Source organism: Gracilibacillus sp. Marseille-QA3620, assembly GCF_054950035.1.
Map to the genome: position 1 here is coordinate 3,552,813 of NZ_CM143102.1, position 230,686 is coordinate 3,783,498.

The following is a 230,686-nucleotide window of genomic DNA, read 5'->3' on the forward strand; positions in this document are numbered from 1 at the left end:
GCTTAATCCTAAATTCCTCGCAAAATCCTCTCCCATGCCGGCAACCGTAAATTTATTCGCAAAAATATAAGCAATTATTATCGCCGGTACTGCTACATATAGCAATTCATAGCGTCCCGACACAATCAATGTGAAGCTTCCTAAGAAAAACGTATCAACATTCTGGAGCACATCTGCTTCATAGCCCAAAAATGTTGAGATGGCACCAATGATGTTTCCATACATGATCCCAATAAGCGGAACGAAAATGACATCCTTGAATTTAATCCGTTCAAGTAATTGCATGAAAATAAACGTCCCGATTAGAGCAAACGCAAAACTAAAGAGAATTTGTCCCATATAAGACATACTTGGGATAAAAATCATGGAAACAATGACTCCCAGTTTTGCTGCGTCAAGCGTTCCCGCTGTTGTAGGGGAAACAAACTTATTTCGGCTTAAGCTTTGCATGATTAAGCCGGCAATCCCCATTCCTGCACCTGCTAAAAGTATGGCCATCAACCGTGGCAATCGGCTCATGAGGAAGATTTGTGTCTCATCAGACTCCCAATCAAGCAGATCAGTTGGTTTAATATCAATGGCCCCTATAAATAGCGAAATAAAGGTGAGGATAACAGTAGCTGTTATTAACATCCATAATCTCATTTGGCATCCCCACAAAAATAATTTCTCAATTACCGATTGAAAACGATTATCATTATTGAGTTCGCTTTCATTATAAACAACGAATTTAGCAAAATCAACCACTTGGTGATTATCATTATCAATGAAATTGGCAAGCAGCCAAAAAAGAAATCCTAGAATAGGAGAACGATAGGTACCATTATATGAGCTTAGGCTATGGTACACCTTAATTTCCATCCCCACTTTTCTTCTTTATCTATAAATAAGAAAATAGTATTTAGAAATTAATGGGGCTTTAGATTCATTTTGAGTTTAATTCATAGTAATCTTATAAGTTTTATAATACTATAACTACAAATTACTATTACATTTTGGAGGGACATCATGATACAAATAATTAGTTTTGGCCTTATTGTTGGTTTACTGCTTGGCTTTGTATTGCAAAGAGGCCGCTTTTGCGTCGTTGGTGCATACCGGGATTTACTTCTCGCTCGAGACGGTCATATGTTTCTCGCAACCATGATTGTCATCGCCATTCAAGCTGTTGGCGTGTATGCTCTTGCCGCGGCCGGTGTTATTACGATACAAGCGGATGCATTCCCATGGCTCGGTACAATTGTCGGCGGTTTTATCTTCGGCATTGGTATGGTCCTTGCCGGCGGATGCGCCACTGGAACATGGTACAGAGCAGGGGAAGGCTTGATTGGAAGCTGGGTTGCCCTATTCATGTATGCTCTTAGTGCAGCCATGACCAAATACGGTATTTTAGCTGCCGTCGGAGGTGATGTTTTATCCTACAGAACAAGCGACACCTATATACATGAAACATTCGGTCTTTCTCCATGGGTTCTCGTTATAGCCTTTGGCCTTCTGATCACAGCTCTTGTCATACGCAGCCTGAGAAAACCAAAGCTTCCGACCTTTAGCATGAAGCCGAAAAAGACTGGTCTGGCGCATATCTTATTTGAGAAACGCTGGCATCCATTCGTCACTGCAGGCCTTGTAGGCTTAATTGCCATTCTTGCATGGCCCTTAAGTGAAGCAACTGGCCGTATGGCGGGTCTTGGCATCACTACACCTACTGCACAGCTGCTCACTTTCTTCGTCAACGGAGACACTTCTCTCTTAAACTGGGGTGTATTCCTCGTTCTAGGTATCGGGATTGGCTCCTATATCGCTGCTCGCGGCAGCGGAGAATTCAAATGGAGATTGCCTGATAAGAAGACTCTTGGCTTTAACACTTCAGGCGGTCTGATGATGGGATTCGGTGCTTCACTTGCAGGTGGATGCACAATCGGAAATGGCTTAGTTAACACAGCCCTTTTCACATGGCAAGGCTGGGTTGCAGTTGTCTTTTTCCTTCTTGGAACATGGACAGCAACCTACTTCACGATTATTCGCAAACAAAAGAAACAACAGGCTAGCTCTGGAGCAATTTCAGCAGCCTAATTAAAAGGAGGAAACACAAATGGCAAAAGTACTTGAAACAAACGGAATGGTGTGCCCCTTTCCTTTAGAAGAAGCAAAAGCAGCGATGACCGAATTAACGGCTGGTGAAGAATTAATTATTAATTTTGACTGCACGCAGGCAACCGAAAGCATTCCCCGCTGGGCAGCGAAAGAAGGTCATACGGTTACGAACTTCGAACAAACCGGCAATGCCGAATGGCAAATCGTATTGAAAAAAGGAAATTAAGATCAAAAGGCTGCCTGAACATATTCAGGCAGCCTTTTTCAATCTCTCAATTTAATCCTAAAGAAATATATTTCACCTCAAGGAATTCATCAATTCCATGATGGCTTCCTTCCCGTCCAAGTCCGCTTTGCTTAAATCCGCCAAACGGAGCCTGTGCAACAGAAGGCAGGCCATCATTTACACCGACAATCCCATATTCTAAATTCTCAGCAATATAGATGGCTTCACTGATCTTATCTGAATATACATAGGCTGCAAGACCAAACGGGGTATTATTGGCTCTTTCTACGGCTTCCTCCACATTCTCAAATGGAGCAATTGGCGCAATGGGACCAAATGTCTCCTCCTGCATACATTGCATATCATCAGTCGCCCCTGAGATGACTGCCGGTGTAAGATAGTACCCGTTAGAATCGGAAAGAACCTGTCCCCCTGTCAAGACTTCGCCGCCTTTTTCCTGGGCATCCCGCAAATGTGCCATAGCTTTATCAATGGCCTCTTGATTAATGAGCGGTCCGATTTCCACGCCTGTCTCTAGTCCGTTTCCTATCTTAAGGCTGCTCACCTTCTCGGTATATCGCTTCACAAATTCCTCGTACACACCTTTTTGAACCAAAATTCGATTCGCACACACACAGGTTTGGCCTGCATTCCGAAACTTTGATGCAATTGCCCCCTCTACCGCTTTATCTATGTCGGCGTGATTAGTGATAATAAACGGTGCATGTCCGCCAAGCTCAAGCGAAATTTTCTTCACCGTATCAGCGGCTCCTCTCATTAAGAGCTTCCCAACCTCGGTTGAACCGGTGAATGTGAGCTTTCGTACACGCTCATCCTTTTGCCAAGCCTCTGTGATTCGTTTGGCGTCGCCTGTCACAATATTCAATACACCTGCAGGAACTCCTGCCCGGCAAGCGAGCTCTGCCAGCTTCAATGCCGTGAATGGCGTTTCCTCAGAAGGTTTCAGGACAACCGTACACCCGGCTGCTAGAGCAGGTCCCACCTTCCTCGTAATCATCGCTGCTGGGAAATTCCATGGGGTAATCGCAGCGACCACCCCAACCGGCTGCTTATGCACAAAGAGTCTTTTATTCGGGTGGGAGGCCGGAATGGTTTCGCCGTAAATCCGTTTTCCTTCCTCCGCAAACCAGGTAATAAAGCTGTTTGCATAGGCAATCTCCCCCTTTGCCTCTGCCAGCGGCTTGCCCTGTTCAATGGTCATCGTTTCAGCCAAATCATCTGTATGCTCCTCAACCAGGCGTGCCCATTCAAGCAAAATGCTCGAGCGCTCATGCGCTGTTCGTTTTGACCATTCCTTACCGGCTTCAAATGCCGCATTCACAGCCTTTTTTGCCTCATTTTCATTTCCATTGGGGACCTTACCAATTACCTCTCGTGTTGCTGGGTTAAATACGTCGATTTTCTCCTCTTTATCAACCCATTCACCTGCAATATACATCTTATCTGGAAATAGGTTTGCCATGTCATCCGCTCCATTCTTATATGATTTCTTCTATAAGAGCTATTTTACTTTCTAAATGTTCTTTTTGTGGTATTATCACTCATTATCCCTTAAACTGGAATTGATGACAATTTTTAAAATCTTTAGGGGGCGTTGACTTGAATAATCCTAGGAAGAGGAAGAAGAAAAAGAGAAAGCCTTCTCTCGCATTCAGAACAAATATTCTTCTCTTCACGGTATTTCTCTTATTTACTGCTTTAATTTTACGATTAGGCATTTTGCAAATTGTCCACGGCGATACGTATAAAAAAGAAGTCGAAAAGACAGAGGACATTACCGTTAATAAACCGGTGCCACGCGGACTTATTTATGACCGTAATTATCATCTGATTGTCGATAATAAAGGCATTAATGCCATCACCTATACACGAAGTAAGACAGTCAAGACAACTGAAATGATTGAGGTGGCTGAAAAGCTGTCCAAGTTCATTTCCATTAATGACGAAGATATGAAAGCCGTCAAGGAACGAGATATGAAGGATTTCTGGATCTTGCTTCATCCAGAGGAAGCAAAGAAAAAGATTACGAAAGCAGAATATCAAAAGGAAAGTGATGGAGAATTAGAAAGTAAGGACCTCTATAAATTACAGCTCGACCGCATCACTGAGAAAGAGCTTGCCTCCTTCTCTAAACAGGACTTAAAGACTTTAGCCATCTTCCGTAAGTTTAACAGCGGCACCTACTTGACCCCTGAGATTGTGAAGAATAAAGGGGTTACAGATAAAGAAATGGCACTTGTCAGCGAAAACCTGGATGAGCTGCCCGGAGTAGACACCTATGTTGACTGGAACCGGAAATATCCATTCGATTCAACCCTTAAATCCATCTTAGGTCGGACATCCTCCGCTAATACCGGACTGCCGAAGGAAAAGGTCGAATACTACACATCCAGAGGCTATAGCCTGAACGAACGAATCGGTTTATCTAATCTTGAGCTCTATTATGAAGACATCCTCCATGGTCAGAAGGGAAAATTTAAAACAACCCTAGACAAGGCTGGGAATATCATTGGAACGGAAAGCTTAACTGAAGGACAACGCGGGAAAGACCTTGCACTGACCATTGATATCAACTTCCAGAAAAAAGTTGAAACCATCATTGAAAATGAGCTGAAAGCCAATAAAGGCTCAGGCAACACCAAGTTCTTGGACCGAGCCTTTGTCGTTGCCATGGATCCAAATACCGGTGAAATACTCGCCTTAGCTGGCAAGCGCTATTCATATGATGAAGAGCAGCGGAAGTACGTGATGAACGATTTTGCCCAAGGGACTTACACAACTGCCTATGCGATGGGCTCATCTGTCAAGGGGGCAACCATCTTGACTGGCTATCAGGAAGGCGTTATCTCTCCTGGAACCGTTCAGTACGATGCACCCATTAAGCTGAAAGATACCAATGCCAAAAAATCGTATACCAATATGGGGCCTATCAATGATTTGACAGCCTTGAAACGCTCATCAAACGTCTATATGTTCAAAACAGCGATAGCCATCGGCGGTACTCAGTATACACGTCCCGAGCAAACGATGAATGTGACAGACGAATCCTTTGATATCATGCGTAATCGCTATGCCGAATTTGGCCTTGGGAAGCAAACTGGCATAGATCTTCCCGGAGAGCAAATTGGCTATAAAGGAAGCATCAGGCATGCAGGGTTACTCATGGACTTTTCCATCGGCCAATATGACACATACACACCCTTACAGCTCGCTCAATATGTCTCCACCATCGCCAATGGCGGTTATCGAATGGAGCCGCATATCGTGAAGAAAATGCATGAACCAGTCATGAAGAAAGGAGAAATTGGACCTGTCTTTAAAGAAATTGCACCAAAATCACTGAATAAGCTGTCCATGAAGGATGAATGGATTAAACGGGTTCAGGAGGGGTTCCGTCAGGTGACGCAAGACACTGGAGGGACAGCCGCTAGTTTCTTTGCAAACAGGCCATATAAACCTGCTGGAAAGACCGGTACTGCCCAAGCATTCTATGACGGCCCTAATTGGGTTCCGGGGACAGTACAGCCGGACACCTGGAACTTAACCTTTGTCTCTTACGCTCCATACGATAATCCTGAGATTGCCATCAGCGTAGTTGTTCCATGGGCTTATCAGTCCAGTGATAACCAAATGAACAAGAAGATTGCCCAAAAGGTATATGACGCATATTTCAATTTCAAGGGTGGACAATAATAATTGGCCGACTGCCGTACAATCGGAGTCGGCCTCTTTTTTATGATGAAGGCACAAGACTAGCATTTTATCTTCAATAGCGCCTATCTTCCTTAGGCTAAGCTCCTTCTTCCTGCAGTCTGCATATACTGCATTTGACTGAGATAGTTAAGGAGTGAAACACACGAATGCCAAATGGAATGCAAGCACAACCACAATTATATGGAAATCTCCCATCTGGATTTGGACAGCAGCATGGCTCTTACGGATATGGACACCATCCACACTATGGAGGATATGGGGGTTATGGAGGCTTCGGCGGAGGCTATCCTGGAATGTTCCCACCCCCTCCTCCACGTCCGCCGTTACAGCCTGGTACCCCATACGGCGGAGGATACGGTAATTTTTATGGGTTACCGCTGGGAGGCTGGAGCGGTCAATATGCTGGTCAATTCGGCGGTCCATTCGCCTCGCCTGGCTATGGGTTTGGTACACCGTTAACCCCAACTCCGCGCGATTCATATACAACGTATTGACGACAAAAGCTGCCGGACTACCGGCAGCTTTTTAGTTCTCTAAAGCAGCGAAATATTACATTTATTTGTAATGTTTGATTCTTTTGGTTAACCCTCTTTCTTTTTCGGGTAGTTAATAAGGATTATTCCTTTAAAGGGGTTCGATGTTCACATGGAAGAAATTGAATTAACGGAAAAGAACGTGAACCATGCCATTTTTCAGTTTTTGTTCCCATTCTCGATTTTGGAAGGAAAAGAGGATGATACGGCCAACAAACTAAAAGAGAATGGTTATGAATGGTTCAGACTTGATAAGCTGGAGAAAGAAGATGATTATTATGGTCAATATGAAATTGATCATGAGGATTTAGAGAATTATTATTTACCTTTTACAAATCGCATTTTATTTCCGAAAGAGGAAAACGGGAAAGGTTTTCAGCGTTACACAAAGGCTCTTGGATTAAAAAGCCATTTTAAAGCCCCCTCCTATACAGCAGATTTTGTCATCCACTCCGTTGACGTGTTTGTTTGTCCTTACCAAATTGGTATTTTGAACGTACGAGTAGACCTGCTAAATAAGAATGAACTTACTTATTCACAAATCCTTGATTTCGGAGCAAAGTTCAGGGTGATGGAAGAGAAAAATTCCTTCACCAGCGTTGTATGTGAGGGGCAGTCGTTTGATCATGTTCAAGATTATATATTTGAATGTGTTATCCCTGATATTAAAGAATATATGAGCTATAAATCCGAGAAGAGTGCCTATTTTGAATCATTTCCTTTCTTCGAGGATAATCGTCTATATGTACAGGCATTGATTAGTCTAGAAGGCGACATTACGGAAGAAGATGTATACCGACTTGGCAATTTAGATGGCTTCTTTCAGGAGAAGCCTTATATCAGTGCACATAACAAAGAATTTATTCATTCTTTTATCGAGGAAAAGGCCTATATGAGATGGGCGCCATATACGTTTATTCTGCCTGAGTCGAGCGGCTTCTTTACTTTGACAAAGCAAACGGGAAGGGAATTTTCAAGGATTGCCAACAGCTTTTACGGTCAGTTTTACTACGGATTGATCTTGACCCTCTTCCATAAGATTGTCTTGCTGAAGCTTGAAAATAATTACTCAGAAATCCGCATTGAGCAGGACACGAAGAAGGTGGAGAAGCTGATTCATGCCATCAATGCCTTCTCCTCCAATTATTTTTTCTTTGAATTGGCGACACACTCAGAGGGACGGGATATATTCGTCAAGCTGCGAGAGCGGTTTCGGGTAGAACTCCTGTACGAGGATACCCGCAATACATTGGAGAGCTTATACCAATACCAAGATAATTTCACTTCGAAGCAAAGCAGCTCCTTGCTGCAAATTCTCACCCTATATTCCGTCATTACCGGTATATTCGGAATGAATCTAATGGTTGATAGCCTTAACAAGGATGTTAATTGGACCAAGACCATTGGTACCCTGAGCTTCTATGAATACATCGCACTTTTTGTCATCGTATCAGGGGTTGGCATATCTGTATTTCTTTCTCTCCGTTATATTGCCATCTGGTATTTAGACAAACAGGAGCGGAAAAAGTGGCGGAAGCAAATTGAATATCCGAATACGAAATAATTGTCTAAACGGGGCAGCCGCATGATAAATGGCTGGCTCGTTTCTTCTTGTATATTTTTCTTTATGCGGCAAATACTAATCTCCATTAATGGCGATAAGTGGTGATTTAAATGAATTTCAGGAAAAAGACGGACTCTAAAGATTCCAACCAGAAACACGAAGAACAGATCTCAGGACAGATTTCTGGCCATATTGAAGACAATGAGAATTACTTGAAGGAATTCTTCTCTAATACGGGTGACCTTATATTCCGCAACTTTTCGGCATTTGACGTCTCCTATTGTGCTGTGTACTTAAAAACCATTAGCGATAAGTCGCTGCTTGAGGAATTTATCATCAAGCCCTTGCTTGCTGACAAGGGATTATCTCCTCTTGATTTACCTGTTCCTGCCTTGAACTCCTATTATACATGGGAAGACGTCAAGAACAATTTAATAAATGGAAATATGATTTTGTTTAAAGAAGGCAGCCAAACGGCTTATACAATAGACGCTGCAAAGTTTGCCACAAGAAGTGTGGCAGAACCATCTTCTGAACAATCCATTATCGGAACACATGAGGGATTTGTCGAAAGCTACGAGGTCAATATTGGTCTCATTCGAAAGTATTTGCGAACCGATCAATTTGTGATGAAGGACCTCGTAATCGGAGATAAGATAAAAAAAAGGGTCGGCATTGGCTACTTAGGAAATCAAGTAGACCCAGAAGTAGTGAAAAAGGCTGAAGAACGGATTAAGAATCTAAAGTTTGAGGGAGCTATAATAACCGGACAACTGAAGGAGCAACTCCAAGATCAGAAACGCTCACCGTTTCCTCAAGTTCTAAATACAGAGCGTCCTGTTACCGTTGCGGAGCATCTTTCAACAGGTGCAATCCTAGTCCTCATAGATGGAGTAAGCACAATCTACCTCATGCCGGCAAGCTTTTTTGCCTTTTATCACGCGCCTGATGATGCTCAAAGCAGCTTTTATATTGCGTCTTTTCATCAATGCTTACGTTTGTTTAGCTTGTTATTGACGATAACGCTGGCACCTTTTTATATTTGCGTCGTTGCATTTGATGCCGAAATCATTCCTGTAACACTTATTGCGAATGTAAAAGGGTCTCTGCAAATTATTCCCTTTAGTCCGCTAATTGAAGCGTTAATTATGCAAATAACACTTGAACTACTTAATGAAGCCACCATCAGACTTCCTAAATCTGTGTCACCTACAATCGGTGTAGTCGGCGCATTGGTGATTGGTACAGCCATTGTGCAGGCGAATCTTGTATCCAATACCATGCTAATTGTCTTGGCCTTGACCGGTATTTCCTCTTTTGTTACGCCTAATCAGGAGATGGCAGTTGTCATAAGGTTATTCATCTATCCTTTATTGTTTCTTTCAAACATGTTTGGTCTTGTCGGATTAGCATTCGGATTAACCTTTATCGTCTTCCATCTCTGTTCACTGAGTTCATTCGGTCAGCCTTATCTGGCTCCGCTGGTTCCATTTAAGTTTTCTAAGAAAATCAAAAAGATCGGCGCAAAAGTATTTAAAACAAAGGAGGGATAATAGATTCCTATGTCTACTACGACTAAGCCGCTTTCTTTGACTCAGCTATACTTCGTCATTATCCAAATCCTAATTGGCATCATCATATTCACGATTCCATTTTATGTCAGTTACGAGGCCGCACATAACGGATGGATATCTGGGGTCATTCTGCTGGTAGCCTTCCAGCTCCTAGCTCTTATCATCATTGCGCTTCACAGAAACTTCCCTGACAAAAACTTGTACCAAATTGCAGAAATTGTCTTAGGGAAAACGGCCGGAAAAATTCTATCCATCCTTTTATCCATTTATTCATTTATATCTGCGGGATATATTTGTATCTATTTTGGCTATTTGTCTAAAGAGTGGACATTAGCCATAACACCCTATCCCGTCACTTATCTACTATTATTGTTGCCTGCTTATTATATAGCAGCAGGTAAATTGGTTGCCTTCGCCAGATTTTGCTGTATTGCTTTTCTTTTAATATTTATATTGGTTTTTGTCATTTGCTTTGGCATCGAAAATATGGATTTTACTTATTTATTGCCGATTGGAGATGTACCTTTCCACAAAATAATGAAGGGGGCCCTTCATATCGGCCCTATATACAGTGCAATCAACTGTATTTTACTTTACCTTCCTAAGGTAGATGGTAGCCTTAAGGCTAAGGGAAGAGTTGTCTTTTATTCCATACTGACTGTATCCCTTATATACGTTTTTATCATTATAACGAGCCTTGCCTTGTTTGGAAGCCGTCCCTTAGATATTGTTGTAATGCCAGTCTTGCATCTTTTAAAGTCGATAACCTTGTTCGGCGTGCTTGAAAGATTAGATTTATTGATTATGTGCTTTTGGCTTATCCCAACGGCAACATCATTCGTCGTTCATATGCATATGTGTTTGACAGGGTTTATACAAGCATTTCATCCTAAAAAGGAGTCGAGGCTTCTCCTGATCTTTTTCATCTTGAATTTTATCGCATGCCTCTGCTTCCCTTTATCCCAATTCAATGTACATCGAGCAGGGTCATTGATGCTTCCTGTCACGTACCTGTTCATGTTCGGCACGACCCCCCTGCTCTTAATCGTTGCTAAAATACGGAAAATCAAACAATAGTAGGTGATGTCCTTGAAGCTAGTAAAAGTATTATGCATTTGCTCCCTTTTGAGTTTAACAGCAGGCTGCTGGGATCAAAACTTCCTAAAGAAGCAAAGCATAGCCTTCGGCGTTGGATACGATATAGCGGAAAAACCTCAGGAAGGTATTCATTCCATCTCAATCATCCGAACAATGAAGCCAGTTGGCGGCGGCGGTCAGACCGAGCCATACAATAATGCCTATCAAGTTACCGGTGAAACACCGCTTCAAATACGCGATGAGATGAATAGAATTACTCCTGGCACCTATTCAACTAATAAACTTCGGGTCTTGGCCATTGGTGAGGAATTGGCTAAGAAGGATCTTTATCCACTCCTTGATATATACTTTCGTGAAGCACGTAGTAATATAAATACGAAGATTATCGTAACGGAAGGTAAAGCAGTCGATTTTCTGGATGGAGAATATATTCAAGGGAATCTAATAACTGAAGTTTTGAATGATTTAATTATCAGCGGAGAGAAGGAATCCCATATTCCCAAGTTAACAATAGGCACCTTAATGCCAATTATGTTCTGCCCGGGTCAGGATATGATTCTTCCATATCTCAGTATAGATAAAGGAAAGGATAAGAATTTAAAATTAAAGGGTGTAGTTCTTTTCAACAAACGGAAGTATACGGGAAAATATTTAACGAATGCGCCTGCCTCCTTATTGCTTTTAATGAAGAATAAAGGAGGTAAAACAGCACAATTCACCATAAATGACAGCAAGTCTGCAAAAGCAATCAACAAAAAAATTACGATTGCGGTCAGAAGATCAAAAGCAAAAACCACATTAAAATGGGAGTCTGGAAAACCCATTTATCATGTTGACTTAAAACTAAAGGTGTCCGTTTCTGAATATACAAAAGGTCTGCTTACTGATAAAGAACGAAAAAAACTTACCAAGCTCATTTCAAAAAGCATGACCAAAAAGGCCGAAGAGATAACCAAAACGTTACAAGAGGCAAATTGCGATGCATTGGGCCTGGGTCATAAAATGATGATTCAAGATCCCGAAAAATTTAAAGGCTATAATTGGGATGAAGATTTCAAGGATATTACGATTATTCCTAAAGTGAAAATTGACATCATCAGTAAAGGCATTCTGTATTGAGGGGTAAAAGGAGCTAAATGAAATGAATTCTGTCCAAAATATTTTCGGCAAACTGCATTTAGTCATACGGTTGCTCATTACCGTCCTCGCCTTAACCATTGTATTTGGATGGGTCATGCACATCATTGAACCAGAAACCTTCCATACCATTAAAAGCGGTATATGGTGGGCGGTACAGACGATGTCAACAGTCGGCTACGGTGATATCGTCCCGGCCACCATCCCCGGCAAATTCATCGCTCTCTTTGTGATTCTTGCCGGTGGAGGATTTGTTGCTTACTTTTTCGCTTCGATGTCATCTCATATCATTAAACGGCAAACAGCCTTTCATCTTGGAACCGGTGTATATAAAGGCGACAGCCATATCATTTTTGTCGGGTGGAATGAACGGACAAAGAAAATGATACAAACACTTGAAGCCCAAACTCTCACACCTTTAGTTGTAGTTGATGAGTCAGCCGTCGAGCACCCTCTTCCTCATAGCAATGTATTCTTTATTCGCGGGGATAGCACGACCGAGCAGGTTTGGCTGAACACCAATAGCCGGAAGGCGATGATGGTCATCATCACTGCCGATCCATCAAAAAATGAACAGGATTCTGACTTGCGTGTCATTTCCTCCCTGTTAGCCTTAAAGGGACAAACCCCTGCGCCCCATTGCATTTGTGAGATTCTTACACCCTTTCAGATTCAAAATGCAAAACGTGCCGGGGCTGATGAGATAATTGCAACGAACGACCTGATTGGGGATGCCTTTCTCCAGCTTATCACGAAACAAACAGACGATGATTAAGATCCAAGCAATGCCTCTTCTGCCTGCTCAATCACCTCTAAACCCCAATTCACACAATGCGCCGGGATACCAGCTCTCCGGCCTTTTTCATCTTTATGTATCCCTATGCGGTCCTCCAGTGTTAACAAATAGGGATTTCCAATCCGAATGATGCCATTCTTATCCTCGATGGACCCTCTGCAAGTATAGAATGGAATCCGTAAATAGCTCGCTTTATAAGAACCCTCCAACAGATAATCAAAATACCCCTGCTCATAATCCCAATTCCCTCCAACTAAGAAGCCTTGTGAGGCAAGCTTTCTTCGTGCGTGCAAATAGGTAACAACCGTATTCTTTAAGCGTGACGGAAGAACAATCATCATTATTTCCCTCCATAGCAGAGTATGTTTGTATTCATATCCTCTTCTATATGGAGAAAGGTATGTATGGTAATAATATGGCCTTTTATTTAATTAAAAGCAAAAAAGCCTGCATCCTCCTTGTACGGGGAATGCAGGCTTTTTGTTCATTAAGATTGGAGTCGTTTTTCGAGTTCAGCTTTCTTCTCTTCAAAGCCTTTTTTGCCTAATAAAGCAAACATGTTCACTTTATAAGCTTCTACACCAGGCTGGTCGAATGGATTTACACCCATTAAGTAACAGCTCATGGCACATGCTTTCTCGAAGAAATACACTAAATAGCCGAATGTGTATTCATCCAAAGCTGGAATGCTGACAACAAGGTTCGGCACCCCGCCGTCCGTGTGAGCAAGCAATGTTCCTTCAAATGCTTTATTATTGACGAAATCAACTGTTTGACCTGCCAAATAATTTAGATTATCTAAGTCATTCTCCGCTTCTTCAAGAACTAATTCATGGCGAGGAGATTCAACTTTAATAACAGTCTCAAAGATATCACGGCGTCCTTCTTGCACGTATTGACCTAATGAGTGAAGGTCAGTAGAGAAATTCGCTGAAGATGGATAGACACCTTTTTGGTCTTTCCCTTCACTTTCGCCGAATAATTGCTTCCACCATTCAGAGAAATATTGTAAGGATGGCTCATAGTTAATAAGCATTTCAATCGTTTTCCCTTTGCGATAGAGAAGATTGCGGACCGCTGCATATTGGTAAGCCTCATTGTTTTCAAGCTCAGATTCAGAGTAATCCTTTTCTGCTTGCTGTGCGCCCTTCATGATTGTGTCAATATCTGCACCGCTTGCTGCGATTGGAAGCAATCCTACAGCTGTAAGAACAGAATATCTGCCGCCGACATCATCAGGAATAACGAATGTCTCGAAGCCTTCCTCGTCTGCTACCGTTTTTAATGCACCGCGTGCTTTGTCTGTTGTTGCATAAATACGTTTCTTCGCTTCTTCTTTCCCGTATTTTTCCTCCAATACTTTACGGAAGATGCGGAAAGCGATAGCTGGTTCAGTTGTTGTACCAGATTTAGAAATGACATTGATGGAGAAATCTTTGCCCTCGAGCAAATCCATAATATCTCTCATGTATGTAGAGCTAATGTTGTTTCCTGCAAAAATAATTTGAGGAGCGTTGCGTTTTTCTTTCGGAAGCAGGTTATAGAAGCTGTGTTGAAGCATTTCAATCGCTGCTCTTGCCCCGAGATAGGACCCGCCGATTCCGATGACTAAAAGAATGTCAGAATCATTTTTGATTTTCTCAGCCGCTTTTTTGATGCGTGAGAACTCTTCTTTATCATAATCAGAAGGAAGGGAAAGCCAACCAATATAATCGTTGCCGGCACCGGTCTTCTCATGGATGGTATGATGTAATTGTTTCACCGTATCTTTCAAGTAAGATACTTCATGTTCTTGAAAAAAAGATAATGCCTTGGAATAATCAAATTTGATATGAGTCATTGCTAGGCCTCCATTTAATTTACTCATAAAATACTTTACAGAATCCATTTCTGATAATCAAGTTAGGGAGATACCAAAAAAGGAAGATAACGTTTTCACAGGGATGTATAGAAGAAAACGGTTTGAGAGAACCGTTTTCTCCTTTCTCCATACTATCTGAATTGCTGCCTCCCTCTTATAGAGATGCACGCAGAATAGCTAAGACGTCTTCTTTCTTCAATTTCTTAAAGTTCCCAAATTCGCCATTCGCCATCGCTTTATCTGCCATTAAGTCCAGATTGCGATCATCTATTTCATAATCAGCCAGGCGTGTTGGTGCCCCAAGGCTTGTCCAGAAATATCGGATGTTACGGATGCAATCCTTGGCTATTTCTTCATCCGTCTTGCCAGCTGGGTCGACGTCAAATACCTCCACCCCTAAGCGTACGAACTTTTGCAGGTTTTCATGCATGCAATGCTCCATCCAATTAGGGAAGAGAATGGCCAGCCCGCCGGCATGCGGAATATCGTATACTGCCGAAACGGCATGTTCAATATTATGTGTAGCCCAATCCCCGCGGATTCCAACACTTAAGGTACCATTTAGCGCAACTGTTCCACAATAGAGAATTGTTTCCCGAAATTCATAGTTTTCCAAATCCTGTAGTAATTTGGGAGCGGTTTCTTTAACCGTTTTCAAAACGGATTCACACATCTTATCCTGCAGCGGGGTGTTCTCGCTATGATTGAAATACGTTTCAAGCACATGGGACATCATATCGACAATCCCGTAAATGGTCTGGTTCTTCGGTACTGTAAATGTGTTAACGGGATCTAATATGGAAAATTGAGGATATGTATGCACAGAGCCCCAGCCATATTTCTCTTTTGTTTCCCAATTGGTAATAACGCTTCCCGAGTTCATCTCTGAACCGGTCGCCGCAATTGTAAGGATGGTCCCAAATGGAAGGGCACTCTCCACAGGAGCCTTCTTCGTAATTAAATCCCATGCATCCCCTTCATATCGGGCTCCAGCCGCAATGGCCTTTGTACAGTCAATGACGCTTCCTCCGCCAATGGCAAGCAGGAAATCAATCCCCTCCTCTTTACAGATTTCAACTCCTTTATGAACTGTGCTTAACCTCGGGTTCGGTTCAACCCCCTGCAATTCATGATAAACGAGTCCCCTTTTCTCCACCTGTGAGATGACGCGGTCATATAAACCATTCCGCTTAATACTGCCTCCCCCATATACCAAAAGAACCCGCTCGACATCAGCTGGAATCCATTCATTTAACTGCTCTACAGTATCTTTCCCAAAAACAAGTTTTGTTGGATTAAAATAAGCAAAATTTTGCATAACGACACTCCTTTTTTTGCTGCCATGATGGATAGATCCGCAGCTATCTATTTTATTGTATCAATTCTTCATTCCCGTCAGAAAGAAGCATAAAACATGAATAAGATTCAGCTGAATAATCCATTCTATGAGTGTAAGATTCACCTTCAAGGAGGAAATGAAATGAGTTGGATTCAACGTACAGCACTATTATTAACCATTATCGGTGCCATTAACTGGGGACTGATTGGATTTTTCCAATTTGATTTAGTAGCCACTGTGTTTGGCGGCGGAAGCCAAGCCGGCGGTTTTGCCCGCGTTATATACGCTCTTGTCGGCATTGCCGGACTGATTAATCTAGGCCTCCTCTTTCGACCAAGTGAAGAAATCAGCACACAGCGGGTATAACAACAGCCCTTTAGCAGTAAATTAAAGCCCATTCACCTTATTGGTGAATGGGCTTCTCTCTTTTCTTAAACAGAAAAGACGTGTTTTATCTTGTCAATGGCCCAATCCAGATCTTCTTTCGAAATGATTAACGGCGGTGCAAAGCGAATGACGGTATCATGCGTTTCCTTGCATAATAGACCTTCCTCCTTCAATCTTTCACAATAAGGCCGTGCTTCACCGTGTAATTCCATCCCGATGAACAAACCTCTGCCGCGTATTTCCTTAATGATTGGATGATCAATTTTCTCCAGCTCTTCTCGGAAGTATTGACCAAGTTCAAGTGAACGCTCAGCAAGCTTTTCATCTAAAATAACATCGAGTGCTTCGGTTGATACAGCACAAGCAAGCGGGTTCCCGCCAAAGGTTGATCCGTGGGACCCTGGATTAAAAACATCCAGAATATCATGGTCAGCTACGATACAGGAGATTGGGAACACACCTCCTCCAAGAGCTTTCCCTAAGATGTAAATATCGGGAACGACATCTTCCCAGTCACAGGCAAACATCCTGCCAGTCCGGCCTAAACCAACTTGAATCTCATCGGCGATAAATAAGACATTTTCCTTTTTACATAGCTCATAAGCTTCCTTCAAAAAACCAACAGGCGGAATATTGATACCTGCCTCCCCTTGAATAGGCTCAAACAAGAAAGCAGCCGTATTAGGTGTTATCGCTTCTTTCAGCGCTTGTACATCCCCAAATGGGATAAGCTTGATTCCCGGGAGCATGGGTCCAAACCCGCGTTTATATTCTTCCTCAGAGGACAAGGATACAGCAAGCATCGTTCTTCCATGGAAGTTGCCGATACAAGCGATTACTTCTGCCTTTCCATCCTCCACACCCTTCACATCGTATGCCCATCTCCTAGCAGCCTTGAAGGCTGTTTCCACGGCCTCTGCTCCTGTGTTCATCGGCAGAGCCTTTTCTTTTCCGGTGATTTGACAGATCTTTTCATACCATGGTCCAAGCTGATCATTATGAAATGCACGTGATGTCAAGGTGACACGGTCCGCTTGGTCTTTAAGCGCTTGAATAATCCTTGGGTGTCTATGGCCTTGATTGACAGCCGAATAGGCACTCAGCATATCCATAAATCGGTTTCCCTCAGGATCTTTCACCCAAACGCCCTCCGCTTCTGAAATGACGATTGGCAATGGATTGTAATTACGGGCACCAAACTTTTCTGTTTGTTCAATCATCTTGCTTGATACAGATGTTTTCATTACAGAATACCTCCAATCATAACAGTCATCTACTTCATCATACACTTACATGTTCAATCTTTCACGTATAATAATACTGCCAATTCTTAATAAAAAGAATATTCACCCTACACTTATATTATCTACTAATAGGAAGGGTATTCCTATTGTTTTTTTCAAAAGCATCTACTTATTTCAGAGGGGCTGTAAAAAAAAAGCAGCCAGGGTACGTTCCCCTGAACTGCTTTAGTCATTACTTCTTGATAAGATCTTCACGCTTGGATTGTTCAATCCACTCTTCAAGTTTATCCTTCAATGTATTGAAGCCTTGTGGAGTTTCTGCTGGAGCAGTCTTAACTTGCTGTACTGCTTTCTTTCTTGGCTTGCGTGCTTCAGCTTTTTCTGCCGGTGCTTCTTCAGTTGCACGAATAGACAAGGCAATTTTGCCTGCTTCTTCGTCTACGGATAATACCTTCACGTTCACTTCATCGCCGACTTTAAGGATGTCATTGATATCCTTAACAAAGCCATGTGTAATTTCAGATATATGAACAAGGCCTTGTGTGGATTCATCCAACGCTACGAATGCGCCGTATGGTTGAATGCCCGTTACTTTACCTGTCAAAACTTGTCCTGCTTCATATTTTGCAGTCATAAAAACACTCCCAATAATGTATTTAAATCTCGTTATAATACGCAATATAAAATTATATCATAAAATTTACCCATTATCAAAAATCACCCTAGCAATAATGTCAATTCCCGAATTTTCTTTTTATAAACCTCGCAGGCCAATAACTATCTTTCGCAAACCTTGTCACTTCATGCTAGTATTAAACGATTAACGTCTAATCCTACTTACCTGAGGTGTATTTCTCTATGCAAAAACATGAACAATGGTCATCCAAGATAGGATTCATATTGGCAGCAGCCGGTTCGGCAATCGGGCTCGGTGCCATTTGGAAATTCCCCTATATGGCTGGCGAAAATGGCGGAGGCGCTTTTTTAATCCTTTTCATTGCTTTTACTCTCTTGATTGGCGCCCCTATCCTGATTTCTGAGTTTGTCATCGGCCGACACGCCAAAACGGATGCTATTCGTGCCTATAAGTCGATAGCATCGAATCGCACGTGGCAGCTTCTTGGCATAGGAGGTGTTGCTGCCTCTTTATTGCTTTTATCCTTTTATAGTGTTGTCGGAGGGTGGATTCTCTCCTATTTGGGAAGAGCTCTATTTGGCATGGTAACAGCAAATGGGCAGTATGAGCAGCTTTTTGCCCAAATTATTGAAAATCCAGTGGAATCCTTGACCGCACAAATCATCTTCATGATTATGACGATCCTTGTCGTCCAAGGCGGGATTCATAAAGGAATTGAACGTGCGAGCAAGATTATGATGCCCGCCTTGTTTCTTCTATTTCTCATCCTTGCCATCCGCTCCCTTACATTGGATGGAGCAATGGAGGGAGTTAAATTCCTCCTCCAGCCAGATTTCGGGAAGCTATCTGCTGAATCCTTGCTTGAGGCACTCGGACAGGCTTTCTTTGCTCTAAGCGTCGGCATTTCAGTCATGGTCACCTATGCTTCCTACTTAAATGACTCGGAGGACTTGAGCAAGTCTGCCTTATCTGTCGTAGGACTGAATATCATGATTTCAATCTTGGCCGGGCTCGTGATTTTTCCTGCTGTATTCGCGCTTGGCTTTGACCCGACTTCCGGTCCCGGGCTCGTTTTTGTTGTCCTGCCAGCCGTCTTTAATGAACTGGCTTATGGAGGTTTGTTCTTTTTCGTGTTCATGGTCCTGCTTTTATTCGCTACCTTAACCTCTGCATTCTCTATTTTAGAGATTACGGTAGCTGTTATTTCGCGCGAGAATCCATCTAAACGGAAGCGTTCAACCTGGATTGCTGGATTTGTGACCTTCCTTGTCGGAATTCCAAGTGCTCTCTCATTCGGGGTCTTAAATGATTTCACCCTTTTCGGAAAGACGATTTTTGACTTAGCTGACTATATCACTTCAAATCTTGCTCTTCCGCTCGGTTCATTATTCATCTCTCTCTTTGTCGGATATGCAATGAACCGGAAAACCCTGTATGAAGAACTCCAGAAAGGATCGGCGATAACAGCTGGTTTATTTAACGCCTGGTATTTCACTATCCGTTATCTTTGCCCCGTTGCCATTTTAGCCGTTCTCTTCTATTCCGTCGGGATATTGTAACATTTCAAACTTCCCTCCATGCTCAATAATGATAGAATAAAAGAAAAGAGCATTAGGAGGGATTTTGATGTCAATTGGTGAAAACATACGAAAACATCGACTGGAAAAGGGTCTCAGCCAAGAGGAGTTAGCTATGCGCTCTCGAATCGGCACCCAGAAACTAGAAAAGTTTGAAGCAAATGAATTAATTCCCAACCTGCAAGTAATCTTAAATCTATCATCCGCACTTGAATGCCCTGCTTCTGAATTGATTGAACAAATAACACCAACAGGGCCTTGTGACATCGATGATGAATTACAATCTCTTATTCAAGAGATGGGACAGAAAAAGGCAAAACTGATTTTACGAAAAACGAAGGATATAGAAGAGAAGGATTTCCTGCACGTCATGCAAATGCTCTTTGATGTTAAATACGAACAAACCAAGTAAATGAGAAAAGGCCGAGCAGTATATCTACCTGCCCGGCCTATATTTATGCTATGCCCTTTTCTGAATAAAGCGGTCGATGCGTGTCACAGCCTCACGCAGCTGATCCATAGACGTTGCATAGGAACAACGGATATGACCCTCGCCGCCAATTCCAAATACATCTCCTGGAACAACAGCCACCTTCTCCTCAAGCAGCAGCTTCTCGGCAAATTCTGCTGAGGTCATTCCTGTACTTTCAATGGATGGGAAGGCATAGAAGGCACCGCCTGGCTTATGGCAGGTCAGCCCCAACTCGTTAAATGATTCCACAAGATAATTCCTTCTGTGCAAATAACTTCTCCGCATTTCTTCCACATAGTCAAATCCATAGCGGAGCGCCTCAAGAGCTGCATGCTGAGCCGAAGTCGGAGCACACATAATGGCATATTGATGAATCTTCAGCATCGCTGCGGTAATTTCCTCATTCGCACAGACAAATCCAAGACGCCAGCCTGTCATCGCAAATCCTTTTGAAAATCCCGAGATAAGGATCGTACGGTCCATCATTCCCTCAATTGAAGCAAAGCTTGTATAAGCCTCATCATAAACAAGCTCAGCATAAATCTCATCAGAGAGGACAACCAAATCATGCTTGATGACAATCTTAGCCAAGGCCTCTAGATCATCCTTCGAAAGCTGGCTTCCAGTCGGATTATTAGGCGAACAAATCATGATTGCCTTCGTCTTTGGCGTGATGGCCTCCTCCAGTTGCTGAGGCAGCAGCCTAAAGTCAGATTCCTTCGTCGTCCCAACCGAAACGGCTTTTCCGCCTGCCATTGTCACAAGCGGTGCATAGGAGACAAAGCAAGGCTCAACCACAATAACTTCCTCGCCAGGGTTCAAAATGGCTCTAAGAGCAATATCGATTGCCTGGCTCGCGCCCACCGTCACAATTATCTGACTTTCTGGTGAATAATTGACATGGAAGCGTCTGCTCATATAAGCAGCGATTTCTTCCCGCAATTGTATCAGTCCTGCATTAGCCGTGTAGGATGTATAGCCCTCTTCAAGGGAATTGATGGCCGCTTCACGATAGCGCCAAGGAGTAACAAAGTCAGGCTCCCCTACACCGAGGGAAACTACTCCTTCAACACCTGCCGCCAAGTCAAAAAACTTTCTAATTCCTGAAGGCTTCATGTTGCGTGCAGTGTCTGATAAATAATTGGTTTTAATCATGGTGAGACCACTATCCTTTTATCTTCTTCTTGTGGTGAAAAGACCGTTCCATCATGCTTGTATTTCTTCAAAATGAAATGGGTAGTTGTTGAAATGACTGAGTCAAGCGTTGATAGCTTATCTGAAACAAAGCGAGCAACCTCATTCATTGATTTTCCTTCTATTACGACAGATAAATCATAAGCCCCTGACATTAAGTAGACAGAGGTTACTTCCTCATACCGGTAGATCCGTTTGGCTGTCTCGTCAAAGCCTACCCCTCTTTTCGGAGTAACCTTCACATCGATCATGGCTGTCACGCCCTCATGCTCCTCCACCTTTGACCAATCCACTAATGCTGCATAACGAACAATTATATTTGAATCCTCTAATTTCTTCAGTGTCGTTTCCACATCAGAAACAGGGAGACTCGTCATCTTCGAAATATCTTCTACAGAAATTCTGGCATTTTCCTCCACAATCTGCATGATTTCGATTTCTTTATCAGTAAGGTGCATAGACCTAACCTCCATTTATAAATTGACTGAAAATTTAGTCTAAACTTTTTATATTATATCATTCTTATCACTAATTAGGTATGTAATTCAAGAAATATACTTCATCTGTACCTTGCTAATTTCAGGTAACATTTCTTAAAGTCTTTATTTCAGTGTGCTAAAATAGACAGATATTAGATGGATGGAGGGAATAATATGGTCAATTCAAATATACAATTCATTGAACGAAAAGGAACCGGTTCATTGAAATGGGATCACGCAGATGCCTTGTTCAATGGGGAAGGACTCTTGCCAATGTGGGTAGCCGATATGGACCTCGGTGTACCTCGTCAAGTCCAGGAGGCCTTAATAGAACGTGTAAATCATCCCATATTTGGCTATGCACGTCCACAGGATTCTTTTTATGAATCTGTGATTAACTGGTTGAAAAATAAGCATCATTGGACCATTCAAAAAGAGCAAATCTTCTTCAGCTCTGGAGTTGTGCCTTCCATCGCGGCTTCTATCCTTGCATTCACGGAACCAGGCGATAAAGTCATGATACAGTCACCAGTCTATGCCCCATTCTACAGCTGCATTAACGAAAACAGCCGGACCCTTGTGGAAAATCCACTCCGCATTCAGGATAATCGCCTTGAGATTGACTTTGAAGACTTTGAGAATAAGCTGAAGGAGGGCGTCAAGCTCTTTATCCTATGCAGCCCTCATAATCCTGGGGGAATGGTTTGGAGCAAAAAGGAACTTGCCCGTATGGCTGAATTATGCGCAGACTATGATGTTCTCATCATCTCAGATGAAATCCATGCTGATTTAAGCTTATCCGGATATGAGCACACACCAATCGCCACCATCAATCCAAACACAATCACCCTTATGGCACCAAGCAAGACCTTCAATATCGCCGGCCTGCAAGCCTCTCTTGTCATTACTGAAAAGCCGGAGATTATGAAGAAGCTTACCGGGCAATTCTTAAAGCAAGGATTCTACGGTCTCAATGTCCTAGCTTATCCTGCCATGGAAGCCGCTTATACATATGGTGCCGACTGGCTGAAGGAAACAACCTCTGTGATTGAGGGCAACGTTGAGCTTGTCACAACCTTCATAAATGACAAACTCCCGAACGTAAACGTCATCAAACCAGAAGCATCCTTCCTGATTTGGATTGACCTGAACGGACTAGGACTCACAGATGCCGAGATCACCAAGCGCCTGATTCAAAAAGGAAGGCTTGCCCTCGAACCTGGAACCAAATTCGGCAAAGCCGGCAGCGGCTTCGTCCGCATGAATATCGGCAGCAGCCCGGAAACGGTTAAAGAGGGACTGAACAGGTTATACACAGCATTTAGTGATTTAGTATAATGATAGTATTTAATCGTATAGCAGGCAGGAAAAGGGCAATGCAGCTTTTCTCGCCTGCTTTTTTCATGATGATATCTCCGTTGAAAGAGGATTCTCTTGGAGCTGCCCCGCAAATTAAAATGGCGTAATCAATATTGTATTAAGCAAACTTAACGCAAATAATAAGATTTCTTTGAAAGAATCTCTTCAGCTTGTCATTTTTTCATGATGAGGCCATGGATAGGCCTTCCTTTTGAAGAGATTTATTTGAATTTCATGATTTAAGGGCGAAAAGTAAGCTATATGGGCGAACCTTTATGAGTATGAGCGCTTTACCGAATGTATGGGAGAAGAAATGGTCCTAAGGGCGAATTCACAGGCTCCTTCCTTTTTCCACATCAAAAAGGCTGACCCGAAACTAGGCCAGCCTCCTTCTATCAAAAAAACTGCACAACTCTGTGCAGCTCACATTCTTAATCTATAATCTTTTTCTTTCTCAATTGTTCTTCCAATTCCTTCGCCTTCTGCACTTCCTTACGGTTATACAAAATGATGAACCTCATTGCCAAAATAGCAAATATAAGAAAGATTGCCATCGTTAAGCCGGCCGGAATATATTCACGCTTATCTTCAGGAAAATACAAAAACAAGCCCATAATAAATAAAACGGATTGCGGCATATTAGTGAATACCTCCTTATCCAAGGAAACATTTGTATAGTACACCACATTATAACATTTATTCTTATTGTTTTAACCATTTTCCTAAAGAAAAGGAGCCTGAAGGGGCAGGCTCCTTGTTATGCTCAACTGATGACGGTTTAAACCTATATTACTAGTTTTCTTCATATTCTTTGACTTCGCCGTCTTCTATAATAGTCAGCCTCCGATCGATTTCAAAAGAGCCTTCTTTCGTAATGCTTGGGATATTGTATACCTTCTCTTCATCTGTAACACTTTCTAATCCCTCCTGCATGGAGCTCCTGATTTTTTCTACATCATCCACTGTTCCCGCCGACTCCATCGCTCCGACAAAGGCATGTAAGGCGATATAATCAAGACCAGATTCCGAGCTTGGATCTACACCATCATATTTGTCATGGTATTTTTCCACAAATCCATCAGTCCCCGGGAAGTCTGAATAGATTAATGGCGTAACTCCAATAGAGTTGTTAAACGTATCATAGCTTCCCGTAATAGCCTTCATTTGATCAAATTTCGCTTGGTCCATAACAATGAACCCGCCTTTGAATCCTAGTTCTCTTGCCTGTTTAGCCACTTTAGCGGTTGCTTCAGATGCTCCCCCTATAAATAGGACATCCGGCTTTTTCTTAAGAGCATTTGTGATAATAGTGAAGAAATCTGTATCCTTCGCAAAGTCAATAGCCGATTCATAAACAATCTTACCGCCTTGTTTTTCCCATTCAGGCTGAAGGCTTTTCGCCCAATCCTTCCCATATTCAGTCGCTGGCGGAAGCATAGCCAGCTTCTTGCCCGATGTCTTCATCGCATAGGTTGTGAACGGCTCAATATAACCACTGTATTGCGGAGCAACCTGGACAGTCAGCTCGTTTCCTGATTCAACGACCCCCGGCTCACTTGTATAGGCGCCAATAATGAATTTATCCCGTTCATTAAATACTTGCAGTGCCTGAACTCCGCCGCTGTGAGGAGTGAAGATAATCGGTGCTTTATCCTCCTGCACAAGCCTCTTTGCATTGGCTGCTGCCTCATTTGGTAAATACTTATCATCTAGTGCCTTAATTTCGAGTTTATAGGTTTTTCCATCCACCTCAAAGCCGCCGGCATCATTGATTTCCTCTGCTGCCATCTCAAGCCCCTGCAGAGTACGTTCCCCGTAATAGGCTGCCGCACCGCTCAATGGACCCGTGAATCCGATTGTCACCGTATCCCCTTTACTCCCTCCAGCCGTATTATTAGATGAACAGCCGATTAATCCGAATAGCATCGCTCCCATTAAAGCAACCAACCCGACTTTTCTCATACACTTACCCCTCTCAATTTAGGATTCACTCAAGCACCTATATAGGCTTTCTTAACCTTCTCATTGGTGAACAGCTCTTCTGAAGTGCCGGATAATACAATCGATCCGCTCTCAAATACATAGCCTTTATCGGCAATTTTCAAGGCGGCATTTGCATTTTGTTCAGCAAGGAGAATGGTTGTTCCTTCCTTGTTAATCGTTTGGATAATATCAAACATCTGCTCCACAATGAGGGGAGCCAAACCGACAGATGGCTCATCAAGCATCATTAGTTTCGGTTTCGCCATAAGTGCTCGGCCAATGGCGAGCATTTGCTGTTGACCGCCGCTCAGGCTGCCTGCAGAATGCCCCTCTTTTTCCTTAAGGATGGGGAATAATTCAAATACATGTGCTAAAGTTTCTTTGATTTGCTCTTTCTTTCGTTTATGGACAAAGGCGCCAAGAATGAGGTTCTCGTGTACAGTCATTTGCGGAAACAGCTTGCGCCCTTCTGCGCATTGGACAATTCCCTTTCTGACAATTCGGTCTGCACTTAATGAATGGATAGGCTCATCAACGAAGTTGATAGAGCCCGAGGCAACCTTTTGAAGACCGCTGATTGCTCTAAACAGGGTGCTTTTCCCGGCGCCATTTGCTCCAAGCAACACGATGATTTCACCGCTTCCAACCTCAATTGTTGCCTCCTTGACAGCTGTATAATGACCATACTTCACATGTACCTGATTTAGTTTAAGCAATAGCCTCGCCTCCTAGATACGCCCTGATCACTTCCTCATTATTTTGAATTTGCTCAGGTGTTCCTTCCGCAATTTTCTCTCCATGATTCAGTACCATAATCTTATCCGCAAGCTTCATAATCATTTGCATTTTATGTTCAATCAAGCATACCGTAATGCCAGTTGAAGAGATCCGTTTAATCAAATCGGTCAAGCCCTCTGTCTCATCTGGATTAATTCCCGCAGCCGGCTCATCAAGAAAGAGAATGTCTGGGTCAGTAGCCAAGGAAAGCGCGAAGGCTGTTCGTTTTTTCTCTTCTTGAGAGATATTAGCTGTAATTCGGTCCGCTAAATGGGAAAGCCCCGTGAATTCCAATACCTCTAATGCCTTCTCCTTGCACTTCTCCTCCTCCCGCTTCAACCGGCGTGTTCGAAATATGGCATCTACAAGTGTAGATTTCGTCCGAAGACGATGGCCGACCATGACATTGTCAAAAACCGTCGATTGTTCAAATAAATGTGTCGTTTGGAAGGTTCTAGCGAAGCCTAAATTCGCAATCCTATGAGACGGCATACCTGTAATGTCTTCCCCCTTATACAGAATCTGTCCTTCAGACGGCGGATGAAAACCGCTGATTAAGTTGAAAAACGTTGATTTTCCCGCGCCGTTTGGCCCGATAATGGCATTAATCTTATTCTCTTCGACAGAGAAGTCTACCTGATTCACAGCAGTCAAGCCGCCAAACCGCTTCGTTAATCCTTCGATTTCCAAGAACATCTCCTCATCCCTCCTATACTTTGTTTTCCGCTTCCTGTCCTTGAACCCGTGCATGTTCCTTCTGGAGGGCTTTCTCTTTCTGCTTCTGTCTCCACTGAATGAAGGAGCCCGCAATTCCTTTCGGATAAAAAATAATCAAGAAGGTCAGGAGAGGCCCAAAGATCAGCATCCGGTAATCCTGCAGAAACTGCAGATTCTGAGATACCCAAACAACAAGAATCGTCCCGATAACTGGACCTGATAGCGTACCAATGCCACCGACGAGCAGGTAGATCAACATATCAAAAATAATATTTGTATAGCCAATGTCTGGTCCGATAAACCGAATCAACGAAGCGTATAAAGCGCCAGCCACCCCGGCATAAGCTGTGGATAAAACGAAAGCAGCAAGCTTATTCCTCATCGTTGAAATACCAATAGAAGCAGCTAATTCTTCACTGTTCCTGATGGCCTTATAGGTCCGTCCTGACAAGGAATGGACAATTCTGTACATGGCAATCATCCCAAGAATCAGAAAAACCAGGACTAAATAATACATGGGAATTGCCTCATCGAAATAGATAGAACCGATTGGGGGCGGCGAAGGAATACCAATGAATCCGCGTACACCTCCTGTCAGTTCCTCCCATTTGTAAATCACCAGGTAAATAATGTAGCCGACACATAAGGTATAGATGGCGAAATAATGTTCCTTTGTACGCAAGGCAATCAAGCCGATAAAGAAACCAATGATTGAGGTGATTAAGACCGAAAGAAGAAAAGCAAGCCAATAGTTCATTTCTGCCTTAACGGTCAAGAGGCTGATCGCATATGCGCCTATGGCAAAAAATCCAGCATGCGCAAGCGATAAATATCCAGTATAGCCAGCGATTAGATTTAGACCGTACACAGCAATAATCCAAATAAAGGCAAGCGTCATAATATGCAGATAGTATTCATTTTGTATAACGAGAGGAAAGAGCAGGGAAAGCAACAGTATGGCCGGCAGGAGGAATTTCTTTAAATAGGCTCCCTTCACTAGCTATGTCCCTCCTTCACAAATAATCCTTGGGGCTTAATGGATAAAATCAACACAAGCAGGACGAAGGCAATCAAATCTTTATAATCGTTAGAAATATAGGCAGCCCCAAGACTTTCACTGAAACCGAGGATGTATCCTCCGAGAATGGCTCCTGGAATGCTGCCCATCCCGCCTAAAATAATAATGACAAATGCTTTTAGAATAACGAGATGTCCCATGCCTGGAGAGACGAGATTGATAGGTGCCGCTAAGGATGCCGCAATCGCTGCAAGGGCTCCGGAAATTAAGAAGGTGAGCATTGCCACCTTATTGGCATTAATTCCAACCAGAAATGCTCCGTCCCGATTTTGGGCCATTGCGATAATTGATGAGCCCGTCATTGTTTTGCGCAGGAAGAAATGCAGGCCAATCATGATGACGATGGCTGCCCCAACAATCAAAATTCGTTGGAGCGTGATGGTCAGACCACCTATTTCTACCACCTGTCCATAAGGAGTCGGCATCATCCGATATTCTGCTCCCCATATGAACTGAGCTAGAGCCTCCAAAAACAAGAGTATTCCAATGGCGGCAATCTTATCTTGCAATGGCGGGGCATCCTTAAGCGGGTGGAAAATCAGCCGCTCCATCAAAACAGCTATCAAACCTACCGCTAACATAGATAGAAGAATGGCTAGCCAATAGTGCAGGCCCAAGCTTGTCATCATCGTCAACGTTACATATCCCCCTAGCATATAAAGGGCTCCGTGTGCGAAATTAGGGATATGCAGGATTCCAAATACAAGGGTAAGTCCCAGTGCCACAAGACTGTAAACACTCCCGACTGTTAATCCATTAAAAAGCTGCTGCAAAAGAGTCTCCATTTAATCCCTCCTTATATACGGAGGAAAGAGGCTTCAGAGAATGAATCTCTCGCACTCTTCTCTCCTAATCTTGCAGTCTCTCCAGATGATTCCTTAGACCGCCTGGAATCAAGACCGTTATCTGTTCGTCAAAATTAAAGCAGACAATCACTGCATTCCCTCTTGCTATGACAATGCCTGATTGGCTATTTGATATAACATGGGACAGATGAAAGCTTTTCTTCCCAACATGAGTAACCATGGTGGATACGGACAGATATTCTTTGACGCGCTCGTACCCTTCGTACTGACATTGGGCTGACGCTACGATGAAATTCACCTTCTCATCCTCGATATATCTTTGAAGGCTGTCAAAAAACTTTGTGCGCGCCTCCTCCATATAAGAGAAATAACTGATACTGCTTATATAGCCTGATGCATCTGAATCATTGAAGCGCGCATAGACGATTGTCTCTAGTAATTCCATGGCCATGTGCTTCACCTATCTTTCTATAGAATCATGATGGCCGTTCAATAATGACAGCAATTCCTTGGCCTCCGCCAATACAGGCCGTGACTAACGCATACTTGGCCTTAATTCTCCTTAATTCATACACAGCCTTTGTCAGTAAGATGGCCCCGGTGGCGCCGAGCGGATGTCCATGAGCAATTGCTCCGCCATTCACGTTGACCTTATCCGGATTCAGCTCAAGCTCCCGCTCACATGCGATAACCTGAGCGGCAAAGGCTTCATTGATTTCAACCAAGTCCATGTCATCCAACGTCAAACCAGCCTTCTGTAAGACCTTTTTCACAGCCGGGACTGGTCCAATTCCCATTAAATTAGGATCCACACCGGCAATGGCTTGTTCTCTGATGATGGCCAATGGTTCAAGATTCAGCTCGGATGCCTTGCTGCCGGACATAATCACAAGTGCTGCGGCGGCATCATTTAACCCAGAGCTGTTTCCTGCTGTTACTGACCCGTCTTCCTTGAAGGCTGGGGAAAGATTGCCCAATGCTTCCATAGTCGTTTGGGGCCGGGGATGCTCATCTGCTTTAAAAATGACTGGATTCCCTTTTCTCACCGGAATGGAGATTGGGACAATCTGCTCATCAAACCGGCCCTCTTCCATCGCAAATCTCATCTTTCTTTGACTGTTTGCTGCGAATTCATCCTGTTCCTCTCGACTGATGCGATACTTCTCAGCCAAATTCTCAGCAGTGATTCCCATTGGCGGGTCCCCTATTTCTTCCGGTGACAGCCTGGATTTTCTGAACCTTGGAAGTGCTGGGCTATACGGTTTATCAGCACGGTCGAGTAAATATGGCGCACGGCTCATGCTCTCTACCCCACCGGCAATATAAACATCCCCCTCCCCTGCTTTAATGGCTTGTGCAGCTAATGTGACTGCATTAATCCCAGACCCGCACTGCCGGTCTACCGTTAAACCCGGTAGCTCCAAGGCTAGATGAGTCTGCAAAGCTGTTAATCTAGCAATATTTCCACCGCCGCTTAATACATTGCCCATTAGGCAATCCTCAAGCACATCCGGTGTAATACCAGCCCTCTTCACGGCTTCCTTTATCACTTCTGCACCAAATACATGAGGAGGAACAGATGCTAATGCTCCTCCCTGCCTGCCGATTGCTGTTCTGACAGCAGACACAATGACCGCTTCCTTCCCCATAGCTTCATGCTCCTTTCCCATAAGAGGGATATTCATTAATTCCTAGGTCCCCCAGCCACATACAGCACCTGTCCGCTCACAAAGGAGGATTTCTCATCCGCAAAGAAAGCAACGGCATTGGCAATATCCTCTGGCTTTCCCGAACGGCCAACAGGGATTTTGCTGACGCTCGCTTCAATCAGTTCATCAAAGGAAATGCCAATCCGTTCAGCTGTCGCCTTCGTCATATCTGTCTCAATAAAGCCTGGGGCAACAGAATTTGCCGTAATGCCATATTTCCCAAGCTCAATGGCAAGGGTTTTCGTAAATCCTTGCAGTCCTGCCTTGGCGGCTGAGTAATTCACCTGTCCTCGATTCCCTAAGGCAGATGTGGATGAAATGTTGATAATACGGCCATATTGGTTTTGCACCATATATTTCTGAGCTGCTCTTGTCACGAAGAATGTTCCCTTCAAATGGACATCCATGACCATTTGCCAATCCTCGTCCGTCATCTTAAAGAGCAGATTATCACGGATTACTCCGGCATTATTGACCAGAATATCAATGCTCCCGAATTGCTCAACCACCTCCGCCATCGCGCCCTCAACCTGCTCACGGTCAGTCACGCTTGCCACCTTTGCATAGACAGGGCATCCAGCCTCCTCAAAGGCTTGCTTTGTCTCCTCAATGGCTTCCTCATTTAAATCGATAATCGCGATATTAGCCCCTTCTTCTCCAAACCTCTCAGCTATCTTTCGGCCAATTCCGCGTGATCCGCCTGTAATGAAGGCTGTTCTGTTTTGAAAATGATTTGCCATCACCTATTCCTCCTTAAATGAAATCCCCAACTTTGACATGGCCTTTTAATAGATTACGAGAAATAATCATGCGCTGAATCTCATCTGTCCCATCATAAATCCTCCATAATCTCGCCTCACGGTACCAGCGTTCAATCGGCAGCTCACGTGTATAGCCCATTCCGCCATGAATCTGGAGGACACGGTCCACGACTTTGTTCCCCATATTGGCCCCGTAGAGTTTGGCCATGGCAGCCAGGTGACGGTTATCCTCTCCTTGATCGAGGGTAAAGGCTGCATTGAGTGTCAGCCAGCGTGCCGCCTCAATTTCAACCGCTGAATCAGCGATTTGCCATTGAATCGCCTGACGGTCAGCGATCGGTTTCCCGAATGTAAAACGCTCCTTAGAATAATCAATCGCCATTTGAAGGAGACGCTCTGCTGTTCCGACCGCTCTTGCCCCGACGACCCAGCGCGCAAAGCCAATCCACTCAAGCCCCAGCTTATAACCGCCATGAAGCTCGCCTAATATATTTTCCTCTGGAACACGCACATTATCGAAGACCAAACCGGCCGGTCCCCACTCACCCATCGTGTGGATATATTCTGATTTCCAGCCCATATCGCGGTCCACGATAAAGCAGGTGACACCCTCTCTGCCCGTTCTGGTATGGGTTTCTTTATCCGTTATGGCTATGACCATGACAAAGTCGGCTTCATTTCCACCGGTGATGAAGGTTTTCTCCCCATTAATGACCCAGTCATTTCCATCCTTTACGGCGGTTGTTTTAATATTGCGTGTATCCGACCCGGCATCCGGTTCTGTCATCGCGAAGCAGGATTTCTTCTCTCCATTGATGGTTGGAATTAAATATTTCTCTTTCTGCTCCTCATTGCCGTAGTAGAGGATATTATCGGCTGAACCGCCAAATTTAAAGGGGACGAATGTTTTGGATACTTCCATCAGGACAATTGCCATCATCATCTGACCTAAATCTGCCCCTCCGTATTCCTCCGGAGTGTTAATTCCCCAGAAACCGAACTCCTTCGCTTTCAGTTGGAGTTCCTCAAGCTTTTCATCTGAGAGGCTTGGCCTGCCCTCCCGTTCATTTTTGAGCACTTCATTCTCTAGGGGAATCAATTCATTCTCCACAAACTTCCTGATTGTATTGCGCACCATTTTTTGTTCATCTGTTAACCGTAAATACATCTTTCTCCCACCCATTCCTTCTATTTTTTTGAAATCGCTTACAATTATTTTTGTTCAAACTTATTTAATGCAAGTATCATGCCAACCTAAAAGACGGATAAATACGCAAAAATCACAATTGAATCGATTCATCTTTGACGACTCATTCAAGAATGAATCATCCCCTTATAAGGAGCTTCCTCCATCAACCGCAATGATTTGCCCAGTAATATGATCACTTGCCCGGCTCGCCAGAAGCATGACCGCTCCCTTCAAGGAATCCGGGTCTCCAAGCCGTTTCATCGGATTCTTATGAATGATTTTCTCTTGGTTTTCACTCAGGATATGTCTTGTCATTTTTGACTCAAAGAATCCTGGGGCAATAGCGTTAACGTTGATACCGTATTCGCCCCACTTCCTTGCCAGATCCTTCGTGAAATGGTGGATGCCTGCCTTGCTTGCGCTGTATCCAATGGCATTCAGCACATCAGGCGCTTCTGCTTTAATGCCGGCAACCGATCCAATATTAATGATCTTACCCTGTCGATTCTGAATCATCTGTCTCCCAACATATTTAGACATGAGGAACGTCCCGCCAAGATTGACATCCATGACCTTTTTCCAGGCTTCATAAGGCATTTCCTCCACTTTTTCTCCCCATGTCGTGCCGCTGTTGTTAATCAAGATATGAATGGGACCGAAATCCTCCGTAACACGCTGGACCACCTCAATGACCTCTTCTTCTACAGCCACATTGCATGAATAAGCCTTTGCCTTTCTGCCATATCGGGCAGTGATTAATTCGGCCGTTTCAAGTCCATGCGCGATATTTCGTGAGCAAACTGCCACCTCTGCCCCATACTCAGCCAACGTCTCTGCCATGATGCGCCCTAGTCCTGTTCCCCCTCCTGTTATTAATGCCGTACATCTGCTTAAATCAAATAGGGAAGACTTCATCCATCATTCCTCCTGCTCTTTTCAACTTGTTTATCCAATTCTTCCTTGATTAAGGTCCTCTTCAACAGCTTGCCGACAGTATTGCGCGGAAGCTCGCTTCGAATCTCAAATAAGGTTGGCACTTTATACGGTGTCAGCCTTGCATAGCAATAGCCTTTCACTTCCTCTAAATCAATGGTCGTCCCCTCCTTCGGAACAATGAAGGCTTTCACAATTTCCTCTGCCTCAGCCGTAGGAATACCCGCGACTGCAGCTTCCTTAATATCTGGATGTCCATAAAGTACATCCTCCACCTCCTGGGGGTAAATATTGAACCCCCCCACAATCACCATCTCTTTCTTCCGGCCGACAATATAGAAGTAGCCATCGCGGTCCTGCATAGCTAAGTCCCCTGTATAAAGCCACCCGCCTTTTAATGCGCGTGCGGTTTCTTGCTCATTATTCCAATATCCCTTCATAACCTGCGGTCCGCGGATAAGCAATTCGCCCACTTGGTTCTCTGACAGCGGCTGGTTATTCTCATCAATAATCAAGCAGTCGGTACCTGGAAGTGGAATACCGACACTGCCGACCTTCCGGATGCCATTCGGCGGATTCCGATGTGTGGTAGGGGAAGCTTCCGATAATCCGAACCCCTCTCCAATAGAAGCACCCGTCAAACGCTCAAACTGGTTAAGAATCTCGATTGGAATTGGTGCTGAACCGGATGTGCACATTTTCAAGGAAGTCAGATCATAGCGGTCAATCTCCGAATATTGCGTGAGGGCCATATACATCTTTGGCACTCCCGGAAAGAAAGTTGGCTTGTATCGTTCAATGCCCTCTAGGATAGCTTTGGTGTCAAAGCGTTTATACAGCAAGATTGCTGCTCCGAGATAAATGCTTAAATTCATGCCGCTTGTCATCGCATACACATGATACAAAGGAGTTGCCGTCAAGACGATTTCCCGTCCTTCTGTCATGATTTCCCCATACATCGCACGGCTTTGGACCACATTAGCCACTACATTGCAGTGTGTGAGCATCGCTCCCTTCATCTTGCCTGTCGTCCCGCCAGTATATTGAATAACAGCAATATCCTCCAGCGGATTGATCTTCTCACCTTTCTCCAGCAGATCGTTATTCATCAGCTCTTGAACTGTTTTTTCTCGATTTTGTTTTGGACCTGCATAAATGGTCTGCTCAAATGGATAGATTAGTTGTGCTTCTTTCACTGCTCGTTCAGCTGTTCCGTCATAAATGATTGCCCGACAGCCACTGTCTGAGGCAATCTGCAGCAACTCTCTCGTTGTGTAGCGAGGATTAATCTGGACAACAATTAGTCCTAAACGGTGTGCAGCATAATAGCTGATTACATAAATGGGATTATTCTCAAGCATAAGCCCAATACGGTCACCTTTCTTTAATCCAAGCGTCTTCAAACCACCCGCAAGTTGATCTGTCTGCCGCTTTACAGATTCATAGCTCCATACTTCCCCTTCAAAAATGATGCACGGTTGCTCAGAATATCGTTTTGCCGACCGCTCCAGCAAATCATATAAACCCAGATTCGGAATATCCTGAAATGCGTCCTTTACGTACCATTGCTGCCAGGCCCGCCCAGTTATGTTTTCCATCTTGCACCTCCGAAACGTTTATCTCCTTATGTAGAAAGGACTCACCTTTTGTGATGCAAGATTTATGCCAATATGCCAGCACCAAAAAAAATTCGGCAGTGGTAATCTGCTAGATTCCACTGCCGAATTCTCTACATCTATCCAGGTACGATGTGATCATGCTAACCTAATTCAATTTTATATTTCTTTAGCTTTCTGACGATTGTCGGCTGGCTTGTCTGCAAGGCTTCGGCCATTTCATAGGTGGAATGGTATTTCTCTGCCGCAAGGCTTAAAGCCTTCCTTTCAGCGAGCTCTGCTGCTTCCTTTAAGGAATGAACAGCTGTTTCCTTATGCAGCTCAATCGGTGCAGCAGGCTGATATTCAGCAGGCAGATGCTCTAGGCCAAGAACATCATCCATATGCAGAAGTGTTATCCGTTCAATTAGATTAGCCAGCTCACGAATATTGCCCGGCCATGAATATTGGTACAAAAAGGCCTTTAAATCTTTATTCAGCTGCTTATAGGTACCGTATTTCTCATTGCATTGCCGTAGACTCAGGTCTGCAAGCGGCAGAATCTCTTCTCTTCTTTCCCGAAGCGGAGGAATCGTAATTGGAACCACATTCAGCCTGTAGAATAAATCCTCCCGGAATTCCCCCTTGTCGACCATTTTCCGTAAATCCCGATTGGTCGCAGCGATTATACGAACATCTACCTTCTTCGCTACCGTCCCGCCTACCCGCTGAATTTCTTTATCTTGAAGGACACGGAGCAGTTTTACTTGAAGGGCCATTGACATTTCCCCTACCTCATCGAGGAACAGCACCCCTTTATCCGCCATCTCAAACAGGCCCTGCTTCCCGCTTTTGTTAGCTCCTGTGAAGGCACCGCTCGCATAGCCAAACAGCTCGGATTCAAGTAATTCTGAAGGAAGGGCACCACAATTGATTTTAATATATTTTCCTGATTTGCTTCGTTCACTCCGCTGGTATAAATATTTAGCGAGGACATCCTTTCCGACTCCTGTTTCCCCATAAAGAATGACAGTTGCATCTGCATTCGCAATTCTCGCAGCCATCTCATAGATCTTTATCATTCTATCTGCTTTGATAATTGTCCAATCTCCTAGCTGAGCCAAATGATCCCTTAAACGCTCAATCTCTTTACGATAATCCTGATTTAACTCATTGGCTTCCTGCAGTGCTTTATGCAATTGATTTAAATCAGATAAATCGCGGATATTTGTGACAACGCTTTCAATTTCACCTTCATCATTAAAGACGGGGTTCCCTGTCAGCAAGGTTTCACGGCCGAGGTAGTTCAGCTGCATCACCGAAACTGTCCGCTTTTTCTCCAGCACTTTTTTCGTGACTGAATCCTCCAAAATGCCCCTTTTCACTAAATCTTCCGTCCTCTTATTTATGTAATATTCCTTCGGGATATTGGTAATACGTTCAATCGCTGAATTTGTCCTCAAGGTAATTCCATTCTTATCTGTTATATAAATTCCGTCATACGAATTCTCAATAACAGCATCAAGATGGCGATTAAGCCGTTCCATCTCCCTCACCTTCATGGTGAGGCTATCCAGTTCCCCAGAGACAATTCCAGCGTAAGCATGGGTTCCATCTGTTTTCTTGGCCATCAAGAAAATCATTTCTATTCCATCGACAGCGGCAGAAATCATTGATTCTTCACAGACATTCCAGTGATCAAAGTAATCTTGAATCTTCAAGGACTTCTTCTTATCCCCCAACATTCTTCTCGCTTCCTCATTCATCGTGAGAATCTGCTGATTATCGAAAGTTTCTATATACATAAATGAACCTTCCTTCAATTCATCTCACCCCTTCGTCTATATGTTAAACTTTACCATAAAAATCAATTAGGGGATATTAGCCTGAAAGGATTTGGGTGAAATCACCCGCCCCCTTAGCACAAAGGCTCTAAGTTGTTTTCTACTAGATCATTTTGGAACGAACTCCCCGCTGCTCTAAATAAAAAATGGAGCTGAATGGGATTTACTCCACTCAGCTCCATCTCAATTATTAGTTTAAGATATTAATTTTCTCAATAACAACATCATATACCGGCTTGTCGTTCGGGCCAACCTTTGTTCCGGCAATGTCATCGACAACATTCATGCCTTCGACAACTTGACCGAATACAGTGTGTCTGTGGTCAAGCCAAGGTGTTCCGCCGACTTCCATATATTTTTCGACTGCTTCAGCAGGATAGCCTGCTTGTTCCATTTGACCGCGCAAGTTGGATTCCACTTCATTCTTTTGAACGATGAAGAATTGGCTTCCGTTTGTGCCAGGACCAGCATTAGCCATGGACAATGCACCGCGGAAGTTGAAGAGATCCATTGTGAACTCATCTTCGAACGGCTGTCCCCAGATACTTTCTCCACCAGTTCCTGTTCCATTCGGGTCTCCGCCTTGGATCATGAAATCATTGATAACACGGTGGAAAATGAGGCCATCATAATAGCCGTTCTCCGCATGTGTCAGGAAGTTTTCTACCGCTTTTGGCGCTTGTTCCGGGAATAATTTAATTTTGATATTCCCTTTATTCGTTACCATTTCCACGAGTCTTTCATTGCCTTGTACGTCTGTGAATTGAGGTAATACTGTCATTGTATCGTCGCCTTCTTTCTCTAAAATAGTCTGGTCAAGCTCCATCATGCTTTCCGCATGCTGTTGGTTTTCCACATTTTTGCTGAAATAATACCAAGCAGCTCCACCAAGGAGGATCATTGCAAGCATTATTAGTCGTATTTTCATCTTTACCTGCCTCCAAGTTCTCACTTTACACGATTTTCTATGAAAAAGCACCTCTCACGTTGAGACTTTTTCATGTATGTGAACCAGGTAAAAAGGTATGATGAGGAGAGTACATAATTTTGGAGGGATGGATATGAGTGAATTACAAATCGGGGATTATGTAACGGCCTTTTATAAGACAGGGAAATATGCCGGGGAGATTACCCAAATACGCCCTAATGGCTATATCGTCGTCAAGACACTCGCTGTTCTAAAGCACCCAATGCAGGGTGACCTTCATAATCCTAAGCAGGCGGATGTGGAATTCTTTCATGAAAGAAAGGCACTCGCTCATCTGGAGCAGACAAATGTGCCGGCAAATATGGTAAAGCCATTTGAAGGTGAGCTTCCGCCCTATAAGGACTCCTTAGCTGAAGCCCTTTCCATCTTAAGGAGGGATTTGCGTGAAGATCCTTCTGATTGGGCAGCACGCAGTCTCGAATGCCTTGAGAGGCTTGAATCAGAATACAATCTATAAAACAAAAAACCAAATCTTCATAAAAGGAGATTTGGTTTTTATTTCAGTTCATTAAGCAGTGTGGAAAAATCAATGATATCCCCAATTGTCGTTGATTCATGGTTATCCAGATAACGCTTATCTTGTTCAACAAGCCGGAAAATATGATAAGTATTAATGGCATCATCCAAGGCGCGGTGCTGCTTGCCATTTCCCGAATTTCCATATTGCTGCACAGCCTTCCATAAGCCTGTCTGATTTTTGTCGCCAAAGAAGCGTTTGTACTCATTGGATAGGTCAATCTGCTTACCCGTTAACGGCATCTTAAAACCGCGGTTTCGGCAATTTTGCGAGAGCACCTTCATATCATTATTTCCCCATGTGACAATGGCAGGCTTCTCGCTGTTCACTTTCTTCAATAAGACAACCAGCTCCTCAAATGAGATTCCCCGGCTTACATGTTCATCCGTAATATTAAGGAATTTCTTACATCTTGAAGTTAACCTCGGAAATGCTTCTGGCTTCACATAGGACGTGTATTGATCAATGATTTCATCCTCCTTAACGAGGATCCAGCCGACTTCGATAATTTCCGGATAGAAGCCAAAGGGATTATTCTTTCCTTCAGGCATCGTAAACTCAAAGTCTATGAATAAATGAGCACCTCTCTCATACATGTGCATCCCCCTCTCCCTTCACATTTCTGCCCCTCCCGCTCATGTTCCCTCTTTATCCAAAGGGAGCTGAGCTAATGAGGATCAAGAAATAACTGATTGGCTTTTTAACTATTTTACTATTCATCCCAATAATATACATCCCATTTTCCTTAACTTTCGAAGAATTCCTTCCTACAAATGAACCCGCCTATTTGTAATTCGGCACTGGGCTGGTAAGAAGAAAGCCATGAATCCTCAGGACCAGTGCTGTTATTAATCATACTACTCATGAGCTTGTCTTTTGATTGGGGTAAAATCATATACGGATTCATCATTTCCATCTATGAGACAAAAATAAGATAGCCTCACTCATATGCTGCCGGGAGAATGCTCTTTTCCACGAAGAGTTGAAAACATAAAAATAAGGAGAAAGACTAATAATAATCACACTAATCATTTTCTCCTGAATTGAAATGATGGATGACAAATTGTCGTGTAAAATCCGCTTAAATGTATGGGTGTTTTCGAACCTCAGGAAAATATTTTTTCATTTTCCCTACATATATTAACCACTTTACAAACGAGGTATGGCAGTCTTTTCAAGTACAGGATAATATAATTTTACGGTATAATTTGCTATGCTAAGATTAGCTAAAAGTACATTTTGATGTATATTTTCATTAACCGGCCATTCCGCTCTCCATCAAAATCTGAGAAGCGGTGCGGGAGATTGCCTACAGGCGCCCGATTGGTTTAACGTACAATCAGTGGATAAAGACACCCCACTGATTGAAGTTTCACCTTATGTTGGAACTTTGCAGTCCTTTGCATAATAGGTGCAGTAAGGATGTTTAACAGAGTTATATAAAAATACTTGATTGGGAGGTATCCTATGTCTATGCTTCATTGGAGTATATTACTGCCCTTTATAGCGGCATTTTGTATTCCGCTTACAGGCAAGATTACTCGAAAAATACATACAGGCTGGTTTGTGCTGATAATTCCGGTTATCATTTTCACCTATCTTTGCACATTGCTGCCGACAATCAAGGAGCACGCAACCATCATGGAGAGCGTATCCTGGATTCCATCGCTTGATATATCCTTTGATGCGTATGTCGATGGATTGGGCCTGCTCTTTGCTATGCTCATCACAGGGATTGGTGCCCTGGTCATTCTTTATTCCGTCTTCTATATGAATAAAGAGAAAGAGAATCTTGTTAATTTCTATGTGTTTTTGCTCCTGTTCATGGGTGCAATGCTTGGGGTTGTCCTATCTGACAACTTGATTGTTCTTTATACCTTCTGGGAGTTCACGAGCCTTTCCTCCTTCTTGCTGATTGGCTACTGGAATGACCGAAAAGCATCAAGGTATGGAGCACAGAAATCGTTATTGATCACCTTCTTAGGCGGTCTGTCCATGCTTGGAGGTTTCATCGCTTTATATGTAATGGGAGATACCTTCAGCATACGTGAGTTGATTTCAATGGCTCCGGAGTTAATCCAACATCCGCTGTTTTATTTCTCCATGGTTCTAGTCCTTCTTGGTGCATTTACAAAATCTGCCCAATTCCCATTCCATATTTGGTTACCAGATGCCATGGAAGCGCCGACACCTGTCAGTGCTTATCTACACTCGGCTACAATGGTCAAAGCCGGCATTTATTTGGTTGCTCGATTAAGCCCAATCTTTGCCCTGTCTGCTGAATGGGTTTGGATTGTTGGGCTCATTGGTATTATCACCTTATTTTGGGGCTCCTTCAATGCTATCCGACAGCATGACCTGAAAGGAATTCTCGCCTTCTCCACTGTCAGCCAGCTCGGGATGATTATGTCCATGCTGGGGATGGGTGCTGCGGCACTCCATTACACTGGGAATGGCTCCAATGTATACATGGCCGCAACAGCAGCTGCCATCTTCCATTTAATTAACCATGCGACCTTCAAGGGATCGCTCTTCATGGTTGTCGGAATCATTGACCATGAAACAGGGACAAGAGACATTCGTAAGCTTGGCGGTCTGATGACATTCATGCCAATTACGTTTACCATTGCCGCGATTGGGTCATTCTCTATGGCTGGCCTGCCGCCGTTCAATGGATTCTTGAGTAAGGAAATGTTCTTCAAAAGCACCCTGACGATTGCGAATGCTGATTTCCTTTCATTAGAAACATGGGGAATTCTCTTCCCGGTTATTGCCTGGGTTGCAAGTGTCTTTACATTCGTATACTGTATGATTTTGTTCTTTAAGACCTTTACTGGTAAAGCGAAGCTTGACCAGCTGCCGAAGAAGCCTCATGAGGCACCGATTGGTATGCTTATCTCGCCGATTGTTTTAGTATCATTGGTCATTATTTGGGGACTTTTCCCGAATATGCTTGCTGAAACCATCATTGAACCTGCTGTAGCGGCGATTCAGCCAGTCCTCTATGCAGCGGACCCGTACCATGTGCATATTTCCATGTGGCACGGCTTAAGCGGTGAGCTATGGATGACCATCGGTGTTATAGCCCTTGGTATCATTCTTTATAAAACCTATCCTGCCTGGACAGGCATTTACAAATGGATGCCAAAACGCTACACCTTAAACTCTGCCTATAATAAAGGCTTATCTTGGGCTGACTTCGGCTCCAACCGATTAACACGAGGGTACATGAATGGCAATATCCATGATTATTTAGTCTATATCTTTGGATTTACCTTTATCATCCTGCTTTACATGATGTGGAGACTTGATGCTTTCACTATTAATACGACCTCCGTTACACCAATCGGGGTCTATGAGGTAATTCTCGCTGTCATTCTTGTAACAGCATCCATCATGATTCTGTTTGCCAAGTCAAGACTTACATCAATCATCTTGCTTGGTACAGTTGGCTATACCGTTTCCTTGCTCTTTGTGTTATTCAGAGCACCAGACCTTGCGTTAACGCAATTTGTCATCGAAACAGTATCCACTTCATTATTCTTGCTCTGCTTCTATCATTTGCCGAAATATAAACCAAAAGAGAAAAGAATGAGATTCAAGGTAACCAATATGGTAATTGCTCTTGGTGTCGGTCTGACGATGACTCTTCTGGCACTTACTTCACATAGTACAAAATTATTTGAATCCATCTCTGAGTATTATAAGAAAGTTACGTATACAGAAGCAGGCGGGGAAAACATGGTCAACGTCATCCTCGTCGATTTCCGCGGCTTGGATACGATGTTTGAGATTACCGTATTGGCGATTGCAGCCATTGGTATCTATACGATGATCAAGCTTCGTCTTGAAAGAAGAGGAGGGACAGAATGAAGACGAATGATTTAATCCTGCAAACCGTCACAAAGGTAGCCACATTTGTGATTGTCCTATTCTCGATTCATATCTTCTTTGCCGGTCACTATACTCCTGGCGGAGGGTTTATCGGGGGATTGATGACATCATCGGCCATCATTTTGCTGCTCTTGGCCTTTGATTTAAAAACCGTTAAAGCCATTCTGCCTGTAAACTATTTATTGCTTGTGGCAGTGGGACTTGTATTTGCCGTCGGTACAGGAACAGGGGCATTATTCTTTGATGCTCCATTCCTGACACACGCCTATCACTATTTCGATTTGCCGCTGTTTGGCCACACATCCCTTCACACAGCTGTCCTGTTTGATACAGGGGTTTACTTAGTCGTAATCGGCGTAACAATGACCATTATCCAGACAATTGGGGAGAGTGAATAATGGAAATTTTAATGTCTATCGTTGTCGGAATTCTTTTCACCATTGCTACTTACTTGGTGTTATCGAAAAGCTTATTGCGCATCATTGTCGGAACTGGGCTTTTAAGTCATGCCGCACATTTGCTTATCTTAACCATGGGCGGATTAAAGCAAGGTGCTGTCCCAATCTTAAGTGAGAATGCCAAGTCATATGTCGACCCGCTTCCACAGGCATTGATCCTTACAGCTATTGTTATCAGCTTCGGGGTCACTTCCTTCTTCCTTGTATTGGCCTATCGTTCGTACCAGGAGCTTGGAACCGATAATATGGATCAGTTGAGAGGAAATAAGTCTTATGAATAATTTTGTCATATTACCAATATTGCTTCCCTTGCTGACGGGAATCTTCTTGATTTTCCTCGCACGCAAGGTCAATGCACAAAGGGTTGTCTCCCTGGTATCGGCCATCATTTCTATCGTGATTGCCATCTCCCTTGTCATTGAAGTAAAAACAAACGGAATACAAGTAATGCAAGCAAGCAGCTGGGATGCACCATTCGGCATCAGCATTGTCGCTGATATGCTGTCTTCCTTGCTCGTACTCGTTACATCGATCATTGTCTTTTCCGTTTTAATATATTCGTTTAAACACATCGATGAAGGGCGGGAGAGATTTTTCTACTACCCTCTCGTTCAATTCCTGATTGTCGGAGTTAATGGAGCCTTCTTAACAGGAGATATCTTCAACTTATTCGTCTTCTTCGAAGTTATGCTGATGTCTTCTTATGTGCTCCTTGTTATAGGCGGAACGAAGATTCAATTAAGGGAAACCATTAAATATTTGCTCGTAAATGTTATTGCATCTGCCTTGTTCGTTGTTGCGGTCGCCTTACTATATTCTGTTGTCGGCACATTGAATATTGCAGATATATCACAAAGAATTGCAGAGATTGACCAGCCAGCAATTATTACGGTCATCGCTATCCTATTCTTGGTCGTATTCGGCTTAAAAGGGGCCATCTTCCCGCTTTATGTATGGATGCCGGGCTCCTACTATGCACCGCCTATTCCAATACTGGCATTATTCGGTGCCTTATTGACGAAGGTCGGGATTTACTCCATTCTTCGTACATTCACAACTCTTTTCTACCATCATCCTGAATACACCCATTCCATCATGCTGTACTTGGCCATTTTGACCATTATCTTCGGCTGCATCGGTGTCTTGGCTTATATGGATGTTAAGAAAATCATTATCTACAATATTGTCGTTGCAATTGGGGTTATCCTTTTCGGTATCTCTATTATGAATACAGAGTCCCTCGCTGGTTCAGTGATGTACACCTTACATGACATGCTGATCAAATCAGCCCTCTTCCTGCTCATTGGCATGATGATTGCCAAAACGGGAACAAGCAATATGAAACGAATGGGCGGTCTTATGCATCAACATCCATTCCTTGGCTGGCTATTCTTCATTGCAGCCATCTCTCTAGCCGGTGTTCCGCCTTTCAGCGGCTTTGCCGGGAAACTGATGATCATACAAGGAGCCTTTAAAGCCGGTCATTATGCAGGAGGACTTATCGTTCTCTTCTCAAGCTTAATTGTCCTATACTCCGTCATGAGAATCTTCATCTATGCCTTTTGGGGAGAGAAAAAAGAATATGAGCTCGCCCCGGAACAGAAAAAGGACACTCGCTTCTTATTGCTGCCAATCAGTATTCTGATTGCTGTCTCCATTGCATATGGCATTGGTTCTGAGGCTGTCTACACATATGTTTCAGATGCTGTTCAAGTGTTAACGAACCCTTCAGACTATATTCAAGCCGTGCTTAAGGAGTGATGACGATATGTCCTATCAAATTATATTAAACATGATTCTAGCATTAACCTGGATGTTCCTTACCACGTCTGCGACGGGTTCATCCTTTATTATCGGATACTTATTAGGGGCCATCATTCTTTACTTGTTCAGGAGATTCTTTGATACCCCCTTTTACTTGCGGAAGGTTGTCGCTGTTATACAGCTCCTATTGATTTTTATTAAAGAGCTGTTCATTGCGAACTTTGATGTCTTTAAGACCATTCTTCGTCCTAAGCTCGAATTGACACCTGGAATCTTCACCTATGAAACAAGTTTAAAGAAGGATTGGCAAATCACCCTTCTGGCGAACATGATTACCTTAACACCAGGAACATTGGTCATGGATATTTCACCAGATAATAAGACCCTATACATTCATGCACTGAATGTCGGGGAAATCGATGAAATGACGGATGGAATTCGTAACTCCTTCGAACGAGTCATCAAGGAGGTGAGTGAATAATGCTAAATTTCATGCTGCAATTAGCATTATTATGCATTACCATCTCGATGGGCATGCTCGTCTACCGGGTGATTAAAGGGCCAAGCATTCCTGACCGTGTCATCGCACTTGATGCCATCGGAACCAATTTAATCTGTATGATTGCTGTCCTGTCCATTCTTCTGGACACATCCATGTTCCTTGAGGTTATCTTACTGATTGGTATTCTCTCCTTCACTGGAACGGTCGCTTTTTCTAAATTCCTGGAGAAGGGAGAAATCATCGAAAATGAACGAGATCTATAGTTATTTGTTTATCGGCATCGTCGTAATCGGTTCCTTGCTTGCGGTTATTTCCGCTTTAGGAATTTTGCGCTTGCCTGATGTGTACACAAGAAGCCATGCTGCTTCCAAGACTTCCACATTGGCTGTTTCCTTTGTCTTGATTGGAACTTTTCTGTACTTCTGGGTGGTTAAAGGACATTTTAACTCCCGAATTCTCTTAGCTGTTATCTTTATTTTCATGACAGCACCTGTTGCCGGACACTTAATTAGCCGGGCAGCGTATAACACTGGCGTCAAGCTTTCCAAGATGACCGTTCGTGATGATTATAAAAAAACTAGACAAGTATCTGAGAATAAGAAATAAGAAAAGAACCTGGGATTGCCCCGGTTCTTTTCTTTGTATGAAGAAATGCTATTTTTTCATTGATATTCTTCCAGGATAAAGAAATGCAATTTCACTCTCATTTCTTTACCTGTATCACAGCAAGCGTACAGCGGCTGATGCAGATTAATTCATCCTCTTCATCCGTGATGCGTATTTCCCAAATTTGCGTTTTTCTTCCTTTGTGCTGAATCGTGCCCGTGGCAGTGACGATTCCTTCACGCTTGCTCTTAATATGATTGGCGTTTATTTCGAGTCCGACTACTGCCTCATGATCAGGATCAACGAGTAAGAATCCTCCCATGCTTGCAACAGTTTCAGCTAAGGCCACTGATGCGCCGCCGTGGAGCAGGCCCATTGGCTGATGGGTCCGTTCATCCACCGGCATCGTCGCAACCACTTTCCCTTCTCCTGCCTCAATAATGTCAATTCCGAGAGTGCCCATTAATGTATTTTCATAATCCTTCATGCAACCATACCCTTCTATCCATAATCCTTGCTATTCTACTATTTCTTCATGTATTCACTTTGTTCCTGCCATCCATATGTATGAATTGAAAAAACCAGCAGGGACACTGCTGGCTTTTATTTATTCTACCAGAAGAAACCGCCTGCGAATGGACCGTAGAAGAGTGGAGCAGCCAGTGCTCCTCCTAGCAATCCACCTGCCAATCCCGCACCAAAGCCCCCAAATGGACCTCCGAAATAAGGGCCTCCCCATGGTCTCCCCCACGGTCTTCCCCATGGTCTTCCCCATTGTCTGCTCATCATCATCATGTCTGGATTCATCTTAAGAATACCTCCTGTATGTTTAATGCCTACACTATTATGTATGCATAAACGCATGAGCTTGTAAGGGCGTATAACCATTTCGGGCGGTAAGTTTTACGGTCCAAAGGAAAGAAGGCACCGCTCTTAGCGGAGCCCTCCTCCCAATCAACATACGATTAATCCGTTTCCTCAAGGCCGAAGCGCTCAACAAGTGTCGCAAGCGTTCTTGCCATCACGCCAGTCGCTCCTGCTGGTCCAAGCTCATAGGAACGATTTCTTGTAGAGGTGCCGGCAATATCTAGATGCACCCATGGGGTTTCTTCCGCAAACTCTCCAACGAACGCTCCACCCATAATGGCATGTCCCTCAGAGCCTGGAGAGTTATTAAGGTCGGCAATTTGGCTGCCGCGGACACGCGCCTTGTCCTTCTCTGTTATTGGAAGTCTCCACATTGGTTCACCCGCTTCTTCGGATGCTAAAAGGACTTCCTCAAACCAGTGTTCATCATTCGTCATGGCCCCAGTCATTTCCACGCCGAGCGCTGTAATGACACCGCCTGTCAAAGTAGCTACATCGACAAGATAATTCGCACCATGATGCTTCGCATAGGTCACTGCGTCAGCCAAGACGAGTCTTCCTTCCGCATCTGTATTCAATACCTCAATGGTTTTGCCGCTCATGGAGACAATCACATCATCCGGCTTAAAGGCATTGCCGGAGATCATATTATCAGTTGATGGAATGACAGCAACGACATTCTGCTCAGGCTTTAATTCACCGATGATTTCCATTGCGCCCAGCACGGCTGCTGCTCCGCCCATATCTGTCTTCATGCCGACAATACCGGCCTTCGTTTTGATGGAGTAGCCGCCCGTATCAAAGGTAATTCCCTTGCCGACAAGGCCTATTACATCTGTCCACTCATCTTTTCCTTGGTATTTAAGGACAATCATCTTCGGCGGTTCCTCAGACCCTTGGTTGACCGCCAGCAAGGCACCCATTCCGAGCTCTTCCATTTCGCTCTTCTCTAGGATTTCACATTCAAAATGATATTTTTCAGCAAGTCCCTGAGCGTAATTAGCCATATCAGTCGCTGTTAGCATATTGCCTGGCAAATTAACCAGATTGCGGGCAGAGTTTGTCCCCTTCCCATACGTATGGCCGACAAAGAGGGCAGATTCAATCACCGCATGATCACGCTCAGTGTATACGGTGATTTCCTCAATTTGACGAGGCTGTTCATTCTTCTTCTTCTTCTTATAGCCTTCAAATTGATAGGTTGATAAAGCAAATGCCTCACTTAAGGCAAATGCGGCTTCCTCCGGCGTAATGGTTTCAGTGACAAAAGACTCTAGGTCCACCGCAATACGGGTCCAGCCTCTCTTCTCCATGTCTTGGAAAAGGGCGCCGAATGCCTCCTTCAGGCTTTCAAATGAAAGCTCCTTCTGTTTGCCTAGGCCGACAAACACAAGACGCTCGGGCTTCATCAAGCCTAATGTATGTAAATAGGAAATCTGCTTCATCTTCGCGGAAACATCACCTGATTTGGCTAGTTCTTGCAGCTTGCCATTCAAGAGCTTATCTCCGTCAGAGAGGTTCGCAGACAATGTGACAGGATGGCCAAACACTCCTGTCACCAGTACAGGAATCGAGACTACAGATGGATCTTCATTTTTGACGATAAACATTTGCATTCCTCCTCTTCCTATATTATAGGCTAAGTTTCAAAAAATGTTGATATAGAACTCCTCCCCTAAACAACTCAAAAAAATAAGCAAGTGAACCTTTTGGTAAAGGTTCACTTGCATAGAGAACAAATTTATTTTTTCCTGTTGATTTGGTTTCTGAACACTTGCAAGCTTTCCGTATCATTTAAGGCGGTCAGCTCTGCTTCTGTTAGATTGCCCTTGCCCATACTGATAACATAAACCTCCAGCTTCTTTTTGCCCCATTCCTGATAGACATCCTGCACCGTATCATAATAAAGGTCAATCTTATTTCCTTTAATGGCTGAACCAGTATCTGCTACAACTCCATATCCATAATGCGGGATAAAAAGAATTGTTCCAATTGGAAAGACCGTCGTATCAGCAGCAATGGTTGAGTAAAGATCCCGTTTAACTTTTACACCGGAATACGTGATTCCATAACCCGGATGACCGGGTTTTTTCCCAGTTGATTCATAGCCTGCCGTATAGCCTGTTGCAATCACTTCATAGGAACGGTACTGGCTCCAGTCCTTTGATTCCTCCAAGGTCGCGGCAGAGACGCGATCAATATGAACCGGTTCCATGTATCCGAATAGATTTGTCAGGAAGGACTGGTTTATATAATCACGAATAGGCAGACCAGTGAAATGTGACCAGGTCACCCATACCGCGCTGATGAACAAAAGACATATCCCCGCTTTCTTGCATAGGGATAGAAATAGATTCATGTTCGATACACTCCTCTCACATAAACCAGTCTTCCCAAGTTAACTATTCCTATCCCTACTTCGAAATCAATCAATAATGAAAAAAAAGCCATTAATGCGAGGCAATCGCACGAATGACTTCCTTAAAACATCCTATACCCTCTAACTCTCAGTATTCGAATGACCCATCCTGACACAATTGAACCGGCAAAACCGCTAAGCAGAATGACAGCATCAGCTACAGCAAGACTTTGCACTCTCTCCCAGAGAAAACTCATGCTCGATGAGAAGTTTGTGACATATTCGCTTACTCTCAAGTCCCCGGTAATATATAAAGCAATGATTGGATAAACCACTGCCATAATCCACGTTTTTCTAAAGAGCATATTGAGGATAAACCCCAATCCAAAAAACAAAATAAAGAAAAGCACAATCGAAATCACCATTAACGGAATCGACATCCCCATTCATTCCCCTCTCTTATCTCATACATGAGTAAGTGTATAAGAAGGAAGAATTTTCGTCAATTAGGATATCATTCCAAATGAATATCTTTCATTATTTCCGTTCCGACATTTTACCGCTCCCGCTGCAGCAGGAGCATGTCTCTGATCCGCCCAGCAACAATTGAAAATAACCGGCACCTGCACAATACGGGCATGGATGATTGGCTTTTTTCATCGGTTAAAACCCCCTGTTAAAATATTTGAATTTTCTGATAATATAACAGGTAAAGAGGGAATTGAAAAGGTTTCCAATCCTCCATTCTGTCCCATGTAAACGCATACATCATACTCTTACATTTAAATGCTTCGGATTTCTCACTAAATGAACAATTTATAGGATGTATATTGAAAGATGTCCCCGGGATTCTTCCCTTGCAGCGGTTTCTTATGTAAAGATGTATGTTTCTCATTTAATTCCGTAAGAAGAACGGAACTGTCAGGATCTCTCTTGATCTCCATCTCATCCATAAAGACAGCCTCTGACAGCTCTGAAAGCTGGACATTTATAGAATGAGAGGTCGGCTTCAACAAAAACATCAGCATATTATCGCTAATTTGATCCTTGATTACCCCAGTGCGCAGTCCAAATAGGCCAATTACTTCCGTATCAATGCCCGTTTCCTCCTTCACTTCACGGACAACCGCTTCATCAGCAGTCTCTCCGGGCTGAACAAATCCAGCTGGCAATGACCATTTCCCCTTCAGCCCGCCATATGTCTTCTTCACGACAAGCCATTTCCCATCTTCCGCAATTACAACCCCGCATACACCAAGCCATACATGCTTGCTTCTCTCTCCCATAGTTCCTCCCTTATTTCTTGTTTTGTCTCCATTATATAAAAAAAACTGTCCTCCACATAGAAGGACAGTTTCTGTTCTTTTCATTACAAGAATTTAAATTTCCCTTTTTTCAGCATCAAGGATAGGCCGCCAGCCATGAAGAGCGCACGGTTATCAATGACTTTCTTCATAATGGATGCGCTTGTGCCTTTGAGCTTCTTACCGAATACAACACCAATTGCATCGTCATCTCCAAGGGAGCATACCGTACCTTTTGGTTTATATTCGAAGTTCTCCAATTGGCCGCCGCGAACAAGGGCAACGATATTCTTCGCACAAACCTCCGCTTGCTGCATAGAAATTTGGGCAGTTGGAGGGTATGGACGGTTGATTTCTTCATTGATGACCAATGAGCAATCTCCGATCACAAATACATCCTCATGTCCTGGAGCTAGCAATGTAGGCTCAACTTTGACACGGCCGCGCATGTTTTCGAATCCGGATTTATCAATGATACTGCTTCCTCTTACCCCTGCAGCCCATACGACAGTACCTGCCGGAATCATTTCTGTTTCTTCCTCGCCTTTGCCGACAATGATGCCTTCTTCTGTACAGCCCTTGATTGGTGTACCAATCATGAACTCGACACCTTTCTTCTCAAGTCTTGCGACCGCATAAGAAACAAGTTCCGGGTCAAATCCTGGAAGAGCAGACGGTGCCGCTTCTACACAGATAATACGAACTTTTTTCTGGTCAATATCATATTCCTTGCAAAGACCAGGAACACGGTTTGCCAATTCGCCAATGAATTCGATGCCTGTGAAGCCGGCTCCGCCTACGACGATTGTCAATCGTTCTTCTTTCTTATCTTGAGCATACAAAGCAAATTGATGTTCAATATGCTTGCGGATGTGACGTGCTTTATTCACACTTGAAATGCTGAAGGCATGCTCTTTCAATCCTTCAATGCCAAATGTTTCGGACTCAGCACCAAGGGCGATGACAAGATAGTCATATGGAATTTCCTTATTGTTCTCGCAAACAACGGTTTTAGCTTCCTTATTCACTTCAATAACGGTATCTTCAACAAGCTTCACTTTACTCTTATCTATTACACTAGGAATCTCATAGCGTACTCGATTATGATGAAGAGTTCCTGCGGATGCTTCATGCAGCCAAGTTGTTTCATAATGATAATTATGCTTGTTGATGAGTGTAATCTCCGCTTCATTCACATTTAATTTCTTTTGTAGACGAACCGCTGTTACTAGCCCGCCGTATCCAGCACCTAAAATGACGATTTGAGGCTTTTTCAATTCAATCACTTCCACCTTTTCGTTTTCATTTATGATATATCACTAATTAAGGCATTGTGATATTGTTCACTAACATTTACATGAATGTCACAAAACCTTAACATTTTTCTATAAACTTACTATATTCCCTTTTGGCTTATTTTTCAAGCAACATGTCTGATGACTTACTATTTCAGCCTATTGATTTATTGTCTGAATTTTATTAATATTAAATTTTATCATAGTCATATAGGTACTTGCTTCCTTTAAAGAAGCGTAGAATGTTCCATTTGTGTTACTATTAGTAAAGATTCATTCTTAATCAATGGGAGGTTTTCATGTGAAAGAAGATCAAAATATCTATGATGTGACCATAATAGGAGGGGGACCTGTTGGGTTATTCACGGCTTTCTACGGCGGAATGCGCCAAGCATCCGTGAAAATTATTGAGAGCCTGCCGCAGCTAGGCGGTCAGCTGTCAGCCCTTTATCCTGAAAAATATATTTATGATGTTGCAGGATTCCCTAAAGTTCTCGCACAGGACTTAGTGGATAATTTGAAAGAACAAACCGCTAAGTTTGATCCGACCATTTGCTTAGAGCAAGCAGTCGAAAAAGTGGAAAAACAAGCTGACGGGGTCTTTAAGCTGACAACCGATAAAGAAATCCATTATTCCAAAACAATTATCATCACAGCAGGAAATGGTGCTTTCCAACCTCGCCGTCTTGAGCTTGAACAGGCATCACAATATGAAGGCAAAAACCTCCATTATTTCGTTGATGATTTAAATAAATTCGCCGGCAAGAAAGTAATTGTCTGCGGCGGCGGAGATTCAGCCGTTGACTGGGCATTAATGCTTGAGCCAATCGCAAAAGAAGTAACCCTTGTACACAGACGTGATAAATTCCGCGCACACGAGCACAGCGTTGAAAATCTCAAGAAATCCAATGTGACCATTAAAACGCCGTACATACCTTGCGACATGGTTGGTGATGAGGAAGCAATTAGACAAATCATCCTGCAGGAAGCCAATGGCGAGAATAAAGAAATTATTGATGTCGACGATGTACTTGTCACTTATGGATTTGTCTCTTCCTTGGGACCAATTAAGGAATGGGGTCTTGAAATCGAGAAGAATTCCATCGTTGTAAATAGCCGAATGGAAACAAATATACCAGGCATCTATGCTGCGGGTGATATTTGTACCTATGATGGGAAAGTTAAACTGATTGCCAGCGGATTTGGCGAAGCTCCAACGGCTATCAATAATGCAAAAGCCTATATGGATCCAAAAGCACGCGTGCAGCCGCTGCACAGCACTAGCATGTTTAAGGATTGATTAGAATAAAACAGGTCATGAATTGATTTCATGGCCTGTTTCTTTTTGCGTTCATTCAATCGATCAAAATGATAGTCTGTTTTCGTTAGGAAAGCTGCTAGTGATCAATTAATGCTTCCCTCTACCTCTTAGAATCAAAGACATTCTCCGGTAAACAGCTGCCGGCACCTACAATAAGAAAAAAAACCTCTTCAGATTTGCTCTGCTTCTATTGCACAGCTGCCTGAAGAGGTCTTCTTTTGTCTTTTTCTTGATGAAGAAAATCTTTAGCATTCCTCCGGTGTACCGGCGTTTGTCTTCGTTCTGAAGGAGGAGCCGCAGCCACATGAGGCAATCGCATTAGGATTATCAATTGTGAATCCGCCGCCTAGCATCGATTGCTTATAGTCAATTCGCGTTCCATTCAGAATAGCCGCATCGTTCTTGGCAACGATAAAGCTAATGCCATGCTGAATCGTTTCGATATCGTCTTCCTTCTTCTCTTGTTCGAAATTCATGCCATAGGAGAGACCGCTGCATCCGCCGCCATGTACGGCGACACGCAAATGGGGCTGCTCTTCCCCGCTCTCCTTGATCATTTCATTTATTTGAATAGCTGCTGCTTCTGTTACGATAATCACTTCTGCTGACATTTATTCTTCCCCCTTTTGTCAAAGTATAGAAGGAAATCAAAAATCCTCTAGATTTAGTATATACATAAACCTCGGTACTCTCAACCGAAAGACACATCTGCCTAAACCCATAATATGGAGACACATAAAGCGCTCGGGAATGACGGACAATAAAGAGACAGAATACCTAAAAAGGAGTGTCCGCATTTGCTTTCATCTGAACAGCTTTCCGCCTTAAAGAACAAACTAACGGAACGGAAAAAGGAAGTCGAAGAGCATATATCCTTAAATGACCATTTTGGCTTGCATAAGGATGAGAACTTTTATAATTATGTCGGAGAGATCTCCGTGTATGATAACCATCCCGCCGATACTGGGACAGAATTATATGAACGCGAGAAGGATATTGCCCTGAATGAACTCTTTGAAGAGGAACATAAGAATATTACAGAAGCCCTTAAAGCCATCGAGAAAGGGGAATATGGAAAATGCATAGTCTGCGGCAAGGATATTCCCTTTGAACGGCTTGAGGCGGTTCCGTTCACCGAGTATTGTGTCGAGCATACCCCTGATCAGGTCGTCTCACATACCCGTCCTGTCGAAGAGGAGGTTTTGCATCCTCTCTATAGTAAAAAACATCCAACAGAAACAATCGGATTCGATGAAGAGGATTCCTGGCAGGCCGTATCAGAATGGGGAACCTCTGACTCCCCTTCAGATTATTACGACCCGAAGGAGCACTATGACCAAGTGTATTTAAATTCTGATGAGCATATCGGCTATGTGGAGGATATCGAGAATTTTGCTGGAAATGATATGGACGGAAAGAATGTCCAAATCTATCCGACAGCAGAGCTCGAACAGCTGAAGGATATCCTTGATGAGGAAGGAATTATGACGACATTCGGTGATTTGAAGCCGTATGAAGAGGATCCTTACACAGAGGAATATGCAAAAGCTCATAAGGATGAAGAAGATTTCGATGTTTATTAAGAAAGGGAGGCAGCGCTTAGCAAGCACTGCCTCCCTTTATTTTATGTCTTAAAACATTGGATTTTCTTCAATATACTGATAAATATTATCTACTAGCTCTTCCGGTGTATCCCCGGTCACCACATCACCGTTCACCAGGGCATACATGCTCGCTGAACAAATGCCGCAATAACTGAGACAGCCATATTCAATGACATCCAAGTTCGGATCACGGTCGAGAATTTCCATCGCAGGCTGTGCCCCGCTGGCAAGATTACTTATACAAAACTCGATGATTGGCTTCATGAACTCTCACCCCTTATTTCAACTCTACATCCTACTCTCTTTTGCATGAATAGTCAATTAGTTGAGACCTGATCAACTGACTGGATACTGAGATACTTTTCAATAATTGGACACTTTTGGTTGTTATTTTCGCGGTAATTCGATATACTTTTGGAGGGAATTTTAGAATATTATTAATTAATTTAAAAAACTAAATATTATTTTGACAGCGCTTAACCTTCTCGTTGATGTTTCGTCTGAATATTTTGGTAAGATAGAGAAGGAAGAACCTAAAACCACAAACAAGACAATAATCGCAGCATGAAAACGAACCTGTATAACCCAGCAAAGGAGTCATAGCCATGAAAAACTTAGTCATCCTCGGTGGTGGATATGGTGGGATGAGACTGCTCAACAAATTGACCGATAATCAATTTCCAGATGATATACATGTCACACTTGTTGACCGCGTCCCTTACCATTGCTTAAAAACGGAATTCTACGCCCTTGCCGCCGGCTCCATATCTGACCATGCCATCCGTGTTTCATTCCCGAAGCATGAACGCATTTCATACAAATACGGCGAAGTCGGCTCAATCGATTTAGAAAAAAAGAGAATCCTCTTCACACAGGATGAACCCCTTGCCTATGATGAATTAATCATCGGTCTCGGCTGCGAGGATAATCATCATAATATCCCTGGAGCAGCTGATTACACGTACAGCATCCAATCGATTGACAAATCAAGAAGCACCTATCAGGCATTGAATAATTTAGGGCATGGAAAAGTGGTTGCGATTATTGGAGGTGGACTGAGCGGTATCGAGCTGGCAAGCGAATTGATTGAAGGCCGGCCAGATTTGGATATCCGCCTTTATGACCGGAACGACAAGATTCTCTCCACCTTCCCGGCGAAGCTAAGTAACTATGTCGAAAGCTGGTTTGTTGAACATAATGTCACCTTGGTCCATAACAGCAACATCACAAGGATTGAACCGAATATTCTTTATAACCATGATGAGGTTGTCCACTGTGATGCCATCGTCTGGACTGCCGGAATCCAGCCTGTTGAACCAGTTCGGAATATGCCGGTCGAGAAGGACAAAGGAAACAAAATCATCCTGACGCCGCAGCACACCATTCCTGGATACCCGGACGTATTTGTGGTCGGTGACTGCGCATCCCTCGGACATGCGCCAAGCGCCCAGCTTGCTGAAGGCCAAGCCGAGCAAATCTATCAAGTTCTCTTGAAGAAATGGGCCAATGAGCCGCTTCCAGAATCGTTTCCGCCAATCAAGCTTAAGGGTATTCTTGGGTCCTTAGGAAAGAAGCACGGCTTCGGGCTCATGGCGGAGCGCCCAATTACTGGCAGAATGGCCAGAGTGCTAAAATCCGGTGTTCTGTGGATGTACAAATATCACAATGGATGAGAAGAAGGCAGGTTATTGCAACCTGCCTTTCCTGTTATCCTATTTCTTGACCGCATGAATGAAATGAATCGTTTCAAACGCGGATAAATAATCATCCCGCTCACCGAAGAACTGCTCGTCAATCATCTCCGGAGTCAAGTGCTCATAAACAAGCAGACCTGCCTCTTCTACTAGCCTCTCGATTGTTCTATACGTATAGCAGGATTTAATTGGCTCACCGCTCGCTTGTGCCAGCTGCACGAATTTCTCTACACGATTTGCAACGCCATGTCCATCCCATGTATTCGCATCAGCATAATCAAACACAATTGAGCTTCCCTCAGGTACGAGTGAAAACAGTTCAATGAGCAGCTCTTTTAAGGCATCTTCAGTTAAATAATAAGAGACACCTAACAGGCTGAAGAAGGTCTTCACCTTTTTAAAGCCCTCTTGAATAAGACCCTCAGGGGAGAATTCATTTTCAAAATCCATCGGGATAAAATGAAGATGAGACGGAATTGGCAAATTCGCCTTATTCAGCCTGTCCCTTTTCAGCTCCTGAACTGCCGGCCGATCAACCTCAAAGATATCAATGGACTGTGCTTCCCTTTCACGAATGCTGAATGTATCAAACCCTGCCCCAAGAATGACATATTGAGAGGCCCCGAGCATACACTCATGCTTTAATACCTTCTCACAATAAGCTGAACGAGACAGGGTCGTTGGAGCCAGCTGAACCTGTGTAATATACTTCAGCAATTCATCCGGCTGTCCATTATATTTAGCAGCAATCTCAGGGTTAAAATAGCGGATGCCCTGCACCATTTGCTCGCTTATTGCCTCATATTCCTCATCCGTTATAAGTTTCCCGGCCAAGCTATCATTAAAGATAACTGGCGTATCATACTTACTGTGGTAAGCACGGGCAAAGGCGGAAATCAACAAGGGTAAATTTGCTTTCGTTTGGCTCATGATTGATATCCCTCCACAAAAAAAAATGAGATTCCCCTCTATGGGGAATCTCATTATAACACAATTTTAATAATATTAAATTTTAGCACAATTAACCTTATTTGTCAAGTGTTTTAAATTCTCTAAAAGGAGTGAAGAGCATGAAAATAAGACCATTGCTTAATAAGGACGTCAACCAATTCCGCAAGCTTCGGCTAGAGGCTCTCCAGAACAGCCCTGAATCATTCAGTTCCAGCTATGAGGAAGAAAGCAGCTACCCATTGCAAAAATTCGAAACCCGCCTTCGTAGAAAGGCGGGTTTTTGACATTAATAATGACGTTGCTAATCCCGGCTAAAGTTCACCTGCACTTTCGGCTGTTTTGATGGAAAGAAAGATGCTTAGGGCACCTAGCAGGCACAGCACGAGAAGAATAAGGTCCTGGTTAAGATGTAAGAATGTCGAGAAATTAGGTAAATTCATACATACTATAGAGCATATTACGGTTGGGATTGTTCCTCTTGTCAAAATACCAAAGATAAAGAGAGGGATGAAACTAATCAGGGGAATCATGAGTGATCCAGCTATCATACTTTTAGAAAAAGCAAATATATCCGTATTTGTTGGCTGGCCGTTAATAATAGGAGTTATCAGATCAAGCAAATAAGTTGTTAATCCTGTAAAAACATACGATCCAACGGCAGCAAGAAAGACGAAGATGTAGATAAACAATACTTTTGCCGTAAACAACTTTTTCCGACTAATCGGATACCCGAAGGAGAGCGAGATTGTTTTATTTTTATATTCTTCAATAAAAACCTGGCTGATCAAGGAGCCCCCAAGCAATATGAGTCCCATTTGTATAAACGAATTCAGTTCAATGGCTGCCGCATAGCTTTCACCCATGAAGGGCATCACAATCTTAATGAAAAATACGGGCATAAACATAAGAATGAGCCAGTAGATCATCACTTCAGAAATGACAGAAAGGCGTTTTAGCTTTTTCCATTCTAATCGCATTAGATTAAACAACTTTATCTCCCCCATTAATTTGATCATAGAAATAATCTTCCAAGTTACTCGTATGTTTTTGGATTTCTTCAATGCCAATATCATGGTGAACCAATAATTTGGCAATATCACTTTGAGAATGCGTCAAATCATAAATCCGGATTTTATTCCCTTGAAGCAATTTCATATTTGAAATATGAAGTTCCTGTTCAAGCAGATAAAGTGCTTTTTGTACATTTGTCGGCATTAGCTCAATGTAATCCGTTCGTTGCTTTCTTATCTCTTCTAAAGATACCTCATTTAACAGTCTCCCATTATCGATGACGCAAATTCTGTCTACAACCTGCTCCATTTCGCCTAGAATATGACTCGACAGGATGAAGGTTATACCGTATTCCCTGTTAAGCATTAAAATCAAGTCCCTCGTATCCTTTATCCCAATGGGATCAAGACCATTTGTCGGCTCATCAAGAATAATCAGTTCAGGCTTAGTAATAATCGCTCTAGCAATTCCAAGCCTTTGCTTCATCCCTAAAGAGAATTCCTTTACCCGCTTATCCTCAATCCCCTTTAGTTGCACCATATTCAATGCTTGCTTGATTCCTTGCTCATCATAATAGCCTAGATATTCGCAATGGAGCTTCAAATTCTCAATCGCCGTTAAGTGCTCAAAAAAAACTGGATACTCAATAATACTTCCGACGCGCTTCAACATAAACTTGGAACGTTCATTAAGTCTCTGTCCGAATAATTCAATCTCTCCGCCTGTTGGGCTTGTTATTCCTGTAAGCATTTTCAGAATTGTTGTTTTACCAGCTCCATTTTGGCCAAGGAGCCCGTATATTTCCCCTTTATGAATATGAAGGTCAATATTGCTTACCAAGTCTTTTCCTTTTTTCTTTTTCGTTAATCCTGCCGTTCTCACCACACTGTTCATTTTGTTCTCTCCTTCCCTTTATCTACTTACATCATAAGCAGTAAACATATCTTTTTTCTTTCTCAATCCTTACAAGTTCCTTAAGTTTCTTATGGATAGAAAAAAGAGGCTGTTCTGCTTGAACACCTCTCCTTTAATACGTGATTCGATGGAACTTACATGTGAAGATTGTCTTCTCATATGGTTGGCTGCTTAAGTGAATGTCACCCTTCATGGCTTCTACTAGGTGTTTCGTTATGCTTAATCCAAGTCCGCTTCCTTGAAATTCCGGATTTCTCGCATCATCGAGCGTGAATAATCGTTCAAACACCTGCTCTTGATGAACTTTAGCAATTCCTTTTCCTTTATCCCATACATCAATCGCAATATACTCACCCTCTTCTCTAACAGCCAGCCCAAAAAAACCTCCATCACTTCCATACCGAATGGCATTGTGAATGAGATTGCTCAAGATCCGATTTAAGGCCTCCTCATTCCCAAGAATATAATAATGATGTTCCGGAATATCAACTTCCACCTGAAAATGATTCGATTGCATCAAATCATAAAAATCAAGTATATTCCTCCGGCAAACCTCATTAATTGAAATCCGATTAAGCGGAATGGAATAGTCCCCCGAATCAAGTTTAACAAGATCAAAAAATTGATTGAGCATGGCTGCCATATTTAGTGTTTTCTGATGAAGTCGGCCTAGTGTCTTGTTCCGTTCTTCTACACTTATATTCTTCTCGTCAGCTAACTTTTCCACATAGCCTAAAATGACCGTTAATGGGGTCTTTAAATCATGAGACATATTCGCTAATAACTTTCTTAAACTTTCTTTCGTTTTAACATAGTCCGCAATGACTTGCTGATTGTAATCCAGGAGCCGATTAATTTGGATGAGAAATTGTTTAACGGTTTTCTGATCGGTCTGGATTAATACCTTTTCAGCCGTCCTATGTTCAATCACATCAGAAAGCTGCCTTCGTATATTGGTCAGGTCCCTGGCCATTTTCCACGAAAGGTAAGACTGAAGGCTAATGATGACAAGCAAGACGACGATAAATATTCCTGTTACAATGGTTGTCATTCACTCACCTAATCTGTATCCAATCCCCCAAATCGTCCGGATATATTGAGGGTTTGACGGATTGGCTTCTATTTTTTCTCGAAGTCTTCTAATATGGACATTGATTACATTCTCATTTCCATAATAGTCATCCTCCCAAATGAGGCTATAAATTTGCTCCTTTGTAAAAACTCTGTTCTGATTCGTCATAAATAGCTTTAAAAGATGAAATTCCTTTGAGGTTAGCTGTATGCTCTTTCCCTTAACGATGACTGAAAAAGTTGTCAGGTCAAGGGATAGCTCTTTAAAATGAAGGATTGTTTGGGCAGGTAATTTTATTGGAGTATGGTACTGTGTTGACCGGCGAATGGCGGCATGTACCCGGGCAGTTAGCTCTACCATTGAAAAAGGCTTGCTGATATAGTCATCAGCACCGAAACCTAGTCCTAACGCTTTATCTAAATCACTCCCTTTAGCCGAGATAATCAAGACTGGAACAACATTTATTGTCCTAACTTCCTTCAGAAAGTCCATCCCGCCGAGCTTTGGTAGCATTAAATCAAGTAAGATTAAATCTACTTCATACTTCTGAAAAAGGGCTAAACCCTCCTCTCCATCAAAGGCAGTATATACCGTGAAATTTTCCTGTTCCAAGTGGCTTTTGACTAAACGATTAATATCTCGGTCATCCTCTACAAGCAAAATACTTCTTTGCATAGGCTCACTTCCATTCTTTCTGCGTCTTAGCCAAATTCTAAACACTCTGACCTAAATCTTTAACCCTTAAAAGACATGTTCGAGGCCATTTCAGAAATTCCTTCTATTAAGCAAAAAGCTGTCTGAAATCTGTAACGGCTATTGGCCAAATATATTCTTCATAGCTTTCGTCCTTGAAAATCCACTCTATAATTTATGATTCTCTCCCACAAAAAAATACGCCAAAGCATATGCCTTAGCGTCTTTCCTTATTTCCCCTTATAACCATAAGCCTCTAATGCTTCATAAATTGATTTTAAGCGGGGATTTCCTTCCCCAAGAACATTACCGTCCATGACAACCAACGGGTAAAAATACTCATCATTTTGAACCTTTTCAGCAATCTCGCGCACGGTCGGATCATCAGGCGGACTTTCGATATCAATATACGTAAACTTGATTGGCTGCTCAGGAAACTTCCTAGAAAGCGCTGCCTCCAGCCATTCATATGTCTCTTTCGATGACGGCATTCCTACACAGCTGGCACAAATCTGCTCTGCCCCATAAACAAAGATCTCAGCCATTTTCATGGGTACTCCCCCTCTTCATTCCTTCTCTCTCCTCATCTTACCTAATTTAGGATTCGGTAACAAATTTTAATGAATCTGCAAGGAATGTGGATAGCTTTTTCATGGCAAAATCATTATAATATGATTAGGAAAGGAGTCGATAGCCTTGGCAGAACAAGAGTTATTTGATCAAGTACAAGACGTTCTTGATAAGTTGCGTCCATTTCTTCTTCGCGATGGCGGCGACTGTGAACTGGTTGATGTGGATGAAGGTATCGTGAAGCTGCGTCTTTTAGGAGCATGCGGAAGCTGCCCTAGTTCCACTATCACGCTGAAAGCAGGCATCGAGCGTGCCCTACTTGAAGAAGTTCCTGGCGTTGTAGAAGTAGAACAAGTATTCTAATGACCAAAACGATAAACAGCGGTCCCTCAATGGGAACCGCTGTTTTTTTATGGTTCTATACTAAATGTTGGGGTGTCCACAAAAAACGGACATAAAAAAAGAGCACACATGCTCCACTTTTCTTATACTTGAATTGTCGAGAAACAAGTCGAAAAGGAGATGTGTGCTCTTGAATTTTAACATAACATTGCCAGGTTTAGAAGACGTTAAGGTGATAAAGTCCAAGGTAAATGATCATGGTGTTTTTGAAATGACCGTGGAGATGCCCCTGACCCCGCATATTTGTCCAAGATGCGGCGAGAAAACAGGGAAGGTTCATGATTATCGCATCCAGTCCGTTCGACATCTGAAAATGGCGGAACGACCAACGATTCTCCAGTATCGTAAACGCCGGTATGCCTGTCAATGCGGGAAAAGGTTTGCCGAACAGAATCCGTTTGTCGATCGGTATCAACGCTTCTCAAAAGAATGGAACCAACAAGTACAAATACGAGCCATCAAAGCGAAGACATTCAAGGAAATCGCCGCTCAATACCACACATCCGTCAGTACCATCATCCGGCGGTTTGATGCCATTGTCCCGTCCTCCATGAAGGGGAAGTCAGCCTTACCAGAAGTGATTGCCATTGATGAATTCAAGGGGAATACAGGCAAGGAAAAGTACCAGCTCATCATCGCAAATGCCGAGACTCGCGAGCCAATTGACATCCTACCAAACCGGCGAAAGGACACCATCAAGGACTATTTGCGCCAATACGGCGCGAAGGTGAAAGTGGTGGTCATGGACATGAGCCAGGCCTTTAAAGCGGCGGTTCAACAGGCGTTGGATCGTCCCATCATTGTGGCGGATAGCTTTCACTTTGTGCGATATATGAATTGGGCGCTGGATCGGGTTCGAGTGAGGGAACAGGCCAGGTGGCATGAATATGACCGAAAGAAATGCAAGAAAGCCCGCTATATCTTTCATAAAGCTGCTCATAAATTAACGGAGAAAGACCAATGGCTTCTTCAGCGATACTTCAGCTTTTCCCCTGAGCTCCAGAAAGCGTATGAGCTCAAGGAAGCCTTTTATACTTGGTTTTATAAGGCAAAAGAAAATGGAGAAAATGGGATTGTGGAGACGCAGAAAGAACTTCGCAAGTTCTATCAGAAGGTAGAAGAGAGTGGCATTCCTGAATTGAGCAAGACAGTCCAAACGTATCGAAACTGGGAAAGAGAAATCTTAAATCGCTTCGAGTTCAATTACTCGAATGGGTTTGTGGAAGGCTTAAACAATTTGACAAAGGTCATGAAACGGAATGGATTTGGCTATCGGAATTTCACCCGATTCCGCGCGAGAATCCTTCTCCATCATCAATATAAAAACATCGGCGATTCATTAGGATAAGGGATAGAGCAAAAAGACTCTACCCCAACACTTGAAAAAGAACCTTTTTTATTTAATGGTCCTTACGACAGGACCATGATTCACCAACTGCACCTGATGAACGGACATATCCGGGAAAGAGGCTTGAAGCGCATCATAGATAGCAGGAACCTTTTCTAAGTTGGCAATGGACAAAATGGTTGGTCCCGCTCCACTGACAGCGGTCCCATATGCCCCATATTTTTTGGCGATTCTCCGGACATCAGCGAAATATGGCATTAGTTTAGCGCGGTAAGGCTCATGAAACTGATCCATCTCCATCATCTGGCCAGCAAGCGCCCAGTTGCCTGCACAGACAGCAGCAACAAATGTATTCGACGCAGCACTCGCTGAAACAGCTTGTCCAAAGGCAAGCTCTGATGGGAGGACGGACCTCGACTGCTCTGTCTTTAACTCAAATGCTGGAATCACCACAACAGCCGCAACCCCGACAACTGGCAAGGAGACAACTTCAGCACCATTCTCTCCCTGAATACCAACTGCCAATCCGCCATAAATGGCCGCTCCGACATTATCCGGATGACCCTCCTCTATGGCGGCAAAACGCATCTTTTCCTCCTCATCCAATTTAAGAGAGCAAAAGGCGTTAGCGAGCTCAATCCCAGCCACAATGGCGGAAGCACTGCTGCCGAGTCCCCTTGCCAACGGGATGTCACTTTTAACCTTTAATCGGCACGGAGGCATCTCTGCTCCATAGAATGCTGCCGCTTTTTGCGCCATCCGAACGAGATAATTCGATTCATCTGCCGGCAGCCCTTGAAGCTCTTTGCAGTCTATGATAACCTCCCATCTGTCTGATTGAGAGGCCTCAATCGTCAAGTAAAGGCCAAGCGCCATTCCAAGCGAGTCAAACCCAGGTCCAAGATTAGCCGTACTGGCTGGAATTTGAATGCGCAGCATGGGAGGCTGGTTCATGATGAAACCACACTCCCGAAATGCCGTACCAGCTCCTCCTCATCATTTTCAATGACGACAGGAGTGATATGCCCGTATTCGACTGCTGTATTCGGATCCTTCAGCCCATTGCCTGTCAAAACAGCCACTACTGTCTGCCCTTTCTTCATCTGACCATTCTGTAATTGTTTAATTACACCGGCGATAGAAGCACAGGAGGCCGGTTCTGCGAACACACCTTCCTTGCGTGCCAACAGCTTATAGGCATGAATGATTTCCTCATCAGATACTTCATCTATCTGCCCGTTCGATTCCTCTGCAGCGGCAACAGCAAATTCCCAGCTTGCTGGGTTACCGATACGAATAGCCGTGGCCAGCGTCTCCGGTTCCTCGAATACACGATTATGAACAATGGCCGCTGCCCCTTCTGCTTCAAACCCTCTCATTTCAGGAAGTCCTGATTGATGGTATTCATCATATTCCTTGAAGCCTTTCCAATAAGCCGTAATATTACCGGCATTCCCTACTGGAATCGCAAGAATATCAGGAGCCTTTCCTATATCGCGGCAAACCTCGAAAGCTGCTGTTTTCTGCCCTTCAATACGATAAGGATTTACTGAATTCACCAGGGTGATAGGATATTTTGTGCTAATGGAACGGACCATCGCAAGCGCTTGGTCAAAGTTGCCCTTGATGGCATAAATCTCAGCCCCGTACATGACAGCCTGTGCGAGTTTTCCCATCGCGATTTTGCCGTCAGGAATAACGACGATACAGCGCAAGCCTGCTCGGGCAGCATAGGCTGCAGCCGCCGCAGATGTATTGCCAGTAGAGGCGCAAATGATTGTATCACTGCCCTCTTCCATTGCTTTGGCGACTGCCATAACCATACCCCTGTCCTTAAAGGAGCCCGTTGGATTCGCTCCCTCATATTTGACATACAGCTCGATTCCTAATTCCTCTGATAGATTCCGGCAATGAATTAACGGTGTATTCCCCTCATGCAAACTTAGAGCAGGAGTGCCTTCGCTCACTGGCAAGAACTCCGAGAATTCCTGGATTAACCCTTTCCATCCCATTAGACAATACCTCCTTCAACCTTATACGTACTTTTAATTTCTTCAACCTTCTCATACGTTTCAAGCTTCTCAAGAACTCGCTCAAAATTAGCAAGCGGAGCATCATGAGAGATCAAGACAATCTCTGATGCCTGCTCCTCCTTGATTGGCAGCTGCATGATTTTCTCAAAGCTTATTCCGTCTTCTGCGAAGATCGATGTGATTTGGGCAAAGACACCAATCTCATCCTTCACGCGCAAGCGGAGAAAATGCTTGCCCCGAATCTCTTCATCTGTTTTCAGCTTCTTCGGAAATTGCGGAAGTACAGCACTGCTTCCATTGACACCGAGACGCATATTCTTCATGACAGCGACTAAATCGCTGACAACAGCTGTTGCGGTCGGAAGGCTCCCAGCCCCAGGCCCATAAAACATCGTTTCTCCTACCGCTTCACCATACACATAGACAGCATTATATTCATCATTCACCATCGCCAGCGGATGATCGACCGGAAGCAGGGTCGGCTCAACGCTGACCTCCACTTTATCCTCCTCGCATCTCTGAGCAAGACCAATCAGCTTCATTGTATATCCAAGCTTTTGGCTGAAGGTCAGATCCTCATCTGATACACCCGTAATCCCCTGCACCTTTACGTCATCTAAATCGATGGTCATGGAGAACCCAAGAGTCGCTAGAATCGCCATCTTCCGTGCAGCATCCAGTCCGCCGACATCTGCAGTTGGATCAGTTTCCGCAAAGCCAAGCTCCTGTGCTTTCTTCAGCGCATCTTCATAGGAGAGCTTCTCCTTGCACATCTTTGTCAAGATGTAATTCGTTGTTCCATTCACTATACCCATCATCTTCGTAATCCGGTCAGAGGCGAGCCCGTCCACCAGCCCGCGCAGGATAGGAATGCCGCCGGCTACACTAGCCTCGTAAAAGAGGTCACAGCCATTATTGGATGCTACATTTAAAAGCTCTGGTCCATAAACAGCCATCAAGTCCTTATTTGCTGTAACAACATGTTTTTTGTTCTCCAAAGCTTGAAGAAGCAGATCCCGTGTCTCCTCCACACCGCCAATCACTTCAATGATGACATCTATTTCTGGATCATGGATAATCTCATCGCTCGAAGTCGTCAGCATTCCGCTTGGAAGCATGATCTCTCGCTCTTTTACAAGATCTTTTACAAGGATTTTTTTGATTTCCACAGGGCATCCAACCTGATGCATCAGTTTATCCTGATGATTGGTAATGATTTTCACAACCCCTGTTCCTACTGTACCAAGCCCTAATAATCCTATTGAAATCGGCTTCACCCATACTCCCCCTCACGATGTCCACATATTACGGACATTTGTTTACCTATAATGGACATTATAGATGATTTCTACCAATGTGCCAACCTAAATCTTTATTGGAATAAAATCAATCTTACCTCTTTATTCTAATTTGTTCAAATATTCAAATATTATTTTTGTTTACTCTGAATCCATTCTGGTACAGACATCCTGCTGTTTCCTTTAGGAATCCCCGCCATTTCATACCACTCATGAAGCATCCGTTCATATAGGCTTGATTGCTTTGTGTACTGACCCAGCCGCTCCTCAAGCTTTGCTTTCTCTCCTTCCGAACGGATGAAATAATATGTTTCAATCGTCTCGAAATAATGAATCGGGAGAAGCAATCTTGCATAGGTCATTTTAGCTGTAAAGGTTGAGAATGGAGCGATTGATTGGTATTGCCGCAAAAAACGAATGACTCCTTGATGATACGTATTTGGCTGATCGAGGAAACACATACGGACATACTCAGCTATATCTCTCGCCCCATGGTCAAAAACCCAATCCTTCGGCACCTTTCCAACCGTGTTCTTCCCCCATGTTTCCGGTGTGTAACGCGTGTGGCAAATCGTCCCGCCGTCCATCAATTCAGGGTCATCATCAAGCTCGGTGTCGACTAAATATTGAATAGCATTTTCTGTAAGACCTGCATAATATGGATAGGAATCTATAAATAATTTCTCGAAATCATTCTGGGGCTTGCTCAAGAGCTTATCTCTCCACACCTTTTCCAATTGGTCAATTCGGGTCTCCCACATTTGCTTCCATTTGCCCATGCGGCTGGACTGGTCCATGCGCGTCTGAATAGTACGGCCTCTATAATGGAAAATGGCGAGAGCTTTACCTGGTTCGTAAATATCAGGAAGGACAGAGCCCAGCATACAAACAATATACGGTTGCTGATCAGGGCCAGCTGTTAATATACTTTGCTCGCGATTCATGATTGGCAGCCAAACCCCTGGCTCACCCTGTTCATTTAAATGGTGTGCCATATAATATTGTTCATCCATTTCTCGTTCATCGCCTGTTGCCGCATAATACAAGAACGACTGCATTCCACTCTTAAATAAATGAACGGAACCGGCTTTGACCTCATTTTCTACCGACAAGCCGTAATGAGTATAAATCGAATCATGATCCATCTTCTTATCTCCTTTCCAATACTAACGGTGCATCTCTAATTCACTATATGATTCGACAAAGAGATATATGGTAAATGACGGTCTTTCGGGCAGAATAGATTGTATACGTACAGCTATTAGGTAAAGGATTGCATAAAAACAATTCATAATATGATGGAAGACGGTGGAAAGATGAAAGGAAAGCCTATCGAAATGACGGAAAAAACAGCTCGGCAGTGGCTAAGCGATCGCGGTGTCAGCGTGAAGGAAATCGGCGAATTAGTCATGTATCTGCAGCATAAATATCATTCTAACTTACAGCTGGATGAGTGCATTGCTAATGTGGAACGGGTATTGTCAAAACGAGAGGTCCAAAATGCCATTTTGACAGGAATTCAGCTGGATTTACTCTCTGAAAAGGGATTGCTTGAAGAACCGCTGCAATCCATCATTAAGACAGATGAAGGGCTATATGGGGTTGATGAAATCCTCGCCTTCTCAATCGTCAATGTATATGGGTCTATTGGATTTACTAATTACGGATTTATCGATAAACAAAAGCCCGGCATTCTACAGCGACTGAATGATAAGACAAGCGGGGAGTGCCACACCTTCCTTGATGATATTGTTGGAGCGATTGCCGCAGCAGCTTCAAGCAGACTCGCACACCGGGCGGAAAACCTGGACTAAGCGGATCTATAAAGAAAACGCACGAAAGCTTAGGCTCTCGTGCGTTTTTATTACCTTAAATCTTCCACTCATCAAGTGAATCAATCGCATAGGTCGGCTTCTTCTCATGAATCTCCATATGCTGTCTTGTCGTAACGCCTGTGTGGACAAGTAATGTATCAACACCGGCATTGATTCCAGCCATGATGTCCGTGTCATAATTATCCCCGACCATCAAGGTTTCTTCTTTAGAAACACCAAGCACCTTCATCGCCTGCTCCATAATAATGGATTCCGGCTTACCGATGAAGATTGGCTCCGTTTTCGTTGATACGGTTACAACAGATGTGATGGATCCATTTCCTGGCAGCAGTCCGCGTTCAGTTGGAATGGCGATATCTCCATTCGTGGAAATAAAGGTTGCTCCATTTCTGACTGCCAGGCAAGCTACAGAAAGCTTCTCATAGTTTACGCTGCGGTCAAGCCCGACAATAACAAAGTCAGCATCTTCCTTTTTGAACGCAAAGCCTTTATTCCTGCAAGCCTCAATGATGCCGTCTTCCCCAATGATATAGACTGATGCATCTGGCTTCTTCTCTTCAATATAATTGGCTGTCGCCATGCTCGTCGTGAACACTTGCTCAGCTGTTGCCGGGATTTCAAATTCACGCAGTTTTTCCGCTACCTGCTCCGGTGTGCGTGAAGAGTTATTCGTAACAAATAAATAAGGGATACCCTTCTTTTGAAGGTTTTGCACAAAATGAACCGCTTCTAGAATCCGTTCAGTCCCTTTATACATCGTTCCATCTAAATCAATTAAGTAGCCTTTGTATTCTTTCATACGCAGATTTCTCTCCAGACGTAATAGTTTCTCCATTACTTTATCACAATGCTCTCCAAAGTGTAAGCCTCCCTCTATTTGGAGACTATGATTCCAGACTAAAAAGAGCCACTTCCTAAGAAATGACTCTCCACCCAGTATTCATAAAAGCTTATGATTCCCGCGGGATAAAAGCGGTTACAACTCCGAGCTCTTTCTCTAAATAAGCACTAATCTTTTCCGGATAGGCCTTAAAGGCTGAAAGATTCTCTCTGACAGCAGCCAGCAATTCGCCATGTTCGGTATGTGTATAATCCTGTACAAGGATCTTTCTGAACGGCAGCATGGCCTTAAATGGCGTCTCCATATCTGTATCAATCACTTGCTCATCAACTAAAATATCAATAATGTCCTCATAGCTGCCCGGGTCTCTCATGATAAACCCATCAATCATGGCATTGCCTATATCTAAGACTGCATCAATCATTGTATGTGCGAGGCGCTCTAAAATCAATTGATCGTATGCTGATTGATCAAAGCTTCCCTTTTCCTCAAATAAGTCTATTTGTCTCACCAAGTAATGCAATTTATCCTCAATCGCTTCCCGATCGACGAAATACATGTTGATACTCCTCCTTTGGCTGCGCTGTCTTGTCTTAAGCTTAATGAATTCAATACAAAAGTTCAAGAAGTTGGGGCTGCCATGTCCAAACGATTACTGCTCCTAAAGCCTGCATCCTCCCGTTTCATTATACCTTGTTCCTAAAATTATTGGCAGAAAAATGATAAAAACTAGAATTATCTAAACAAATCACTCGATTATTTTGGTATGATTCAATCAATCACATCATTTGGGAGAGGAGGAACAAACATTCATGCAAGAACGTTTCTTTCTATATGATGATACTTATGATACGAAAACACGTTTTGTCAGCTTCATGGGGGAAAGCGCCCGCATTGACCTGGCGCTGCTTAGAACAGATCGTTTCTACGGAAAGACGCTTGTCCTTGATATGCAGGGAAATCGCTTCGCTATCATTGGAACTGATGATCTTGAAGAACCCGGCTATTTAGAGCATGCATTCAGACTTTCTGAAGAGGAAGCGGCAGAATGGAAGGATTTCTTATATGAAGTCATTTAGCGGGATAAGCATTAACTACCAACACATGAATACATAAAAAAAACTGCAGACAAAAACCATCCGGTTAAGCCTGCAGTCTGTAAGCTGCCTCTTTTCGGCAGCTTTTACTTTTTCGTTTTGCGAAGGATGAAGTAGGAGCATCCGAAGTTACAGTATTCATATAAATATTCCTTGATGGTGCTGATTTTGTTGTCATAAGAGGCTTTTTGATTTTGGTCATCAAAAAATCCTTTTAGGCGGAGCTGTCCATAGCCCCAATCCCCTAAGATATAATCATAACGGTTCAATATTTCACTGAAACGGCTTTTGAAGGCTTCCTCATTAAATCCCTCACCGCGCTCCTCTAGAATTTCATATTGAGAATTATTAATGCTGATCATTTGTTCACCTCTTACTCTTAGCATACCTGTTCCTTTATTATAACATTCTCCACATATAACCATGAAGTATTTTTAACATCTGGGTCAAACTACGATAAAAGGAGGTGCATTTATCCATGAATTGGCCGATTGTTAGCTGCTTATTTACTTTCTTCCTTCTTTCCGCCTGCGAAAGTTCAGATATCGGGCAACATCACCCAATAAATCATACCGAACAAATTAATACAGATTATGTGTCCTATGACCAAGACATGTTCAGTGATTCCGGGATTGATTCAAGTGCAAATGACAACAAATACGGCTATGAACGCCAGCAGCGTTCCGCTTATTATGCCAACCGGGAGGATAAACCTGTTCCTTCCATTAAACGGGATGATTTAGCTACCATCGTGACGACACTATGCGTGCAAATCCCCGGGGTCAAGGATGCCAGCACACTTGTCACGGATGAAGAAATATTGCTTGCTTACCATCCCGAAGGAACTCGTCCTGATTTGATAAGGCGAAATATCCGGGAAAACATCAGCCATATCGCACCTGATTATTATCAAATATATATCACAGATGACCCTAGCTTCATTGATGTACTTCAGAATATGTCCAGCTACTCTTCTGCCAACGGGTCTGATGCGGAAAATAAAGAAAAAATCATTAAGAAGATGGAGCATATTACGGCATTTGATTAAGAATAACATCCATCAAGAACAATCAGCGAAAGGAGTGACACAGGTGATCTATCGCTTACTGTCCCTTCTCCTCTTATCTATATGTGCAGCTGCAGCCTGCCCGGATTCCATGCTGGCTGCCCAAGCAAATAATGAGGAGCAGGAATTGATTAAGCAGCGGATGGACTTATATAAACGAGTTGAAGCATCCACCCAGCTGCCCTGGTACTACATAGCCGCCTTTGACCAATATGAGCGCAGTGTACGCCTTGCAAGGAACGATTTGCTCGACCCAACCGGAACACTCAGCATCATGATTCCCCCAAATAAATGGAGCGGTCTTGCCAATCCCAATCAAGAAGATACAGACCCCCTATCCATCACCTTCTTCGAGGGTATGGGCAAGGATGGAGACCAGGATGGGAAAGCGGACATTAAGAATGAATATGACCAACTGGCCGCGATTACCCACTATATCATGTCCTACGGCGCTGATAAGGATAACTTCAGAATCGGGGTATGGGAATATTATAAACGGGACCGGGCTGTCAGCATCATCATGAGCAATGCTGAACTATTCAAGAAACACCAAACCATTGATCTGCAGAGGAAGATATTCCCCCTCCCTATGGGAAGCCATTACACCTATAACAGCACTTGGGGTGTCGCAAGAGGCTGGGGCGGACGACGGACACATGAAGGAACAGATATCTTCGCTGGATATGGCGTGCCTGTTCGCTCGACCTGTTACGGCATCATCGAGTTAAAGGGCTGGAATAAATTCGGAGGCTGGCGAATCGGCATCCGAGACATTAATAATACGTACCATTATTTCGCACACCTGAACGGATTCGCAAAGGATGTGAAGGTTGGCCAGCTGGTCGAACCAGGAACCATGCTAGGCGGTGTTGGCAGTTCTGGATACGGTCCACCAGGAACAGCCGGCAAATTTCCTCCACACCTCCATTATGGTATGTACAAGGAAAATGGACGAACGGAATGGTCCTTTGACCCTTATCCATATCTCCGTGTATGGGAACGGAAAGAAAAAGCCGCATTACGCCATTAAATAAAAGGAGCCGATGATCGTATCGGCTCCTTATTTCTTACGCTTTTTTTCGCGATTTGATAACAGCATTCGTAATAGAGGCAACAAGACCTCCCCAAATGATCACAATTCCGATAACCATCATGGTAATGGCGCTCCCTGTCATTTCGCCACCCCCTTAGATGATTTCTCATACGTTGTATTTGTATCTATTCCCTTCCATTTGTACCTTGTGAAGAGAATACCAATCAAGATAGCAGCAACAGATACACCCCAGCCAGCTGTCATAATCAGACTTGTCGGATACCCTTCATAATTATTCTGAATATCCGCTGTAAATGTTTGAATCATCATAAATCCAAGGACAATAGGAGTAATCAAGCCAAGACATACCTTCCACCATACTCCAAGGCGAATGTCTGACATGCTGTTCGCATGATTCTGAAGATTAGACAATTCTCTCGCAATCCAGGCAATGAATACAATCTCAACGAGACCGGCAAGTGCCACACCATATTGGTTAATAAAGTGGTCAACTGTATCAAAGATATACAGTCCGCCCTGAGTCGCGTATAGAACCGAAATGACTGCTGCCCCTCCAGCACCGAAGGCAACCGCCTTATTACGCGTAATGCCAAACTTCTCCTGAACGGCTGAGATAAATACTTCTGCAATCGATATCAAGGATGTCATCCCTGCCAAGAATAGGCTCGCAAAGAATAAGAAGCCAAAAAGATTCGGCCATGTCGGGATCTCATTAATAATTTGCGGGAAGACAACAAAGGCCAGACCAATACCGCCGCTTACAACCTCATTAACCGGTACGCCAATCTGCCCGGCCATAAAGCCTAGAGTCGCAAATACCCCGATTCCAGCCAGGAGCTCAAAGCTGGAATTCGCAAAGCCGGTGATGAAGGCATTATTCGTAATATCTGTTTTCTTTGGCAAATAACTCGCATACGTGATCATGATTCCAAAGGCAATCGATAAGGAAAAGAAGATTTGTGAATAGGCAGCGACCCATACCTTCCCGTTTGTCAGCTGGGACCAATTGGGTTCAAAGAAAGCCTGTAAACCGGCAGTTGCATTATCAAGTGTGACAGCACGAACAACGATAATCCCGAACATGAGAACCAATAAAGGGATAAAGATACGATTTGCCCGTTCAATCCCCTTCTTAACGCCAGCAAACAAAATGATAAGGGCAAGTACCCAGATGATCAGAAGCGGGAAGAATACATTTGGAACAATTGAACCAAACGCTCCAGCATTCTCTCCAGGCAGAACCTTTAGGAATGAATTGAATAAATAGCCTTCCGTATCATCCCCCCATGTGCTCTTAAGGGAGAAATACGCATAAGATAGTGACCATGCGAGGATAACCGCATAATAGGTCGCAATAATAAAAGCAACAATAACTTGCCACCAACCCAGCCATTCTGCACCTTTACGAATCTTAAAGAAGCTGAGCGGTGCCGAACTTTTCAGTTTCTGCCCAATTGTAAACTCCATGATCAGCAGCGGTATACCCGCCGTCAATAATGCAAATAAGTATGGAAGAAAGAAGGCTCCTCCTCCATTTTCATAAGCAACAGACGGAAAACGCCAAATATTCCCAAGGCCGATAGCAGACCCTACAGCCGCAAAAATAAAACCTGCCCTAGTTCCCCATTGCGCTCTCTGTTTATCCATTAAGATAATCCCCCCACGATATGTGTAAATTTTCTGATAATTCTGCAATAGGTAAATAATATACTATATATGGGGGGAATGTCAATTTATCACACAATGTTCAAGACCTTTGGCCTATTTTGTCGGAAGCTGTATCGCCGGTCCTGCACCATTTCCGCTTCCATTATAATAGGATGGAACTTGACCTGACGTCGTTCTCATGGCAATCGGTACATCTGTCGTAATCTTAGTCGGCTTAGAAGCAAAAGGAACGACAACCTGCGCATTGACCTCCACGAAAAGAACGACCTTAATGAGTGCGTTATTAATACCATATGGCTCAAGTGTTGTCTTCACATCGCTTTGCACATCACTGACCGCATGAATCTCCACAGGAATATCCGGTCCCATATTACCAAGCAAGGCATTATTCGTCACTTTACCAAGAGGCACCTCATGGATTATCCCATCTCCGTTCTTTCCATCCTTACTCGTACTCAAATAATCGACAGAGGATAAATCACCAGCCTCAATCTCTCTTAACGCCTCTTGGATCCGCATCGTCGTATCCGCACGGAAACGATTGATAATTTCCGTATTAAAACGAATCCCTTCCACTGAAATTTCCTCACCTTCCTTTGGAATTTCAGTAATCACATCATTCAAATCTTTATTTTTCGCTATAGATTCCTCAATTGCCTTATTAATGACAATACTGGCCATCTTCTTCGTTTCCGATTCCGCATATTTCATCAATGTAGGCTCAATCGCCTTATTCACAATCCAAATCGCCAAAATGGTCGATACGATAAAAAAGCCGAGAGAAATAAGCAGGACATATTTCGTTGGTAAGGGGCCGCTCGGCAATAAGCTCTGTCGTTTAAATGCCCTTTTTTTGAACAAAAAAATCCCTCCTATACAAGTAATACCTATGCTTGTATAGAAGGGTTTAGTCGCTTAATTTTGGATCAAGCCTGAAATAAGATAAGGGCATCCTTCCCCGTCATACCGGGAATGATTCCTCTTTTTCTCGCTTCATCGGTAACAGACTCAAGGGGAGCATTCAACAGCTCCTCCAAGGTCTTTACTCCCACTGCTCTTCCAGCAATGATTTGCCGGTCAGAAAGACGTTCATTCAATAATCCAACATCCAGCGCCCCGCACATAATATAGCCTATATCATTGGAGATGACCAAAAGGGTTGTCTTCGGAAGCTGAACCGAAATACCGGTATACAGCTTTCCCCCAATCTCATAAGGGATGACTTCAATCATGGCATTTCCCTCCATCACTTTAAAACTACTGCTCTTAAAGTATATGGATGACAGCCTGGCAGATTGCTGCCTACCGATCAGATTGGGCTAATTTCCATGCCAATAAATCGCGCAGGAACTCCGGCATCAAATATCGTTTCTGTTCCACATCACGCACCTCAGGGAATAAATAGCCGAATGTAAACATATCTGGAACAGCCATTGTATATTCGGCCTTTTGATGGATTTGCTCCCCATTAATCAGCCACTCGCCATTTATCTTCTCCAATCCGGCATAAACAAACATTCCCATGACAGAACCGCGGAACCCAAGCCCCTTCACCTGGAAATGAGGCCATTTCGGATTCTCCGTCTTCCTTAATATACCGGTCAGCTCACTTCCAGAAAGGGTGAGCACACATGGATTAATCGGGTGTGGACAAATCTTATGAAGATCATATCTCGTCACTGGACCTTCTTTTAATCCATCAAGGAGCAATCCCGCATTGATAAAAGCACAATCTGTTTTGCACCAATCTCTTAATGCCTCGCATAAAACATCCGGCATTTCTGAAGGGACAAACCAATCCGTTGACATCGGCTTCTCAAGCTCAAGCAAAACCTCCCCAAGACTTGTCTTTCCTTTTTCAACTAAACGGTCAGCTACTTCCTTCTCCTGCTTCGTATACCCTTCATCAGTCATATTCTCTAATCTGGATACAGCCTTAATTCCTTTGTCATCCAGCGTAATCTCTACATGACCGACATACATTCCATACTTCCCTGCACCGCAGATAAGTGTATGGCCATATACCTTTCCATGGTGAAGTATATGATGCGTATGACCGCCAAGAATCACATGGATTTCAGGAAAGTTCGCCGCAACCAATTCATCTGCCGGAAGCCCTAAGTGAGATAGAAGTACAATTAAATCTGCTTTCCCCTCCAGCTCCTTAAGCACTGATGCAATTTCCTCATAAGGGTCGGTCAGCTTCCAGCCCAATAGATGATACAGCTCCGTAAATGGCGCAGTCACACCAAAGAAGGCAATTCTTCTGCCTAATGGTGTTGTGCGTATGAAGTAAGGAAGCGCCCACTTCGGCCGATTGCCATTCTCATCATATAGATTAGCGACTGTTACCGGGAAACGGGCTTCATCGTACAAATGATTAAGCCCCTCATGAGGCAAGGTAATTCCTTCATTATTCCCGATGGTCACCCCGTCCATCCCAGCAGCATTCAGCAGCTCTATATTTCCTTTCCCCATCGTCCCTTCGGTAAAGGGGTGGAAACGATCGACATGATCTCCGATGTCGAGCCTATACACAACATCGCCAGCACTTTCATATAATTCCTGCTGCTCATCCATATAGCGGACAATTCTTTCCCAATGCTCAAAATGGCTATGCAGATCATTAATATGTAATAAATGAATCGTTTCCTTCATGATACTCACCTCTATAATAAGGCTTGCGCCCCATCCCAAATCAATTTAACACCTACAACAATTAACATAATACGCAGCGCCATGACAAGCGTAGCGCTCTTCATCCGCGTATTCACATACGCTCCAAACTTAGCACCAAACCAACCGCCCGGAATAAGCGCCAGTGCATAAATCCAAACGACATGTCCTGCCGCAATATGGGTCACCGAACCAATGATGGCGGAAAGACAAATCAGCAGCATCGATGTACCAACGGCCAGATGCGGCGGAAAATGAAAGATAAGAAGCATAACCGGAACCATCAAGGAACCTCCGCCAATACCGAATAAGGAAGAAAGGAATCCGACAATAAAGGAAATAAAAATGGCAAACGCAACGCTATAACCGTATGTATGCTCTTTCCCCTCCTGATCGATATAAGTCCGTTCTATCCCTTTCGACTTCCTCTTCTTCGGCTTCAAGTTCCCTCTGATCATCAATAAAAAGGAGAGAAATACCATCAAAATCCCAAACAGGATATTAAATGCCTCCACATCCATGAACTTATTGGCCCAGCCTCCAACCAAGCTTCCTGGAGCAATCCCGATTAAAAATAAAAAAGCGCTCCGATAATCAACTGTCCGCTGCTTCAAATAAGCAAGAGCAGAAGAAAGCCCAGTAAACACTAATGTGAATAAAGACGTCCCGACAGCCATTTGCGGAGAAATTACCCCGAGCAGCCCTCCAGACAGAAACAGCAGCATTGGCACAATGATAATTCCCCCGCCTAAGCCAACCAAAGCTCCTAAAAATCCGGCTGCCAGCCCAACAAGTACAAGCAACAAAAATTCCATATAAATAAGTCCCGCCTTTCCAATCAATCACAATAAAGAACACTCAAAATAGACCCAGCTGTTTCGAACCCAAGCCTTCATAATCAATTCCAAGCAAGGCCTGGAAATCCTTCGCATTACCGGCCGCATCCCCTCCGGAATTATTATTGAATAAAACAATAATATCCTTCGTATGCTTTGCCAATTCCTGAATTCTCATTCTCCATTCCAACAGCTCTTCCTTATTGTACTTATATAAATAGCGGACTTCACGCCAATTCGCATCATTCGGTTTATTCCATCCATGCACATTTCTTCCATGCAATCGAACCAAGGTCAAATTCTCATCTGTCACAACCGGCACCGTCGGAATTGAACCCTCACCAGCCTGCGGCTCATCAACGATGGAATGAATCCATCCCTCCTTCTTCATAAACCCGAGCGTCCCTTCCCTGAAGGAATCACTGAACCAAGACTGATGCCGAAATTCAAGTGCTGACTGAATATCTCCCATCTGCTCCCGGCAATAGCGAAGATACTCCACATTCTCCTTCTTGCAATCAAACCATGGCGGAAACTGAAAAAGAGCCATCGAAAACTTGCCCGCCCCCATATAAGGCTTCAAAGACTCCCGAAAGGCCGCAAACATCTCACCCCTTGAAGCAAACGGAATATCCCCTCGCTGATGTCCCGTCATCCCCTGATAAGCCTTCACAACAAACTTGAAGCTCTCCGGCGTTTCACGCACCCACTTTTCAGCATTACGGGCTGGCTGAATCGCATAAAAGGACGCATCCACCTCGACCACCGGAAAATGCGCACTATACTCGGCAAGCTTATCCTTAGGTTTGATAGCTGGCGGATAAAGAGAATCATGATCTCCCCATCCGGTTACACCGATATAAATCATCCGAATAACCTCCTCTAAACCTATCATAGCACACCACCCGCTCCCTAATTATCCAGCAAGCTCCAGTAATCAGACGATAATCTGACATCAACGGCACTAATTGTCTTTTACACAAAAATCACCATTCAGTAAACTCAAAAGGAGGGGAACATAACACCACAAACAACTTCAGGAAGGAATGATATCATCATGAATACATTAGTCATCCTAGCACACCCAAACATGGCACAATCCAGCCTAAACAAACAAGTTATTGATGAATTAAACAAACAGCCGGAACAATTCACCATCCACAATCTCTATGAAACCTATCCCGACGAACAAATCAATATCGAAGCCGAACAAAGGTTAATCGAAGAACACGATTCAATCATTCTCCAATTCCCTATCTATTGGTACAGCTGCCCATCCCTCTTAAAGAAATGGATTGACGAAACCTTCGCCTTCAACTGGGCATACGGACCGGAAGGCCATGCCTTAGAAAATAAGCCCTTCGCCCTCCTCGTCACAACAGGAGCTGACGCAACTCAATACGAAGCACCAGGCGAAACAATAGAAGACATTCTACTGCCCTTTAAAATGACCTTCCACTATACGAACGCTGACTACAAAGGCTTCTACACCATTTATGGCCCAACCACCACAAAGGAAGCGGTCGAATCAGCCGCTCGGTTTGCGGGCAGGATTTGATTGTTATACTTTCTGGCTTGGTCACCTTTTGCCCACCCTTTATACTCTTTGGGTGGGCTTTGGGTGGGTCTTCTCTGACGATGACCACCCTTTGACCACCCTTCCTACCCTTTGCATGGGCTTTGGGTGGGCTTTCTCTGACGATGACCACCCTTTGACCATCCTTCCTACCCTTTGCACGGGCTTTGGGTGGGCTTTCTCTGACGATGATCACCCTTTGACCACCCTTCCTACCCTTTGCATGGGCTTTGGGTGGGCTTTCTCTGACGATGACCACCCTTTGACCACCCTTCCTACCCTTTGCACGGGCTTTGGGTGGGTCTTCTCTAATGATGCCCTTCACATAGGGTTTAACCATATAAATCCCACAAAAAATCGAGAAGATATTTCTCCAAATTATATAGAAGAATGAGATTAGGAGCCAGTGCTTTATATGCCATCAAAATAGGAATGAATCTACTATATTGAACGAAAAAATGCTGGTAATAGGTGAACAGACATTCTTTTCCCTTATATCAGCTTTTTTGATCGTAATTGATCAAATCTTCCTTGATAAACAGTCTGCATGCTTTCTCCTACCTTTCCACCCTCTGGCCTGAGAAAGCATGGGCATTTCCTGGCTTTCCCAATGCCTCTCCCATCTTTCCATCACCCCTTCCCCAATCGAGTAGGAGGGGGCGACTAACCCCCGACCTCTCAGACCACCGTACGTACGGTCCCGTATACGGCGGTTCAATCAAGTTGATGACGCAAGGTTTCATACCGACCTTGTAGACTTTTGAGCCCTTGGGAATACCAATAGGTATTGCCGAGGGCTTTGTGTAATATTGGACTTTTCGAGATACGCCAATAGCCTTTCCGACTGTTCCCCCATTCATAAGCTTTTCCTTTCGGAACACCTAGGTTCATGAGGTACCTTATCTTCGCCTTTGGGTTCTTCCAGTTCTTCCACAAGCACATTCGCAACCTTCTGCGTATCCATTTATCCAACAATCCAAAAATAGCCTTCGTATCGGCTAACGCGAAGTATCCACACCATCCGGTTAGATACTGGTTCAGTTTCTGAATCCGGTATTCCATTGGGTAAGGCATCTTCCTGGAAGTGATTTTCCGGACCTTCTCCTTCATTCGCTGGATGCTCGCTTTTGCGATGCGAATTTTTGGCTCTTTCGTCGATGCGAAAGTAAACCCCAGAAACTTACGTTTCCAAGGTCGGCCTACCGCTGACTTCTTCTCATTCACTTTCAATCGGAGCTTCCCCTCAATGAGTCGTTGAATGCTGGCCAAGGTTCGTTCACCTGCACGCTTGGATTTCACGTAGATATTGCAATCATCCGCATAGCGTACGAATCGATGTTCCCGGCTTTCTAATTCTTTATCCAATTCATCTAGGACAATATTTGAAAGTAAGGGGCTTAGGGGACCTCCCTGAGGAGTTCCTTTCTCCATACTGGTAACCACTCCATTGATCATCACTCCAGCTTGTAAATACCGGCGAATTAGTTTCAATAGAGGTTTCTCATCGATTCTCTTTGCCAACGTGCTCATTAGTCGGTCATGATTGACCTTGTCAAAGAACTTCTCCAAGTCCATGTCTACTACCCATCTGTATCCTTCTTGGATGTAGCCCTTCGCCTTCCGTACAGCGTCATGGGCACTCCGGTTTGGTCGGAAGCCATAACTATGTTCGGAGAACATGGGGTCGTATATCTTCGATACCACTTGGGCTATCGCCTGTTGAATCAAACGGTCTGTCACGGTAGGGATTCCCAGTAGCCGGAAGCCGCCATCAGGTTTCGGGATTTCGACTCTTCGGACTGGCATCGGTTCGTAGGTTCCCTCCAGAATAGCTTCTCTGATGGAAGACCAATTTTCGACTAAGTGCTGACGTAGGTTTTGTACGGGCATCTTATCTACTCCATGACTTCCTTTATTCTTTTCGACTCGCTTTAATGCGAGAAGCATATTCTCCCGTGACAGGATTTGATTCAAAAGCATCTCGTTTCTTCCTTCCGTGAATAGCTTATCTTCTTATGCCAGCCGTCACTCCATCCTCCGGGAAGTCCCCTGCGGGATTCACCGCATCCTTCTTCTCGTGAGGTCTCTTACGTTTTCTATGGTCATCATGACAGACTGAATGCCAAGGGCTATTCTCTCTTGATTGTTCGGTCCTTCCGAATCGTTCTAGACCGATTCGTACTATGACCTCAGCTGACTTCTGATGGTTCAGCTGCCTATCACTAGACAGGTTATGAAGGGTACTTCACATCTCCATCAGACCTCCCCGGGTAAGGGCGCACGCTTTCTCTCCATGTCCCCACTGCATTTACTCTCTATCACCTTCGGCAGTAAGAGCTTTGTTTTGTTTAGCAAACTCACTCAATGACAGCTAGCCTTGTATGCAGTTCGTGTTCCTTGGGGCGGAGATTTGCCTCCAACTTCCTTCAGATTCCGCGTCACCACGGACACCCTTGTCTTTGGCTAACCCCTACTACTGCCTTCGAGGCTCGGGACTTTCACCCTAAAGCTTACACCCATGCCGGGCACACTAAAAAAGAAGACAGCCATCCGGCTGTCTTCTTCCATATTTCAACTCTTTAATTAAACACCTTTATATGCTGCTTTCAAAATGTCTTCTAGCTCTGAGATAAGCGGCAATTTAGGGTTGGCTGTTGTACATTGGTCTTCAAATGCACGTTCTGCCAAGCGGTTTAGTTTGCTGTCTAGTTCATCTTTTTGTACGCCTTGGCCTTTCATGCTCATGTCAATGTCGAGTGATTTACCGAGTTCGATGACAGCATTCACTAGAGAATTGACGCCTTCTTCTGTTGTAGAAGCAGGGAGTCCGAGCATTCTGGCGATTTGTGCATAGCGTTCATCTGCGCAGTAGCTTTCGTATTTAGGGAAGAGGGCGTGCTTCCTTGGACGAATAGCGTTGTAGCGGATGACGTGCGGCATTAGGATGGCGTTGGCACGGCCGTGCGGAATGTGGAATTCTGCTCCGATTTTGTGCGCAAGGCTGTGGTTAATGCCGAGGAATGCGTTAGAGAATGCCATTCCGGCCATGCAGGATGCGTTATGCATTTTTTCACGTGCTTCTTCATCCTTGTTGTTATCATAGGATGCTTTCAAGTATTTGAACACGAGGTCGATTGCTTTTAGGGCAAGACCGTCTGTGTAGTCACTCGCCATTACGGATACATAGGCTTCAATCGCATGAGTTAGTACGTCCATACCTGTGTCAGCCGTGATGCTTTTTGGTACGGTCATGACGAATTGAGAGTCGATGATGGCCACATCAGGTGTTAAAGCGTAATCCGCTAATGGGTATTTGACGTTTGTTTCTTTGTCTGTGATAACCGCAAATGGTGTTACCTCTGATCCTGTACCGGATGTAGTTGGGATGGCAACGAATTGCGCTTTTCCACCTAGTTCTGGATATTTGAAGGTACGTTTACGGATATCCAAGAATTTTTGTTTGATGCCGAAGAAGGTTGTTTCAGGCTGTTCATAGAAGAGCCACATTCCTTTTGCAGCATCCATTGCGGAGCCTCCGCCGATGGCGATGATGACATCCGGCTGGAAGGCATGCATTAATTTAGCGCCTTTGAATACTGTTTCATCACTTGGGTCTGGTTCTACATCTGAGAACATTTCTACCGCTTCAATGCCTTTGTTTTTACGTAAATATTCTTTAACAATGTCTATATATCCGAGGCGGACCATCCCTTCATCGGTTACGATGAAGGCACGTTTGATACGTGGCATTTTGGCCAAGTATTGTGTAGAATATTTTTCGAAATAAACTTTAGGCGGCAATTTGATCCATTGCATGTTATTGCGGCGTTGAGTCATTTTCTTCACATTGATTAAGTGAGTTGCAGATACGTTCTCTGATACAGAGTTATTTCCGTAAGATCCGCAGCCTAGTGTCAGGGAAGGAATGAAGCCGTTGTAGATGTCACCGATACCGCCTTGTGCAGATGGAGCATTGACGATAATACGGCAAGCTTTCATTCGTTTTCCGTATTCCATTTGTACATCTTTATCTGTGCTGTGAATAACAGCAGAGTGTCCAAGACCGCCAAGGTTCAGCATGTTCATGCATGTTTGGTAGCCTTCCTCAGTAGAATTTACGCGGATGCAGGCAAGCACTGGGCTAAGCTTTTCTCTTGATAGCGGGTAATCAGCACCTGCTCCTTCAAGTTCAGCAATCAATATTTTTGTATCAGCTGGTACTTTAAAGCCTGCCATAGCTGCGATTTCAGCTGCAGGTTTACCAACGATGCCAGGGTTTACGGCACATGTATCTTTATTAATAACTAGTCGTTCTAGTTTTTTCAATTCAGTTGCATTGACGAAGTGGCAGTTATTGAGGATGAATTCATTTCTCACTTCATCATAGATTTCCGTGTCAACGATGATGGCTTGCTCTGAGGCACAAATCATTCCGTTATCAAATGTTTTAGAGAGGATGACATCATTAACGGCACGTTTGACCTTAGCTGATTTTTCAATATAACAAGGGACATTTCCTGGGCCAACGCCAAGTGCTGGTTTACCAGTAGAGTATGCAGATTTGACCATGCCAGCTCCGCCTGTTGCTAATACTAGTGCAACATCCTTATGGTTCATAAGCTGTTTTGTTGCTTCAATGGAAGGCTTCTCAATCCATTGAATACATCCTTCAGGAGCTCCTGCTTTGACTGCTGCATCGTGTAAGATTTCTGCTGCTCGCTTAGAAGACTCTTGCGCAGATGGATGGAAGGCGAAAATAATTGGGTTACGCGTTTTGATAGAGATTAATGCTTTGAACATCGTGGTAGAAGTAGGGTTTGTAACTGGTGTTACACCTGCAACGATTCCCACAGGCTCAGCGATTTCAACAACGCCTGTTTGCTCATCTTCATTGATGACTCCGGCTGTTTTGTTGTATTTAATGCTGTGCCAGATGTATTCAGTTGCAAATATGTTTTTGATGCATTTATCTTCGTAGATTCCGCGGCCTGTTTCTTCCACTGCCATTTTTGCTAGCGGCATATGCTGGTCAAGACCTGCGATGGACATTTGATGAACGATTTCGTCAATTTTCTCTTGATCAAAGGTTTCGAGCACATGTAGAGCTTCTTTCCCTTTCACAACCAATTCATCAATCATTTCCGTTACAGATAGGACTTCTTCAATTTCTCTTTCTTTAATAGCCATGGATAGTTCCTCCCTATGGAATACTCTTTCGGGGCAATTATTGTCCCTCATGGTCAATTACTGTCCCTTTCAGACTAAAAAATATAACCTCATCTGATACTTTTATTTTATCTGAAAAATCATCATTTGTCTTTGGCAATTTTGTGAAACATTTCACAAAGATAGGAGCTCAATCACTTTCTTTCCGTAATATCAGGAAGAAATGTTAAAATTAGTGTGGAATACCACAATCACAAGCAATATATGTACAGAAAGGAGATTTCTATGTATAAGAAAGCATTGCTCTCCATTCCGCTCCTCTTCTTATTAGGGGCATGCTCCTCTGATGAAGAAACGAACACTGCAAATGTGACCGAAGAAGAACGGATTTACCAAAATAACTGCGCCTCCTGCCACGGCAAGACGCTGGAAGGCTATGCAGGACCTGAACTTGTGAACATTGGCACCAAAATGGACAAGGATGAAATACTTGAGATGATCAATAAGGGCGGACGGGGCATGCCTGCAGGAATCATTAAGGGTGAAGAGGCTGAGAATGTCGCAGCATGGCTGGCCGAGAAAAAATAAATACTTTGCATGAAGTGCAAACTCTGCTGATTAAACGGGGCATATCAATGTCCCGTTTTGTTGTTCCTGTTTACATTTCTTTCGTTATTATCTTTACTTTCTTTAGTTACAAATGGTTTTCTCCAAGCTTTGCGCCTCCTATAATTAGCCTTGTTCCGGAAACAAGCTGTTCAGCCACAAACAAGAATGTGAAATTATTCACATTAACTGGAGGTATTCATCAATGAATCTATTTGATATTTTTAAAACCACCTTATCAGATTCAGCGTTCATCGGTGCGATTGCATCTACTGTTCTAATCATTCTGTTAGGTTTCTTCTTAAGAAAAAAAGAAATTTTCTCCTCTCAGGTTAGCAAGCTCCTCAGTAATGTTGTATTAACGGTAGCTTTACCTGCTCTTGCCTTCAATGCCTTTATGCAGGATATCAATCCTGAAACCTTAAAGCAGGGCATGAATGTACTCATTTGGGGAATTGCCATTTACATTATTTTAATCTTTATCTCTAAGCCTTTCTTCCTACGCTATCATGCAGACAAGCAAGACACATTGCGTGTATTGACGATTTTCGGCTCCACTACCTTTTTTGGTATTCCAATTGTCAGTGCCATTTATGGTCCTGTCGGAGTTATGTTCAGTTCCATTTTCAATATCGGGTATCGTATCTTCCTTTATTCCTATGGCTATATCAAAATGAGCGGCTTGAAAATGGAACTGAAAAATATTAAAACGATGTTCCTTAATCCGATTGTCATTGCGACATTCGCTGGTCTTTTCATCTGGATCTTCCAAGGCTATATGCCACAGGTGACTGTTACAACAGCTGAAGGAACTGCCGCTTCAGTGGCGTTCTTGCGAATTGACCAAACAGCTATCTGGCTACATAAGCCAATGACCTACTTAGCTAATATCGCTTCTCCGCTTGCATGGCTTTCCATCGGGGCAACTTTAGGGGAAATCAGCTTTAAATCAGCCGCATCTTGCAAAACTTCTTGGTACTACAGCTCCATTAAAGTATTGCTCGTACCGGCGATCAATATTGCTTTCCTTGCTGTTTTGACAGTAACGAACATTCTGCCTGTCAGCTTTGAAGCTCTTGCAACGATTGTTATCATGATGGCTACACCTACGGCAACAGTTGCAGCTGCTTATGCCATCAGCTTTGATAAAGAGGCCATTATGGCATCAAATGCCTCGCTTCTTTCTACCATCACAGCTGTTCTGCTTACGCCATTTTGGATTATTATTCTTGAAATCATCAATAAGGTCGGTCTTTTCTAATAAATTCCGACCATAAAAGGAGATAAAACCATGATTAAAATTGCCTGTTATGGAGTTCGTCCTAACGAAGTCCCATTCTTCCATAAGCTGAATAAACATAACTATGAGCTTACCTTAATTGAAGATCTATTAACTCATCAAAATGTGGATACAGCAAAGGGACATGCTGCTGTCCTTTTACGAGGAAATTGTATTGCTGATGAGATCAATCTAAAGAGATTGTCCCACTATGGAGTTAAATACGTATTTACCAGAACGGTTGGCTACAATCACATTGATTTGAAGGCAGCAAAAAAATACAACATGCCAGTGGCACACGTTCCATCCTATTCTCCAAATGCGATTGCTGAATTAACATTAACGCTCGCTATGATGCTTCTGCGTCGTACTGCTTATACAACAGTTAGAACTGCTCACAAAAACTTCCTTGTAGATAGCACGATGTTCAGCAAAGAGATTCGCAATTGCACAGTCGGTATCATTGGTACAGGCCGCATCGGCTTAACTGAAGCGAAATTATTTAAAGGCCTCGGGGCAAATGTAGTAGGCTACGATATTTTTGAAAATGAAGCTGCTAAAGAAGTGTTAACCTACATGGATTTAGACTCCTTATTGCAAGCCAGCGATATCGTAACAATCCACGTCCCTTACATCCCTGGCCAAAACGAGAACATGATCAACGAAGAATTCCTTTCAAAAATGAAGCGCGGCTCCATTCTAATCAATACGGCTCGCGGTGAATTACAAGATAACAAGGCAATCTTAAAAGCACTAGAAAGCAATCATCTAGACGGTTTCGGCACAGATGTCTTTGCTAACGAGACGGATATCTTCTTCAAACAGTTTGAGCCTTGGCACTCATTCCCGGACCCAACTGTTCAAAAACTGGTGGAAATGTATCCGCGTGTCCTTGTTACGCCTCATGTCGGTTCCAATACGGATGAAGCTCTTTCTAACATGATTGAAACAAGCTTCAATAATTTCTACGCCGTATTAACGGACGGCCAAGCAAAGCATGAAGTACCTATGACCGCATTTGCTTAATTGAACTTCGACCATACCAAAAAAAGGGCTGCCCCAACAGTCAGTGAAGATTGATTGTTGGAGCAGCCCTTTCTCATTAACAAAAATTCAATATAATTCCATTTATTCATTCTGCTAAAGAGTCATTTATGCTAAAATAATACCCAGTTTAACACCCACTTTCATAAATAGGAGTTGACCAATTAGATGAAAAAAGGGCTGCTGACAGCACTTAGCTTATTGCTCGTCCTGCTAGTCTCTGCTTGTGGAGAGCATGAAGCAATTGATCGGGAAACACAGAATATCAAGAAAATGGTCCATGATTACAGTGTTGGAAATTCGGATGATGAATCTGCTTCCATCACATCGAAGGAACTTCTTGTAAAGGGTGAGGATAAAGAAACAGTGTATGACCTTCCAGAGGATGAGTTTTTTGTATCAATCGCACCATTTATCACCAATACCCACCCTTGCACCAATCACAGCTTAACCGGCTGCCAAGGAGAATTAGCTGAAAAGGAATTCAATTTATACATACAAGATGAGGAAGGTCATGTAGTTATGAATGAAACCAAGAAGTCATACAAAAATGGTTTCATCGATTTATGGTTGCCCCGTGATCAAACCTATACAGTGAAGATTGAATTTGATGGGAAAACAGCCATATCTGAGCTCTCCACTTTTGAAGGCGACAATACTTGTATTACAACCATGCAGTTATCGTAAAATTTACTCTTCCTGTCATTTGCCAAAAACGATAGCCTCGCTCAAGAACTTGGCTCGTTTTTCACCGTCCCTCTTCTGACAGGCCTTTCTATTGTCTTCACAAAGATAGCTCCACTTGATAAAAGGACACGGCTTATCCATTTATCAAGTGGAGCTATTTCTATTAGGAAAACTTCTCTTCGTTCCTCTGATTGCTATGCTTCTTCGTCTCTCGTCATTTCCTTGAGGGTAGTCTTATAAATAGACTGACCTATAATGTGAAATAGAAAAAGCCTTGGTAAACAAGTGTCTACCAAGGCTTTTTATACGATATTAACCGATGGAACCTTCCATTTCAAAGCTGATTAGGCGGTTCATTTCAACAGCATATTCCATTGGCAATTCTTTAGTGAATGGCTCAATGAAGCCCATAACGATCATTTCTGTCGCTTCTTGCTCAGAGATTCCGCGGCTCATCAAATAGAATAATTGTTCTTCAGAAACCTTGGAAACCTTTGCTTCGTGCTCAAGGGAGATATTATCATTATGAATCTCATTGTATGGAATTGTATCTGAAGTAGATTCATTATCCATAATGAGTGTGTCACACTCGATGTTAGAGCGTGCGCCGTCCGCTTTCTTGCCGAAGTGGACAATACCGCGGTAGGTTACTTTTCCGCCTTGTTTAGAAATAGATTTCGAAACAATTGTGGAAGAAGTGTTTGGTGCTAAGTGCATCATTTTCGCACCTGCATCCTGATGCTGACCTTTACCAGCGATTGCGATGGACAAGGTCATGCCGCGCGCGCCTTCGCCTTTAAGGATACATGCAGGGTATTTCATTGTAAGCTTAGAACCGATGTTTCCGTCAACCCATTCCATTGTTCCGTTCGCTTCAACAACGGTACGTTTTGTAACCAAGTTGTATACGTTGTTTGCCCAGTTTTGGATGGTTGTATAACGGCAGTACGCATTTTCTTTCACGATGATTTCAACGACCGCACTGTGAAGGGAGTTTGTTGTGTAAACTGGTGCTGTACATCCTTCAACATAGTGCACAGATGCATCTTTATCAACAATGATCAATGTACGCTCGAATTGACCCATGTTTTCAGAGTTGATGCGGAAGTAAGCCTGTAATGGCGTATCCACTTTCACGCCAGGCGGTACATAGATGAATGATCCGCCTGACCATACTGCTGAGTTCAGTGCTGCGAACTTATTGTCAGATGGCGGGATAACCTTTGCCCAGTGTTCACGGAAGATATCTTCATTCTCACGGAGAGCCGAATCTGTATCCTTGAAGATAATACCCATTTCTTCGAGGTCTTCCTTCATGTTGTGGTAAACAACTTCTGATTCATATTGGGCAGAGACACCAGCCAAGTATTTTTGTTCCGCTTCAGGAATCCCTAATTTATCAAATGTACGTTTGATTTCTTCAGGTACTTCATCCCAAGATTTCTCTGATTTCTCAGATGGCTTAACATAGTACGTGATTTCGTCAAAGTTAAGCCCGTTAAGGTTACCGCCCCATTGCGGCATAGGCATTTTGTAGAAATGTTCAAGTGACTTCAAGCGGAAGTCAAGCATCCATTGCGGTTCGTTCTTCATGCGGGAGATCTCTTCAACGATCTCTTTTGTTAGGCCGCGTTTAGAACGGAAGATGGAAACGTCCTTATCATGAAAGCCGTATTTATAATCACCGATTTCAGGCATTTTTTTTGCCATTGATCGCTTCCTCCATTCTTTCTGGTTAAAGGAAATCCTCTAACCCGTGTTTTATTTATTCCTTCAGACCTTTTTCCATTGCCTTCCAAGCAAGTGTGGCACATTTGATTCGTGCCGGGAACTTATTTACGCCTTGGAGGGCTTCTATATCACCGAGGTCTAGATTATCTTCATCATAATCCTTGCCTTGCATCATATCAGAGAAAATGGAAGCAAGCTTCATTGCCTCATCCACACTCTTGCCTTTGATGGTTTGCGTCATCATAGAAGCAGAGGACATGGAGATGGAACATCCTTCACCATCAAACTTTGCATCCTTGACAATGCCATCCTCCACCTGAAGAGTTAAGTGGATTCGATCTCCGCAAGTTGGGTTATTCATGTCAATCACTAGGCTATCCCCTTCAAGAGACCCTTTATTGCGGGGATTCTTATAGTGATCCATGATTACTTGTCTGTAAAGGTTATCTAAATTATTAGAAGCCATTACTGAAATACTCCTTTGTTTTAACGAGTCCTTCGGCCAAGCGGTCGACGTCTTGTTCTGTGTTGTATAGATAGAAGCTTGCCCGTGCCGTTGACGAAACATGTAACCATTTCATTAATGGCTGTGCACAGTGATGTCCTGCTCTGATAGCAATACCCTCTGAATCCAGAACGGTAGCAACATCATGCGGATGGACATCATCAAGATTAAATGTAATAACGCCAGCTCTTGCTTCGGGGTTTTTCGGACCATAGATGGTGAGTCCTTCGATAGCCCCTAATTTCCGAAGAGCATAGGCAGCAAGCTTATGTTCATGCGCTTCGATATTTTCGAGTCCGATTTCATTCACAAAATCAATTGCAGCTCCAAGTCCGATTGCCCCAGCGATTATCGGCGTTCCCGCCTCAAACTTCCACGGAAGCTCTTTCCAAGTGGAGTCTTGCAATCCTACGAAGTCAATCATTTCTCCGCCGAATTCAACTGGCTCCATCTCTTCTAGATATTTTTTCTTTCCGTATAGGACACCGACACCAGTCGGCCCGCACATCTTATGAGCTGAAAAAGCGAAAAAGTCACAATCAAGATCTTGGACATCCACTTTAATATGCGGGGCACTTTGTGCTCCATCCACGACCATGACCGCCCCGTTTTCATGGGCAATCTCCGCTAGTTCCTTCACTGGGTTGATAACGCCTAGAACATTGCTCACATGCATAACAGAGACGATTTTCGTGTTAGGTGTAATTACCTTTCTTGCTTCCTCAAGTGAAATCGTGCCGTCTTCCTGCAGGGGAATGTACTTTAAGGTTGCCCCTGTGGCCTTAGCTGTTTGCTGCCATGGAATGATATTGCTATGATGCTCCATCATGCTGATGACAATTTCATCTCCAGGCTTCAGGTTAGCTCGTCCATAGCTGACGGCAACCGTATTGATGGAGGTTGTTGTCCCTCTTGTGAAAACAACCTCCTCAATAGAATGGGCATTAATGAACTTTCTTACCTTCTCGCGCGCATTTTCATAAGCATCCGTCGCGATGGTTCCTAATGTATGAACACCGCGATGGACATTGGAATTATAGCGTTTATAGTAGTCTTCGATGGTCTGAATGACAGATAGCGGCTTCTGTGATGTCGCTGCACTATCTAGATAAACAAGTTCATGACCATTGACTTCTTGCTTAAGGATGGGAAAAAGCTCTTTAATATCAGGTCTGATCATTACTTAACTTTCCTTTCAATTACCTCAGTCAATTGTTTCTTAACTGCTTCTACAGGTAATTGATTAACAACAGGAGCTAAGAAGCCGTGAATGATCAAGCGCTCTGCTTCTGTTTTTGCGATTCCTCTGCTCATCAAGTAGTAAAGCTGAGTTGGATCGACGCGTCCAACGGAAGCTGCGTGACCTGCTGTTACATCATCTTCATCAATAAGAAGAATCGGGTTTGCATCCCCGCGCGCCTCTGGGCTAAGCATCAATACGCGTGATTCTTGAACCGCATCTGCTTTCGTTGCACCATGTTCAATTTTGCCGATGCCGTTGAAGATAGATGAAGCAGCATCTTTCATAACCCCATGCTTCAAGATATAGCCGTTAGAATGTTTACCGAAATGAATAACCTTCGTTGTGAAGTTCTGGATTTGGTTCCCTGTTCCGACAACGACTGTTTTTGTATCACCATACGCTCCATTTCCATGAAGGTTTGTGATGTTTTCAGAAATTGTATTACCGTCATTCATCAAGCCAAGCGCCCACTCAACGCGGCCGTCATTCTCAACATATGCATTACGGTTGACATATGTTTGCATATCCTTAGATAGGGTATCCACTGCACCGTATTTTACTTGTGCATTGTTTCCGACAATGACCTCAGAAATTAAGTTTCCAAGAACCGGCTTGCCGTCTGCTAAGGATATATAGTTTTCCACATACGTAACAGAGCTGTTATCCTCTGCAACGATCAATACGTGGTTATATAGGTCTGCTTCTTTATTATCAATAACAAAGACTGCTTGAATAGGCTCTTCAATCACGACATTCTTAGGTACATACAAGAAGACGCCGCCATTGAATAACGCTGCATGAAGAGCAGTCAATTTATTTGTTGTAACTGGAACACTCTTCGTCATGAAGTATTTTTGAACAAGCTCAGGATGTTCCTTTGCTGCAGCTTGAAGATTCATGAAGATAACGCCTTTTTCCTGAAGTTCTTTCGAAAGTGTCAGGTGTGCAGCTGTATGGTTTCTTTGGATATAGAGGCTTCTGTCCTCCGCTGGATTAAGCAAGCTTTTCACTTCATCAGCGAGCCCATCAAGATCAGCATACGGCTCACTGTCAATCGCGCTCACTTTCATATCCTCTAAATTCCATTTATCGATTTTTGTTTTATCTGGTTTTGGCATAGGAGTCACACTGGCTTCAGAAAGGGCTTCAAGACGAAGGCTTTCTAGCCAAGCAGGCTCACTATGTGCTTTTGAAAAAGAAGTGATTGCATCTTTTTCAATTGGTAACGTAGTTTCTGTTGTCATAATGATCCTCCTATTGCTTAAGCTTCGATTTCTACTGTTTCGTCTTCAATGCCTAGCTCTTCCTTAATCCACTCATAGCCTTCAGCCTCTAGACGCTGTGCCAGCTCTGCACCACCGGATTTCACAATCTTACCTTGCATCATAACGTGAACATAATCAGGTGTGATGTAGTTCAATAAGCGTTGGTAGTGAGTGATCATTAAGCATCCGAAGTCTTCGCCTCTCATTTGGTTGATTCCTTTAGAAACAACTTTAAGGGCATCGATATCAAGACCGGAGTCAATTTCATCAAGAATGGCAATAGCCGGCTCAAGCATCATTAATTGAAGAATTTCATTACGCTTTTTCTCACCGCCGGAGAAACCTTCATTGAGGTAACGCTGTGCCATATCTTGGTCCATTTCTAGAAGGTCCATTTTCTTATCCATTTCTTTGATGAATTTCATCAAGGAAATTTCGTTCCCTTCACCGCGTTTGCTGTTGATGGCAGAACGCATGAAATCAGCGTTTGTTACGCCGGAGATTTCGCTTGGATATTGCATTGCTAGGAATAGACCTGCTTTAGCGCGCTCATCAACTTCCATTTCAAGCACATCTTCGCCGTCCATTGTGATTGATCCGCTTGTTACCTCGTATTTAGGGTGGCCCATGATTGCAGAGGACAATGTAGATTTCCCTGTACCGTTAGGACCCATGATTGCATGGATTTCTCCACCTTTAACTTCAAGGTTAACACCTTTCAGAATTTCTTTGCCATCAATTGCAACATGTAAATCTTTAATTGTAAGTACTGAACCAGCCATACTTATACCTCCAATAATATAGTTATCTAAAGTTAGATTGTTTCTATTCTCAATTTATTCTCATTCCAATATTATAACAAATAGAATCTGGATTCAACTTTTTGAGCCCTTAAAAATCCTTGAAAAAACTACATTCTCCTGCCATAACAATTACTGCGTAAGGCTATTATAAAGTTAAATTATGAGAAAGAAAAGAACCAGCAATTGTATGCTGGTTCTTTCCCATTTTTCTATAATATCTTCTAAAATTAGAAGACTCGTCGATTCAGATCATTTACAATCTCATTACTTTTCAAATAACTGTCTTCTCGTCGTTCCTCTACTCGCATGCGCACATCTAACTTCTGGTTGTACACCTCATATCCAACTCCGTGCGCCTGCCTCATAGCCTTTTCCATTTCGTTCGTCACTCTGAGATGCAGCTGATTGTCAAAAATAATGAATCATCCCTTTCGAATTATTAAGTTAAGGTTATCACTTTATTAGAGAGCTCTCAATGTCTATATACCACGCTGAGCGATTGTTAAAAGTGATTTCGTCGATTTCTCAATGGAATTGCTTCATCATTCTGAGAAATGCCGGACGATATGTCTTATCAAGCAGGTATATATAATAGAAGAAAAAAGGTGCATTCCGAAATGAATGAACTGAACCCTATAAAGTAGACAGTTTAATAAAAAGGGATGTGCCGTGTTTAGGCGGCGATGAGATGACTTCGGTAAGCTGCCGGAGTCATCTTCTTTAATGTCCATTGCTTTCTCGTGTTGTTATAGTGATCCATGTAATCATCAATCAAGTATTTAAGTTCTGCTATACTGTTTGCTTGCTTATAAGGAACTTCGTCTTTCATATGTCCAAAGAAGGATTCCATCGGAGCGTTGTCAAGGCAGTTTCCCCTTCGTGACATGGATTGTAAGAGCCCCATTTCTTTCACGCGAGATTGATATTCAGGATGAGTGTAATGGAAACCTTGATCGGAATGGATCATCGCTTCTGGATGTAATCGATTCTCATAAAAGCTTTCTAACTTCGTTAATGTTCGGTAGACAATCTCCATCTGCAGGCTTGTCGAGAGTTCGTAGGCGACGATTTCTCGTGTCGCCACATCCTTCACGCAAGACAAATAAGCCGTCTTCCCACCCCGGATTTGCAGGTAGGTGATGTCGGTCAAGAAGACCTTCCCTGGTTCCTGCTGGTCAAACTGGCGGTTCAAGTGGTTGGGTACCTGACGGTGAACCTCTGTTGCCTTAGCCATCGTGCGGTAAGGATTCGCTCTCCGTACCTTGGCAAAAAAGTGAAACTTGCGCATCAAACGCAGGATTTTCTTGTGGTTCATCGGCTGACCGGCTTTCTCAGCGGCTTCCATATATAAGCCTCGATAGCCGATTTTCCCTTGAGCCTCATCATAAATCTCTTTCAGAAAGACATAATCCTGATAATCGGATTCCTCTCGAACAGCTTGTTTTTCTGCATTCTGAAGCCACTTGTAATAGCCGCTTGGACTCACTTTGGCCACTTCACATAAGTAACGGACCATGTTCTTCAATTGATAGAGCCGAATCGTCTCATTGATGACTTGGTATTTCTCTCGGGCTTTTAACGACGATTCTTCTTCGCCTGCCTTTCCAACTCGTCTAGCTTTTTTAGTAAGGTCAATTCCGCCTCTAACAGGCGAATACGGGCTTCCGCCTGGGCTAGCTTTTTCTCGGCAGAGGCATTCTCTCTCTTGGGGCGACCTTTACTCGCTTTTCCTCGACGTTCCTCTAAAAAGCCATTTTCTCCGTATACTTGGTAGGTTCTGCGCCAACGAGCCAAGGCACTTTGGGCTTTTTTTATGCCAATCACCTCTAAATTAAAACCTGCTTCTCGAAATATTTCCGCGGGGCCTTTCCCAGAATGGTTTTGTTTAACCGCCTGCAGTTTAAAGTCAGGGGTATACTGAATGGTGCGGTCGGTCACGGCTTTAACGTTTGGGTTAGCTTCTAGTAGTCTCTGTTGGTGTTCATTAAAGATAATCTTACTCATGAAAAATACTCCGTTCTAAAAATCGTAATGTTAGTATAACGGGAGTTTTCCGGAAAGAGAATAGGAAAACCCCGAATAGGGTCCACTTTTTTTAAAGTGTCCACTATTCAGGGTTCAGTTCAGAATCGGACATGCACCTTTTGTATTTTTTTATTCTGCCGGAATGACAGAACCTTTATATTCTTCATTGATGAAGTCTTTAATCTCATCGGATTTAAGGACTTCAACCAATGTCTTGATTGCTTCATTATCCTTATCTTCCGTACGAACCGCAATAATGTTTACGTACGGGTTATCTTCAGGACTTTCAAGTGCGATTGCATCCTCAGCTGGGACAAGATCTGCGTCAATCGCATAGTTGGAGTTGATTAAGACTGCATCGCCTTCATCATTATTGTAGACTTGAGTAAGCATTGGTGCTTCAATGTCTGTTTTAAATTTCAATTTCTTAGGGTTTTTCTCAATATCATCTACAGTGGCTTTCACTTTATTCACATCTTCCTTCAATGTGATTAAACCTTCTGTCTCAAGCATAGATAGGATACGGCCGTGGTCAGCAACGGAGCTGCTCATAATAATTTCAGCCCCTTCTGGCAGGTCATCTAAGCTGTCATATTTCTTGGAGTAAACGCCGATTGGCTCAATATGAATTCCGCCAGCATTAGCGAAATCATACTCATTCTCCTCAACCTGCTGCTCGAAATACGGGATGTGCTGGAAGTAGTTTGCATCAATGGATCCATCCGCTAACGCTTTATTCGGCATTACATAATCAGTGAATACTTCAATCTCCAAGTCAATGCCCTTTTCTTCAAGTAATGGCTTTGCCTTTTCCAAAATTTCTGCATGAGGAACATTAGATGCGCCTACAGTCAATTTCTTTGTATCCCCATCACCTGAACCTGAATCCTCTGAACTGCCGCAAGCCGCCAATATTAAAGTGAAGCAAAGTACTAAAATGAATGATAATTTCTTTTTCAACTCCATCTTCCTCCCTTAACGTTTATCCAGTTTCCTGGTTATGATATCTCCAATAAATTGGAGGATAAACACGATGATCAATACTAAGATGGTAGCCACTATTGTTACATCGGATTGTCCTCGGCTGAACCCTTCCAGGTAAGCTAAATTACCAAGTCCGCCTGCTCCAATCAACCCTGCCATCGCTGTATAGCCAACTAATGCGATTGCCGTTACCGTTATCCCAGACACAAGTGCTGGTAATGACTCAGGAATCAACACCTTCCAAATGATGGTGAACGAGGTTGCCCCCATCGACTTGGCAGCTTCAATAACCCCTTTGTCAATTTCTCTAAGTCCAATCTCAACCATTCTCGCATAAAATGGCGCCGCACCGATGATTAAAGCCGGCAGTGCCGCATTTGCCCCAATAATGCTTCCCACGAGGGCTTTTGTGAAGGGAATGAGCAAAACGATTAAGATAATAAATGGAATAGAGCGGAAAATATTCACAAAGGCGCCCACAATTCCATAAATGATTTTGTTTTCCCACAGATTTCCTTTTGATGTCAAGAACAACAGAAGGCCTAGGATAATGCCTAGGAAAAATGTTGCTACTAAAGCGATTCCTGTCATGTATAGCGTCTCCATCGTTGCCTCTGAAATACGCTCCCACACGACATTTGGAAAATAGGTCTCCATCATTCTGAAATCACCTCCACACCGATGTCTTGATTATGGAGATACTCGATGGCTTTCGCTACTTCTGATTGTTCTCCATCCAGATGAATGAATAAGGTTCCATAGGAACCGTTTTGAGTTTGAGAGATTTTCCCTTGCAGAATATTTACGTTAATTTGGTAAGAACGAATGACCTCAGAGAGCACTGGGGTTTCCGCTGACTCACCAATAAAGGATAGCTGAACAACCTTCCCTGTCGGATATGCTTCAAGCATATGCTCAATCGTTTCCTTCGTTTCCTCTGGCTCTGTGACCTGCTGAACAAATCGCTTCGTAATAGGTGCTTCCGGTTTCTTGAACACATCTAGCACCTGCCCGCTTTCCACAACCTTGCCCAGCTCCATTACTGCTACACGATGACAAATCTTGCGAATGACATGCATTTCATGGGTGATAAGGACAATGGTTAAGCCTAAACGTTTATTGATATCAACCAATAAATCGAGAATATCATCTGTTGTTTGTGGATCGAGTGCTGATGTTGCCTCATCACATAAAAGGACCTTTGGATTATTGGCAAGTGCACGCGCAATGCCGACACGCTGCTTTTGTCCGCCGCTCAATTGGGAAGGATAGGCATCTCCGCGCCCTTCAAGGCCGACAAGCTTGATAAGCTCCTTCACTCTAGCTTTCCTCTTATGCTTTGGCACTCTCGCTATTTCCAGCGGAAATTCTATATTTTCACTAACCGTCCGTGACCATAGAAGATTGAAGTGCTGGAATATCATGCTCACTTCCTTACGAGCATTCCGTAATTCCTTACCTTTAATGGCGCCCATATCTCGTCCGGCAACCTTTACTGTTCCTTTTGTCGGTTTCTCCAACCCGTTTAGCATGCGGATAAGCGTACTTTTTCCAGCTCCGCTGTATCCAATAATCCCAAATATCTCACCTTGCTCAATTGATAGGGACACATGATCAACGGCTTTAATGGATGTACCTTTTTTAAATGTTTTTGTATATGTCTTGGATACATCATTTAACGTGATCACTTAAACCTTCACCTGCTCTTTCTCTTATGCTCCATAGATTCCAATTCAATAAAAAATGCCTTCCTGCTATGAGCAGAAAGGCATGAATAATTAACTTATGCATGTTCCTTTCTCTCATCTTCCAGGACTTAATAATCCTGTGTGAATTGGCACCTTTTCAATCATGGCTGTCATGATTGCCGGTTGCCGGGCTTCATAGGGCACATCCCTCCACCTCTCTGGATAAGAGTCGTTCGATTCATTCACTTGTTACTGAATGTTATCCTACCATGGAGAAGAACGAGGTGTCAATAAGGACTTTTTATTTTACCACAAAATTCTATCATTTCGTTGTAACGGATTGGGAGCTGATGCCTGTTGCCTTCTCGATAGCAAGCTCAAGCTCTTCGATTAAATCCTCCACATTCTCAATCCCGATGGAAAGACGAACGAGATCATCAGTCACCCCGGATGCCTTCAAATCTTCTCCCCTTAATTGCTGGTGAGTCGTGCTTGCGGGATGAATAATCAAGCTCTTCGCATCTCCGACATTCGCGACATGTGACCACAGGCCGATTGTATCAATCAATGTCTTTCCGGCAGCCCTTCCGCCCTTGATGCCGAAAACAGCTACAGCACCCGCTCCTTTTGGCAAATATTTATTGGCGAGCTCATAATCAGGATGGTCTGGATCACCTGGATACAGAACCCAGCTTACAGCTGGATGCTGCTTTAAGTATTCAATGATCTCCTCAGTATTGGCAATATGCTCCTTCATCCTGACATGCAGGGTTTCAAGACCAAGAATAAATTGAAATGCATTGTATGGACTTAAGGCTGGACCCAAATCCCTTAATAGCTGGACTCTCGCTTTAATAATATAGGCAGCTGCCCCAATGGCCTCGCTGTAAATGATGTCATGATAGCTTGAATCAGGCTCCGTAAACCCTGGGAATTTCGGAGAATTCCAGTCAAACTTTCCTGCATCCACAATAATGCCCCCTAAGGTTGTTCCATTCCCAAGCAGCCATTTCGTTGCAGAGTGAACAACAATATCTGCTCCATGCTCAATGGGCCGGCATAAATACGGGGTCGCAAATGTATTGTCAACAATAAGCGGAATACCAGCCTCATGGGCAATCTCTGCCACCTTTTCAATATCCAGTACACTCAAGCTTGGATTACCGATTGTTTCTCCAAAGACAGCCTTCGTCTTCGGCGTGATAGCCTGTCTGAAATTCTCCGGATCACTTGGGTCGACAAACTTCACCTCTATTCCATATTTAGGGAGTGTTGTCGCAAATAAATTATATGTACCCCCGTAGAGTGTAGAAGCTGCCACAATTTCATCGCCTGCACCCGCAATATTCAAAATGGACAATGTGACGGCTGCTTGACCGCTCGCAACAGCAAGCGCACCAATTCCACCCTCAAGCTCTGCAACCCTTTCCTCAAGGACACTCGATGTCGGATTGTGAATCCGGGTATAAATATAGCCAGGCTCTGATAACCCGAATAAATTGGCCGCATGGTCTGTATCCTTAAATAAATAAGCATTGGATTGATAGATAGGCACGGCCCTTGCTCCAGATAATGCATCCTCCTGCAGCCCTCCATGAATTCCTACTGTTTCAAAGCGATACTTCTTCTTTTCTCCCATCCTTCGACACTCCTTTTCATCTTTTGTGATTTCCCGGAAAATAAAAAACCTCTTCACTTAGGAGAAGAGGGTAGATTCGATTCATCTCGCCTTATCTCCCGGAATATGATTCCGCAGGATTTAGCACCGTGCATCACATTTAGTGATACCGGTTGCCGGGCTTCAACGGGCCAGTCCCTCCGCCACTCTCGATAAGTTATTCAGTTTAGTTGATTAAAACTATAGCATAGGAAAAAAAAGGAGTCAATTGATAATTCTGAATTTTTAATTATTAATATCTACAAAAAAAAAACAGACTGTTTACTCGAAATAACAGACTGTTTTCTTACACTCTATAAATCACGCAATCGTGCAATAAGATACGGAACCGACTGGAAGGCATATATTTTATCAACCACCAGCTCTCCTTCCAGGAGAATTAAGCATGGCACACTCTCAATTTGATATTGTTCCGCAAGCTCCTTAGCATAATTTAAGTTCACTCTTTCGATTTCGACATTGCACACTAGCTCTTTAGCCACATCAAGCATCTTTCCTGCGACTTGGCATGTACCGCATAAGGGGGTATACGCATAGATAGCTTTCTTCATGAATCTTCTTCGATCCTCTCTCTATCTTTTATTGATTGAACGATTTCACAAGAATATCGGCTTCTGTTAGAACCTCTGCAACATGATGGGCAGGGGCATCCTCGACCTCTCGATACACTCGATCTATATATAAATGCTCCGCATTCGGGAGCTCTCTTCTTAATTGACGTCTTAATTTCTCTCCAGATTCATCGGCATCCACCAGTATATATACATCCTTATCTTCAAGAGATTCCACTAATTCATCCAGCTTCTCAAGCCCTATTGTTCCATTCGTGCAAATGATTTCTATATCCTCAGCCAAAACGGCCAATACCTTCTTTCGGTCGCGATTGCCTTCTACAATGATGACCTTGTCCGTCATTTCATCACCTTTTCCGAGCTATTATAAGCCTTCCTTCTATTATAGGTATCATACCCCATGCAAGGTAAATGTAACAAACCAGCTCTTTGCATAAAGCTTTTCTCGGTTCTCTAACAATCAAAAGCATGTTATTAGTATGCAGATTATGTAGTTCTAAGAAGGCAGGCCGCATTCAACGGACAAATAGATAGGCATTAAAAAAAGGAAGGACATCTCCTTCCCTTTCTCATATCCTTTAAGAATTAGTCTTCATTAATGGCTTCTTCATATTGTTCAGCGCTGAGTAAATCCTCTAATTCACTGCTGTTAGATGGTTCAACAATAATCATCCATGCTTTTTCATATGGAGATTCGTTGACATATTCAGGGCTGTCACTCAGCTCCTCATTAATGGCAACAACCTTTCCGCTGATTGGCGCATAGAGCTCAGAGACCGTTTTAACAGATTCTACGCTTCCGAATGGTTCGTCTTTTGTGATTTCATCATCCACTTCAGGAAGTTCAACAAAGACGATGTCACCAAGCTCCGCTTGGGCGAAATCAGTGATTCCAATACGCACTGTTCCATCTTCCTGCTTAACCCACTCATGCTCTTTTGTGTATTTCAAATCCTTCAGTATGCTCATTTTGCTCTACCCCCATATTATGTAGTCTTTCATCATCTCTATCATGACATCAAACGATTTTTTTGACAATTAATTCATGCCCATACAGACTCAAAATTTTCTTCCTTAAAGCCGATGGTTGCCTTTTCCCCGTCATACGCAATCGGACGCTTGATTAACATTCCGTCAGAGGCCAATAAGGAGAGCATCTCATCCTCAGACATTCCCTTCAGTTTGTCCTTTAACCCTAATTCACGATATTTCATTCCACTTGTATTGAAGAGCTTCGTCAAAGGTAAACCGCTTTTTTCATATATCGCTTTAAGCTCTTCTTTTGTCGGCGGGGTTTCAGCGATATGGATGGCTTCATAGGCTGCGCCATGATCATCCAGCCATTTTTTCGCTTTCCTGCATGTCCCGCATTTTGGGTACCAATAAAACGTCATCATATTTATCTTCACCTCATTTGAAGCATATCATATCCGCAAGAAAAAAGCCCAGCACATGCCGGGCTTCATAACATCTACTTTTCATTAAAGAACAAAGCGCTCTGCTTCAACGATTTTTTCTGCTGCTTCGCGTTTAAGCGCAATCACGTTTACTGGAGTAAAACGAGTGAATTTGCGAAGGGCAGATGTCATCATGCGAAGAGTATCACCTGTTTCTGTGGCAACAAGGGTTTCCTTCGCATGCTTCTCAATTTCGCCAAATGCTTCCTGGCAGAAGATTTGTGTGTAAAGAAGCTTCTGTTTGTTCTTCTCTAGACCAGTTGCACGAATGGCCTTTTCGGTACGAAGGACAACAGATTCCATAGCATAGATGTAAGAAGCAATATCTGCAATATTCACAAGGATTTCTTGCTCCTTCTCAAGCTCTGTACCGAATTTTTGAGCAGCCAGGCCGGCAATCATGATTCCGATTTTCTTCGCGTTTTTCACTAGCAGCTTTTCTTGATCAAGCGGCTCTTCTCCTGCTTCTTCCGGCATCATCATCATAAGGCCTTCAGAAATCTCTTGGGCTTTTTGAAGCAATGGCAGTTCGCCTTTAAGCGCTTTTTTCAAGAAGGTACCTGGTACAAGCAAACGGTTGATTTCGTTTGTTCCTTCGAAAATACGGTTAATACGAGAGTCACGATAAATTCTTTCGATCTCATATTCAGCCATAAAGCCATATCCGCCGTGAATTTGTACGCCTTCATCGACAACATAATCTAATACTTCAGAGGCAAAGAATTTATTGAGAGAGCACTCGATGGCATACTCGGCAATGGATTGTGCAACTGCTTTGCCATCTTTTACTTCTTCATCGCTCAAGCGGCTCATTCTTTCTTCAAATAAACCAACTGTTCTATAAACAGAGCTTTCAGAAGCATAGATTTTGGATGCCATTGTCGCAAGCTTCTCTCTAGTCAGATTGAAGGAGGAAATTGGTGTTTTGAACTGCTGACGCTGATTTGCATAGCTTGATGCAAGCTCAAGAGCGCGTTTGGAGGCACCTACTGCACCTACACCCAACTTGTAACGTCCGATATTTAAGATATTAAAGGCGATGACATGTCCTCGTCCAACTTCGCCTAGAAGATTTTCAACTGGAACCTCAGCATCTTCCAAGATCAATGTACGTGTTGAAGAGCTCTTGATTCCCATTTTCTTTTCTTCTGCTCCTGTAGAAACGCCTGGATATTCTCTTTCGACGATGAAAGCAGAGAATTTGTCGCCGTCGATTTTCGCATAAACAACGAATACATCTGCGAATCCAGCATTCGTGATCCACTGTTTTTCTCCGTTAAGGATGTAATGAGTACCCGCTTCATTCAATTTAGCTGTTGTTTTCGCACCAAGTGCGTCAGATCCTGAGCTCGGCTCAGTTAGTGCATAGGCAGCCAATTTTTCACCTGTCGCAAGAAGCGGCAAGTATTTTTGTTTTTGTTCTTCATTACCGAACAAGACAATTGGAAGGGACCCAATTCCAACGTGAGCGCCATGAGTAATGGAGAACCCTCCTGCAGGAGCCATTTTCTCTGTAATTAGCGCAGAACTAATCTTATCTAGACCAAGTCCGCCGTACTCTTCTGGTACGTCAGCTCCTAGTAATCCAAGCTCTCCAGCTTGCTTCAATAGCTTGACAGAACGGTCAAATTCATGCTCCTCCAAGTATTCGACTTGTGGAATGACTTCATTGACCAAATAGTCTTGAGTTGTTTTCGCAATCATTTTATGCTCATCTGAGTAATCTTCCGGTGTGAACATTTTCTCTGCATCGATATCTTCAATTAAGAATGCTCCGCCTTTTAACACTTCTTCTGTTTGGTTAGCCATTTTCTTCGTTCCTCCTTAATGTTTGGCTCCGGCAAAAAGGTACTGACCTCTTCTGCCGGAGTGAATTCTATTCATCTATTAAGCCAGTAATTCGAATACGCCTGCAGCACCCATTCCGCCGCCGATACACATGGTCACGACACCGAATTGCTCATTGCGGCGCTTCATTTCATGCAGAAGGCTGAGTGTCAATTTCGTTCCAGAGCAGCCCAACGGATGCCCAAGCGCAATGGCTCCGCCGTTAACATTGACCTTTTCTTCATCCAAGCCTAGATGACGGATAACCTGAATGGATTGAGAAGCAAACGCCTCATTTAATTCAAACAAACCGATATCAGACAGGCTTAATCCAGCGAGTTTAAGTGCCTTTGGAATAGCCTCAACTGGACCAATTCCCATAATCTCTGGCGGTACACCTGCAACCGCGAAGGAATGGAATTTCAAAAGCGGTTTTAATCCTTCAGCAATAGCCTTTTCCTTATCCATTAACAAAACAGCAGCAGCACCGTCACTCGTTTGAGAAGCATTCCCTGCAGTGACCGTACCGGTGACGGAGAAAGCTGGGCGCAGTTTGCCAAGTACTTCTGCCGTTGTTCCTGGTCGAACACCTTCATCAGTATCGAATTGGATTTGCTTTTCAATCAATTTATTATCTGCCCCAACCTGACGAAGGGTTACGTCAACCGGAACGATTTCATCCTTGAATTTTCCTTCAGCGATTGCTTTAGCCGCTCTCTCATGGCTTCGTACAGCAAACGCATCCTGATCCTCACGGGAGATATTGAATTTCTTTGCTACTTCCTCAGCTGTGTGGCCCATACCCATATAATATTCAGGAGCCGTTTCAGCCAATGTGGCATTAGGGCGGACGACATGACCCATCATCGGGACCATGCTCATCGATTCCACCCCGCCGGCCAGCACCGTATCAGAATGGCCGAGCATAATGCGCTCTGCTCCGTAGGCAATCGATTGAAGGCCAGAGGAACAATAGCGGTTGATGGTGATAGCTGGCACATTGTATGGAAGCCCAGCCAATGCTCCAATGTTTCTTGCAACATTCAAGCCTTGTTCTGCTTCAGGCATCGCACAGCCAAACACCATATCATCAATTGGACCGTCATAATTATTTGCACGTTTTAATGTTTCTTTAACAACCAAAGCACCTAAATCATCCGGTCTTACACTTGCAAGAGTTCCTTTTTTCGCTCTTCCGACCGGCGTTCTTGCTCCAGCTACTATTACTGCTTCTCTCATGCCAATCCCCCTCATTAATCGATTTATTCTTAGTTACGTAATGGCTTGCCTTTAACGAGCATGTGCTGCATACGAGCTTGTGATTTAGCTTCTTGAACAAGACTGATGAAAGCCTCGCGCTCAAGGTCAAGCAAATACTGCTCATCGACCTCAGTGCCATATGGAACCTTGCCTCCTGCAAGTACATAGGCAATCTTCTGCGCAATCTTCAAATCATGCTCAGATATATAGCCGGAATAAAGCATCGTTTGTGCCCCTAGCAGCAGGGCTGCATATCCAGGCTCACCGGATACAGGTATTTTCTTGCGAACCGGCGGCTTATAGCCTGTATTGGCTAATCCTAAAACGACCTGCTTCGCATCATATAATTGATGATCAGGATTGGCACTTACGCCGTCTGCCGCATTCAAGAAGTTATTATCACGGGCTTCTTCACCGGATGTGGATACCTTCGCTGTGGCAATGGTTTCAAATACCTTGATGGCTATTTGGGTAAGGTCAAAGTCTACCCCATTTGGCAGGCTGCTCAAATGTTTGATATACAATTCCTTATTTCCGCCTCCGCCAGGAAGCAAGCCGACTCCTGTTTCAACAAGACCCATATAGGTCTCAGATGAGGCCTGAATGCGGGCTGCCGGCAAGCAAATTTCTGCTCCTCCGCCCAGTGTCATATTGTGCGGTGCAGCTACTACTGGTTTCTTGCTATATTTAATCTTCATCATCGCTTGCTGGAATTGACGAATAATCATATCAACATCAAATATATTGTCATCCTGAACTTCCATGAGAATCATGGCCAAGTTGGCACCGACACAGTAATTCTTACCCTGGTTGCCAATTACCAAGCCTTTGTAATTCTTCTCGACTTCATCAATCGCATAATTAATCATTTGGATAATGTCAAAACCAATCGCGTTATTTGGTGAATGGAATTCAAGCAAGGCAACACCATCGCCGAGATCAATCAGGCTGGCGCCGCTGTTTTTCTTAATAACTCCTTTTTGCTTTTTGAGCTGCTTCAAGTTAATCGCTTTCTCATTAACAGCGACTTCCTTGTAGTCTCCATTTATATAGAAGAGCGTGCCATTCTCCCCTTCTTTATAGAAGGAGGTGTGGCCAGCTTCAAGCATTTCTTTCACCCACGCAGGAACCGTCATACCCTCTTCTTCCATCTTAGCTACAGATTTCTCAACCCCAATGGCATCCCAGATTTCAAACGGCCCAAGCTGCCAGCCGAAGCCCCACTTCATCGCTTGGTCAATTGCGACGATATCATCTGCAATCTCACCTAATAATTGTGCTGAGTACACAAGTGTTGGGCTAGTGATATTCCACAATAATTCCCCCACGCGGTCTTTCGCATAGACAAGTGATTTCAATTTACGAGCTGCGCCTTTTGCCTGCTTCGCCATCTCTAGTGATGGCGCTTTCAGTTTCTTACGCTCTGTATATTCAAGTGTAGATGGGTCCAGCTCAAGAATCTCTTTCCCCTTCTTTAGGTAGAATCCTTGGCCTGATTTGCTTCCGAGCCATCCATTTTCAAGCATTTTTGTCATGAACTCTGGTATTTCAAATACTTTCTTTTCTTTTTCATTGCTGACATTGTCATAGACATTCCTCGCAACATGCGCAAATGTATCAAGACCGACTACATCAAGCGTTCTAAATGTCGCACTCTTCGGACGTCCAATCAGCGGGCCTGTTACAGAATCAACCTCGCCAACACTGTAACCCCTTTCAATCATTTCCTGGACAGTGACGAGCAAGCCATAGGTTCCAATTCGGTTCCCGATGAAGTTCGGTGTATCCTTCGCCTCTACGACTCCTTTGCCAAGTACATCCTCACCAAACAATTTCATCGCCTTTAAGACCTGCGGGTCGGTATCCTTTGTCGGGATAATCTCCAATAGCTTTAAGTACCGCGGCGGATTAAAGAAGTGAGTTCCAAGGAAATGCTTCCGGAAGTCCTCTGAGCGTCCTTCTGCCATCGCTTCGATTGAAATGCCGGATGTATTGGAACTGATAATCGACCCAGGCTTTCTATATTCATCTATTTGAGCAAATACACTTTGTTTAATATCCAATCTTTCAACAACTACCTCAATGATCCAATCACAGTCACCGATATTCGGTAGGTCGTCCTCGAAATTTCCTGCTTCGATTAATGATAGGTTTTTCTTTGAAGTCAGTGGTGCAGGCTTTTGTTTGACTAATTTTTGAATTGCTGTTTGGGCTAGTCGGTTACGAACTTGCTTATCTTCGAGTGTAAGCCCCTTCTTTTGTTCGTCTCCAGAAAGCTCTCTCGGAACGATATCTAGTAGCTTAACTGGAATCCCCAGATTGGCTAAATGTGCGGCAATCCCAGATCCCATTACTCCGGAGCCTAATACGGCTGCTTTTTTAATTTGAAGGTTCAACATTAATCCCCCTTTAATTTGAATGAATGCTCATTCATTTTTAACTCAAAAAAATTTGAAAATTAATATCCTATATTTATAAATATAAGAGATATTTGTAAATTCTGCAATGAAAAAGCCATAAAAATGGTATTTTTGTTTTGCAACATTTAGTAAAAGCTATATGTGGAGGTGATTCACTAATGGCTCGATTAAAGAAAAATCCATCTAAAGCAGGTGTCAGTGCGGCAAGCGTGAAAGGAGACGCTGGACCGCATGTAGAAAAGCGTTATGGAAAGTCCAACAGCCAGAACAGTCAATTCAAAAAATAATGGACCCCATACCATTATATGAATGGTACAGGGCCCATAAACCTTGTTTGCCTAATTAAACGGTGTACATTTTATTATATTCCATGGAGACCCTTGTTCCTGCTTTTCCTTCAAGGGCTTCCACAACTTGATCAAGGGAGGTAATGATTGTTGCTCTGCCTTCCCTTGATTCTGCGAATTGAATGGCGGCCTCAACCTTTGGAAGCATGCTTCCTGGTGCGAATTGCCCTTCCTCCGCGTATTCTTTTAACTGTTCCGTACCAACTTCTTCAAGCATCAGCTGATTCGGTTTATTGAAATTGATATAAATATTGTCTACAGCTGTAAGAATAAGGAAAACATCCGCATCAACAAGCTCAGCTAGCTTCTCTGAAGCAAAGTCCTTATCAATTACAGCCTCGACTCCGATTAATTCTCCATTCTTTTCTACGACCGGTATTCCGCCGCCGCCTGTTGAGATGACAATTTTGCCGTCTTCAACAAGTGTATTGATGCTTTTATGCTCTTGAATGCTGATCGGCTTTGGTGAAGGAACTACCTTTCTCCAGCCGCGTCCTGCGTCCTCTTTTACAGAAGCCCCTGTTTCGGACATCATTTTTTCTGCTTCTTCTTTTGTATAGAAAGGACCAATCGGCTTTGTCGGATGAATGAAGGCAGGATCATTCTCGTCAACAACTACTCGTGTAACAATGCCGACAACCTCTTTATCCAGCCCCTTTTTGGCTAATGCTTTATCCATTGCATTTTCTAGCCAATACCCGATCATCCCTTGGGACATTGCACCGCATGTATCGAGAGGCATTGCTGGATTCTTTTCACTGTCCGCTGCTTTTTGCTGCAAAAGAATATTGCCGACCTGCGGACCGTTCCCATGAGAGATTAAAATATCATTTCCTTTCTCGACAAGGCCGACAAGCTGTTCGGCTGTCTTCTCAAGCGCCTTTTGCTGTGCTTTAGCACTCGCATCTCCAGACTGTATAGCATTGCCTCCGAGAGCAATGACAATCTTTTGCCTTTTCATAAAAGAATTCCTCCTACCGTATCAAATGAATGGATTAAATCGTAATGCCTCCAGTGATTAATTCATAAATGGCCATGACCGCAAAGATAATAAGTGCGGCAGAAATCGCCAAGTCTGATTTGGTGAATACTTGTTTCACATTGGCTTCTTTTTGAACGAGATAATAAATAATGATACCTGGTGCATAGAGCAGCATAGTTAATAGTAGGTAACCGACACCTGCTGCATAGACCATCCAGATAGCATAGACGCTCGCAACAATCCCAACAACGAGATTCTTCGTACGATCGGCTGCTTTATCTTGAATGGAATATTTCAATTGATAGAATGCTGTGAAAGCATATGGAATCAAAATAGCTGATGATGCTAATGAGAATGCAAAGTTATACGCTTCCTCAGATACTAGGAATGTAAGTAAGAATACTTGGATTAATCCGTTTGTCAGCCATAGAGAATTGGATGGCGCACCATTCTTGTTCACTTTTGCAAACCAAGATGGGAATAATTTTTCTTTACCTGCCAAATATGGAATTTCAGCTGCAAGCATTGTCCAGCCTAACCAAGCTCCCAATACGGAAATGATCAAGCCAAGGTTGATGACAATAGCACCCCAAGGACCAACAATACTTTCAAGTACATAGGCCATGGAAGGGTTGCTTAACCCAGCTACATCTGCTCGAGCCATAACACCCATAGACAAGAAGGAAATTAAAATATAAATAATGAGCGTACTTACCAAACCGATAACAGTTGCTTTACCGATATCTTTTTTGTCTTTGGCACGAGTTGAAAGAACAACCGCTCCCTCAATACCAATGAATACCCATAATGTAACTAGCATTGTGCTTTTTGATTGAGCCATGACATCAGCGAATTGGAATCCGCCGCCTGTTCCCCAGAAATCATCGATGAAAATATCTGCATGAAAAGCAAAAATACCGATAATAATGAATAGGAAAATAGGAACAAGCTTAGCGATTGTTGTCACGACGTTAACAAGCGCTGCAGAGTGTACACCGCTTAATACAAGACCATGAACGAACCATAAAAGTATACTTGCCCCGATAATGGCAGCAATCGTTTGGCCGCCTTCAAAGATTGGGAAGAAATAACCGATGGATGAGAATACGAGTGTCGCATAGGCTACGTTTCCGAGCCAAGCAGAAATCCAGTACCCCCAAGCACTGTTAAACCCTAGGAATTTACCAAAACCTGCTGTAGCATAGCTAAATACCCCGCCATCCAGGTCAGGGCGTTTTTCATTCAAGTTTTCAAAAGAGAATGCTAGAGCAATCATCCCGATACCTGTGATGACCCAACCAATGATTGTGGCACCCGGTGATGCGGCTCCTGCCATGTCGGAGGCTAAGTTAAATGCTCCGCCGCCAATCATGGAACCGACAACAATCGCGATTAACGAAACCAAACCTAACTTCTTGTTACCATCCATTGTTTCTCACCTCTTTGATAAATTGTGAAGGCAGGGAAGCAAATCCCCGCCTCCTGATCTATGTGATTAATCAATATCACCCAATGTTAGGGCCATTACAGCCTTGATTGTGTGCATACGGTTTTCCGCTTGATCAAATACTTTAGAGTGTTTGCTGCGGAATACCTCATCTGTCACTTCCATTTCACTTAATCCGTGTTTTTCATGCACTGCACGGCCATAGGAAGTTTCTAGATCATGGAATGCTGGCAAGCAGTGAAGGAAAATAACATTATCATTGCCTGTTTTTCTAATCATCTCCATGTTCACTTGATATGGAGAAAGCAAGGCGATGCGTTCTGCGAATTTATCCTCTTCACCCATGGATACCCAAACATCTGTATAAATGACATCTGCTCCATTTACCGCTTCATCAACATCTGCTGTAATGGTTACACGTCCACCAGATTTCTCTGCCAATTCTCTTGCTGTCTCAACGATAGAGCTTTCAGGGAATAAAGATTCAGGAGAGCAAATTCTCACATCCATACCGACGATTGCTCCGCCAATCAGCAAGCTGTTTGCAACATTATTGCGGCCGTCTCCGACATAGACAAATTTCACACCTTTTAAGTGGCCGATATTTTCTTTAACAGTTAAGAAATCTGCTAATGTTTGAGTCGGATGCCACATATCTGTCAAGCCATTCCATACTGGAACACCAGAGTGTTCAGCCAATAACTCTACTTTAGAATGCTCGAATCCGCGGAACTCAATTCCGTCAAACATTCTGCCAAGAACCTTTGCTGTATCTTCAATAGATTCTTTCTTTCCAAGCTGAATATCATCTTTACCCAAGTATTCAGGGTGTGCTCCTAGATCGATACAAGCAACTGTGAAAGAGCAGCGAGTTCTTGTTGATGGTTTTTCAAAAAGAAGGGCAATGTTCTTGCCAGCCATATAATGATGCGGAATGCCTTGTTTCTTCATTTCTTTCAAATTAGCCGCAAAATCAATCATGTATAATAATTCTTCTTCAGAAAAATCCTTTTCACATAAGAAACTTCTTCCTTTGAAATCTGGTTTTGTTACTAGCATTTAGACGATTCCCCTTCCATAAATGGTGAATGATTTATCTTTTAGTCGTAATTAAATATCCTCGCGTACAATCGGCATGCTCATGCAGCGTGGGCCCCCACGACCGCGGGATAATTCCGAGCTTTTGACTTCAATAACCTTAATGCCGTGTTCACGTAAGCATTGGTTAGAAATATAGTTTCGATCATATGTAACAACCACACCTGGTGCAATCGCAAGCGTGTTGGATCCATCATTCCATTGTTCACGCGCAGCTGCGATTTCATCACCGTTACCGCAAAGAATCAGGTCAAGCTCAGAAAGATTCAAGACTTCTTTCAACGCCTCTTGAAGGTTTGTGCGGTGAGTGACATTTACATGGTTTTCATCTTCACCTTTTTCAAGGATATAGATATTCATTTTACCGCCTGGGCCTTGAATCATTGGATGCATGGTGAAGCTATTATGGTCGACCATCGTGAAGACAGTGTCCAAATGCATGAATGCACGGCTTTTTGGAATTTCAATGGCTACGACTTTCTTAACTTTGTCTTGTTTAGGATGTTTGAATAGGTTCAAAGCCAAGCGCTCAATGGCTTTAGCAGATGTACGTGCTGATACGCCAATCGCAATGACTTCTTCACTCAAGACAAGCTCATCGCCGCCCTCAATTGGATTATGATAATTGCGATCAAGCCAAACTGGAATATCATGACCCGCAAATCTTGGGTGATGCTTAATGATATATTCCATGAACATAGATTCACGGCGACGAGCAGGCTCTCTCATATTATTAATAGTTAAGCCATTGCCGATTGAAGCAGCAGGGTCGCGTGTGAAATAAAGGTTTGGCATTGGATCGGTGTAGAATGGATAATGATCCTCCATCATTTCATACAAATGTTTTCTCTTCTCAATCTCAAGCTCATTCTTGCGAATACCGGCCATAATTTTATTGACCATATCGAGATTAGAGAATGATAATAAATACTCTTGAAGATTCTCAAAAGTTTGAGGACTTGTCGCATTGCTTTCTTTTAGCATACGGCCGACAAATTCCTTTTTAATTTCCGGGTTGGTTAATGATTCGGCCACCAAGTTTTCAAGGTACAAAACTTCAATGCCCTGGTCTTGCAAGGTCTTAGCAAAATAATCATGTTCTTCTTGGATTTTAGGTAAATAAGGGATATCATCGAAAAGCAATCTCTCTAGATATTCCGGGGTTAAGTTTTCTACTTCTTGACCTGGACGTTTTAACATCACAGTTTTTAATTTCCCAATTTCTGAAGTTACATGAATAGGGGTGCTCAATCTCCTTACCTCCCGCGTTTGATTTAACTTACAAGTTAATTATAAGAAACACTCCATTTTAAAATTGTGATAATTTTCACATAAAAAGTGTGTAAAATCTCACAAAATTCTTTATAATTAGCGAAATAACCGTATGATTATTTAAACACCATCCAAGAAAGCGCTTACCGAAAACGAAAAACTGAATAAAAAGCTGTATAATACACATCTTCTATTCAAAAAAATTTTTTTAATGACTTAGCGTAACCATCCGATTTTCTACTACTTTTGCCTGTTCCTTCGTTTTGCAAATAATGAGGCATGTATCATTCCCGCAGATTGTGCCAGCTTTTTCTGTCCAATCCAGCTCATCCAATACTGCTCCTATTGTTTGAGCATGGCCAGGCAGCGTCTTTAAAATGATAAAATACTCAATTCGCTCCATTCCAATTAGCGCATCTTCTAGCTTTTTACGTAATTTCATCGTATCTAAATATTTATACTCAGCTATGAAACCATATCGGGTACCGCCCGATTTCGCAGGATATTTTGCTAGGTTCAGTTCGCGAATATCCCTTGAGATCGTTGCCTGTGTTACCTCAAGCCCATTCTTCGCCAATTCCTCCACAAGCTGTTCCTGTGTCTTAATTTCATTTTGAGTAATCACTTTCTTAATTAAGGCATGTCTTTCTTTCTTGTTCATCATCATCATCCTTTCTCATGTTGAACTGCATAAGAGGCCTATCCCCATTTGACTGGACATAGACCTCCCCCTTTAGCCTTCTATATAAAATGTCGGTATCTCACCCTTATCCGCTATATCTTCAGGAGAGAAGGTTACCTTTACAGCTTTCTTCTCACGCTGCTGCAAATAAGCCGTCTCAACCTTTTTTGTCTTCAAACCTGCTTCCTTTGGAAATACGAGACTGATTTGCTGGGAATGATGCTGGAAATTACGAAGGACAATCGAGCATTCCACCATTCCGTTATCCGTCAATTCTGTGCATGAGCTTTCATCCTGAATATAGACGACGGCCTCCGCACCTGATTGGCCGGAATGCGCATATACCTCTTCCCCTATTTCGAAAAGGTTGTTAAAGGCAATAGACGGTACGAGGACAGCCAATGTCAAGACAGCCGGCTCCATAAAACGATATTTCCTTCGATGGGCAGGATATTCCTCGGCAAACCATTTCACGAGCAGCAATACGCCAATAAATTGGATAAAGGCAGCCAGCAGCCATATATTAGAGAGACCCAGAAATCCCTCCGTTGGCAATGAGAACTCTTCAAACAACTGGCTTCCGACCATTGACTTCTGACCTGGAAACTGTAGTACAAGAGCCAGACCAGTTACATAGACAACGGCTCCCAATACATTATAGGACACTTTAATCATTGTAGCACTTCCATTCTAGCCAATGTTATTAGTCCTATAATACTGGTTATATATGTGTGTTTTCAAATAATATGTATCTTAAGACCTATATAACTAGTTTTTCAAAATATTGGGGCTCGTGTATGTAAATCATTTTCTCCTTGATGGTTAGTTTTTTTTCCCGTTTCAATTTATTAATGACAAGGCTGGCCGTTTCTCTTGATGTACCTGACAGCACCGATAACTTAGAAGTTGTAAAAGGAAAATCAATTCGTATATAATCTGGATACTCTACTCCAAGGTCCATCATTAAATAAGAAATTGAATTTAACACCCTCTCCTGTGCATTTGGAATAATGCCATGCTGTATTCGCTTCTCCTGCCCTTCGAGAATTTTTCCATATTCCTTAATTACTTTTTGCAGCAGCCGATTATGCTTGGACAAAAAGCTTTCAAACACATCTGTAGACAGGTAGACAACATGGATATCTGTTTCGGCAATAGCAGAATGACAATATTCCTTGCTTCCCGTAAATAAGCCATTATAAGGAAACAACGTATCCTTCTTTATGTATTGATTATATTGCATACTGCCCTGCTTGTTTGACTTTTCCAGCGTGACATAACCATCAAGCAAATAATAGATTCTTTGCCTCGGATCTCCCTGCCAAAAAAGATACTGTCCCTTCTTGAGTGTTCTTTCGTATAAAAATGGTTCTAATACACTTAAATCTTGCTTACTTAAGGACGAGAACAATTCCTTACCCTTAATAAGATCAATGATTTCACCGCTCATAATGTACACCCGCTTCACCCTATTTTTGTGCTTGCTTCATTGTCTTGATCTTTGTTTCAAACATTTCTGCAATACCCATCAATTGTTGACAGACGGAACTGTACTTCCTTGCTACCTTTATTGTATCACGAGTAATTAGTACTAAATGATCTCTGAATTTATTATATCAAAATAATAAAATGGTATGTAGAGAGTTTCCTACATACCATTCATGTTTTAGATGATTCATTTATACAAATCGAGCTTGATTAAGCTGGCTCAAAGCATCATTCAGCAAGCTCTCCCACCCTGCCTGACTAACAGCAACCATTGAGGATGTACCGATATTTACATTAAATTCACCTAGATCTCCAGTCAATTTGTAGTAGTCGCCTAATTTAAGAAGTTCCTTATGCAGGGTCCTTTCAAGATCAATAGCTTCATTGCCAAATAGTCCGGATAAGATCACACCAAATAGATTGCCGTCAAGCTTCACAGCTTTTCCTCCATATCGCTCAATCACTCTCAACACTTCTGCTGCATCCTTCAAGAGATTCTTTCCTACGGAAAAATCTATCATCCGTCTTGCCTCAAAGGAAAAATCCAAGGTAATAATCATCAATGTTATAGGTGTGCCTGATTTCCTTGAATATTCCCATAATTCCGTCAAATGAGAGCGAAAATACCTGGCATTGGGCATATTTAATGAACAGTCTGTCAGAGCTAATACCTGAAGCTCTTCATTTTTCTTCAAAAGACGAAAAACATTTTCTTTCTGTTCAGTTATTTCAAGAAAACCTACCAAAACCTTCTCCATCTCTCCTGTCCCATTCAGCACAGGAGTAGCAGAAGCTTCAATCCAGACACTCTTGTTCAATGATGGATGTGATAGTCTCATCGTTCTTTTTTTACTATGGTTTCTTGTATTAAACGTCACAGTGAGCGGCATATCCTCTATGAGAATACCTTTACCTTGATCATCTGTGATTTCCCACTCCGTGTTCAACAGTGGAAAAGGCGATGCTAGTTGCTCCTTAGAGAACATGTTCAAAATATCCAGAGCTACTTCATTCATTTCACACACATTTCCATTCCGGTCATAGATAATCACACCATAGTCAATCTCGTTCATACCAATAGCCCAATCCTCTTTTTCCACTGAGCTTTTCCATCCTCCTGAGAAAATGGCGGTACAGAGCAGAGCAATAAGAAGTAATACAAGTATAAGTGTCGGCAGCCAATGCACATAAAGGACAGACTCTGTCCAGTGGTAAAGCGCTGCCATTTGAAGAATGCTGAAAAAGAATAATAGCATAATTATGTACAGAAAAATCTTCCTCCATTGCTCTTCCATCATCTCTACTATCTTTCGCTTCATATTTGGCCACCAAAACTTTCCCTCGTATTTATCATTTTCTACATTAGGCCTGTATTCTTTTTATCTTTCTATTTATCATAGGTTAGTTCACAGTATATTTCTACCATTTTTTCATATTGTCCTACAAAGAAAAAAGAAGGGATGAATCCCTCCTTTTCTTCATGAAGTTGAAAACATATATTTCTTATGGTGATATCGGATGCTGAAAATCAGTCCTAGTGCCATCATATTACCAAGGAGTGAACTCCCCCCATAGCTTAAGAATGGCAATGGAATACCAGTGATTGGCAATAAGCCGATCGTCATTCCAATATTCTCGAATACGTGGAAGGTCAGCATGCAAATGACACCGACGCAAATATACGTATTATATTCATTCTTCGTTTCAAGTCCGATTTTAGTCATATTATAGACAAGCATAAAGTAAAGAATAATCACAATGCTTGCACCAAGGAAGCCATATTCCTCGCCAATGACAGCAAAGATAAAGTCTGTATGCCCCTCCGGCAGGTACACTTCACGGTTCCCAAATCCTTTGCCCGAGGTCGTTCCTGACCCAATGGCCAGTAAGGATTTAATTAATTGATACCCCTCTGAGGAGGTATAATTGTACGGATCCAGCCACGCATAAATCCGGCCAAATTGGTATTGTTTCACGTGGAAGTATTTCTCCATAATATCTGGATGCCAGACAACGAGATAAAAAATCACGCCAACCAGCAGGAAGCCTCCCCCGAACATCGGCACGAGCATCTTCCATGTTATCCCTGATACGAATATCATTCCAATCATGATGGCAATCATAACGAGTGAGGTTCCCAGGTCAGGCTGCTGCATGACGAGCAATAATGGTGCTCCTGTCGTTAATCCTATCTTCATCAGCAGTATAAAATCCGTCTGCAAAGTCCTGATACGGTGCTTTGCATGATGGTTTTGTATAAGGGCTGACAAGGCCATAATCAAAAATACCTTCATCATCTCCGAAGGCTGGATAGAGCCCACCCCTGGGAATTGATACCAGCTCTTTGCCCCATTTCGAATCGGTGCCAAGGTTTCTGGAGCTACAATAAGTCCGAGTAAGAGAAGGAGACCAAAGCCATATAAATACCATGACATCTTCTTCAGCTGATCCGCATCCAATGTCATAATTAAAAAGGCAATTGTCAATCCGACCACGTACCACATGATTTGTTTTACGACAAAGTTTTCCCCATACTGACCGGTTGTCTGGGCACTATATATGGCCAGACAGCTCGTGACAAATAGAAGGAAAATGATGAACAAAAGACCGTAATCGATCTTAGACGTGAAATTTCGATTATTATTGTTAGACATGTAAACCCACCATATTCATCCTAAAGTTAAGGTAAAGCCATACCCCTTATTATACTTGAACAGGCTAAAATCACAACTTAAAGGATATCAGCCAATTTTATAACCTAAAGTTAATATTATACACTTTTTGATACCAATGAGCATCCATTTCTTTTTTGTACACCATTTTGTACCAGTTTCAGATTTCCCGTTATTAAGAAAAATAAAGAGGGTAAAGAGAAAAAAGCGAAGAAAGAAGGAGGAGTATGTCATGGAACGAAAATCGAAACAAACATTCCAGCATACATATATTCCTTTAACCTCCATGACCAGCGGAATGGGGATTGAAGTCAAGGAAGATATTTATGTACTGAACACCCAGATTGTGAATGTTATATTAGTCGGCCAGCCGAACCAAGAGGACTTCGTGTTAGTGGACGCAGGAATGCCCAAGGCCGATGATGAGATTATCGAAGCTGTCGAAAAACGCTTCGGCGAAGGCAGCAAGCCGAAGGCCATTATTCTGACACACGGGCACTTCGATCATGTCGGGGCACTCGAGGCCTTGCTTGAGAAATGGGATATCCCCGTTTATGCACACAAACTGGAGCTTCCCTACTTAACCGGACAGCGCAATTACCCTGAACCGAATACAAAGGCTGCCGGCGGACTTGTACCAGACATCGCCCGTTTCTTCCCGAATCATGGTATTGACATAGGCAATAAGGTACAGCCATTGCCAGACGACGGAACCGTTCCTTATATGCCCGGCTGGCAATGGCTACACACACCCGGTCATACACCTGGCCACGTCTCTCTCTTCCGTGAAGAAGATTGCTTCCTGATTGCCGGGGATGCTTTCGTTGGAGTTAAACAAGAATCCTTATATAAGGTTCTTACACAGAAGCAGGAGATCAGCGGGCCGCCAGCCTACTTCACTACTGACTGGGAAGCTGCTCGTGAATCCGTCCGAAGACTGAATGACTTGAAACCTAAATATGCTGTCACTGGCCATGGGCTGCCGTTGTTAGAAGAATATTTATCACATAAGCTGGATGAACTTGCTGTACATTTTGATGAAATAGCCAAGCCCCAGAAGCGTATATATGAAGAAACATGAATAAAGAAAAGGAACCACTCCCGAATGCTTCACCAGGATGGTTCCTTTCTTGTTGAACCCTGCTTGCTGCAGGAATTATTAGCGTTCCCAAGGACGATTAGTATTAAAGAATTCTGCGAGTTCTTTACTTTGCTTACGGTGTTCCTTCCGTTTAGCTGCTCTAAAGGCTGCAGTTTCGTTCAATTTCTTTTCTTCTTCCGTTTCCGGAATGACTTTTGGCACCCGTGTCGGCTTTCCGCTCTCATCCATCGCAACAAATGTCAAGAAGGCTGTGGCAGCTATTTTGCGTTCACCTGTCATTAAATGCTCGGCAGTGACCTTAACGAACACTTCCATGGAACTATTCCCTGTCCAGCTCACATAGGACTCCAAGCAGACAGAATCCTCCGGAGAGATAGGAGCTAAGAAATCGACAGAGTCGGTAGAAGCCGTTACAACAGCGTTCCGACAATGCCGCGTCGCCGAGATAGAAGCTGTCATATCAATATCACTCATAAGTTTTCCGCCAAATAATGTGTTATGATCATTTACATCACTCGGAAAGATTCGGCTTGTTTTTACTACTCTGGATTCATTACACGTTTTTGTTTCCATTATCCTCTTACCTTCTTTCTAGAAAACCAAATGCCAGTCATTGGCAGGATTTGAATAACAATATTTAATTTTAACAAACTATAAAATACGAATCAAATAACGGTGATTACTGTGAAATATGGTTTCATGTTTATTTTATATTTCTGGAGGGGTCCCATATGAACAAAGCTGATTTAAACGAAGCGCTGCAGGCCGAAAAAGCCAGATTAGCAGATATCGTTTCCTTAATAGAGAAAAGAGCTGAGTCTGTGAGAAATTCACAGGGGGGAATCAGACAGGATGTAACAGAGATCCGCCAAACCTTCTGGGACGACGTAACCGTTAATATTGACGACCCGGAGGACGCTGTGGAAACACTGGCGAGTATCCGCCAGCAGGCAGAGCTCTTGTCCGAACGTGAACGGGCACACGGCCATATGAGCAGACAGCTGAAGACATTAAATCTCCTCAAGGATTCTCCTTATTTTGGACGTGTTGATTTTCACGAAGAAGGAGAAGCAATCACTGATATTGTCTATCTCGGCATTTCATCATTGATGGATGATGCGAAGGAGAATTTCCTTATTTATGACTGGCGGGCACCAATCTCAAGCATTTATTATGACTATTCGCCCGGACCTGCTCAGTATGAAACACCTGGCGGCATCATCAAAGGAGAAATGGAGCAGAAAAGGCAATACATTATTAAGGGTGGACAGCTGAAAAGCATGTTCGATACAGGCATTACAATTGGGGATGAAATTCTGAAGGAAGTGCTTGGCAAAAATGCAGATAGCCAGATGAAGAATATCGTTGCCACCATCCAAAAGGAACAAAATACGTTGATTCGAAATGACAAAAAGCGCTACCTTGTCGTTCAAGGGGCAGCCGGCAGCGGCAAGACGTCCGCCGCCCTGCAAAGGGTTGCCTTCCTTCTATACCGGCATGTTCATGAGATTAAGGCTGATAATATCCTGCTCTTTTCCCCCAACCCGCTATTTAGCAGCTACACAGCCACTGTTCTTCCATCACTCGGAGAAGACAATATGCAGCAGGTTACCTTCTTTGATTACATGGCGAAAATGATTGGGGACGACTATGAAGTCAGCGACCCGTTTGAGCAAATGGAATACGTCCTGCATGAGGAAGATGATGATTTCTACGAGGCTAGACTTGAAGCCATCCGCTACAAAAACACACTGGAATTTAAGGCACTGCTTGACCAATATATCCAATCTCTCAGCCATGCCGGGCTTCAGTTCAGAAATATCAATTTGCGTAAGAAGACACTGATAACGTCTTCTGCTATAGCTGACTATTTTTATTCCCTTGATTCATCGCTCTCCATCCAGAACCGCCTAGAGTTTGTAAAGGACTGGCTTCTAAAGGAACTGTACAAAATCGAAAAATTGGAGCGCCGTTCCGAATGGGTAGAGGAGGAGATTGAGCTTCTGGATACAGCAGACTACACCAAAACCTTCCAGCTTTTGCGCAAAAGGAAATCCTATACAGAGGAGACATTTGATGATTTTGACAGGGAACAGCAAGAGCTGGCCAAAAAGGTTACCCATAAATACTTCAAGCCGATTCGAATAGCCGTTAAGCAATTCCGTTTCTTGAATGTCAAGAAGATGTACAAAGACTTGTTTCAGGAAAATATTGCCGAACAGCTGAAAATGGAAGCTTCTATTCCAGCCAGCTGGGGAGAGATTGGCGGAATTACCCTTAAGGAAACAGGTCAAAATCGCCTTCCATATGAAGATGCTGCTCCGTATTTATACTTTAAAGAAGAGCTTGAAGGGGTTAGAACAAACAGACTGATTCGCTACCTTTTCATTGATGAAGCACAAGATTACTCTGCCTTCCAGCTCGAAGTCATTCACCGGCTCTTTCCAAATGGGCGCATGACGATATTAGGAGATATGAATCAAGCCATTTACGCCCATTCCTACGGAGCACCGACACTGCTGTCAGAGGAACTTTACCCAGCCGACGAAACGGAAAGAATTATCTTATTGAAGAGCTATCGTTCCACACGCCAAATCATTGACTTCACCAGTGCCATTCTAGGTGATATTCAGATTCAGCCCTTCAATCGAAATGGAATGCTCCCTGTCCTCTATCAACGAACAGACATTGATGCATCCTATAAGCTGATCACTCAGCTGCTAAAGAGCCTGCAGGAGGCTGGACACCAAACCATCGCTATTATATGCAAAACACAATACGAGGCGGATATGGCCTTTGAAAGGTTAAAAGGGATTGAATTCGTTCAACTGATGGACAAATCCATTTACAGCTTCACAAAGGGCATTCTCATTCTTCCAGCCTATTTGGCAAAAGGGATTGAATTCGATGCAGTTATTATCTTTAATGCATCGAAGGATCAATACTATCGTGAACAAGAACGAAACTTATTCTATACAGCCTGTACGCGTGCGATGCACGAGCTCCACCTTCTCTCATGCGGAGAGCCAAGTCCATTTATCAAAGATGTTCCTAATAACTTATATGAATTAAGATGACCAAATGACATACAAAATCCCCTCGCACATTGGCTGCGAGGGGATTTATTCTTACCTTCTTATGGATGACCAGGCAAGTAGATGGTGAATGTTGTGCCTTCCTTCGGCTTGCTCTTGACCCGTATCGAGCCATGCATGGACTTCACAATCCGATAGACAGCTACCATCCCTAAGCCCGTACCCTTGACACCTTTAGTAGAAAAATAAGGCTCACCAAGCCGGCTGATCTGTTCATCACTCATCCCGATTCCTGTATCAGATATGGTAATATTAATCCCTTTCTTGATTGGCTGTGCCTTCAAAATCAGGACACCGCCCTCCTGCATGGATTCAATTGCATTCTTTACGAGATTAACGAAGCATTGCTGGAATAAATGCTTTTCTCCATTCACGTAAAACACAGGTACATGACATTGAATAAAGACCGCATTCATATTCGCAAGCGGCTTCACAATTTCAATCACCTTGAGAATCTCAGATTGGATTTCAATGGTTTCCTGCAGTTCCATAGAAGGCTTTGCAAAGGCAAGGTAATCATTGATGATATTCTCTGCCCGATTCAATTCAGATATGGCTATATCAATAAATTGCTGCTTCTTCTCTGCCGGCAGGTTATCATCACTCTTTAATAATTGCAAAAACCCCTTTGTTGCTGTTAAAGGGTTGCGAACTTCATGAGAGATTGATGCGGCCAAATGACTGACAGCCTGAAGTTTCTCCGTGTTGATGATCTCCCGCTTCAGCATTCTGCTCCTCTTTAAATTCTCCATATAATACACTAAGCCGAGAAGTCCTCCTATATAGACAAGCATATAGAGAATGCTGTCGAGCCATGTCCACCTATTGGAGAAAAGGCCGTTCGCCAAGGACATACTGATAATGGAGGAAATCAGCGCAATTAAAAAGGCTTGCGTATATTTCTTTTTTATTGGAATCTTAATATAGATTTTTCGTAAATAGAGTGAGATTAACAAAGGCGGCAAACTCGTCATGATGGTATAAAGTCCTTGCAAAGGATGGATCAATGTCGACATGACAGTTAAAAGAATAAACAGCATGGTTCCTATCCAGGCACGACCATACAGTACTCCGATAATCACAACCAGATCCCCGATATGCAGGGAGAGGGATGAATTTATTTCAGAAACAAAAAATAGCCTATTGATGAGGAGGCTGCCAGCAAGCGCGATAAATAAGGCCAAATAGTTGTTATTTTCGTCCGTTTCCCTTTTTACCTGCCAAAAATAATTAATTTGTACGCAGATCAAGATGATAAACAAGTTGATGATGAAACTTTCAACAAGGTCATTGATCATATTTTTCTCCCTTTTGAATAGGTTGGCTTATAATGAAGTTTAGTGGAAAATAAATGCAATGTAAATGTAAAATGACATTTTTTTCTAAATATTCTTACAGTAATATATTTTGTAACTCCAAATATTCGAGTCTATCCGTCTTTTTTCCCCTTTTTATCATTTATTCCCCTATATTTCTTCACCATAAAACCGTTGTTACTTTTTTCTATTAATTATCATGATCATCAGTAAATATGAATGTCCTATCTCCTGTCGAACCCCATCTTAACTTCGGAGATATTCCTTATCATTTTGGATAATGCTAAGGGATCACGAAATGAACTGTCCATGCACCTATCCAACTTTAACTATATTTAAATAATCTATACTTTCTAGCTCATCTTAAGGAAATACAGGCATAAAGAAAGACAGATTCTGACGAATCTGTCTGAATAGCCTAAAGAAACTTGAGTCTATCAAGCTTCTTTAGCGAAATCTTCTCTATTCAAATAACGTTTACTATCCTAGGGGGAAAGATAGCAACAATTATTCACAAAGGGTTATGTTATTGCTCTGTTACCGTTACGGATACGGTTTTTTCCGCTCCATCACGGTATAGTTTGATTTTTACGGTATCCCCGCTCTTTGTATGGCTGTATAGGTATTTTCTGAACTCACTGAGAGTCGAAACCTCTGTATCATCGACTGAGACGATCACATCATATGTTGCGATGCCAGCTTTATCAGCAGGTGATCCAGCTTCAACTTGCGTAACCACCAGCCCTTCTGACACGTCAGCTGGAAGGTTAAGCTGACGCTCCAGTACGTATTGCGGAATCTCTGCAATAGACTGCAAGCCTACGCCCACATAAGCGCGTTGGACGGATCCGTCAGCAAGCAGATCATTCACAATTGTTTTGACCTCTTGAGTTGGGATGGCAAATCCAATCCCTTCTACATCTTCCGAGGAGATTTTCATACTGTTGATTCCAATGACCTGACCACTTGAGTTCACAAGTGCTCCTCCGCTGTTCCCTGGGTTGATGGCAGCATCCGTCTGGATAACATCCATATCCCATTCACCAGCTGATGTAGAAACAGTCACTGTACGCTGCAGGCCACTGATAATTCCTTGTGTCACTGAACCAGAGAAATCTAAGCCAAGCGGATTTCCGATAGCAAGCACTTCCTGTCCGACACTCAATTTATCGGAATCCCCGAATTCTGCTACCTTCGTGACATTCTTACTGCTGATTTGCAAGACGGCAAGGTCTGTCAGCGCATCTGTACCAACAAGCTTAGCTTCCACTTTTGTTTCATTAGCTAAATATACTTCAATGGTATCAGCATCTTCAATTACGTGATTATTCGTAACAATATAGGCATAATCGCCTTCCTTCTTAAAGATGACACCTGAACCAGTTCCGCTTTCTTCCTTGTCTGAGCTCTCCCCTTCAGTGGTCGGTAATCCATAGTTATAGTAGTTTTCTGTGCTCATTTTCTGGATATTGACGACCCCCACAACAGCAGGGGATACTTCTTCGATCATCTTAATTGTGTCACTTGTGGAAATGGCTGTCTCATCAATTTGCAGCCCATCCTTATCATCAACTTGGGCAACGGCAGTTTCAACTGATTCTACAGTTCCATCTCCGCTGCCAGGCAGGAATCCGGTTAAATCAACAAATCCAAAATAAGAACCAGAGCCAAGGACAATCGCTCCTCCAAGAATGGCTGTAATCACAGGTGTAAGCCATCTTTTTCTGCTTTTCGATGACTGGCTTTCATGAGGCTCTTGTTTGTCCGGTTGTTCGTTGCTAATAACAGGCTCAATTGATTCCTCAGCTGCATGATCGTATGGCCCTTTGCCAATTTGGCTGGAATCAAGCTCATGATATCCCTGATAGGATACATAGGTCGGATCAATAGAACGGCTCGTTGGCTCAGCTTCTGTTGTTTCATTTATCGTTTCTTCATCATTTCGCTTTGTTTCTTCCCATTCATCACGTTCATTTCGGTTAGTGAAATCCATCTAATTCCTCTCCTTACCTATTATGCTGAAAGTATATGAATTAATGATTACGTTAAAATAATAGTTTCCTGACTACATTACCTACTATACCCACACTTTGTGTCAGAGGTATGTCAGCGTGTAATATTTTTATAAAATGATACCTTTATTATAAATGGAAGTCTATTCTTGTGTTTCCTTTAATAAATGGAAAAGCTGGCGATGGTCTCCGCCAGCTTCCGCCTCTTTATTCATCCCTGTAAGGAAGATTGATGGTAAAGGTCGTCCCTTCCCCGTTGCTTTTTAAAAGCTTTAGGTCGCCTCCCATGGCTCTTGCCAGCATCTTGCTGAAAGGCAGGCCGAGCCCCAAGCCTCTTACCTTATATTTCTTTTCTTCACCGCGGTAGAAACGCTCAAAAATCAAATCCTGCTCAGCAGCAGGGATTCCTGTGCCATTATCCTGAACATCAATTGCGAGCCATTCACCATCCGTCGGGTGAATGGTGATCGTGATTTTTCCATCCCCCTGAATAGCCTGCTTTGCATTATTAAGCAGGTTAATGAGAATTTGCTGGAGACGAAGCGTATCAGTATACACTTCGAAGTCTTCCTCAGGCTTATCGATGGCAACCTCTATATCGGAATTATCTTGAATAATGCTCCATTGATAGACCATCTCTTTCACGCTTTCTCCAATGAAGCATGGTTTTTTATTCACTGGAATGGCGTTTGCCGCAAAAGAATTGAAATCAAGCAAATCCCCGACCATCTTCTGCAGACGATTCGTCTCCTGCAAGGAAATAGCAAGAAACTCCTTTGCTTCTTCTCCTGTAACAACCTTATCGTTCACTGCCTGCAGGAGGCCGCTGATAGAGGTGACAGGGGTTTTCAATTCATGCGTCACCCCGGCAAGCAGCTCAGCCCTAATGGATTCCAGCTGTTCAAGCTTAAGGGCCATTTCTTTAAATGAATGAACTAGATCATACACCTCTTGTTCTCGTACCCTTTCATTCAGCTCAACATCGTAATTACCTGCTTCGACTTCCTTTGCTGCCTTTGCTACATTCTCAATCGGCTTAAGCAGACGTTTAGACAGGAAGTATATCGCTGCCCAGCCAAGCATGGCTGCACTGAGAATCATCAGAAAGAGCAACTTGTATTCCTGGTCGACAGCAGTCAGCTCTGCCTCCGACTGGATGACTACGACCCAGCCAAGAACAGAATTATTCAAGGTAATCGGTCGTTTGATGAGATAATAATCTCTCCCGCCAATATTGTTTAATTTTCTTACCTCATCCTCGCTCGAAATTAACTTCTCCGAAAAGGATGAAATCCTTAAATGATTCTCTGAGCGGTTCTCCATAAGAATCGTACCGGACGGGTCGACGATATAAATGGATGGACTACCGCTTGTTTCAAGTAATTTTTTCCGATTATAAAATAATTCATCATTTCCATCGGTCGGTATATCGGTCCCAACTATTTGATCAAGCATTCGCGCAGCCACTTCCTCCGCCAAATATTGATCAATCTCAAGGTTTTTATTTAAAGTCGATTGCCGGATGATAATTCCCGTGACGAAGCCAATCACCGCCAAGCCAATCACAAGCGTAACGAGATAGCGTATTGTCCAATAGCGCAGGAGGCTGATCCTTTTTTGTTCCTCCTGCTCCTTAGCCCACTTATTTTTCCATGCATAGGTGAGATGGGTGATTTTAGTCTGAAGTTTATTTTTTATCGAAGACACTTAACTGATACCCCAATCCCCGCAAAGTTTTGATTTCTCCTTCTGTACTAGGCCAATTTTTCAAGGCTTTTCTCAATCTCTTAATGGATAAATCAACTGCCCGGTCACTGCCATCATAATCCAGACCCCATACATGTTCAATCAACTGGTCCCGTGTGAATAATTGATTGGGATGCTGACTCAAAAAAATGAGCAGTGCGAGATCACGTGGAGTCAAATCCAATTCAATACCATGCAAAGTGACCGAATGAGCCTTCATATTGATGGTTAATGAACCAAATTGCTTCCGTTCTTTATCATCAATGACCTGCACTGACCTTCTAAGTACTGCCTGTACCCTTGCGACAACCTCATCACCGACAAACGGCTTCGTAATATAATCATCTGCTCCATCATTCAAGCCTGTGAGCCGGTAGTTCACATCACCAAGGGCTGTCAGCATAATAACCGGGCATGTGCTTTCTATGCGGATCTCCTTCAAGATATCCCATCCGCTTTTACCAGGAAGCATCACATCGAGCAGCACCAAATCCGGCTTATACTCGTGGAATTCATCGATTGCCTCTTCACCTGTATAAACTTGTTTCGTCTCATAGCCCGCTTTTTTCAAATATGCCTTTAACACTTGGCTGATTGCGATTTCATCTTCAACAATCAAGATTTTATGCATGCTGCAACACTCTCCCGCTAAAAACGAATAGGACAAAAATCCCCGAAATGTCCGGAGATTTTTGTTTTACTCTTATTTTACACCATTACTGGTTCTTCCTTATTTGAAATCGTGATTTCACCTTTTGATAAGCGAATATTCACATCCGAAATCTTGGCCAGATTAGTATCATGCGTTACAACAATGACACATTTTCCTTCTTTATGAGCCAGATCAAGGAATAAGTCGATGATTTCCTTCGCTGTGTCCTCATCCAGGTTTCCTGTTGGCTCATCGGCCACAATCAATTCCGATTGGCAGCACAGAGCCCGCGCAATTGATACACGCTGCTGCTGGCCGCCGCTCAAGGTAAGCACACGCTGATGAGCCTGCTTCTCATCGATCCCGACCTTCTGAAGCATTTCCAGTGCATAGGCCTTGCGGTTATCCACCTTAGTTCCCGTTATTTCCATAGCGGTCGTGATATTTTGCAGGGCCGTCATATAAGGGAGCAGATTGTATGCCTGGAAGACAATAGAAACATATTTATTTCGAAATTTGGAATAACCGATTTTTTTGATATTCTTTCCTTCATACAGCACTTCCCCATCCTTCGGCATATCCAGCGCACTCGCTAATGCCAGGAAGGTTGTCTTCCCAGACCCGGAAGGACCGACAATGGTATAGAACAGACCTTTATTAAAGGATACATTAATTTTCTTTAGTATGTCTTGCCTCTTATTCTCAAACTTATACCAATAACTTACATCCTTAAATTCCAGTAAATTCGTCATTCATTTCTCCTCCTTAATCCTGTCTTGAAAGAATTGCTTTCGGCTGCAGTCTAAATACGGATAATGAAGGAATTAATGTCGCGATAACCGCAATCAGCAAACCAATTCCCGTCAGCTTTCCTAGATCAGATGGAGTTACTTGAACATCCAGGTCAACCGTTGCCACTTCTGCGTCAGCTGCACCAGCTTGTCCGCCAGGACCTCTGAAACCGCCTGGAGCACCCATACCCCCACCGCCCATTTGCATTCCTCTGCCGCCAAACTGAGTCGCATCTGCACTAGAACTTGCTGAAGCTTCCTCTTGTTGTGATAGAAGCTGGTCACCAATCTTATCAGCCACTAAATTACCTGTCAGGGAGGCTATCCCAATCGCAAAGACCGCAACAATAAGAATCTCGACGATAAATTGTCCAATTAACTTGCTCTTTTTCTCACCAATGGCAAGAAGGACACCCATTTCATATTTTCGTTCCCGAATGCCAAGCATCACAATTAATCCAAGAATAATTGCACCTGCAATGGTCACTAAATATACAATGTTTTTTGAAAATGAGGCGACATTATTGATTGGCTCTACCATTTGCTGATAAAGGTCATCATTTGCATCCAGCTTAAATGTATCTAAATCAATGACATCCATTGCCTTTGCATCCTCAATGAAGGAATCTGCATCAGCAGGATCTGCCATGTAATATGTAGCGCTATCAATTGTGCCCTCATAATCTTCGCCTTTCATTTCATTGGCTACTGTATAAGGAACATAGATTTTATTGTATGGGTTCATGGAAGTAAAACTCATCCCCATCGAATCAGTCGATGTGGAAGTCGTTTTGTAGATTCCGATAATCTCGACTTTTACTGTTGTATCTTCATCGCTTGTTGAGGCAACTTCAATGGTATCACCGACAGATAAATCATTTTCCTCTGCTAATGTTTCCTCAATGATGGCGACATTTTTACCAATATGCTCATCAGAAATATGCGTTCCCTCTGTCATTTCTGCATTCCCATCCATGAAATCACTCGTTGCATCTGTGAAAACCACCCCTTGCAGGGCCACATCTGCATCGCTCATGCCGTTATCAGGCATTTTCCCGCCCATTGGATTCGAATTGCTCGAAGTATCACTTGATGAAGCTTCAATAGGATCAAAGCTGCTGGCTGCTGCCTGTGTGCTTGAAGTGAAGTTATAGCCGCTTAATTGGGCTAAGGTCGTTAATTTCTCCGCATCCTCTACCTCAACAGGTGTTTGAGCAAAACGAAATGGCTCCCGGGCATCCTCTGAACCAGCACTTTCTCTTGCTTCACGCTGCTCCTGCATCATCTTCTCTTGGTCATAGCTCAGTGTGACGGTTCCTCCAAGCTGCTGTTTCGCAAGCTCTGCTGAAGTCGAAGCTGCACTCTGAATAGATAACCCGCTCAATACCAACACGCAAATAACCGTGAAGACAAATAACTGTAATATGCTTTTGCCCTTCTTGGCCTTTACGCTCAAGAATGCTCGTTTGATAAAGTTCATCCTTCTTCTCCATCCTCTCTCTATCTAACGTCAGTTATGTAACTAACTTGTCTATCACTTTAAAACGGAATTGTGTCAATTAAATGTCGGACGCGAAATTTTTTCTATTTAGTCGCCCTTGAAAGGATGCACAGACCTATCATTTGAACGAAAGGCTCTGTTAATCTTAAGTGTTGATTTTCGTTGCAGGCAGCAGCGAAACCGTGGTGAGGCGGTCGTGGAGCCTCCTCGAGTGCTTTGGCGCATTTGCGGGGTCTCTCCTGTCCGCTAATCTAAGCAAGGAGTCAACCACATGAAACGTTAACGGGCGGTATTCTAATATCAACTATCAAGCCAAACGAAAAAAAATAGCGGCAATGAATAGATTGCTCCATTCATTGCCGCTATTTAAAGCAAACACTTATTGAAGTTTGCTTTCCACTTCTGAGCACACTTGATCTGCCGTTAAACCATCCGCATTAATAACAGGGCCTTCAATCGTGACGTCCTGCATGCCCATCACATTCTTATCCATTCCTGTGATGACACAACAGTCACAGTTCGCAGCGCCACTCTCATGATTTAACTGCACCACTTCATGTCCCTTGTCACGAAGCGCTTGCTGCACATCTGATAAGGATTCTTCCACTCCTATTTTAGCCATTGCTTACACCTCCTCCAATGGTAGGATGTTCTGCCATAAAGGAAATTATTCATTTATCAAACAGTTTGATTTCAAAATGTTACATTATTGTTAATATCAAGCTTTTCTATTTACTATTTGTCAAATTAATACTATTATTCTATAAAAAGGGAAAGAATGTGATAGATATGAAATCTACCGGTATAGTCAGAAAGGTCGACGAACTAGGCCGCATTGTTCTTCCGATTGAATTAAGACGTACCTTGGATATTAACATAAAAGATTCAATTGAAATCTTTACGGACGAAAATCAAATCATCCTTCAGAAATACATGCCAGGCAAGGCTTGTATCATTACAGGTGAGGTGAGCAACAACAATATCACACTCGCCAACGGCAAAATCATCTTAAGTCCAGAAGGCATTCAGCGGCTCACTGCAGAACTGCATCATGTCATTAAACAATAAGGCATACTCTTCGTACAGGCGGAAAGATCCGCCTGTTTTTTTGTCATGTTCAATAGACTATGTATAATCAAGAAATCCAAACCATAAATGATTGGAAGAATATAAAAAAACTGGCTTCCAAAAAATCACAAGGATTTTTCGTGGAGGCCAGCTTTTCATTTAGGCATCAATCGAGATATGTTTGAACTCCGTGACATCGAAGAGTCCATCAATCGTAATCTTACATGCCGGAATAACCGGAAGTGCCAGGAAGGATAGGGTCAGGAATGGATTGAAATCCTGTGAAACCCCTAAATCAGCTAATACTTGATTCATTTCGCGCAATTGTCCATAGACAGCATCCGCGCTCTCCATCGACATCAAGCCCGCAATCGGCAACGCAAGCTTGGCCCGCACTCTTCCTTCGCTGACGATGACTAGTCCACCTTGGCTTTTTTCAAGCTCATGAACGGCGGCCAGCATGTCTTCATCATTCGTACCAGCGACAATTAAATTATGAGAATCATGTGCAACCGTCGTGGCCAAAGCCCCTGATCTCAGCCCTAGCCCTTTAACAATGCCGCGGCCAATCTTGCCTGTCTCGTTATGCCGTTCAATGAGCGCAATCTTTAGATGATCAAGATTGGTATCCGATTCGAAGAAGCCCTCCTTCGTCCGATTCGTCTTCTCGATGAGACGTTTGGTGATTAGGCTGTTCGGAATGATGCCAATAATATTTGCTTCTTCCCCCTTCAGCTTGATTGCCAAATCGTTCGAATCAATCTTACCGAGGGAAACGGTATTCGCCAGATTTTCCGCTATAGCATATGGATAGTTCTCTGGGAATCCCTGGACAGAACCTTCGCTTACGATACATTTCCCGTTCTTATAGACTGAATGGATGGCAACCTCTTCAAGACTATCAAGCATCAAAAAGTCGGCTTTATAGCCTGGAGCAATCGCTCCTTGATTTTTCAGACGGAAGCATTCAGCCGCATTCAAGGTTGCCATTTGATAAGCCGTCATGACAGGAATACCTTCTGCAATGGCTAATTTGATACAATTATTAATGCTGCCCTCCATCATGACGTCATCCAAATGACGGTCATCTGTTACAAACAGGCATCTTCTCGCGTTCCGCTCATTAACGGCCCCAATGATCTGCTTCAAATCCTTTGCGACTGTCCCTTCCCGAATCATGAGATACATCCCCTTCTCAAGACGGGCCTTTGCCTCTTCCGCAGTCGTACACTCATGATCCGTATGAATACCGGCAGCCATATATACATCAATGGCCTTCCCAGACAAACCAGCAGCATGACCATCAATCAATTTATGCTGTTTCCTTGCATCCAGCAGTTTCTCAACCATGGAAGGCTCGCTCTCAAGCACGGCTTGATAATTCATGACCTCTGCTAGTCCAAGTACACGGGGCTGTTCATAAAATGGTGCTAGATCCTCACTGTTCAAAATTGCTCCCGCTTCTTCAAATTCCGTAGCAGGGACACAGGATGGAAGCATGAAATACGCATCAAAAGGCAGGCCCTCCGTATGCTCAATCATGTATTGAATTCCTTGTGCCCCGCTGACATTGGCAATTTCATGAGGATCTGCAATGACGGCAGTCACACCGTTCTTTACCTGAACCTTTGCAAATTCCAGCGGGCTAACCATTGTGGATTCAATGTGCACATGGCCGTCGATAAAGGATGGACTGATGTATCGCCCTGCGGCATTTACTTCTCTTTTGCCTTCGTATTGGCCAATACCAGCAATAACCCCATCGACAATCGCGATATCTCCAAGCTGAATCTCACCGGTAAATACATTCAAAATTTTGCCGCCTTTAACAACAAGATCTGCCGGCTCCTTCCCTGAAGCCACATTGATACGTCTTTGCATTAAGCTGTAATCCATCCTAATCACCCTTTTTCTATGTTAGTAATCTCTTAAGATGTAATAATGAAATAAATTTAACCTACTATAACACATAATAAGGAGTAATGAGAATAGCCTATTTCTTATATTTTTTATCCATTAAGACACTCTAATAACCGGGCAATGGCTCTTTCAAGCTCAGCCTCTGGTATCCCCGCAAAACCAAGCACGATGGTTGGGGGATAATCCTCCTTCACGATAGAATAATCTGAAAGAGTGTGCAGGAGAATCCCTTTCTCCCTTGCCCGTTCCTTAATTTGCTCCTCATTCATCCCATTATGGACAACAAGGGCAATATGAAGGCCTGATTTCTCCCCGATTACGGAAAGAATTTCCCTATGAGGCTTCAAATGTTCTAGTACTATTTCTAATTTCCTGCGATACACCTTCCGCATTCTGTTCAGATGACGCTCAAATTCCCCATCACGCATAAAACGAGCTAGAAGATGCTGGTCCAACCTCGATACGGAGGAATGCCCGAATCCTGCTTCTTGATAGCGGGAAAGCAATTCCTCTGGCAGAACCATGAAGCTAATACGAATGGACGGCATTAAGGATTTGGAGAAGGAACCGAAATAAATCACCTTCCCAAAGCTGTCCATGCTTGCAAGCGAGGGAATAGATTTGCCGCTATAGCGGAATTCACTGTCATAATCGTCCTCGATAATGAACCTCTCATTCGATTCAGCTGCCCATGAAAGCAATTGAACACGCCGGTTATAGGACAGGACGGTCCCAAACGGGAAATGATGGGATGGTGTTGTATAGAGAATATCCATATTCCCTTGCAGGACCTCATCAATCTTTAACCCATCCTCATCCACTCCTACAGCCTGAACCTTATTCGGGAAATGGCGCATGATACGGTTCATGACCTGATAACCAGGGTTTTCAACGCCATATTTTGCCTGGCTGCCAAATAAGAGGACCAATTGCTGCAGCAGGATTTCAAGGCCTGCTCCAATGATAATTTGCCGCGGCTCACAAATGACACCTCTTGCATGGTACAAATAGGTCGCAATCTCTCTTCTTAGTTCCATTTCACCAAAGGGGTCGCCAAGCAATAATAAATCTTGGTTATTGAAATCAATCAAATCCTTTGCCAATCTCCTCCACGTCTTGAAGGGGAACACGCTGACATCAATATGACTCGGATGAAAAGATTGAATAATCTGCTCACCCGGCTCATCCCTCTTTTCTGAGCAGCTTTCCCCAGGCTGTATGTATTCCAAATCCTTTGAGGCCAAACAATAGTATCCTTTCCGAGGGAGCACCTCAATATATCCCTCTGCAACCAATTGCTGATAAGCTGCATCTACTGTATTTTGACTGATTTGCAGGTAATCAGAGAGATTCCGTTTTGAAGGCAGCTTCGTTTGATACGGCAATCTGCCGGACATGATTTCATTTTTGATAAAAACATATAGCTGCTCATAGATTGGAATACGGCTTTCACGGTTTAGTTCACACGCTAATCTATTCATCTTTTCTCCCTCACTGACACCATCAAAATGCTTGAAACTGAATCTTTTAATGGGGTCTGTTTCCTCTATACTTATACCATACAACAAATCACACTATTTTTAAAAATAAAAAAGGATGGTGCTAATTTTATGAGAAAAGCCTTAGGCACTGATGCTGTCAAACGAGGAATGGCCCAAATGCAAAAGGGCGGGGTTATCATGGATGTTGTCAATGCGGAGCAAGCCAAAATCGCCGAGGCAGCGGGAGCTGTTGCCGTCATGGCTCTTGAACGTGTTCCTTCTGACATTCGCAAGGCTGGCGGGGTTGCAAGAATGGCAGACCCGCGTATCGTAGAAGAGGTCATGAAGGCCGTGTCTATCCCTGTGATGGCGAAAGCACGGATTGGCCATATCGTGGAAGCACGCGTACTCGAGGCAATGGGTGTCGATTACATTGATGAAAGTGAAGTTTTAACGCCTGCAGATGAAGAGTATCACCTTCAAAAGAGGGCTTTTACTGTCCCATTCGTCTGCGGATGCCGCGACCTCGGAGAAGCAGCAAGAAGGATCGGGGAAGGTGCCTCCATGCTGCGCACGAAGGGAGAACCAGGTACAGGTAATATTGTTGAAGCTGTCCGCCATATGCGAAAGGTTCAGGCGCAGGTTCGAAAGGTCATCCATATGAATGAGGATGAGCTCATGACTGAGGCGAAAATCTTAGGAGCTCCGTACGATATTCTGCTTCAAATCAAGGAAGAGGGCAGCTTGCCTGTTGTCAACTTCGCGGCAGGCGGAATTGCGACACCGGCAGATGCTGCCCTGATGATGGAGCTTGGGGCTGATGGCGTCTTCGTCGGATCAGGAATCTTTAAATCCGAGTCTCCTGAGAAATTCGCCAAAGCAATCGTCCAGGCAACCACTCATTACAAGGATTATGAGCTGATTGGCAAACTTTCAACTGAACTAGGCAGCCCCATGAAGGGAATTGAGATTGCCACGATTCCAGCGGAAAGCCGTATGCAGGATCGGGGTTGGTAACAATGCCTCATATTGGCGTATTGGCCCTGCAAGGAGCTGTCTCAGAACATATCAAACAAGTAGAAGCAGCAGGCTGTACAGCCTCAAGGATTAAATTCCCCTCAGAGCTTGCATCACTTGACGGACTCATCATTCCTGGAGGAGAAAGCACCGCCATCAAGAAGCTGATGGATACGTATGGGTTCACAGAAACCATCCAATCATTCCAAAAACCTATCTTCGGCACATGTGCCGGAATGGTATTGCTCGCAAGTAAGATTGCCGATGATTCCGATCCCGAGCCACTCGGACTAATCGATCTCGTTGTTCAGCGCAATGCCTCAGGTCGTCAGCGGGCAAGCTTTGAAACATCACTTGCTATCAAGGGGTTGGATGAACCATTCAAGGCCATTTTTATCCGTGCCCCGTATTGCCTTCATGCCGGAGAAAGTGTCGTGACGCTTGCAGACTATGATGGACATATTGTGGCAGCCAAGCAAGGCCGCATTCTCGTCAGTTCCTTTCATCCCGAGCTGACTGATGATTCGCGTTTTCTTGAGTTATTCATCCAAATGGTGAAGGAGCACTGTAAGGACTCTGCTATCGCTTAAATCTAATACAAACAGGAGATAAACCAGATTTGGTCTTCTCCTGTTTTTTTTCGGTTCTCTGGGGATAAAAAAGCAGATTTTTTCATAAAAACAAAGAAAATTTTTGGCCTTTTTTGGGTCAGGTAAGATGAAGATATTTAAAGGAGTGAAGCTTGATTTCTTTGTTTATGGGCGAATCTCAGGCGTTTAAGGGCGGAAAATATGAATTTAAGGGCGAAAACACCCTCATTATGGGCGAACGGCATAATTTAAGGGCGATATCTGGTAGGTATGGGCGAAACCCAAAATAGCAGCCAAGAACTCCGCTTACCCGTCCGCCAGACAACAGCCTCTAAACAAATCAAACTAAAAGGCTGACCCAAAAGCCCGTAAGCTTTCAGGTCAGCCTTTCTTCAATGAATTGATCTATTCTACACGTAAATCTTCTATTGAATCAATCTCCACATAGGCCGGGACGACAAGACCGAGTTTTGTCCCCTTCAAGTTAGGTCCTAAGTCGACAAAGTCTTCCTTATATTTATCGTAATACGCCTTCGAGGTCGTCGGAAGCCATGCGGCAACCATGGCATCTGCCTTCCCGCTCGCAATAGCCGCATACATCGGACCAATCTCCACCTGTCTTAATACGGGCTCATAGCCTTGCATTCTCAGCACCTCAGCAATAACATTCGTTGAGGCAACCTCTGATTCCCAGGCTACATATACGAGAGTAATATTCTCGCCATTGCCTTTTTCAGCATCATTCACCCACTGGTCGACCTTGCTCTTATTAGCCTCAATCCACTTGATGGCAGCCTCCTTGGAGCCCATTCCTTCTTCAATATCCTTCATGACAGACTCCATATCAGAGGTTTCCCAATAGAATTGATTGAGCACCTTTTCCGCACCAGGCAAATCTTCCTTTAAGCCCTTACGAACCAATGTATGAATGTCCTCACTTTCGCCATAGACACCCTTTGGATCATCCAGATACTTCAAGTCAAACTTACCGAACATCCAATGCGGTGTCCATCCTGTGATAATGATTGGCTCCTTCCGATCATAAGCCTTCTTCAGCTCAGCCCCCATCGCCGCCGATGAGCCTTCCTGCAATGTCCAATCATCACTTAGTCCATACTGATCCATTGCTTCCTGTGTCCTCGACATAACCCCTGAGCCCGGATCAATGCCCACGATTTTATAATCAACCTGGGCGCCAATTGAAGCATTCTCTGAGCCTTTCAGCTCGGCATTCAATAAGGACGTTACCGTATAGCCGCCCAAAAAGAGAACAATAACTAAACTATAAATCCACTTGCCTTTAACGATTGATTCAAAAGCCGGCGTTCTAAGCTTCTGAGAAATCCGGTCAAGAATGATGGCAATGATAACAATAGCTAATCCCGCTTCAAACCCTTCTCCAACTTTTATCTGGGAAACAGCGCGATAGACCTCTGCCCCTAAGCCGGGCGCTCCTACCAAAGAAGCCATGACGACCATTGATAATGACAGCATAATACTTTGGTTGATTCCTGCCATGATTGTTGGCATTGCGAGCGGCAGCTGCACCTTCATAATCTTTTGGCCTCTTGTGGAACCAAAAGCATCTGAAGCCTCAATTAAATCCTTTGGAACCTCCTGAATCCCAAGGCTGGTCATGCGAATCGCCGGGGCAATTGCAAAGATAACAGAGGCTACAATCCCCGGTACGACACCAATCCCAAAGAACAAGATGGCCGGAATTAAGTAGACAAAGCCAGGCATCGTTTGCATGAAATCTAGAATCGGCATTAAGATATTTCTCAGCCACTTGCTTTGGGAAGCCAAAATTCCAAGTGGAATTCCAAGTATGACCGTAATCAGAACAGAGGCCAGAACAAGGGCCAATGTCTGAATCATGGCATCCCAATATCCTAGATTATCAATCAGCAGCAGTCCTATGAACGTGAATAAAGCCAGAGGCCATTTATTCGTGTAAAAAGCAAGCAGTGTCAATAATAGAATGAGCACGATCGGCGGTCCAAATCCGAGTACATCTACACTCGTGTCAATGATGCTCTGCACAAACGTGGAAATAAAATTAAAAAACGGGCCAAGAGCGTCTGTCAGCCAATCGACAACACGGTCGACACCTTGCGCCAACGGTATTTTTCCGATGTTCATTCTACTCCCTCCTTCTCAAGAAGGTTGTCCCGGTTTCCTGCGAGAGCACCGATGATGACTCCGCGGATAAGCACACCTCGAAGTTTTCTATCTTCATTGATTACCGCAAGCGGCATGGATGCATTGGCCATCTCATCAAGAAGATCAGCGATGACGGTGTCCTCATAAACCGCTGGAACATCCTTTGTCATCACATCCTCAATACTAAGCTGTTCTGCTGCAGCCCTGCTCGCTTGATCCGCTGACAGCGCACCTACCAGCTTAAAGCTGCGATCGACGACAAATATATGGGAATACCCGTTATCCTTCATCGTTTGCAGCGCAACCCTTGGTCCGCGATCCACAAAGATTCGTTCTGCCCGCTTCATCACCGATGCTGCCGTGAGTACACGGGATAAATTCACGTCTTCTACAAATCGTTCGACATAATCATTGGCCGGATTCATCATAATTTCCTCAGGAGTTCCAACCTGAATGATTCTGCCATCCCTCATTAAAGCAATCCTGTCTCCGATTCGCAGCGCTTCATCTAAATCATGGGTAATAAAGATAATCGTTTTCTTATAGTTTTCTTGAATTTCTAGCAGCTCATCCTGCATGTTTTTTCGAATCATGGGATCCAGCGCACTGAAGGCTTCATCCATGAGAAGAATATCTGTATCACTTGCAAGCGCCCTTGCAAGACCCACCCGCTGCTGCATGCCACCACTCAATTGATTAGGGAATTGTTCTTCATAGCCTTGGAGACCGACAGCCTTAAGCGCCTGCATCGCCTTTTCGGTCTGTTCCTCCTCAGCGATTCCTTTAATTTCAAGGCCGAACTTAGTATTTTCAAGAATCGTTTTGTGGGGGAATAAGGCGAAGTTTTGAAACACCATACTGATTTTATTCCTCCTAATTTCACGAAGCTCTTTCGGTGACATCGTCACGATATTTTGGCCATCAATCAAGATCTCTCCATCAGTCGGGGAAATCAGCCGATTAATCATTCGAATAAGCGTAGACTTGCCGCTCCCAGATAAACCCATAACGACAAAGACTTCACCCTCATAAATATCTAAATCTGCCTTATGTACGCCAATCGTACTTCCTGTTTCCTTTAAGATTTCTTTTTTCGTCCTTCCCTGCAGCGATAATTTTATTGCCTGCTGCGGGGACTTTCCAAACACTTTCCAAACACCTTTTATGCTAACCTTTGCGTCCAACATACCACTCCTAAATATCAATCTAACAAATAACTCGCCAAAGACATAGTTATCCTCCTATACTAATAAACTATTTAGAGTAAACTTAAACATTTTTCTAAAAAAATAGGTCAAATTACACAAAAAAAGACTATGCACATGAATAGTATTCATGTGCACAGTCTAACTAGTTATTACTCTTCACCAATAATCTTCACTTCTGTTTCTAAATCAACGCCAAAATTCTCTTTGACCGTCTTTTGAACATGCTTGATCAAGTTCAAATAATCAGTTGCGGTTGCATTACCCGTATTAATAATAAACCCAGCATGCTTCGTTGATACCTGTGCTCCGCCAATCGATACTCCCTGCAGATTGCTATCTTGAATGAGCTTCCCGGCGAAAAACCCAGGCGGACGCTTGAATACACTTCCACAGGATGGATATTCAAGAGGCTGCTTAGACTCCCGCAGGAAGGTCAATTCATCCATTCGTGCCTTAATGGCTGCAGGATCGCCTTTCTTAGCAGCAAATCTTGCTTCTAAAACGATGTACCCCCTCTTGGCAATCAAGCTGCTGCGATACGTTAATTCCATTTCTTCATTCGTTAATGTCAATAATTCTCCTTCATCAGTCAGAACAACAGCAGAGTCAATTACTTGAGAAATATCCCCGTCGTAGGCACCTGCATTCATATAAACTGCTCCTCCTACAGAGCCTGGGATGCCGCATGCGAACTCAAGCCCGGTCACACTTTGCTCTAACGCAAAGCGGGACACATTGATAATTGTCGCACCGCTTTGAGCCACAATAAGACCGTCCCTCATTTCAATCCGTTCCATATGACTCAAGATAAGGACGATTCCTCTAATACCGCCATCACGGATAATGAGATTCGAACCATTTCCAAGAATCGTCAATGGGATAGAATTCTCACGGGAGAACAAAATACAACTCTGTACTTCTTCATACGTAGAAGGAAGGACGAGGAAATCGGCTTTTCCTCCCGTTTTCGTGAACGTATATTGGTTTAATGGTTCATCTTGCTTAATATGCTCTTTTGGGATCAGGCGTTGCAATTTTTCGTATATTGTTTGCTTTTCCATACTCTCAACCTTCTAATTATATTTGTCTATTTATTATATACATGAACTAAGCCATAAAATCACTGCAAATGGCTGGAAACTCTTTGTTTATTTTAGCATTCAAGCCCAGCTCATGCAATTTGACTAAAGAAAACAAAAAAAACATCCCGGCTCCAAAGAGCGGGGATGTTATGATTTTCTGACCTCAAGCCTTCTCGCAACAAGGGATAACCCGTAATTGACGATAAAATACATAAGAGCAATCAAGATCAGAACCGGCCAAACATAATTGATGTTCTGCGCATAAATGACCTGACCATGATGTGTCAATTCCGGTAAAGCGATAATAACCGCCAAGGATGTATCCTTTAAAAGCGAGATAAACTGACTCACGATTGGCGGAACCATATTTCGCAGAGCTTGAGGCAGGATGATATGCCAAAGTGTTTGAATATAACTCATGCCAGATGAGCGCGCCGCTTCCACCTGGCCCTTTGGAATGGAGTTCAGCCCGCTGCGAATGACCTCTGAAAGCATCGCGGATTCAAAGATTGTCAGTGCCAGAATTGCAGCTGTTGAAATGCTCATCTCGAGCCCGACTTTCGGGTCTTGCAGTCCAAAGTATACAAAGAAGATGATCAAAATTAGCGGTAAATTCCGGATTGTTTCGACAAGTACAGCAAGTACAGGGGATACAACCGGTATCTTTGCAAACCGCAGAATACCAATTATGCCTCCAATAAGGAAGCTCAAAACAATGGATATCGCGGCAATCTTCAAGGTTACGAGAAAACCGTCTACTAAAAAGGCAAGGTTATCAGGCGAATAGGCACCTGCAAAATCCATTGATCATGCCCTCCTTAATAACTCTTTGCCAGGCGTTTTTCCAAATAACCAACACCAAGGCTGAGCGGGATTGTAAGTATCAAATAAAAAACTGCAACAAAGATATAAACATCAAAGACCACATAGGTCGCAAGCGAAATCAAATCCGCTTGATACATCAGTTCTCCACCGGCAATAACAGCCAGGATAGAGGTATTCTTCACAAGATTAATAAATTGGTTGCCTAAAGGCGGAATCACGATTTTGATGGCCTGAGGAAGAATGATGAGACGCATCGCCTGACCATAGGTCAATCCTGACGAACGCGCCGCCTCCATTTGTCCTTTATCAATCGATAAGATGCCCGCCCGGATAGCCTCAGCAATAAAGGCCGCCGTATAAACAGTCAAAGCTAGAGAACCCGCAAGGAAACCTGGCAGGCCAGCTCCAAAATAAAACATAAAAGCGATAATTAATAATGGAATATTACGGACAAACTCCACATACGCTGTCCCCAACCAATTCAATGGTTTTAGAGGCGCAATTCTCATTACAGCAATGAACGTTCCGAGAAGGAAGCTCCCTACGAGAGTAAGCAAGCTGATGCGAATCGTTCCTATAAACCCTTCAAGATACATATCCAGATGATCGACAAGAATAGAAAAATCAAGTGCTAGCATTCAATCACTCCTATGTACAATCAGGATGGGTCGAGCGCCCATCCCGATGAAAGAAACTCCTTATTTCTTGATCCATTTGTTATAGATTTCATCATATGTTCCGTTGTCCTTCAAAGCTTTAAGAGCTTCATTTAATTCTTTGACTAATTCAGGGCTGTCTTTCTTCACAGCGATACCATACGGCTCTTCTGTAAATTGGCCGCCTGTCAATTCATAATCAGGATCTTCATCAGCCATTCCGTAAAGGATAGAGTCATCTGTTGTCAATGCATCCCCTTGACCTGATTTCAAGGCAGTAAAGGCTTCTGAGTAGTTCTCATATTGAAGCACTTCTGCATCCGGAGCCTTCTCAGCGATATTGACAGCAGAGGTTGAACCTTTAACGGCAATTACTTTTGTCCCCTTCTTCAAATCATCAACGCTCTTGATTTTGCTTCCTTTTTTGACAAGCAAGGATTGGCCGGCTTCAAAGTAGACATCTGTGAAATCAACTTCTTTCTTCCGCTCCTCTGTAATTGTCATCGTTGCAACAACAGCATCAATTTTGCCGTTTTGAAGCAGCTGAACGCGGGTTTTGGATGTAACCTCGACAAACTCTGCCTTGCTTTCATCACCAAGAATTTCCTTCGTCAAAGCCTTCGCAATATCAATGTCAAATCCTTCAACCTTGCCTGAACTAGGGTTCTTAAGACCAAACAAGCGAGTATCATTTTTCACACCAAATACAATCTTGTCTTTATCCTTGATTGCTTCTAATGAGTTTTTCGCTGAACCTTCACCGTTTTTTTCGGCATCATCATTGCTTCCGCAAGCAGCCAGCATAAATACAGCAATCAAACACAAGACAGAAAATTTAAAAAACTTTTTCGACAACATACTATTTCCCCCTTTTATTTCTTAATGATTTAATATACGGCTTAAGAATGTACGCGCCCGTTCTTCACGCGGGTTCGTAAAAAATTCAGCCGGTGTCGACTGTTCCAAAACTCTCCCCTCATCCATAAAGACAATCCTGTTAGCTACTTCCTTAGCAAACCCCATCTCATGGGTCACAACCACCATGGTCATCCCTTCCTTGGCGAGCGTCTTCATGACATCCAGCACTTCGCCAATCATTTCCGGGTCAAGAGCAGATGTAGGCTCATCAAACAGCATAATCTGCGGATTCATGGCAAGTCCTCTAGCGATTGCTACACGCTGCTGCTGACCGCCGGACAGCTGTGACGGATAGGCATTTGCCTTATCTGGAATACCAACCTTCTCAAGATAAAAGCGTGCCGTCTTTTCCGCTTCCTCTTTCGATTTCCCAAGCACCTTCATTGGAGCAAGCGTAATATTCTGCAGCACGGTCTTATGCGGATATAAATAAAAATGTTGAAAAACCATTCCTATATCCCGTCTTAAATGATTGATATTCGTCTTCTTATCGTTGACCGGTGTCTGATTGACCTTCAGCACGCCTTTATCAATTGTCTCAAGATGATTAATGCAGCGAAGCATTGTGCTTTTTCCAGATCCAGAAGGACCGATGACGACCACAACCTCGCCTTTTTCAATCTCAAGATTAATATCCTTTAAAACATGGAAATCCCCATAATATTTATCAACATGATCAAAAACAATCAACCTTCTTCCCCCTTGACTAATCATTTTCTCTTTATCTTTCAATGAAAAGGCAGCCATATGTTTTTCATGAATGCCTAACCGTATGAAACGGTGATAAACAGCCTAGTAAGTAATATGTATGTCCTTTGAGACACCTGTATGTCTCTCCCGTGGCAGCCGTTCGTAGGCCAATATACGGAGGCTATGCCCTTCAGACTATTGACGAAATATTACAATTATTATCTTATCTTAACAGATAAGTATGTATTTTGTAAAATTGTGATTTTACTTAATTATTGGAAAATATTAATTGCATTATTTCCTTTCTCGCCATATACTTAGTACTATTAAAGAACAAGGGAGGAATGTCTTATGAAAATGATGTATGCAGAGAATGTCGTAAATTTCATAAAGCAGTCCTTCAAGCATAACGCTGATTAATGATTCCGATCCATTTGAATGAATATCTGCCATGCCAAGGACTGCCATTGGTCCTTGGCTTTTATATGCCTTTTTTCGAATGAAGGCAAAGAAAAGAGACCTATTCATGGTCTCTTTTCTCATGTGCAAACATTCATACAAATGGAGGAGAATACATTGAACATAAACCAATTAGGCTGGAATTCCTTTTTTGAAGAAGCCTTCAAGCTTCATGATAACTACTCAGCATTGATCCCTGGACGAATCATCAGCGAGCATAAAGGTATGTACCGCATCCTTTGTGAGGAAAGAGAGGTTCTTGCATCCATCAGCGGGAAACTGCGTTATCAGGCGCATAATAGCGCTGGGCTGCCAGCGACGGGCGACTGGGTTGCCTTAAAAATGAGACATGGAGAAAATAAAGCAATCATCCATGCTGTCCTGCCGAGAAAAAGTAAGTTCTCACGAAAGAAAGCTGGTTTGACAACTGAGGAGCAGATTATTGCCTGCAATATCGATACTGTCTTTCTCGTAAACGCCGTAAATGCGGATTTCAATATACGAAGGCTCGAACGATATCTTCTACTGGCATGGGATAGCGGTGCTAACCCTGTCATTCTCTTAAGCAAGTCTGATTTATGCAGCAATATTGATGACTATATTCATCAAGTAGAAAACATTGCAGCAGGCGTTCCCGTCCATGGCGTCAGCGCCGAACAAAGACTCGGACTCGAAGCATTAACACCGTATATCCAAGAAGGAAAGACAATTGCCCTCCTTGGTTCCTCTGGAGCAGGCAAATCCACACTGGCCAATGTCCTGTACGGAGAAGATAGGCAGCAGGTTCACACGACACGTGATGATGACAAAGGCCGGCATACAACGACCCACCGGGAGCTGATCCTTCTCAAAAAAGGCGGTATGATTATTGACACCCCGGGAATGAGAGAGCTCCAGCTATGGGAGGGTGAAGAAGGGATCCATACAAGCTTCAATGACATTGAAGAACTAGCCCTGAATTGCAAATTCAACGACTGCCGGCACGAAACTGAACCAGGGTGTCAAATCCAAGCCGCCATCCAGGATGGAACCTTAGATAAGAAACGCTTCAAAAGCTACCAAAAGCTCCAAAGAGAACTCGCATACCTAGCAAAAAAACAAAGGAAACATCAAAAGCGGAGGTGACCGTTTAGGCGCTGGAGGCTAAGACAGAGGCGCGCAGGAATGGGCGGCTAGCAGATCAAAGACTATAAGCGCCGCGTCCTGCGGCAACGTCTTTGTGACCGACATCGTGTCGGCCTCACGCAGCGGCTATGCTTAGACTCCGGGCGCCTGGGAACCGCAGCTGGACGATCAAAAGCGGAGGTGACCGATTAGGTGCCGGAGGCTAAGACAGAGGCGCGCAGGAATGGGCGGCTAGCAGATCAAAGACTATAAGCGCCGCGTCCTGCGGCAACATCTTTGTGACCGACATCGTGTCGGCCTCACGCAGCGGCTATGCTTAGACTCCAGGCGCCTGGGAACCGCAGCTGGACGATCAAAAGCGGAGGTGACCGATTAGGTGCCGGAGGCTTAAAAAAGTAGCTTAGAAGAGGCAAAAAAGCGGGGATTCCGGCATACAGCCAGTCCCCGCTTTTTCACTTTTTATTTCACGATATGAATCGGATGCCCGATGGCGACCTCCGCTGTTTCCATAATCATTTCTCCGAGAGTTGGATGTGCATGAATCGTTAAAGCTAGATCCTCTGCAGTGAGAGAAGATTCAATTGCAACGGTGAGCTCTCCAATCAAATCAGAGGCGCTTGGCCCGATGATTTGCGCGCCGATGATGACGCCGCTCTCTTTATCAGTTACTAATTGAACAAATCCATCTGTCTCATTTAAGGCAATGGCTCTGCCATTTGCCGCAAATGGGAACTTCGTTTCAGCTGCCTTTATTCCAGCTTCCTTCGCTGTTGCTCCCGTATGGCCGACAACGGCGATTTCTGGTTCTGAGAACACAACTGCCGGTATGCAAGCGTGATCAATGACAGATGGCTGGCCAGCAATTGCCTCTGCCGCTACCTTTGCTTCATAAGAGGCTTTGTGGGCAAGCTGCGGACCGGCAATAATATCGCCAATGGCATAAAGATTACTCTCATTTGTACGGCATTGGGAATCTACCTCGACAAATCCTCTTTCTGTTAAGCGGATACCGGTATTTTCTAAGCCAAGCTTGTCTGTATTCGGCTTGCGCCCAACTGACACAAGAACATAATCAGCCACCGCTGTTTTTTCTTCCCCTTTTTCCTCATAGATGACCTCGACATGACCATCCTTTTCCTCTGCCGATTTCACGAATACGCCTGTTGTGACGGTTGCTCCTTTTTTCTTAAGGCCTCGTTTAACGATTGAGGTCATCTTCGCATCCATTCCGCCAAGAATATCCTTTCCGCCTTCAAGGATGGTTACCTTCGTTCCAAAATTCGCATACACGCCGGCTAGTTCAATGCCAATGACACCCCCGCCAACGACAACCATGCTTTCTGGAATCTCTTTAAGATTCAATGCGCCTGTTGAATCCAGGATTCTTGGACCGAACTTCATGGTTGGCAGCTCAACCGGGCGGGAGCCTGTTGCGATAATGGCATCCTTGTACTGGATTACTTGCTCTCCTTCTGTTGACTCAACCTTAATCGTATGGGCATCCTGAAAAGCCGCTGTTCCTTTAACGACTTCTACCTTATTGCCCTTCAGCAATGTTCCGACACCTGATGTCAGCCGGTTGACGACCCCTTCCTTATATGCCTGTACCTTGGAGAAATCTACATCAATCTGCGGAACATTCAGGCCGAAAACATCAAAATGCTTTGCCTCATGATAATGATGAGCTGCCGTAATCAAGGCTTTTGATGGGATACAGCCAACATTCAGGCACACACCGCCTATATACTCTTTCTCGATTATAATGACTTTTTGTCCTAATTGAGATGCACGGATTGCCGCAACATATCCTCCGGGTCCAGCACCAATCACCACTGTATCTGTTTGCTTTGTTTCCATGTCCAACCCCTCCAGTATGAAAAGTTTCCTGCGGATGACAGCGTTTACAATAATGTCAGCAGAAAAGAAGAATAATTCTCCTATACTATTACTGTATAAATATAACTGAACAATATCAATTTTTCGAAACTAATGTAAGCAATTATTTCCACACTAGAGCTAGTTTACAAGATAGGGCTCTACATTCCGGTCACAGGCATCCTTGCACTGAAAAAGGGTCAAAGGTCTGCCAATTTGACCATAGCTGCAAGAGGAAGTAAGAACATCAATTTGTTCAAGAAAGGTTAAATATTTTCTAATTGAAATCCTTGAGATTCCGACCGCTTCAACGAGATCCTCTGTCGTGAACTCATCGCCATTTTTGCTGTTGATAAAATTCCAGATTTCCTTCAAGGTATTCTTGGCCAAGCCTTTTGGCAGGATGACATCTCCGGTCATCCCTCTTTTCTCGAGGAGCAAGTGATCCAGTTCCTCCTGGCTCAGCTCATTCTCCTCTTTCATCACCCTTGATTGCTCCTTATATTTGAGCATAGCCTGCTTAAAGCGGTCGAAGCGGAAAGGCTTGATGATATAGTCGAATGCTCCGTTCTGAATGGCCTTATGGATGCTCTCAATATCCGTTGCCGCTGTAATCAAGATGACGTCAATATCGAGTTGCTGCTGTCTAATAGCGGTAAGAAGAGCCAAGCCATTTTGCTCAGGCATGAAAATATCCAATAAAATCAAATCAGGCAGATCGGTCTTCAGAAATTGAAGGGCCTCCTGAACGGAAGATACAGCGCCCATTACATGGTAGCCTGGTATATCTCTTAGGTAGTTCTTGTTAATCTCCGAAACCATTGGATCATCTTCAACAATCAGAACTTCTATCATCTATAATCGTTCCCTTCAGCTTTCTTGAAGTGGCAGGAAAACCGTGAAAGTTGTACCCGCTCCAGCCTTTGTTTTCAGTTCAATCATCCCATTTAATTTCTCCACCGATTGCTTAGTCAAATACAGCCCATAGCCCCGGTCAGTTCCCTTCGTTGAATAGCCCTTTTCAAATATCGCCGTCACCAATTCTTCCGGTATGCCGCTGCCGCTGTCGCGGACTTCCATCACCAATTCTCCGTCAAGCACACCGATTGAAAAGATCACCACTTTTTCTTTAACACCCTCCAAAGCATCAAATGCATTCTCAATCAAGTTTCCGGCAATGCGGATGAGGTCATGGATGTATTCCTCCTTGATGTCTCCCGGCATATAACTGTCCTCATTGATGATGAGCTGGATGCCGAGCTCCCTTGCCTTGCTGAGCTTCCCTAGTAAAAAGCCTGCAAAGATGGCATTCTTAATTCGCTTGACGATAAATCCTTTCTCTGTTTCATAATCATCCACCAGGTTCTCAATATAGCGGCTCATCTCATCATATTTTTTCAAATGGACAAGGCCTAGGATGACATGGAATTTATTCATAAACTCATGAGACTGTGCCCGCAATGATTCCGTATACAGCTTAATTCCTGTTAACTGGTCTGCCATCTCCTGCAGCTCTGTCTTATCTTTAAAGACAGATAATCCGCCTATTACTCTGCCTTTATGCATGATGGGGACATTGTTCGCAAGGACGGTTCGATGATCAAAGGCTTGCTCCACGTTTTCTTCAGGCTGTCCGTTTCTCATTGCTCGAGCCAGACTTGGCATACAATCCTCCACCGATTGGCCTAAGATTTCCTCTTTCTGTTTAAATCCCATAAGCCTCAATGCCTCTCGGCTGATAACGGTTATCTTCCCATCATCATTGACACCGATGATTCCCTCCTTCGCAGCTTCAATCATCGCATTGCGTTCTTGCAAAATCTTCGCAATCTCCACGGGCTCAAGACCATAGAGCTTTCTTTTCATATAGCGGCTTAAATAATAGGCTCCTATTGCACCAAGACATAATTGAAGGATGGCTCCAATATACACATAGCGTCTGCTGTTATAGGCAAGGGACTCCACCGTGTCCAGCGAAACACCGACGACAACGACACCGATTTGTTCTCCTCCGTCATAAACAGGAGTAAATACTCGCATTCCCATTCCGAGCGGTCCTTCCTCAACGGAGAAGTATTCCTTTCCTTCCAAGGATTTCTCCGCATCTTTCCGATTAAAGAAGGTTTGCCCCACTTCTTCATCAAGTGGATGCGATTTGCGAATCAAGTCCATATCCATAATAACGACGAAACCGACATCAGATAATGTACGAATTTCATTCGCGTATTCCTGGATATCAACTTCCGTCTCCTCCTGTAAAGATTGAATCACCGTGTTGGAATGGGCGGTCACTCTGGCTATCGCTTGAATCTTTTCAGAAAGATGCTTCTCTTCATTCTTGGTCACATAATAGCTGATAAATAGAGCTGTTGCCAAAGCAGAAAGGAGAACAACCATAAAGACGAGAATCATAACAAGTGTTTGCAGCTTTACTGTTCTTGGTTCTCTTCGACATAATTTCATCTTTAAACAGCCCTTTTTTTAGCTTATTTCGACACTTTTTGACACTATTCTATACATTAAGTATAAATGCTCCAGGCATTTTCTCCTAGTAAATGAGCTTTTTGTCGATTTTTCTTAACATTTTCCAAAAAACGCATAAAAAAGCACTGCCAGCAAGAATAACATTCTTACTAGCAGCGCAGAATACTGTTCTATTCTATTATCCTTCTAAAAGAAGCTTCTCAGGGTCCTCGAGCAATTCCTTCACCTTAACGAGGAAGCCAACTGCCTCCCGCCCATCAACGATTCGATGGTCATAGGAAAGGGCAATATACATCATCGGCCTGATTTCTATACGCTCTTGATCGACTGCTACCGGGCGGTATTGAATGGAATGCATCCCAAGAATCCCAACCTGCGGTGCATTTAAGATTGGAGTGGATAGAAGCGATCCAAATGTCCCGCCATTTGTAATCGTAAACGTGCCTCCCTGAAGATCGGCAAGACCAAGCTTGGCATTGCGCGCCTTCACGGCAAGGTCCATAATCTCCTTCTCAATCTCGGCGAAGTTCATTCTGTCCGCATTCTTCACAACAGGCACGACCAGCCCCTCTTGTGCTGAGACCGCAATCCCAATATCATAATGCTTCTTGATCAGAAGCTCATCTCCTTGTACCTCTGCATTTAACAGCGGGTACTTCTTCAATCCGCCAATGACGGCCTTTGTGAAAAAGGACATAAACCCTAACTTAACATCATGCTCCTGCTGGAATGCATCCTTCCTTTTCTTCCTTACCTTCATGACAGCACTCATATCCACTTCATTAAAGGTCGTCAAGATGGCTGCTGTATGCTGGACATCTACAAGGCGTTTGGCAATAGTCTGGCGTCTGCGGGACATCTTTACAATTTCTACAGGCTTATCGCTGCTGACTTGGATTGACTGCTTAGGTACAGGATTTCCCTTCGGCTTCCCGGATGTTCTCTCAACATCCTGCTTATTGACTCGTCCAATCGGATCCACTGCTTCTACCTTGCTGAGGTCGATACCCTTTTCACGTGCGAGCTTTCGTGCTGCAGGGGTAGCCAAAACTGCCTCCTGTTTATGCACTGCTGGCGGTGCCGCCTCCTCCTTTACTGGTGAGGCTTGTTCTTTAAGGACTGGAGCGGCCTCTTTGCCTTCTGCAATCACTGCGACTGTTTCACCGACTTGTACGGTATCTCCAGCATCCTTCATGATGCTTTCTAATACACCGCTATGCTCAGAAATAATTTCCACATTCACTTTGTCCGTTTCCAACTCAAGCAGGTAATCACCTTTTTCTACTGCATCCCCTGGTTGTTTCAACCATTCACTGATCGTACCTTCTGTAATGGATTCTGCTAATTCTGGAACTTTTACCTCTGCCATCTTATGAATCAATCCTTCCTTATCAAGTCTTATCCGGTTTATTTAACCGCAAAGCCCTCTTTCGTTTTTGTGAATACTTCATGAATGATCCGCTCCTGCTCTTTCTTGTGGACAAGCGGATCTCCCTCTGCAGGACTTGCCATTTCCGGTCTTCCAATATAGGAAATGGATAGATGGGATGGGATGATTTCCGTCAGTTTAGGCTCCATATAACGGAATGCTCCCATATTCTTTGGCTCCTCCTGTACCCAAATGACCTCTTTTAGGTTCTTGTAGCGATTCACAATCCTCTTGATTTCTTCTTTAGGGAATGGATATAACTCTTCCACCCGGATGATATCCAGCCACTCGGGTTCCATCTGCCTGCTCACATTTTCGCCCAGCTCAACTGCGAGACGTCCTGAACAGAATACAATGCGCTCAACCTTTTCGGCTGCTGCCCCGAGACCAGGCTGTTCAATGATCGGCTGGAATTCTCCATTTGTGAACTCCTCTATATAGCAGGCTGCTGCCTGATTACGCAATAAGCTCTTAGGTGTCATAAGAATGAGCGGTCTCGCCTCATCCCTCTCGAGCAGTGCAGCCTGTCTTCTTAGAAGATGGAAGTATTGTGCGGCAGATGAGAGATTGGCTACAGTCATATTGTTTTCCGCACATAGCTGCAGGAATCTTTCTATTCTCGCACTGGAATGCTCTGGTCCCTGCCCTTCAAAACCATGCGGCAGCAGAACAACAAGACCAGACGTTTGCCCCCACTTCGCTTTCCCGGAGGAGATAAATTGGTCGAATAGCACTTGGGCACCATTAGCGAAATCACCAAACTGTGCTTCCCACAATACGAGTGTCTCTTTTGAGAACACGCTATATCCATACTCAAAACCGAGCACCGCTTCTTCCGATAACACACTATTATGGATGGCGAAGGAGGCATTGGCTGATTCCATCTCATGCAGCGGGTTATATTTCACACCCGTGCGCTCATCCGACAGAACGAGATTGCGGTGCGAGAATGTTCCGCGCTCTGTGTCCTCACCCGTAATCCTGATAGGAGTTCCATCCTTCAAGATAGAAGCAAAGGCCAGCGCTTCCGCATGTCCCCAATCAACCTTCCCTTGGTTCCCAAAGACCTCTCTTCTTCGTTCAAGAATCTTATGCACCTTCTTGAATGCCTCGAACTCTTCCGGCCAATCGAGCAGCTCAGTATTGAGCTTTGATAAGGTCGGATGATCCACTGTTGTATCCGTTTTCACATTAGCCGTTGGAACACCATTCATCATTTCCTCAATGGAAGGGATTGCTTCCTGTTCCTTCGAAATACGGCCATGGGCTTCCTTCAGCTTGGCAACTGCCAGCTCTTCTATCTTGGCAGTCTCTGAATCTGTAAGAGCATTTGCGGCGGCTGCCTGCTGTCGATACACTGCCGTAATAGTTGGATGATTTCTTACCTTCTTATACATCACTGGGTTCGTTGCCATCGGTTCATCCATCTCATTATGGCCGAGGCGGCGGTATCCAATAAGGTCGATTACAATATCACGGTTAAATGCCTGACGGTACTGAAAAGCCAAATCCATGACAGCCAGGCATGCCTCAGGATCATCCGCATTCACATGAATGATTGGAACATCAAAGCCTTTTGCCAAATCACTTGAATATTCAGTTGAGCGTGATTCATGTGTTTCAGCTGTAAAGCCAATATTGTTATTAGCAATGATGTGGATCGTACCACCCGTATGATAAGCAGCTGTTCTTGAGAAATTCAGCGTTTCGGCTACACATCCCTGACCAGGGAAGGCCGCATCACCATGCACTAATACACATAATGCTTTGTTAAAATCTTGGCCTGGATTTCCCTTGCTCGTCCGGACTTCCTGCGCCGCCCGTGCATATCCTTCAACAACAGAGTTAGCAATCTCAAGATGGCTCGGATTATTGCCCATCGTTACGGTTATCCTCTTCCCGTCATAGACTTTTTCCGCGGTTGCTCCCATATGATATTTCACATCGCCTGTTGTACTTAATGCTGGCTTATTGCCTGGATAAGCAGAATGCTGGAATTGAGAAAGAATCGCTTCATATGGCTTATCCATCACATGGGCCAGTACATTCAGCCGGCCGCGGTGAGCCATCGCAATCGCTACATCATCAAATCCTGCCTCTGCCGAAATCTTCACCAGCTCCTCAACAGCCGGCACCAATGTTTCGAGTCCTTCAACCGAGAAGCGCTTTTGTCCAACATAGGTTCTATGGATAAATTGTTCGAACCCTTCTGCTGCCATAAGCTGTTCCATCAAATTCTTCTTATCAATCTTTTGGATGGCGCGGTCCACATATCCTTGTTCAATTTGCTCAGCAAACCATTTTCGTTCTTCTTCAACTAGATGCTCAATCTCATAGCCAATCTTATTCATATACAGCTCTTTGAGCCGGTTGATGGCCGCTAATCCATCTATATAAGATCCTTGCAGCATAGGTGAAATAAATTCAGCTGGGATCTCTCTTATTTGCTCCTCTGTGAGATTGTATGATTGTGGATTCCCAATCCCGATTGGTTTTCTTCTTTCTATTGGATTGATATCCGCTTCAAGGTGCCCCCTCTTTCGAATATTCCCTGCCAGCTCCATTACAGCAATCAGCTTTCGCATCCTCTGCATCCATTTATTTGGAGAAAGCCCTGGTTGATTCATTTCTGCTTCTGCCTCATGCGGGGCTCCCCATTGATCAAACAAATGTTGAAAGCTTTCATCCACTGAGCTTTTATCTGCTAGATACTGTTCATATTGCTCCAATAAATACCCGAAGTTCGGACCGTGGAATGCATTCCACGGCTTGTTCGTACTTGATTGCATAGTTGTTTCTCCTCCCCAAATTGTTTCTCTATGAACAACCTCTTTGATGACGCTTACAACAGACCGACCCATTGCCAATACGTCATACTAAACAGGACAATCAGAAGATAACCGATCAATGTAATTGGAATCCCTGATTTCAATAAATCCTTAGAACTGAACGCTCCTGTTCCATAAGCAAGCATGTTCTGCGGTGCACTTACTGGCAAGAGGAATCCGAAGCTGATGACGAACTGCTGAATCAGCACAAGTCCAGGGCCATTGAAATCGGTTGTTCCCATACCAGCCACGAGCGCAATAACAATTGGAATAAACGCGGATGATAAGCTTGTGGCACTCGCAAACCCTAAGTGAATCAAGATGTTGAAAAGGGACAGAACCATCACGATTCCAATGATTGGCATATCGGTTAAGCCCATTGCTTCTAACGTATTCGTAGATAACCATTCAGCCCCTTTTGTGCTTAGAAGGACCGAACCCATAGAGACTCCGACTGCAAACACAATCAACGTGCCCCAAGGAATTTTTCTTTCAACCTCTTTCCACGTATAAACCCCAATTCCAGGAAGAAGCATGATGGCTACCGCGATAAAGGTAACACTTGTTGAATCAAACGGATGGAGCATTCCCTCTGTCGCCCAGGCGAACAATAATAATAAAGAAATGACAATCAATTTGAGTTCTTTTTTCGACATTTTACCTAGGTCCTTAAGCTGGGATTTAATTAAAGCTTTACTGTCCTTTAAGTCATCCATTTCAGGCTTGATCAGCCGTGTCATGACAAAGTAGAGAACAACAGACATGAGGATTGACCATGGAGCTGCGTAGATAAACCATTTCCCCCATGTAATATCAAAGCCAAAGGCCTCTCCCATGAATCCTAAGGCCACCATGTTTTGTGCGGCTGCTGTCTTGATTCCAACATTCCAGATGGAAATGGACTGTACGGCCGTAATCATCAGCAAGGCTGATAGCTTACTATTTTTCGCCATCGACAAGGCTGCCACAATTCCTAACAGAATCGGCACCAATGTTCCAGCACGAGCTGTGGAACTTGGGACGAAGAAGGCAAGCACGATACTGACGGCAATTGTCCCAATGACAAGACTGCTCGCCTTCGTCCCAACCTTTGACATGATGAATAAGGCAATTCGTTTATGAAGTCCTGTAATCTCCATCGCGACTGCGAGGAAGGAGGCACCGGCAACTAGACCAACAGCTGTGTTGCTGAAGCCTCCTAATGCGAGCTGCAGGGCTCCTTTGGTCGTATAGGTAGCAGATGGGTCCTCCACTGTCGGAGCTAGACCGATGAAGATGGTAATAAGTCCAATAATGGCGGCTGCACTGACTGGATAGGTAACGGCTTCTGTAATCCAAAGAATAACTGCGAAAGCTAGAATGGCTAATGCTCTTTGTCCTGCCACCGGAAGACCTTCCGGAGTAGGTAAAAGAATAATGATAAGAAAGACCACAATTGCTGCAATAATCGAGATTATTTTTTTCTTTTGCATGTTCTAATCCCTCCCTTTCATATCTTTATCTTAGTATAAAAACCAGTAATGTAAGCGCTTTACTAAATTACTTATCACTTACATTACTTACAAAATTGAGATAGCCTCCCACTATCCGCCAGGACATATCTCTTGATTTTCAAAGAGGAGATAGATTATAAATTGTGAAGGACATTAGGCCTATAATAAGAAAAAATCAGTGATTCAAAGAATAGAAAGGAAGAATCATTCAAAAAGGCCGACAAGTTTTGCAGGAAAGTGTTAGTTGATATCATAGAATATTAAATTAGCCTATATTACTTTTCACTCTGCATGGCTGTGAGGCAACTTCAGCCGTTAGAGTAAAGGTAGATAAATGCATTGAAATTACCTCTTATGTTAAAATCAGGATATTAGCAGCATATCCTTTTGAAATATGACGATGGGAGAGTTTTATACACAAAGGGGGGACAAAAGATGAACAGTCCAGTAGGCAGGAAAATACGAACGGAGAAAGTCGTAAGGGCATTGGGTATACCCGTCAATAAGAATTTACCGCCATTACATAGAGATGAAGAACACGAGATTAGGACGATTGAAGCCATTATCGACCGGGCTATTGCCAACACGGTCGTTTCCGCCAAAGGCAGCGGGGCGCCTGATGAAGTTGTGGATGAATTAATTGACCGTTTCTATAAAGAGGGGCTCTTCACTCCTTATGAGTTGGAATTTCTCGAAAATGAAGATCCTGACCAGGATGAACTAAATGCCTACTCATGGAGAATTGAATGCAATTCGGCTCTTTTATGGGCTGTCAGCTTAGTCCGCGATTTGCCATTTCCAAATGACTTATCAGATGTACAGACACTCTACGATCTCATGCTCCAATCTGAGCGAGAAGACCTGCTCAAGCAAGCACATTTACGGAATCATAATGAATTAATGGATGAATTGGACTTATATTATCGGCTTCATTGGGCACTAGTAGAAACACGTCTTCTTAACCAAGAGCTTGCCGTCAGCATCAATCCGGGAGTTGTGTATGAACGAAGATATGGCCTGACCTGGCTATTGAACCTCGATGGAGAGGAATGGGAAGAGATTTCCATGGATACGTAAAGAAAGAAGAGGCATCGCTGAGTGAGCGATGCCTCTTCTTTCTTTATGAATGTCCTTGTCCAGTAACTTGATTCTTCTCTTTTGGTTTCAGGCTGAGCACCTTCATCCGAAAACCGCTTTCTGGGTACGTTGGAATCCTTGCCATGCTGTAGGTAAGATCCTGCTCGCAAACCTCGTAATCGAGCTCTTTAGCGAATAATTCCATGAAGACCATCATCACCTTCACGGTTGCCCATTCTCCCGCACAGCGATGCCCTTTATCATAGTCCCCGCCGCCTTGGGGGATAAAATCAAATGGACTCTTCCTCCAATTCCCAAACCTTTCCGGATTGAACTCATCCGGTTTCTCCCAAAGATCCGGATGATGATTTGTGCCATATAAATCAAGGAGTACTAAGGTTCCTTTCTTGAAAGCATAGCCCTCCCAGAGAAAATCATTCCGCACCCTTGCACCGAGCATAGGAGCAAAAGGATAATAACGTCTTACTTCCTGAACGACCATCTTGCTGTACATCCCGTCATCCTCCTTCATCCTCTTTCTCACAAGGGGGTGTTCATGCAAGGCTAATGCACCAAATACGACGAAATAAGCAATAGCGACCATCGGGCGGATAATATTAATGACCTCAACCGCCGCTGTCTTTGGCTTCATTTGCTCCCCGTTCAATTCCGTATGGTGAGCCATGATGTACAGAGCCGTATTTTCTGATGGATGAAGAGTCCCATCCCGGACTTGGCCAATCAATTCAGCAATCCAACCCTCTGCCTGCTTTCGCGCTTTTCTTCCTCTTTGATAGCGTGAACCGACTCCACCGATGGAATCAACTAAATCAAACAGCTGCTGAGCCCGGTTCTTAACTTCATCCTCATAGAGGGGAACACCGGCCCATTCGCAGGCAATCCGGCAAAGTGTGCGCTTCGCCTCTTCCATCAAGACAATCTCCTGCTCCTTTGTCCAGCCTCTTGCAGCAGCTCGCCATTCTCTTCTTGAAATCTCCTCAAGCCGCCCAAGATTCTCATGGGTCATGACAGACATGAACATCGCCTTTCGATGCTTATGTTCCTCATCATCAAGCACCTGCACGCCATGCTCACCAAACAGCGCCTTTTGAATCCGCTTTGGAACGGCCGGCTTTCGAATGAAACGTTCTTCATCATAAAACGCCCGTGCCGCTTCTTCTCCGCTGATACAAATTACCTTCTGACCAAGCAATCTAGTCTGAAAAACATTCACGTTCTCCCGTATCGTCCGGTTAGGAAGATAATCATACCCTTCTGCAAGCAGGGTTAATGTTTGATCAATCGTTCTTTCCTTTGGCATTTTCCTAGCTTTGATCATCCATACCATCTCCATTCTATCCGTACCAATTATTTACGATTAGCATACCCATCCAAAGGCGTACTAAACATACGGTTAGAATGGTCCTATCACAAAAAAAGCAGCTCATTAAGAGCCGCTCACACTCCTTCCGTCATTACGATGGAGTTTCTTCATTTCGTCTGCGACAAATTGGACATTCGGGCCAACAATGACTTGAATGCTTTCTCCGCCAGTGACGTGAACACCAGGAACACCTGTCGACTTAATTTTCTGCTGGTCGACTACATCCATATTCTTCACCTCAAGCCGGAGCCTTGTCGCACAGTTATCAATCGATGTCACATTTGCAGAGCCTCCAAGCGCTGCGTAAATCTTCTCTGCCTGAGCGGTGTATTTCGAGTCTATAGAGGAACGATCCCGAGAGACAGTCGCCGTTTCCTCTAATTCCTCTCCCCGTCCAGGCGTTTTCAAGTCAAATTTCACAATGATGAAGCGGAAAAGGAAATAATAGATGACCGCGAACACAAGCCCCTGGACTAGTAGCATGTATGGCTGGTTGGCAAGCGTAAGATTATAGCTTAGGATGAAATCTATCAACCCGGCACTGAAGCCGAATCCAGCTGTCCATTGAAAGGCTGCTGCAATCGCCAGGGATAAGCCCGTCAACACAGCATGAACTAAATAGAGCATAGGTGCGAGAAACATAAAGGCAAACTCAATCGGCTCTGTCACCCCTGTCAGGATGGCTGCGAAACCGGCCGCAAGCATGAGTGAGCCAACCTGCTTCCTATGTTTCGTTTTCGCTGTATGATACATGGCCAGGCCAGCTGCTGGGAGACCAAACATCATAATGGGAAAGAAGCCTGCCTGGTACATACCCGTAACCCCTTTTTCCCCATTTCCAGTCCAAAAATTCGAGATATCGTTTATCCCTGCCACATCAAACCAGAACACCGCGTTTAAGGCATGATGCAGCCCAGTTGGAATCAATAAACGGTTAAAGAAGCCATAAAGTCCTGCTCCAATCGCGCCAAGCCCGCTGATCCATTCTCCAAATTGTACTAACAAGGAATAGACAGGCGGCCAGACAAGCAAGAGGGCAAGCGAGAGAACCAGCATCGCCAGGGAGGTCATGATAGGGACAAGACGCTTCCCGCTAAAGAATGCAAGCGCATCCGGCAGCCTAACATGACTGAATCTGTTATACATTGAGGCAGCTACAAGTCCGCATATAATCCCGACAAAGGCATTCCCAATCTTGATAAAGGATGGATCAACATTCTCTGGATCTATCCCTTGCAGCATGGCAACAGAATCACTGCCAAGTAAAGTCGTCACAACTAGATAGGCCACTAAACCGCTGAGTGCGGCTGACCCATCCCGATCCTTTGACATCCCAAGGGCAACTCCAAGAGCAAACAGCATGGCAATATTATCAATAATGGACTTCCCAGCCATAATCAGAAAAGCTGCGACAGCGTTGCCTGTTCCCCAGCCATCATGATCAATCCAATACCCTATGCCAAGCAGAACTGCCGCGGCAGGCAGCACTGCAACCGGAAGCATTAACGAGCTGCCGAGCCTTTGAAAAAACTTTCGCATCATTACTCCCCCTATTTCTTAATTTGAATGAACAAGCTTGCTCAATTCCCGTTGAACGAACATTATGATTAAATAAATAAGCTCAATAAATGCTGATAAAAGCAGGGTGACTTGGCTGCGACCGGTCCTTTCATGAAGCAAATGACCTATTATCGACAGCTGTTTGTCTTCACGGGATTGAGCAAATGACTCTCTATCCATCACCTCCTTTAAGAGTTTCTTTTCCCCTTCACTGTAATGCTATGCGATTATGGACACTTCATTCTTCCGACCTATGAATAAGCCTATGAACAAAAAAAGACAAGGCATGCCAAAATTCTGCCTTGTCTTTGGTGGAAATCCCTGTTAGCGTGATTCCTCGTGTATCGTTTCCTGTCTTATTGGATTCCTCTTAGCTGAGCGGCGGCAAAAACGTTCATAAAATGCCTTTGCTTCCTCCTTGGATACATCCATTAATATGGTTAACTGAAAGGGCTTCGCCCGATTATAAAACTGTATGGTTGCTGCACCGAACTTTCTCTGCAGCCAGGAATGAGAGACTTCAATCTGCTGCAGATTCCGCCATTTGGTGTGTATGGTCCTCGTGTATATTCCGCCTTCCCGTACTTGGATATACTCCTCTTCCTTCAAATAGCTCGTAAATTGATAGTCGAGCAAACGGAAGATTATCTCTGCCAGCAAAACAACAGCTGCTGCCAATAGCCATTCCCTCTTCACAAATGCCAGAATAATGATGGCACCTAAAGTAAAATAGTATGGCCTGATCAGCTTTAGCCATAGGGCCTTCTTTGGAAGCCGATGCATATCCTCCACGATATGGTAGTCAGGCAGCAGCTGATTTGTTAATTGATAAGCTTTTTTCTTCTCCATAAATGGGTACAGAGAATTGATTTCCATCTCTGTTCCGATGGTTTCCTGACCGGCACTGACAAGCGTTATTTCCGCCATGCCAAAAACCCGTTTCAGCAAGGATTGCTGGATTTTGATTGCCTGCACCCTTGACTTTTGAATCGAATACGTATTAGTCGTAAGTACGCCTCTTGAAATATAAATTCGGTCGTCATCTGCCGAGATGATAAAATTACCGTATCTAAACAAGGTTTGTAAATATCCGACCGTAAACGCCGCAAGCAGCATAACCAGCCCTAACGGAATCCATATCCACATATTCCGCTCGAAATAAAGCAATACCTGCTTGGATGTTTCCTCGATGTTCAGCCATTCATCCAGTTGGAAGTAGGCTGTCATCAAAAGGGGAAACAGGGCAAGAAAGCTAAATGAAGTAAAGGCAGCCTTAATCGTATCCTTTTGGGTCGATTCAAAGAATACGATTCGCTCCTTCTCCACCTTTACCTCGTCTGGTAACACTTCATCATTCTTAAGCAATACCCCAAGAATTCGCGTCTCTTCTGCTAACGAAATGGCCGGGAATGATATATTCGCATCCTTATCGCTTGTGCCGGTTTCGAGCTTCAGGGAGGTAATCCCGAGCAGCTGATGGATGAAATTCGCCTTTGAATGATGGTCCTGAATTCGCTTAAAGGGGATATTCCGCTGATTCTTTACGAACACTCCATCCCGAAATACAATCGCCTCATTCGTTATCTCATAGGTCTCAATCGACCATTTCAAGATACTGTAGAGGATGTATCCGAAGAACAATCCAATCATTGCGTATCTTCCCCAAATGATCAGCTTCGACGCTGAGCCAATATTGATAACGAACAGAATAATAATCAAAAAGAACATATCTTTAATAAAGGAGGTCATATTAAAAAGAATGACGGCTGGATGATACCTTCTCTTCTCGTTCCTCAAGCCTCCTCAACCCCATTCTCCCCATCAAGCTTCACCTTTGCATAGATCGCAATCTGCTCCCTTAAAGCATAAGCCTCATCATGATGGATAGCCGGAATCGTATGATCTGAAGTCGTTGTGCCAATTTCGACATTGTAAAGTCCATATTTCCGCAAAAAAGGGCCTTGATTGGTTGACACATACTCAACCTTTTCCATTGGAATGACAATATGCTTCACCGTGAAACGCCCATATTTCAGCTGGGCAAACTGTTCATCTATTTCATACCGCCATGTTTTCTGGAGGTATATAGGCTCAATCCCGACAGACCAAACCGCCAATGCCAAAAGCAAAACAGTAATGATTGTCAGAATCGTGAAAATCCATGTCTTCCAATCATAATAATTCGCTGCAAAAAGGAATACTCCTGCTATACACAAGGCAATCCCATAGCCTAATAAATTGCTTAATCGCCACACCCGCACACTATCTGCCGATATTTGCTTCGTTGGCTCTTTTATCTTTAAATACATACTCCTCCCCCTAACCATTCCTGCTTACATGAATATTCTCTCATAAGGAGCCATGACATAGAATAGATTTTGTCAATTTTTAAAATAGTTGGCTGACTTTTCTTATTTCCCGAGAAATAAGTCGAAAAGCCTTACAAATGCTTTTCCAAAACAGGAAAGATTCATCTATTTACAGCCTAAAATATGTCCCGAATAATTAAAGTGATGAGGAAAGTCGCCATTTATTTCAAGGAGGGATTAAAGATGAGTACAACTACCAAGAAATCAACAAATTGCACCGAGAAGGCATGTACCGAAAAATGCACATGTGATTGCAAGAATTTTCTGATTGGTGGATTAGTCGGCGGGATGATTGGCGCAGCTGCCGCACTCCTTTTGGCACCAAAGAGCGGGAAAGAACTACGCAGTGACCTTGCAGCTACAGACGGCGGTAAATACATATGTCATAAAGCCGATGAGCTGAAGCAAAGTGCTGTTCATAAAGGGGAAGAATTCACTGAACAGTGCAAGGCGAAAAAAGCGGATATAGCAGAAAAACTCTCTAAACAATCCTCTTCCATCCGTGAGACCATCAGCACTCTTAAGCTGAAGCTGACTGAGGCCAAACTGCACGCACAGGCAGAAGCCCTCGAGGAGCTTGAGGAAGAGCTTGAGGAAGAGCTTGAAGAAATCCAGGAAAAAGAAAAGGAAGACAAGGAATAATGAGTGAGGGCAGGAGAATTCTCCCGCCCTCTTCCTATGTCCAAAATAAAAACAGCAGGCTCCAGCCTGCTGTCTGCTTCTTATTGTTCTACTGTTCTTGTAGGAACAAATGATTCTTTATATGTTTCTTCCCATAAATCAATACGGCTTTGAACATGAATTTCATCGCGCATGCTTGTATGTGGTTTTTCAATTTTCTTCGTAATTCTTTCACGCCAGAAATCCTTAAATCCTGGTTGAATCATCATAGAATGTGCAATATTAAGACCATCTTTATCTTCACTGAAGACAACTAAAACCTGGCAATCTTTATAGGAATGTGTATCTTTTGTTAATGATTCATCCAGCATTTCAACTGTTACGACCTTGTTAAGGCGTTCTTGTTCAGCCGGATCTGGGTGATGAAGCGTATTCGGGCAAATGTGCGCTACCTTTCCGTCTTCTCCTATTACTACACGAACATAACCTAATGTTTCTTCCTTGTTTAACATTACAGATCCCTGCTTTCTTGATGGTTGTATACCTATTATATTTTTCGTGTATAAGCATTATCAATCCATAAAAAATGGCAATTAAACCATACTCCTTAACGAAAAAAGGAGAAAATTGATACTAGAGCGAAGAGTAATAGGGTAAAGAGGATTTAAGCAAGGAAACGAGCAATTTGGAGGGGATACTATTGTCAGGAAAACTGGAACTGCTAGTTGATGAAAACGCCATTTTAGGGGAGGGACCGACTTGGGATGAAAAATCCCAATCCCTATACTGGCTGGACATTATGGGAAAGCAGCTACATATATTCGAATATGCCAAAGGATCAAACCGAACGATTGAGCTGGAGCAAATGCCCGGCACCATCGTTCCGAGAAAATCAGGCGGCGCAGTCATCGCCCTGCAGAATGGCTTTTACTTCATGAACCTCGAGACCGGTCAATTAGAACCAATCACAGACCCTGAAAGCCATCTGCCGGACAATCGCTTCAATGACGGCAAATGCGACCCAAAAGGGCGCTTTTGGGCGGGCACTATCCATTTAGAGGGAAAAGAACACACTTGTGCACTATACTGCCTTGATACAAATCTCGAGGTGGATAGAAAAATCAGCGAGGTCACTAATTCCAACGGGCTCGCCTGGTCACCCGATGAATCAACCTTTTACTTTATTGACACCCCAACCTTAAAGGTTGTCGCCTACGACTATGATGCTAAAACAGGCAGCATCACAAACCCACGTAATATCATTGCCTTTCCGGAGGATGAAGGATTCCCGGATGGAATGACCATTGACGAGGAGGGCATGCTCTGGATAGCCCATTACAGCGGGTCTAAGGTATCTCGCTGGGACCCAAACAACGGGCAGCAGCTAACCACTATTTCCGTACCAGCCAAGCATGTCACCTCATGCACATTCGGCGGTCCGGACTTAGATGAACTTTATATCACAACAGCCAAACAGGATGATACCGACATGAACGAATTCCCCCATGCAGGCGGACTATTCCGTATTAAGCCAGGGGTAAAAGGAATGCCAGCTGTTCCGTTTAATGGGTAAGCCGGCGGTGACAAGGAACAGGAGCTGTCTGCTCCTGTTTTTTTATTTTCCAGCGGGACGAAGGGGAGGGATAGGCGCGGCTCCTCCCATATCTATCCCACTCTTTCACCACCCCTCCCGATAACCATAAAAGCCAGATTTTATGTAGCACAATAAAGAATGATATTAGTCCATCATGAAAAAAAGAGACCGTTATCCGGTCTCCCTGTGCTGTTTAATAAATAATTTTTTTGATGCCAAAATGGCTGATATTCTCGATTAACTCGGCTATCTCCCGCGGCGTTTCCTTGAAATCGTTTATCATCCATTCATTCAGGATACCAATCGTACCGGCTGTTATGAAGGTGCATAGGTAGTCAATCTTATTCTTGGGGATATCCTTGCCGGAGCGTTTCCACTCCTCCATGCATTTATTATGGGCAATCTCCAGTATATCCCGCAGGAAGTCCTTGCCGCTCCGTTCATTGAACAGCATGCGGCTCAGCTCTTTATTCCTTAGGATGACCTCCAGTATTTCCTCTGTAAACCCTGATATGGTGTAGTCATTCCGTGCGAGATGGAGGCCGTTCTTTAATTCTAGGACTAGCTGCTTTTCCAGCTGATCCAGCAGATCATAGACATCCTCATAATAGCGATAGAAGGTTGCTCGATTTATTTCACATTCCGCACAAAGCTCCGTCACGGTAATTTTGTTGATCGGCTTTTTCTCCAGCAGCCTGATAAGAGATTCTCTGATGAGTTTCTTTGTTGTTCGAATCCGATAATCTTCCATGTTTCCTCCTTTTATTAAACACTTCTATCTTAATTGTTGCACAACTAACATTTTCAGTTGGATTGATGATTGATAGATATCGTTATCCAACCTTATAATAGGCTCATATTTTATAAAACACAATGTTTAATATCTTACGGAGGGTATCATGAGAAATATATCAATCATAACGGATAGCAGTTCTGACTTACCCGTCGATTTTATAAATAGAGAAGAGATTAAGGTTATATCACAAAACTATTCTTTTGATGATGGGGTAGAATACGGGGAAGAGCACCCTATGCCTATGGCGGATTTCTATGAGCGTATGAGGAGAGGCGAAGCAGCCAAAACAAGCGCCTCTTCACCTGATGCAGCCATGCAAATCATACAGAAGGAATTGAGTAAAGGGAATGACGTGATTTGCATTACCTTATCAAGTAAATTGAGCTGCACCTATAATAATATACGTTTAGCCAGCCTCGAAGTCTGTGAGGCGTATCCAGACCAGAAAATCGCCGTCATTGATTCCTTATCTGCATCTGTCGGAGAAGGTCTGCTGATTTATCAAGCCTGCGCTATGAGAAAAAACGGCAAATCATTCTCAGACATTGTCATGTATTTGGAAAAATATCGGCAGACATACCAGATGGAATTCTATGTGAATGAATTAAAATACCTTGTTAGAGGCGGTCGCTTAAGTGCAGCCGCTGGGGCCATCGGAGGTATTATGGGAATCAAGCCGATTCTCCGCCTGACCGATGAGGGGACCATTGAAGTTGCTTGCAAGGCACGTAAAGCATCAGGGGCCTACACAGAGCTGAAGAAAAGATTCCTTGAATGCAAGGTAGATCCAAGAATGATTACAATTGTCCACTCTGATAATTTGGAGCAGGCGATTGCCTTAAAAAATGAGCTTCAGCTTGAGGAAAAGTTTGACCAAGTCCTTATTACCGAATTAGGGCCGACTATCGGAAGTCACACAGGTCCGAAATGCTTAGGAATCGCTTACCAAAAACAGCACTAATAAATAAAGCTAGAGCCGCTCCATTGCAGCTCTAGCTTTTTAGCTTCAGACCTTTTTCTTCGCCCTTTTCGGCAACTCAGGAGCTTCTCGGAAGGTATCGACGATATGCATAATCGCTAAGTACGGATGCTTCCAAATCATCTTCGGCCCGCTCTTACGCATCACACCCTTGACCTGTTTCTTCATATCGGGCTTATAGCAATGGATTTTGCAATTCTGACAGGCAGGTTTCTTCTCCTGGAAGGGACATTTGCTCAGACGGAATAAAGCATACTCCTTCAATTCCGCACAGCTTTCACATAGCTCCTCCTGTTTATGTTCAGACTTACAATACATCTCAATCATATGGACGATTGTTTCTCTTTCTCTCTGCATTCTTTCCACACGACATCAACCTCCATTACTATCATAAAATATCTAATAAATGTGAACATCCGCTAAATGTAACCAGCAAGGGAAATCACAATCCAGGCTCAAATGCAGAGACTGTACAGAACAACTGAGGTACCGAGCAAAGATTAAAAGGATAAGCCTTTTTTACATAGGCTGACATAGCTCTGTGATTAGACTTATCTAATCAAGAGGTCTGCAATTGTGGCCATGCAAGCGGCACAATGGCTTAACACGAAGCTAAAATCATAATTTGTCCAGAGATGCCCAGATAACTGGGCATTTTTTATGATGACTAAGAATCTCGTTCTTTTCTCCTAAAAAAGGTTCCCTTTTATGCCGAATAAGATTACTATATTAATATGGAAATTATTGGTTTGGTTATTTGTCAGGAAGATAGTAAGGAGATTAGAAATGAAACGAAATAATAGTCAGTACGATTATGGTTTATTAGGAATTATCATCTTATTCATGGTCATTAGCTGCATAAGCATCTATAGCGCGCAAACCTCTTTGCCTTACTCTTCAAACTTCGCCCTGCGGCAATTCATTTGGTATATTATCGCCTTCTCACTAACTGCTGTCATCTATTACTTCGATACGGAGCAGATCAAGAGATTATCCTTCCCTGCTTATGTGTTCGGTATTTTATTATTGGTGATTCTCTTTCTTTCCCCTTCAACCATTGCACCTGAGATAAAAGGAATTAAGGCCTGGTTTTCAACACCGCTCGGGTCTTTGCAGCCCTCTGAATTTATGAAGGTCTTCTTGATTATGTTTCTAGCAAAGCTTTCGGTCGACCATAACCGGAAGTTTATTCATAGAACCCTTTATACTGATTCCTTACTTATCGGCAAAATCGTGCTTGCGACAATGATTCCGCTTGTCCTTATACTCTTACAGCCAGATGCGGGTACTGGGATGGTTATTTTGACCATTATGATTGGCATCATCTTTTGCTCAGGGGTAAGCTGGAAAATCCTCAGTCTCCTATCTGGTTTGGCTGTACTGTCCCTTGGCATCTTAACGTATATCTATCTATATCAACCGGATTTATTATTGGTCTTTCTTGACCAATACCAAGTAAACCGAATTCATTCCTGGCTGAATCCCTTCATGTACAGCAGCAATATAGGCTATCAGCTCACTCAGTCCATTTTTGCAATCGGTTCTGGCATGACAGAAGGAAAGGGATTTCTAAACGGGGTTGTCGATGTCCCTGAAGCCCATTCAGACTTTATTTTCACTACAATTGGCGAGGAATATGGCTTTATTGGAGCAAGTATTGTCGTTGTGCTCTATTTTCTTCTTTTAATGCAAGTCAAGACCATCACCCTGAAGAATAAGAATGAGTACGAAGCCCTGATTGGCGTTGGGGTTATTGCGATGTTCACATTCCATATATTCGAGAATATCGGCATGGTGATTGGGCTTGTTCCCATTACGGGCATTCCGCTGCCTTTGCTAAGCTACGGCGGAAGCTCGCTGCTCTCAAGTCTATTTGCATTAACCATCATCCTGAATATCTCAGCAAAATCAAAGTCTTACATGTTTCATAAAGGGTAAAAGCTCATCATCGACTTCATGCACAATCGACATTATGCAAGATTAGGTTAATAGAGCCATGCCCGGCTTCTTACGAACGATACCTGGAGATTTGGCGAGCGGAATCATGTGAAATGAGCGAATCAAGAATGATTTTTTTCAGCCTTCCAAAAAGCATCCTATCAGAGCAAGAAGCTCAAATTTTCGAACAATTTTGTTAAACTAATAGTGACAATACATGTAAAAAAAAGAGGTATGAGGATGAGCAGACCAACTGAAATCACATATGATTATATTAAACAACGAATTATGGAGGGTGATTATAAGCCTTCACAGAAATTGAATGAGAGCGAATTATCTGAAGTGATTGGGGTCAGCAGAAACACGGTGAAGAAGGCATTGCTTAAGCTGGAACAGGAGAATCTCGTTTTGATCGAAACCAATAAGGGGGCAAGGATTAAATCCTTTTCCCTGGAGGAGATCATCAATTACCTGGAAATCCGCGAAACATTAGAAGGATTAATTGCTAAAACAGCCGCCCCTCATATGACAGAGGAGAGATTGCTGCTGCTCGAGGAAACCTTCGAGCAGATGAAAGGCCATTTGGAGAACAATCGATTCGATGAGTATTCCAAATGCAATCAAACCTTTCATGCCATCATTTACGAGGCATCCACTAATCAGCAGGCTGTCGAGATGGTTAATAAGATCAAAAATCAGCTTAAAAGGCTGCAAATCAAGACGATTCTTATTCCTGGCCGGACTCAGGACTCGCTTAAGGAGCACCAGAAAGTCCTTAATGCCATGAAGTCACATGACGGAAACTGGGCCGAGGATGCCATCAAGCATCACATCGCACAGGTGCGCAAAGCCCTGGCAGAAAACTATACTTTCTTAGTCTAAAGAATCTCAAGCAGGAGGAGAAACCAAAATGGTCATCCTCCTGTTTTTTGTTTTTCCAGGCAGGGTCAAAATGAAAGAAAAATTCCGGAATACCTGGTCTTTGACAGCTGGATTCTATTTTTTTGACTGTCATCACTTGATTAGGCATCATTTCAGGATGAAATAATCCTCACTTCTTGATTTATGGGCGAAATCCGCGCTTTCAAGGAACCTATTCCCCCATGAAAATCAGCATACCCAAAGGCTTTCTTCATCCGCACGAGCACTTCATTAGACATATTTTACCACCAGGTATAAACTAGAGCTAAATTGTTAAACAATATTGTCTAATTCAAGAAAAGAGATGAAGGTTCATGCACTTTTACACCGTCATCCTTTTGTCCTTGTTGTTTCAAACGAGTATTAGAGGAGATACGGTTCTTGTTACGCTTTATGCAATGGATTTAGAGGCTACTTCCTTGTCCTTAGGGCTTGTCGTCGCTTCAACCGCTCTTTTTCCAATGTTCTTTGCCTCCTATGCTGGCAGGTTGTCGGACAGAACGGGCTATCGAATGCCGATTGCGATTGGGATGCTGGGAACGGGTGCGGCTCTTTTGATTCCCTTTCTATTCCACGGAAGCTTAATCTCCTTAATTGCGGCACAATTATTATTTGGACTGTTCCAGATATTCACGATTGTTTCGATACAAAATTTAGTAGGAGCTTATAGTACAGAGGATTCCCGTTCTAAGAGCTTCGCTGCTTATACACTAGCCATTTCAGTTGCCAATTTAATCGGTCCGTTATTAACCGGATTTGCTATAGACCATCTTGATTATTCCATGACTTTCTTGATTCTGGCGGCCTTCTCCGTCATTCCTGCGGTGTTCTTCCTAAAGCTCACCATGCCGGTTCTAGCAGAGAAAAAGTCAGGTACGAGTACAGAACAGAAGGGCGGCTTTACCGAGCTGCTGATGAAACCAACCTTACGGAAAACATTCATTACAAGCGGCATCATTCTAACAGGAGTCGGCATATATGAGTTTTACTTCCCAATCTACGGGAAAACACTCGGCCTTTCTGCTTCCGTTATCGGAATCATTATTGGCTGTAATGCGACAGCCTTCATTGTGTCACGTCTCTTCATGCCATTTTTAACGGCCAAGATGAAGGAGGAGAGAGTGCTAGGCATTTGTCTAACCATATCAGCTGTTGCCTTCTTCCTCATCCCGCTCAATGGAGATCCATTCTATTTGATGGCCGTCTCCTTCCTTATGGGACTTGGCTTGGGATTATGTCAGCCGCTTTCCATGACAATGGCCTATAATCATTCTCCTATTGGAAGAACAGGCGAGGTGCTTGGTATCCGTCTAACGGTGAATAAGACTGTGCAATTCCTTGTACCGATTGTCTTCGGATCTGTCGGTTCCTTGCTCGGCTTTTTCCCAATCTTCTGGTCAAACGCCGTGCTTCTGGGCTGCAGCGGCGTGACTTTGTTCGAGCAAAAACTGAATAAGCATTCTGCCTAAAAAAAGAGGAGCCTCCCATCTAATTGAATGGGAGGCTTTCCTTGATTATTCAACTGATTTCAATGCTTCAAGCATATCCACCTTTTTCAGCTTCACATGCATAATGACCATAACAATCAGGGAGAAGCCAATTGTCATGAGCCCTGAGATAACAAAATTGCTGATCCATAAATCTGGACTGAACATCGCATTATCTGGAGGCAATGTTTCATTGATATACGCATGAAGCAAGTAACCGCCCAAATAGCCAGCAAGAATCCCCATGATGGTCAGGGCGAAGATTTCCTTGAACACATATAAGGTGATTTCCACCGGATAGAAGCCAAGTACCTTAATCGTGCTCAACTCGCGAATGCGTTCAGAGACATTGATATTCGTCAGATTGTATATGACGACAATTGCAAGCATGGAGGCACAGACGATGATGACAAGTACGACATTATTTAATCCGTCCAATATTTCGTTAATGGTTTTGCTCGATTGATTGGATTTGATAACGGCTGTTGTCGCCTCTTGCTTCATCACATCTGCTGCCACTTGGTCCACATTCTCTGCTGTAGCGTCCTTTACCTTGATTAAGCTGGCATTATTCACTGCTTTTTCACCAAGGACCTTCTCGTAGTACTCAACTGAGAGGAAGGCATAATGACCAACATACATCTCCATAATGCCGGAAACCTTAAAGGAATATTCCTGATCATCCTCATCACGGAGGGTGACCTTGTCCCCAACCTCTGCTTCCATCACCTTTGCGAGTTTTTCACTCAGAATGATGCCATCACCTTCAATGGACAGCTTTTTGCCTGATTCCCGGTTTTGGAGCGTCATATAGTCCTCCAGCATCTCATGATCATCAGAGACAAGCATCGTAATATCCTGCTCATTGTCATCGGCAGCCATGCCTGTCATCGCTTCATAATGAATCTCTCCATAGGAGCTGATTTGTTCCTCATCAGCCAAGGCTTTGTGATAATCATCAGCCCTCTTATTATCCTCGTCATACACAGAAAGGATATCATAGCGGATGAGGGTATTAAACTGCTTATCAGCAAGACCTGATAAGGAATTCTTGATGCCAAAGCCTGTGATAAGCAAGGCAGTGCATCCAGCCACACCAAAGATGGTCATAAGCATCCGCTTTTTGTAACGAAATAGATTCCTTGCCGTCACCTTATTATTAAAGCTCAACCGGCTCCATAGCGGCGTGATGCGCTCGAGCAGGATGCGCGTACCGATTTTTGGCGGTTTTGGTGTCATCAAATACATTGGCGTATGGCCCATTTCCTTTCGCGCCGCCAAAAAGACCGTTACAGTCGTGCAGGCAATGGAGACAAAAAGCGCGATAACGGAGTACACGGGAAAGAAGTTCAGATCGACCGTTTGGAAGGTGTATTCAGCCGCATACGCATTGAAAATGACGGTCGGCAGGATGTAATGGGCAAGCGTGATGCCGACTGCTGCTCCTAGTATGCTTGCCAATGATCCGTACACGACATATTTGCTCAAAATGGTATTGTTCTCATACCCTAATGCTTTGAGTGTACCGATTTGCTGGCGTTCCTCACTCACCATTCTTGTCATCGTTGTCAATGACACTAAGGCCGCGATGCCAAAGAGGATGACCGGGAATACCTTTGCCAATGAATCAACTCGCTGGGAGTTTTCCCAATACTGTTTATAGGAAGGATTGTCAGTACGGTCACGTACATCATAGACCGGCAGTTCAAGGGCATTCAGCTCATCCTTCGCATCCGCCATTTTCTCCTCCGCATCGGCAATCTCCTTTTCAGCCTCCAGCTTTGCCTCAAGGAATTTTGTCTCATTTTCCTCATACGTCTCAAACCCGGCTTCGATTTGCTCCTTGGCGTCTGCCAATTGTTTCGCACCATCGGCTTTCTCGGCATCCAATTGATGGATTGCTTGCTGCAATTGGTCTGCCTTTTGTTCATATTCGGATTGGCCGAATTGCAGCTGAGCCTTGCTTTCCTCGAGCTGCTGCTCTTTTTCCGCTAAAAGAGCACCGCTACCCGCCAATTTCGAAGCGGCCTGCTCATACGTCTCTTGACCGGATGTAAGCTGCTGTTTTGCTTTCTCAAGCTCAGCTAATCCCTCTTCATAAACAGCCATTTGGGTTGATAATGCCTCTTCCTTCTCTTTCAGCTTAGACTGCCCCGCGACAATCTTAGCTTGCGCGTTATCCAATTCAGCTATTTTACTGTTCACCGTCTCCTGCTTCGCATCAAGTTCTCCTTGAGCAGCTGCCAGCTCACTCTCGCCTTGTTCAGAAGCTTCCTGAAGCTTCATGAGACTGACATCAAGTTCAGCCGTACCTGTGGCCAATTCCTCCCTTTTGGCTGCCAAGGTTTGTTCCCCTTGCTCAGCCTCTACTAGCCCGGCTTTTAGCCCAGCCAATTGCACCTCAAGCGTGGTTGTATCCTCCCCTGCCGCTTGCAGCTTTTCAATCTGTGTGCTGAGGGCAGTAATTTGCTCATTTAGATACGCCATTGTTTCATCCAGCTTTTCTTGCTCTGCCTCCATGGAAGCCGAATCCTTTAAGAGCTCTTCTTTCTTTGCCTTTAAGAGGGTAAGCTGATCTGCCGCTTCCTCAAGCTCGACTGATTTCGCATCAAGCTGGGCCTGTGCATCAGTGATTTTAGCTTGAGCACCGGCAGCTTCTTCTTTACCTGCTGAAACGGTTTTCTGTTTACTTGCTATCTCTGCCTTTGCTTCCTGTAATGCAGTCTTCGCATCTTCCATTTCAGCACCCGCTGCCGCCAGCTTTGCTTCATTCGCCAGAATAACGGCTCTTGCCTGGTCAAGCCTGTTCTTGGAATCGGCCAATTGCTCTTTCTTCTCCGCATAGGTTTCCTCGGCATCCACAAGCTTGGCCGCTCCATTCTCTATCGCCCTTTCTGCGTCGATTAGTTGCTGTTTGGCTGCTGCGAGCTCCTGTTCCCCGCTCTCAATCTGTGACTGGGCAGAGCTGATCTTCTGCTGATAAAGAGCTTGATGCTCATTGTAATCTTCTTCAGCGTTTACAAGCTTCCGCCTCGCATCGCTCAATTCCTGCTCTTTATCGACCAATTCCTGCTTAGCGTCATTAACTTTCGCTTGGGCCTGATCAATATCCTCTTGTCCATCCTCTTTGATGGCGGTAAGACGAAGTTCAGGCTGGTCCTCTAAGCTCGAGGTAATTTGTGCAGTGCTTTTCTTGATTAAACGTGTATAGGCATCCTCATAATAGGCATACTTACTCGCACCCTTCACCTTAATGCGAGCCATCGTGTACACGTCTGAATCGAAATGATCTTCTGTCACCACACCATATGTATCCAGGCTTCCTGTCCCAACAGTTGAGCTCCCCAAATTTGTCTTGCTCACAAATTCACTTGATTCCACATACCCAACAACCGTGAAAGCAGACCGGTTCAGCATCGAATGAATGGCTTTTCCATCTTGATTGACCAATTCAATCTTAGAACCTAGATCATAGACAGATTTAAGACTCTTATCAAGGGCAATTTCCCCCGCTTTCTCTGGCAATTTTCCTGCCAATAAATTATATTTAGATAGTTTATCGGTCAATGAAAAGACCCGAATCGATTCATTCATGCGTTTTTCCATTGCATCATAAAAATAGCCATATTCAATCGTGTCAATGTTTTCATTCGCTTCAATAGCCTTTGCGTCCGTTTCGTCTAGTCCATAGGTTGAAACAATCGAAACGTCTGCTAATTGGTAGGTGTCGTATATCTTTTCCGCCGTTGAACGCATATCAGGCCCAGTCACCTTTAAGCCAACAAAGGCAAAGCAGCCTAGCGCAATCATAGCCGCAATGGATAGGAATCTTCCGAAGGTCTTCTTGATTGTTCGGAATGTCTCTCTGTGCAGCATATTATTCATCATCACCATTCACCTACCATTCAATCGAATCGATGGAAACAGGATTGGGATTGACCGTAATCTTCCGTACTTTCGCATCATTGATATGAATGACACGATCAGCGATTGGTGCAATTGCTGCATTATGGGTGACAATAACAACTGTTGTTCCAGATTCTCGGCTCATGTTTTGCAGAACTTTCAGAATTGATTTGCCAGTATTATAGTCTAAGGCACCAGTTGGTTCATCACATAGGAGAATCTTTGGATTTTTCGCAACGGCACGGGCAATCGCTACTCGCTGCTGCTCACCTCCAGAAAGCTGGGCAGGGAAGTTATCAAGTCTGTCTGCCAGCCCTACGTCCCGCAGCACCTTCCTCGCATCAAGCGCATCTCGGACAATACTTGCTGCAAGCTCCACATTTTCAGTGGCCGTCAGGTTGGGCAACAAATTATAGAACTGAAACACAAATCCAACATCATTTCTGCGGTAGGCCGTTAATTGCCGGGTATTATACTTAGCAATATTGTTGCCATCAACCATGACATCCCCCTCATCATTCGTATCCATACCGCCTAATATATTGAGGACTGTCGATTTACCGGCTCCAGAGGCTCCAAGAATGATGGCAAGCTCGCCCTTTTCTATGGTGAAGTTTATTCCGTTATTGGCGACGATTGTGGTCTCCCCTGACTGATAGCGTTTATAGCTGTCAATCATCTCAATGTACGCCACATACATCCTCTCCTTTCCGTCAGCAATTTTATTAGGTATAGTAAAACTATAATACCTTTTTGAAGCCCAGTTCAATGTGCAGATTTTAAAAAGTGTCTATTTTAGAATAATAAAATAGAGGGGCTGTTTTTATAATAGGAAAGAGTGATTCACATTCATGGAAAATAAAAAACGGCGAACGATTACGCATATCGAGGAAACCCTTCTACAATTAATGGAGACGAAAAGCATCGATGAAATCAAGGTCACCGATATTACTCGCCTGGCTAACATAAGCCGTGGAACCTTCTACCTTTACTTCATCGACCGATATGATCTGCTTGAGAAAATAGAAAACAACATAATGGACTCTCTCATGGAAATCCTTGATACTTCTCAATCCATTATCACCCCGCCCTCCGAAACGGAAAACCCAGCGATTGATCGTACCATCTCCTTTATTTATGAGCATGCTGACACGATTAAAATTCTGCTCAGTCCCAATGGCCATCCAAAGTTCTATATACGAATCAAATCCTTTATCCGAAAACTCATCGAGAAAGAACAAAAGAAACAAAAAGGAGAAGCTCGATACATAGAAGGTATTCCGCAAGACTATGCAGAGGAAATCCTTATCGGAAGCATTTTAAGCATCCTTGAACATTGGATTAAGAAGGAGGAAATGGAAACCCCTGAAGAGATTAGCCAGCTGATTATCCGTACGCGGTTCATCTCTCCATTCGATATGCTCGATCATTAAAGAAGGCTGTTATCGGAGTGATTATTGCTCTTGTTTAATAGTTCGTTGAGATTTGATCCACAGATTCTTGGTATTTAGGGCAGTAGTATACCAGACCATCGTACAGCAGTAGTGTCATAAGGGACGCAATTTATATATAAAATCTGGGCTCTTATTTAAGAAAACTCTATACCATTGTTCGCCTTCTTTAATATCTGATACTCGAACTTGATAAGTCATTTCAAAGATCATAGAAAAAACCTCCAAATAAACAATATATTCTAACTATTCAATTCGACAGAGGGCTTTCCCTCTTCTACAAGCTGCCGCGTTTCTCCATTTACGTATCTACATAAAAGGGCATTAACCCTTCTTGGATTAATGCCACCATTTGATTAAGTACATTTCAAATCAATAGATATTTTATTCAATCCCACTTAGAGTTCTTTTCTATAACCAATCAAAACATATGCACTTAGACATATCTGAATAACACTTAAAATCAAAAACGGCGTTGTTACGATATATGTTTCTTGCACTAGCATATACTGGAGAATCAAGCCGAAAAAGAAAAGGGCACCCATTATCATCGAAATATACCACGAACTATTCCCCCTGCTTACAAAGCTAAATAAAGAAGCTATGATATTACCTAGTCCGAATATGAAAATGGCAAGAATACCAGGCATAACCCAACTATCGAAAGGAAGATTATTTGCCCAGCTTTCGGGGTACTGCTCGGCAAAGATTCCGTCGTTTGAACGGACCATTTGAATGCCGCAATAAATGGCGCCTAATGCCAAAAGTAAATCATAAATGCTCAACATTCTTGCTCTTGTTGTTTGCATCATTTCCCCCCCATCGTTCATAATATTTGTTCAAATACCTTCATATTAGTTATTAATTCTTTCTACGAGTCTTTTATTCCTTCTTTTGATTAACTCCCCTTAGTTGAAGAAGCCATACTCCATTCAATGCACCGCTAAATAGATGCATAAGCAACAATCCGTGCGAAAACAATACAAAACTGAACCTGCTTTATTCCAGGTTCAGTTTTGTATACTCTATTCTGCTTCTATCGCTAAAGCTGTAACAGGCGCAAAGCCTTTTGTCTTCCGAAAATGCATGCGGTGAGGGAAATTTACCATGGCATCTGAACAATCAATTAAATCTAAATTCAACTTCTCAATCGTCTCGCAATCAATGATGACAGATAGGATGCATTCACGCTTCATATGGCCTATTTCCGTATACAGCATCTCGTCATAAGCATGAATAACCACCTTCTCAAGAGGCAAGAGCGCAAACAAATCACGTGCGATACGGATGACACTGCTGCACACATAATCCTGCTGAAGCTCATAATAGCGCGTCTTTGTCAAAGCCTTCTCAGACACCTTCCCTGTCTTCGTCAGCTTTTTCTCCTTCAGCGGTACCATCTCCTCAAAATGTACATCGAACTGGACTTCCATATAGGATGGGTCATCGGTCGAGAATTCAAATCCGCTCCCGAATTCAGTCAAGTCTCCGAGCGGGTCCATCTCCTGAATAGCACGGAAATAGGCATCAATGTCCCCGGCTAAAATATCGTTCGAAAGAGTCGTTAGCTCTGCCCAATTCTGATAGGCAGAATCATCCTCTTCCTTTCCCTTTGTTACAGCAAGCTCGAGCTTCTGGCGCTTCAATAATTGGCGCCCCTTAAAGATTCGCTCCAACCATGTCGGCTGATATGCCTCAAGCGCTTGCCTTGCCTCTTTCTCCTTCGGGCCTGCCTGTCCAGCTTGGAATGGCGGTTCCGCTTTCGCTAAATACGCCCAATCCACTGGTTCATCAGCCTCTTTATGGATGCTCTTCAATAGCTCCACTTGGTTTTCATACATGTCCACTTCTAATTGGGCAAGCTCAAGCTGTTCCATTCTCTCTTTCGCGTTCTGCCCGCTGCAGTGCTTGACGCTGCTGATAAGCACTTGACTTAGCCCGGCTGCCTCCGCTCTTTGTGCTTGTATAGTAAAGACCTGACCCTGGAATACCAGCACTTGCTGTCCTCCGCCCGCTCGTATTGACAGAATAGCGGACCCCCTTGCCGCCAATACTGAGCCCTGCGCTCTTCTTACCGACATTGATGCGTACTCCTGGAGCAATCTTGAAGCTTTTTCTGAAACGTAACCCCATGTCTGCTTCTCCCCCTTCCCTTCGTTCACCTTTTTTCTTTATCTTGGCGATCATATGTCGTATTTTGTCGACTATAAAAAGACCTGGTCTTTTCGATTAATGAATGAACCCATTCAAATATTGATACAGATCGGAAAGCTCTTCCTCTTTCGCCACAATACAGTTTGGATATTGCTTAATTTCTGCCACATTGGAGATTTTGAAATCATTCGGAGTCGGAAGTCCTGAGGCACAAATGATTAAATAATCCGCGTAATGGATCAGCCCTGTCACAGCAGACATTTTGATGGTCATCTGACCCATCGCTCTCCCTGCAAATAATCCCTTCATAGCACTCTTTCCGCTCGTTCTTTCAATAATAATCTTGCTTTCATCCACCATCACTCTTGTTCCCGATTTCAAATCAAATTGCTTCATGTCTTCTGTCTCCCTTCATGTTCATTCTCGATGGAATAATAGGGCGCTTTCTTTATTTAATAAATATGGACGACAATAGCCAACTGTATCGGAAAGGGGAAGCACCTCCGGATGTAGCCGGATATGAAGCTCCTTTTCGATATAGTCTCTTCTTTTCAAGATTCTCTCCCATAATTCCGGACTGTTCTCCTGAATTTCTTCACGCAGCTGCTCGTCTGCCAGAGCAATCCCGGTTTCAGCGCTCGCTCCTGCGTATCCTTGTACAGATGGTATAATGTCAATTTGCAGAAGCATTCCGCTCTTCAGCTCTGTGCTCGATTGTGGATAAACTGGGGATGACAGCCACTCTTCATCAGCCGTTAGATGGCCTGGATTCAAATGCCAATGGTAATCCTCCTTCGGCAGTACCTCTTCAATGATTTCATAAAGCTCGCCGCCATTCATACCAATCTTGATTTGTTCAAGCCAGGCAACAACAGCCGCATAGTATGGAATCGCCGCTCGCTCAAGATAATCTTGAACATCCGCCGGAAGCTCCTCCGTGTTATTCACAACATATCCCGACCTGCTGGCCAATCCACCCTTAAAGCCCGTTGTCGCAGAAAACTTATCCCCAAGCTGGACCGCCTTATTTCTCGGATAAATGACTGCGTTCGTGAACCGGTCTCCCGTTGCACAGATAGCCGTCACATTATGCGGCTGACCGAATGCCGACAAAGAGGAGGCGAGTTCCATTTCCGTCTTTCCAATCTCCACTTGATTCAATACATCTAGTACACAATCAGAAGCAAGACTTGAGCCATATTCATAATGCTCGATTTCGTTGGCATTATTGGTTGTTCTAATTCCGCCATTCTCCCCCATGAACAGGGCGCTTGCATTCATGGCCTCACCGCCATGCTCTTTCGCAAGTCTTTGGAGGATATCTACGATGAAATAGGGAACATCAAATAATTGGCGATTGTCCTCAAAATGGCTCGTAAATACCTTCCAGCCAATAATCCCGATTGTTTTCCCGCGAAAATCAATTGCATCACTTATGATGTCTCTCAAACTGCGGTCATTCTCCATCGGCTGATTTGGCAATGAAAAATACGGAACATGAACAAGCTGAGCCTTCATGCGAGAATGAGGAGCCATCTTTACGTTTTCATTCCCAAGGAATAGGATTTCCTCTCCAGTAGAGGCAATCGCAAGCATAGCCTCCTCAAAACGGGGAATAAATCCCGTCAAATACTCAAAGTTTGCCCCATGCTCCCGGTCTGCATAGACAAATACAAGATCAACCCCATTATCCTTCATTGCTTGTAGCAGCTTGTTCTTTCTTTCACGAAAAGTTTCATCCGAAAGAATCGCCGGACGGTTATTGAAAACAGGTTCTAGATATCGAACCTTCCTTAATGAAAAATTCTTATGATGATAGATTTCTTTTAGACTCTTCATGAACAGCTTCCTCTCTAGTAACACTATTCTATAAATCATTTTAATATAGTTATCACACATACAAAAGGAAGATTAATTCTAAAAGTGTGCGCTAGGTCACATGATTTCATCGTGAACTAGCTTATAGTAATCAAAGGAAAACTATCCTATTCTACATTCAATTTATTCTCATAGATAAACCTATACGAAAGGAGCGTAAGAGGATGGAGACCTTAACGAAGGAACAAATTCTTGAAGAACTAGAAGATGTCATGGACCCAGAGCTTGGAGTTGATATTGTCAATCTCGGCCTCGTCTATGACGTGGAACTCATCCAGCCGCACAGCGTCAAAATCACCATGACCATGACCTCCATGGGCTGCCCAATGGCCGGACGGATTGTCGCCGATGTCAAAGAAGTATTGCTGCTTAATCTGCCGATGATCAAAGACGTTCAAGTGGATATTGTGTGGAGCCCTCCTTGGTCTAAGGAACGCATGTCTCGATTGGCGAAGCTTGCCTTAGGGGTTCATGGGTGAGGTAAGTCTTTACGTGTGAAAAAGCCCTGAATAATAACGATTCAGGGCTTCTCTTTTTGGGTGGAAAATGAGGTTTATGTAATTTAGTAACCTTTTCTTTATTCCAGCTAATTTTTATAGCCTAAAAACGTCCGCAGTTTCTCACTTTGAGGATGGGTTAATACCTCCTTTGCCATACCTTGCTCCTCAATTCGCCCATTGGCCATAAAAATAGCCCTGTCTGCCGCTTCCTTTGCAAAGTTCATCTCATGTGTGACAACAACCATTGTCATCCCTTCCTCTGCAACCTTTCTAATTACCTGAAGCACCTCCCCGACTAATTCTGGATCTAAAGCAGATGTCGGCTCATCAAATAACATTACTTTAGGACGCATCGCCAATGCCCTTGCAATAGCGACTCTTTGTTGCTGTCCTCCAGATAATTTCTTTGGATAGTCATTTTTCTTTTCCTCTAAACCCACCTTTTTCAGCAGCCTAATGGCATCTTCTTCAACCTCTTTTCTTGGTCGTTTTAAAACATGGATAGGCGCTACGATAATATTCTCTAGTGCTGTCATATGCGGAAATAGATTGAATTGCTGAAACACCATTCCCACTTCTCTTTTGATATGAGCAATATTCGCTTTATTGTTATTCAAAAGAACGTTATCAACAATAATTTTCCCACTCGTCACTTTTTCTAGATGATTGAGGCATCTCAACAAGGTGCTTTTCCCTGAACCACTAGATCCTATTAGAGATACAACTTCCCCTGTTTGAATGGTCAAATCAATTCCTTTTAAAACCTCGAGAGTTCCAAAGTGCTTATGTACATCAATCATTTCAATCATTACATTAGAAAATTGATTATCCATCCCCACTATCCTCCAATGCACATCTTCTAGACTTCCCCGATTGACATCCGCTTCTCTACTCTAGTTAAGATAAACGTGAAAATCGTAGTCATAAATAGATAAAAAGCAGCAGCTACTATATAAAACTCAATAAACGCATAATTGGATGCTGCATATCGCTGCGATACCATCAATAGCTCTGATACGGTTACAAGTGAGGCTAATGAGGAATCCTTTAACATCATGATTGCCTGGTTTCCTAATGAAGGCAGAGATACACGCAATGCCTGTGGCAATACAATTTTTCTCATTCTCAAGAAATACCCCATTCCCAATGATTCTGCCGCTTCCATTTGCCCCTGGGAGATGGACATGATTCCTCCCCGATAAATCTCGGCAATATAAGCCGCGGCATTGATTCCTAAAGCCACAACAGCAGCTGTCATTGGTGTTAATTCAATGCCGACCTGAGGTAACCCATAATAAATTAAAAATAACTGCACAAGCATAGGGGTTCCTCTGATGATCCATAAATAAAGATTAGCGAAGTGAACGAGGACCTTGATCGTTGAGATCTTAAGTAAAGCGACAACTAGTCCTAAAACGAGCCCAAAGGCCGTTGATAGGATGGAAATCTTCAAAGTGACCCATGCAGCTTCTATCATGAAGGGTAGATAATCAACCACTAAGCCAAAGTCCAGCATATCTATCTCTCCCTCTATTCATAAATACTTGTTCCGAACCATTTCTCACTAATATCTTTATATGTTCCATCCTTCACCATATCTTTAATATGTTGATCAATCTCTTTAACTAGCTCCTTTTCTCCCTTGTTCACCGTAATTCCAGCAACTTCATCATAGAGAATATTGCCTACCGGTGAAAGATCGTAATCATTCTCGACAATGATATTTCCTCCAACAGCCTTATCAGTAATGGCACCATCAATCCTGCCATTAGACAAATCTAGAAATGACAATAAATCAGACTTATAGAGCACTGGCTCGCCACCAAGCCTTTCCACCTCTTTCGTGAAAGTAGTCCCCGTTACAACACCTATTTTCTTACCCTTTAAATCTGTATTGACATCTTTTATATCTGTATTCGATGGAGCAAATAACTGAGCGCCCGTTCGATAATATGGTTCAGTGAAATCTACCTTCTGCTTTCTCTCCTCTGTAATGGCCATACTTGAGATAATGATTTCATATTTATTAGATAACAAGCCTCCAATAATGGAATCCCAAGGAGTTGCCACAAAATTCACCTTCACTCCCATACGCTTGGCTATTTCATTCGTAATATCTACATCAAAACCCTCCAGTTCATTCGAGCTATTATAGAAATTAAATGGCGGATATGCCCCTTCAATACCCACATTAATTTCTTCCTTCTCCTTAATTTGCTCAAGCACATTCCTTTCATCATTATCCTTATTAAAATCACATGCCGCCATTACATTCATAAAGATGAGAATCATAATAAATAGAAAACCTTTTTTCATTTCTTCCCCTCCTTATCTTCCCAATGTTTTTCAATCCAGTTTAAAAGTACCTTTCTCATAAACTTGTCTTTTTCTAGTCTATAAACCTCAAGAATAAGAAATGACTAAAATATATCCTCATGAACTTCCTTTTTAGATCGAACAGTAAGAGTGACTAACCTACAACCGCTTGCAACACCGTATATACCTAAGTTTCATTAATATCTCTTCAACAATAAAAAAAGTATAGACCGTCTTATCCGACAATCTATACTTCAACAAAAACCTCTATTTACTTACTCCGGAACACTCACCCATTCCAAACCTATTTACATTTCATCATCAAGCGAAATATTATCCAATGAAACCCCAATGGTTTCTGTTTCCTCTGGTGCAAGGATTAATTTCACCTTTTGTTTTGTACCAGGATTAAAATTTTCTAAAAGAATATTGTCGTTTCCAACAACGATTCCATCTTTATCTTTATATTGAACATTATAAAAGATCGATTCAAATTCAATTTCTGAAGTATTTTCAACGATAGCTGTATATGTGATATCGCCATATTCATCCTCTGACTTTTCAAAGGTGATTTCTTGTGCTAGCTTTTCAGCATATTTATTGGCTTCATTCTCTTTATTAATGACAGTTGCTTGCTCTTTGAAATCCTTATAGGTTTGCTGGTGTTCTTCATCAATTTCTACACCATACTCATCCACCAATTTAATCAATGCAGGCTTTCTTAGCTTCTCTGATTCTTCACTATACTGGTATTGCAGCTCGTAATCTGTCGTTTTAAACATTTCAATTTGGATTTTGGCTCCTTCAACGTACTGGCTGGCAGTATCTTTTAAGTCTTTATCCTCTACATTTTCTAAGCTTTCTTCAATGGTCTTTAGTTCTGCCTCAAGAATCTCGACATTTTTCTTGTTATACTCTTCTTCATCAATGTCTTCATTGAGTTTATCTTGTGCCGTCCATCTTCGATTGATTGCTTTGCTGAAATCCTCGATGAATATCTCATCCGGGGACTTACTTTTCTTTGCTGATTGGTCTGAACATCCCCATAAACTGATAGATAATAGCAGCGCCATTATAAGATAGATTCCTTTTTTCATGTTTAACACTCCCCATTCTTCAAGTCTCTATATTATTATTTTAGTATAAAAATATATTTGTCATATATCTTTTTAAGGCTTTTTTCTTTATCATTTTTACGTGACATCTTTATCACTTTTTTCTTCTCCTCATTAAATGCAGTAGATGCCTTTTTATAGATTTAAGCAGCCTATTATTCCGTTACGAAATAAATGAAGTCAAAAAAATCCCGCATTTCCCAGCAGGATTTTTTTGACCTATCTATTATTTAAAAAGTAGAATTCTATACTTGATGTAAACATCTCGAGTTCATCATCGCAACTTACGTATAGAAATCTTCCAGTCACTGCCTGTGCCAATTCCATACGTATGAGCAAATGATTTCTGATTGAGAGCCAATCCGAGGTTATCAAGGGAATTGACATACAGAATCGCATCCTCTAGCTCACTGTCCGCGAAGGAGCGCCCATAAATGACCTCCTCCTCATACCGGACAGTTTTATCCTTTTCAATCTTGATTAATACTTTATCACCCAATGGGATATTCAATTGCTTAAATAGTTCTCTTGGGACATTGGTCCATAGGTTTCCAAATCTTATATCTAATATTTCAATAATACCTTTGATTTCATCTTCCTTTTTATATAATTCAGAGAGAGGGAATTCCACAAGTGACTTTACGTCAATCTTTGGTCCGACTTCCTTAAAGCTGATCACACCAGCGGCGATTCTTGCTCCTGTATAAGCATATACATCACGTCCATGGAAGGTATAAGATTCTCCCGAGCGGGGAAGGCGGTTCACCTTCTCATCAATCAGCCTTGCCTCTGTGATGCCAATCTTATTCTTAATATGGGATAATGTACCGTTATCGGGTGTGACTACATAATGCCCGGCAGATGTCTTCGCCACAATACTGCGGCGGTCGCAGCCAACTCCTGGGTCAACCACTGATACAAATACCGTGCCCTCTGGCCAATACGGAATGGCCTGCAAGAGACGATAGGAGCCTTCCCAAATATTGAACGTCGGAATGTCATGCGTATTATTGCTAATCTTCAGCGAGGGATCGACTGATAAGGCCACCCCGTACATGGCACTGACCGCCCCATCGCTTAATCCGAAATCAGATTGAAATACTAATAATCGTTTCATCACAATCCCACCTATCTGTATGCATATAAATAAAAAACACCACGTCCTCCTATTCGTTAAGGACGTGGTGTGATTGCACGCGGTACCACCTTAATTCACTATTTATTCACATAAACAGCCTCAGTAAGTGCATAAACGAATCAATCGTTTTTTACACTCTGGTATGGATAACGAGTACCAAATCTCGCCGAATCCTACTCGCAATAGAATACTCGATCCTTTCAGCACGAGGCTCAGAGGCCATGTTCAATCAAGTTCCTTCCCGCTTCTTTTCAGCTGCCGAAGCTCTCTTTAGAGAAATCATCTTAATCTACTCTTCTCTTCAATGCCTTTTAAATATTTTGAATTATTTATATATTATCTAGGTTCATGATCATATGTCAATAACAATAATAGACAAAAGTGTCCTACTTGATGAAACTATCACCAGAGCTTCCATAGAAGTAACGGTCGAGCCCAATCGCCGCCAACGGACCCTTTAAAATAATATCAAGCAGCATATTCGCAATCATTTCCGGTGGCTCCTTCGAATCCGTCTGCAGCCAGTAAGTTAACACCCCTAAATGGGCAGAGGAAATATAGGCATAGTATAATTCCAATGGATAATGCATTTGATTCTCTTCCGATGCTTTAGAGAAAACATCCTCGATATTGTAAACGAAGACTTCCCGTATCTTCTCCTTAAAATGAGCATCCCCATTCGCACTCAGGATGACCTTCATGAAATCAGCCTCTTCACGAAAGCATTCAAGCAAACGAATAATGAAAACAAGGCGGTCCTTTGCGAACCCCTCCATATCGGGATGGTTCGTAAACGGCAGTTCATCAATAATCGCTTGAATCTTCGCAAATAGTTCCCCCTCAAGCTTGTCCAAAAGGTCGTATTTATCTAAGTAATGCAGATAAAAGGTGCCTCTATTGATTCCCGCACGTTCCGTTAAATCTCGCACGGAAATCTTCTCAAAGTTCTTTTCCTCCAATAAGGAAATAAAGGTTTCCTTAATCTCTTTTTTCGTCCTGATGACACGGCGGTCATAGTTATTGGTCATGGATTATCCTCTTTCCCAAAAAGTTAATGAACACATTTTTGAATCTGTCGTTTAATGAACATCTCCATCAAAATTGATGATGGTGTATTGGTTATATCTAGGATAAGATAAACACGTAATTTAATCAACACAGTGTTCATAAATAGATGAGGAGGAATACAAGTGAAAGACAATAAATTTTTCTTCGCTGCATTTGGTGCCGTTCTCGTATTATTATTCGTCTTTGTTTCCACTGCCATTCCAAGTGCACGCTCCAACCCGAAAGACCTGCCGATTGCCCTTGTATCAGAAGACCAAGGCGTGATGGGAGAAACAATGGTCAACATGATTCAGACGAATGTTAAAACTTCAAAAAACGAGACATTCAAATTCACGGTGGTTAAAAACACGGACGAAATGAATGAGCTGTTGGATAAGAAAGAAATCTACGGTGCTCTCGTGATTCCTAATGATTTCTCCGAGAAATACGCTTCGCTTCAAACAGCAGCGCCAGAATCACCAGCCTTACAGGTCTATGTGAACCAAGGAATGAATACAAACGTAGCAACTGTAGTGAATCAGGCGCTAACCGCCATGGTCACACAGCTGAACACCAATATGAGTCAGCAATTATTTGCGGCCATGAAAGAAAAAAATGTGACTTTATCAACTGAACAAGCACAAATTTTCGCTTCCCCAATCCAAAGCGAGGTCATCATGGTCAACCAAACAGGAGACTTAGCCATGGCTCCAACCTCTCTATTCCAGCCGATTTGGCTAGGAAGCATTATCAGTGCCGTATTAATGTGGTTTGCAGGACGTAAGCGTGTATTCAATTCCATTGGCGAACAGCTCAAATTTCGCTTATTGCAGATCGGTGTCGGAGCTGCGCTTGGGTTCTTCACTGGCTATCTCGCCACATGGCTGTCCACCTGGATGCTCGGCTTTGAATACGCAAGCTTCAATGATGTAGCCTTATTCGCCTCCATCGCAAGCTGCGGTTTCATCCTGCTGGTCTTGGCCGCATTAAGCTGGATTGGCTATGCCGCCCTGCCGATTTTCGTACTCTTGATGTTCTTCGGTCTCCCATTAGTCCAGCTTGCACCAGAGATGATGCCAGCGTTCTATGCTGACTGGATCTACCCATGGATGCCTATGCGTTTCCTCTTTGACGGGCTGAAGGAAATTCTTTTCTTTAACGGATCCGCATGGAATGACAGCGCCCAAATCCTCTGTTGGATTGCCGCTGTTTCTGCCATTGCCATTACAGCGAAAGCTTCCGCTAAGACAGCTAAAACAGAATAGGTGCAGATACAAAGAAATCTTGTCAGCTTTTTTAGAGCCGGCAAGATTTCTTTTTTATTGATTCAATTGATGTATTTTCCGTCCCATGGATTCGAGGATATAGACGACTGGCACTTGTGTCGTAATATTAGAACCCTCGCAAAATTCCTCAGTCACAAAATAAGAGATATTCATATCTGATATCTTTGCCACCGTTGAATTATTATGGTTTGTTATACTGATAATTTTGCTTCCCTTATGCTTAAACTGATTAAGATGAGTCACCGTAAAATGATTTTCTCCTGAGACCGACAAGACAATCGTCACACTATCCTGCATGAGACTGGAATTTACCGGGAAGAGGGGATCCTTAATATGCACGGAAAATTTCCCAATGCTTGAGAAATACCTGGCCCCATACTCAGCCAGAATCCCCGAGCTGCCAATTCCTAAGAAAATGACATTCTCCGCTTTACCGACCATAGCTGCAGCTTCCTTCACCTTTTGATCTAAATCACCCTTCAAGGTTCGCTCATAAAATTCCACAAAGGAATGCTCGGCATTTTTGATTGGCTGCTTCTTCTCCTGTGTTAAGTACATCTTTAATTTAATCTTAAATTCAGAAAAACCGTCACAGTTTATTTTTTTACAAAAGCGTTGAATGGTCGCTGTAGAAACATGCGTTTCATCCGCCAATTCGCGGATTCTCATATAAACAACCTTCTCGCCATTCTGGCATATGTATTGATAAATAGCTGTTTCCAGCTCATTGAACGAACGAATGACTTCACTTGAGAACATAGAATAAATACGCTCCTTCTCCTAAGAAGATTGACAACATTAGTTTAACATAGTTCAAGAAAAGTCACATGGTGTGACAGTTATGAAACAAATGATTTTTTGTGTCATCCCGGACATAATGCAGCCAATGGATGTTTCACAAAGCCTCCCCCCGTTATCATAAAGAGGTAGAGAAATGATTCAACAACGGAGGGGTTCAAATGATTAAATTAGTGCTAACTGATATGGACGGAACTTTCTTAAAAAACAACGGGGATTATAACAGGGAGCTGTACAAGGAAGTTAAGCAGCTGATGGAGGAGAAAAATGTCTACTTCGCCCCTGTCACCGGGAAACAATGTGAACGGGTTGAGGAGCTATTCGGAGAAGATGCTAAAGATTTATGGATATTAGGAGACAGCGCAACAAGAATCAAGCATAACGGGGAATTTGTCTATGAATCCCTGCTAAGCAATGAACTCGGCCAGAAAATCATCCAGCTTCTCGAGGAATTAAGTCCAGACCATACCATTATTGCGTGCACACAAAGCGGTGCGGTCATTAAGGACTCCACATCCCAAGAGGAAGCAGCGATTGTCCGCCGATCCTATGCACAAGTCAGACAAGCAGCTGATTTCAGCGAAATAAAGGAAGACTTCATCAAAATCACAATTCATGATTCGTTGAATAGATGCATAGAAACGCGGGAGAAACTATCCCCATTCTTTGATTCCGCCTATATCGTCGCATCGGAGGCGGCTTGGATTGATATCACAAATGCAAATGTGCATAAAGGCACCACTGTCCAGCATTTACAGGAGCTATTGAATGTCACACCAGCAGAAACAATGGTATTCGGTGATACATACAATGACATCGAGCTGATGGCATGTGCTGAATACAGCTTTGCCGTCCGCAACGCCGTGCAAGAAGTAAAAGATGCGGCTAATTATATCACTCGCTCCAACGAGGAAGACGGGGTATTAAGGACGATTAAGCATTTCTTGTCGCTGCAAGGATAAAAAGTTCGCAAGCGCTAATCTGATGTGGATTAGCGCTTTTTTTATTTATTTCAAAAGACTGCCCTGAAACGGCACAACCAGAAAGTCCTGCTGACCCAATGTTTCAGCAAATAAGTTCATCTATTTGACAGAATAATTTGCAGGCGTTAACATACCCTTAGGGGTATAAAAACCAAAGGAGGCATACAGAATGAACAACATTACTGTTTACTCAACAAATACTTGTCCTTACTGCACAATGATGAAGCAATTCCTTGATTCTCAAGGATTAAACTACAAAGAGGTGAACGTGCAAGCAGATCCGATTGCCGCACAACGATTAGTCCAAGAAACTGGACAGATGGGTGTACCGCAAACAAATGTAAATGGTCACTGGGTTCTTGGGTTTGACCCTGAGAGCTTAATGCAGTATGTTCAAAAATAATAGACGCAAGCGAGGCTTGAAGACTTCATAGACAAGTCTTCAAGCTTTTTTCATATTATCCGCATCCCTTTCTTAATCAATCCTTAACAAAAGGTCTTCATCATGGGAATAAAGGAGTCGTTGTTCATGAATGATGTTGGAATAGTATTTGCTCTCGCAGCTGGATTGCTGTCCTTCTTTTCCCCATGCGTATTTCCGCTTTTGCCCGCCTATATTACCCACCTGACCGGGGGAGGAATTGAAAACGCCAAACTGCAGGTAGACCGAAGAAAGCTATACTTCCGTTCTTTTGGATTTATTATTGGATTCAGCATGGTCTTTATTGCTCTTGGTGCCTCCGCCAGCTTTATCGGAATGGTCTTGATGAATTACCGCGTAATCATCATGCAGATAGCAGGACTGTTGATCATTATCTTTGGCTTGCAGATGGCTGGCTTGCTCAACTTTAAATTCCTGCTGATGGAGAAAAAATTCCATACAAAATCTGATTCAAAGGGCATGTTTGGCTCTGTTTTGCTCGGGATGGCATTTGCCAGCGGCTGGTCCCCTTGTGTGGGGCTTGCCCTTTCTTCCATTCTCTTATTAGCAAGTTCATCCGATACGTTGAGCCAGGGGATTCTCTTATTAACGGCCTATTCACTCGGAATGGCCATCCCGTTTTTCATCATCTCAGTCGTGATTTCATATTCATTAAAGACAATCCGCAAGATTAATAAGTACTTATCGAAACTTGCATTTGTCAATGGAATGATTATGGTTGCCCTAGGTTTTCTTGTCTTAAGCGGTCAGATGCAAAAAATCAGCGCCTGGCTTTCCGCTTACAGCCTGTTTCCATTCTAAGTAGGCTGGTTCATATTATTTTGTAAAGGATGATTACTTTGCTCAATAAGAATCTAATCGGAAAAACAGTTCTTGTGGTAGAGGATGACCCCAAGATTCGAAAACTCGTGAAAATTTACTTACAAAAAGATGGTTATGAGGTAATGGAAGCAGCAGATGGTCAAGAGGCCATGAAGAAAATTGAGCAGTTTGATCCATGTATCTTAATTCTTGACCTGATGCTCCCAAAAATCAGCGGTGAAGAGCTTTGCCGATGGGTGCGAGAAGATTTAAAAAGTATGATGCCCATTATTATGCTTACCGCTAAGATATCAGAAAAAAATCGCATACAGGGCTTCAAGCTCGGGGCAGATGATTATGTCGTCAAACCCTTTAGTCCTGTGGAGCTGATGGTGCGCATCGAAGCCGTCCTTCGAAGAACCTCAAGCCGATGCGGAAAACTAAGTTTTACCGGCTTTACGCTTAAGCCAGCCAAAGGGGAAGCACTCATTAATGGAGAGGCACTTGAACTGACACAATTTGAATTTAAACTGCTTCATTTATTCATGAAGCATCCTAATCAAGTTTTATCGCGAGAACAGATACTAAACGATATTTATGAAAATAATCAAAAGGCCGTTCTAGAGCGGACAATTGATGTGCATATCAAGCATTTGCGGGAAAAAATCAAGGAAAAGACACCGAAGGATTATATCCAGACGGTAAGAGGAATGGGGTATAAATTTGTCGGCGTTTAGGAAATTGCCTCATTTATTATCTCGTCTCGTTGTGCTGAATAGCCTTGTCGTGCTGCTCGTAATTCTCCTTGCCGCTTTTTCAATCAAAGAATACGCTTGTTTTCTCGTAAACTCCGAACAGATTACTGGCCAGGACCTAGTCGATACCTTAAACAGATATCTATGGAAGATTAGTATGGCCACATTTGTCATTGCCGGCTTGTTCCATTATTTCACTGTCCGAAAAATGATGGATCCTATTAGAAATTTATCCGTGGCCGCTAAAGAGGTTAGGAATGGACAGATTCCTAAGGAGGTAATCGTGCCTTCTTCAGGAGAATTGAAGGAACTAACGGAGAACTTTAATTCAATGACAGCTGCGCTTGGGTCTTTTCAGGAAAAACGAGAAGAAATGCTTCGTGACATTGCACACGAGCTGCGTACGCCATTAACCAACATCAACGGCTATCTTGAGGCTTTGCAATCTGGTGTCATTGACGGCGACCCGGAGTTATTCGGCTCGCTGCTTGAGGAATCACGCCGAATGACAAGCATTGTGGAACGGATTACAGAGCTTAACACATGGAGCAATGGCATGTATTTCTCGGAAAAACCATTCGAACCATTACCTGTCCACACCATTCTAAGAGAATCATTAAATGTCTTCCGTTTAAAGCTGGATGAAACATTTAATCAACAGGAAATCCATATAGAGCCTGCAATCATCATGGGCAATAAAAACGGACTTAAGCAAATATTCACCAATATCCTGCAAAATACGCTCGATTACAATACAGGAAGCGATTTAACGATAACAGCTTCTCACTCTGGAAATCTCTTCACCATATCGATCTCTCATACAGGACAGTTCATTGCTCCAGAAAAAAAGCACTTACTATTTGAACGGTTCTATCGTTTAGAGGAATCCAGAAGTACAAAATCGAACGGAGCTGGCTTAGGATTAGCTATTGCTAAGAGTATCGCAGCTGCCCATAGGGGAGAAATCGCTTTACAAACAGATGGCATTCACCATACGTTTAACATTATCCTCCCAATAGATAGGGATCGATAAATATGCGCATGTTTTCTTAATCAAACCTTAATAAAAGCCTTCCATACTAATGACAGAAGAGAGGGGAACACATGAAATTTACCATTAATAATGAAATCATGTCAGCCGATTTGGGCTATGGAGAGCTGCTAATATCTCCAAATAATCAGAAAGGATATCGTCCAATAGAACTCTTCGTGTCTTCCTTAGCTGGATGCAGCGGTACTGTGCTTAGGGACATACTTCAGAAGAAGCGGCTTGGAGTCAGACAAGTGGATATAGAGGTTTCCGTTTCAAGGATTCCTGAAGAAGCCAATCGAATTAACCAATTATGCTTCTTCGCGACCGTTCATGCAGATAAGACACTGTCGCCGGAATCCACCGAAAAGGTAACAAAGCTAATGATGAAAAATTGCGGCATGATCCAATCTGTGATCAGTTCTATTGATATTAACTATGAAGTAATATTTGCAGGTGATAAATAATGAGCTATTTCACTATTGGGAGCCTGACGATTCCCGCTATTTGGCTGGCCGTCCTTCTCACCCTTTTAATCACATCACTCTTATATAGATTCGCTTTTGGAAGGAAGCTCGATGACTGGTACTGGAACGGCTTCTTTCTTTATTTCCTCGTATGGAAGCTCAGCTATATCCTGTTTCATTTTGATATGTTCCTAGACATACCTCTGTCTATCGCTTACTTCAATGGCGGCATAAAAGGGCATTTCCTTGCTCTTGTCTCGCTCTCCATTTATCTGTTTTATATTTCGGAGAAAAAACGACAGCCGATTCATCGCCAGGCTACTATGCTAGTCCTATTATTTTTTATCGGCTTTGAAACAATCCATTATGCGCTGGAAACAAATGTACCGGCTGTCCTACTTAATCTGCTATTACTGATTGGTTATGTAGTGCTTCTTAAAGGGAATAAACAAAGCTTTTCTACGCAGCTATTTTTCTTTATTTTTCTTTTAGAGCTATTCATAATCAGCTTCTTCCAGTCCATTCTGTCCATTGAAATTCTGACCTTCAGCTGGCTGGCAGTCATAGCCTATACCCTTTCTATCCGGGGTCGCTCCAACTATAATTCTTTAGGCGGTGAAGAACGTGAATAAAAATTTCTTATCCATAGCCATACTCTTATTGGCTCTCGCAATCGTATTCGTCAATCTATGGAACCCAGCCGATAATCAAAAAAGTGAAAGTAATGGAGACTCTGAAGGCACCGTAGAAGGCATTAAAACGGCTGATTCAACTACTGCTCAAGTCAAGGAAGGACAGCCTGCTCCTGACTTTGAACTCACCACAATAGATGGGGAAACGATGAAGCTATCAGATTACAAAGGTAAAAAGGTCATCCTCAACTTCTGGGCGACATGGTGCCCGCCTTGCAAAGCTGAGATGCCTCATATGCAAAATTTCTATGAAAAGCACCAAGAAGAGGGTGTTGAAATTATTGCTGTCAATCTTACAAATATTGACCATGGCAAAGAAGGCATCAAGACATTCATTCAGGATTACGAGCTTACCTTTGCCATCCCGCTCGATGAAGAAGGTCTAATTGGCGAGCAATACCAAGCCTTCACCATTCCAACAAGCTATATCATTGATACAAAAGGTGTCATTGCTAAGAAAATTGTCGGCCCGATGGATGAGGGGATGATGAAAGGATTGATTGGGGATATTCAGTAGCTTCGAAAATTGTGCAATTCCTTGGATACATCGACATTAAACAGAAGGCAATGATGAGCCTTGACCTTTCACAGCACCTACAGTTCCTTATGCTCAATCAAGATAGACGCCCTCAGGAAACGCCACAGATGTTTTCGAGGGCTCTTTGTACTATTGGATTAGATGCAGGAATAGGTGAAATCGAACAGTCCCGTTTCATTCATGTACGTTCACCATCTTCCTGCCCCTCCCTTATGATCGAATAATGCTTTCTTTACTAAGGCAGGCTCATCGGCATACACGCCAATATACGTCACTTGTTTTGTCAGGCCTCCAACAAGGTGAATGGATTGAGGTCCTTTCAATTCGAGAATAAAACTCGGTTTTTCCTCTGTCGTCCCTAAAGCTTTAAAATGATAGACCTTCTTTTCCTCCAGATGATCATGAATTTGTTTTATGTCTTCTAAATCAATGCATATATTTCTCATCAAGCCATTTGATAGATAGAGGTGATTATGTTGTATGAAGAGAGGATTTTTACGCAATGCCTGAAAATCTGCCACAAGAAAAATCAATCCATAAACAGAAAAAATCGTGTGAATCCAAGCCAGGAGAGGAAGCTTCTCCGCAAAGAAGAAATGAAAACCGATGCCCTCAATTATAATCGCATGAATAAGCATAATGAACATCGGTACATAAAAAGTTTTTTGATAGACTGTCCAGCCTGCTTCTTTGGCAGGCTTTCGCCAGCTTAAGAAAGCATAATAAAATACAAGGATCTCTGAAATGAGGACTCTAACAATGGGGTTCCCTTTTCCCTTTGCTTTCGCTTCCTTTTGCAAAGTAAATAACATGGAGGTTTGACCGCGTTTCACCTGATGAAATATACCTGGTAAATAACGAGCGAACAGAAGCAATAAAATAATTTCAATACTAACAAAGGCTGCCTCAATGCCAATAGCTGTCCACGTTAACACCTCGAAAGGCTCCATTAAGGCACTTGGTATGATAAATCTGATGAACAGCATCCCAGCAGCCATGACAGTCAGCACGGTTTTTACATTCCATTTCTTTATATGAAGGAGGATAAACACCGGAACCAAAACAACACAATCTAGGATGGAGCCAATCACAACCCCTCTCTGCTGTGCATGTGTCAATTGCTCTAAAGCAATGATCTGATAGGCTGCCACATTTCCCAGCATTATGATACCAGCAGCAATTAACCACCTTTGTTTTTGAGCAAGCTGCCAAACCAATTCAATCGCCTCCCATGTATGAATCATTCTCTTATCAACTAGTTTATCAAAACGAACACCGTGAAAGTCCTGAAATCATGTTTATTTATGGTAGTTTTCATAACGTAAAACGAAGAAATTTGCCGATTGGTTGTGTTTCTTCTACAGAACTAACCTGCCTTTTAGCCTATGAAATCCCGTTTTATAGTTCTTTAGAAAGAACATAAAACTAGTAGTTTCTTAACTTGTCCTCTTTCAACTTTGTAAAATATGATAAAAATGTATAAATATGTATGAATAATAGGAGGGAAATCATGGTTTGGCGAAAAGTGGTTTTAAAGTAGCAGCTTCACTGTTAGCAATATCGATGGCATTCAGCACGGTTGGCTCAGCGAATGAGGGCAGCAACAATGGCAAATCTGGCTATTCACAGGATCAGAAAATCATAGCGAGAGTTGATGCTGAACGGGCAATTGAGCATGTCCGCTTTTTATCTGAGGAAATTGGCCCCCGACCAAGCGGGCTGCAAGCAGAAAAGGATTCAGCTGAATACATTGCTAATGTACTTAAGGGCTATGGCTACAAAGTAGAATTTCAGCATTTCCCTGTAGCTGATCAATACATCGCTGATGTGGCCTTTGCGGACGGAACCTCTTGGCAGATGGGGGCGGCTCCAAATGGAAAGGTCAGCAGGCAAACGGTTAACGGCGAACTTATTTTTGTAGATGGAGGGACCAATCTTGCCGACTTCCCAGCTGATACAGCCGGGAAAATCGTGGTCATGCCTAGAGCTTCTACAACCGCCTCCTACCGTACACAAGTAAATAATGCTGTTGAAGCCGGAGCTGTAGGTGTTATTCTGCAAAGTCTCACAGGAAGCCGCGGAAATTACGGCTCGACCTTTAATCCTAGCTTAGCTCAACCAGTTGATATTCCTGTTTATGGAGCAGCTTTCATCCAAGGTGAATGGCTGAAAGAACAATTGGCAGGAGGCCCTGTTGAATTAAGCCTGTCAGCAGAGCAATTCACGAATCTTGAATCCGTGAATGTCATCGCCACGAAAGCTCCAAAAGGAAAGAAAAAAGATACAAAAGAAGTCATTCTCGGTGCACACCATGACAGTGTAGTAGGGGCGCCTGGCGGAAATGACAACGCATCAGGTGTTGGCTTAATGCTCGAACTTGCGCGTGTTTACAAGGGCTACAATACGGATAAAACACTTAAATTCATTGCCTTTGGTTCAGAGGAACGCGGCCTTCTCGGTGCAAGACATTATGTGGACCAATTAACCCAGGAACAACGAGAAAATATCGATGCTGTCTTCGTTCCGGACATGGTAGCCACAAGCTACGGACCAGCGAAAAACCTTTACGCCATGACGCCAAACGGCTCCACAAATATGGTCACTGATTCAACGATGGAAGCAGGTGCACGCCTAGGAAACTCTGATATTCTGCCAGGTACATTCGGTTCAAGCGATCACGTTCCATTCCATAATGCTGGTATACCTGCTGCCCTCTTCATCTGGATGGGCATTGATAGCTGGGATCCGCTCATCTACCATATCGAGAAAGTCTACCATACACCACAGGATACAATTGAAGATAATATCTCGGTTGAAAGGATGCAATCTGCTCTTGATATAATTGGTTCCGGGTTATTTGATGTCGTCCGGAAACAAGTCCCTCCACTTGATAAATAATTGGTTCAAAATGAAGAGGCTGGGACAAAACCCTCCTCTTAAATGAAAAAGCCGGAGAATTTTACAACAAGTAAAATTTCTCCGGCTTTTGATTCTTCATAATTCTGCTGGTTTTAAGTCACCACAACTAAATCCATGGAAAACAACAGCCGGACACTAATGGTGAATGAGAAATGGGAAGAACTAAAAGAATATGTAAGAGAGAGGTAATCAGAAGAGAAAACTAGCTTGATCTAATGTCAAAGAAAAATAAATGCGGAACCCGTTTTTGAATTTTTGAAGGCTAATTTGCGTTTCACCCAATCTTTTGTACTGGGTGAAACAAAGATTGAAAATGAAATGGGTCTTGCGTTAAGGGCTGTGAATTTACGGAAATCCGCGGCAAGTAGATAAAGAAAAACATAGCTTAAAAATATATTAATATCTTTCCTCATTAATGAAGAACTATATCCATCGTAATAATAGGTTCTCATTTTTCTTTATAATCAGCGAGTTTTTGATTGGTTGACTTTGTCATCTCACAATAATACTCATTCGGATTATCGGTGTCCGAAACCTTCCATTTGCTATCGCTGATTTTTGTTAAAATGATTTTATCATCCAAAATAATTGTTTTCTCTGTACTATCCGTTATTTTAAATGTATCGTCATCTTCTTCATTATCCATATAAGAAGTGATATCAATATGATCATCATAATAATCATTATCGACAAACTCCATATAACCACTTAAAGAATCGGCTTTGATTTCCCAAACTCCTAAATATCTTCAGCAGATAATATCGAATTATAGACAAGTTGATTTCCATAATATATCGAACTATAGGAATTTGGATTTTTAAATTCGCCTTTTTTGTCGAGTTTATTTATAGATACCGAATGTAAAGCATTATCGTCAGTTCGATAAATAATTTTGTCTACATAAGCAACGAATAATTCAACGTCACTACTTATCTTTTCTGCATTAAAGTAAAGTTCATTATCCTTTGTTAAGAATACGATGTTTTCACCTAGAGTAGAAACCTGATAATTGTATTCACCCTGAGAAATATCTACTCCAATTTTTTCTTTCTTGCCATTCTTAATGGAAAATAAATTATCATCGCCATCTATATAATATACTTGTTCACCAACAACATAGAATTTATGTACTTCCTCAGCCAACTTCCTCTTTGATTTTTTTGAACCGATATCTTTCACACATAGATTCCCATCAACATCTAATACGTAGAAGGAATCATCTTGTTTATGGAAATAAGATACATCAGAGGCAATTCTGTGACTGATTCCATTTCTATATTTAAAATACAATTCCCCTTTTTTGTCATCATCATCATAGTCCGTCAAATAGGCTAAATCACCATTATTATCTATAATCATATTATAATAATAGATTTCCTCATCACTAATAATCTTCTTTTTATCCTCTTCTTCTATATCACGTATGTATAAATCATTCCCACCTGTATAAATGACAATTTTATTGCCATCATCAGAAATATCATAGTAAATTACTTCTGAAGCGATTTTATCCTTTTGTTTGTCGCTCGAGAAACAATACAAATCATCTTTCTCATTCGTATAATAGATATGTTCACCATCTGAGGAAATTTTATAATAGGAAATACCTGACGCTACTTTTATTTTATCTTTCCCATTAAAAATGGCATAGAGATCATCTTCATCAGAAAGATAAGCTATTGTATCAGAGTTATCAGACAACCCATATGTAATAGATTTATCAGATACATTATTAGCTATTTTTTGTTTTTCTCCATCTTCATACAAATACAAACTATAATCATCATCTACAAACATGAGTCCCTTTCCATCTATATAACTAGCAGATTCCTCTAAAACATTAGATGCTACTTTTTCAGAATCTTTTTCAGGATACTTAATATATAAATCATTGCCCTTCATCATGACATATACGTCATCATTTTGTTGAGAACTAGAAGATATATTACTACACCCAGCAACAAGGAGTGTGCATACTATCGCGGCTAGTGTCCATTTCATTTCCCTTAACATTCAATCACTCTTCCATATTAAAGTATAAAAACATTTTAAATTATACTATAATAATAATATCCTTTTATATATTCTAAATTTTCCATCTGTTGGTTTTGATAAAACTCCCATAATGCGCCCATTCCTAATGAAATAGTAGATAAACCCACTGGCAATTTAATCCAAAAAAAATGATACAACCTAATCGATATTGTCCTAAAAAACATAGCACCTAAAATCGTAAAACGATTATTACCAAGTGCCATAAACCTCCATAGGTAGATGAAGCTGTTCCTTTTCCACTTTCAGGTGCTCAGTCTAACCAAAGCATTCATTGGTGTGAGGATAAAGTTCAATGCAATTTGGCCATCTATTTATATTGAAATAATAAATCCAACAAAAAAGATACCTAAGAAGAGAGAATCATCTTTCTTTTTAGGTATCTGATCACTTTACTTTATTCATTTTTCAGCATTGACAGTCTGGTTAGCGTCAAAAAAATAAAAAACCACCAAAACTATGTATTGGTGGAGACGGTGGGAGTCGAACCCACGTCCAAAGATAACGGCACTTATGCTTCTACGAGTGTAGTCGATATATTGGCGATTCGCTGGTCCTTCGGCCTATCGACAGGCTTCCGGGCAGCTAGTCTGATTGTTCTCTTCCTTCTCCCTCAGACGGCGAGATCCGGCGTAGTCCACTTAGAGTGAGTCCCTTACCCTACCACATGGACGATGGAGGGAGGAACAGCTATCGACTGTTATTAGGCAGCGAAAGCTAGGTTGTTGTTTTGTTTGCCAGTTATAGGCTATGACGTTTTAACGAGGCCGATCCCCTCGACTCGCAACATAAGCTCGAACTACCCCTGTCGAATCCGTAACGTCCCCTCATTAAGAATGTGGAGCGTACGAAATGAAGAAGCTCAAAGCTTGTTTGCTTTGCTTCTATTCAATTACGGTACATGAATTATTATATCACAACGGATGTGAAATTCAATTGTAAGAACTTGGGCTTTAAACCAGATTAGCGCTGCCGTTCCTTGAAGGCACGCTCAATTTCGCGTTTGGCTTCCTTCTTCTTCAGATCTTCACGCTTGTCATAATTCTTCTTACCCTTACCAAGGCCGATTAACACTTTCGCGAAGCCGTTTTTCAAATAAAGCTTCAATGGGACGAGTGCATAGCCTTGTTCCTTCGTTTGGCCGATCAGCTTGGAGATTTCTTTATTGTGTAGAAGAAGCTTGCGCACGCGCAGCGGATCGTGGTTATAGCGGTTCCCCTGCTCATATGGGCTGATATGCATTCCCATCAGGAAGACCTCGCCATTAATGATCCTCGCATAGGAATCCTTCAGATTCACGCGGCCATTACGAATCGATTTGATTTCCGTTCCTTGGAGAACAATTCCTGCCTCATAGGTTTCTTCAATAAAGTAATCATGGTATGCCTTTTTGTTCTGTCCAATGACTTTTCCTGCTCCTTTTGGCATGTCCATACCCCCTCTCTCTTTATACGGGTCATTTTGAAAAAAAGAGCCGTTACTTGGCTCTTTCTATTATCATACTACAGCAATTGCCTCTATTTCTACAAGCCCGTTCTTTGGCAGGCGTGCGACCTCAATGGCACTTCTTGCCGGAAGGGAGCTGTTAAAGTAAATCGCATAGATTTCATTAACCGTTGCAAAGTCATTCATATCCTGCAGGAACACCGTTGTTTTAACCACATTATCTAGACTCAGCCCTGCCTCATTCAAGATAGCCTGGACATTCTTTAACGCCTGCTGTGTTTGTTCGCGAATACCGCTTCTTAATTCCCCTGTTTCCGGGTCAAGTCCCAGTTGGCCGGATGTATACACGAATCCATTGGCCTCGATAGCTTGAGAATAAGGGCCGATTGCGCTAGGAGCCTTTGATGTTTGGATGATTTTCTTTCCCATAGTAGTATTCCTCCATTTCACTCTATTCCATACCCTTATATTATTCGACTTGAACCGGCTTTTTCCTGCTGTCTAAAAGGAAGAAAGGATGTGCGGGTGCACATCCTTACAATTCAACAGATTCCATCTCTGTTTTTTCACTGTTATAAACTTTTTTATCAAGCTGTCCTGTCGCTCTTCCTGTCACTAGACCAGCTGTCACAGAGCCGCTCACATTAAGAGCAGTACGGCCCATATCAATAAGTGGTTCAACAGAAATCAAAAGAGCCGCGATGCCGATTGGCAGATTCATGCTTGATAGGACAATCAAGGCAGCAAATGTTGCACCGCCGCCAACACCAGCGACACCAAATGAACTGATGGCTACGATGATGACTAGTTGAATCAAGAAAGCCGGATCAAGCGGGTCTGGCGCAATCATGACGGCCAGCATAGCCGGATAAATTCCCGCACAGCCGTTCTGACCGATGGATGCACCTAAAGATGCCGCAAAATTCGCAATGCCTCTTGAGTTCCCGAATTGAGTGGTCTGGGTTTCCACATTGATTGGAATCGCAGCTGCACTAGATCGGGATGTAAAGGCAAATGTCATCAATGGTCCAATTTTCTTTACATATTGTACCGGGCTAAGTCCAGAGAAGCTTAAAATGACTAGATGAACAAGGAACATGACAATCAGCGCCACATAGGAGGCGATGACGAATCGGGAAAGCTCGATAACCCCATCCATATTCGTATTCGCAATCGTATTGGCCATAAGAGCCACAATGCCGTATGGAGTAAGTCGGAGAATCAATGTCACAATCCGCATCACAATCTTATACAGCGCATCAATAATTTTCTCAAATGTCGCGAACTCTTCCGGAGCCTTTCTGCGCACCCCAATTGCTGCTATCCCTATAAAGGCGGCAAAAATGACGGTTGCAATAGTGGAAGTAGGACGCTGTCCAGTTAAATCAAGAAATGGGTTCGTTGGGATGACCTGCAGAATCCGCTCAGGGAAGCTTAAGTCGTCTACTTGAACCATCGTTTCTTCTAATTGGGCAGAGCGAGCCTGCTCTGCTTCACCATTTTCAAGATTATCAGCGGAAAGGTCAAACCCTAGTGCACTCACAATCCCAATAACTGCCGCAATCGCTGTTGTGGCAACGAGCACACCGATAATGGAAAAGCTGATTTTCCCAACACCGCTATCCCCTTTAATTTTGATAATCGCAGAGATGATGGAAACAACAATCAATGGCATGACAATCATCTTCAAGAAGCTGACATAGCCGGTTCCAACGATACTGTACCAATTCTTCGTACCCTCAAGCACCTCTGATCCGCTATCATAGCCGAACTGCAGGTAGAAGCCAAGGATGAGCCCAAGGCCAAGAGCTGTAAATACCCGCTTAGAAAACGAGACATGTTTCTTCTGCATGAAATATAAAAGACCGATTAGAGCTAGTAACAAAATAATATTGACAAGCAATAACAAAGTATCCACTTTGGTATATCCCCCTCTTCGCTAATTCATAGTATTACTATAAGGATTATAAACATTCTTGAACGATTTGTAAATTATATGCTCTTATCATTTGGATTTTCCTCTAAAATCGTACACTGATGGATAAAAACCTTGTCTTTCTGCTACCCGAGGGGATGGCCATTGAATCAGAATATCGTAAATAGGGGTCATTGGTCATAGGAAACGATATTTCGATTTGGCTGTCCTAGTAAAAAGTAATATCTTTTATAGAAATTCAACTAAGAAATACAGTAATCTCTGCAAAAAGACCGTCAGCTTGTCCATTTTCATTTATCCAGCCTTGATCGGTCTTCTTTTTTTAATGGGCGATTCAGGATTTCATCTTTTAAGGGCGAGCTTTCACTGGTTAAGGGCGAAAACAACAATTTTATGGGCGAACACCAAGATTTAAGGGCGAAACATTCTTTGTATGGGCGAAAATACTAGGGTAAGGGCGATAAATCTGGCTTATGTGTGCTGACCGCTCGCCCGCTCCTGAGTAATTCCTCCATAGAAGCACAACCTCTATAAAAAAAGAGCACCCCATCCCAATGGGGTACTCTCCTCCGTTTATCGTTTCTTTTTGCGCCCGGATTTGCGCTTAGCATTAGGGGCGTTTTCATAGAACTTTCTTTTCTTTCTAGGTCCTTTTTTCTCGGAGCCTTGGCTGGAGCCTGAACCAGAGCCAGGGCCTTTGCTTCCACCTCCGCGCTCATTGCGCTTGCCTCCGCCTTTTTGCGGGCGTCCTGAATCCTTGCGCCGATTCTTGCCTGGCTCAGCTTTAAAGATACGTTTCTCGCCGCGCTCGCGCTGGCGGTTGTCCTTCATGCCGACGATTTCAAAGTCGATCGCACGCTCGTCTTTGTTGACATTAATGACACGGACCGTAATCTCATCACCGATGCGGAAGACTTTTGCTGTCCGCTCGCCAATCATCGCGTACTGACGGTCATCGAAATGATAATAGTCATCTGTCATATAGCTGACATGGACAAGACCTTCAATCGTGTTGGACAATTCAACGAACATCCCGAAATTCGTGACAGAGCTGATGATGCCGTCGAATTCCTCGCCAATCTTGTCTTCCATGAATTCCGCTTTCTTCAGGTCATCTGTTTCACGTTCAGCATCAACTGCCCGGCGTTCCATGGCAGAACTGTGCTGAGCAATCTCGCCAAGCTTTTCATTCCATTTCTCCTGCGTCTGGCTGCTTAAATCTCCATTAATTAAATAAGTTCTGATTAATCTGTGGACAATTAAGTCAGGGTAACGACGAATCGGCGATGTGAAATGTGTGTAAAAGTCTGTTGATAACCCAAAGTGACCAAGACTCTCTGGGTCATACTTTGCCTGTTGCATAGAACGAAGCATGACGGTTGAGACAACCATTTCCTCCGGCTTTCCTTCCACCGCTTCAATGATTTCCTGAAGGGCACGCGGATGTACCGAATTAGCTGTTCCTCTTACGATATAGCCAAAGTTAACGATAAACTCGAAGAACTTTTGCAGCTTCGCCTCATTCGGCTCTTCATGAATCCGGTATAGGAACGGAACATCCATCCAGTGGAAATGCTCTGCCACCGTTTCATTGGCTGCAAGCATGAATTCTTCAATCAATTTCTCAGCAACCGAACGCGTGCGAATGACAACATCCGTCGGTTCTCCGTTTTCATCCACAAGGATCTTCGCTTCCTTGAAATCGAAATCGATTGCTCCGCGTCTCATCCGTTTTTGACGCAGAATGGCTGCAAGCTTTTCCATTTCCTCAAACATCGGCACTAATGGTTCGTACTGCTTAATTAATTCCTCATTCTTATCCACAAGGATTTCATTCACATCTGAATAAGTCATCCGTTCTGTTGTCTTGATCACACTTTGGAAAATTTCATGGGAAACAACCGTTCCTTCTGAATCAATCTCCATTTCGCATGATAACGTCAAACGGTCAACCTTTGGATTCAAGGAACAAATTCCGTTGGATAAACGATGTGGAATCATCGGAATAACCCGGTCGACGAGGTACACACTTGTCGCTCTGTCCAAAGCTTCCTTATCAATCGGGGAGCCTTCTGTTACATAGTGAGAAACATCCGCAATATGGACACCAAGCTTATAATTGCCGTTATCAAGACGTGTAACTGTAACCGCATCGTCCAAGTCCTTCGCATCCGCGCCATCAATCGTAACGATTGTTTGGCCGCGCAAATCACGGCGGTCCTTCAAATCCTTCTCATCAATCACATCCGGCGTACGGTTTGCTTGTTCAAGCACATCCTCAGGGAATTCCTGCGGCAGCTCAAATTTGTGGATAATAGAAAGGATATCCACACCTGGGTCATTTTTATGTCCTAAGATTTCCACAACTTCTCCCTCAGCAGACATTCTGCCTTCTGGATAAGTAGTGATTTTCACAACAACCTTATGGCCTTCAATGGCGCCATGCTTCGCCTCATTCGGGATGAAGATATCATTTGCCATTTTCTTGTCATCCGGAATGACGAAACCAATTCCTCTTGTTTCGGTATACGTACCGACGACATTCTTGACACCGCGCTCTACGATTTTGACAATGGATCCTTCACGGCGGGCACCTGAGGATTCTCCCGACACCCGTACCATAACGGTATCGCCATGCATCGCATTATTAAGCTCATGCGGCGGGATGAAGATATCATCCATCATGTCTCTCTCTTCAGGAATAACGAAGGCAAAGCCTTTCGCATGGCCGGAAACCTTCCCCTTAACGAGATTCATGCGCTGCGGCAAACCGTAACGATTGGAACGCGTCCTTACGACCTTTCCTCGCTCTTCCATATAAACGAGCGCCTTGACGAAATCCTTAAAATCCTCGGAATCATCAATGCCCATCGCTTCCTCTAATTCTTGTACTGTCATGGGTTTGTAAGCTTCTTCTTTCATATAAGAATATAGCTTGTCTACGAGTTGACGTATATTGTCATCCATTCAAACCCCTCCTTCCTTCACTTCTCTAGATTGAAGGATTAATCAGTCCAATCTAATCCTTCTAAAAATTCGAGTATATCTTTATGAAGTTGATCACGCTCGATATCCGTTGTAATAACATGTCCAGATTCCTCATACCATTTCAAGCTCTTCTGCTCGCTCTTGGCTGAATCATGGATGATGTTCGCGGAATCAACATTAATCATGTGGTCATGACGCCCTTGTACGACAAAGAGAGGGACATCCACTTGGCTTACATGGTCCCTGACATCTCCAATTAATTCTTGGAGAGCCTTCAGCGTTTCCATCGGACTCTTCTGGAATTCCTTCATCTCAGCCTCTATCTCACTCTCGCTTTTGCCTTCTCGTTTCTTGTATTCACGGGCATACTCAAGTACCCCTTTATACATCGTTTCTTCACTTTTTATATACATGGGTGCACACATGGGTACGATACCCTTCACAGGTACAGTGTAACCTAATTTCAAGGAAAATACCCCACCTAATGAAAGACCAGCGACGGCAATTTCTTTATGCCCCATCGCACGCAGTTTATCATAGGCTCTCATGACATCCTTCCACCAGTCCATCGGTCCGTAATTCACCAATTCCTCAGGCGGAACTCCGTGACCTCTGTATTGCGGCGCATGACTTGTGTACCCATTCTTCTCAAGGAAACGGCCAAGCATACGAACATCAGCGCTGCTGCCTGTGAATCCGTGCAAGAGCAGGACAGCTCGGCTTCCTCCCTCAAAAGTAAATGGCTTTGGCTGTGTCAATTTCATGTAACTATCCCCTTTTTGCAATGTATGTATCCTAAGTTTACGATGTACATTCAGCAAAGGCTATTATTTCGCCCCCTCAAACATCAAAAAAGCCCGGCAATTCGCCAGGCTATGTTTGCTTGCTCATATGAAATTACTTGCCGAATAAGGATACAAGTACCGTAAGAACAAAGAATAAAATAGAAAGAACGATTGTGACACGGTGTAAAATCAAATCCAAGCCGCGAGCCTTTTGCTTACCGAAAAGCTGTTCAGCACCGCCGGAAATAGCACCTGATAATCCAGCACTTTTGCCGGATTGAAGCAAGACAACGGCAATTAAACTAATGCACGTAATAACCAATAAAATAATCAGTACAGTATGCAGCACGAACAAATACCTCCTAATTACGGTCTACTCAATATTATCACTTTACCATACCCGCCTTTTTTTCACAATAACAAACCCGACTGGTACAGGAGTTATTTTCCTCATTGTCGGGTATAAAATAAATAATGACTTCTACTACCCTTCAGAAAGGGGCAATCGGCATGTTTAATTACATCATGAAACGAATTGATTATGTGAACATGGCTGGGTTCTTAGTTGGCGGCTTTATTTTGCTCATCATGCGAGCTGATTATCTCCTAGGTATTCTCCTGCTCATAGCAGGCATTCTATTGCTCTTATCAAAAATGAATGGCTCTATGCCGTTGTACATCCTGACGTACTTTGTCCATTTTTTCTTAATAGGTCTGTTCATTTACAGCCTTTTCATGAACAATGCCTACACCTTAGGCGAGTACGCCCTTATAGGGGCGGCTGCATTAGCTGTGGCGGTCATGGCACTCATCGTTCGAACAAGTACGGGGACGCTGACCTTATTCTGGCTGGCTTTACATAGTTTGATTATCATTCAGGCGTTCATCAGCCCAGGCAGCTTCATGACCGAACTCTGGAGCACCCAATCTGTCCAGCAGGTCTTCCACACCTTCTATCCGCTGCTGATTGCCTTCTTCTTGATTGGCGTATTCTTTGACCGCTTCCAAACGGAACTTAAACGGGAATACCGCAATAAATAGATACAGAAGAGCTGCCTCAAGGCTGGGAGGCAGCTCTTCTTTTAAGAGAGATGAATTTTCATACCGAACGGGTCAATCACTTCATAAATATCGTTAATCTTGGTAACCTCTGCTCCTAGAGCTTTTATTCTCAAGACTGCTTCTTCCCTGTCCTTATCATCTGGATAAACAATCGTGTAATGCTCTAGCCCCGTGCTGTTCGGCGATGCCGCAGGAATATGCTGTCCGTTCCACACATTCAGTCCAATATGGTGATGATACCCGCCGGAGGAAATGAATAAAGCCTGACCGCCATAACGAGTGACCACCTCAAATCCAAGGCCGTCACAATAAAACTTCTCAGCCTCCGCTAAGTCACCGACATGAAGATGAATATGCCCCATAATGGTTCCTTCCGGCAGCCCTTTCCACCCCTCTTTCGTTCCAGCCTGGAGCAAATCACGCGCATTCAGCGGCTCGGTCGTCATATGAACCTCTTTCTCATTCCAAATCCAATTGGAATCATCACGGTCTACATAAACTTCAATGCCATTATCATCAGGATCCTGTAAATAAATCGCTTCACTGACATGATGATCGGATGCCCCAATTCGCACATTCAATTTCACCAAGGATTGAAGAAAATCAGCCAAGTCAGAACGATTAGGCAAAAGAAGCGCAAAATGATATAAGCCTGTTCGATGCGGCTCTTTTGCTGAAACACCTTCCGGCTCAATCAATGTCAGAAGCGGTGTCTTCCCATCTGCCGTCAAGACAGCTCTCTTCTTCTCTCGTTCTAACACACGGAAGCCAATGATTGTTTCATAATATCGAATCGACCTCTCAATATCCATTATCTTTAATTCAAGATTTTCTACATACTTACAAGGCTTTTGATGATAGTTTTTCCCCATTCTCCTCACCCATTTCTTCTTATTTTAGTGTAATTATACAAGCATTGTGCAAGGATTGCGAATGATAAGTTGCTAGCGTTATGATAAAAGACCTAGTTAATTAGGTGCATTTTTCAGAATTTTCTAACACAATTATAGCAATATATTCTCTCGCCGATTAATATAATCAGTAGAGATAAGAAAGAGGGGGTTGATTGGGTGGATTATGCCTTAATAAGTTCAGTTGTTCTGTACATGGTTTTAATGCTTGGGATTGGGTACTTTGCCTTTCGACGTACATCAAACTTAACCGATTATATGCTTGGAGGGAGAAATCTTGGCCCAGCCGTAACGGCTCTCAGTGCCGGTGCTTCTGATATGAGCGGCTGGCTCTTAATGGGACTTCCGGGAGCTATGTATGTTTCAGGGTTGAGCGCTTCATGGATTGCCATCGGTTTGACCATTGGCGCATGGGCAAACTGGCTGTACGTTGCACCTAGACTGCGTGTTTATACACAGCTAGCGAATGATTCTATCACGATTCCAGGTTATTTAGAGAACCGCTTCAGCGATACCTCTAAAATGCTCCGCCTTATTTCAGGATTGGTCATCATGATTTTCTTCACCTTTTATGTCTCCTCAGGAATGGTCTCAGGTGGTGTCCTTTTTCAAAGTACCTTTGGCCTGAGCTATCATACAGGCCTGATCATTGTCAGCCTCGTCGTTATTGCCTACACTTTATTTGGCGGATTTCTAGCCGTAAGCTGGACAGATTTTGTTCAGGGTCTCATTATGTTCATCGCTCTTATTCTCGTTCCTATCGTTACCCTTATTGAGGTTGGCGGCATGGGGGAAACCATCGAAACGGTTGAATCCATTAATCCGGCACTAATGGATATATTTAAAGGAACTACCATGCTTGGTTTACTATCCTCTGTCGCATGGGGTCTTGGCTATTTCGGCCAGCCGCATATTATTGTCCGCTTCATGGCTATTCAATCGGTGAAAGAAATCAAGAAGGCACGCCGGATTGGAATGGGCTGGATGATTTTCTCCATTGTCGGTGCCATGCTGACAGGGCTAATCGGAATCGCCTATTTCGCGAAGAATGGACCTAAACTCAGCAATCCTGAGACAGTCTTCATTATGTTAGGCGAAATTTTATTCCATCCGATTATCACCGGCTTTTTAATCTCTGCCATCTTGGCTGCCATCATGAGCACCATTTCTTCACAGCTTCTTGTCACTTCCAGCTCCTTAACAGAAGACATTTATAAAACATTCGTCAGACGCTCAGCGACAGATAAAGAACTCGTTTTCTTCGGCAGACTATCCGTATTGCTCGTTGCCGTTGTCGCTTTATTTCTATCCTGGGAGAAAAACGCCACCATCCTTAATCTCGTTGGGTATGCATGGGCTGGCTTCGGCTCTTCATTCGGCCCGCTCATTTTGCTAAGCCTATTCTGGAAACGGATGACCAAATGGGGAGCATTAGCAGGGATTCTCGGCGGAGCAATTACCGTAATCGCCTGGTCGAGCTTCGGGTTATCAGATACCCTCTATGAAATGATCCCTGGATTTGGTGTCAGTCTCTTGGCCATTGTCGTTGTCAGCCTGCTGACAGCTAAACCAAAGAAAGAGATTGAAGAACAATTTGATGAGTTCAAACAATTAATCAAGCCATAATCATCTAGCTGCCCGGAGTACTGGGCAGCTATTTTTCATCCTTTAGCAGGGGCTATTTTGCTCCAAGAACTGTTGCACGACCTGAATAAATCGTTCCGGCTCGTCCAGGTCAGGAAAATGCGCACTATGGTAAAAAGGGTGAAAACAGCTGTTTGGGAGGTGATGATGAATGAGCTTAGAAAGGGGTATTCCTGTATTATAATCATGAATCCCCGCAATAATCAGCGTTTCCTGCCCTATTCGGCCTAACCGATTCACTAATGGCTCATCCCTTGTTTCATTTTGTAGTATGCCCATCATGTGTCCCGTGTTGACAAGCCCGCTTTTCTCCCATAAGGAGCGATTCAAACGGGCCTTTTCTTGATTCTGAAATAAGAGAAGGTCCACCTCTTTTGAATCAGCCAGATTCCAGACTAGCTCATATAAATCCGCCACCGGTAGCTCCTGGCGAATCAGTTCATTTATTTCCTTCAATATAGGAACATCAACGACTGACAGGAACCCGGCAATTTGCAGAACCTTCCCGATATTCAGCTCCAACAGACTCGGCCCAGACAATACGAGCCTCCCAATCTCTTCAGGCATCATATAGGCAATCTCCAGCGCAAGCTCACCGCCAAAGGAATATCCTAAGAGGTCAACCTTTTCATGACCGATCCATTTCTTGATTAAATGAAAATCTGAAACAAGCTGCTCCATTCGATAATCGGTATCAAAGGCTGGCTTTGCACTCCTGCCGCAGCCTCGTTGTTCATAGTAAATGACCGTTCGATTCTTTGAAAGAAGAGGTCATGTCGTATGCTCAAAGGTGTAATGATTACCTCCCGGCCCGCCATGCAGAATAACAAGGGGTGTTGTCTCATGTTCCGCCCCTTCAATCTTGACCCAATGCTTGATGGAATGAACATCCACCTCATATATCCCATTCTCCATCATTCATCCCTCCCACATAAATCATTCGTTGATTCTAGCCATAACTCCTCTAAATTAGACGAAAACAGCCGAGAGCAATTGCTGCTCTCGGCTATTGATCTATTATTTATTTAACGGTGACCTTGGTCGCCTTGCTCTTATTCTTCGCTTTGTCGTAAGCATATACACTCAAGGCAGTTCCTTTTTTCTGTGCCTTAATGGCTAACGTATAGCTTCCCTTCGAATTGACCGTTGCTGTCTTCAATAGCGTACTGCCGCGATAGATCTTCACCGTTGCATTCTTTTCTGCTGTCCCGGTCACCTTTGTCGTCTTGCTTGTCACTTTATTGACCTTTGGCGCGGCAGGAGGTGTCTTATCGATGACGGTCATTGTCTTGCCTGAGCTGTAATTACCTGCTGCATCCCTGGCTTTCAAGACAATCTTTGTACCAGCTTTCTTCTTGGAGATGGCAATGGAATACTTGCCCGTACTACTGTTGGCCTTAGCATTTCCGATTGATTTTCCGCTCACATACGCATAAACCCTTGAGCCTTTTTCAGCCGTTCCCGTGATGACCGTGTCGTTGTCATCGATTGTGTTGGCTTTTGGGGTATTTGGCGGAGTTTTATCGATGACGGTCATTGTCTTGCCTGCGCTGTAATTACCTGCTGCATCCCTGGCTTTCAAGACAACCTTTGTACCAGCCTTCTTCTTGGAGATAGCAATGGAATACTTGCCCGTACTGCTGTTGGCCTTGGCATTTCCGATTGATTTTCCGCTCACATACGCATAAACCCTTGAGCCTTTTTCAGCCGTTCCCGTGATGACCGTGTCATTGTCATCAATCGTGTTAACCTTTGGAACAGCCGGCTTCGTTCCATCTGTTACCGTAATGGTCCTCTTTTCATGAATAAGACCCTGCCCATCCTTTAATAGGAAGGTCAGCTTCGTCCCTTGTTTAAGCTTGCTGCTGATTTTGAGAGAATAGTTCTCGTTGGCAGCGGAAATTCCTCTGCTCTTCACTTTATCCGAACCAGTCACTGTAATGGAATATCCTTTTGCTACATTCCCTGTCACAGCAGTTGACTGGTCAGTCACTTTATTAACCGTAAAGATGGATTTCGCTAAATAACCAGAAGAGACGTATCCTTTCTCACCGCTATTTGTCTTCACTGGATACCATACAAATTGATTCTTACTTGTTTTGGTCTCATCATAGACGAAATTTCCGGTGATGGTCAAAACGGTACCTTTCGAAAGGGTTTTAAGTTCCTTGACTGATGTTCCCGGCGTTTTCCTTAGCTTCACACTATCTGTTGTTACCGCCTTGCTGTTCACAGAAAACCCAGCATGTGATGTTGTAATGACAGTTGATAATGTATATAGTTTCTTTTTGAAGACAATATTCTTTGTAGTAGTTGAATCATATTCAAAGTCATTCACTGTAAACGGGTATCTTCCCAAAGTTCTCCCCGCAAGTAAGTGATCACGTAAGTCTTGAAAGACTTTTTCCTGATAGGCCTCGCTGTTTACTGCACCTGTAGCCTTATACAACGGACTATTCGCAGGCTTTGTCCCGTTATAGGCCATCACTGGAAAGTACCAGTTCTCGATAACTGAACTGGATGCTCCTTTAATCTTCGGGAGATCTCCTCTTTTATACATGCTGGCTAATGTCTTTGCCCCAGCTTGAATATTATACGCGATATCATTCTTCAAACTTGTCTGATTATATTCTGGCTTATTCGTGATTTGCATAATACCAATTCCGCCGTCACTTGAAACATAAGGCTTTCCGTTAACAAACTGTCTCCAACCTGATTCTTCCCACGCAACCGCCTTAAGTACCTCAGGCGGAATCCCATTCTCGATTGCCGCGGCAGTCAGCAGACGATTTATTTCCTGAAAGTTTGGATTCGTATTCTCCGCAGCTGACGCATTATTCCATCCTATTCCGATAACCAACATAACCAATAAGAACGTTCGCAATAGAAATGACTTCACTTTTTCCTAATCTCCTCGCTAAGTAAACTACGAATATTCTAACACAGGAGAATAGGATAAATATTACATTGATATTAAATTTTATATTTTCAGAGATTCTAGAAAATGGGCTAGTGCGGCACCAGGCTCTTCACCCGATACAATTGGGATAATGCCCCGCTCGCGCAGAATTCTTTCTTTAATGGGATTCTCACCTGCCATAAATATATAGCTTTTCGGTCGAATATGACCGAAGCTTGATTCATCCCATTGTTTCTGCAGCTTATACAGCATGTAGCGAATATTGATATCTGATAAGCTGTATCCGATGAACAGGAGCGATTTCTGCAAGGAATCCAAGCGGAGCTTAATGTCGATGGGGGTTTCGAAATCCAGCCGGTTAAAGTAATTGGATTCTGTTAGGACAAGAGAGGCGTCGTCATCAAAGTCACCATGGAATTTAATGATTTGCGTCACATCCGGTTTAATACTCGGGATATCGGCTACATTGGTGATTTTCACGTATTCCTCCCCATAATGGTCGAACGCATTCTCCAGCCATCGATCGAAATTGGTTGTATAAATAATCGGAAATCCAAGCTCGATGATAAGCTTATAAATAGTCGATTGGCTAATATCAATATGGGGGTTATGCCATTGTCGATCCATCCAGCTGCGCAATCCGCCTAGTGATCCCTTCTGCAAATAATAGTACTCCGCCAGCAGCAGGAAATCACTGTTTCCCAATGCCTTAAAGGCTTCACGGTCGAAATCGAGCAAATGGGCCATCTGGGCAATCATCTCTGAATAAGTAGGCAGGCCAAGATTTTTCGGCACACCAGAACCGATGAACAGAATGACTTCCTTATTCTTGATTGCTTTTGCCAGCTCCATGATCAACTTTCTCAATCCCTCCTTCATTCTCTACAACATATGTATGACCCTATAAAGAAAACTAGACTGCCTAAATAGGCAGTCTAATTAAGCCCTTCACCCGCTGCTATTGCAGGTATTTGGCTTTACACTTAGATTTTCTTGATAGAGACAGCTGAACCAGTGCCTGCATACGTGAACGTAATGTTCCCATTGCCATTAGCCCAAGTAAGCACACTATCTGATAGACTCACAAAGCTTCCAGTACCAATCGTGTCATCACCGGCGTACACCTTGATTTTGTCTCCCAATGTTAAATTATCCTCTGGTCTCATTTACATTTCCTCCTTAGTTCTTATTCTAGATATATATATTTACCGCAAGTCCTTTTTGACAAGGCACTCTCCCATTTTCAAAGGAAAACTTCAGATATTTATCAGAACTTTATTTTCGATTTACCTAGAGCACGCGGGGAGTTCTAGGGATGCGCCTATCTCCGCCGACAATCAAATAAAAAAGGCAGCTGCTCATGATACATAAGCTGCTGCCTAATCCATTACTTCTGCTCCTTAGATAGCGTTTCTTCTACTGCTGCTAATTTCTTTTTGACTTCTTCTATTAATTCCTCGCTGCTCTCCTCGCTTGATTCCAAAGTAAAATAAGCAACAGAGCTGCTTTCCTCAGATTCCGTTTCGATATCCTCTGCTGGTTTCTCCATCTCAATTAATTGAGGAATGGCTTCTTCCATATGGCTTATCTCTTGTGGCTCAGTGAATAGAGGAGAAAAATTGTCTATAGTGCCCGCTTCCTCCGGTTTGTTCAGCGGCGGCACACTCGCCTCGATGCCCATATCCTCCACTCTGGCAAGCTGCGGATTGTTCTCTTTTGACGGAGCTTCATTTTCTGCCTTTGTGACCTTTTCAGCTGATTGGTTTGTATTTTTCTTATCAGATGCGGTTTTCATTTTGTTTTCTGAGGTACTAGTGTCGCTGCCGATCTTTCTTATCCCAAGGTTTCCTCCAATATATTGAAAGGACACATGATTCTTCGCGTCTATCCAGATGAGTACATCATCAGTTGTTGCTAGAAAGGAGCCTGTTTCTTTATAAGGTTCAGCACCAGCATATAGCTGAAGTCGGTCACCAGGCTTAAACATCATGTTCAAAATGTCTGAGATTGAACCGAGCGGCAAGGATGATTTTGAAGAGGTTAGCCCTTCATTTGGCTGTGTATGTTCTTGATCCACTCTTAGCTCCTCCTTTCCCAAAGACTTTTTATATAGTATGCGCCCTGAGTAGAACCGTCTGAATCATATGCCTATACACATGAAATAGTTACGGGGATAAGATACATTTTCACTAGCATAGCTGCCTATTTTACTAGATGAACGTCACTATGCAAGAGATTTCCCCATACCTTATAACAACAGAAAGGAGGTCATGTAATGGCAACCTGTATCCTTTATATCAATTCTTCCATTAAACCTGTTGTTTTTTCCCCGTCAGCTATCTATATGAATGATCCCAGCTACCGGATAACTGATTGCTCCGGGCAGCCCTTATTTCAATCGAGAATATGGCAGCAGCTGATGAACCCCAATCGATTAAAGGCTAAGAAGAACTCATCACCTTCCATAGAGACAGTCCAGATAGCAGCCGCTCCAGTCAAGGGCAGCAGCCTGGCAAAAAAGCGTGTTAGACGGTTCCCCCGTTCACTAGCCCGCTTGTTTGAGCAGACGGCAAGGCAGGATTTCCTCTACCAGCAGCAGCTTTCCTTCAATCGTTTACGTGCATTGAAAATCCAACAGCAAAGCACCAGCCCATATCAGGTTAAAAAAGAACCCGATCATCCAGCTCTGCCGGAAGCTGCTTCCTTACAAACACCTTTACCAATAAAGAACCATGCCATTTCTCCGCCGCAGCAGTCATCATCTCCTGAGGTGACAGTCCCGCTTGAACAATCGGAGCTCTCATTAGAAGCAGATAGGCAGACAGCTCCAATAACAGAGGAGCAAGAAATAACTGCCGCTCGAGTCGTTGAGGAAAAAGTGACTGAGCATACGGTAGCCAGCGGTTTCAAAACAGGTGACAGGATTTCTCTTTCTTATGGTTCAGCCAAAATTGGGGAAGGGCATTTCATTCTGGCGGGTTCAAACTACCTAGTGTGGGAATATGACGGGGATATGCGTCTCCAATACATTGGAGATGGAATCCACATCGAGAAGCTGTAAGGAGAATTCCACTATTAACCTTTCACACATGCATAAAGGCTTGTATATACTGTTGACAAGTAACTGATTAGAAGCACGGCTCATCCGGCAAGAAAGCTTATGCGCATAACGGCGCTATTTTCTCGCCTTCCTTTTAACCAATTCTCGGACAACCATGCCTACTACATAACAAAGGAAGGAGGAATGAACCATGCCTGCCAGTGCTTTCGTTCTCGACTTAAGCCCATGCGGCATCGGCATCATCAGGAGCCTTGCTTCCATGGGGGTTCAAGTGCATGGCTATGATTGCCCCGAGAAATACAAAAAAGGACGTACACGGTTTGCAGACTGCAAGCCATGTCCTGACCCTCTAACACAGGATGAGTTCCTTCTGCAATTCCTTCTGAAGGAACGAGAACTCTTTCATGAAAACCCTATATTGCTCGCCGGTTCAGATGAATTCCTTCAATTCATATCGAAATATCGGGCAAGACTGTCCAAGCACTTCCTCTTTCTATTGCCTGACTCCTTATTAGTCGATTCCATCATTGATAAACGGCAGCTCATTCCCCTAATCAAGGAAAAACAAATAGATGCTCCAAAGACATTCATTGTTCATAATCCCTTGCGCTATCGAACCATCTTACGCGACATCAAGTTCCCCTGTGTCTTAAAGCCTGTATTCGGGTATGAATTTCGCAAGCATCTCAATCGAAAAGTGATTGTCATCGAGAATCTCCATCAACTCCGCAGAAATCTATTTCAATACAGCACGTTTGGCGAATTGCTGATTCAGGAAATTGTCGCTGGACCCGATGAAGCTATTTATCAGGTTGGCGCACTTTATGACGGGGAAAAACGGCTTAAGGCAGCCTTTATGGGGCGGAAACTGGATCAGTATCCTGCGCAATATGGATCAGGCACATTAGTTGAAAGCATCATAGAGGAGGAGGTGCTGGCAGAGGGGCTCCGCATCCTCGAGTTATTCAACGTGGTGGGGATTGCAGCAGTGGAACTCAAGAGGGACGTCACTGATGGCAAATTGAAATTCCTTGGCATCAACACAAGGCCTTGGCTCTGGCACAGCCTTGCGACAAGATGTGAGGTTAACCTTCCCTATCTTTATTATTTAACCTTGATAGACAAGCCATTTAAATCTGCCTTAGATCAGCAAGAGGGGATTCAATGGATTCATCTTGTCCCCTATTTTCTCTCAGCTAGAGAAAAACGGAAAACCAAAAAAATCACCTGGTTTAAATGGGTTCGAACCTTGTTCAAACCGAAGGAATTTGCCCTCTTCAGATGGACAGATCCAATGCCGGCCATTCGTTATGGTCTTTCTAATCTGCTGACGGAATGGAGGACCAAGAGAACACTGCGAAGAATGAATCCAAAATGAAAGCCCCTAACTCCAATGGATTTAGGGGCCTCTCTATGAATTTCATCAGAACAGGTGCAGGATTAAAAAGAAAATGGGCGGAACCGCCAATGCGGGCAGTAAATTTAGTGTCTTGAATTTCTTAATATCAAGAATGCTCAATCCGGATGCGAGAATCAGCAGCCCTCCTACAATAGACACTTCATTCAAAAGGTCTGTACTTAACGAGGCCTCCATGAAACCTGCCAATACATAAATAGACCCTTGCCAAAGAAACAAAACGACAGCCGCTATCGCGATGCCAATACCAAATGCAGAGGCTAGTACAATGGAGGTAATCCCATCAAGCATCCCATTTGCCATTAAATACGTGTAATTCTTATTCAAGGCTGCCTCGATTGGACCGAGAATTGATAATGTTCCAATACAAAATAACAAAATTGCTGTCGACAGCCCCTCTGCCAAACGACCGCTTGAATACCTGTTCACGAGTTTCGTAAATCTCGCATCCAAACCCAGTCTTTGTCCGAGCAGTCCTCCGGCAGCCAAGCTCACAATGAACAGGACAGGATATTGGCTGATAGGCATATACTGAACAACGGCATTGATTCCAAGCCCCATTGCAGCTAATCCCATTGCATTCATGAGAATGGCATGATACTCATCCTTAATCCCCTTCTTAAAGATACTCCCGATTATGCTCCCCGCTATAATCATGGCTACATTGAATAGTGTGCCGTACATATAATCTGCTTCTCCTTCTGTCTCTCCTGAAAAATCAAATCCGAACGAATGTCGTCATAGCAAAAGAGTCCCCTATTTTAAAAGTCTTCTTCCATAATCTTACCGTATCTTCCTAACAATTAGCATCCAGAAAAGACAGCGTGAATATCTTTTTTGATAAGAAGAGGTTTGGTACCACCTGAATATTCAAGCAGGATTGCTACCAAGTTAACGGATATGGTGATATTCAGCCTTCTGATGATACAGTGAATAATTGGTGTTCTATCGCTGTCTAGAGACTCTGCTCATTGTAGGAATTGAGACGTAGACAAACGCTAAATACCAGATGCTTTCATGCCTATTTACTTTCCAACTAAAAACGCCGAACTATTTTATGCGCAGTTTAAGATGGTTCGGCGTTTTTTATTTAGTTTAGTTCTGTGAAGATGAATGTTGATATTAAGACACCGTTGATTGTAGTGGAAGGCGGTTGACTCCTGTGGGATTAGCGGACAGGGGAGACCCCGCAGATGCGAACAAGCACTCGAGGAGGCTCCCCGACCGCCCCGCGGAAAGCAACCGCCTGCAACGGAAATCAACGATTTAGATTAACTTTGCCTAAATTTCAGTGCAACATTCGGTTTTGGACACTGCAAATTCAGTTATGTCCCAACCTCTTTATTTTTGTACAAAAAAACCCCTGAAACCAGCGCGTCCGCCTGTTCAGGGGTTCTCAGCAATAGCTGTTCAGCTATTATTTTTTAAGGTTGTAGAAAGATGCAAGACCTTTGTATTCAGCTAAATCGCCAAGCTCGTCTTCGATGCGAAGAAGTTGGTTGTATTTCGCGATACGGTCTGTACGGCTCATAGAACCAGTTTTGATTTGGCCAGCGTTTGTTGCAACAGCGATGTCCGCGATTGTGGAATCTTCTGTTTCACCAGAACGGTGAGATACAACAGCTGTGTAGCCAGCGCGTTTAGCCATTTCGATTGCATCGAATGTTTCAGTCAATGTACCGATTTGGTTAACTTTGATAAGGATAGAGTTAGCAATGCCTTTCTCGATACCTTCAGCAAGCTTTTTAGTGTTAGTTACGAACAAGTCGTCACCTACTAATTGTACGCGATCGCCGATGCGCTCAGTTAGCAATTTGTGACCTTCCCAGTCGTTTTCGTCTAAACCATCTTCGATAGAGATGATTGGGAATTCGTTGATTAATTCTTCATAGAAGTTAACCATGTCTTCAGAAGAAAGACCAGTGCGGCCTTCGCCTGCTAGATCGTATTTCTTCGTTTCTTTGTTGAAGAACTCAGAAGATGCAACGTCCATTGCAAGGTATACGTCTTTACCAGCTTCGTAGCCAGCTTTAGTGATTGCTTCGATGATTACTTCAAGAGCTTCACGGTTAGAACCAAGGTTTGGAGCAAATCCGCCTTCGTCACCTACAGCAGTGTTCAAGCCTTTACCGTGAAGAACGTTTTTCAAGCTGTGGAATACTTCAGCACCCATGCGGATAGCTTCTTTGAAAGTAGGAGCTCCAACAGGCATGATCATGAATTCTTGGAAGTCAACGTTGTTATCAGCGTGAGAACCACCGTTGATGATGTTCATCATTGGAGTTGGAAGCTGTTTCGTGTTGAATCCGCCAAGGTAACGGTATAAAGGAATGTTTAGGAAGTCAGCAGCAGCGATTGCAGCAGCCATGGAAACGCCTAGGATTGCGTTTGCACCTAATTTACCTTTGTTTTCAGTTCCGTCAAGCTCGATCATTGCTTTGTCGATGCCAGCTTGGTCAAGAACGTGCATGCCGATGATTTCTTCAGCGATGATGTTGTTTACATTGTCAACTGCTTTTTGAACACCTTTTCCAAGGTAGCGGCTCTTGTCGCCATCGCGAAGCTCAACTGCTTCGTATTCACCAGTAGAAGCACCAGATGGTACTAACGCGCGTCCGAATGCGCCAGATTCTGTTTCGATTTCTACTTCAACTGTTGGGTTACCGCGGGAGTCAAGGACTTCGCGTGCATATACGTCAATAATGATTGGCATTGTATAATTCTCTCCTTTTAAATCAAAGAATATTTTATTCATCATTAGTTTGCACAAATGATTATTTCTTAATTAATGATTTTCCAGTCATTTCTTTCGGTTGTTCTACGTGAAGAAGATCAAGCATAGTTGGAGCTAAGTCTCCAAGAATACCGCCCTCACGAAGTTCAACGTCTTTGTCTGTTACGATAACAGGAACTGGGTTTGTTGTATGAGCAGTCATTGGGTGGCCATCAGGAGTGATGACTTCATCCGCATTACCGTGGTCAGCTGTAATGATTGCTTTTCCGCCCATAGACAAGATTTTATCCACGATTTTGCCTAGGCACTCATCAACGGTTTCAACTGCTTTGATTGTCGGCTCAAGCATACCAGAGTGACCTACCATGTCTGGGTTAGCAAAGTTCAGGATGATGGCATGATGATTGTCTTCTTCCAATTCCTTCATAAGTGCGTCTGTTACTTCATACGCGCTCATTTCCGGTTTAAGGTCATAAGTAGCAACCTTTGGAGAATTGATCAAGATGCGTTTTTCACCAGGGAATTCCGCTTCACGGCCGCCGCTCATAAAGAACGTTACGTGAGGGTATTTCTCTGTTTCAGCAATACGCAATTGCTTCAAGTTGTTTTGAGACAACACTTCACCAAGTGTGTTATCAAGGTTTGTCGGCTTGAATGCCACATATCCTTGAACCGTTTCACTGAAGTGCGTCAAGCAAACGAAGTACAAGCTTTTCGGGAATCCTGGTCCACGGTCAAATGAACGGAAGTCCTCGTTTGTAAATACGTTTGAGATTTGGATAGCACGGTCTGGACGGAAATTGAAGAAGATAACGGAATCATTATCTTGAATCTTCGCCACAGGCTGTCCATCTTCCTTTGTAATAACAGAAGGAAGAACGAACTCGTCAAAGATTCCATTGTTATAGGAGTCTTCTACGACTTCCATTGCTGAAGAGTAAACAGGTCCATCTCCGTAAGTCATGGAACGGTAAGATTTCTCTACACGATCCCAGCGTTTGTCACGGTCCATGGAATAGTAACGTCCAGAGATTGTCGCAAACTGACCAACACCTGTTTCCTTGAATACTTCTTCAGTTTGTCTAATGTATTTTTCAGCAGTCTTAGGACCGACATCGCGGCCATCTAAAATGCCGTGTACATAAACGTTTTTGAAGTTTTCTTTTGCACAAAGACGAAGCAATGCGAAAAGATGGTCGATGTGGCTATGTACGCCGCCATCGGATAGTAAGCCCATAAGGTGAAGGGCTGTGTTATGCTCTTTCGCGTGGTTAATCGCACCAAGGAAGGTATCGTTCTTTTCGAATTCGCCTTCACGGATTGCTAAGTTCACACGTGTTAAGCTTTGGTACACAATACGGCCGGCACCAATGTTTAAGTGGCCAACCTCAGAGTTACCCATTTGGCCTTCAGGAAGACCAACAGCTTCTCCGCTTGCCGTTAAATAATTGTGTGGGAATTCTGCCCAAAAGCGGTCAAAGTTCGGTTTCTTCGCTTGTGCAACAGCATTACCTTGTTCTGTGTCACGTGCTCCGAAACCATCTAGGATGATTAACGCAACTGGTTTTTTGCTCATTTAGAAACAGCCTCCAATAAACCTAAGAAAGAAGCTGGTTGAAGGCTTGCGCCGCCAACTAATGCACCATCAATGTTCTCTTCTGCAAGATATTCTTTGATGTTCTCAGGTTTTACGCTTCCGCCGTATTGGATGCGAACCGCAGCCGCAACGTCAGCGTTGAAGCTTTCTGCAACTGTTTGACGGATATGGCCGCAAACTTCATCTGCATCTTGTGCTGTAGAAGATTTGCCTGTGCCGATAGCCCAGATTGGCTCATAAGCGATAACAGCTTGTTTAGCTTGCTCGTCTGTAAGACCAGCGAACGCCTTTTTGATTTGGTCTGCAACCAAGTCTTTTGTTTTGCCTGCTTCACGCTCTTCAAGCGTTTCACCGCAGCAAACGATTGGCGTTAGGTTATGTTTGAACGCAGCCAATGTTTTCTTGTTAACAGATTCGTCTGTTTCATTGAACATTTCTCTGCGCTCAGAGTGACCTAGGATTACGTATTGTACGCCTAAGTCTGCAAGTGCAACAGGGCTTACTTCGCCTGTGAAAGCACCGTTCTCTTCAAAGTGCATGTTTTGTGCACCTACAGCAACGTTTGTCCCTTTAGTCGCTTCAACAAGCTGACCAAGGAATGGAGCCGGGCTGCAGACAACAGTATCAACTGCATCATTTGAAGGAACAACATTTTTAACTTCTTCCACGAAGCTGATCGCTTCAGAAAGAGTTTTATTCATTTTCCAGTTACCAGCGATAATTGGTTTACGCAATTTAAAACATCCTTCCTCTTTTTCAGAAATGCCTATTCGTCTGTATTTTACCAGGGCCCTTGGCAAAATACACCCTGTATAGGAAATTTCCTGAGAGTATTCTTATTTATCGTTTAAAGCAACTACGCCAGGAAGCTCTTTGCCTTCGATGAACTCAAGGGAAGCTCCGCCGCCTGTAGAGATGTGGGACATCTTATCAGCAAGGTGGAATTTCTCAGCAGCCGCTGCAGAGTCTCCTCCGCCAACTACGCTGAACGCATCGGAATTAGCTAGCGCTTCTGCTACACCTTTTGTACCGTTAGCGAATTTATCAAATTCAAATACGCCCATAGGTCCGTTCCAGATGACTAATTTAGAGTTTTTGATGACATCTGCATACAATTCAACTGTTTTCGGTCCAATATCAAGGGACATCCAGTCAGCTGGGATTGCATCGATATCAACGATTTTAGATTCTACGTTTTCGCCGAATTCAGGAGCGATAACCGCATCGATTGGCATGTAGAATTTAACACCTTTTTCTTCAGCTTTTTGCATGAAGGATTTAGCTAAGTCGATTTTGTCTTCTTCTAAGAGGGAAGTACCGATTTCGTAGCCTTTAGCTTTGATGAATGTGTAAGCTAAACCACCGCCGATGATCAAGTTATCCACTTTATCAAGAAGGTTTTCGATTACGCCGATTTTATCTTTAACTTTCGCTCCGCCGATGATAGCTGTGAATGGACGTTCTGGGTTAGACATTGCTTTGCCAAGTACATCCAATTCTTTTTGCATAAGGAAACCGGAAACAGCAGGAATGTGTTTTGCGATTCCTTCAGTAGAAGCGTGTGCACGGTGAGCGGCACCGAATGCATCGTTAACGAAGATATCTGCTAAGGAAGCAAATTCTTTTGCTAGTTCAGGATCGTTTTTCTCTTCACCTGGGTAGAAACGAACGTTTTCAAGCAATAGAACATCGCCATCGTTCATTTTTTCGATTTGAGCTTTTACAGCGTCGCCATAAGCTTCGTCTGCTTTTCCTACTTCTTTGCCAAGAAGCTCGCTCAATTTAATCGCTACAGGAGTTAAGCGAAGCTCTTCCTTCACTTCACCCTTTGGACGGCCCATGTGGCTTGCAAGGATAACTTTCGCACCTTGTTCCATTAGGTATTGGATTGTTGGAAGTGCTGCACGGATACGCGTATCATCCGTGATTGTACCGTTTTGCATCGGAACGTTAAAATCTACACGGCAAAATACTTTTTTGCCTTTTACATCAATGTCTTTAATTGATTTTTTGTTCACTGTAGGAACCTCCTTAAAATCAAAACAATGTGCTTAGAAACAGTTTCTGCCCTGAACTGTCCAAGCTTCATTCACCTTAAACCTCTGCCCAAAGCTTAATCCTGAATGAAAACAAAAAAACAAGGGAAAGGGGAATCTTCCCCTTCCCCCTCAAGTTGACAATTATATTAATTGCTCAGACATCCAAAAGGATTCGAATTAAAGACCTTTTTTAGCGATGTAAGCTGCAAGGTCTACTACACGGTTAGAGTAGCCAGTTTCGTTATCGTACCAAGAAAGTACTTTAACCATGTTGCCATCCATAACCATAGTAGAAAGTGCATCGATAGTAGAAGATTGAGTAGTTCCGTTGTAGTCACGAGATACTAATGGAAGCTCGCTGTACTCAAGAATACCTTTCAATTCGCCTTCAGCAGCAGCTTTCAAAGCAGCGTTTACTTCTTCAGCTGTAACTTCTTTTTCAAGTTCTGCAACAAGGTCAACTACAGAAACGTTTGGAGTTGGTACACGCATAGCCATACCGTTCAATTTACCTTTAAGTTCAGGCAATACAAGCGCAACAGCTTTAGCAGCACCAGTAGTTGTTGGGATCATGCTTTCAGCAGCAGCACGCGCACGACGGTAGTCTTTGTGCGGCAAGTCAAGGATTTGTTGGTCATTTGTGTAAGAGTGAACTGTTGTCATCATACCGCGTTTGATACCGAATTTGTCATTCAATACTTTAGCGAATGGAGCCAAGCAGTTAGTTGTGCAAGATGCGTTAGAGATTACATCGTGGTTAGCCGCATCGTATTTATCTTCGTTAACACCCATAACGATTGTGATATCTTCGTCAGATGCAGGTGCAGAGATGATAACTTTTTTAGCGCCAGCTTCGATGTGTTTCGCAGCGTCAGCACGTTTTGTGAAACGGCCAGTAGATTCAACAACGATATCTACGCCAAGATCTCCCCAACCAAGTTGAGCTGGATCTCTTTCAGCAAGAACTTTAACGCGGTGTCCGCCAACTACTAGGTAGTCGCCGTCAACTGTTACTTTTTCTTCTAAAGTTCCGTGTACGGAATCATATTGTAAAAGGTGTGCAAGCATTTTTGCATCAGTTAAATCGTTTACTGCTACGATTTCAACCTCAGGGTTTTTCAACGCTGCACGGAATACGTTACGTCCAATTCTACCAAAACCATTAATACCTAATTTTACTGCCATTAGAAGGTTCCTCCTTTTGGAATCTTAGTAAATAATTTTTATTCAAAAGGGTGTTAGCCCTTAAGTAACTGAATTGCTGCACCTTCATCCGTAATTAAAATCGGTTTCTTCGGTGCCATTTTGATGTAGGCTTTGATGGCCTTTGCCTTTGAAGCTCCCCCGGCAACCGCGATGACATGCTCGATATTCGGCAGATCATCTAATTGCAGTCCAATGGTACGGACTTTCTGAATTATGTTTCCATCTTCATCGTAATAATATCCAAACGCTTCGCCAATTGCCTGATTTTTTTCAAGCTCATTGAGCTCACCAGCGGATACTTTCCTTCGTTCAGCCATGGTTTTCGCTTCGCCAATCCCATGGAGGACAATATTAGAGGATTTCAACAAATCCAGCACTTCCCCAATTGCAGGTTCACTCGTTAATGTGTTGTAGGCTGCTTCGCTTAGATTATCTGGAACATACAAAACACGATAACGGGCATTCATCTTCTCAGCCATTTGTTCACAGACTGTATTAGCCTGATAGCTGGCCCCCTTACCGAGTCCTCCTCTTGCAGGAACAAAGAGTATATCCTCGACATTTGGGAGTTCCGAAACATTCGGCAGCATCTTACCGATAGCGGCCATCGTTGTTCCACCTGTTACGGCAATGATATTTTTACCCGTAAGCAGACTTTTCATACGCGCAGCTCCTGCACGTCCCAATTCATCAATAACCCATGGAGAAGTATCGCTGTCTCCATTGACAATGATGACTTTGTCGATATCCAATTTTTCCTGTAGAAGGTGCTCCATTTCGTCTATACCCGAAAGTTGCCGTATTACACCACCAAGGTTATCCAATACTTCCTGCCCTTCATTCGTTACTGTCATTCCGGAGCTTGCGATATCAATCAATTTCTGCTCCTTCAAGAACTCCACTTCACTCCGCAAAGTTCTTTCCGTAATGTTCAGTGTTAAGGAAAGGCTTCTTCTGCCGACTGGCTGCATTGTGCGAATCGACCGCAGAATATTGTATCGTTTTTGCATGACCTCGAATATATCGGGAATTAACTTTTTTTGTAAATGGAGAGATCCATCCATATAAATTCAAACTCCTTTAATATAATCCTTGGTCATTTTATGTCCAGGTGAGACATTTTGTGTCCCTGTTTATGTAAAAAAAATAACTCCTGATGTACCTATATATTATCAGGAGTTTTCTTGAAATACAATAGATTAAATTGTGAACTTATGAAATCATGCCAATACATGGCGAACATCATCGATATCGATTTTTCCATATTGTATGATTTCCCCGTCAACTTCTACGACTGGAATCATCAAACCATATTGCTCGAGCAACCGATCATTCGCATAAATGTCCACTTCCAGCAGGGTAAACGTCTTCTCGCGCTGCAGTAATTTCAATAAGTCTTTTGCCTCCTCACAAAGAGGACAATCCTTCTTCGTATAAAAATGAACGATAGGAACTCTCACAATACTAACCACCTGTCTCTTAATAAATGTAGTTTTCTATATACCCCGAATATTCCTATTAATAACGTCTTCTTTTCGAAGAGGAAGGAATTCTCATTTGTTCCCTATATTTAGCAACCGTTCTTCTTGAAATGACAATGCCCCGGTTTTGTTTCAGCTCGTCGGCAATAGCCTGATCAGACAACGGTGCCTCCTTCTCCTCTAAAGCGATTAAATTCTCGATTTCCTTCTTTACCTTTAAAGCGGATGCATCAGCACTCTGTTCTGTTTGCAGCCCAGCTGAGAAAAACATCCTCATCGGGATGATCCCAAATGGCGTTTCCATCATCTTATCACGAACGGCTCTGCTCACGGTTGACTCATGCATCCCAATAAGCTCAGCAATATCCTTCATCACAAGTGGTTTTATGAAATCCGTTTTGCCTGTGACAAAATACTCAATCTGCTTTTCAATTATGGCATTTGTCACATGAAGAAGTGTTTCATTTCTTTGTTGAATCGCCTTTTGCAGCCACTTATACTCCATCCGTTTCTGATGGATATAACGCATGGCCGCCTCATCCTGCTGCCCCTCAATCCCAATGGCAAATTCCCTTATCCTCACTCGACAAGACTCGACAATCTCTGCTATGAGCTTGCCCTTTGATGGAAAGACCCTTACATCCGGCAGCGTATACTGGGAGCGCTCAGAGCCAAATGCTGCTCCAGGACGCGGATTATAAGCCTGTATTTGATCAAAGATACGCTGAATCTCCACGACTGGCACATCAAGTGTTCTTGATAGCTCCTTCCATCTCTTCTCTACAAATGATGTGAAATAATCTGTCAGCAAAACCTTTAATAAAGCGCTTTCATTTTTATTCCTTCGTGCTTGGATAAGCAGGCATTCACTAAGGCTCTCTGCTCCTACTCCTGCAGGATCTAACGTCTGAAGAATGGTCTTGGCTACTTCCCATTCAGCCTTCTGAACAGGGAAAACCGCATTGACCTCCTCGTAGGTAAGCCTTAAATATCCATTATCATCAATATTATCAATCATATAATTCAGTACTTTTTGCTCTTTGGCATCCATTACCTTAAAAGGAATCTGCCCCTTTAAATAGGCATGTAAGCCAGGACGGTCATCACTGATTTGATTGATCCATGACATATCCCCATGCTTGCGGCCGCTGGGCGGCTCATATCCGCTCTCCACTTCAATCAATGGATTATCGAGTGCCTTGCTCTCCATAAAAGCGGTTAGTTCAATGGCTGGATACTGCAGAAGCATAATTGCCTGGCTCAACTCCGGCGTCATCGCCAGCTTCAAGCTCTGCTGTTGAAACAATCCCATCTCCATCTTCAACAACCTCGCCTCCTGCCTCATAGTACTTACTTTAATAGTAGTGAATGGTATCTATTTGAGCAAGGGAAAGATTGGGGATTTTGGGATAATAAGTTACAAAAGAAATTACCTCTCCACCGGTTGTGTCAATAAAAATTATGGCAGCCTCCATTTAAGACCAGTCCCGAAAATTAGACTGCACTGCATACTCTGGCATCTACCTGAGAAGTTATAAGCGCAGAACACCTCGGTTCCATTATCGTCGACGCGCCCGGATCACCCCATATATTTGTACCTGTCCTACTATCAATATGAGAGAGAAAACAAAAAAGCTCTTCAAGCAATTGCTTGAAGAGCCTCTCTTGCATAACCGGTACGCCCTTGGAGGGAATCGAACCCCCAGCTCAAGAACCGGAATCTTGTGTTTTATCCGTTAAACTACAAGGGCAAAATGTTAGCCTACAAAAATATATTATAATGAACATCAATCGATTTGGCAAGAACAATCATGTGAAGGTTTACAATACTAAAACTTGGGTAAGATGGTTAGCAGGAAACTTTCATGAAATGTTGGCGTGTAGTCTCTTCTCTATTTGAAACTTTCCCATACATAACCCGAGGAAAGACCTAACCCTGCCATGAATTTTTCCGAAAATATCTTCATCATGCGTCTTTTGTTTGACCTTTATTGACCAAAAGGTGTATGATAAAAACACGAAGTGAATATGTTTTAATACATAAAGGAGGAGAAACTAATGAATTTAATCCCTACAGTCATTGAACAAACAAACCGCGGGGAACGTGCTTACGATATTTATTCCCGCTTGCTTAAAGACCGTATTATCATGCTTGGAAGCGCCATCGATGACAATGTGGCTAACTCCATCGTTGCACAGCTTCTATTCCTGGAAACAGAAAACCCGGAAAAAGACATTTACCTATACATTAACAGCCCTGGCGGAAGCATTACAGCTGGTATGGCGATCTATGATACAATGCAGTACATCAAACCGCAAGTCTCCACTATCTGTATCGGTATGGCAGCATCCATGGGTGCTTTCCTTCTTGCAGCTGGTGAGAAAGGCAAACGTTTTGCCCTTCCTAATAGTGAAGTCATGATTCACCAACCGCTTGGAGGAGCGCAAGGCCAAGCGACTGAAATCGAAATCGCCGCTAAACGCATTCTCTTCATGCGTGAGCGCTTAAACCAAATTCTAGCTGAACGTACAGGTCAATCACTTGAAACGATTCAGCGTGATACAGAGCGTGACAACTTCATGACAGCTGACCGCGCCCTTGAATATGGTCTTGTAGACCGCATCATCACTCGCAACGTAACAGACGCTGCCAAGAAAAACGACTAATCAATTATGATTCTAAGAAGCAGACAGGAAATCTAACCGGATTTCCTGCCTGCTTTTTTTAATGCCTCCTCTCTACATTTTACCTCTCTAATAGTTTATCACTTTACCAAAATAAAGATACATGTTAGTATAAACCATACTTACAATCTACCTTTTAAGGAGTGCTGATTATGTTCAAGCAAATAGGCCGACATCGACATCATCATAACAGCTGACCCTTATGCTCATATAAATCATGGGCACGGGTCATTTACCCGCGCCCGCATTGGATGATTACCCGTGCGGAAAGATGTCTGCATGGGTTTTTACGTTTACTTTTATACACAGAGGAGAAATACAGCATGAATCAAAAAAATTGGGGTTTTTGGATCTTAACAATGTTCGTCGTTGGAAATATGGTCGGAGGCGGCATCTTCATGCTCCCAGCCAATCTAGCAAAAGTAGCAAGTCCAACAGGAGCCACACTAGCCTGGCTGTTGACAGGGTTCGGAGTGCTGATGATTGCGCTCGTATTCGGTAATCTCGCCATCCGCAAACCGGAATTGAAGACAGGTCCGCAAAGCTATGCGCAGGCATTCTTCAAATCACCGAAGGCAGGCAAAATTGCAGGCTATGCGGTTGCTTGGGGATATTGGGCAGCTAACTGGGCAGCGACTGCGTCTGTCATCATATCATTTGCCGGCTATATGTCTACCTTCTTTCCAATCATGGTCAGTGAAAAAATCATCTGGTCAGCAGGTGCATTCACGCTTGAGTTAGGGAAGCTCTTAACATTCGCCGTCTGCTCAATCATGCTTTGGGGTATTCAATACATTCTTGTCCAAAGCTTCAATAGTGCCGGCAGATTGAATTTACTCGCCACCATCACTAAGGTGATTGGTTTCACCTTATTCATTGTCGCAACTATCTTTATCTTTGACTCAGCCAATCTGCTGAACGGCAAAGATTTCATCACGGCTGATGGAACAAGCAGCAACCTGCTCGGACAATTAAACGGAGCTGCGATTGCGACCCTGTGGGCCTTCATTGGCGTTGAAGCAGCCGTTATGCTCTCCAACAGGGCTAAATCACAATCAGATGTTAAAAAAGCCACTATCACAGGCTTGATTATCGCTATTGCCATCTATGTTGGCATCACCTTATTGACAATGGGTGCCCTTTCTCAAGAGGAGCTTCAGCAATCACAAAAGCCGCTTGTTGATGCCCTTCAGGTTGCCATCGGCACGAAGGGAGCCTATATCCTGGCAGGACTTGCCCTCGTTTCCCTTTTCGGTTCAACTGTCGGTTGGATCGTGGTCAGTTCAGAGGTGCCTTATCAAGCAGCAAGGGCTAATCTGTTCCCAACTGCATTTGCCAAAACAAATAAAAAAGGAAGTCCAGTATTCTCTTTAACGGTGACCAATCTATTAACGCAATTTTTCTTGTTCGCAACCATCTCAGGCACAATCATGGAAGCCTACCAATTTGCGATGGTGGTCGCGACACTAGCATACTTGATTCCCTATTTGGTCTCTGTCATTTATCAGTTGAAACTGGTCATCACAGGTGAAACGTATGAGAATCGGCAGCGTTCACGCAGAATCGACACCATCATCACGGTACTAGCCTTGATTTACTCTCTTTGGGTTATTAAAACAGGCACAGCTGACTTAAAGACCTTCTTCCTAGGCATTGGACTTTTCGGATTAGGGCTTGTCTTATATCCGTTCCTAATGAAAAAGAAACCAACTCGATAAATCTTTATGAAAGGAGCCATCCCCAGATTGGATGGCTCCTTTTTTTATTTTCATTAGGTATTTAATCACGATATCTATACTCTTACCCAGAACTATTTCACCGTTTTTTGGAAAATTAGAGGAATTGTGACAATTAACTTCGAATATTAACATTCTGAATTCAACAAAAAAAATTAGGGGGAATTGATTTGCGTGCAAAACCATTATTAACTGCCGCCTTTGCTGCCGCCTTGACACTCACTACCTGGGCACCTGGAGCAATGACAAAGCAAGCATTTGCTGATACAGCTGCCTCCAGTGAAAAAACGCACGAGCATGTATCCGGACCATTCGACCGTAGCATCGCCAATGAGGAACGCTTAATTAAGATGCTTAAAAAGGAAGGGTATATCAAGAAAAACGCCTCTAAGAAAGAGGAGCAAGCCCAGCTGGATAAGTACTTGAAAAACAAGGAGAAAAGCCTAAAAAAGGATAACTCCAAAGAATTCGATAAAGAAAGAAAAGCCCTTCAAAAGAAACTGGATAAGAAAAAAGGCAAAGGCTCCAAAGGAAAAGGGAAAGACCCTGACAACAAACCAATCCAGTCTGTAAAAGAGGAAAAATACCGCGGGGATGTACAAGAAGATAAAGTACTAGTCCTAGCCATTGAGTTCCCTGATTATGCCCGTAATAATGTACGTCCAGAGGACTCTGATATGTATTATAAAGATTATCCAAACGAACATTACGAGGATATGGTTTTCGGCAAAAAAGGCTATAAGGGACCAAACGGAGAAAAACTTATCTCTATGAAACAATACTATGAACAGCAATCGGGCGGAAGCTATACCGTTGACGGCGAAGTTGCCGGCTGGTATCAAGCCAAGTATCCTGCTGCTTACTACGGAGGCAACGTTCCAACTCCTGACGGCAGTGACCAAAATCCGCGTGACCTTGTCAAAGAAGCACTTGAAGCAGCAGCGCTGGACCCGAACATTGATTTATCCGAATATGACCAAGAGGACCGCTATGACCTTGATGGCGACGGAAACACACGCGAGCCGGACGGCATGGTTGACCACTTAATGATCATCCACTCTGGTGTCGGTGAAGAAGCTGGCGGCGGAACACTTGGCGGAGATGCTATTTGGTCTCACCGCTGGAACCTAGGAAAAGTATTCCCAATTGAAAACACGGAAACAGACGTAGAATACTGGAATGGCAAAATGGCCGCTTATGATTACACCATCATGCCAATCGACGGAGCAGCCGGCGTATTCGCCCATGAATATGGACATGATCTTGGCCTGCCGGATGAATATGACACGCAATACAGCGGACAAGGCGAGGCTGTTGCTTACTGGTCCATCATGGCAAGCGGTTCTTGGGCAGGTAAGATTCCAGGTACAGAGCCAACCGGATTCAGCCCATATGCTAAAGAATACCTGCAAAGCAAACAAAACAGCAACTGGCTAAAATATGAAGAAATAGACATTGCGGACCTAAACAAAAAGGG

General features: G+C 43.3%; 222 protein-coding genes, 1 tRNA gene, 1 other RNA gene, 1 pseudogene, 2 riboswitches and 1 other annotated feature (2 of these 228 only partly in view). Of the genes and pseudogenes, 69 read left to right on the forward strand and 156 right to left on the reverse strand.

What is annotated here, in order from left to right; all coding sequences use genetic code 11:
• Positions 1-645: the 5' portion of an ABC transporter permease gene (locus tag ACY8DX_RS17940; protein ID WP_049672757.1), read on the reverse strand. 312 nt of this gene lie to the left of the window's left edge; 645 of the gene's 957 nt are visible here — the first part of the coding sequence; the start codon lies at positions 643-645; its stop codon lies off the left edge, out of view.
• Positions 646-1,008: 363 nt separating this feature from the next.
• Here ACY8DX_RS17940 and ACY8DX_RS17945 point away from each other — a divergent pair, with 363 nt between their 5' ends.
• Positions 1,009-2,073, forward strand: coding sequence for a YeeE/YedE thiosulfate transporter family protein (locus tag ACY8DX_RS17945; RefSeq protein WP_462405730.1), 1,065 nt, complete (start codon positions 1,009-1,011; stop codon positions 2,071-2,073).
• A gap of 19 nt (positions 2,074-2,092) precedes the next feature.
• The gene (locus ACY8DX_RS17950) at positions 2,093-2,320 is read left to right on the forward strand and encodes a sulfurtransferase TusA family protein (RefSeq protein ID WP_049669714.1); all 228 of its coding nucleotides are present in this window, start codon (positions 2,093-2,095) and stop codon (positions 2,318-2,320) included.
• A 46-nt stretch (positions 2,321-2,366) separates the two neighbouring features.
• Here the strand turns inward: ACY8DX_RS17950 and ACY8DX_RS17955 are convergent, their stop codons facing one another.
• Positions 2,367-3,803 carry an NAD-dependent succinate-semialdehyde dehydrogenase gene (locus ACY8DX_RS17955; protein WP_462405731.1) on the reverse strand — a complete coding sequence of 479 codons (1,437 nt, stop codon included), beginning with the start codon at positions 3,801-3,803 and terminating at the stop codon, positions 2,367-2,369.
• Between the two features lie 137 nt (positions 3,804-3,940).
• On the opposite strand from ACY8DX_RS17955, the gene ACY8DX_RS17960 reads away from it, so the two are divergent.
• Positions 3,941-6,034, forward strand: coding sequence for a peptidoglycan D,D-transpeptidase FtsI family protein (locus ACY8DX_RS17960; RefSeq protein ID WP_462405732.1), 2,094 nt, complete (start codon positions 3,941-3,943; stop codon positions 6,032-6,034).
• 147 nt (positions 6,035-6,181) lie between these two features.
• On the opposite strand, the gene ACY8DX_RS17965 is transcribed toward ACY8DX_RS17960, so the two are convergent.
• Positions 6,182-6,535, reverse strand: a complete 354-nt coding sequence (locus tag ACY8DX_RS17965; protein WP_462405733.1) for a hypothetical protein — start codon at positions 6,533-6,535, stop codon at positions 6,182-6,184.
• Positions 6,536-6,700: 165 nt separating this feature from the next.
• On the opposite strand from ACY8DX_RS17965, the gene ACY8DX_RS17970 reads away from it, so the two are divergent.
• The 5 genes from ACY8DX_RS17970 to ACY8DX_RS17990 all read left to right on the forward strand — a co-directional run bounded on the left by ACY8DX_RS17970 (position 6,701) and on the right by ACY8DX_RS17990 (position 12,736).
• Positions 6,701-8,152 (forward strand): hypothetical protein, encoded by a 1,452-nt coding sequence (locus tag ACY8DX_RS17970; protein ID WP_462405734.1) that lies wholly within the window; start codon positions 6,701-6,703, stop codon positions 8,150-8,152.
• A 110-nt stretch (positions 8,153-8,262) separates the two neighbouring features.
• Positions 8,263-9,705, forward strand: coding sequence for a spore germination protein (locus ACY8DX_RS17975; protein ID WP_462405735.1), 1,443 nt, complete (start codon positions 8,263-8,265; stop codon positions 9,703-9,705).
• A 9-nt stretch (positions 9,706-9,714) separates the two neighbouring features.
• A complete protein-coding gene (locus ACY8DX_RS17980) occupies positions 9,715-10,803 on the forward strand; it encodes a GerAB/ArcD/ProY family transporter (RefSeq protein ID WP_462405736.1) in 1,089 nt (362 codons plus the stop codon).
• Between the two features lie 12 nt (positions 10,804-10,815).
• A complete protein-coding gene (locus ACY8DX_RS17985) occupies positions 10,816-11,943 on the forward strand; it encodes a Ger(x)C family spore germination protein (protein WP_462405737.1) in 1,128 nt (375 codons plus the stop codon).
• A gap of 22 nt (positions 11,944-11,965) precedes the next feature.
• Positions 11,966-12,736, forward strand: coding sequence for a potassium channel family protein (locus ACY8DX_RS17990; RefSeq protein ID WP_462405738.1), 771 nt, complete (start codon positions 11,966-11,968; stop codon positions 12,734-12,736).
• Here ACY8DX_RS17990 and ACY8DX_RS17995 read toward each other — a convergent pair.
• The 3 genes from ACY8DX_RS17995 to ACY8DX_RS18005 all read right to left on the reverse strand — a co-directional run bounded on the left by ACY8DX_RS17995 (position 12,733) and on the right by ACY8DX_RS18005 (position 15,936).
• A complete protein-coding gene (locus ACY8DX_RS17995; protein ID WP_049669705.1) occupies positions 12,733-13,098 on the reverse strand; it encodes a YugN family protein in 366 nt (121 codons plus the stop codon). The genes ACY8DX_RS17990 and ACY8DX_RS17995 overlap by 4 nt on opposite strands.
• Positions 13,099-13,244: 146 nt before the next feature.
• Positions 13,245-14,597 carry a glucose-6-phosphate isomerase gene (locus ACY8DX_RS18000; RefSeq protein WP_049669704.1) on the reverse strand — a complete coding sequence of 451 codons (1,353 nt, stop codon included), beginning with the start codon at positions 14,595-14,597 and terminating at the stop codon, positions 13,245-13,247.
• Positions 14,598-14,772: 175 nt separating this feature from the next.
• Complete coding sequence (locus ACY8DX_RS18005; protein ID WP_049669703.1) at positions 14,773-15,936, reverse strand: iron-containing alcohol dehydrogenase; 1,164 nt, start codon at positions 15,934-15,936, stop codon at positions 14,773-14,775.
• Between the two features lie 162 nt (positions 15,937-16,098).
• On the opposite strand from ACY8DX_RS18005, the gene ACY8DX_RS18010 reads away from it, so the two are divergent.
• Positions 16,099-16,323 carry a DUF378 domain-containing protein gene (locus ACY8DX_RS18010; protein ID WP_049672756.1) on the forward strand — a complete coding sequence of 75 codons (225 nt, stop codon included), beginning with the start codon at positions 16,099-16,101 and terminating at the stop codon, positions 16,321-16,323.
• A gap of 65 nt (positions 16,324-16,388) precedes the next feature.
• Here ACY8DX_RS18010 and ACY8DX_RS18015 read toward each other — a convergent pair whose 3' ends face one another.
• On the reverse strand, positions 16,389-17,588 hold the full coding sequence (locus ACY8DX_RS18015; RefSeq protein WP_439803100.1) for an ornithine--oxo-acid transaminase: 1,200 nt from the start codon (positions 17,586-17,588) through the stop codon (positions 16,389-16,391).
• A gap of 232 nt (positions 17,589-17,820) precedes the next feature.
• On the reverse strand, positions 17,821-18,222 hold the full coding sequence (yugI, locus tag ACY8DX_RS18020) for a S1 domain-containing post-transcriptional regulator GSP13 (RefSeq protein ID WP_049669701.1): 402 nt from the start codon (positions 18,220-18,222) through the stop codon (positions 17,821-17,823).
• A 224-nt stretch (positions 18,223-18,446) separates the two neighbouring features.
• On the opposite strand from yugI, the gene ACY8DX_RS18025 reads away from it, so the two are divergent.
• Together ACY8DX_RS18025 and ACY8DX_RS18030 are read left to right on the forward strand one after the other, a co-directional pair.
• Entirely contained in the window at positions 18,447-19,784 is a 1,338-nt protein-coding gene (locus ACY8DX_RS18025; protein ID WP_439803101.1) for a sodium-dependent transporter, read from the forward strand.
• A gap of 67 nt (positions 19,785-19,851) precedes the next feature.
• Positions 19,852-20,214, forward strand: coding sequence for a helix-turn-helix domain-containing protein (locus ACY8DX_RS18030; protein WP_049669699.1), 363 nt, complete (start codon positions 19,852-19,854; stop codon positions 20,212-20,214).
• Between the two features lie 48 nt (positions 20,215-20,262).
• Here the strand turns inward: ACY8DX_RS18030 and ACY8DX_RS18035 are convergent, their stop codons facing one another.
• Both ACY8DX_RS18035 and ACY8DX_RS18040 read right to left on the reverse strand, forming a co-directional pair.
• Positions 20,263-21,429, reverse strand: coding sequence for an aminotransferase (locus ACY8DX_RS18035; RefSeq protein ID WP_439803102.1), 1,167 nt, complete (start codon positions 21,427-21,429; stop codon positions 20,263-20,265).
• Complete coding sequence (locus ACY8DX_RS18040; RefSeq protein WP_049669697.1) at positions 21,426-21,926, reverse strand: Lrp/AsnC family transcriptional regulator; 501 nt, start codon at positions 21,924-21,926, stop codon at positions 21,426-21,428. Before ACY8DX_RS18040 ends, ACY8DX_RS18035 begins: the two co-directional genes overlap by 4 nt.
• 195 nt (positions 21,927-22,121) lie before the next feature.
• Between ACY8DX_RS18040 and ACY8DX_RS18045 the strand changes: the two genes are divergently transcribed.
• Positions 22,122-23,285 (forward strand): MalY/PatB family protein, encoded by a 1,164-nt coding sequence (locus tag ACY8DX_RS18045; RefSeq protein WP_462405739.1) that lies wholly within the window; start codon positions 22,122-22,124, stop codon positions 23,283-23,285.
• A gap of 452 nt (positions 23,286-23,737) precedes the next feature.
• On the opposite strand, the gene ACY8DX_RS18050 is transcribed toward ACY8DX_RS18045, so the two are convergent.
• From ACY8DX_RS18050 to ACY8DX_RS18115, 14 genes are all read right to left on the reverse strand, one after another.
• Entirely contained in the window at positions 23,738-23,944 is a 207-nt protein-coding gene (locus tag ACY8DX_RS18050) for a hypothetical protein (protein WP_049669695.1), read from the reverse strand.
• A 154-nt stretch (positions 23,945-24,098) separates the two neighbouring features.
• Complete coding sequence (locus tag ACY8DX_RS18055) at positions 24,099-25,268, reverse strand: ABC transporter substrate-binding protein (RefSeq protein ID WP_049669694.1); 1,170 nt, start codon at positions 25,266-25,268, stop codon at positions 24,099-24,101.
• Positions 25,269-25,297: 29 nt separating this feature from the next.
• Positions 25,298-26,005: an ABC transporter ATP-binding protein gene (locus ACY8DX_RS18060; protein WP_439802157.1), complete on the reverse strand. Its 708-nt coding sequence runs from the start codon at positions 26,003-26,005 to the stop codon at positions 25,298-25,300.
• Positions 25,998-26,762 (reverse strand): ABC transporter ATP-binding protein, encoded by a 765-nt coding sequence (locus tag ACY8DX_RS18065; protein ID WP_049669692.1) that lies wholly within the window; start codon positions 26,760-26,762, stop codon positions 25,998-26,000. The genes ACY8DX_RS18060 and ACY8DX_RS18065 overlap by 8 nt, the downstream gene beginning before the upstream one ends.
• 13 nt (positions 26,763-26,775) lie before the next feature.
• Positions 26,776-27,780: a branched-chain amino acid ABC transporter permease gene (locus ACY8DX_RS18070; RefSeq protein WP_049669691.1), complete on the reverse strand. Its 1,005-nt coding sequence runs from the start codon at positions 27,778-27,780 to the stop codon at positions 26,776-26,778.
• The gene (locus tag ACY8DX_RS18075) at positions 27,780-28,646 is read right to left on the reverse strand and encodes a branched-chain amino acid ABC transporter permease (RefSeq protein WP_049669690.1); all 867 of its coding nucleotides are present in this window, start codon (positions 28,644-28,646) and stop codon (positions 27,780-27,782) included. The genes ACY8DX_RS18070 and ACY8DX_RS18075 overlap by 1 nt, the downstream gene beginning before the upstream one ends.
• 64 nt (positions 28,647-28,710) lie before the next feature.
• Positions 28,711-29,112 carry an acyl-CoA thioesterase gene (locus tag ACY8DX_RS18080; RefSeq protein ID WP_197089897.1) on the reverse strand — a complete coding sequence of 134 codons (402 nt, stop codon included), beginning with the start codon at positions 29,110-29,112 and terminating at the stop codon, positions 28,711-28,713.
• A 31-nt stretch (positions 29,113-29,143) separates the two neighbouring features.
• A complete protein-coding gene (locus ACY8DX_RS18085) occupies positions 29,144-30,316 on the reverse strand; it encodes a thiolase family protein (RefSeq protein ID WP_439802158.1) in 1,173 nt (390 codons plus the stop codon).
• A 35-nt stretch (positions 30,317-30,351) separates the two neighbouring features.
• Entirely contained in the window at positions 30,352-31,116 is a 765-nt protein-coding gene (locus ACY8DX_RS18090) for a beta-ketoacyl-ACP reductase (protein ID WP_462405740.1), read from the reverse strand.
• Between the two features lie 13 nt (positions 31,117-31,129).
• A complete protein-coding gene (locus ACY8DX_RS18095) occupies positions 31,130-32,305 on the reverse strand; it encodes an acyl-CoA dehydrogenase family protein (RefSeq protein ID WP_462405741.1) in 1,176 nt (391 codons plus the stop codon).
• A gap of 165 nt (positions 32,306-32,470) precedes the next feature.
• The gene (locus ACY8DX_RS18100; protein ID WP_462405742.1) at positions 32,471-33,241 is read right to left on the reverse strand and encodes an SDR family oxidoreductase; all 771 of its coding nucleotides are present in this window, start codon (positions 33,239-33,241) and stop codon (positions 32,471-32,473) included.
• Positions 33,238-34,857, reverse strand: coding sequence for a long-chain-fatty-acid--CoA ligase (locus ACY8DX_RS18105; RefSeq protein ID WP_462405743.1), 1,620 nt, complete (start codon positions 34,855-34,857; stop codon positions 33,238-33,240). The genes ACY8DX_RS18100 and ACY8DX_RS18105 overlap by 4 nt, the downstream gene beginning before the upstream one ends.
• A gap of 161 nt (positions 34,858-35,018) precedes the next feature.
• Entirely contained in the window at positions 35,019-36,659 is a 1,641-nt protein-coding gene (locus ACY8DX_RS18110) for a sigma-54 interaction domain-containing protein (protein WP_462405744.1), read from the reverse strand.
• Between the two features lie 229 nt (positions 36,660-36,888).
• Complete coding sequence (locus ACY8DX_RS18115) at positions 36,889-37,479, reverse strand: peptidylprolyl isomerase (protein ID WP_049672754.1); 591 nt, start codon at positions 37,477-37,479, stop codon at positions 36,889-36,891.
• A 280-nt stretch (positions 37,480-37,759) separates the two neighbouring features.
• Between ACY8DX_RS18115 and kapB the strand changes: the two genes are divergently transcribed.
• Positions 37,760-38,143 (forward strand): kinase-associated lipoprotein KapB, encoded by a 384-nt coding sequence (kapB, locus tag ACY8DX_RS18120; protein ID WP_462405745.1) that lies wholly within the window; start codon positions 37,760-37,762, stop codon positions 38,141-38,143.
• 38 nt (positions 38,144-38,181) lie between these two features.
• Here kapB and kapD read toward each other — a convergent pair whose 3' ends face one another.
• Entirely contained in the window at positions 38,182-38,799 is a 618-nt protein-coding gene (gene kapD, locus ACY8DX_RS18125; protein WP_049669682.1) for a 3'-5' exonuclease KapD, read from the reverse strand.
• A gap of 871 nt (positions 38,800-39,670) precedes the next feature.
• Here kapD and ACY8DX_RS18130 point away from each other — a divergent pair.
• From ACY8DX_RS18130 to mnhG, 7 genes are read left to right on the forward strand one after another with little or no spacing between them, the layout of a single operon-like run.
• Entirely contained in the window at positions 39,671-42,076 is a 2,406-nt protein-coding gene (locus ACY8DX_RS18130; RefSeq protein WP_462405746.1) for a Na+/H+ antiporter subunit A, read from the forward strand.
• A complete protein-coding gene (locus ACY8DX_RS18135) occupies positions 42,073-42,495 on the forward strand; it encodes a Na(+)/H(+) antiporter subunit B (RefSeq protein ID WP_049669680.1) in 423 nt (140 codons plus the stop codon). The genes ACY8DX_RS18130 and ACY8DX_RS18135 overlap by 4 nt, the downstream gene beginning before the upstream one ends.
• The gene (locus tag ACY8DX_RS18140) at positions 42,495-42,836 is read left to right on the forward strand and encodes a Na(+)/H(+) antiporter subunit C (RefSeq protein WP_462405747.1); all 342 of its coding nucleotides are present in this window, start codon (positions 42,495-42,497) and stop codon (positions 42,834-42,836) included. Before ACY8DX_RS18135 ends, ACY8DX_RS18140 begins: the two co-directional genes overlap by 1 nt.
• On the forward strand, positions 42,829-44,316 hold the full coding sequence (locus tag ACY8DX_RS18145) for a Na+/H+ antiporter subunit D (protein ID WP_462405748.1): 1,488 nt from the start codon (positions 42,829-42,831) through the stop codon (positions 44,314-44,316). The genes ACY8DX_RS18140 and ACY8DX_RS18145 overlap by 8 nt, the downstream gene beginning before the upstream one ends.
• A gap of 7 nt (positions 44,317-44,323) precedes the next feature.
• Positions 44,324-44,800 carry a Na+/H+ antiporter subunit E gene (locus ACY8DX_RS18150; RefSeq protein WP_049669677.1) on the forward strand — a complete coding sequence of 159 codons (477 nt, stop codon included), beginning with the start codon at positions 44,324-44,326 and terminating at the stop codon, positions 44,798-44,800.
• Entirely contained in the window at positions 44,800-45,084 is a 285-nt protein-coding gene (locus tag ACY8DX_RS18155; RefSeq protein ID WP_049669676.1) for a Na(+)/H(+) antiporter subunit F1, read from the forward strand. Before ACY8DX_RS18150 ends, ACY8DX_RS18155 begins: the two co-directional genes overlap by 1 nt.
• Positions 45,068-45,427: a monovalent cation/H(+) antiporter subunit G gene (mnhG, locus tag ACY8DX_RS18160; protein WP_049669675.1), complete on the forward strand. Its 360-nt coding sequence runs from the start codon at positions 45,068-45,070 to the stop codon at positions 45,425-45,427. Before ACY8DX_RS18155 ends, mnhG begins: the two co-directional genes overlap by 17 nt.
• A 97-nt stretch (positions 45,428-45,524) precedes the next feature.
• Here mnhG and ACY8DX_RS18165 read toward each other — a convergent pair whose 3' ends face one another.
• The 8 genes from ACY8DX_RS18165 to ACY8DX_RS18200 all read right to left on the reverse strand — a co-directional run bounded on the left by ACY8DX_RS18165 (position 45,525) and on the right by ACY8DX_RS18200 (position 51,249).
• On the reverse strand, positions 45,525-45,914 hold the full coding sequence (locus ACY8DX_RS18165) for a hotdog fold thioesterase (RefSeq protein ID WP_049669674.1): 390 nt from the start codon (positions 45,912-45,914) through the stop codon (positions 45,525-45,527).
• A gap of 125 nt (positions 45,915-46,039) precedes the next feature.
• The gene (locus tag ACY8DX_RS18170) at positions 46,040-46,234 is read right to left on the reverse strand and encodes a hypothetical protein (protein ID WP_049669673.1); all 195 of its coding nucleotides are present in this window, start codon (positions 46,232-46,234) and stop codon (positions 46,040-46,042) included.
• A gap of 158 nt (positions 46,235-46,392) precedes the next feature.
• Complete coding sequence (locus ACY8DX_RS18175) at positions 46,393-47,904, reverse strand: leucyl aminopeptidase (RefSeq protein WP_462405749.1); 1,512 nt, start codon at positions 47,902-47,904, stop codon at positions 46,393-46,395.
• Positions 47,905-48,035: 131 nt separating this feature from the next.
• A complete protein-coding gene (locus tag ACY8DX_RS18180) occupies positions 48,036-48,653 on the reverse strand; it encodes a 3D domain-containing protein (protein WP_049669671.1) in 618 nt (205 codons plus the stop codon).
• A gap of 122 nt (positions 48,654-48,775) precedes the next feature.
• Positions 48,776-49,099 carry a YuiB family protein gene (locus ACY8DX_RS18185; RefSeq protein ID WP_439802160.1) on the reverse strand — a complete coding sequence of 108 codons (324 nt, stop codon included), beginning with the start codon at positions 49,097-49,099 and terminating at the stop codon, positions 48,776-48,778.
• A gap of 91 nt (positions 49,100-49,190) precedes the next feature.
• Positions 49,191-49,313, reverse strand: coding sequence for a YuiA family protein (locus ACY8DX_RS18190; protein ID WP_197089896.1), 123 nt, complete (start codon positions 49,311-49,313; stop codon positions 49,191-49,193).
• Between the two features lie 143 nt (positions 49,314-49,456).
• Positions 49,457-49,939 (reverse strand): NUDIX hydrolase, encoded by a 483-nt coding sequence (locus tag ACY8DX_RS18195; protein ID WP_049669669.1) that lies wholly within the window; start codon positions 49,937-49,939, stop codon positions 49,457-49,459.
• 83 nt (positions 49,940-50,022) lie between these two features.
• On the reverse strand, positions 50,023-51,249 hold the full coding sequence (locus ACY8DX_RS18200) for an NAD(P)/FAD-dependent oxidoreductase (RefSeq protein ID WP_462405750.1): 1,227 nt from the start codon (positions 51,247-51,249) through the stop codon (positions 50,023-50,025).
• Between the two features lie 304 nt (positions 51,250-51,553).
• Here ACY8DX_RS18200 and ACY8DX_RS18205 point away from each other — a divergent pair, with 304 nt between their 5' ends.
• Entirely contained in the window at positions 51,554-52,552 is a 999-nt protein-coding gene (locus ACY8DX_RS18205) for an NAD(P)/FAD-dependent oxidoreductase (protein ID WP_439802162.1), read from the forward strand.
• Between the two features lie 266 nt (positions 52,553-52,818).
• Here the strand turns inward: ACY8DX_RS18205 and ACY8DX_RS18210 are convergent, their stop codons facing one another.
• Entirely contained in the window at positions 52,819-53,184 is a 366-nt protein-coding gene (locus ACY8DX_RS18210) for a HesB/IscA family protein (protein ID WP_049669666.1), read from the reverse strand.
• Positions 53,185-53,370: 186 nt separating this feature from the next.
• Between ACY8DX_RS18210 and ACY8DX_RS18215 the strand changes: the two genes are divergently transcribed.
• Positions 53,371-54,156, forward strand: coding sequence for a TraR/DksA C4-type zinc finger protein (locus ACY8DX_RS18215; RefSeq protein WP_049669665.1), 786 nt, complete (start codon positions 53,371-53,373; stop codon positions 54,154-54,156).
• A 48-nt stretch (positions 54,157-54,204) separates the two neighbouring features.
• Here the strand turns inward: ACY8DX_RS18215 and ACY8DX_RS18220 are convergent, their stop codons facing one another.
• Positions 54,205-54,441, reverse strand: coding sequence for a YuzB family protein (locus tag ACY8DX_RS18220; RefSeq protein WP_049669664.1), 237 nt, complete (start codon positions 54,439-54,441; stop codon positions 54,205-54,207).
• Positions 54,442-54,782: 341 nt separating this feature from the next.
• On the opposite strand from ACY8DX_RS18220, the gene ACY8DX_RS18225 reads away from it, so the two are divergent.
• The gene (locus ACY8DX_RS18225) at positions 54,783-55,850 is read left to right on the forward strand and encodes an NAD(P)/FAD-dependent oxidoreductase (protein ID WP_049669663.1); all 1,068 of its coding nucleotides are present in this window, start codon (positions 54,783-54,785) and stop codon (positions 55,848-55,850) included.
• 39 nt (positions 55,851-55,889) lie between these two features.
• Here the strand turns inward: ACY8DX_RS18225 and ACY8DX_RS18230 are convergent, their stop codons facing one another.
• The gene (locus ACY8DX_RS18230) at positions 55,890-56,801 is read right to left on the reverse strand and encodes a class I SAM-dependent methyltransferase (protein WP_462405751.1); all 912 of its coding nucleotides are present in this window, start codon (positions 56,799-56,801) and stop codon (positions 55,890-55,892) included.
• Positions 56,802-56,941: 140 nt separating this feature from the next.
• Between ACY8DX_RS18230 and ACY8DX_RS18235 the strand changes: the two genes are divergently transcribed.
• The gene (locus tag ACY8DX_RS18235) at positions 56,942-57,106 is read left to right on the forward strand and encodes a hypothetical protein (protein ID WP_462405752.1); all 165 of its coding nucleotides are present in this window, start codon (positions 56,942-56,944) and stop codon (positions 57,104-57,106) included.
• 27 nt (positions 57,107-57,133) lie between these two features.
• On the opposite strand, the gene ACY8DX_RS18240 is transcribed toward ACY8DX_RS18235, so the two are convergent.
• From ACY8DX_RS18240 to ACY8DX_RS18260, 5 genes are all read right to left on the reverse strand, one after another.
• Positions 57,134-57,811 carry an ABC transporter permease gene (locus ACY8DX_RS18240; protein ID WP_462405753.1) on the reverse strand — a complete coding sequence of 226 codons (678 nt, stop codon included), beginning with the start codon at positions 57,809-57,811 and terminating at the stop codon, positions 57,134-57,136.
• Positions 57,804-58,727, reverse strand: a complete 924-nt coding sequence (locus tag ACY8DX_RS18245) for an ATP-binding cassette domain-containing protein (protein ID WP_462405754.1) — start codon at positions 58,725-58,727, stop codon at positions 57,804-57,806. Before ACY8DX_RS18245 ends, ACY8DX_RS18240 begins: the two co-directional genes overlap by 8 nt.
• A gap of 133 nt (positions 58,728-58,860) precedes the next feature.
• Positions 58,861-59,799, reverse strand: a complete 939-nt coding sequence (locus ACY8DX_RS18250) for a sensor histidine kinase (RefSeq protein WP_462405755.1) — start codon at positions 59,797-59,799, stop codon at positions 58,861-58,863.
• Positions 59,800-60,495: a response regulator transcription factor gene (locus ACY8DX_RS18255; RefSeq protein WP_049669659.1), complete on the reverse strand. Its 696-nt coding sequence runs from the start codon at positions 60,493-60,495 to the stop codon at positions 59,800-59,802.
• A gap of 248 nt (positions 60,496-60,743) precedes the next feature.
• The gene (locus ACY8DX_RS18260; protein ID WP_049669658.1) at positions 60,744-61,064 is read right to left on the reverse strand and encodes a YuzD family protein; all 321 of its coding nucleotides are present in this window, start codon (positions 61,062-61,064) and stop codon (positions 60,744-60,746) included.
• 139 nt (positions 61,065-61,203) lie between these two features.
• Between ACY8DX_RS18260 and ACY8DX_RS18265 the strand changes: the two genes are divergently transcribed.
• Complete coding sequence (locus tag ACY8DX_RS18265; protein WP_231589579.1) at positions 61,204-61,446, forward strand: NifU family protein; 243 nt, start codon at positions 61,204-61,206, stop codon at positions 61,444-61,446.
• A gap of 163 nt (positions 61,447-61,609) precedes the next feature.
• The gene (locus tag ACY8DX_RS18270; RefSeq protein WP_462406874.1) at positions 61,610-62,833 is read left to right on the forward strand and encodes an ISL3 family transposase; all 1,224 of its coding nucleotides are present in this window, start codon (positions 61,610-61,612) and stop codon (positions 62,831-62,833) included.
• Between the two features lie 48 nt (positions 62,834-62,881).
• Here ACY8DX_RS18270 and thrB read toward each other — a convergent pair whose 3' ends face one another.
• The 4 genes from thrB to yutH form a co-directional block, all read right to left on the reverse strand.
• Positions 62,882-63,787: a homoserine kinase gene (gene thrB, locus ACY8DX_RS18275; RefSeq protein WP_462405756.1), complete on the reverse strand. Its 906-nt coding sequence runs from the start codon at positions 63,785-63,787 to the stop codon at positions 62,882-62,884.
• Positions 63,784-64,845 carry a threonine synthase gene (gene thrC / locus ACY8DX_RS18280; protein ID WP_049669655.1) on the reverse strand — a complete coding sequence of 354 codons (1,062 nt, stop codon included), beginning with the start codon at positions 64,843-64,845 and terminating at the stop codon, positions 63,784-63,786. Before thrC ends, thrB begins: the two co-directional genes overlap by 4 nt.
• A complete protein-coding gene (locus tag ACY8DX_RS18285) occupies positions 64,845-66,143 on the reverse strand; it encodes a homoserine dehydrogenase (RefSeq protein WP_462405757.1) in 1,299 nt (432 codons plus the stop codon). Before ACY8DX_RS18285 ends, thrC begins: the two co-directional genes overlap by 1 nt.
• 152 nt (positions 66,144-66,295) lie before the next feature.
• Complete coding sequence (yutH, locus tag ACY8DX_RS18290; protein ID WP_049669653.1) at positions 66,296-67,309, reverse strand: spore coat putative kinase YutH; 1,014 nt, start codon at positions 67,307-67,309, stop codon at positions 66,296-66,298.
• Positions 67,310-67,459: 150 nt separating this feature from the next.
• Between yutH and ACY8DX_RS18295 the strand changes: the two genes are divergently transcribed.
• Positions 67,460-67,978: a phosphatidylglycerophosphatase A family protein gene (locus ACY8DX_RS18295; protein WP_462405758.1), complete on the forward strand. Its 519-nt coding sequence runs from the start codon at positions 67,460-67,462 to the stop codon at positions 67,976-67,978.
• 55 nt (positions 67,979-68,033) lie between these two features.
• Here ACY8DX_RS18295 and ACY8DX_RS18300 read toward each other — a convergent pair whose 3' ends face one another.
• Positions 68,034-68,798 carry a TIGR01457 family HAD-type hydrolase gene (locus ACY8DX_RS18300; RefSeq protein WP_049672751.1) on the reverse strand — a complete coding sequence of 255 codons (765 nt, stop codon included), beginning with the start codon at positions 68,796-68,798 and terminating at the stop codon, positions 68,034-68,036.
• A 151-nt stretch (positions 68,799-68,949) separates the two neighbouring features.
• Entirely contained in the window at positions 68,950-69,399 is a 450-nt protein-coding gene (locus ACY8DX_RS18305; RefSeq protein ID WP_462405759.1) for a DUF86 domain-containing protein, read from the reverse strand.
• Between the two features lie 253 nt (positions 69,400-69,652).
• Here ACY8DX_RS18305 and ACY8DX_RS18310 point away from each other — a divergent pair, with 253 nt between their 5' ends.
• The gene (locus tag ACY8DX_RS18310) at positions 69,653-69,919 is read left to right on the forward strand and encodes a DUF3055 domain-containing protein (protein ID WP_462405760.1); all 267 of its coding nucleotides are present in this window, start codon (positions 69,653-69,655) and stop codon (positions 69,917-69,919) included.
• Positions 69,920-70,023: 104 nt separating this feature from the next.
• On the opposite strand, the gene ACY8DX_RS18315 is transcribed toward ACY8DX_RS18310, so the two are convergent.
• Positions 70,024-70,299, reverse strand: a complete 276-nt coding sequence (locus ACY8DX_RS18315; RefSeq protein ID WP_049669649.1) for a YutD family protein — start codon at positions 70,297-70,299, stop codon at positions 70,024-70,026.
• Between the two features lie 116 nt (positions 70,300-70,415).
• Between ACY8DX_RS18315 and ACY8DX_RS18320 the strand changes: the two genes are divergently transcribed.
• Positions 70,416-70,985 carry a YhcN/YlaJ family sporulation lipoprotein gene (locus tag ACY8DX_RS18320; RefSeq protein WP_462405761.1) on the forward strand — a complete coding sequence of 190 codons (570 nt, stop codon included), beginning with the start codon at positions 70,416-70,418 and terminating at the stop codon, positions 70,983-70,985.
• A gap of 109 nt (positions 70,986-71,094) precedes the next feature.
• On the forward strand, positions 71,095-72,033 hold the full coding sequence (locus tag ACY8DX_RS18325; RefSeq protein WP_462406978.1) for a M23 family metallopeptidase: 939 nt from the start codon (positions 71,095-71,097) through the stop codon (positions 72,031-72,033).
• Positions 72,034-72,070: 37 nt separating this feature from the next.
• Here the strand turns inward: ACY8DX_RS18325 and ACY8DX_RS18330 are convergent, their stop codons facing one another.
• The 7 genes from ACY8DX_RS18330 to ACY8DX_RS18360 form a co-directional block, all read right to left on the reverse strand.
• Positions 72,071-72,178: a methionine/alanine import family NSS transporter small subunit gene (locus ACY8DX_RS18330; protein WP_462405762.1), complete on the reverse strand. Its 108-nt coding sequence runs from the start codon at positions 72,176-72,178 to the stop codon at positions 72,071-72,073.
• Positions 72,175-73,704 carry a sodium-dependent transporter gene (locus tag ACY8DX_RS18335; RefSeq protein WP_462405763.1) on the reverse strand — a complete coding sequence of 510 codons (1,530 nt, stop codon included), beginning with the start codon at positions 73,702-73,704 and terminating at the stop codon, positions 72,175-72,177. The genes ACY8DX_RS18330 and ACY8DX_RS18335 overlap by 4 nt, the downstream gene beginning before the upstream one ends.
• Before the next feature lie 114 nt (positions 73,705-73,818).
• On the reverse strand, positions 73,819-74,586 hold the full coding sequence (yunB, locus tag ACY8DX_RS18340; RefSeq protein WP_462405764.1) for a sporulation protein YunB: 768 nt from the start codon (positions 74,584-74,586) through the stop codon (positions 73,819-73,821).
• A 65-nt stretch (positions 74,587-74,651) separates the two neighbouring features.
• Entirely contained in the window at positions 74,652-74,957 is a 306-nt protein-coding gene (locus ACY8DX_RS18345) for a YunC family protein (RefSeq protein WP_439802169.1), read from the reverse strand.
• Positions 74,958-75,027: 70 nt separating this feature from the next.
• Positions 75,028-76,383 carry a bifunctional metallophosphatase/5'-nucleotidase gene (locus ACY8DX_RS18350; protein ID WP_462405765.1) on the reverse strand — a complete coding sequence of 452 codons (1,356 nt, stop codon included), beginning with the start codon at positions 76,381-76,383 and terminating at the stop codon, positions 75,028-75,030.
• 11 nt (positions 76,384-76,394) lie between these two features.
• Positions 76,395-77,216: a sulfite exporter TauE/SafE family protein gene (locus ACY8DX_RS18355; RefSeq protein ID WP_049669643.1), complete on the reverse strand. Its 822-nt coding sequence runs from the start codon at positions 77,214-77,216 to the stop codon at positions 76,395-76,397.
• A gap of 43 nt (positions 77,217-77,259) precedes the next feature.
• Complete coding sequence (locus tag ACY8DX_RS18360) at positions 77,260-78,105, reverse strand: DUF72 domain-containing protein (protein WP_049669642.1); 846 nt, start codon at positions 78,103-78,105, stop codon at positions 77,260-77,262.
• Between the two features lie 189 nt (positions 78,106-78,294).
• Here ACY8DX_RS18360 and ACY8DX_RS18365 point away from each other — a divergent pair, with 189 nt between their 5' ends.
• Positions 78,295-78,795 carry an NAD(P)H-dependent oxidoreductase gene (locus ACY8DX_RS18365; RefSeq protein WP_049669641.1) on the forward strand — a complete coding sequence of 167 codons (501 nt, stop codon included), beginning with the start codon at positions 78,295-78,297 and terminating at the stop codon, positions 78,793-78,795.
• Positions 78,796-79,527: 732 nt separating this feature from the next.
• On the opposite strand, the gene ltrA is transcribed toward ACY8DX_RS18365, so the two are convergent.
• Positions 79,528-80,793 (reverse strand): group II intron reverse transcriptase/maturase, encoded by a 1,266-nt coding sequence (gene ltrA / locus ACY8DX_RS18370; RefSeq protein WP_049670210.1) that lies wholly within the window; start codon positions 80,791-80,793, stop codon positions 79,528-79,530.
• Positions 80,794-81,396: 603 nt separating this feature from the next.
• Positions 81,397-84,000, reverse strand: a complete 2,604-nt coding sequence (gene adhE / locus ACY8DX_RS18375; RefSeq protein WP_049669632.1) for a bifunctional acetaldehyde-CoA/alcohol dehydrogenase — start codon at positions 83,998-84,000, stop codon at positions 81,397-81,399.
• 264 nt (positions 84,001-84,264) lie between these two features.
• Here adhE and ACY8DX_RS18380 point away from each other — a divergent pair, with 264 nt between their 5' ends.
• The 4 genes from ACY8DX_RS18380 to ACY8DX_RS18395 all read left to right on the forward strand — a co-directional run bounded on the left by ACY8DX_RS18380 (position 84,265) and on the right by ACY8DX_RS18395 (position 87,595).
• Positions 84,265-84,567, forward strand: a complete 303-nt coding sequence (locus tag ACY8DX_RS18380) for a c-type cytochrome (protein WP_053103706.1) — start codon at positions 84,265-84,267, stop codon at positions 84,565-84,567.
• Positions 84,568-84,790: 223 nt separating this feature from the next.
• Positions 84,791-85,846 (forward strand): AEC family transporter, encoded by a 1,056-nt coding sequence (locus ACY8DX_RS18385; protein ID WP_439802173.1) that lies wholly within the window; start codon positions 84,791-84,793, stop codon positions 85,844-85,846.
• 30 nt (positions 85,847-85,876) lie between these two features.
• Positions 85,877-86,890 carry a 2-hydroxyacid dehydrogenase gene (locus ACY8DX_RS18390; protein ID WP_462405766.1) on the forward strand — a complete coding sequence of 338 codons (1,014 nt, stop codon included), beginning with the start codon at positions 85,877-85,879 and terminating at the stop codon, positions 86,888-86,890.
• A gap of 186 nt (positions 86,891-87,076) precedes the next feature.
• Positions 87,077-87,595 (forward strand): CueP family metal-binding protein, encoded by a 519-nt coding sequence (locus tag ACY8DX_RS18395; protein WP_439802638.1) that lies wholly within the window; start codon positions 87,077-87,079, stop codon positions 87,593-87,595.
• Between the two features lie 312 nt (positions 87,596-87,907).
• Here ACY8DX_RS18395 and sufB read toward each other — a convergent pair whose 3' ends face one another.
• From sufB to ACY8DX_RS18485, 18 genes are all read right to left on the reverse strand, one after another.
• Entirely contained in the window at positions 87,908-89,305 is a 1,398-nt protein-coding gene (gene sufB / locus ACY8DX_RS18400) for a Fe-S cluster assembly protein SufB (protein ID WP_049669629.1), read from the reverse strand.
• A 55-nt stretch (positions 89,306-89,360) separates the two neighbouring features.
• Complete coding sequence (sufU, locus tag ACY8DX_RS18405; protein ID WP_049669628.1) at positions 89,361-89,792, reverse strand: Fe-S cluster assembly sulfur transfer protein SufU; 432 nt, start codon at positions 89,790-89,792, stop codon at positions 89,361-89,363.
• Entirely contained in the window at positions 89,782-91,011 is a 1,230-nt protein-coding gene (locus ACY8DX_RS18410; protein ID WP_049669627.1) for a cysteine desulfurase, read from the reverse strand. Before ACY8DX_RS18410 ends, sufU begins: the two co-directional genes overlap by 11 nt.
• Complete coding sequence (gene sufD, locus ACY8DX_RS18415; RefSeq protein WP_462405767.1) at positions 91,011-92,318, reverse strand: Fe-S cluster assembly protein SufD; 1,308 nt, start codon at positions 92,316-92,318, stop codon at positions 91,011-91,013. The genes ACY8DX_RS18410 and sufD overlap by 1 nt, the downstream gene beginning before the upstream one ends.
• Positions 92,319-92,335: 17 nt before the next feature.
• Positions 92,336-93,121 carry a Fe-S cluster assembly ATPase SufC gene (sufC, locus tag ACY8DX_RS18420; protein WP_049669625.1) on the reverse strand — a complete coding sequence of 262 codons (786 nt, stop codon included), beginning with the start codon at positions 93,119-93,121 and terminating at the stop codon, positions 92,336-92,338.
• A gap of 248 nt (positions 93,122-93,369) precedes the next feature.
• The gene (locus ACY8DX_RS18425) at positions 93,370-93,531 is read right to left on the reverse strand and encodes a YuzK family famiily protein (protein ID WP_462405768.1); all 162 of its coding nucleotides are present in this window, start codon (positions 93,529-93,531) and stop codon (positions 93,370-93,372) included.
• A gap of 284 nt (positions 93,532-93,815) precedes the next feature.
• Positions 93,816-95,146 (reverse strand): IS3 family transposase gene (locus ACY8DX_RS18430; protein WP_462405769.1). Its coding sequence is split into 2 segments (ribosomal slippage): positions 93,816-94,768 and positions 94,768-95,146, totalling 1,332 coding nucleotides; the frame shifts between segments, so codons are not numbered across the junction.
• Positions 95,147-95,296: 150 nt separating this feature from the next.
• Positions 95,297-96,127: a MetQ/NlpA family ABC transporter substrate-binding protein gene (locus ACY8DX_RS18435; RefSeq protein WP_462405770.1), complete on the reverse strand. Its 831-nt coding sequence runs from the start codon at positions 96,125-96,127 to the stop codon at positions 95,297-95,299.
• Positions 96,128-96,142: 15 nt separating this feature from the next.
• Complete coding sequence (locus ACY8DX_RS18440) at positions 96,143-96,811, reverse strand: methionine ABC transporter permease (protein WP_462405771.1); 669 nt, start codon at positions 96,809-96,811, stop codon at positions 96,143-96,145.
• Positions 96,808-97,839, reverse strand: a complete 1,032-nt coding sequence (locus ACY8DX_RS18445) for a methionine ABC transporter ATP-binding protein (RefSeq protein WP_462405772.1) — start codon at positions 97,837-97,839, stop codon at positions 96,808-96,810. Before ACY8DX_RS18445 ends, ACY8DX_RS18440 begins: the two co-directional genes overlap by 4 nt.
• A 111-nt stretch (positions 97,840-97,950) precedes the next feature.
• A riboswitch (SAM riboswitch) is annotated at positions 97,951-98,068 on the reverse strand.
• A gap of 93 nt (positions 98,069-98,161) precedes the next feature.
• Positions 98,162-99,478 carry an O-acetylhomoserine aminocarboxypropyltransferase/cysteine synthase family protein gene (locus ACY8DX_RS18450; protein WP_049669622.1) on the reverse strand — a complete coding sequence of 439 codons (1,317 nt, stop codon included), beginning with the start codon at positions 99,476-99,478 and terminating at the stop codon, positions 98,162-98,164.
• 88 nt (positions 99,479-99,566) lie between these two features.
• Positions 99,567-99,676, reverse strand: a riboswitch (SAM riboswitch).
• 134 nt (positions 99,677-99,810) lie between these two features.
• Positions 99,811-100,068: a thioredoxin family protein gene (locus ACY8DX_RS18455; protein WP_462405773.1), complete on the reverse strand. Its 258-nt coding sequence runs from the start codon at positions 100,066-100,068 to the stop codon at positions 99,811-99,813.
• 28 nt (positions 100,069-100,096) lie between these two features.
• On the reverse strand, positions 100,097-100,432 hold the full coding sequence (locus tag ACY8DX_RS18460) for a toprim domain-containing protein (RefSeq protein WP_462405774.1): 336 nt from the start codon (positions 100,430-100,432) through the stop codon (positions 100,097-100,099).
• Between the two features lie 242 nt (positions 100,433-100,674).
• Positions 100,675-101,058 (reverse strand): glycine cleavage system protein GcvH, encoded by a 384-nt coding sequence (gene gcvH, locus ACY8DX_RS18465; RefSeq protein WP_049669619.1) that lies wholly within the window; start codon positions 101,056-101,058, stop codon positions 100,675-100,677.
• 74 nt (positions 101,059-101,132) lie between these two features.
• The gene (locus ACY8DX_RS18470; RefSeq protein ID WP_462405775.1) at positions 101,133-101,486 is read right to left on the reverse strand and encodes an arsenate reductase family protein; all 354 of its coding nucleotides are present in this window, start codon (positions 101,484-101,486) and stop codon (positions 101,133-101,135) included.
• A gap of 84 nt (positions 101,487-101,570) precedes the next feature.
• On the reverse strand, positions 101,571-103,355 hold the full coding sequence (locus ACY8DX_RS18475) for an acyl-CoA dehydrogenase family protein (protein WP_462405776.1): 1,785 nt from the start codon (positions 103,353-103,355) through the stop codon (positions 101,571-101,573).
• Between the two features lie 78 nt (positions 103,356-103,433).
• Positions 103,434-104,612 (reverse strand): acetyl-CoA C-acetyltransferase, encoded by a 1,179-nt coding sequence (locus ACY8DX_RS18480; protein WP_049669616.1) that lies wholly within the window; start codon positions 104,610-104,612, stop codon positions 103,434-103,436.
• Positions 104,613-104,641: 29 nt separating this feature from the next.
• A complete protein-coding gene (locus tag ACY8DX_RS18485; protein ID WP_462405777.1) occupies positions 104,642-107,032 on the reverse strand; it encodes a 3-hydroxyacyl-CoA dehydrogenase/enoyl-CoA hydratase family protein in 2,391 nt (796 codons plus the stop codon).
• Positions 107,033-107,211: 179 nt separating this feature from the next.
• Between ACY8DX_RS18485 and ACY8DX_RS18490 the strand changes: the two genes are divergently transcribed.
• The gene (locus tag ACY8DX_RS18490; RefSeq protein WP_082196992.1) at positions 107,212-107,340 is read left to right on the forward strand and encodes a YuzL family protein; all 129 of its coding nucleotides are present in this window, start codon (positions 107,212-107,214) and stop codon (positions 107,338-107,340) included.
• Between the two features lie 55 nt (positions 107,341-107,395).
• On the opposite strand, the gene arcC is transcribed toward ACY8DX_RS18490, so the two are convergent.
• From arcC to rodA, 9 genes are all read right to left on the reverse strand, one after another.
• Positions 107,396-108,361, reverse strand: coding sequence for a carbamate kinase (arcC, locus tag ACY8DX_RS18495; protein WP_049669614.1), 966 nt, complete (start codon positions 108,359-108,361; stop codon positions 107,396-107,398).
• Between the two features lie 34 nt (positions 108,362-108,395).
• The gene (gene arcD / locus ACY8DX_RS18500; RefSeq protein ID WP_049669613.1) at positions 108,396-109,811 is read right to left on the reverse strand and encodes an arginine-ornithine antiporter; all 1,416 of its coding nucleotides are present in this window, start codon (positions 109,809-109,811) and stop codon (positions 108,396-108,398) included.
• 66 nt (positions 109,812-109,877) lie between these two features.
• Positions 109,878-110,888, reverse strand: coding sequence for an ornithine carbamoyltransferase (gene argF, locus ACY8DX_RS18505; protein WP_049669612.1), 1,011 nt, complete (start codon positions 110,886-110,888; stop codon positions 109,878-109,880).
• Between the two features lie 51 nt (positions 110,889-110,939).
• Positions 110,940-112,178: an arginine deiminase gene (gene arcA / locus ACY8DX_RS18510; protein ID WP_082196991.1), complete on the reverse strand. Its 1,239-nt coding sequence runs from the start codon at positions 112,176-112,178 to the stop codon at positions 110,940-110,942.
• A gap of 229 nt (positions 112,179-112,407) precedes the next feature.
• Positions 112,408-112,869 (reverse strand): arginine repressor, encoded by a 462-nt coding sequence (gene argR, locus ACY8DX_RS18515; protein WP_462405778.1) that lies wholly within the window; start codon positions 112,867-112,869, stop codon positions 112,408-112,410.
• Positions 112,870-112,932: 63 nt separating this feature from the next.
• Entirely contained in the window at positions 112,933-113,556 is a 624-nt protein-coding gene (locus ACY8DX_RS18520; RefSeq protein WP_462405779.1) for a hypothetical protein, read from the reverse strand.
• Between the two features lie 85 nt (positions 113,557-113,641).
• The gene (locus tag ACY8DX_RS18525; RefSeq protein WP_197089895.1) at positions 113,642-114,331 is read right to left on the reverse strand and encodes a Crp/Fnr family transcriptional regulator; all 690 of its coding nucleotides are present in this window, start codon (positions 114,329-114,331) and stop codon (positions 113,642-113,644) included.
• Between the two features lie 229 nt (positions 114,332-114,560).
• Complete coding sequence (locus ACY8DX_RS18530; protein ID WP_462405780.1) at positions 114,561-115,688, reverse strand: diguanylate cyclase domain-containing protein; 1,128 nt, start codon at positions 115,686-115,688, stop codon at positions 114,561-114,563.
• Positions 115,689-115,847: 159 nt separating this feature from the next.
• Complete coding sequence (rodA, locus tag ACY8DX_RS18535; RefSeq protein ID WP_049669607.1) at positions 115,848-117,023, reverse strand: rod shape-determining protein RodA; 1,176 nt, start codon at positions 117,021-117,023, stop codon at positions 115,848-115,850.
• A 250-nt stretch (positions 117,024-117,273) separates the two neighbouring features.
• Here rodA and ACY8DX_RS18540 point away from each other — a divergent pair, with 250 nt between their 5' ends.
• Positions 117,274-118,122, forward strand: coding sequence for an MBL fold metallo-hydrolase (locus ACY8DX_RS18540; RefSeq protein WP_049669606.1), 849 nt, complete (start codon positions 117,274-117,276; stop codon positions 118,120-118,122).
• 78 nt (positions 118,123-118,200) lie between these two features.
• On the opposite strand, the gene ACY8DX_RS18545 is transcribed toward ACY8DX_RS18540, so the two are convergent.
• Positions 118,201-118,716 carry an acyl-CoA thioesterase gene (locus ACY8DX_RS18545; RefSeq protein WP_049669605.1) on the reverse strand — a complete coding sequence of 172 codons (516 nt, stop codon included), beginning with the start codon at positions 118,714-118,716 and terminating at the stop codon, positions 118,201-118,203.
• A 158-nt stretch (positions 118,717-118,874) separates the two neighbouring features.
• On the opposite strand from ACY8DX_RS18545, the gene helD reads away from it, so the two are divergent.
• On the forward strand, positions 118,875-121,220 hold the full coding sequence (helD, locus tag ACY8DX_RS18550) for an RNA polymerase recycling motor HelD (protein WP_462405781.1): 2,346 nt from the start codon (positions 118,875-118,877) through the stop codon (positions 121,218-121,220).
• Positions 121,221-121,279: 59 nt separating this feature from the next.
• On the opposite strand, the gene ACY8DX_RS18555 is transcribed toward helD, so the two are convergent.
• The 7 genes from ACY8DX_RS18555 to ACY8DX_RS18585 all read right to left on the reverse strand — a co-directional run bounded on the left by ACY8DX_RS18555 (position 121,280) and on the right by ACY8DX_RS18585 (position 129,878).
• Complete coding sequence (locus ACY8DX_RS18555) at positions 121,280-122,536, reverse strand: sensor histidine kinase (protein ID WP_049669603.1); 1,257 nt, start codon at positions 122,534-122,536, stop codon at positions 121,280-121,282.
• Positions 122,537-123,080: 544 nt separating this feature from the next.
• Positions 123,081-124,547, reverse strand: coding sequence for a S1C family serine protease (locus tag ACY8DX_RS18560; protein WP_439802627.1), 1,467 nt, complete (start codon positions 124,545-124,547; stop codon positions 123,081-123,083).
• 226 nt (positions 124,548-124,773) lie between these two features.
• A complete protein-coding gene (locus tag ACY8DX_RS18565) occupies positions 124,774-126,273 on the reverse strand; it encodes a HAMP domain-containing sensor histidine kinase (protein ID WP_462405782.1) in 1,500 nt (499 codons plus the stop codon).
• Positions 126,254-126,943, reverse strand: coding sequence for a response regulator transcription factor (locus tag ACY8DX_RS18570; RefSeq protein ID WP_049669602.1), 690 nt, complete (start codon positions 126,941-126,943; stop codon positions 126,254-126,256). The genes ACY8DX_RS18565 and ACY8DX_RS18570 overlap by 20 nt, the downstream gene beginning before the upstream one ends.
• 77 nt (positions 126,944-127,020) lie before the next feature.
• Positions 127,021-127,716, reverse strand: a complete 696-nt coding sequence (locus tag ACY8DX_RS18575; RefSeq protein WP_439802625.1) for an ABC transporter ATP-binding protein — start codon at positions 127,714-127,716, stop codon at positions 127,021-127,023.
• A 13-nt stretch (positions 127,717-127,729) separates the two neighbouring features.
• Complete coding sequence (locus ACY8DX_RS18580) at positions 127,730-129,235, reverse strand: ABC transporter permease (protein ID WP_462405783.1); 1,506 nt, start codon at positions 129,233-129,235, stop codon at positions 127,730-127,732.
• A gap of 400 nt (positions 129,236-129,635) precedes the next feature.
• The gene (locus tag ACY8DX_RS18585; RefSeq protein WP_462405784.1) at positions 129,636-129,878 is read right to left on the reverse strand and encodes a YkuS family protein; all 243 of its coding nucleotides are present in this window, start codon (positions 129,876-129,878) and stop codon (positions 129,636-129,638) included.
• Between the two features lie 167 nt (positions 129,879-130,045).
• On the opposite strand from ACY8DX_RS18585, the gene ACY8DX_RS18590 reads away from it, so the two are divergent.
• A complete protein-coding gene (locus ACY8DX_RS18590) occupies positions 130,046-130,324 on the forward strand; it encodes an AbrB/MazE/SpoVT family DNA-binding domain-containing protein (protein WP_462405785.1) in 279 nt (92 codons plus the stop codon).
• Positions 130,325-130,483: 159 nt separating this feature from the next.
• Here ACY8DX_RS18590 and ade read toward each other — a convergent pair whose 3' ends face one another.
• Entirely contained in the window at positions 130,484-132,220 is a 1,737-nt protein-coding gene (ade, locus tag ACY8DX_RS18595; RefSeq protein WP_462405786.1) for an adenine deaminase, read from the reverse strand.
• A 113-nt stretch (positions 132,221-132,333) separates the two neighbouring features.
• On the reverse strand, positions 132,334-133,725 hold the full coding sequence (gene pdxR / locus ACY8DX_RS18600; protein WP_462405787.1) for a MocR-like pyridoxine biosynthesis transcription factor PdxR: 1,392 nt from the start codon (positions 133,723-133,725) through the stop codon (positions 132,334-132,336).
• 129 nt (positions 133,726-133,854) lie between these two features.
• On the opposite strand from pdxR, the gene pdxS reads away from it, so the two are divergent.
• Together pdxS and pdxT are read left to right on the forward strand one after the other, a co-directional pair.
• Positions 133,855-134,742 (forward strand): pyridoxal 5'-phosphate synthase lyase subunit PdxS, encoded by an 888-nt coding sequence (gene pdxS / locus ACY8DX_RS18605; RefSeq protein WP_462405788.1) that lies wholly within the window; start codon positions 133,855-133,857, stop codon positions 134,740-134,742.
• Positions 134,743-134,744: 2 nt separating this feature from the next.
• Positions 134,745-135,332, forward strand: a complete 588-nt coding sequence (gene pdxT, locus ACY8DX_RS18610; RefSeq protein WP_462405789.1) for a pyridoxal 5'-phosphate synthase glutaminase subunit PdxT — start codon at positions 134,745-134,747, stop codon at positions 135,330-135,332.
• 405 nt (positions 135,333-135,737) lie between these two features.
• Here pdxT and ACY8DX_RS18615 read toward each other — a convergent pair whose 3' ends face one another.
• The 7 genes from ACY8DX_RS18615 to ACY8DX_RS18645 form a co-directional block, all read right to left on the reverse strand.
• Positions 135,738-137,474, reverse strand: a complete 1,737-nt coding sequence (locus ACY8DX_RS18615; RefSeq protein ID WP_462405790.1) for a glycine betaine ABC transporter substrate-binding protein — start codon at positions 137,472-137,474, stop codon at positions 135,738-135,740.
• Positions 137,471-138,682: a quaternary amine ABC transporter ATP-binding protein gene (locus ACY8DX_RS18620; protein ID WP_049669594.1), complete on the reverse strand. Its 1,212-nt coding sequence runs from the start codon at positions 138,680-138,682 to the stop codon at positions 137,471-137,473. The genes ACY8DX_RS18615 and ACY8DX_RS18620 overlap by 4 nt, the downstream gene beginning before the upstream one ends.
• Before the next feature lie 170 nt (positions 138,683-138,852).
• Positions 138,853-139,764 carry a UDP-N-acetylmuramate dehydrogenase gene (gene murB, locus ACY8DX_RS18625; RefSeq protein ID WP_462405791.1) on the reverse strand — a complete coding sequence of 304 codons (912 nt, stop codon included), beginning with the start codon at positions 139,762-139,764 and terminating at the stop codon, positions 138,853-138,855.
• Between the two features lie 168 nt (positions 139,765-139,932).
• Positions 139,933-140,589 (reverse strand): amino acid ABC transporter permease, encoded by a 657-nt coding sequence (locus ACY8DX_RS18630; protein WP_049669592.1) that lies wholly within the window; start codon positions 140,587-140,589, stop codon positions 139,933-139,935.
• A 14-nt stretch (positions 140,590-140,603) separates the two neighbouring features.
• Positions 140,604-141,248: an amino acid ABC transporter permease gene (locus tag ACY8DX_RS18635; RefSeq protein WP_049669591.1), complete on the reverse strand. Its 645-nt coding sequence runs from the start codon at positions 141,246-141,248 to the stop codon at positions 140,604-140,606.
• A 60-nt stretch (positions 141,249-141,308) separates the two neighbouring features.
• Positions 141,309-142,124 carry a transporter substrate-binding domain-containing protein gene (locus ACY8DX_RS18640; RefSeq protein WP_049669590.1) on the reverse strand — a complete coding sequence of 272 codons (816 nt, stop codon included), beginning with the start codon at positions 142,122-142,124 and terminating at the stop codon, positions 141,309-141,311.
• A gap of 21 nt (positions 142,125-142,145) precedes the next feature.
• Complete coding sequence (locus tag ACY8DX_RS18645; RefSeq protein ID WP_049669589.1) at positions 142,146-142,874, reverse strand: amino acid ABC transporter ATP-binding protein; 729 nt, start codon at positions 142,872-142,874, stop codon at positions 142,146-142,148.
• A gap of 576 nt (positions 142,875-143,450) precedes the next feature.
• Between ACY8DX_RS18645 and rsgA the strand changes: the two genes are divergently transcribed.
• On the forward strand, positions 143,451-144,458 hold the full coding sequence (rsgA, locus tag ACY8DX_RS18650; protein WP_462405792.1) for a ribosome small subunit-dependent GTPase A: 1,008 nt from the start codon (positions 143,451-143,453) through the stop codon (positions 144,456-144,458).
• 459 nt (positions 144,459-144,917) lie between these two features.
• Here the strand turns inward: rsgA and lpdA are convergent, their stop codons facing one another.
• The 6 genes from lpdA to ACY8DX_RS18680 all read right to left on the reverse strand — a co-directional run bounded on the left by lpdA (position 144,918) and on the right by ACY8DX_RS18680 (position 154,546).
• Positions 144,918-146,315, reverse strand: a complete 1,398-nt coding sequence (lpdA, locus tag ACY8DX_RS18655; protein ID WP_462405793.1) for a dihydrolipoyl dehydrogenase — start codon at positions 146,313-146,315, stop codon at positions 144,918-144,920.
• A 159-nt stretch (positions 146,316-146,474) separates the two neighbouring features.
• Positions 146,475-147,188, reverse strand: coding sequence for a response regulator (locus tag ACY8DX_RS18660; RefSeq protein ID WP_049669586.1), 714 nt, complete (start codon positions 147,186-147,188; stop codon positions 146,475-146,477).
• Between the two features lie 15 nt (positions 147,189-147,203).
• Positions 147,204-148,796 (reverse strand): DcuS/MalK family sensor histidine kinase, encoded by a 1,593-nt coding sequence (gene dcuS / locus ACY8DX_RS18665; RefSeq protein ID WP_462405794.1) that lies wholly within the window; start codon positions 148,794-148,796, stop codon positions 147,204-147,206.
• 199 nt (positions 148,797-148,995) lie between these two features.
• Positions 148,996-150,186: a 2-oxoglutarate dehydrogenase complex dihydrolipoyllysine-residue succinyltransferase gene (gene odhB, locus ACY8DX_RS18670; RefSeq protein ID WP_462405795.1), complete on the reverse strand. Its 1,191-nt coding sequence runs from the start codon at positions 150,184-150,186 to the stop codon at positions 148,996-148,998.
• Between the two features lie 38 nt (positions 150,187-150,224).
• Positions 150,225-153,035 (reverse strand): 2-oxoglutarate dehydrogenase E1 component, encoded by a 2,811-nt coding sequence (locus tag ACY8DX_RS18675; RefSeq protein WP_462405796.1) that lies wholly within the window; start codon positions 153,033-153,035, stop codon positions 150,225-150,227.
• 53 nt (positions 153,036-153,088) lie between these two features.
• Positions 153,089-154,546 carry a DASS family sodium-coupled anion symporter gene (locus ACY8DX_RS18680; RefSeq protein ID WP_049669582.1) on the reverse strand — a complete coding sequence of 486 codons (1,458 nt, stop codon included), beginning with the start codon at positions 154,544-154,546 and terminating at the stop codon, positions 153,089-153,091.
• A gap of 456 nt (positions 154,547-155,002) precedes the next feature.
• Between ACY8DX_RS18680 and ACY8DX_RS18685 the strand changes: the two genes are divergently transcribed.
• Positions 155,003-155,644, forward strand: a complete 642-nt coding sequence (locus tag ACY8DX_RS18685; RefSeq protein ID WP_462405797.1) for a DUF4272 domain-containing protein — start codon at positions 155,003-155,005, stop codon at positions 155,642-155,644.
• A gap of 43 nt (positions 155,645-155,687) precedes the next feature.
• On the opposite strand, the gene ACY8DX_RS18690 is transcribed toward ACY8DX_RS18685, so the two are convergent.
• From ACY8DX_RS18690 to ACY8DX_RS18710, 5 genes are all read right to left on the reverse strand, one after another.
• Positions 155,688-156,983, reverse strand: coding sequence for a CYP152 family fatty-acid peroxygenase CypC (locus ACY8DX_RS18690; RefSeq protein WP_462405798.1), 1,296 nt, complete (start codon positions 156,981-156,983; stop codon positions 155,688-155,690).
• 108 nt (positions 156,984-157,091) lie between these two features.
• A complete protein-coding gene (gene nagE, locus ACY8DX_RS18695) occupies positions 157,092-158,567 on the reverse strand; it encodes an N-acetylglucosamine-specific PTS transporter subunit IIBC (RefSeq protein WP_462406979.1) in 1,476 nt (491 codons plus the stop codon).
• A gap of 18 nt (positions 158,568-158,585) precedes the next feature.
• Complete coding sequence (locus ACY8DX_RS18700; protein ID WP_462405799.1) at positions 158,586-158,768, reverse strand: hypothetical protein; 183 nt, start codon at positions 158,766-158,768, stop codon at positions 158,586-158,588.
• A 144-nt stretch (positions 158,769-158,912) separates the two neighbouring features.
• A complete protein-coding gene (locus ACY8DX_RS18705; protein ID WP_462405800.1) occupies positions 158,913-160,385 on the reverse strand; it encodes a PH domain-containing protein in 1,473 nt (490 codons plus the stop codon).
• Positions 160,382-160,897 carry a PH domain-containing protein gene (locus tag ACY8DX_RS18710; protein WP_462405801.1) on the reverse strand — a complete coding sequence of 172 codons (516 nt, stop codon included), beginning with the start codon at positions 160,895-160,897 and terminating at the stop codon, positions 160,382-160,384. The genes ACY8DX_RS18705 and ACY8DX_RS18710 overlap by 4 nt, the downstream gene beginning before the upstream one ends.
• 243 nt (positions 160,898-161,140) lie before the next feature.
• Here ACY8DX_RS18710 and ACY8DX_RS18715 point away from each other — a divergent pair, with 243 nt between their 5' ends.
• The gene (locus ACY8DX_RS18715; protein ID WP_462405802.1) at positions 161,141-161,599 is read left to right on the forward strand and encodes a YtxH domain-containing protein; all 459 of its coding nucleotides are present in this window, start codon (positions 161,141-161,143) and stop codon (positions 161,597-161,599) included.
• A gap of 80 nt (positions 161,600-161,679) precedes the next feature.
• On the opposite strand, the gene ACY8DX_RS18720 is transcribed toward ACY8DX_RS18715, so the two are convergent.
• Positions 161,680-162,090, reverse strand: a complete 411-nt coding sequence (locus ACY8DX_RS18720; RefSeq protein ID WP_049669575.1) for a hypothetical protein — start codon at positions 162,088-162,090, stop codon at positions 161,680-161,682.
• A 188-nt stretch (positions 162,091-162,278) separates the two neighbouring features.
• Here ACY8DX_RS18720 and ACY8DX_RS18725 point away from each other — a divergent pair, with 188 nt between their 5' ends.
• A complete protein-coding gene (locus ACY8DX_RS18725) occupies positions 162,279-163,151 on the forward strand; it encodes an SMP-30/gluconolactonase/LRE family protein (RefSeq protein ID WP_462405803.1) in 873 nt (290 codons plus the stop codon).
• A 214-nt stretch (positions 163,152-163,365) separates the two neighbouring features.
• Here ACY8DX_RS18725 and ACY8DX_RS18730 read toward each other — a convergent pair whose 3' ends face one another.
• On the reverse strand, positions 163,366-163,923 hold the full coding sequence (locus tag ACY8DX_RS18730; protein WP_053103704.1) for a TetR/AcrR family transcriptional regulator: 558 nt from the start codon (positions 163,921-163,923) through the stop codon (positions 163,366-163,368).
• 148 nt (positions 163,924-164,071) lie between these two features.
• Between ACY8DX_RS18730 and ACY8DX_RS18735 the strand changes: the two genes are divergently transcribed.
• Positions 164,072-164,929, forward strand: a complete 858-nt coding sequence (locus ACY8DX_RS18735) for a DegV family protein (RefSeq protein ID WP_462405804.1) — start codon at positions 164,072-164,074, stop codon at positions 164,927-164,929.
• Between the two features lie 45 nt (positions 164,930-164,974).
• Here ACY8DX_RS18735 and ACY8DX_RS18740 read toward each other — a convergent pair whose 3' ends face one another.
• Positions 164,975-165,313, reverse strand: coding sequence for a nitrous oxide-stimulated promoter family protein (locus tag ACY8DX_RS18740; protein WP_439803256.1), 339 nt, complete (start codon positions 165,311-165,313; stop codon positions 164,975-164,977).
• A 420-nt stretch (positions 165,314-165,733) separates the two neighbouring features.
• On the opposite strand from ACY8DX_RS18740, the gene ACY8DX_RS18745 reads away from it, so the two are divergent.
• The 3 genes from ACY8DX_RS18745 (at position 165,734) to ACY8DX_RS18755 (ending at position 169,275) form a co-directional block, all read left to right on the forward strand.
• Complete coding sequence (locus tag ACY8DX_RS18745) at positions 165,734-166,885, forward strand: FtsW/RodA/SpoVE family cell cycle protein (RefSeq protein ID WP_462405805.1); 1,152 nt, start codon at positions 165,734-165,736, stop codon at positions 166,883-166,885.
• A gap of 240 nt (positions 166,886-167,125) precedes the next feature.
• Positions 167,126-167,767, forward strand: a complete 642-nt coding sequence (locus tag ACY8DX_RS18750) for a GntR family transcriptional regulator (protein WP_462405806.1) — start codon at positions 167,126-167,128, stop codon at positions 167,765-167,767.
• A 353-nt stretch (positions 167,768-168,120) separates the two neighbouring features.
• The gene (locus ACY8DX_RS18755; RefSeq protein WP_462405807.1) at positions 168,121-169,275 is read left to right on the forward strand and encodes an MFS transporter; all 1,155 of its coding nucleotides are present in this window, start codon (positions 168,121-168,123) and stop codon (positions 169,273-169,275) included.
• A 45-nt stretch (positions 169,276-169,320) separates the two neighbouring features.
• Here the strand turns inward: ACY8DX_RS18755 and ACY8DX_RS18760 are convergent, their stop codons facing one another.
• Both ACY8DX_RS18760 and ACY8DX_RS18765 read right to left on the reverse strand, forming a co-directional pair.
• Positions 169,321-173,181, reverse strand: a complete 3,861-nt coding sequence (locus ACY8DX_RS18760; protein ID WP_462405808.1) for an FtsX-like permease family protein — start codon at positions 173,179-173,181, stop codon at positions 169,321-169,323.
• Between the two features lie 10 nt (positions 173,182-173,191).
• Positions 173,192-173,893: an ABC transporter ATP-binding protein gene (locus tag ACY8DX_RS18765; RefSeq protein WP_049669567.1), complete on the reverse strand. Its 702-nt coding sequence runs from the start codon at positions 173,891-173,893 to the stop codon at positions 173,192-173,194.
• 157 nt (positions 173,894-174,050) lie between these two features.
• Here ACY8DX_RS18765 and ACY8DX_RS18770 point away from each other — a divergent pair, with 157 nt between their 5' ends.
• On the forward strand, positions 174,051-174,632 hold the full coding sequence (locus ACY8DX_RS18770; protein WP_462405809.1) for a TetR/AcrR family transcriptional regulator: 582 nt from the start codon (positions 174,051-174,053) through the stop codon (positions 174,630-174,632).
• Positions 174,633-175,048: 416 nt separating this feature from the next.
• Here ACY8DX_RS18770 and ACY8DX_RS18775 read toward each other — a convergent pair whose 3' ends face one another.
• From ACY8DX_RS18775 to ACY8DX_RS18790, 4 genes are all read right to left on the reverse strand, one after another.
• Positions 175,049-175,462, reverse strand: a complete 414-nt coding sequence (locus ACY8DX_RS18775) for a hypothetical protein (RefSeq protein WP_462405810.1) — start codon at positions 175,460-175,462, stop codon at positions 175,049-175,051.
• Between the two features lie 1,051 nt (positions 175,463-176,513).
• Positions 176,514-176,783 (reverse strand): DUF4236 domain-containing protein, encoded by a 270-nt coding sequence (locus ACY8DX_RS18780; RefSeq protein WP_462405811.1) that lies wholly within the window; start codon positions 176,781-176,783, stop codon positions 176,514-176,516.
• 96 nt (positions 176,784-176,879) lie between these two features.
• On the reverse strand, positions 176,880-177,200 hold the full coding sequence (locus tag ACY8DX_RS18785; protein WP_439803469.1) for a hypothetical protein: 321 nt from the start codon (positions 177,198-177,200) through the stop codon (positions 176,880-176,882).
• A gap of 21 nt (positions 177,201-177,221) precedes the next feature.
• Positions 177,222-178,643, reverse strand: coding sequence for a M24 family metallopeptidase (locus ACY8DX_RS18790; RefSeq protein ID WP_462405812.1), 1,422 nt, complete (start codon positions 178,641-178,643; stop codon positions 177,222-177,224).
• Between the two features lie 203 nt (positions 178,644-178,846).
• On the opposite strand from ACY8DX_RS18790, the gene ACY8DX_RS18795 reads away from it, so the two are divergent.
• Positions 178,847-179,161 carry a metal-sulfur cluster assembly factor gene (locus ACY8DX_RS18795; protein WP_439803467.1) on the forward strand — a complete coding sequence of 105 codons (315 nt, stop codon included), beginning with the start codon at positions 178,847-178,849 and terminating at the stop codon, positions 179,159-179,161.
• A 107-nt stretch (positions 179,162-179,268) separates the two neighbouring features.
• Here ACY8DX_RS18795 and ACY8DX_RS18800 read toward each other — a convergent pair whose 3' ends face one another.
• From ACY8DX_RS18800 to ACY8DX_RS18825, 6 genes are all read right to left on the reverse strand, one after another.
• Positions 179,269-179,991: an amino acid ABC transporter ATP-binding protein gene (locus tag ACY8DX_RS18800; protein WP_462406980.1), complete on the reverse strand. Its 723-nt coding sequence runs from the start codon at positions 179,989-179,991 to the stop codon at positions 179,269-179,271.
• Between the two features lie 50 nt (positions 179,992-180,041).
• Complete coding sequence (locus ACY8DX_RS18805; protein ID WP_462405813.1) at positions 180,042-180,698, reverse strand: amino acid ABC transporter permease; 657 nt, start codon at positions 180,696-180,698, stop codon at positions 180,042-180,044.
• Positions 180,699-180,712: 14 nt separating this feature from the next.
• Complete coding sequence (locus tag ACY8DX_RS18810; protein ID WP_462405814.1) at positions 180,713-181,498, reverse strand: transporter substrate-binding domain-containing protein; 786 nt, start codon at positions 181,496-181,498, stop codon at positions 180,713-180,715.
• 308 nt (positions 181,499-181,806) lie between these two features.
• Positions 181,807-182,595 (reverse strand): hypothetical protein, encoded by a 789-nt coding sequence (locus ACY8DX_RS18815; RefSeq protein ID WP_462405815.1) that lies wholly within the window; start codon positions 182,593-182,595, stop codon positions 181,807-181,809.
• A gap of 292 nt (positions 182,596-182,887) precedes the next feature.
• On the reverse strand, positions 182,888-183,733 hold the full coding sequence (locus ACY8DX_RS18820) for an SAM hydrolase/SAM-dependent halogenase family protein (protein WP_462405816.1): 846 nt from the start codon (positions 183,731-183,733) through the stop codon (positions 182,888-182,890).
• Between the two features lie 52 nt (positions 183,734-183,785).
• Positions 183,786-184,065 (reverse strand) — a binding site (T-box leader).
• 72 nt (positions 184,066-184,137) lie between these two features.
• On the reverse strand, positions 184,138-184,779 hold the full coding sequence (locus tag ACY8DX_RS18825; protein WP_049669553.1) for a TetR/AcrR family transcriptional regulator: 642 nt from the start codon (positions 184,777-184,779) through the stop codon (positions 184,138-184,140).
• Between the two features lie 162 nt (positions 184,780-184,941).
• Here ACY8DX_RS18825 and ACY8DX_RS18830 point away from each other — a divergent pair, with 162 nt between their 5' ends.
• Positions 184,942-186,063 carry a YhgE/Pip domain-containing protein gene (locus ACY8DX_RS18830; RefSeq protein ID WP_462405817.1) on the forward strand — a complete coding sequence of 374 codons (1,122 nt, stop codon included), beginning with the start codon at positions 184,942-184,944 and terminating at the stop codon, positions 186,061-186,063.
• Between the two features lie 54 nt (positions 186,064-186,117).
• Here ACY8DX_RS18830 and ACY8DX_RS18835 read toward each other — a convergent pair whose 3' ends face one another.
• Entirely contained in the window at positions 186,118-186,843 is a 726-nt protein-coding gene (locus tag ACY8DX_RS18835) for a MurR/RpiR family transcriptional regulator (protein ID WP_462405818.1), read from the reverse strand.
• Positions 186,844-187,043: 200 nt separating this feature from the next.
• Here ACY8DX_RS18835 and ACY8DX_RS18840 point away from each other — a divergent pair, with 200 nt between their 5' ends.
• From ACY8DX_RS18840 to ACY8DX_RS18875, 8 genes are all read left to right on the forward strand, one after another.
• On the forward strand, positions 187,044-187,844 hold the full coding sequence (locus ACY8DX_RS18840) for an HAD family hydrolase (protein ID WP_462405819.1): 801 nt from the start codon (positions 187,044-187,046) through the stop codon (positions 187,842-187,844).
• A 190-nt stretch (positions 187,845-188,034) separates the two neighbouring features.
• A complete protein-coding gene (locus tag ACY8DX_RS18845; RefSeq protein WP_049669549.1) occupies positions 188,035-188,268 on the forward strand; it encodes a glutaredoxin family protein in 234 nt (77 codons plus the stop codon).
• A gap of 126 nt (positions 188,269-188,394) precedes the next feature.
• Positions 188,395-189,108: a cytochrome c biogenesis CcdA family protein gene (locus ACY8DX_RS18850; protein WP_462405820.1), complete on the forward strand. Its 714-nt coding sequence runs from the start codon at positions 188,395-188,397 to the stop codon at positions 189,106-189,108.
• 38 nt (positions 189,109-189,146) lie between these two features.
• Entirely contained in the window at positions 189,147-189,845 is a 699-nt protein-coding gene (locus ACY8DX_RS18855) for a response regulator transcription factor (RefSeq protein WP_462405821.1), read from the forward strand.
• Positions 189,832-190,896 carry a HAMP domain-containing sensor histidine kinase gene (locus ACY8DX_RS18860; protein WP_462405822.1) on the forward strand — a complete coding sequence of 355 codons (1,065 nt, stop codon included), beginning with the start codon at positions 189,832-189,834 and terminating at the stop codon, positions 190,894-190,896. The genes ACY8DX_RS18855 and ACY8DX_RS18860 overlap by 14 nt, the downstream gene beginning before the upstream one ends.
• 71 nt (positions 190,897-190,967) lie before the next feature.
• Positions 190,968-191,360, forward strand: coding sequence for an OsmC family protein (locus ACY8DX_RS18865; protein WP_462405823.1), 393 nt, complete (start codon positions 190,968-190,970; stop codon positions 191,358-191,360).
• Positions 191,360-191,992: a hypothetical protein gene (locus ACY8DX_RS18870; RefSeq protein ID WP_462405824.1), complete on the forward strand. Its 633-nt coding sequence runs from the start codon at positions 191,360-191,362 to the stop codon at positions 191,990-191,992. Before ACY8DX_RS18865 ends, ACY8DX_RS18870 begins: the two co-directional genes overlap by 1 nt.
• On the forward strand, positions 191,985-192,569 hold the full coding sequence (locus ACY8DX_RS18875) for a peroxiredoxin family protein (protein WP_462405825.1): 585 nt from the start codon (positions 191,985-191,987) through the stop codon (positions 192,567-192,569). Before ACY8DX_RS18870 ends, ACY8DX_RS18875 begins: the two co-directional genes overlap by 8 nt.
• A 209-nt stretch (positions 192,570-192,778) precedes the next feature.
• On the opposite strand, the gene ACY8DX_RS18880 is transcribed toward ACY8DX_RS18875, so the two are convergent.
• Entirely contained in the window at positions 192,779-193,834 is a 1,056-nt protein-coding gene (locus ACY8DX_RS18880; RefSeq protein ID WP_462405826.1) for a hypothetical protein, read from the reverse strand.
• A gap of 319 nt (positions 193,835-194,153) precedes the next feature.
• Here ACY8DX_RS18880 and ACY8DX_RS18885 point away from each other — a divergent pair, with 319 nt between their 5' ends.
• A complete protein-coding gene (locus tag ACY8DX_RS18885; RefSeq protein WP_462406981.1) occupies positions 194,154-195,488 on the forward strand; it encodes a M20/M25/M40 family metallo-hydrolase in 1,335 nt (444 codons plus the stop codon).
• Positions 195,489-195,614: 126 nt separating this feature from the next.
• A pseudogene (locus ACY8DX_RS18890) lies at positions 195,615-195,881 on the forward strand (transposase); the annotation flags it as partial.
• A gap of 76 nt (positions 195,882-195,957) precedes the next feature.
• Here ACY8DX_RS18890 and ACY8DX_RS18895 read toward each other — a convergent pair.
• The 10 genes from ACY8DX_RS18895 to secG form a co-directional block, all read right to left on the reverse strand.
• Positions 195,958-196,209 (reverse strand): hypothetical protein, encoded by a 252-nt coding sequence (locus tag ACY8DX_RS18895; protein ID WP_462405827.1) that lies wholly within the window; start codon positions 196,207-196,209, stop codon positions 195,958-195,960.
• Positions 196,210-196,247: 38 nt separating this feature from the next.
• On the reverse strand, positions 196,248-197,522 hold the full coding sequence (locus tag ACY8DX_RS18900) for a TolB-like translocation protein (protein ID WP_462405828.1): 1,275 nt from the start codon (positions 197,520-197,522) through the stop codon (positions 196,248-196,250).
• Positions 197,523-197,557: 35 nt separating this feature from the next.
• Complete coding sequence (locus ACY8DX_RS18905) at positions 197,558-197,767, reverse strand: hypothetical protein (RefSeq protein ID WP_462405829.1); 210 nt, start codon at positions 197,765-197,767, stop codon at positions 197,558-197,560.
• Positions 197,768-198,026: 259 nt separating this feature from the next.
• Positions 198,027-198,388, reverse strand: a transfer-messenger RNA (tmRNA) gene (ssrA, locus tag ACY8DX_RS18910).
• A 136-nt stretch (positions 198,389-198,524) separates the two neighbouring features.
• Positions 198,525-198,989 (reverse strand): SsrA-binding protein SmpB, encoded by a 465-nt coding sequence (gene smpB / locus ACY8DX_RS18915; protein WP_049669543.1) that lies wholly within the window; start codon positions 198,987-198,989, stop codon positions 198,525-198,527.
• 69 nt (positions 198,990-199,058) lie between these two features.
• Entirely contained in the window at positions 199,059-199,436 is a 378-nt protein-coding gene (locus ACY8DX_RS18920) for a RidA family protein (protein WP_049669542.1), read from the reverse strand.
• Positions 199,437-199,542: 106 nt separating this feature from the next.
• Positions 199,543-200,925 carry an L-cystine transporter gene (locus tag ACY8DX_RS18925; RefSeq protein WP_049669541.1) on the reverse strand — a complete coding sequence of 461 codons (1,383 nt, stop codon included), beginning with the start codon at positions 200,923-200,925 and terminating at the stop codon, positions 199,543-199,545.
• Positions 200,926-201,516: 591 nt separating this feature from the next.
• Entirely contained in the window at positions 201,517-203,910 is a 2,394-nt protein-coding gene (gene rnr, locus ACY8DX_RS18930; protein ID WP_462405830.1) for a ribonuclease R, read from the reverse strand.
• A 38-nt stretch (positions 203,911-203,948) separates the two neighbouring features.
• Positions 203,949-204,695, reverse strand: a complete 747-nt coding sequence (locus ACY8DX_RS18935; protein WP_462405831.1) for an alpha/beta hydrolase — start codon at positions 204,693-204,695, stop codon at positions 203,949-203,951.
• Positions 204,696-204,828: 133 nt separating this feature from the next.
• The gene (gene secG, locus ACY8DX_RS18940) at positions 204,829-205,062 is read right to left on the reverse strand and encodes a preprotein translocase subunit SecG (protein WP_049672739.1); all 234 of its coding nucleotides are present in this window, start codon (positions 205,060-205,062) and stop codon (positions 204,829-204,831) included.
• A 164-nt stretch (positions 205,063-205,226) separates the two neighbouring features.
• Here secG and ACY8DX_RS18945 point away from each other — a divergent pair, with 164 nt between their 5' ends.
• On the forward strand, positions 205,227-205,757 hold the full coding sequence (locus ACY8DX_RS18945; RefSeq protein WP_462405832.1) for a hypothetical protein: 531 nt from the start codon (positions 205,227-205,229) through the stop codon (positions 205,755-205,757).
• Positions 205,758-205,798: 41 nt separating this feature from the next.
• On the opposite strand, the gene ACY8DX_RS18950 is transcribed toward ACY8DX_RS18945, so the two are convergent.
• Positions 205,799-206,650, reverse strand: a complete 852-nt coding sequence (locus ACY8DX_RS18950; RefSeq protein ID WP_462405833.1) for a VOC family protein — start codon at positions 206,648-206,650, stop codon at positions 205,799-205,801.
• Between the two features lie 234 nt (positions 206,651-206,884).
• On the opposite strand from ACY8DX_RS18950, the gene putP reads away from it, so the two are divergent.
• The gene (gene putP, locus ACY8DX_RS18955; protein ID WP_462406982.1) at positions 206,885-208,315 is read left to right on the forward strand and encodes a sodium/proline symporter PutP; all 1,431 of its coding nucleotides are present in this window, start codon (positions 206,885-206,887) and stop codon (positions 208,313-208,315) included.
• A gap of 42 nt (positions 208,316-208,357) precedes the next feature.
• On the opposite strand, the gene ACY8DX_RS18960 is transcribed toward putP, so the two are convergent.
• The 6 genes from ACY8DX_RS18960 to ACY8DX_RS18985 all read right to left on the reverse strand — a co-directional run bounded on the left by ACY8DX_RS18960 (position 208,358) and on the right by ACY8DX_RS18985 (position 213,330).
• Positions 208,358-209,077, reverse strand: coding sequence for an alpha/beta fold hydrolase (locus ACY8DX_RS18960; RefSeq protein WP_462406983.1), 720 nt, complete (start codon positions 209,075-209,077; stop codon positions 208,358-208,360).
• 27 nt (positions 209,078-209,104) lie between these two features.
• Positions 209,105-209,251, reverse strand: coding sequence for a hypothetical protein (locus tag ACY8DX_RS18965; protein WP_462405834.1), 147 nt, complete (start codon positions 209,249-209,251; stop codon positions 209,105-209,107).
• A 103-nt stretch (positions 209,252-209,354) separates the two neighbouring features.
• Positions 209,355-211,232 (reverse strand): Ig-like domain-containing protein, encoded by a 1,878-nt coding sequence (locus ACY8DX_RS18970; protein WP_462405835.1) that lies wholly within the window; start codon positions 211,230-211,232, stop codon positions 209,355-209,357.
• A gap of 81 nt (positions 211,233-211,313) precedes the next feature.
• Positions 211,314-212,120 carry an SIR2 family protein gene (locus ACY8DX_RS18975; RefSeq protein WP_462405836.1) on the reverse strand — a complete coding sequence of 269 codons (807 nt, stop codon included), beginning with the start codon at positions 212,118-212,120 and terminating at the stop codon, positions 211,314-211,316.
• Between the two features lie 116 nt (positions 212,121-212,236).
• Positions 212,237-212,419 (reverse strand): hypothetical protein, encoded by a 183-nt coding sequence (locus tag ACY8DX_RS18980; RefSeq protein WP_049669534.1) that lies wholly within the window; start codon positions 212,417-212,419, stop codon positions 212,237-212,239.
• A gap of 221 nt (positions 212,420-212,640) precedes the next feature.
• The gene (locus ACY8DX_RS18985) at positions 212,641-213,330 is read right to left on the reverse strand and encodes a hypothetical protein (protein WP_049669533.1); all 690 of its coding nucleotides are present in this window, start codon (positions 213,328-213,330) and stop codon (positions 212,641-212,643) included.
• A gap of 198 nt (positions 213,331-213,528) precedes the next feature.
• On the opposite strand from ACY8DX_RS18985, the gene ACY8DX_RS18990 reads away from it, so the two are divergent.
• Entirely contained in the window at positions 213,529-214,314 is a 786-nt protein-coding gene (locus tag ACY8DX_RS18990) for a hypothetical protein (protein ID WP_439803176.1), read from the forward strand.
• Between the two features lie 190 nt (positions 214,315-214,504).
• Complete coding sequence (locus ACY8DX_RS18995) at positions 214,505-215,692, forward strand: carboxylate--amine ligase (protein ID WP_439803175.1); 1,188 nt, start codon at positions 214,505-214,507, stop codon at positions 215,690-215,692.
• Between the two features lie 45 nt (positions 215,693-215,737).
• Here the strand turns inward: ACY8DX_RS18995 and ACY8DX_RS19000 are convergent, their stop codons facing one another.
• From ACY8DX_RS19000 to ACY8DX_RS19045, 10 genes are all read right to left on the reverse strand, one after another.
• Complete coding sequence (locus tag ACY8DX_RS19000) at positions 215,738-216,415, reverse strand: DUF554 domain-containing protein (RefSeq protein WP_439803174.1); 678 nt, start codon at positions 216,413-216,415, stop codon at positions 215,738-215,740.
• Between the two features lie 733 nt (positions 216,416-217,148).
• Positions 217,149-218,444 (reverse strand): phosphopyruvate hydratase, encoded by a 1,296-nt coding sequence (gene eno / locus ACY8DX_RS19005; RefSeq protein WP_049669519.1) that lies wholly within the window; start codon positions 218,442-218,444, stop codon positions 217,149-217,151.
• Between the two features lie 61 nt (positions 218,445-218,505).
• The gene (gpmI, locus tag ACY8DX_RS19010) at positions 218,506-220,041 is read right to left on the reverse strand and encodes a 2,3-bisphosphoglycerate-independent phosphoglycerate mutase (protein ID WP_462405837.1); all 1,536 of its coding nucleotides are present in this window, start codon (positions 220,039-220,041) and stop codon (positions 218,506-218,508) included.
• A complete protein-coding gene (tpiA, locus tag ACY8DX_RS19015; protein ID WP_049669517.1) occupies positions 220,038-220,796 on the reverse strand; it encodes a triose-phosphate isomerase in 759 nt (252 codons plus the stop codon). The genes gpmI and tpiA overlap by 4 nt, the downstream gene beginning before the upstream one ends.
• A gap of 102 nt (positions 220,797-220,898) precedes the next feature.
• Positions 220,899-222,080: a phosphoglycerate kinase gene (locus ACY8DX_RS19020; RefSeq protein ID WP_049669516.1), complete on the reverse strand. Its 1,182-nt coding sequence runs from the start codon at positions 222,078-222,080 to the stop codon at positions 220,899-220,901.
• Positions 222,081-222,278: 198 nt separating this feature from the next.
• A complete protein-coding gene (gene gap / locus ACY8DX_RS19025) occupies positions 222,279-223,286 on the reverse strand; it encodes a type I glyceraldehyde-3-phosphate dehydrogenase (protein ID WP_049669515.1) in 1,008 nt (335 codons plus the stop codon).
• A 53-nt stretch (positions 223,287-223,339) separates the two neighbouring features.
• Positions 223,340-224,371: a sugar-binding transcriptional regulator gene (locus ACY8DX_RS19030; protein WP_049669514.1), complete on the reverse strand. Its 1,032-nt coding sequence runs from the start codon at positions 224,369-224,371 to the stop codon at positions 223,340-223,342.
• A 156-nt stretch (positions 224,372-224,527) separates the two neighbouring features.
• Positions 224,528-224,767, reverse strand: coding sequence for a glutaredoxin family protein (locus tag ACY8DX_RS19035; RefSeq protein ID WP_231589465.1), 240 nt, complete (start codon positions 224,765-224,767; stop codon positions 224,528-224,530).
• A gap of 58 nt (positions 224,768-224,825) precedes the next feature.
• Complete coding sequence (gene rpoN / locus ACY8DX_RS19040; protein WP_231589573.1) at positions 224,826-226,106, reverse strand: RNA polymerase factor sigma-54; 1,281 nt, start codon at positions 226,104-226,106, stop codon at positions 224,826-224,828.
• Positions 226,107-226,467: 361 nt separating this feature from the next.
• Positions 226,468-226,539: transfer RNA gene (locus ACY8DX_RS19045), tRNA-Arg, on the reverse strand.
• Positions 226,540-226,846: 307 nt separating this feature from the next.
• Here ACY8DX_RS19045 and clpP point away from each other — a divergent pair.
• From clpP to ACY8DX_RS19060, 3 genes are all read left to right on the forward strand, one after another.
• Entirely contained in the window at positions 226,847-227,455 is a 609-nt protein-coding gene (gene clpP / locus ACY8DX_RS19050; RefSeq protein WP_049669512.1) for an ATP-dependent Clp endopeptidase proteolytic subunit ClpP, read from the forward strand.
• Between the two features lie 341 nt (positions 227,456-227,796).
• Positions 227,797-229,191 carry an amino acid permease gene (locus ACY8DX_RS19055; RefSeq protein WP_439803173.1) on the forward strand — a complete coding sequence of 465 codons (1,395 nt, stop codon included), beginning with the start codon at positions 227,797-227,799 and terminating at the stop codon, positions 229,189-229,191.
• 188 nt (positions 229,192-229,379) lie between these two features.
• A protein-coding gene (locus tag ACY8DX_RS19060) for an immune inhibitor A domain-containing protein (RefSeq protein ID WP_462405838.1) crosses the window boundary here: on the forward strand, positions 229,380-230,686 show its 5' portion. The gene runs 1,066 nt beyond the window's last position; the window shows 1,307 of its 2,373 coding nt (coding positions 1-1,307); the start codon lies at positions 229,380-229,382; its stop codon lies beyond the right edge, outside the window.

Excerpts from the sequence above, each read along its gene's own strand:
- ACY8DX_RS18620 (WP_049669594.1), bottom strand. The coding sequence starts at position 138,682 with ATGTTGGACGCAAAGGTTAGCATAAAAGGTGTTTGGAAAGTGTTTGGA.
- ACY8DX_RS18195 (WP_049669669.1), bottom strand. The coding sequence starts at position 49,939 with ATGGGAGAGAGAAGCAAGCATGTATGGCTTGGTGTATGCGGGGTTGTA.
- ACY8DX_RS18540 (WP_049669606.1), top strand. The coding sequence starts at position 117,274 with ATGGAACGAAAATCGAAACAAACATTCCAGCATACATATATTCCTTTA.
- ACY8DX_RS18180 (WP_049669671.1), bottom strand. The coding sequence starts at position 48,653 with ATGAATCTATTTCTATCCCTATGCAAGAAAGCGGGGATATGTCTTTTG.
- ACY8DX_RS18845 (WP_049669549.1), top strand. The coding sequence starts at position 188,035 with ATGAACAACATTACTGTTTACTCAACAAATACTTGTCCTTACTGCACA.
- ACY8DX_RS18045 (WP_462405739.1), top strand. The coding sequence starts at position 22,122 with ATGGTCAATTCAAATATACAATTCATTGAACGAAAAGGAACCGGTTCA.
- ACY8DX_RS18080 (WP_197089897.1), bottom strand. The coding sequence starts at position 29,112 with ATGGAATTACTAGAGACAATCGTCTATGCGCGCTTCAATGATTCAGAT.
- ACY8DX_RS18685 (WP_462405797.1), top strand. The coding sequence starts at position 155,003 with ATGAACAGTCCAGTAGGCAGGAAAATACGAACGGAGAAAGTCGTAAGG.
- ACY8DX_RS18130 (WP_462405746.1), top strand. The coding sequence starts at position 39,671 with ATGTCTATGCTTCATTGGAGTATATTACTGCCCTTTATAGCGGCATTT.
- ACY8DX_RS18460 (WP_462405774.1), bottom strand. The coding sequence starts at position 100,432 with ATGACGGACAAGGTCATCATTGTAGAAGGCAATCGCGACCGAAAGAAG.
- ACY8DX_RS18025 (WP_439803101.1), top strand. The coding sequence starts at position 18,447 with ATGCAAAAACATGAACAATGGTCATCCAAGATAGGATTCATATTGGCA.
- pdxS (WP_462405788.1), top strand. The coding sequence starts at position 133,855 with ATGAGAAAAGCCTTAGGCACTGATGCTGTCAAACGAGGAATGGCCCAA.
- ACY8DX_RS18000 (WP_049669704.1), bottom strand. The coding sequence starts at position 14,597 with ATGACTCATATCAAATTTGATTATTCCAAGGCATTATCTTTTTTTCAA.
- ACY8DX_RS18810 (WP_462405814.1), bottom strand. The coding sequence starts at position 181,498 with ATGAAAAAAGGTTTTCTATTTATTATGATTCTCATCTTTATGAATGTA.
- ACY8DX_RS19055 (WP_439803173.1), top strand. The coding sequence starts at position 227,797 with ATGAATCAAAAAAATTGGGGTTTTTGGATCTTAACAATGTTCGTCGTT.
- gcvH (WP_049669619.1), bottom strand. The coding sequence starts at position 101,058 with ATGAGCATACTGAAGGATTTGAAATACACAAAAGAGCATGAGTGGGTT.
- ACY8DX_RS18380 (WP_053103706.1), top strand. The coding sequence starts at position 84,265 with ATGTATAAGAAAGCATTGCTCTCCATTCCGCTCCTCTTCTTATTAGGG.
- ACY8DX_RS17990 (WP_462405738.1), top strand. The coding sequence starts at position 11,966 with ATGAATTCTGTCCAAAATATTTTCGGCAAACTGCATTTAGTCATACGG.
- ACY8DX_RS18750 (WP_462405806.1), top strand. The coding sequence starts at position 167,126 with ATGAGCAGACCAACTGAAATCACATATGATTATATTAAACAACGAATT.
- ACY8DX_RS18305 (WP_462405759.1), bottom strand. The coding sequence starts at position 69,399 with ATGTATTTCGTCGATCGGGAAGCGATTGAGGATAAATTGCATTACTTG.
- ACY8DX_RS18395 (WP_439802638.1), top strand. The coding sequence starts at position 87,077 with ATGAAAAAAGGGCTGCTGACAGCACTTAGCTTATTGCTCGTCCTGCTA.
- ACY8DX_RS17950 (WP_049669714.1), top strand. The coding sequence starts at position 2,093 with ATGGCAAAAGTACTTGAAACAAACGGAATGGTGTGCCCCTTTCCTTTA.
- ACY8DX_RS18145 (WP_462405748.1), top strand. The coding sequence starts at position 42,829 with ATGAATAATTTTGTCATATTACCAATATTGCTTCCCTTGCTGACGGGA.
- ACY8DX_RS18575 (WP_439802625.1), bottom strand. The coding sequence starts at position 127,716 with ATGACGAATTTACTGGAATTTAAGGATGTAAGTTATTGGTATAAGTTT.
- ACY8DX_RS17965 (WP_462405733.1), bottom strand. The coding sequence starts at position 6,535 with ATGAATCGCGCGGAGTTGGGGTTAACGGTGTACCAAACCCATAGCCAG.
- helD (WP_462405781.1), top strand. The coding sequence starts at position 118,875 with ATGAACAAAGCTGATTTAAACGAAGCGCTGCAGGCCGAAAAAGCCAGA.
- ACY8DX_RS18710 (WP_462405801.1), bottom strand. The coding sequence starts at position 160,897 with ATGTATTTAAAGATAAAAGAGCCAACGAAGCAAATATCGGCAGATAGT.
- ACY8DX_RS18990 (WP_439803176.1), top strand. The coding sequence starts at position 213,529 with ATGGCAACCTGTATCCTTTATATCAATTCTTCCATTAAACCTGTTGTT.
- ACY8DX_RS18885 (WP_462406981.1), top strand. The coding sequence starts at position 194,154 with ATGGCATTCAGCACGGTTGGCTCAGCGAATGAGGGCAGCAACAATGGC.
- ACY8DX_RS18325 (WP_462406978.1), top strand. The coding sequence starts at position 71,095 with ATGCTGGCTGCCCAAGCAAATAATGAGGAGCAGGAATTGATTAAGCAG.
- ACY8DX_RS18785 (WP_439803469.1), bottom strand. The coding sequence starts at position 177,200 with ATGAAGCAATTTGATTTGAAATCGGGAACAAGAGTGATGGTGGATGAA.
- ACY8DX_RS18745 (WP_462405805.1), top strand. The coding sequence starts at position 165,734 with ATGAAACGAAATAATAGTCAGTACGATTATGGTTTATTAGGAATTATC.
- ACY8DX_RS18360 (WP_049669642.1), bottom strand. The coding sequence starts at position 78,105 with ATGATTTATATCGGTGTAACCGGATGGGGAGATCATGATTCTCTTTAT.
- gpmI (WP_462405837.1), bottom strand. The coding sequence starts at position 220,041 with ATGAGCAAAAAACCAGTTGCGTTAATCATCCTAGATGGTTTCGGAGCA.
- ACY8DX_RS18865 (WP_462405823.1), top strand. The coding sequence starts at position 190,968 with ATGAAATTTACCATTAATAATGAAATCATGTCAGCCGATTTGGGCTAT.
- ACY8DX_RS18480 (WP_049669616.1), bottom strand. The coding sequence starts at position 104,612 with ATGAGAGAAGCAGTAATAGTAGCTGGAGCAAGAACGCCGGTCGGAAGA.
- ACY8DX_RS18800 (WP_462406980.1), bottom strand. The coding sequence starts at position 179,991 with ATGATTGAAATGATTGATGTACATAAGCACTTTGGAACTCTCGAGGTT.
- ACY8DX_RS18390 (WP_462405766.1), top strand. The coding sequence starts at position 85,877 with ATGATTAAAATTGCCTGTTATGGAGTTCGTCCTAACGAAGTCCCATTC.
- ACY8DX_RS18770 (WP_462405809.1), top strand. The coding sequence starts at position 174,051 with ATGGAAAATAAAAAACGGCGAACGATTACGCATATCGAGGAAACCCTT.
- ACY8DX_RS18105 (WP_462405743.1), bottom strand. The coding sequence starts at position 34,857 with ATGGAAAACATAACTGGGCGGGCCTGGCAGCAATGGTACGTAAAGGAC.
- ACY8DX_RS18660 (WP_049669586.1), bottom strand. The coding sequence starts at position 147,188 with ATGATAGAAGTTCTGATTGTTGAAGATGATCCAATGGTTTCGGAGATT.
- ACY8DX_RS18140 (WP_462405747.1), top strand. The coding sequence starts at position 42,495 with ATGGAAATTTTAATGTCTATCGTTGTCGGAATTCTTTTCACCATTGCT.
- ACY8DX_RS18345 (WP_439802169.1), bottom strand. The coding sequence starts at position 74,957 with ATGATTGAAGTCATCCCTTATGAGATTGGGGGAAAGCTGTATACCGGT.
- ACY8DX_RS18310 (WP_462405760.1), top strand. The coding sequence starts at position 69,653 with ATGCAAGAACGTTTCTTTCTATATGATGATACTTATGATACGAAAACA.
- ACY8DX_RS18850 (WP_462405820.1), top strand. The coding sequence starts at position 188,395 with ATGAATGATGTTGGAATAGTATTTGCTCTCGCAGCTGGATTGCTGTCC.
- ACY8DX_RS18220 (WP_049669664.1), bottom strand. The coding sequence starts at position 54,441 with ATGAAGCCAATCATCGAGTTTTGTATAAGTAATCTTGCCAGCGGGGCA.
- ACY8DX_RS18055 (WP_049669694.1), bottom strand. The coding sequence starts at position 25,268 with ATGAGAAAAGTCGGGTTGGTTGCTTTAATGGGAGCGATGCTATTCGGA.
- ACY8DX_RS18795 (WP_439803467.1), top strand. The coding sequence starts at position 178,847 with ATGGAGACCTTAACGAAGGAACAAATTCTTGAAGAACTAGAAGATGTC.
- ACY8DX_RS18255 (WP_049669659.1), bottom strand. The coding sequence starts at position 60,495 with ATGCAAAGAAGTATTTTGCTTGTAGAGGATGACCGAGATATTAATCGT.
- kapB (WP_462405745.1), top strand. The coding sequence starts at position 37,760 with ATGAGTGAATTACAAATCGGGGATTATGTAACGGCCTTTTATAAGACA.
- ACY8DX_RS18690 (WP_462405798.1), bottom strand. The coding sequence starts at position 156,983 with ATGATCAAAGCTAGGAAAATGCCAAAGGAAAGAACGATTGATCAAACA.
- ACY8DX_RS18100 (WP_462405742.1), bottom strand. The coding sequence starts at position 33,241 with ATGAAGTCTTCCCTATTTGATTTAAGCAGATGTACGGCATTAATAACA.
- sufC (WP_049669625.1), bottom strand. The coding sequence starts at position 93,121 with ATGGCTGGTTCAGTACTTACAATTAAAGATTTACATGTTGCAATTGAT.
- ACY8DX_RS18190 (WP_197089896.1), bottom strand. The coding sequence starts at position 49,313 with ATGAAAAAAGCCAATCATCCATGCCCGTATTGTGCAGGTGCCGGTTAT.
- ACY8DX_RS18965 (WP_462405834.1), bottom strand. The coding sequence starts at position 209,251 with ATGATGGAGAATGGGATATATGAGGTGGATGTTCATTCCATCAAGCAT.
- ACY8DX_RS18530 (WP_462405780.1), bottom strand. The coding sequence starts at position 115,688 with ATGAAGCGAAAGATAGTAGAGATGATGGAAGAGCAATGGAGGAAGATT.
- eno (WP_049669519.1), bottom strand. The coding sequence starts at position 218,444 with ATGCCAATCATTATTGACGTATATGCACGCGAAGTCCTTGACTCCCGC.
- ACY8DX_RS18030 (WP_049669699.1), top strand. The coding sequence starts at position 19,852 with ATGTCAATTGGTGAAAACATACGAAAACATCGACTGGAAAAGGGTCTC.
- ACY8DX_RS18880 (WP_462405826.1), bottom strand. The coding sequence starts at position 193,834 with ATGATTCATACATGGGAGGCGATTGAATTGGTTTGGCAGCTTGCTCAA.
- ACY8DX_RS18355 (WP_049669643.1), bottom strand. The coding sequence starts at position 77,216 with ATGGAATTTTTGTTGCTTGTACTTGTTGGGCTGGCAGCCGGATTTTTA.
- ACY8DX_RS18675 (WP_462405796.1), bottom strand. The coding sequence starts at position 153,035 with ATGCAATCAAGTACGAACAAGCCGTGGAATGCATTCCACGGTCCGAAC.
- dcuS (WP_462405794.1), bottom strand. The coding sequence starts at position 148,796 with ATGAAATTATGTCGAAGAGAACCAAGAACAGTAAAGCTGCAAACACTT.
- ACY8DX_RS18210 (WP_049669666.1), bottom strand. The coding sequence starts at position 53,184 with ATGTCAGCAGAAGTGATTATCGTAACAGAAGCAGCAGCTATTCAAATA.
- ACY8DX_RS18905 (WP_462405829.1), bottom strand. The coding sequence starts at position 197,767 with ATGGCACTTGGTAATAATCGTTTTACGATTTTAGGTGCTATGTTTTTT.
- ACY8DX_RS18170 (WP_049669673.1), bottom strand. The coding sequence starts at position 46,234 with ATGAATCCAGACATGATGATGATGAGCAGACAATGGGGAAGACCATGG.
- ACY8DX_RS18065 (WP_049669692.1), bottom strand. The coding sequence starts at position 26,762 with ATGTTCTTGGAAATCGAAGGATTAACGAAGCGGTTTGGCGGCTTGACT.
- gap (WP_049669515.1), bottom strand. The coding sequence starts at position 223,286 with ATGGCAGTAAAATTAGGTATTAATGGTTTTGGTAGAATTGGACGTAAC.
- ACY8DX_RS18790 (WP_462405812.1), bottom strand. The coding sequence starts at position 178,643 with ATGAAGAGTCTAAAAGAAATCTATCATCATAAGAATTTTTCATTAAGG.
- rnr (WP_462405830.1), bottom strand. The coding sequence starts at position 203,910 with ATGGATGACAATATACGTCAACTCGTAGACAAGCTATATTCTTATATG.
- murB (WP_462405791.1), bottom strand. The coding sequence starts at position 139,764 with ATGGAAAAGCAAACAATATACGAAAAATTGCAACGCCTGATCCCAAAA.
- ACY8DX_RS18315 (WP_049669649.1), bottom strand. The coding sequence starts at position 70,299 with ATGATCAGCATTAATAATTCTCAATATGAAATTCTAGAGGAGCGCGGT.
- ACY8DX_RS18110 (WP_462405744.1), bottom strand. The coding sequence starts at position 36,659 with ATGTATATAGAAACTTTCGATAATCAGCAGATTCTCACGATGAATGAG.
- ACY8DX_RS18090 (WP_462405740.1), bottom strand. The coding sequence starts at position 31,116 with ATGGCAAATCATTTTCAAAACAGAACAGCCTTCATTACAGGCGGATCA.
- ACY8DX_RS18320 (WP_462405761.1), top strand. The coding sequence starts at position 70,416 with ATGAATTGGCCGATTGTTAGCTGCTTATTTACTTTCTTCCTTCTTTCC.
- adhE (WP_049669632.1), bottom strand. The coding sequence starts at position 84,000 with ATGGCTATTAAAGAAAGAGAAATTGAAGAAGTCCTATCTGTAACGGAA.
- argF (WP_049669612.1), bottom strand. The coding sequence starts at position 110,888 with ATGCTAGTAACAAAACCAGATTTCAAAGGAAGAAGTTTCTTATGTGAA.
- thrB (WP_462405756.1), bottom strand. The coding sequence starts at position 63,787 with ATGAACCAGCCTCCCATGCTGCGCATTCAAATTCCAGCCAGTACGGCT.
- ACY8DX_RS18365 (WP_049669641.1), top strand. The coding sequence starts at position 78,295 with ATGAATACATTAGTCATCCTAGCACACCCAAACATGGCACAATCCAGC.
- ACY8DX_RS18455 (WP_462405773.1), bottom strand. The coding sequence starts at position 100,068 with ATGAAGAAAGCTATCTATGCGTATACCCCCTTATGCGGTACATGCCAA.
- ACY8DX_RS18115 (WP_049672754.1), bottom strand. The coding sequence starts at position 37,479 with ATGACAGTATTACCTCAATTCACAGACGTACAAGGCAATGAAAGACTC.
- ACY8DX_RS18470 (WP_462405775.1), bottom strand. The coding sequence starts at position 101,486 with ATGATGACGTTTTATTGGTACCCAAAATGCGGGACATGCAGGAAAGCG.
- sufB (WP_049669629.1), bottom strand. The coding sequence starts at position 89,305 with ATGGCAAAAAAAATGCCTGAAATCGGTGATTATAAATACGGCTTTCAT.
- ACY8DX_RS17955 (WP_462405731.1), bottom strand. The coding sequence starts at position 3,803 with ATGGCAAACCTATTTCCAGATAAGATGTATATTGCAGGTGAATGGGTT.
- yutH (WP_049669653.1), bottom strand. The coding sequence starts at position 67,309 with ATGGATCATGATTCGATTTATACTCATTACGGCTTGTCGGTAGAAAAT.
- ACY8DX_RS19000 (WP_439803174.1), bottom strand. The coding sequence starts at position 216,415 with ATGTACGGCACACTATTCAATGTAGCCATGATTATAGCGGGGAGCATA.
- ACY8DX_RS18630 (WP_049669592.1), bottom strand. The coding sequence starts at position 140,589 with ATGGATTTTGCAGGTGCCTATTCGCCTGATAACCTTGCCTTTTTAGTA.
- ltrA (WP_049670210.1), bottom strand. The coding sequence starts at position 80,793 with ATGCTTTTGAATCAAATCCTGTCACGGGAGAATATGCTTCTCGCATTA.
- ACY8DX_RS18490 (WP_082196992.1), top strand. The coding sequence starts at position 107,212 with ATGGCTCGATTAAAGAAAAATCCATCTAAAGCAGGTGTCAGTGCGGCA.
- ACY8DX_RS18475 (WP_462405776.1), bottom strand. The coding sequence starts at position 103,355 with ATGGCTAACCAAACAGAAGAAGTGTTAAAAGGCGGAGCATTCTTAATT.
- ACY8DX_RS18150 (WP_049669677.1), top strand. The coding sequence starts at position 44,324 with ATGTCCTATCAAATTATATTAAACATGATTCTAGCATTAACCTGGATG.
- pdxR (WP_462405787.1), bottom strand. The coding sequence starts at position 133,725 with ATGAATAGATTAGCGTGTGAACTAAACCGTGAAAGCCGTATTCCAATC.
- ACY8DX_RS18135 (WP_049669680.1), top strand. The coding sequence starts at position 42,073 with ATGAAGACGAATGATTTAATCCTGCAAACCGTCACAAAGGTAGCCACA.
- ACY8DX_RS18330 (WP_462405762.1), bottom strand. The coding sequence starts at position 72,178 with ATGACAGGGAGCGCCATTACCATGATGGTTATCGGAATTGTGATCATT.
- ACY8DX_RS18735 (WP_462405804.1), top strand. The coding sequence starts at position 164,072 with ATGAGAAATATATCAATCATAACGGATAGCAGTTCTGACTTACCCGTC.
- ACY8DX_RS18755 (WP_462405807.1), top strand. The coding sequence starts at position 168,121 with ATGCACTTTTACACCGTCATCCTTTTGTCCTTGTTGTTTCAAACGAGT.
- smpB (WP_049669543.1), bottom strand. The coding sequence starts at position 198,989 with ATGCCAAAAGGAGCAGGAAAAGTCATTGGACAGAACAAAAAGGCATAC.
- ACY8DX_RS18155 (WP_049669676.1), top strand. The coding sequence starts at position 44,800 with ATGCTAAATTTCATGCTGCAATTAGCATTATTATGCATTACCATCTCG.
- ACY8DX_RS18760 (WP_462405808.1), bottom strand. The coding sequence starts at position 173,181 with ATGATGAATAATATGCTGCACAGAGAGACATTCCGAACAATCAAGAAG.
- ACY8DX_RS18350 (WP_462405765.1), bottom strand. The coding sequence starts at position 76,383 with ATGAAGGAAACGATTCATTTATTACATATTAATGATCTGCATAGCCAT.
- ACY8DX_RS18615 (WP_462405790.1), bottom strand. The coding sequence starts at position 137,474 with ATGAACATCGGAAAAATACCGTTGGCGCAAGGTGTCGACCGTGTTGTC.
- odhB (WP_462405795.1), bottom strand. The coding sequence starts at position 150,186 with ATGGCAGAGGTAAAAGTTCCAGAATTAGCAGAATCCATTACAGAAGGT.
- ACY8DX_RS18995 (WP_439803175.1), top strand. The coding sequence starts at position 214,505 with ATGCCTGCCAGTGCTTTCGTTCTCGACTTAAGCCCATGCGGCATCGGC.
- ACY8DX_RS18775 (WP_462405810.1), bottom strand. The coding sequence starts at position 175,462 with ATGATGCAAACAACAAGAGCAAGAATGTTGAGCATTTATGATTTACTT.
- ACY8DX_RS18335 (WP_462405763.1), bottom strand. The coding sequence starts at position 73,704 with ATGGATAAACAGAGAGCGCAATGGGGAACTAGGGCAGGTTTTATTTTT.
- ACY8DX_RS18560 (WP_439802627.1), bottom strand. The coding sequence starts at position 124,547 with ATGGATTTCACTAACCGAAATGAACGTGATGAATGGGAAGAAACAAAG.
- ACY8DX_RS18840 (WP_462405819.1), top strand. The coding sequence starts at position 187,044 with ATGATTAAATTAGTGCTAACTGATATGGACGGAACTTTCTTAAAAAAC.
- arcC (WP_049669614.1), bottom strand. The coding sequence starts at position 108,361 with ATGAAAAGGCAAAAGATTGTCATTGCTCTCGGAGGCAATGCTATACAG.
- argR (WP_462405778.1), bottom strand. The coding sequence starts at position 112,869 with ATGATGATGATGAACAAGAAAGAAAGACATGCCTTAATTAAGAAAGTG.
- ACY8DX_RS18300 (WP_049672751.1), bottom strand. The coding sequence starts at position 68,798 with ATGAAAGAATACAAAGGCTACTTAATTGATTTAGATGGAACGATGTAT.
- ACY8DX_RS18250 (WP_462405755.1), bottom strand. The coding sequence starts at position 59,799 with ATGACAACCATTGTAACAGGAATATTTATCGTCGTCTTGCTTGTCATC.
- ACY8DX_RS18835 (WP_462405818.1), bottom strand. The coding sequence starts at position 186,843 with ATGTTCTCAAGTGAAGTCATTCGTTCGTTCAATGAGCTGGAAACAGCT.
- ACY8DX_RS18235 (WP_462405752.1), top strand. The coding sequence starts at position 56,942 with ATGAAAATAAGACCATTGCTTAATAAGGACGTCAACCAATTCCGCAAG.
- ACY8DX_RS17945 (WP_462405730.1), top strand. The coding sequence starts at position 1,009 with ATGATACAAATAATTAGTTTTGGCCTTATTGTTGGTTTACTGCTTGGC.
- ACY8DX_RS18555 (WP_049669603.1), bottom strand. The coding sequence starts at position 122,536 with ATGATCAATGACCTTGTTGAAAGTTTCATCATCAACTTGTTTATCATC.
- ACY8DX_RS18895 (WP_462405827.1), bottom strand. The coding sequence starts at position 196,209 with ATGGAGTTTGTCGATAATGATTATTATGATGATCATATTGATATCACT.
- rpoN (WP_231589573.1), bottom strand. The coding sequence starts at position 226,106 with ATGGAGATGGGATTGTTTCAACAGCAGAGCTTGAAGCTGGCGATGACG.
- ACY8DX_RS18590 (WP_462405785.1), top strand. The coding sequence starts at position 130,046 with ATGAAATCTACCGGTATAGTCAGAAAGGTCGACGAACTAGGCCGCATT.
- ACY8DX_RS18950 (WP_462405833.1), bottom strand. The coding sequence starts at position 206,650 with ATGGGGAAAAACTATCATCAAAAGCCTTGTAAGTATGTAGAAAATCTT.
- ACY8DX_RS18410 (WP_049669627.1), bottom strand. The coding sequence starts at position 91,011 with ATGATCAGACCTGATATTAAAGAGCTTTTTCCCATCCTTAAGCAAGAA.
- ACY8DX_RS18085 (WP_439802158.1), bottom strand. The coding sequence starts at position 30,316 with ATGGGGAAGGAAGCGGTCATTGTGTCTGCTGTCAGAACAGCAATCGGC.
- ACY8DX_RS18015 (WP_439803100.1), bottom strand. The coding sequence starts at position 17,588 with ATGAAAACATCTGTATCAAGCAAGATGATTGAACAAACAGAAAAGTTT.
- ACY8DX_RS18680 (WP_049669582.1), bottom strand. The coding sequence starts at position 154,546 with ATGCAAAAGAAAAAAATAATCTCGATTATTGCAGCAATTGTGGTCTTT.
- lpdA (WP_462405793.1), bottom strand. The coding sequence starts at position 146,315 with ATGGAAACAAAGCAAACAGATACAGTGGTGATTGGTGCTGGACCCGGA.
- ACY8DX_RS18580 (WP_462405783.1), bottom strand. The coding sequence starts at position 129,235 with ATGAACTTTATCAAACGAGCATTCTTGAGCGTAAAGGCCAAGAAGGGC.
- ACY8DX_RS18720 (WP_049669575.1), bottom strand. The coding sequence starts at position 162,090 with ATGTTAAACAAGGAAGAAACATTAGGTTATGTTCGTGTAGTAATAGGA.
- ACY8DX_RS17975 (WP_462405735.1), top strand. The coding sequence starts at position 8,263 with ATGAATTTCAGGAAAAAGACGGACTCTAAAGATTCCAACCAGAAACAC.
- sufU (WP_049669628.1), bottom strand. The coding sequence starts at position 89,792 with ATGGCTTCTAATAATTTAGATAACCTTTACAGACAAGTAATCATGGAT.
- ACY8DX_RS18715 (WP_462405802.1), top strand. The coding sequence starts at position 161,141 with ATGAGTACAACTACCAAGAAATCAACAAATTGCACCGAGAAGGCATGT.
- ACY8DX_RS18870 (WP_462405824.1), top strand. The coding sequence starts at position 191,360 with ATGAGCTATTTCACTATTGGGAGCCTGACGATTCCCGCTATTTGGCTG.
- ACY8DX_RS18815 (WP_462405815.1), bottom strand. The coding sequence starts at position 182,595 with ATGAAAAAAGGAATCTATCTTATAATGGCGCTGCTATTATCTATCAGT.
- ACY8DX_RS18245 (WP_462405754.1), bottom strand. The coding sequence starts at position 58,727 with ATGAACAGTGTGGTGAGAACGGCAGGATTAACGAAAAAGAAAAAAGGA.
- ACY8DX_RS17995 (WP_049669705.1), bottom strand. The coding sequence starts at position 13,098 with ATGATGATTGTTCTTCCGTCACGCTTAAAGAATACGGTTGTTACCTAT.
- ACY8DX_RS18165 (WP_049669674.1), bottom strand. The coding sequence starts at position 45,914 with ATGAAGGATTATGAAAATACATTAATGGGCACTCTCGGAATTGACATT.
- ACY8DX_RS18825 (WP_049669553.1), bottom strand. The coding sequence starts at position 184,779 with ATGACCAATAACTATGACCGCCGTGTCATCAGGACGAAAAAAGAGATT.
- ACY8DX_RS18635 (WP_049669591.1), bottom strand. The coding sequence starts at position 141,248 with ATGCTAGCACTTGATTTTTCTATTCTTGTCGATCATCTGGATATGTAT.
- rodA (WP_049669607.1), bottom strand. The coding sequence starts at position 117,023 with ATGTCTAACAATAATAATCGAAATTTCACGTCTAAGATCGATTACGGT.
- mnhG (WP_049669675.1), top strand. The coding sequence starts at position 45,068 with ATGAACGAGATCTATAGTTATTTGTTTATCGGCATCGTCGTAATCGGT.
- ACY8DX_RS18295 (WP_462405758.1), top strand. The coding sequence starts at position 67,460 with ATGATGGAAGACGGTGGAAAGATGAAAGGAAAGCCTATCGAAATGACG.
- ACY8DX_RS19030 (WP_049669514.1), bottom strand. The coding sequence starts at position 224,371 with ATGGATGGATCTCTCCATTTACAAAAAAAGTTAATTCCCGATATATTC.
- ACY8DX_RS18485 (WP_462405777.1), bottom strand. The coding sequence starts at position 107,032 with ATGTTGAACCTTCAAATTAAAAAAGCAGCCGTATTAGGCTCCGGAGTA.
- ACY8DX_RS18010 (WP_049672756.1), top strand. The coding sequence starts at position 16,099 with ATGAGTTGGATTCAACGTACAGCACTATTATTAACCATTATCGGTGCC.
- ACY8DX_RS18230 (WP_462405751.1), bottom strand. The coding sequence starts at position 56,801 with ATGAGCCAAACGAAAGCAAATTTACCCTTGTTGATTTCCGCCTTTGCC.
- ACY8DX_RS18005 (WP_049669703.1), bottom strand. The coding sequence starts at position 15,936 with ATGCAAAATTTTGCTTATTTTAATCCAACAAAACTTGTTTTTGGGAAA.
- ACY8DX_RS18520 (WP_462405779.1), bottom strand. The coding sequence starts at position 113,556 with ATGATTAAAGTGTCCTATAATGTATTGGGAGCCGTTGTCTATGTAACT.
- ACY8DX_RS18730 (WP_053103704.1), bottom strand. The coding sequence starts at position 163,923 with ATGGAAGATTATCGGATTCGAACAACAAAGAAACTCATCAGAGAATCT.
- ACY8DX_RS18225 (WP_049669663.1), top strand. The coding sequence starts at position 54,783 with ATGAAAAACTTAGTCATCCTCGGTGGTGGATATGGTGGGATGAGACTG.
- ACY8DX_RS18095 (WP_462405741.1), bottom strand. The coding sequence starts at position 32,305 with ATGTATTTACGGTTAACAGATGAACAAAAAATGGTGCGCAATACAATC.
- ACY8DX_RS18935 (WP_462405831.1), bottom strand. The coding sequence starts at position 204,695 with ATGAAATTGACACAGCCAAAGCCATTTACTTTTGAGGGAGGAAGCCGA.
- ACY8DX_RS17970 (WP_462405734.1), top strand. The coding sequence starts at position 6,701 with ATGGAAGAAATTGAATTAACGGAAAAGAACGTGAACCATGCCATTTTT.
- ACY8DX_RS18035 (WP_439803102.1), bottom strand. The coding sequence starts at position 21,429 with ATGATTAAAACCAATTATTTATCAGACACTGCACGCAACATGAAGCCT.
- ACY8DX_RS18780 (WP_462405811.1), bottom strand. The coding sequence starts at position 176,783 with ATGGGGTTACGTTTCAGAAAAAGCTTCAAGATTGCTCCAGGAGTACGC.
- ACY8DX_RS18050 (WP_049669695.1), bottom strand. The coding sequence starts at position 23,944 with ATGCCGCAATCCGTTTTATTTATTATGGGCTTGTTTTTGTATTTTCCT.
- ade (WP_462405786.1), bottom strand. The coding sequence starts at position 132,220 with ATGGATTACAGCTTAATGCAAAGACGTATCAATGTGGCTTCAGGGAAG.
- kapD (WP_049669682.1), bottom strand. The coding sequence starts at position 38,799 with ATGTATGAGAGAGGTGCTCATTTATTCATAGACTTTGAGTTTACGATG.
- ACY8DX_RS18385 (WP_439802173.1), top strand. The coding sequence starts at position 84,791 with ATGAATCTATTTGATATTTTTAAAACCACCTTATCAGATTCAGCGTTC.
- ACY8DX_RS18040 (WP_049669697.1), bottom strand. The coding sequence starts at position 21,926 with ATGCACCTTACTGATAAAGAAATCGAAATCATGCAGATTGTGGAGGAA.
- yugI (WP_049669701.1), bottom strand. The coding sequence starts at position 18,222 with ATGACTGCAAAATATGAAGCAGGACAAGTTTTGACAGGTAAAGTAACG.
- ACY8DX_RS18570 (WP_049669602.1), bottom strand. The coding sequence starts at position 126,943 with ATGCATAAAATCTTGATTGTTGAAGATGAAATCGCAATCAGCCAAGTG.
- putP (WP_462406982.1), top strand. The coding sequence starts at position 206,885 with ATGGTTTTAATGCTTGGGATTGGGTACTTTGCCTTTCGACGTACATCA.
- arcD (WP_049669613.1), bottom strand. The coding sequence starts at position 109,811 with ATGGATGGTAACAAGAAGTTAGGTTTGGTTTCGTTAATCGCGATTGTT.
- ACY8DX_RS18260 (WP_049669658.1), bottom strand. The coding sequence starts at position 61,064 with ATGAAAATGGCTGAGATCTTTGTTTATGGGGCAGAGCAGATTTGTGCC.
- nagE (WP_462406979.1), bottom strand. The coding sequence starts at position 158,567 with ATGCGAAAGTTTTTTCAAAGGCTCGGCAGCTCGTTAATGCTTCCGGTT.
- ACY8DX_RS18585 (WP_462405784.1), bottom strand. The coding sequence starts at position 129,878 with ATGGCTAAAATAGGAGTGGAAGAATCCTTATCAGATGTGCAGCAAGCG.
- ACY8DX_RS18525 (WP_197089895.1), bottom strand. The coding sequence starts at position 114,331 with ATGAGCGGTGAAATCATTGATCTTATTAAGGGTAAGGAATTGTTCTCG.
- ACY8DX_RS18805 (WP_462405813.1), bottom strand. The coding sequence starts at position 180,698 with ATGCTGGACTTTGGCTTAGTGGTTGATTATCTACCCTTCATGATAGAA.
- ACY8DX_RS18450 (WP_049669622.1), bottom strand. The coding sequence starts at position 99,478 with ATGGGAGAAAAGAAGAAGTATCGCTTTGAAACAGTAGGAATTCATGGA.
- ACY8DX_RS18440 (WP_462405771.1), bottom strand. The coding sequence starts at position 96,811 with ATGATGGAGACCTATTTTCCAAATGTCGTGTGGGAGCGTATTTCAGAG.
- sufD (WP_462405767.1), bottom strand. The coding sequence starts at position 92,318 with ATGACAACAGAAACTACGTTACCAATTGAAAAAGATGCAATCACTTCT.
- ACY8DX_RS18185 (WP_439802160.1), bottom strand. The coding sequence starts at position 49,099 with ATGGGGATGTCGATTCCGTTAATGGTGATTTCGATTGTGCTTTTCTTT.
- ACY8DX_RS18700 (WP_462405799.1), bottom strand. The coding sequence starts at position 158,768 with ATGGATAGAGAGTCATTTGCTCAATCCCGTGAAGACAAACAGCTGTCG.
- ACY8DX_RS18545 (WP_049669605.1), bottom strand. The coding sequence starts at position 118,716 with ATGGAAACAAAAACGTGTAATGAATCCAGAGTAGTAAAAACAAGCCGA.
- ACY8DX_RS18920 (WP_049669542.1), bottom strand. The coding sequence starts at position 199,436 with ATGGGAAAGAAAATCATCCAAACATCAAAGGCTCCTAGCGCAATCGGC.
- ACY8DX_RS18175 (WP_462405749.1), bottom strand. The coding sequence starts at position 47,904 with ATGTTTATCGTCAAAAATGAAGATCCATCTGTAGTCTCGATTCCTGTA.
- ACY8DX_RS18945 (WP_462405832.1), top strand. The coding sequence starts at position 205,227 with ATGTTTAATTACATCATGAAACGAATTGATTATGTGAACATGGCTGGG.
- pdxT (WP_462405789.1), top strand. The coding sequence starts at position 134,745 with ATGCCTCATATTGGCGTATTGGCCCTGCAAGGAGCTGTCTCAGAACAT.
- ACY8DX_RS18900 (WP_462405828.1), bottom strand. The coding sequence starts at position 197,522 with ATGTTAAGGGAAATGAAATGGACACTAGCCGCGATAGTATGCACACTC.
- ACY8DX_RS18075 (WP_049669690.1), bottom strand. The coding sequence starts at position 28,646 with ATGGAGACTCTTTTGCAGCAGCTTTTTAATGGATTAACAGTCGGGAGT.
- clpP (WP_049669512.1), top strand. The coding sequence starts at position 226,847 with ATGAATTTAATCCCTACAGTCATTGAACAAACAAACCGCGGGGAACGT.
- ACY8DX_RS17980 (WP_462405736.1), top strand. The coding sequence starts at position 9,715 with ATGTCTACTACGACTAAGCCGCTTTCTTTGACTCAGCTATACTTCGTC.
- ACY8DX_RS18640 (WP_049669590.1), bottom strand. The coding sequence starts at position 142,124 with ATGTTGTCGAAAAAGTTTTTTAAATTTTCTGTCTTGTGTTTGATTGCT.
- thrC (WP_049669655.1), bottom strand. The coding sequence starts at position 64,845 with ATGGGATGGAAAGGGTTAATCCAGGAATTCTCGGAGTTCTTGCCAGTG.
- ACY8DX_RS18980 (WP_049669534.1), bottom strand. The coding sequence starts at position 212,419 with ATGAGACCAGAGGATAATTTAACATTGGGAGACAAAATCAAGGTGTAC.